189 protein-coding genes, 1 tRNA gene, 4 pseudogenes and 1 riboswitch (2 of these 195 running past the window's edge) are annotated in these 230,686 nt (G+C 67.1%); of the genes and pseudogenes, 93 read left to right on the top strand and 101 right to left on the bottom strand.

Annotation, left to right across the window (positions count from 1 at the left end; translation table 11 throughout):
• On the top strand, positions 1-267 hold the 3' portion of the coding sequence (gene tpx, locus ACT3SZ_RS11040; RefSeq protein WP_444618595.1) for a thiol peroxidase. Its footprint begins 231 nt before the window's first position; the window shows 267 of its 498 coding nt (coding positions 232-498); the start codon falls outside the window, past its left edge; the stop codon is at positions 265-267.
• A gap of 34 nt (positions 268-301) precedes the next feature.
• On the opposite strand, the gene ACT3SZ_RS11035 is transcribed toward tpx, so the two are convergent.
• A complete protein-coding gene (locus ACT3SZ_RS11035; protein WP_444618594.1) occupies positions 302-1,615 on the bottom strand; it encodes an LCP family protein in 1,314 nt (437 codons plus the stop codon).
• Between the two features lie 55 nt (positions 1,616-1,670).
• Between ACT3SZ_RS11035 and ACT3SZ_RS11030 the strand changes: the two genes are divergently transcribed.
• Genes ACT3SZ_RS11030 through ACT3SZ_RS11020 form a run of 3 tightly spaced genes read left to right on the top strand, consistent with a single transcriptional unit; the run spans position 1,671 to position 3,530 of the window.
• Positions 1,671-2,075, top strand: a complete 405-nt coding sequence (locus ACT3SZ_RS11030; RefSeq protein ID WP_444618593.1) for an SdpI family protein — start codon at positions 1,671-1,673, stop codon at positions 2,073-2,075.
• A 52-nt stretch (positions 2,076-2,127) separates the two neighbouring features.
• Positions 2,128-3,207, top strand: coding sequence for an ABC transporter substrate-binding protein (locus ACT3SZ_RS11025; RefSeq protein WP_444618592.1), 1,080 nt, complete (start codon positions 2,128-2,130; stop codon positions 3,205-3,207).
• Positions 3,208-3,260: 53 nt separating this feature from the next.
• Positions 3,261-3,530: a ribbon-helix-helix protein, CopG family gene (locus ACT3SZ_RS11020; protein ID WP_444618591.1), complete on the top strand. Its 270-nt coding sequence runs from the start codon at positions 3,261-3,263 to the stop codon at positions 3,528-3,530.
• A 300-nt stretch (positions 3,531-3,830) separates the two neighbouring features.
• Here ACT3SZ_RS11020 and ACT3SZ_RS11015 read toward each other — a convergent pair whose 3' ends face one another.
• Positions 3,831-4,697, bottom strand: a complete 867-nt coding sequence (locus tag ACT3SZ_RS11015; protein ID WP_444618590.1) for a GDSL-type esterase/lipase family protein — start codon at positions 4,695-4,697, stop codon at positions 3,831-3,833.
• 417 nt (positions 4,698-5,114) lie between these two features.
• Between ACT3SZ_RS11015 and ACT3SZ_RS11010 the strand changes: the two genes are divergently transcribed.
• Positions 5,115-6,770 (top strand): AMP-binding protein, encoded by a 1,656-nt coding sequence (locus ACT3SZ_RS11010; protein WP_444618589.1) that lies wholly within the window; start codon positions 5,115-5,117, stop codon positions 6,768-6,770.
• 127 nt (positions 6,771-6,897) lie between these two features.
• Here the strand turns inward: ACT3SZ_RS11010 and ACT3SZ_RS11005 are convergent, their stop codons facing one another.
• Positions 6,898-7,665, bottom strand: a complete 768-nt coding sequence (locus ACT3SZ_RS11005; protein ID WP_444618603.1) for a CPBP family intramembrane glutamic endopeptidase — start codon at positions 7,663-7,665, stop codon at positions 6,898-6,900.
• Between the two features lie 5 nt (positions 7,666-7,670).
• Positions 7,671-9,068, bottom strand: coding sequence for an amidase family protein (locus ACT3SZ_RS11000; RefSeq protein WP_444618588.1), 1,398 nt, complete (start codon positions 9,066-9,068; stop codon positions 7,671-7,673).
• Positions 9,069-9,105: 37 nt separating this feature from the next.
• On the opposite strand from ACT3SZ_RS11000, the gene pheA reads away from it, so the two are divergent.
• Positions 9,106-10,110 (top strand): prephenate dehydratase, encoded by a 1,005-nt coding sequence (gene pheA, locus ACT3SZ_RS10995; RefSeq protein ID WP_444618587.1) that lies wholly within the window; start codon positions 9,106-9,108, stop codon positions 10,108-10,110.
• Positions 10,107-11,024 carry a histidine phosphatase family protein gene (locus ACT3SZ_RS10990; protein ID WP_444618586.1) on the top strand — a complete coding sequence of 306 codons (918 nt, stop codon included), beginning with the start codon at positions 10,107-10,109 and terminating at the stop codon, positions 11,022-11,024. The genes pheA and ACT3SZ_RS10990 overlap by 4 nt, the downstream gene beginning before the upstream one ends.
• 28 nt (positions 11,025-11,052) lie before the next feature.
• Here the strand turns inward: ACT3SZ_RS10990 and ACT3SZ_RS10985 are convergent, their stop codons facing one another.
• Together ACT3SZ_RS10985 and ACT3SZ_RS10980 are read right to left on the bottom strand one after the other, a co-directional pair.
• Positions 11,053-11,400, bottom strand: coding sequence for a metallopeptidase family protein (locus ACT3SZ_RS10985; RefSeq protein ID WP_444618585.1), 348 nt, complete (start codon positions 11,398-11,400; stop codon positions 11,053-11,055).
• The gene (locus ACT3SZ_RS10980; RefSeq protein WP_444618584.1) at positions 11,397-12,440 is read right to left on the bottom strand and encodes a septum formation family protein; all 1,044 of its coding nucleotides are present in this window, start codon (positions 12,438-12,440) and stop codon (positions 11,397-11,399) included. The genes ACT3SZ_RS10985 and ACT3SZ_RS10980 overlap by 4 nt, the downstream gene beginning before the upstream one ends.
• Before the next feature lie 70 nt (positions 12,441-12,510).
• Here ACT3SZ_RS10980 and serS point away from each other — a divergent pair, with 70 nt between their 5' ends.
• From serS to ACT3SZ_RS10965, 3 genes are read left to right on the top strand one after another with little or no spacing between them, the layout of a single operon-like run.
• Positions 12,511-13,785: a serine--tRNA ligase gene (serS, locus tag ACT3SZ_RS10975; RefSeq protein ID WP_444618583.1), complete on the top strand. Its 1,275-nt coding sequence runs from the start codon at positions 12,511-12,513 to the stop codon at positions 13,783-13,785.
• Between the two features lie 34 nt (positions 13,786-13,819).
• Positions 13,820-14,743 (top strand): lysophospholipid acyltransferase family protein, encoded by a 924-nt coding sequence (locus ACT3SZ_RS10970; RefSeq protein ID WP_444618582.1) that lies wholly within the window; start codon positions 13,820-13,822, stop codon positions 14,741-14,743.
• Positions 14,744-15,598 carry an HAD family hydrolase gene (locus ACT3SZ_RS10965; protein ID WP_444618581.1) on the top strand — a complete coding sequence of 285 codons (855 nt, stop codon included), beginning with the start codon at positions 14,744-14,746 and terminating at the stop codon, positions 15,596-15,598.
• A 415-nt stretch (positions 15,599-16,013) separates the two neighbouring features.
• Here ACT3SZ_RS10965 and ACT3SZ_RS10960 read toward each other — a convergent pair whose 3' ends face one another.
• Positions 16,014-17,021, bottom strand: a complete 1,008-nt coding sequence (locus ACT3SZ_RS10960; RefSeq protein ID WP_444618580.1) for a serine hydrolase domain-containing protein — start codon at positions 17,019-17,021, stop codon at positions 16,014-16,016.
• Positions 17,018-17,488 (bottom strand): hypothetical protein, encoded by a 471-nt coding sequence (locus tag ACT3SZ_RS10955; protein ID WP_444618579.1) that lies wholly within the window; start codon positions 17,486-17,488, stop codon positions 17,018-17,020. The genes ACT3SZ_RS10960 and ACT3SZ_RS10955 overlap by 4 nt, the downstream gene beginning before the upstream one ends.
• A gap of 177 nt (positions 17,489-17,665) precedes the next feature.
• Here ACT3SZ_RS10955 and ACT3SZ_RS10950 point away from each other — a divergent pair, with 177 nt between their 5' ends.
• Complete coding sequence (locus ACT3SZ_RS10950; protein ID WP_444618578.1) at positions 17,666-18,172, top strand: YbjN domain-containing protein; 507 nt, start codon at positions 17,666-17,668, stop codon at positions 18,170-18,172.
• 24 nt (positions 18,173-18,196) lie between these two features.
• Here the strand turns inward: ACT3SZ_RS10950 and ACT3SZ_RS10945 are convergent, their stop codons facing one another.
• Positions 18,197-19,234: a zinc-binding alcohol dehydrogenase family protein gene (locus ACT3SZ_RS10945; RefSeq protein WP_444618577.1), complete on the bottom strand. Its 1,038-nt coding sequence runs from the start codon at positions 19,232-19,234 to the stop codon at positions 18,197-18,199.
• Positions 19,235-19,304: 70 nt separating this feature from the next.
• Between ACT3SZ_RS10945 and glf the strand changes: the two genes are divergently transcribed.
• Positions 19,305-20,480, top strand: coding sequence for a UDP-galactopyranose mutase (gene glf / locus ACT3SZ_RS10940; protein WP_444618576.1), 1,176 nt, complete (start codon positions 19,305-19,307; stop codon positions 20,478-20,480).
• 145 nt (positions 20,481-20,625) lie between these two features.
• Here glf and ACT3SZ_RS10935 read toward each other — a convergent pair whose 3' ends face one another.
• Positions 20,626-21,078 carry a VOC family protein gene (locus ACT3SZ_RS10935; RefSeq protein WP_444618575.1) on the bottom strand — a complete coding sequence of 151 codons (453 nt, stop codon included), beginning with the start codon at positions 21,076-21,078 and terminating at the stop codon, positions 20,626-20,628.
• Positions 21,079-21,154: 76 nt separating this feature from the next.
• Here ACT3SZ_RS10935 and ACT3SZ_RS10930 point away from each other — a divergent pair, with 76 nt between their 5' ends.
• Positions 21,155-22,855, top strand: a complete 1,701-nt coding sequence (locus ACT3SZ_RS10930; protein ID WP_444618574.1) for a long-chain-fatty-acid--CoA ligase — start codon at positions 21,155-21,157, stop codon at positions 22,853-22,855.
• Between the two features lie 149 nt (positions 22,856-23,004).
• Here the strand turns inward: ACT3SZ_RS10930 and ACT3SZ_RS10925 are convergent, their stop codons facing one another.
• Both ACT3SZ_RS10925 and ACT3SZ_RS10920 read right to left on the bottom strand, forming a co-directional pair.
• A complete protein-coding gene (locus ACT3SZ_RS10925; RefSeq protein ID WP_444618573.1) occupies positions 23,005-23,154 on the bottom strand; it encodes a hypothetical protein in 150 nt (49 codons plus the stop codon).
• A gap of 691 nt (positions 23,155-23,845) precedes the next feature.
• Positions 23,846-24,163, bottom strand: coding sequence for an ArsR/SmtB family transcription factor (locus ACT3SZ_RS10920; protein WP_444618572.1), 318 nt, complete (start codon positions 24,161-24,163; stop codon positions 23,846-23,848).
• A gap of 125 nt (positions 24,164-24,288) precedes the next feature.
• Here ACT3SZ_RS10920 and ACT3SZ_RS10915 point away from each other — a divergent pair, with 125 nt between their 5' ends.
• A complete protein-coding gene (locus tag ACT3SZ_RS10915) occupies positions 24,289-25,584 on the top strand; it encodes an MFS transporter (protein WP_444618571.1) in 1,296 nt (431 codons plus the stop codon).
• On the opposite strand, the gene ACT3SZ_RS10910 is transcribed toward ACT3SZ_RS10915, so the two are convergent.
• Entirely contained in the window at positions 25,545-27,302 is a 1,758-nt protein-coding gene (locus ACT3SZ_RS10910; RefSeq protein WP_444618570.1) for an ABC transporter ATP-binding protein, read from the bottom strand. The two genes, ACT3SZ_RS10915 and ACT3SZ_RS10910, sit on opposite strands and share 40 nt — an antisense overlap.
• Positions 27,299-28,909 carry an ABC transporter transmembrane domain-containing protein gene (locus tag ACT3SZ_RS10905; RefSeq protein ID WP_444618569.1) on the bottom strand — a complete coding sequence of 537 codons (1,611 nt, stop codon included), beginning with the start codon at positions 28,907-28,909 and terminating at the stop codon, positions 27,299-27,301. The genes ACT3SZ_RS10910 and ACT3SZ_RS10905 overlap by 4 nt, the downstream gene beginning before the upstream one ends.
• A gap of 190 nt (positions 28,910-29,099) precedes the next feature.
• Here ACT3SZ_RS10905 and ACT3SZ_RS10900 point away from each other — a divergent pair, with 190 nt between their 5' ends.
• A complete protein-coding gene (locus ACT3SZ_RS10900; protein WP_444618568.1) occupies positions 29,100-30,110 on the top strand; it encodes an ABC transporter substrate-binding protein in 1,011 nt (336 codons plus the stop codon).
• A 46-nt stretch (positions 30,111-30,156) separates the two neighbouring features.
• Positions 30,157-31,242 (top strand): ABC transporter substrate-binding protein, encoded by a 1,086-nt coding sequence (locus ACT3SZ_RS10895; RefSeq protein WP_444618567.1) that lies wholly within the window; start codon positions 30,157-30,159, stop codon positions 31,240-31,242.
• Positions 31,243-31,247: 5 nt separating this feature from the next.
• Here the strand turns inward: ACT3SZ_RS10895 and ACT3SZ_RS10890 are convergent, their stop codons facing one another.
• The 3 genes from ACT3SZ_RS10890 to ACT3SZ_RS10880 all read right to left on the bottom strand — a co-directional run bounded on the left by ACT3SZ_RS10890 (position 31,248) and on the right by ACT3SZ_RS10880 (position 34,004).
• Positions 31,248-31,805, bottom strand: a complete 558-nt coding sequence (locus ACT3SZ_RS10890) for a hypothetical protein (protein WP_444618566.1) — start codon at positions 31,803-31,805, stop codon at positions 31,248-31,250.
• Positions 31,802-32,947: a helix-turn-helix domain-containing protein gene (locus ACT3SZ_RS10885; RefSeq protein ID WP_444618565.1), complete on the bottom strand. Its 1,146-nt coding sequence runs from the start codon at positions 32,945-32,947 to the stop codon at positions 31,802-31,804. Before ACT3SZ_RS10885 ends, ACT3SZ_RS10890 begins: the two co-directional genes overlap by 4 nt.
• Before the next feature lie 67 nt (positions 32,948-33,014).
• Positions 33,015-34,004 (bottom strand): ABC transporter substrate-binding protein, encoded by a 990-nt coding sequence (locus ACT3SZ_RS10880; RefSeq protein WP_444618564.1) that lies wholly within the window; start codon positions 34,002-34,004, stop codon positions 33,015-33,017.
• Positions 34,005-34,212: 208 nt separating this feature from the next.
• Here ACT3SZ_RS10880 and ACT3SZ_RS10875 point away from each other — a divergent pair, with 208 nt between their 5' ends.
• Genes ACT3SZ_RS10875 through ACT3SZ_RS10865 form a run of 3 tightly spaced genes read left to right on the top strand, consistent with a single transcriptional unit; the run spans position 34,213 to position 37,072 of the window.
• Positions 34,213-35,106 carry a siderophore-interacting protein gene (locus tag ACT3SZ_RS10875; protein WP_444618563.1) on the top strand — a complete coding sequence of 298 codons (894 nt, stop codon included), beginning with the start codon at positions 34,213-34,215 and terminating at the stop codon, positions 35,104-35,106.
• Entirely contained in the window at positions 35,103-35,930 is an 828-nt protein-coding gene (locus tag ACT3SZ_RS10870) for a helix-turn-helix domain-containing protein (RefSeq protein ID WP_444618562.1), read from the top strand. Before ACT3SZ_RS10875 ends, ACT3SZ_RS10870 begins: the two co-directional genes overlap by 4 nt.
• A 50-nt stretch (positions 35,931-35,980) precedes the next feature.
• Positions 35,981-37,072, top strand: coding sequence for an ABC transporter substrate-binding protein (locus tag ACT3SZ_RS10865; protein ID WP_444618561.1), 1,092 nt, complete (start codon positions 35,981-35,983; stop codon positions 37,070-37,072).
• A 21-nt stretch (positions 37,073-37,093) separates the two neighbouring features.
• On the opposite strand, the gene ACT3SZ_RS10860 is transcribed toward ACT3SZ_RS10865, so the two are convergent.
• From ACT3SZ_RS10860 to ACT3SZ_RS10850, 3 genes are all read right to left on the bottom strand, one after another.
• Positions 37,094-38,887 (bottom strand): acyl-CoA dehydrogenase, encoded by a 1,794-nt coding sequence (locus tag ACT3SZ_RS10860; RefSeq protein WP_444618560.1) that lies wholly within the window; start codon positions 38,885-38,887, stop codon positions 37,094-37,096.
• Positions 38,888-39,002: 115 nt separating this feature from the next.
• Positions 39,003-40,250, bottom strand: coding sequence for an MFS transporter (locus tag ACT3SZ_RS10855; RefSeq protein ID WP_444618559.1), 1,248 nt, complete (start codon positions 40,248-40,250; stop codon positions 39,003-39,005).
• A 248-nt stretch (positions 40,251-40,498) separates the two neighbouring features.
• Entirely contained in the window at positions 40,499-41,494 is a 996-nt protein-coding gene (locus ACT3SZ_RS10850) for a quinone oxidoreductase family protein (RefSeq protein WP_444618558.1), read from the bottom strand.
• Positions 41,495-41,927: 433 nt separating this feature from the next.
• Between ACT3SZ_RS10850 and ACT3SZ_RS10845 the strand changes: the two genes are divergently transcribed.
• A complete protein-coding gene (locus tag ACT3SZ_RS10845; RefSeq protein ID WP_444618557.1) occupies positions 41,928-42,824 on the top strand; it encodes a helix-turn-helix transcriptional regulator in 897 nt (298 codons plus the stop codon).
• A gap of 23 nt (positions 42,825-42,847) precedes the next feature.
• Here the strand turns inward: ACT3SZ_RS10845 and ACT3SZ_RS10840 are convergent, their stop codons facing one another.
• Positions 42,848-43,693, bottom strand: coding sequence for an SDR family NAD(P)-dependent oxidoreductase (locus ACT3SZ_RS10840; protein WP_444618556.1), 846 nt, complete (start codon positions 43,691-43,693; stop codon positions 42,848-42,850).
• A 188-nt stretch (positions 43,694-43,881) separates the two neighbouring features.
• Here ACT3SZ_RS10840 and ACT3SZ_RS10835 point away from each other — a divergent pair, with 188 nt between their 5' ends.
• The 12 genes from ACT3SZ_RS10835 to ACT3SZ_RS10780 all read left to right on the top strand — a co-directional run bounded on the left by ACT3SZ_RS10835 (position 43,882) and on the right by ACT3SZ_RS10780 (position 65,004).
• Positions 43,882-45,939, top strand: coding sequence for a glycosyltransferase (locus tag ACT3SZ_RS10835; protein ID WP_444618602.1), 2,058 nt, complete (start codon positions 43,882-43,884; stop codon positions 45,937-45,939).
• Positions 45,936-46,496 carry a phosphatase PAP2 family protein gene (locus tag ACT3SZ_RS10830; protein WP_444618555.1) on the top strand — a complete coding sequence of 187 codons (561 nt, stop codon included), beginning with the start codon at positions 45,936-45,938 and terminating at the stop codon, positions 46,494-46,496. Before ACT3SZ_RS10835 ends, ACT3SZ_RS10830 begins: the two co-directional genes overlap by 4 nt.
• Positions 46,493-47,593 (top strand): decaprenyl-phosphate phosphoribosyltransferase, encoded by a 1,101-nt coding sequence (locus ACT3SZ_RS10825; protein ID WP_444618554.1) that lies wholly within the window; start codon positions 46,493-46,495, stop codon positions 47,591-47,593. The genes ACT3SZ_RS10830 and ACT3SZ_RS10825 overlap by 4 nt, the downstream gene beginning before the upstream one ends.
• 172 nt (positions 47,594-47,765) lie before the next feature.
• Complete coding sequence (locus ACT3SZ_RS10820) at positions 47,766-48,815, top strand: alpha/beta hydrolase (protein ID WP_444618553.1); 1,050 nt, start codon at positions 47,766-47,768, stop codon at positions 48,813-48,815.
• A gap of 87 nt (positions 48,816-48,902) precedes the next feature.
• Positions 48,903-49,607 (top strand): PAQR family membrane homeostasis protein TrhA, encoded by a 705-nt coding sequence (trhA, locus tag ACT3SZ_RS10815; RefSeq protein WP_444618552.1) that lies wholly within the window; start codon positions 48,903-48,905, stop codon positions 49,605-49,607.
• A 299-nt stretch (positions 49,608-49,906) separates the two neighbouring features.
• Entirely contained in the window at positions 49,907-51,889 is a 1,983-nt protein-coding gene (locus ACT3SZ_RS10810; protein WP_444618551.1) for an alpha/beta hydrolase-fold protein, read from the top strand.
• The gene (locus ACT3SZ_RS10805; RefSeq protein ID WP_444618550.1) at positions 51,886-52,410 is read left to right on the top strand and encodes a DUF732 domain-containing protein; all 525 of its coding nucleotides are present in this window, start codon (positions 51,886-51,888) and stop codon (positions 52,408-52,410) included. Before ACT3SZ_RS10810 ends, ACT3SZ_RS10805 begins: the two co-directional genes overlap by 4 nt.
• A gap of 291 nt (positions 52,411-52,701) precedes the next feature.
• Positions 52,702-55,161 (top strand): alpha/beta hydrolase-fold protein, encoded by a 2,460-nt coding sequence (locus ACT3SZ_RS10800; protein ID WP_444618549.1) that lies wholly within the window; start codon positions 52,702-52,704, stop codon positions 55,159-55,161.
• A 69-nt stretch (positions 55,162-55,230) separates the two neighbouring features.
• On the top strand, positions 55,231-56,175 hold the full coding sequence (locus ACT3SZ_RS10795; protein ID WP_444618548.1) for a cutinase family protein: 945 nt from the start codon (positions 55,231-55,233) through the stop codon (positions 56,173-56,175).
• A gap of 87 nt (positions 56,176-56,262) precedes the next feature.
• Entirely contained in the window at positions 56,263-58,137 is a 1,875-nt protein-coding gene (locus ACT3SZ_RS10790) for a FadD32-like long-chain-fatty-acid--AMP ligase (RefSeq protein WP_444618547.1), read from the top strand.
• A gap of 167 nt (positions 58,138-58,304) precedes the next feature.
• Positions 58,305-63,377: a polyketide synthase Pks13 gene (pks13, locus tag ACT3SZ_RS10785; protein ID WP_444618546.1), complete on the top strand. Its 5,073-nt coding sequence runs from the start codon at positions 58,305-58,307 to the stop codon at positions 63,375-63,377.
• A gap of 10 nt (positions 63,378-63,387) precedes the next feature.
• Complete coding sequence (locus tag ACT3SZ_RS10780; protein ID WP_444618545.1) at positions 63,388-65,004, top strand: acyl-CoA carboxylase subunit beta; 1,617 nt, start codon at positions 63,388-63,390, stop codon at positions 65,002-65,004.
• A gap of 116 nt (positions 65,005-65,120) precedes the next feature.
• On the opposite strand, the gene ACT3SZ_RS10775 is transcribed toward ACT3SZ_RS10780, so the two are convergent.
• From ACT3SZ_RS10775 to ACT3SZ_RS10765, 3 genes are all read right to left on the bottom strand, one after another.
• On the bottom strand, positions 65,121-66,626 hold the full coding sequence (locus ACT3SZ_RS10775) for a DUF6114 domain-containing protein (protein ID WP_444618544.1): 1,506 nt from the start codon (positions 66,624-66,626) through the stop codon (positions 65,121-65,123).
• Entirely contained in the window at positions 66,626-67,195 is a 570-nt protein-coding gene (locus ACT3SZ_RS10770) for a DUF6230 family protein (protein ID WP_444618543.1), read from the bottom strand. The genes ACT3SZ_RS10775 and ACT3SZ_RS10770 overlap by 1 nt, the downstream gene beginning before the upstream one ends.
• Positions 67,196-67,324: 129 nt before the next feature.
• Entirely contained in the window at positions 67,325-68,536 is a 1,212-nt protein-coding gene (locus ACT3SZ_RS10765; protein WP_444618542.1) for an MFS transporter, read from the bottom strand.
• Between the two features lie 100 nt (positions 68,537-68,636).
• On the opposite strand from ACT3SZ_RS10765, the gene ACT3SZ_RS10760 reads away from it, so the two are divergent.
• On the top strand, positions 68,637-69,536 hold the full coding sequence (locus tag ACT3SZ_RS10760) for a LysR substrate-binding domain-containing protein (RefSeq protein WP_444618541.1): 900 nt from the start codon (positions 68,637-68,639) through the stop codon (positions 69,534-69,536).
• Here ACT3SZ_RS10760 and ACT3SZ_RS10755 read toward each other — a convergent pair.
• The 5 genes from ACT3SZ_RS10755 to trmB are packed head-to-tail and all read right to left on the bottom strand — an operon-like array spanning position 69,511 to position 75,192.
• Positions 69,511-69,930, bottom strand: a complete 420-nt coding sequence (locus ACT3SZ_RS10755) for a DUF3054 domain-containing protein (RefSeq protein WP_444618540.1) — start codon at positions 69,928-69,930, stop codon at positions 69,511-69,513. The two genes, ACT3SZ_RS10760 and ACT3SZ_RS10755, sit on opposite strands and share 26 nt — an antisense overlap.
• A gap of 37 nt (positions 69,931-69,967) precedes the next feature.
• Positions 69,968-71,263: a lysylphosphatidylglycerol synthase transmembrane domain-containing protein gene (locus tag ACT3SZ_RS10750; RefSeq protein ID WP_444618539.1), complete on the bottom strand. Its 1,296-nt coding sequence runs from the start codon at positions 71,261-71,263 to the stop codon at positions 69,968-69,970.
• Between the two features lie 6 nt (positions 71,264-71,269).
• Complete coding sequence (locus tag ACT3SZ_RS10745; protein ID WP_444618538.1) at positions 71,270-73,750, bottom strand: MMPL family transporter; 2,481 nt, start codon at positions 73,748-73,750, stop codon at positions 71,270-71,272.
• A 15-nt stretch (positions 73,751-73,765) separates the two neighbouring features.
• Positions 73,766-74,410, bottom strand: coding sequence for an NYN domain-containing protein (locus ACT3SZ_RS10740; RefSeq protein ID WP_444618537.1), 645 nt, complete (start codon positions 74,408-74,410; stop codon positions 73,766-73,768).
• Positions 74,407-75,192, bottom strand: coding sequence for a tRNA (guanosine(46)-N7)-methyltransferase TrmB (gene trmB, locus ACT3SZ_RS10735; RefSeq protein WP_444618536.1), 786 nt, complete (start codon positions 75,190-75,192; stop codon positions 74,407-74,409). The genes ACT3SZ_RS10740 and trmB overlap by 4 nt, the downstream gene beginning before the upstream one ends.
• 48 nt (positions 75,193-75,240) lie before the next feature.
• Here trmB and ACT3SZ_RS10730 point away from each other — a divergent pair, with 48 nt between their 5' ends.
• The 4 genes from ACT3SZ_RS10730 to ACT3SZ_RS10715 all read left to right on the top strand — a co-directional run bounded on the left by ACT3SZ_RS10730 (position 75,241) and on the right by ACT3SZ_RS10715 (position 79,917).
• Positions 75,241-76,203, top strand: coding sequence for a hypothetical protein (locus ACT3SZ_RS10730; RefSeq protein ID WP_444618535.1), 963 nt, complete (start codon positions 75,241-75,243; stop codon positions 76,201-76,203).
• Positions 76,200-76,754, top strand: coding sequence for a DUF6802 family protein (locus tag ACT3SZ_RS10725; protein WP_444618534.1), 555 nt, complete (start codon positions 76,200-76,202; stop codon positions 76,752-76,754). The genes ACT3SZ_RS10730 and ACT3SZ_RS10725 overlap by 4 nt, the downstream gene beginning before the upstream one ends.
• A gap of 73 nt (positions 76,755-76,827) precedes the next feature.
• Positions 76,828-78,657 (top strand): phosphoenolpyruvate carboxykinase (GTP), encoded by a 1,830-nt coding sequence (locus tag ACT3SZ_RS10720; RefSeq protein ID WP_444618533.1) that lies wholly within the window; start codon positions 76,828-76,830, stop codon positions 78,655-78,657.
• A 30-nt stretch (positions 78,658-78,687) separates the two neighbouring features.
• Complete coding sequence (locus ACT3SZ_RS10715) at positions 78,688-79,917, top strand: glycerate kinase (protein WP_444618532.1); 1,230 nt, start codon at positions 78,688-78,690, stop codon at positions 79,915-79,917.
• Here ACT3SZ_RS10715 and ACT3SZ_RS10710 read toward each other — a convergent pair.
• A complete protein-coding gene (locus tag ACT3SZ_RS10710) occupies positions 79,872-80,810 on the bottom strand; it encodes a helix-turn-helix transcriptional regulator (RefSeq protein WP_444618531.1) in 939 nt (312 codons plus the stop codon). The two genes, ACT3SZ_RS10715 and ACT3SZ_RS10710, sit on opposite strands and share 46 nt — an antisense overlap.
• A 446-nt stretch (positions 80,811-81,256) precedes the next feature.
• On the opposite strand from ACT3SZ_RS10710, the gene ACT3SZ_RS10705 reads away from it, so the two are divergent.
• Complete coding sequence (locus ACT3SZ_RS10705) at positions 81,257-82,705, top strand: gamma-glutamyltransferase (RefSeq protein WP_444618530.1); 1,449 nt, start codon at positions 81,257-81,259, stop codon at positions 82,703-82,705.
• Here the strand turns inward: ACT3SZ_RS10705 and ACT3SZ_RS10700 are convergent.
• Positions 82,683-83,852, bottom strand: coding sequence for a heparan-alpha-glucosaminide N-acetyltransferase domain-containing protein (locus ACT3SZ_RS10700; protein ID WP_444618529.1), 1,170 nt, complete (start codon positions 83,850-83,852; stop codon positions 82,683-82,685). The two genes, ACT3SZ_RS10705 and ACT3SZ_RS10700, sit on opposite strands and share 23 nt — an antisense overlap.
• A gap of 196 nt (positions 83,853-84,048) precedes the next feature.
• Here ACT3SZ_RS10700 and ACT3SZ_RS10695 point away from each other — a divergent pair, with 196 nt between their 5' ends.
• The 6 genes from ACT3SZ_RS10695 (at position 84,049) to ACT3SZ_RS10670 (ending at position 89,713) form a co-directional block, all read left to right on the top strand.
• Positions 84,049-85,044, top strand: coding sequence for an aldo/keto reductase (locus tag ACT3SZ_RS10695; protein ID WP_444618528.1), 996 nt, complete (start codon positions 84,049-84,051; stop codon positions 85,042-85,044).
• 60 nt (positions 85,045-85,104) lie between these two features.
• Entirely contained in the window at positions 85,105-85,665 is a 561-nt protein-coding gene (locus ACT3SZ_RS10690; RefSeq protein WP_444618527.1) for a cupin domain-containing protein, read from the top strand.
• Between the two features lie 111 nt (positions 85,666-85,776).
• A complete protein-coding gene (locus ACT3SZ_RS10685) occupies positions 85,777-86,682 on the top strand; it encodes a helix-turn-helix transcriptional regulator (RefSeq protein WP_444618526.1) in 906 nt (301 codons plus the stop codon).
• 113 nt (positions 86,683-86,795) lie between these two features.
• Positions 86,796-87,782, top strand: coding sequence for an aldo/keto reductase (locus ACT3SZ_RS10680; RefSeq protein ID WP_444618525.1), 987 nt, complete (start codon positions 86,796-86,798; stop codon positions 87,780-87,782).
• A gap of 101 nt (positions 87,783-87,883) precedes the next feature.
• Positions 87,884-88,885, top strand: coding sequence for an aldo/keto reductase (locus ACT3SZ_RS10675; protein WP_444618524.1), 1,002 nt, complete (start codon positions 87,884-87,886; stop codon positions 88,883-88,885).
• A gap of 30 nt (positions 88,886-88,915) precedes the next feature.
• A complete protein-coding gene (locus ACT3SZ_RS10670) occupies positions 88,916-89,713 on the top strand; it encodes a shikimate dehydrogenase family protein (RefSeq protein ID WP_444618523.1) in 798 nt (265 codons plus the stop codon).
• 157 nt (positions 89,714-89,870) lie between these two features.
• Here ACT3SZ_RS10670 and ACT3SZ_RS10665 read toward each other — a convergent pair whose 3' ends face one another.
• Together ACT3SZ_RS10665 and ACT3SZ_RS10660 are read right to left on the bottom strand one after the other, a co-directional pair.
• On the bottom strand, positions 89,871-90,410 hold the full coding sequence (locus ACT3SZ_RS10665; protein ID WP_444618522.1) for a cyclophilin-like fold protein: 540 nt from the start codon (positions 90,408-90,410) through the stop codon (positions 89,871-89,873).
• A 28-nt stretch (positions 90,411-90,438) separates the two neighbouring features.
• Positions 90,439-90,795: a carboxymuconolactone decarboxylase family protein gene (locus ACT3SZ_RS10660; RefSeq protein ID WP_444618521.1), complete on the bottom strand. Its 357-nt coding sequence runs from the start codon at positions 90,793-90,795 to the stop codon at positions 90,439-90,441.
• 1,030 nt (positions 90,796-91,825) lie between these two features.
• Between ACT3SZ_RS10660 and ACT3SZ_RS10655 the strand changes: the two genes are divergently transcribed.
• Positions 91,826-93,160, top strand: a complete 1,335-nt coding sequence (locus tag ACT3SZ_RS10655; RefSeq protein WP_444618520.1) for an MFS transporter — start codon at positions 91,826-91,828, stop codon at positions 93,158-93,160.
• Between the two features lie 350 nt (positions 93,161-93,510).
• On the opposite strand, the gene ACT3SZ_RS10650 is transcribed toward ACT3SZ_RS10655, so the two are convergent.
• The 4 genes from ACT3SZ_RS10650 to ACT3SZ_RS10635 form a co-directional block, all read right to left on the bottom strand.
• Complete coding sequence (locus tag ACT3SZ_RS10650; protein WP_444618519.1) at positions 93,511-94,437, bottom strand: 5'/3'-nucleotidase SurE; 927 nt, start codon at positions 94,435-94,437, stop codon at positions 93,511-93,513.
• Between the two features lie 346 nt (positions 94,438-94,783).
• Positions 94,784-95,644: a PRD domain-containing protein gene (locus ACT3SZ_RS10645; RefSeq protein ID WP_444618518.1), complete on the bottom strand. Its 861-nt coding sequence runs from the start codon at positions 95,642-95,644 to the stop codon at positions 94,784-94,786.
• 25 nt (positions 95,645-95,669) lie between these two features.
• Entirely contained in the window at positions 95,670-97,085 is a 1,416-nt protein-coding gene (locus tag ACT3SZ_RS10640; RefSeq protein ID WP_444618517.1) for a glycoside hydrolase family 1 protein, read from the bottom strand.
• A gap of 45 nt (positions 97,086-97,130) precedes the next feature.
• Positions 97,131-99,083, bottom strand: a complete 1,953-nt coding sequence (locus ACT3SZ_RS10635) for a beta-glucoside-specific PTS transporter subunit IIABC (protein ID WP_444618516.1) — start codon at positions 99,081-99,083, stop codon at positions 97,131-97,133.
• 334 nt (positions 99,084-99,417) lie between these two features.
• Between ACT3SZ_RS10635 and budA the strand changes: the two genes are divergently transcribed.
• Together budA and ACT3SZ_RS10625 are read left to right on the top strand one after the other, a co-directional pair.
• Entirely contained in the window at positions 99,418-100,149 is a 732-nt protein-coding gene (gene budA, locus ACT3SZ_RS10630; protein WP_444618515.1) for an acetolactate decarboxylase, read from the top strand.
• A gap of 80 nt (positions 100,150-100,229) precedes the next feature.
• Positions 100,230-100,469: a FitA-like ribbon-helix-helix domain-containing protein gene (locus ACT3SZ_RS10625; protein ID WP_444618514.1), complete on the top strand. Its 240-nt coding sequence runs from the start codon at positions 100,230-100,232 to the stop codon at positions 100,467-100,469.
• Positions 100,470-100,607: 138 nt separating this feature from the next.
• On the opposite strand, the gene ACT3SZ_RS10620 is transcribed toward ACT3SZ_RS10625, so the two are convergent.
• Positions 100,608-101,582: a DUF1648 domain-containing protein gene (locus ACT3SZ_RS10620; protein ID WP_444618513.1), complete on the bottom strand. Its 975-nt coding sequence runs from the start codon at positions 101,580-101,582 to the stop codon at positions 100,608-100,610.
• On the bottom strand, positions 101,579-101,932 hold the full coding sequence (locus ACT3SZ_RS10615) for a GntR family transcriptional regulator (RefSeq protein WP_444618512.1): 354 nt from the start codon (positions 101,930-101,932) through the stop codon (positions 101,579-101,581). The genes ACT3SZ_RS10620 and ACT3SZ_RS10615 overlap by 4 nt, the downstream gene beginning before the upstream one ends.
• Positions 101,933-102,121: 189 nt before the next feature.
• Here ACT3SZ_RS10615 and ACT3SZ_RS10610 point away from each other — a divergent pair, with 189 nt between their 5' ends.
• From ACT3SZ_RS10610 to ACT3SZ_RS10585, 6 genes are all read left to right on the top strand, one after another.
• Complete coding sequence (locus ACT3SZ_RS10610; RefSeq protein WP_444618511.1) at positions 102,122-102,748, top strand: ABC transporter ATP-binding protein; 627 nt, start codon at positions 102,122-102,124, stop codon at positions 102,746-102,748.
• 2 nt (positions 102,749-102,750) lie between these two features.
• Entirely contained in the window at positions 102,751-103,647 is an 897-nt protein-coding gene (locus ACT3SZ_RS10605; RefSeq protein ID WP_444618510.1) for a hypothetical protein, read from the top strand.
• 132 nt (positions 103,648-103,779) lie between these two features.
• A complete protein-coding gene (locus tag ACT3SZ_RS10600; protein ID WP_444618509.1) occupies positions 103,780-105,231 on the top strand; it encodes a YeeE/YedE thiosulfate transporter family protein in 1,452 nt (483 codons plus the stop codon).
• Positions 105,232-105,285: 54 nt separating this feature from the next.
• Positions 105,286-106,401 carry a YihY/virulence factor BrkB family protein gene (locus ACT3SZ_RS10595; protein WP_444618508.1) on the top strand — a complete coding sequence of 372 codons (1,116 nt, stop codon included), beginning with the start codon at positions 105,286-105,288 and terminating at the stop codon, positions 106,399-106,401.
• Between the two features lie 134 nt (positions 106,402-106,535).
• A complete protein-coding gene (locus ACT3SZ_RS10590) occupies positions 106,536-107,801 on the top strand; it encodes an oxygenase MpaB family protein (protein WP_444618507.1) in 1,266 nt (421 codons plus the stop codon).
• 29 nt (positions 107,802-107,830) lie between these two features.
• Entirely contained in the window at positions 107,831-109,012 is a 1,182-nt protein-coding gene (locus ACT3SZ_RS10585) for an oxygenase MpaB family protein (protein ID WP_444618506.1), read from the top strand.
• Between the two features lie 104 nt (positions 109,013-109,116).
• On the opposite strand, the gene ACT3SZ_RS10580 is transcribed toward ACT3SZ_RS10585, so the two are convergent.
• The 4 genes from ACT3SZ_RS10580 to ACT3SZ_RS10565 form a co-directional block, all read right to left on the bottom strand.
• Complete coding sequence (locus ACT3SZ_RS10580) at positions 109,117-109,755, bottom strand: DedA family protein (RefSeq protein ID WP_444618505.1); 639 nt, start codon at positions 109,753-109,755, stop codon at positions 109,117-109,119.
• Positions 109,756-109,945: 190 nt separating this feature from the next.
• Positions 109,946-112,240 (bottom strand): 3-hydroxyacyl-CoA dehydrogenase NAD-binding domain-containing protein, encoded by a 2,295-nt coding sequence (locus ACT3SZ_RS10575; RefSeq protein WP_444618504.1) that lies wholly within the window; start codon positions 112,238-112,240, stop codon positions 109,946-109,948.
• 54 nt (positions 112,241-112,294) lie between these two features.
• Positions 112,295-113,521, bottom strand: coding sequence for an acetyl-CoA C-acetyltransferase (locus tag ACT3SZ_RS10570; protein ID WP_444618503.1), 1,227 nt, complete (start codon positions 113,519-113,521; stop codon positions 112,295-112,297).
• A 186-nt stretch (positions 113,522-113,707) separates the two neighbouring features.
• The gene (locus tag ACT3SZ_RS10565; protein WP_444618502.1) at positions 113,708-114,490 is read right to left on the bottom strand and encodes a class I SAM-dependent methyltransferase; all 783 of its coding nucleotides are present in this window, start codon (positions 114,488-114,490) and stop codon (positions 113,708-113,710) included.
• A gap of 96 nt (positions 114,491-114,586) precedes the next feature.
• Between ACT3SZ_RS10565 and ACT3SZ_RS10560 the strand changes: the two genes are divergently transcribed.
• Positions 114,587-115,948 carry an AAA family ATPase gene (locus ACT3SZ_RS10560; RefSeq protein ID WP_444618501.1) on the top strand — a complete coding sequence of 454 codons (1,362 nt, stop codon included), beginning with the start codon at positions 114,587-114,589 and terminating at the stop codon, positions 115,946-115,948.
• 170 nt (positions 115,949-116,118) lie between these two features.
• Entirely contained in the window at positions 116,119-117,288 is a 1,170-nt protein-coding gene (locus ACT3SZ_RS10555) for a glycosyltransferase family 4 protein (protein WP_444618500.1), read from the top strand.
• An 80-nt stretch (positions 117,289-117,368) separates the two neighbouring features.
• On the opposite strand, the gene ACT3SZ_RS10550 is transcribed toward ACT3SZ_RS10555, so the two are convergent.
• Positions 117,369-117,974, bottom strand: a complete 606-nt coding sequence (locus ACT3SZ_RS10550) for a manganese efflux pump MntP (RefSeq protein WP_444618499.1) — start codon at positions 117,972-117,974, stop codon at positions 117,369-117,371.
• A gap of 400 nt (positions 117,975-118,374) precedes the next feature.
• Between ACT3SZ_RS10550 and ACT3SZ_RS10545 the strand changes: the two genes are divergently transcribed.
• Genes ACT3SZ_RS10545 through ACT3SZ_RS10535 form a run of 3 tightly spaced genes read left to right on the top strand, consistent with a single transcriptional unit; the run spans position 118,375 to position 120,322 of the window.
• The gene (locus ACT3SZ_RS10545; protein WP_444618498.1) at positions 118,375-118,740 is read left to right on the top strand and encodes a GntR family transcriptional regulator; all 366 of its coding nucleotides are present in this window, start codon (positions 118,375-118,377) and stop codon (positions 118,738-118,740) included.
• A 2-nt stretch (positions 118,741-118,742) separates the two neighbouring features.
• Positions 118,743-119,465, top strand: coding sequence for an ABC transporter ATP-binding protein (locus ACT3SZ_RS10540; protein WP_444618497.1), 723 nt, complete (start codon positions 118,743-118,745; stop codon positions 119,463-119,465).
• Positions 119,462-120,322, top strand: a complete 861-nt coding sequence (locus ACT3SZ_RS10535) for a hypothetical protein (protein ID WP_444618496.1) — start codon at positions 119,462-119,464, stop codon at positions 120,320-120,322. Before ACT3SZ_RS10540 ends, ACT3SZ_RS10535 begins: the two co-directional genes overlap by 4 nt.
• 19 nt (positions 120,323-120,341) lie before the next feature.
• On the opposite strand, the gene ACT3SZ_RS10530 is transcribed toward ACT3SZ_RS10535, so the two are convergent.
• The gene (locus tag ACT3SZ_RS10530; RefSeq protein ID WP_444618495.1) at positions 120,342-121,955 is read right to left on the bottom strand and encodes a hypothetical protein; all 1,614 of its coding nucleotides are present in this window, start codon (positions 121,953-121,955) and stop codon (positions 120,342-120,344) included.
• An 83-nt stretch (positions 121,956-122,038) separates the two neighbouring features.
• Positions 122,039-123,292, bottom strand: a complete 1,254-nt coding sequence (locus ACT3SZ_RS10525; protein WP_444618494.1) for a DUF3068 domain-containing protein — start codon at positions 123,290-123,292, stop codon at positions 122,039-122,041.
• A gap of 172 nt (positions 123,293-123,464) precedes the next feature.
• Between ACT3SZ_RS10525 and ACT3SZ_RS10520 the strand changes: the two genes are divergently transcribed.
• Positions 123,465-124,586, top strand: a complete 1,122-nt coding sequence (locus ACT3SZ_RS10520) for an acyltransferase family protein (protein ID WP_444618493.1) — start codon at positions 123,465-123,467, stop codon at positions 124,584-124,586.
• A 34-nt stretch (positions 124,587-124,620) separates the two neighbouring features.
• Here the strand turns inward: ACT3SZ_RS10520 and ACT3SZ_RS10515 are convergent.
• Positions 124,621-125,933 (bottom strand): annotated as a pseudogene (locus ACT3SZ_RS10515) (ISL3 family transposase).
• A gap of 288 nt (positions 125,934-126,221) precedes the next feature.
• Here ACT3SZ_RS10515 and ACT3SZ_RS10510 point away from each other — a divergent pair.
• Both ACT3SZ_RS10510 and ACT3SZ_RS10505 read left to right on the top strand, forming a co-directional pair.
• Positions 126,222-126,722, top strand: a complete 501-nt coding sequence (locus ACT3SZ_RS10510; RefSeq protein WP_444618492.1) for a hypothetical protein — start codon at positions 126,222-126,224, stop codon at positions 126,720-126,722.
• A gap of 541 nt (positions 126,723-127,263) precedes the next feature.
• A complete protein-coding gene (locus ACT3SZ_RS10505) occupies positions 127,264-127,491 on the top strand; it encodes a transposase (protein WP_444618491.1) in 228 nt (75 codons plus the stop codon).
• 75 nt (positions 127,492-127,566) lie between these two features.
• Here ACT3SZ_RS10505 and ACT3SZ_RS10500 read toward each other — a convergent pair whose 3' ends face one another.
• Positions 127,567-128,748, bottom strand: a complete 1,182-nt coding sequence (locus tag ACT3SZ_RS10500; protein WP_444618490.1) for an IS30 family transposase — start codon at positions 128,746-128,748, stop codon at positions 127,567-127,569.
• A 53-nt stretch (positions 128,749-128,801) separates the two neighbouring features.
• Here ACT3SZ_RS10500 and ACT3SZ_RS10495 point away from each other — a divergent pair.
• A pseudogene (locus ACT3SZ_RS10495) lies at positions 128,802-129,735 on the top strand (IS3 family transposase); the annotation flags it as partial.
• 127 nt (positions 129,736-129,862) lie between these two features.
• Here ACT3SZ_RS10495 and ACT3SZ_RS10490 read toward each other — a convergent pair.
• A pseudogene (locus ACT3SZ_RS10490) lies at positions 129,863-130,396 on the bottom strand (IS1634 family transposase); the annotation flags it as partial.
• A 116-nt stretch (positions 130,397-130,512) separates the two neighbouring features.
• Here ACT3SZ_RS10490 and ACT3SZ_RS10485 point away from each other — a divergent pair.
• Positions 130,513-131,830: pseudogene (locus ACT3SZ_RS10485) on the top strand (ISL3 family transposase).
• A 750-nt stretch (positions 131,831-132,580) separates the two neighbouring features.
• Here ACT3SZ_RS10485 and ACT3SZ_RS10480 read toward each other — a convergent pair.
• The 5 genes from ACT3SZ_RS10480 to ACT3SZ_RS10460 form a co-directional block, all read right to left on the bottom strand.
• Positions 132,581-133,252, bottom strand: coding sequence for a hypothetical protein (locus ACT3SZ_RS10480; protein WP_444618489.1), 672 nt, complete (start codon positions 133,250-133,252; stop codon positions 132,581-132,583).
• 137 nt (positions 133,253-133,389) lie between these two features.
• Positions 133,390-134,823: an ATP-binding protein gene (locus ACT3SZ_RS10475; RefSeq protein WP_444618488.1), complete on the bottom strand. Its 1,434-nt coding sequence runs from the start codon at positions 134,821-134,823 to the stop codon at positions 133,390-133,392.
• Between the two features lie 124 nt (positions 134,824-134,947).
• Positions 134,948-138,604, bottom strand: coding sequence for an alpha-(1->3)-arabinofuranosyltransferase domain-containing protein (locus tag ACT3SZ_RS10470; protein ID WP_444618487.1), 3,657 nt, complete (start codon positions 138,602-138,604; stop codon positions 134,948-134,950).
• A 46-nt stretch (positions 138,605-138,650) separates the two neighbouring features.
• Complete coding sequence (locus tag ACT3SZ_RS10465; protein WP_301442583.1) at positions 138,651-138,845, bottom strand: DUF2613 domain-containing protein; 195 nt, start codon at positions 138,843-138,845, stop codon at positions 138,651-138,653.
• Positions 138,846-138,907: 62 nt separating this feature from the next.
• Entirely contained in the window at positions 138,908-139,516 is a 609-nt protein-coding gene (locus ACT3SZ_RS10460) for a universal stress protein (RefSeq protein WP_444618486.1), read from the bottom strand.
• Positions 139,517-139,640: 124 nt separating this feature from the next.
• On the opposite strand from ACT3SZ_RS10460, the gene ACT3SZ_RS10455 reads away from it, so the two are divergent.
• Positions 139,641-140,861, top strand: a complete 1,221-nt coding sequence (locus tag ACT3SZ_RS10455; protein WP_444618485.1) for a glycoside hydrolase family 3 N-terminal domain-containing protein — start codon at positions 139,641-139,643, stop codon at positions 140,859-140,861.
• A 79-nt stretch (positions 140,862-140,940) separates the two neighbouring features.
• Positions 140,941-142,662, top strand: coding sequence for a VanW family protein (locus ACT3SZ_RS10450; RefSeq protein WP_444618484.1), 1,722 nt, complete (start codon positions 140,941-140,943; stop codon positions 142,660-142,662).
• An 847-nt stretch (positions 142,663-143,509) separates the two neighbouring features.
• Here ACT3SZ_RS10450 and ACT3SZ_RS10445 read toward each other — a convergent pair.
• Genes ACT3SZ_RS10445 through ACT3SZ_RS10425 form a run of 5 tightly spaced genes read right to left on the bottom strand, consistent with a single transcriptional unit; the run spans position 143,510 to position 147,984 of the window.
• A complete protein-coding gene (locus ACT3SZ_RS10445) occupies positions 143,510-144,631 on the bottom strand; it encodes an acyltransferase family protein (protein ID WP_444618483.1) in 1,122 nt (373 codons plus the stop codon).
• Between the two features lie 39 nt (positions 144,632-144,670).
• Entirely contained in the window at positions 144,671-145,246 is a 576-nt protein-coding gene (locus ACT3SZ_RS10440) for a hypothetical protein (protein ID WP_444618482.1), read from the bottom strand.
• Positions 145,247-146,362: an acyltransferase family protein gene (locus ACT3SZ_RS10435; RefSeq protein WP_444618481.1), complete on the bottom strand. Its 1,116-nt coding sequence runs from the start codon at positions 146,360-146,362 to the stop codon at positions 145,247-145,249.
• Between the two features lie 21 nt (positions 146,363-146,383).
• Positions 146,384-146,911 carry an arsenate reductase/protein-tyrosine-phosphatase family protein gene (locus ACT3SZ_RS10430; protein ID WP_444618480.1) on the bottom strand — a complete coding sequence of 176 codons (528 nt, stop codon included), beginning with the start codon at positions 146,909-146,911 and terminating at the stop codon, positions 146,384-146,386.
• Positions 146,908-147,984, bottom strand: a complete 1,077-nt coding sequence (locus tag ACT3SZ_RS10425) for an acyltransferase family protein (protein ID WP_444618479.1) — start codon at positions 147,982-147,984, stop codon at positions 146,908-146,910. The genes ACT3SZ_RS10430 and ACT3SZ_RS10425 overlap by 4 nt, the downstream gene beginning before the upstream one ends.
• 210 nt (positions 147,985-148,194) lie before the next feature.
• Between ACT3SZ_RS10425 and ACT3SZ_RS10420 the strand changes: the two genes are divergently transcribed.
• From ACT3SZ_RS10420 to ACT3SZ_RS10410, 3 genes are read left to right on the top strand one after another with little or no spacing between them, the layout of a single operon-like run.
• Complete coding sequence (locus tag ACT3SZ_RS10420; protein ID WP_444618478.1) at positions 148,195-149,445, top strand: glycosyltransferase family 4 protein; 1,251 nt, start codon at positions 148,195-148,197, stop codon at positions 149,443-149,445.
• On the top strand, positions 149,442-150,812 hold the full coding sequence (locus tag ACT3SZ_RS10415; RefSeq protein WP_444618477.1) for a polysaccharide pyruvyl transferase family protein: 1,371 nt from the start codon (positions 149,442-149,444) through the stop codon (positions 150,810-150,812). The genes ACT3SZ_RS10420 and ACT3SZ_RS10415 overlap by 4 nt, the downstream gene beginning before the upstream one ends.
• A 42-nt stretch (positions 150,813-150,854) precedes the next feature.
• Positions 150,855-151,787: a nitroreductase family protein gene (locus ACT3SZ_RS10410; protein ID WP_444618476.1), complete on the top strand. Its 933-nt coding sequence runs from the start codon at positions 150,855-150,857 to the stop codon at positions 151,785-151,787.
• A 103-nt stretch (positions 151,788-151,890) separates the two neighbouring features.
• Here ACT3SZ_RS10410 and ACT3SZ_RS10405 read toward each other — a convergent pair whose 3' ends face one another.
• From ACT3SZ_RS10405 to ACT3SZ_RS10390, 4 genes are read right to left on the bottom strand one after another with little or no spacing between them, the layout of a single operon-like run.
• The gene (locus ACT3SZ_RS10405; RefSeq protein WP_444618475.1) at positions 151,891-153,063 is read right to left on the bottom strand and encodes a hypothetical protein; all 1,173 of its coding nucleotides are present in this window, start codon (positions 153,061-153,063) and stop codon (positions 151,891-151,893) included.
• A 59-nt stretch (positions 153,064-153,122) separates the two neighbouring features.
• The gene (locus ACT3SZ_RS10400; RefSeq protein WP_444618474.1) at positions 153,123-155,921 is read right to left on the bottom strand and encodes a polysaccharide biosynthesis tyrosine autokinase; all 2,799 of its coding nucleotides are present in this window, start codon (positions 155,919-155,921) and stop codon (positions 153,123-153,125) included.
• Positions 155,893-157,008 (bottom strand): glycosyltransferase family 4 protein, encoded by a 1,116-nt coding sequence (locus ACT3SZ_RS10395; protein ID WP_444618473.1) that lies wholly within the window; start codon positions 157,006-157,008, stop codon positions 155,893-155,895. Before ACT3SZ_RS10395 ends, ACT3SZ_RS10400 begins: the two co-directional genes overlap by 29 nt.
• Positions 157,009-158,532 (bottom strand): sugar transferase, encoded by a 1,524-nt coding sequence (locus ACT3SZ_RS10390; RefSeq protein WP_444618472.1) that lies wholly within the window; start codon positions 158,530-158,532, stop codon positions 157,009-157,011.
• A gap of 289 nt (positions 158,533-158,821) precedes the next feature.
• Between ACT3SZ_RS10390 and ACT3SZ_RS10385 the strand changes: the two genes are divergently transcribed.
• Positions 158,822-160,489: an MFS transporter gene (locus ACT3SZ_RS10385; RefSeq protein WP_444618471.1), complete on the top strand. Its 1,668-nt coding sequence runs from the start codon at positions 158,822-158,824 to the stop codon at positions 160,487-160,489.
• Between the two features lie 95 nt (positions 160,490-160,584).
• On the opposite strand, the gene ACT3SZ_RS10380 is transcribed toward ACT3SZ_RS10385, so the two are convergent.
• On the bottom strand, positions 160,585-161,301 hold the full coding sequence (locus ACT3SZ_RS10380; RefSeq protein WP_444618470.1) for a DsbA family oxidoreductase: 717 nt from the start codon (positions 161,299-161,301) through the stop codon (positions 160,585-160,587).
• Between the two features lie 59 nt (positions 161,302-161,360).
• Complete coding sequence (locus ACT3SZ_RS10375) at positions 161,361-164,981, bottom strand: bifunctional proline dehydrogenase/L-glutamate gamma-semialdehyde dehydrogenase (protein ID WP_444618469.1); 3,621 nt, start codon at positions 164,979-164,981, stop codon at positions 161,361-161,363.
• A 246-nt stretch (positions 164,982-165,227) separates the two neighbouring features.
• Here ACT3SZ_RS10375 and ACT3SZ_RS10370 point away from each other — a divergent pair, with 246 nt between their 5' ends.
• Positions 165,228-166,634, top strand: coding sequence for a GntR family transcriptional regulator (locus tag ACT3SZ_RS10370; protein ID WP_444618468.1), 1,407 nt, complete (start codon positions 165,228-165,230; stop codon positions 166,632-166,634).
• A gap of 94 nt (positions 166,635-166,728) precedes the next feature.
• Here the strand turns inward: ACT3SZ_RS10370 and ACT3SZ_RS10365 are convergent, their stop codons facing one another.
• The gene (locus ACT3SZ_RS10365; RefSeq protein WP_444618467.1) at positions 166,729-168,168 is read right to left on the bottom strand and encodes an APC family permease; all 1,440 of its coding nucleotides are present in this window, start codon (positions 168,166-168,168) and stop codon (positions 166,729-166,731) included.
• A 289-nt stretch (positions 168,169-168,457) separates the two neighbouring features.
• A tRNA-Gly gene (locus ACT3SZ_RS10360) sits at positions 168,458-168,531 on the bottom strand.
• Positions 168,532-168,644: 113 nt separating this feature from the next.
• Between ACT3SZ_RS10360 and dcd the strand changes: the two genes are divergently transcribed.
• Positions 168,645-169,256 carry a dCTP deaminase gene (gene dcd / locus ACT3SZ_RS10355; RefSeq protein ID WP_444618466.1) on the top strand — a complete coding sequence of 204 codons (612 nt, stop codon included), beginning with the start codon at positions 168,645-168,647 and terminating at the stop codon, positions 169,254-169,256.
• 265 nt (positions 169,257-169,521) lie between these two features.
• Here dcd and ACT3SZ_RS10350 read toward each other — a convergent pair whose 3' ends face one another.
• From ACT3SZ_RS10350 to ACT3SZ_RS10325, 6 genes are all read right to left on the bottom strand, one after another.
• Entirely contained in the window at positions 169,522-170,274 is a 753-nt protein-coding gene (locus ACT3SZ_RS10350; RefSeq protein ID WP_444618465.1) for a response regulator transcription factor, read from the bottom strand.
• Between the two features lie 26 nt (positions 170,275-170,300).
• Positions 170,301-170,537 carry a hypothetical protein gene (locus ACT3SZ_RS10345; protein WP_444618464.1) on the bottom strand — a complete coding sequence of 79 codons (237 nt, stop codon included), beginning with the start codon at positions 170,535-170,537 and terminating at the stop codon, positions 170,301-170,303.
• Between the two features lie 33 nt (positions 170,538-170,570).
• Positions 170,571-171,857, bottom strand: coding sequence for a sensor histidine kinase (locus ACT3SZ_RS10340; protein WP_444618463.1), 1,287 nt, complete (start codon positions 171,855-171,857; stop codon positions 170,571-170,573).
• 12 nt (positions 171,858-171,869) lie between these two features.
• Positions 171,870-173,135: a pyridoxal phosphate-dependent aminotransferase gene (locus tag ACT3SZ_RS10335; RefSeq protein ID WP_444618462.1), complete on the bottom strand. Its 1,266-nt coding sequence runs from the start codon at positions 173,133-173,135 to the stop codon at positions 171,870-171,872.
• Positions 173,136-173,242: 107 nt separating this feature from the next.
• The gene (locus ACT3SZ_RS10330; RefSeq protein WP_444618461.1) at positions 173,243-174,475 is read right to left on the bottom strand and encodes a hypothetical protein; all 1,233 of its coding nucleotides are present in this window, start codon (positions 174,473-174,475) and stop codon (positions 173,243-173,245) included.
• A 134-nt stretch (positions 174,476-174,609) separates the two neighbouring features.
• Positions 174,610-175,536: an alpha/beta hydrolase fold domain-containing protein gene (locus tag ACT3SZ_RS10325; RefSeq protein WP_444618460.1), complete on the bottom strand. Its 927-nt coding sequence runs from the start codon at positions 175,534-175,536 to the stop codon at positions 174,610-174,612.
• Between the two features lie 213 nt (positions 175,537-175,749).
• Here ACT3SZ_RS10325 and dnaK point away from each other — a divergent pair, with 213 nt between their 5' ends.
• Both dnaK and grpE read left to right on the top strand, forming a co-directional pair.
• Complete coding sequence (dnaK, locus tag ACT3SZ_RS10320; protein WP_444618459.1) at positions 175,750-177,612, top strand: molecular chaperone DnaK; 1,863 nt, start codon at positions 175,750-175,752, stop codon at positions 177,610-177,612.
• Positions 177,613-177,614: 2 nt separating this feature from the next.
• Positions 177,615-178,277 carry a nucleotide exchange factor GrpE gene (grpE, locus tag ACT3SZ_RS10315; RefSeq protein WP_444618458.1) on the top strand — a complete coding sequence of 221 codons (663 nt, stop codon included), beginning with the start codon at positions 177,615-177,617 and terminating at the stop codon, positions 178,275-178,277.
• A 140-nt stretch (positions 178,278-178,417) separates the two neighbouring features.
• Here the strand turns inward: grpE and ACT3SZ_RS10310 are convergent, their stop codons facing one another.
• On the bottom strand, positions 178,418-178,636 hold the full coding sequence (locus tag ACT3SZ_RS10310) for a hypothetical protein (protein WP_444618457.1): 219 nt from the start codon (positions 178,634-178,636) through the stop codon (positions 178,418-178,420).
• Between the two features lie 376 nt (positions 178,637-179,012).
• On the opposite strand from ACT3SZ_RS10310, the gene ACT3SZ_RS10305 reads away from it, so the two are divergent.
• A complete protein-coding gene (locus tag ACT3SZ_RS10305; protein ID WP_444618456.1) occupies positions 179,013-179,234 on the top strand; it encodes a hypothetical protein in 222 nt (73 codons plus the stop codon).
• Between the two features lie 34 nt (positions 179,235-179,268).
• Here ACT3SZ_RS10305 and ACT3SZ_RS10300 read toward each other — a convergent pair whose 3' ends face one another.
• From ACT3SZ_RS10300 to ACT3SZ_RS10290, 3 genes are read right to left on the bottom strand one after another with little or no spacing between them, the layout of a single operon-like run.
• On the bottom strand, positions 179,269-180,366 hold the full coding sequence (locus ACT3SZ_RS10300; RefSeq protein ID WP_444618455.1) for a hypothetical protein: 1,098 nt from the start codon (positions 180,364-180,366) through the stop codon (positions 179,269-179,271).
• Positions 180,367-180,390: 24 nt separating this feature from the next.
• Entirely contained in the window at positions 180,391-183,201 is a 2,811-nt protein-coding gene (locus ACT3SZ_RS10295; protein ID WP_444618454.1) for a hypothetical protein, read from the bottom strand.
• Positions 183,201-184,286: a hypothetical protein gene (locus ACT3SZ_RS10290; protein WP_444618453.1), complete on the bottom strand. Its 1,086-nt coding sequence runs from the start codon at positions 184,284-184,286 to the stop codon at positions 183,201-183,203. Before ACT3SZ_RS10290 ends, ACT3SZ_RS10295 begins: the two co-directional genes overlap by 1 nt.
• A 185-nt stretch (positions 184,287-184,471) precedes the next feature.
• On the opposite strand from ACT3SZ_RS10290, the gene dnaJ reads away from it, so the two are divergent.
• Together dnaJ and ACT3SZ_RS10280 are read left to right on the top strand one after the other, a co-directional pair.
• Positions 184,472-185,707, top strand: a complete 1,236-nt coding sequence (gene dnaJ / locus ACT3SZ_RS10285) for a molecular chaperone DnaJ (RefSeq protein WP_444618452.1) — start codon at positions 184,472-184,474, stop codon at positions 185,705-185,707.
• A 20-nt stretch (positions 185,708-185,727) separates the two neighbouring features.
• Positions 185,728-186,210: a heat shock protein transcriptional repressor HspR gene (locus tag ACT3SZ_RS10280; RefSeq protein ID WP_444618451.1), complete on the top strand. Its 483-nt coding sequence runs from the start codon at positions 185,728-185,730 to the stop codon at positions 186,208-186,210.
• A gap of 35 nt (positions 186,211-186,245) precedes the next feature.
• Here ACT3SZ_RS10280 and ACT3SZ_RS10275 read toward each other — a convergent pair whose 3' ends face one another.
• Positions 186,246-186,905, bottom strand: a complete 660-nt coding sequence (locus ACT3SZ_RS10275) for a VOC family protein (protein ID WP_444618450.1) — start codon at positions 186,903-186,905, stop codon at positions 186,246-186,248.
• A 112-nt stretch (positions 186,906-187,017) separates the two neighbouring features.
• Between ACT3SZ_RS10275 and ACT3SZ_RS10270 the strand changes: the two genes are divergently transcribed.
• A complete protein-coding gene (locus ACT3SZ_RS10270) occupies positions 187,018-188,190 on the top strand; it encodes an MFS transporter (RefSeq protein WP_444618449.1) in 1,173 nt (390 codons plus the stop codon).
• A gap of 12 nt (positions 188,191-188,202) precedes the next feature.
• Here ACT3SZ_RS10270 and ACT3SZ_RS10265 read toward each other — a convergent pair whose 3' ends face one another.
• Positions 188,203-189,156, bottom strand: coding sequence for a LysR family transcriptional regulator (locus ACT3SZ_RS10265; protein WP_444618448.1), 954 nt, complete (start codon positions 189,154-189,156; stop codon positions 188,203-188,205).
• 142 nt (positions 189,157-189,298) lie between these two features.
• On the opposite strand from ACT3SZ_RS10265, the gene ACT3SZ_RS10260 reads away from it, so the two are divergent.
• The 3 genes from ACT3SZ_RS10260 to ACT3SZ_RS10250 are packed head-to-tail and all read left to right on the top strand — an operon-like array spanning position 189,299 to position 191,640.
• Positions 189,299-189,991, top strand: coding sequence for a type 1 glutamine amidotransferase domain-containing protein (locus ACT3SZ_RS10260; protein ID WP_444618447.1), 693 nt, complete (start codon positions 189,299-189,301; stop codon positions 189,989-189,991).
• On the top strand, positions 189,988-191,082 hold the full coding sequence (locus tag ACT3SZ_RS10255; protein ID WP_444618446.1) for an NADH:flavin oxidoreductase/NADH oxidase: 1,095 nt from the start codon (positions 189,988-189,990) through the stop codon (positions 191,080-191,082). The genes ACT3SZ_RS10260 and ACT3SZ_RS10255 overlap by 4 nt, the downstream gene beginning before the upstream one ends.
• A gap of 48 nt (positions 191,083-191,130) precedes the next feature.
• Positions 191,131-191,640 carry an SRPBCC family protein gene (locus ACT3SZ_RS10250; RefSeq protein ID WP_444618445.1) on the top strand — a complete coding sequence of 170 codons (510 nt, stop codon included), beginning with the start codon at positions 191,131-191,133 and terminating at the stop codon, positions 191,638-191,640.
• Positions 191,641-191,682: 42 nt separating this feature from the next.
• Here the strand turns inward: ACT3SZ_RS10250 and ACT3SZ_RS10245 are convergent, their stop codons facing one another.
• The 6 genes from ACT3SZ_RS10245 to ACT3SZ_RS10220 all read right to left on the bottom strand — a co-directional run bounded on the left by ACT3SZ_RS10245 (position 191,683) and on the right by ACT3SZ_RS10220 (position 197,621).
• The gene (locus ACT3SZ_RS10245) at positions 191,683-192,582 is read right to left on the bottom strand and encodes a PhzF family phenazine biosynthesis protein (protein WP_444618444.1); all 900 of its coding nucleotides are present in this window, start codon (positions 192,580-192,582) and stop codon (positions 191,683-191,685) included.
• A gap of 23 nt (positions 192,583-192,605) precedes the next feature.
• Positions 192,606-194,150: an amino acid permease gene (locus ACT3SZ_RS10240; RefSeq protein ID WP_444618443.1), complete on the bottom strand. Its 1,545-nt coding sequence runs from the start codon at positions 194,148-194,150 to the stop codon at positions 192,606-192,608.
• 71 nt (positions 194,151-194,221) lie between these two features.
• Positions 194,222-194,374: a hypothetical protein gene (locus ACT3SZ_RS10235; protein ID WP_444618442.1), complete on the bottom strand. Its 153-nt coding sequence runs from the start codon at positions 194,372-194,374 to the stop codon at positions 194,222-194,224.
• Positions 194,375-194,387: 13 nt separating this feature from the next.
• Positions 194,388-195,737 (bottom strand): alpha/beta fold hydrolase, encoded by a 1,350-nt coding sequence (locus ACT3SZ_RS10230; protein ID WP_444618601.1) that lies wholly within the window; start codon positions 195,735-195,737, stop codon positions 194,388-194,390.
• A 367-nt stretch (positions 195,738-196,104) separates the two neighbouring features.
• On the bottom strand, positions 196,105-197,052 hold the full coding sequence (locus ACT3SZ_RS10225; RefSeq protein WP_444618600.1) for an exodeoxyribonuclease III: 948 nt from the start codon (positions 197,050-197,052) through the stop codon (positions 196,105-196,107).
• Between the two features lie 92 nt (positions 197,053-197,144).
• The gene (locus ACT3SZ_RS10220; RefSeq protein ID WP_444618441.1) at positions 197,145-197,621 is read right to left on the bottom strand and encodes a GNAT family N-acetyltransferase; all 477 of its coding nucleotides are present in this window, start codon (positions 197,619-197,621) and stop codon (positions 197,145-197,147) included.
• A 96-nt stretch (positions 197,622-197,717) separates the two neighbouring features.
• On the opposite strand from ACT3SZ_RS10220, the gene ACT3SZ_RS10215 reads away from it, so the two are divergent.
• On the top strand, positions 197,718-198,221 hold the full coding sequence (locus tag ACT3SZ_RS10215; protein WP_444618440.1) for a GNAT family N-acetyltransferase: 504 nt from the start codon (positions 197,718-197,720) through the stop codon (positions 198,219-198,221).
• Here ACT3SZ_RS10215 and ACT3SZ_RS10210 read toward each other — a convergent pair.
• From ACT3SZ_RS10210 to ACT3SZ_RS10190, 5 genes are all read right to left on the bottom strand, one after another.
• Positions 198,209-199,291 carry an LLM class flavin-dependent oxidoreductase gene (locus ACT3SZ_RS10210; protein WP_444618439.1) on the bottom strand — a complete coding sequence of 361 codons (1,083 nt, stop codon included), beginning with the start codon at positions 199,289-199,291 and terminating at the stop codon, positions 198,209-198,211. The two genes, ACT3SZ_RS10215 and ACT3SZ_RS10210, sit on opposite strands and share 13 nt — an antisense overlap.
• 76 nt (positions 199,292-199,367) lie before the next feature.
• Complete coding sequence (locus ACT3SZ_RS10205; protein ID WP_444618438.1) at positions 199,368-200,591, bottom strand: NAD(P)-binding domain-containing protein; 1,224 nt, start codon at positions 200,589-200,591, stop codon at positions 199,368-199,370.
• Positions 200,592-202,004 carry an alpha/beta hydrolase gene (locus tag ACT3SZ_RS10200; protein ID WP_444618437.1) on the bottom strand — a complete coding sequence of 471 codons (1,413 nt, stop codon included), beginning with the start codon at positions 202,002-202,004 and terminating at the stop codon, positions 200,592-200,594. It lies immediately after the preceding gene.
• On the bottom strand, positions 202,004-202,309 hold the full coding sequence (locus ACT3SZ_RS10195; protein ID WP_444618436.1) for a hypothetical protein: 306 nt from the start codon (positions 202,307-202,309) through the stop codon (positions 202,004-202,006). Before ACT3SZ_RS10195 ends, ACT3SZ_RS10200 begins: the two co-directional genes overlap by 1 nt.
• Before the next feature lie 185 nt (positions 202,310-202,494).
• On the bottom strand, positions 202,495-203,979 hold the full coding sequence (locus ACT3SZ_RS10190) for a SulP family inorganic anion transporter (protein WP_444618435.1): 1,485 nt from the start codon (positions 203,977-203,979) through the stop codon (positions 202,495-202,497).
• A gap of 36 nt (positions 203,980-204,015) precedes the next feature.
• On the opposite strand from ACT3SZ_RS10190, the gene ACT3SZ_RS10185 reads away from it, so the two are divergent.
• Positions 204,016-204,915 (top strand): carbon-nitrogen hydrolase family protein, encoded by a 900-nt coding sequence (locus ACT3SZ_RS10185; RefSeq protein ID WP_444618434.1) that lies wholly within the window; start codon positions 204,016-204,018, stop codon positions 204,913-204,915.
• Positions 204,916-204,945: 30 nt separating this feature from the next.
• On the opposite strand, the gene ACT3SZ_RS10180 is transcribed toward ACT3SZ_RS10185, so the two are convergent.
• From ACT3SZ_RS10180 to ACT3SZ_RS10160, 5 genes are all read right to left on the bottom strand, one after another.
• Positions 204,946-207,090 carry an iron ABC transporter permease gene (locus ACT3SZ_RS10180; protein ID WP_444618433.1) on the bottom strand — a complete coding sequence of 715 codons (2,145 nt, stop codon included), beginning with the start codon at positions 207,088-207,090 and terminating at the stop codon, positions 204,946-204,948.
• A complete protein-coding gene (locus ACT3SZ_RS10175) occupies positions 207,087-208,202 on the bottom strand; it encodes an ABC transporter substrate-binding protein (RefSeq protein ID WP_444618432.1) in 1,116 nt (371 codons plus the stop codon). Before ACT3SZ_RS10175 ends, ACT3SZ_RS10180 begins: the two co-directional genes overlap by 4 nt.
• 10 nt (positions 208,203-208,212) lie before the next feature.
• Positions 208,213-209,106, bottom strand: coding sequence for an ABC transporter ATP-binding protein (locus ACT3SZ_RS10170; protein WP_444618431.1), 894 nt, complete (start codon positions 209,104-209,106; stop codon positions 208,213-208,215).
• Positions 209,107-209,205: 99 nt separating this feature from the next.
• A complete protein-coding gene (locus ACT3SZ_RS10165; protein ID WP_444618430.1) occupies positions 209,206-209,982 on the bottom strand; it encodes an AraC family transcriptional regulator in 777 nt (258 codons plus the stop codon).
• 10 nt (positions 209,983-209,992) lie between these two features.
• Complete coding sequence (locus ACT3SZ_RS10160; RefSeq protein WP_444618429.1) at positions 209,993-211,204, bottom strand: hypothetical protein; 1,212 nt, start codon at positions 211,202-211,204, stop codon at positions 209,993-209,995.
• A 189-nt stretch (positions 211,205-211,393) separates the two neighbouring features.
• Between ACT3SZ_RS10160 and clpB the strand changes: the two genes are divergently transcribed.
• Complete coding sequence (gene clpB, locus ACT3SZ_RS10155; RefSeq protein ID WP_444618428.1) at positions 211,394-213,988, top strand: ATP-dependent chaperone ClpB; 2,595 nt, start codon at positions 211,394-211,396, stop codon at positions 213,986-213,988.
• A 114-nt stretch (positions 213,989-214,102) separates the two neighbouring features.
• Here the strand turns inward: clpB and ACT3SZ_RS10150 are convergent, their stop codons facing one another.
• Both ACT3SZ_RS10150 and ACT3SZ_RS10145 read right to left on the bottom strand, forming a co-directional pair.
• The gene (locus tag ACT3SZ_RS10150) at positions 214,103-214,699 is read right to left on the bottom strand and encodes an SWIM zinc finger family protein (protein ID WP_444618427.1); all 597 of its coding nucleotides are present in this window, start codon (positions 214,697-214,699) and stop codon (positions 214,103-214,105) included.
• Positions 214,699-216,573 (bottom strand): DEAD/DEAH box helicase, encoded by a 1,875-nt coding sequence (locus ACT3SZ_RS10145; protein ID WP_444618426.1) that lies wholly within the window; start codon positions 216,571-216,573, stop codon positions 214,699-214,701. Before ACT3SZ_RS10145 ends, ACT3SZ_RS10150 begins: the two co-directional genes overlap by 1 nt.
• A gap of 173 nt (positions 216,574-216,746) precedes the next feature.
• On the opposite strand from ACT3SZ_RS10145, the gene ACT3SZ_RS10140 reads away from it, so the two are divergent.
• The gene (locus ACT3SZ_RS10140) at positions 216,747-216,971 is read left to right on the top strand and encodes a hypothetical protein (RefSeq protein WP_444618425.1); all 225 of its coding nucleotides are present in this window, start codon (positions 216,747-216,749) and stop codon (positions 216,969-216,971) included.
• A gap of 110 nt (positions 216,972-217,081) precedes the next feature.
• On the opposite strand, the gene ACT3SZ_RS10135 is transcribed toward ACT3SZ_RS10140, so the two are convergent.
• Both ACT3SZ_RS10135 and ACT3SZ_RS10130 read right to left on the bottom strand, forming a co-directional pair.
• Positions 217,082-217,900, bottom strand: a complete 819-nt coding sequence (locus tag ACT3SZ_RS10135; protein ID WP_444618424.1) for an erythromycin esterase family protein — start codon at positions 217,898-217,900, stop codon at positions 217,082-217,084.
• A gap of 20 nt (positions 217,901-217,920) precedes the next feature.
• A complete protein-coding gene (locus ACT3SZ_RS10130) occupies positions 217,921-218,982 on the bottom strand; it encodes an iron-siderophore ABC transporter substrate-binding protein (RefSeq protein WP_444618423.1) in 1,062 nt (353 codons plus the stop codon).
• A 156-nt stretch (positions 218,983-219,138) separates the two neighbouring features.
• Between ACT3SZ_RS10130 and ACT3SZ_RS10125 the strand changes: the two genes are divergently transcribed.
• The 7 genes from ACT3SZ_RS10125 to ACT3SZ_RS10095 all read left to right on the top strand — a co-directional run bounded on the left by ACT3SZ_RS10125 (position 219,139) and on the right by ACT3SZ_RS10095 (position 224,881).
• Positions 219,139-220,107, top strand: coding sequence for an ABC transporter ATP-binding protein (locus ACT3SZ_RS10125; protein WP_444618422.1), 969 nt, complete (start codon positions 219,139-219,141; stop codon positions 220,105-220,107).
• Between the two features lie 11 nt (positions 220,108-220,118).
• The gene (locus tag ACT3SZ_RS10120; RefSeq protein ID WP_444618421.1) at positions 220,119-220,988 is read left to right on the top strand and encodes an ABC transporter permease; all 870 of its coding nucleotides are present in this window, start codon (positions 220,119-220,121) and stop codon (positions 220,986-220,988) included.
• A 29-nt stretch (positions 220,989-221,017) separates the two neighbouring features.
• Positions 221,018-222,205 carry a sensor histidine kinase gene (locus tag ACT3SZ_RS10115; RefSeq protein WP_444618420.1) on the top strand — a complete coding sequence of 396 codons (1,188 nt, stop codon included), beginning with the start codon at positions 221,018-221,020 and terminating at the stop codon, positions 222,203-222,205.
• A 16-nt stretch (positions 222,206-222,221) separates the two neighbouring features.
• Positions 222,222-222,833, top strand: coding sequence for a response regulator transcription factor (locus tag ACT3SZ_RS10110; protein ID WP_444618419.1), 612 nt, complete (start codon positions 222,222-222,224; stop codon positions 222,831-222,833).
• Positions 222,834-222,910: 77 nt separating this feature from the next.
• Complete coding sequence (locus ACT3SZ_RS10105) at positions 222,911-223,819, top strand: sulfurtransferase (RefSeq protein WP_444618418.1); 909 nt, start codon at positions 222,911-222,913, stop codon at positions 223,817-223,819.
• Positions 223,820-223,936: 117 nt separating this feature from the next.
• On the top strand, positions 223,937-224,464 hold the full coding sequence (locus ACT3SZ_RS10100) for a PTS sugar transporter subunit IIA (protein ID WP_444618417.1): 528 nt from the start codon (positions 223,937-223,939) through the stop codon (positions 224,462-224,464).
• Between the two features lie 24 nt (positions 224,465-224,488).
• Positions 224,489-224,881, top strand: coding sequence for a hypothetical protein (locus ACT3SZ_RS10095; protein WP_444618416.1), 393 nt, complete (start codon positions 224,489-224,491; stop codon positions 224,879-224,881).
• Between the two features lie 7 nt (positions 224,882-224,888).
• On the opposite strand, the gene ACT3SZ_RS10090 is transcribed toward ACT3SZ_RS10095, so the two are convergent.
• Positions 224,889-225,770 carry an SDR family oxidoreductase gene (locus ACT3SZ_RS10090; protein ID WP_444618415.1) on the bottom strand — a complete coding sequence of 294 codons (882 nt, stop codon included), beginning with the start codon at positions 225,768-225,770 and terminating at the stop codon, positions 224,889-224,891.
• 33 nt (positions 225,771-225,803) lie between these two features.
• On the bottom strand, positions 225,804-226,301 hold the full coding sequence (locus ACT3SZ_RS10085) for a hypothetical protein (protein WP_444618414.1): 498 nt from the start codon (positions 226,299-226,301) through the stop codon (positions 225,804-225,806).
• A 702-nt stretch (positions 226,302-227,003) separates the two neighbouring features.
• Positions 227,004-227,096, top strand: a riboswitch (glycine riboswitch).
• Positions 227,097-227,148: 52 nt separating this feature from the next.
• Between ACT3SZ_RS10085 and gcvP the strand changes: the two genes are divergently transcribed.
• Both gcvP and gcvT read left to right on the top strand, forming a co-directional pair.
• Positions 227,149-230,073, top strand: a complete 2,925-nt coding sequence (gene gcvP / locus ACT3SZ_RS10080) for an aminomethyl-transferring glycine dehydrogenase (RefSeq protein ID WP_444618413.1) — start codon at positions 227,149-227,151, stop codon at positions 230,071-230,073.
• A protein-coding gene (gcvT, locus tag ACT3SZ_RS10075) for a glycine cleavage system aminomethyltransferase GcvT (protein WP_444618412.1) crosses the window boundary here: on the top strand, positions 230,073-230,686 show its 5' portion. The gene runs 574 nt beyond the window's last position; 614 of the gene's 1,188 nt are visible here — the first part of the coding sequence; its start codon is at positions 230,073-230,075; its stop codon lies off the right edge, out of view. The genes gcvP and gcvT overlap by 1 nt, the downstream gene beginning before the upstream one ends.

The raw sequence follows: 230,686 nt of genomic DNA, 5'->3' as shown, positions 1-230,686 counted from the left end.
GCCGTGGTGTCCGTCTCCAAGGACCTCCCCTTCGCCCTGGGCCGCTTCTGCGCCGCGGAGGGCATCGAGAACGTCGAGGCGACCTCGGCGTTCCGTTCCTCCTTCGGCGAGGACTTCGGCGTGACCCTCACCGACTCCCCGCTGGCCGGCCTGCTGGGTCGTGCCGTGCTGGTGCTGGACGCCGAGGGCACCGTGCTGCACTCCCAGCTCGTCCCGGAGATCACCACCGAGCCGGACTACGACGCCGCGCTCGCCGTCCTGAACTGAGCAGGCTTGAGCTGACCTGCGCTGACCTGAACGGTCAGCGCATGTCGCTGAACAGCTCCTCGGCGGCCTCGTCGTCCCACAGAACCACGCTGCCGGCGTCGGTATCGGCGAAGCCGCCGACGGGCACGGTCTGTTGGTCCGCACCGCGGATCATGCCGAACGCCAGGCGTGCCAGGTGCCACACGTGGTCGCCCTCGTCCACGGTCAGTGCCTCGGAGAAGGCGTTGATCAGGGGCAACGCCCGGAACGGATTGGCCAGTGTGCCGAAGGACCCGACCTTGGAGACCACGGCGCTGAGGAACTCGCGCTGACGCTCCACCCGGTCGAGGTCCCCGTTCGCCGAGGTATAGCGGGTGCGCACATACCCCAGGGCCGTGGGCCCGTCCATCTCCTGGCAGCCGGCCTCCACGTTGAGGCCGGCCATCGGGTCGTCGATGGCCTCGGCGGGGCACAATTCCACACCGCCGACGGCGTCGACGATCTTGCCGAAGCCGCCGAAACCGATCTCCATGTAGTGGTCCATGCGCATGCCCGTGGCCTGCTCCACGGTCTGCTGCAGTAGTTGGGGGCCGCCGTAGGAGAAGGCGGAGTTGATCTTGTCCTGGCCGTAGCCGGGGACGTCCACGTAGGAGTCGCGGGGGATCGACACCATGGTGGGCTTGCCGCCGAAGGTGGGGACGTGCACCACGATGATCGTGTCGGTGCGCGCACCCTCGTCCGAGAGGTCGCCGGCGGCGTAGCGTTCGCCGTCCTCCTCGCTCATGCCCACGCGGGAGTCCGAGCCGACGAGCAGCCAGTTCGTCCCGGAGGTATTGCCGATGCGTCCCTCGTAGTCGGTGAGGGCTTCGATGCGGTTGATGTGCGAGTCAACCCACCAGGCGGTGCCGGCGACGACGAGCACGATGACCAGCAACAACGCACCGATGATGCGCAGCGGGCGGATGCGCCGCTTCTTGCGGGGACGGCGCGGCTGCGCAGGACGCTCCGCTGGCTCGGCAGGACGCTGCGGCGGCTGCTGCTGGTACGGCTGCTGGTACTGGTTCTGGTTCTGGTACTGCTGCGGCGGCTGGTAGGGAGCCGCCTGCGGCGGCTGCTCCGGCTGCCGGCGGTACTGCGGCGGTTGCGCCGCCGGTTCCTGTCGTGCCCGCGGCGCCTCGTGGCGTCCTGCGTTCCCGGCGCTCCCAGCGCCGTCCCCGTAGGTGCGGGTGGCGTCCTGCGGTGGCGGGACCGGTGCCGACGACCGGCGGGGGACAGGACGACCGTACCGGTCGAGGATCGGGCGGCCGTTCCTGTCGCGGGCGACGGAGTCCCGGGAACTGCCGTCGTTGTCGGGAGAGGTTGGTGACATGGGGACATACTACGGGCTGGAGGGGCCGAAAACGGAGTCCAGTAGGATGCTGAGCATGAGTGATTCTTTGATGGCCGTGGCATTTCCCGCGGTCATGGCGGTGGTGCTGGCCATGGTCGTCTCGCAGGTGACGAAGGCCGCTGCCAGGGGAGACCTGCCGCGTTCCGGCGCGGTGGGGATCAGGACATCCGCCACGAAGTCCAGCGACGACGCCTGGGAAGCGGGGCACATTGCGGCCGAGCCGGTCACGCGGAGGGTGACGCTGGGGGTATCGCTGCTGGCGTTCATCGTCATCGTCCTATCCCTCTTTTTCGACGGCGCATGGGTCACCGCGCTGGGTGTGGTTCCGTTCGTGGTGGTTGTGGTCAGCCTGGTGCCGGTGACGGTGACGGCCAACCGCGCGGCTAAGGAGGCTGTGGCCCAAGCGAAGGCGAAGCCGAAGAAGGGGAAGAAGCGGTAATCTCGCAGTCGCGCGGTCGCCCGGCCGACGCCTGACCGAGAAGGATGCGCCAGTGCTTTCATCATCACGCCCCGTCCACCGTTCCCGCCGTGTGCTGGGGAGCCTCACGGCCCTCGCCGCGGCCACCGCGCTCACGCTGACGGCGTGCAGCTCGCAGGACGAGCAGGACGACCAGGCCGGCGGGGAGACTGCCGCCACGGACTTCACCCCGGTCACGTTCACCACGCCCTGGGGTGAGAGCACCCTCGAAGCACCGCCGGAGCGCATCGCCGCGGTCGGCTACAAGGACCCCGACATCATCGCCTCGATGGGGCAGAGTCCGGTGATCTGGCCGGAAAACACCCCGAAGCAGGAGGTGTGGACCGTCGACGCCCTGGAGGACACCGACGGTGGCGTCCCCGACACGACCTTCGCCTACAACGGGGACGGGATGCCGCCGTTGGAGGAGATCGCCGCCGCCGAGCCCGACCTTATCGTCGCCAGCCAGCTCGACCTTGAGGACGTGTACACGCAGCTCTCGGGCATCGCCCCGGTCATCGCCGCAGAAGACATGGAGGACGTGGCGGGCAACTGGCAGCAGACCCTGACCAATCTTGGGGAGGCCCTTGGTGAGGAGGAGCGCGCCGACCAGGTCATCGAGCAGACCGAGGACGCCGCCGTGGCGATCCGCGATGAGCACCCGGAGTTCGCCGGGAAGACGGTCTCGCTGATCCAGTACTTCGGGATGGACGAGATGCGGATGCTCAATCCGTCTGGCACGGATGCCGCGACGCTGTTCGGCGACATCGGTTTCGAGGACGACCCGGACACCGCCGAGCTCAAGGGCGTGCAGCTCAGCGCCGAGCGGGTGGACGACTTGGCCGCCGACGTGATCGTGGTCCTGGACAACTCGGACGGCGAGGCCGGGGACCTGGAGGATAGTGCGGTGTTCCGCAGCATCCCCGCGGTGCAGGACGGCCAGGTGCTGATGATCACGAACAACGCCTTCAAGGAGGGCAACGAGGCATCCTTCGAGGCGAACGGGGAGCACTACGAGGGCAACCTGGCGTGGGCTGTGGCCTACCCCGGTCCGCTGTCGTCGCGCTGGGCGCTGGACACGCTCGCCCCGCTTCTCGCCGATACTGTGGCTTAGGCCCTGGGCTGATGCCCCGATCTGCCGCGATGGTTTTCGTATACGATAACCACATGAGTGAGCACCTGCTGCACGGAGAACCTGTGACTGACGAGCAGGTTCAGCAGTGGGCTGACGAAGCCGAGGCTGGCTACGACTTGTCGAAACTGCCGGCACCGCGGCGGGGTCGGCCCACTGTCGGCGATGGTCCCGGCACGGTGGTCCCGGTTCGCCTCGATGAAGCGACGATCGCCGCCCTGACCGAGCGTGCGAAGGCCGAAGGGATCACTTCACGCTCGGAGGCGATCCGGGCAGCAGTGCGCCAGTGGACAGGCCTCGCTTGAACTTCACCAGTCCGCCCGAAAGCATTACCGCCGCGACCGGTTGACTGACGGTGACTTGTGAGCGCTCGGGCGATTCATGTCGCACGGGAGAATCGGTCACGCTGGGCCATGGCTGACTGATGCCTCGCACTGACTGCAGTCATCGCACCCCATAAGTTCCTGATCGGCATAAAACCCCAGGTCACATTTACTTCGGCGTCTTATGAGGTGCGAAGGGTGGGGAGGGGACACGCAATGACGCGGGGCCCGCCGGTCAGATGACCGGCGGGCCCCGCGTCGGGAGGGGCTGTTCGCCCGATATTAGGCGGCGGCTGCGGCGCGGCCCATGGCGCGCAGTCCGACGTCCGTCATGTGCAGCGGCAGGTTGCGGCGCTGCGAGGTGGTGTCGATCAGGCCGACGACCCACCGGTCGTTGGAGCACATCTCGTGCCCGTTGCTCGGACCCTTGAGGTCGACGAACTGGCCGCCGGCGTCGTTGGCACCGGCGCGCAGGGCACGCTCCAGGGCCCACTCAATGTCGGAGACCTGGAACAGTGCGCTGGGAACCTGCACGTTGGGGATGATGTTGATCGGGCAGACCTGGCCGGCACCGTTGGTGATGTGCGGGAAGCCGAGAACCTTCACGTTCGCATTCGGCGCGGCAGCCTTGACCTGGGCGACGGTGCGGTTGACCGAGGCGCGCAGCTGGGACTCGATCTGGGAGACCGGCATCTGATCGCCGAGGACGTAGGGGTAGGTGTCGTTGGCACCGGCCCAGATGACGACCTCGCTGGTGCCGGCGTTCAGGGCGCCGCCAGCCTGGGCGCGCCGGGCCTGCTCGCTGACCTGCATGCCGCCGGTGCGGTAGGAGCCGCCGGCGCAGGAGTAGTTGTCGACGCTCTTGCCGGACGCCTGCGCGTAGGAGTTGGTGAACCGGTTGTCCGTGCCGCAGCCCGACCCACTGAGGATCGGGTCAGGCAAGGGCAGCCCCTTGCCGGCCAGGAAGTTGTAGAGGTCCGGGTTGGCGACGACGGAGTCGCCGAGGACCACGGTGTTGCCGGGTGCGGCCTGGCTTTCCGGTGCCGAGAGCAACGTCCCGGACAGGGCCGCGACGGTGGCTACGGCGGCGGCTGCCAGCCCGGCGATGCGGCGTCCTGCCCGCGACGCGGTGCGGTGTCGTGCGCTCATTGCTGAGGTTCCTCTCGTGAAACGTGTCATGTGGTGTCCCGACGTGTCCCCGACAGGTCGTGGACGGATCCGGTCTCCTTAACCGTTCCCTGGGGCAACGACGTTACATTAGCGTGACTTTAACCGCTAATCTTCGGAAATGTAACCCCTGGGGTTAAAGTTACTGATGGTGCAGAAGTGAATCAGGGGTGTCGAGCCCCCCGACGGCGGACGGGTAACATTATCCCTCCATATGTCGGTATGGTGGGCGAAAGTAATTGCACACACCGGACCCTCTCGCCGTCGGCGGCTGCCGCGCCCCGACTTTCGCCACACCCTGTCCCGGCGTACCTTGCACGGGACACCACGCCCCTGTAACGAACTTCGGCAACGAACTTCAGTAACCACACGTGTAAACAACATAGTAAAGGAGAGACAGTGTTCGATCAGCTGTCCTATGACCTCAAAGGCGCTGTCAAAGGAGCCAAGGCCTTCGTAGATACCGGATTCCTCAAGGGGTCCACTCCGGCCGGAGGCCTCGGCGTTGCCAAGGCCCTGGGACGCTACGGCACCAGCCTCGCCGGCCTCCTCGAGGGGTCGACCGCGCGGTTCCCCTCCCGTCTGGCGCTGGTCGACGACCAGGGTGAACTGACCTACCAGGAGCTCACCAATTACTCCCGGCTCACCGCGCACACCCTGGCCAGCCACGGCATCACCTCGAAGAGCCGCGTGGGCATCATGGCCCGCAACGGCCGCGGCTTCCTCATGCCGCTGGCCGCCAAGGGCTACCTCGGCTACACGGTGTTCCTGCTGAACGTCGGTGCCAGCAAGCACCAGATCGCCGAGCTTGTGCGCGAGCACGAGCTCGACGTGATCTTCTACGACTCCGAGTTCGACGACCGTTTCCCTGAGGATCCGGCCGAACTCGCCGACTTCGGTGTCACCCTCGTCCACGCAGACGCTGCCGAGGGGCACCGCACCGACATCGACTACCCCACGATCGAGGACTTCTGGGCCAACCCCGGCCCCGCCGACGATCGCTTCCCGACCCGCCCGGCCCAGGGCGGCGTCGTCCTGATGTCCTCGGGTACCAGCGGCACGCCGAAGGCCGTCGCGCACAGCGAGCCGAGCTTCCCGGTCGGCGTCCTCGGCCCCGTCCTCAACGGGCTGGACGTGAAGGCCGGCGACCGCCTGCAGCTCACCGCCAGTCTCTTCCACGTGCTGGGCTGGGGCGCGGCCGTGCTCGCCGTCACCGCAGGCTGCACCCTGGTTACCCAGCGCGTGTTCACCCCTAAGGTGGTGCTGCAGCAGGTCCAGGACTACAAGTGCACCGGCATGCTGAGCTCCGCGGTCTTCCTCAAGGATGTGCTTGCCGAGGACGACGGCTCCTACGACCTGTCCACGATGACCTGGATCCTCAACGCCGGCAACGCCATGAGCGAGGACCTCGTCCGCGGCCTGCAGGAGCGCTACGGCAACATCCTGTCCAGTGGCTACGGTTCCACCGAGGGCCTGCTCGTCGCCTACGCCACCCCCGAGGACCTGGCTGAGGATCCCACCACCGCCGGCCACCGCGTGTGGAACGGCCGCCTGGAGCTGCTCGACCCGGAGACCGGCCGCGAGGTCGCCCCCGGTGAGGTCGGCATCATCCACGCGCACAACGCCATGTCGATGAAGGGCTACCTGGGCGACCGGGACAAGCCCGAGTACCGCGACGGCATGCTGGACCTCGGCGACAAGGGCATCGTTGACCCGGTCAGCGGGCGGCTGCGCGTGCTGGGCCGTAATAACGACATGATCATCGTCGGTGGCGAGAACATCTGGCCCACGTCGGTGGCGGACATCATCGACCGCGTCGACGGGGTCTCGGAGTCCTACTGCGTGGGCGTGGAGGACGACGAGAAGTTCCAGCGGGTCAAGGCCTACGTCGTCATCGACGGCACCGTGGGTGTCACCGAAGACGACATCCGCGACCACGTGCGGGACAACTTCATGGCCCCCGCCGTCCCGCGCGACGTGGTCCTGCTGGACCAGCCGTTGCCGCGCAACCCGATCGGTAAGGTCGTCAAGCGCGAGCTCACCGTCTTCGGCTGAGCGAGTCCGGCCGGGACCTCACCGGTCCTGTCATTTGAGTCGTCCCCCAGGTCAGAAAACAGCGGTTTTTGTGACCTGGGGGACGACTCAGATGACATCAGGCCCACAGCACCCCGGGGTGTGCCCGTCACAATCCTGGCGTGGACCCCAGCACCTGGTAGCCGACGAAGGCCACGGTGTCGATCAACCCGTGGGCGATGATCAGCGGCCACACCCGGCCCGTGCGGTAGAAGAACCACACGAACACCAGACCCATCACCATGTTCCCCAGGCCCGCGGAGTACCCCTGGTAGAGGTGGTAACTTCCACGCAGCACGGCGGAGGCGAGGAACACCCACACCCACGGCACACGCAGTTGGCGCAGCCGACAGCACAGCCACGCCACCACCAGGATCTCCTCGGCGAAGCCATTGGCCCAGGAGTTCATCACCAGCAGGACCAGGTCCTGCACGCTGCGGTCCAGCCCGGTGGGCACGACCTCCTTCGACAGCCCCAGCTGCACCGCGCCCACGTAGAACGCCAGTCCGGGCACCCCGATCAGCGCGGCAAGTCCCGCGCCGGGCAGGGCGTCGCGCCACCGGGGACGCAGGGACAGCGCCGGCGGGACGTGGCGGAGCAGCAGGAACAGGGCGAGCCCGCCCCAGGCGACCAGCACTCCGGTGGAGATCAGCTGGAAGGCCGGATCCAGCCACGCCAGCGTGGACTGGCGGGCATTCAAGGTGGTGGTCTGTTCGTTGAGGTTCTCCGGGCGGGTCGCGGCCTCCAGCAGCCGCAGCGCCGAACGCACGCCGGACGCACCGAAGGTCACCGCCAGGACGATGAGCAGTTCCCACCGGATCGCCCGGCGGTCGGCGGGACCGGCAGGCTCGGCCGCCGTGAACGTCGCGCCAGTCACCCCAGTCACGGTGCGTCCTGGAGCAGGCGGGTGACGTCGCCGGGCCCGTCGAGGGTCAGCGCCTGCAGGACGCCAGAATCGGCAGGGTCGGCGTCCATCATGCGCCGGACGGCGTCCTGCAGGTGGGACGCCAGGCCGAGCAGGTCGGCGGCCGACGCGCGGTCGGCGACGGCGCCGAGGTGGACGGACACCGGCCAGCGTCCGGCGGCACTCTCCGGGGTGACCAGCGGGACGGACAACCCGGCCCAACCGGTGAGGTTCCACAGGGTCGCCCACGGCGTCCACGCGGTCTGCGCGAGGAAGTCGGTGGCGGGGTCACCGGCGGCGGAGTACCGGGAGAAGGCACCGACCGGCGGCGGGGCGCAGGCGAGCATCGGGGTCACCACGACGTCCACCGGCGCGTCCGCGCCCCTCGCGCCCCAGGCGTCCAGCACCTGTGCGGGCAGGTCAGCGATGGCGGCCGCGGCATCCGCAATCTGCTCGGGGCTCAGCGCCCGGCCCTGCTGCCGGAGCCAGCCGGGCATCACCGTCGACGGGTCCGGCAGGCTCCGGCACCGCGCGGCCATGATGCGCGAGTACACCTCGAAGTGCTCCACCGGGTACGGGGCGGGCACCGGACGCACCCCGGCGACGGCATCGCTGGTGACCAGCAGGGACGCCGCGGCCGCCGTCGCATTCGCCACGGCGGGGTCCACGGCAGTGTCCGTGTGGAAGGGCCGGTTGGTGTGCCCCAGGTGCAGCCGACGGCTCGGCGCGGAAGCACCGGTGCCAGCACTGCCAGCACCACCAGCACCGCCGTGCGTGATGCCCAGCGCGCGCCCGGTGAGCTCCAGGTCGCGGGCGATCACTCCCTGTGCTGCAGGGTTGGGGAGCATGCCGCCGCCGACCGTGTGCGCGGGTTTCAGCCCGGGCAGGCCCACCGCGGCGGCGGGTACGCGGATCGACCCGCCGCCGTCGTTGGCGTGGGCGACGTCCACGATGCCGCGCGCCACCGCCACGGCCGCCCCAGAGGACGAGCCGCCGGTGGTCATCCGCCGGTCGATCGGGTTCACCGGGCCGGGCCCGTGCGCCGGCTCGGTGTACACGGTGGCGCCGAACTCGGCGGTCACGCTCGCGCCGACGAGGCTGGCACCGTCCTGCAGTAGGCGGGCCACGGCGGTGTCGTGGGAGGCGGCGACGACGTCATTGCCGCACGATCCGAAGGAGGTGACCTCCCCGGCGACCAGGTTGAGGTCCTTGACCAGCACATCCACCCCTCGCAGGGGGCCGAACTCGGTGTCGTCGCTGTGGGGTCGATCGTAGATCCTGGCTACCCCGAGTTCCGCGGGGGACAGTCCGGTGCGAGCGCAGGCGCGGTCGAGTCGGGCCGTCACCGCCTCGGTGGTGCGCGGAGAGGGATTCATGTCGGACACACTACCGCCGTCCCGGTAGGTTGGTGGCATGAAGCAGACCGCCCCACCGGCCAGCACAGCGTCCTCCGCAACTTCCGCACCTTCCGCATCCTCCGCCACCACCCAGGTGGCCTACCTCGGGCCCCGCGGCACGTTCACCGAGCAGGCGGTCCTGAACCTCACGGATGCCGGGCACCTGCCGTCCGACGTCGTCCACCGCACGGTGAGTTCCCCGGCGGCGGCGCTGGACCTCGTGCGTTCCGGCGAGGTCGACCGCGCCGTGGTCGCCCTGGAGAGCAGCGTGGATGGCCCGGTGACCCAGACGTTCGACTCCCTGGCCTCGGGCGTGCCGGTGCAGATCCTGCGCGAGCACGATGTCCCGGTGGTCTTCTCGATCCTGGTGCGCCCCGGCACGCGCCTTCAGGACGTGCGCACGTTCACCACGCATCCCGTCGCCGAGGCGCAGGTGCGCCGCTGGCTCGGCGAGAACCTGCCGGACGCCTCCTTCGTCCCGGCGAGTTCCAATGGTGCGGCTGCCGCGGCGGTCGCCGCCGGGGAGGCGGACGCTGCGGCGGCACCGGCCCGGGCGGGCGAGATCCACGGCCTGGAGTCGCTGGCCGAGGGGGTGGCGGACGTCGCCGGGGCGCATACGCGTTTCGTGCTCGTCGGATTGCCGCAGCCGCCCACGCCCCGCACGGGGCACGACCGGACCGCCATCGTGCTGCAGGTGCCGAACGTCCCGGCGTCGTTGGTGATGGCGTTGATGGAGTTGGCGACGCGCCGGGTGGACATGTCGCGCATCGAGTCGCGGCCCACCCGGGAGAAGGCGGGCACGTACCACTTCCACGTGGAGATCGTGGGGCACCTGGAGGACGCCGCGGTGTCGGAGGCCCTGGCCGGCCTGCACCGCTTCTGCGAACGCATCCGGTTCCTGGGGTCCTGGCCGCAGGAGGGCTGGGTCGGTGGTGCCAACGGGCCGGACGGTTCGGTACCGCCGGACTACGCGGCATCGTGGGACTGGGTGCGGCAGCTGGCCGAGGGAGGTCCGGCATGAGCAGGCTCCTACTGATCCGGCACGGGCAGACGACCTCGAACATCAGCCACGCCTTGGACACCCGCTTGCCGGGTGCCGCGCTCACCGACTTGGGTTGGTCGCAGGCGCGCGCCGCCGGCGAGCGGCTCGGCGGCGAACAAAACACGCAGGACGCGCCGCTGGCGCTGGTGTCGTCGCAGGCGCTGCGTGCCCGGCAGACGGCGGCGGGGATCGTCGTGGGCGGTAGCGGTCTCGGTCTCCACTTGCAGTCGACGGCTCCGGGCAGTGACTTCTCCGATGCCCTGGCGGACCTCGCCGAACTCGAGGTGACCGACGGGGTCGACCAGGGTGAGGTGAAGGTCGGGGAGTTGGGCCCGGAAGAGTCTGCCACGGCCGGTGCGCCGGTCGCCTTGGGCGGGGGAGTGGCGGAGGCCGGTGCCGCGGAGCGGGAGGCGTCCGTGGCAGCGGGTGCAACAGGCGCAACGGACGCGCTACCTCTGGTGATGCCGGGAGCAGTGCCGGGTATCTCCGAGATCCCCGCCGGACGCTACGAGATGCGTGAGGACGCCGAGGCTCACTACGGCTACCACCGCACCTTCGCCGACTGGTTGGGCGGGGCGATGGACCTGTCGGTGCCGGGAGCCTCCACCGGGCGGGAAGTGGTGGGAAACTACCTCCGCACCTTGCTGCCGGTGCTGGCGACCACGCAGCGGGTTGGGGCGGACCTGGCGGTGGTGAGCCACGGGGCGGTGATCCGGTTGATCGCCGCCTACCTCGGGCGGGTCGACCCGGAGTTCGCGGTGCGCACCCTGCTGCCGAATACGATGCGGGTGGAACTGGAGGTCCCAGAGCTCGACGGACACGTCGACGCCGTCGAGGAGGGCTGGAAGGTCACCGACTGGGCCGGACACGGAGAACCACCGCGGGTGGGGTAGGGGACTCGGCCCTGCCTAGCGCGCCGCGTTACCCCCAGCCGAGTTCGTGCAGCCGGGCATCGTCGATGCCGAAATGGTGGCCGATCTCGTGGACCACGGTGACCGCCACCTCCTCCACCAGCTGCTCGTGGGTGGAGCAGAAGCTGCACAAGGCGTCCTTGTAGATGCTGATCTTGTCCGGCAGGAAGGTCGGCCATTCCACGGAGCGCTCCGTCAACGCCACCCCGTGGTAGAGCCCCAGGATCGACGGGTCTTCCTCATTGCGGTCCTCCACCACGATGGCCACATTGTCCAGTGAGTCCAGCAGCTGGCGCGGGATCATCCGCAAGCCACGGTCCACGAGGTCCTCGAACTCCTCGTCGGAGACGTCGATCACCGGTCGTCCCGCCGCGGGTTGCGCTCCGGCTGATCTGCCGGCGGATTGCCGTCGATGGTGAAGTCGCCGCGCACGTCGCCCTGCAGGTCGGCGAAGCCGCCGTCCTCACGCGCCTTCGTCAATGCACAGTTCACGGTGCGCGATCCGGCGCTCCACGACTCCTGCGGCAGCGTTGTCCAGAAGGGTGTCAGCGTGGACTGGTACAGGTTCTCGTCGTCCCCGCCGCCGAGGAACTCGATGGCCGCAGCGGTGCACACCGCGTCCAGGTGATCGTTCTGCTCCTCGATGGTCGGCCACGTGCCGTCGAAGGTCTCTCCGAGGTTCTCCACGGAGGTGACCTGCCACGAGTACGGCTCCTCGCACTCGGTCACGTTCACGGTGTCGCCCTGGGCGCGCATGCACGTCTCGGCCGGCTCGGCAGGCGACTGGTCGGTCTCCGCGGCGCGTCCTGTCGCTTCGGCGTACACGCCGTCCGATTGCGGCACGGCGACGCCGCACAGCATCGTGCGGTCGCCACCGTCCCACGCCGCCTCCGGCGGGAGGATCGGGACGATGGAATAGCGGCCCTGCGGGTCCAGACGCCCGTCCAGGTAGGAACGCGTGGGCCCCTCGCACAGCTCCGAGGTGAGCTGGCCCTGGCGCTCCAAATCGGGCTGCGGGGCGTCCGGCCCGAACTCGCTCGTCGGGTACGTCGAGAGATCCTCCCTGGTCGACACCTCGAAGCGGTGCGGGGAGGCGCAGTCGACGACGGCGAAGTCGGTGGCGATGTCGCCGTCCTGCGTCCAATTCACGCAGTCATTGGTGTTCGCGTCGGTGAACGTGACGAGCTCGGGGGCCTCTTCGGTCCGGTCCGCTCCGCGCTGCGCGACCACGGTCGCCCCCTCGGGGGCGAAGAACTCGTACGCGCCCGCCCCGACGCCACCGGCGAGGGCCGCCGTGAGCAGCACGGTCAGCGTCCTACGACGCGCGCGGTGCGGCGCGGATTCGGCACCTGCGTCGGTAGGACGATCGGGGCTGGCGGACGGATTGCTGGGCGGCATGACACGCATTCTCTCATGAGTACCGGACTTCACAGACACTGCTGAATCCACTGTAGCTAAACTACTGGGCATGATTGATCTCAAGTTCCTGCGGGAGAACCCCGACGTCGTCCGTGAATCCCAGCGCACCCGTGGCGAGGACCCGGCGCTCGTCGACCGGCTCCTCGAGGCCGATCAGCGCCGCCGCGAAGCAATCTCCGCCGCTGACCAGGCGCGCGCCGAGCAGAAGGCCTTCTCCAAGACCATGGGCAAGGCCATGAAAGACGCCTCCGACGAGGAGCGCGACGCCCTGCGCGCCGAGGGCAAGATCCGCTCCGCAGCGGTGAAGGAGCTCGAGGACGCCCAGTCGGCCGCCGAGGCAGACGTCCAGGATCTGCAGATGAAACTGTCCAACGTCGTCACCGGTGCCCCCGCAGGAGGGGAGGACGACTTCGTGGTGCTCGAGCACGTGGGCCAGCCCCGCGAGTTCGACTTCGAGCCGAAGGACCACCTGGAACTCGGCGAGTCGCTGGGCCTGATCGACATGGAGCGCGGCGCGAAGGTCTCCGGCGCGCGCTTCTACTTCCTCACCGGCGACGGCGCACTGCTGCAGCTCGGCATGCTCAGCCTCGCCGCACAGAAGGCCCGCGACCACGGCTTCCAGCTGATGATCCCGCCGGTGCTGGTGCGCCCGGAGATCATGGCCGGCACCGGTTTCCTCGGCGCCCACGCCGACGAGATCTACCGCCTGGAAGCCGATGACATGTTCCTCGTCGGCACCTCCGAGGTGGCCCTGGCCGGCTACCACAAGGACGAGATCATCGACCTGTCGGACGGTCCGGCGCGCTACGCCGGCTGGTCGTCCTGCTTCCGCCGCGAGGCCGGCTCCTACGGCAAGGACACCCGCGGCATCCTGCGCGTGCACCAGTTCGACAAGGTCGAGATGTTCGTCTACTGCCGTCCGGAGGACGCCGAGGCGCAGCACCAGGAGCTCCTGGCGATGGAGAAGGACATGCTCGCCGCGGTGCAGGTGCCCTACCGGGTGATCGACGTCGCCGGCGGCGACCTCGGCTCCTCGGCCTCGCGCAAGTTCGACACGGAGGCGTGGGTCCCCACCCAGGAGACCTACCGCGAGCTCACGTCCACCTCCAACTGCACCACTTTCCAGGCGCGGCGGCTCAAGACCCGCTACCGTGATGAGGACGGTAAGGCGCAGATCGCCGCCACGCTCAACGGCACCCTGGCCACCACCCGGTGGCTCGTCGCCATCCTGGAGAACAACCAGCAGGCCGACGGTTCCGTGGTGGTCCCCGAGGCACTGCGCCCGTTCGTGGGCAAGGACGTCCTGACCCCGAAAAACGCCTGACGCGACCAACGCTTATAAGGAGCAGTAACACGGCATGTGGATTCCCAGAGGCTTCGAGATCCCGACTGGTGTGCCGGACGCACCCGCCCATCCGGAGTCGAAGGAGCTGTTCTACGGACGGATCATCATCCCCTTCGCGAAGTTCTGGATGCGTCATGTCCAGAACCTGAAGGTGGAGATCTACCACCCGGAGCGCATCCCCACCGACGGTGGCGCGATCCTCGCGGTGAACCACACCGGGTACTGGGACTTCGTGTTCGGCGGCATCCCGTCCGCCGTCAACGGTGGGCGTCTGGTGCGCTTCATGGCGAAGAAGGAGATCTGGGACAACGCCGTCGCCGGGCCGGCGATGTCCGGCTGCCACCACATTCCGGTCGACCGGGAGGACGGTGGGGCGTCGGTGCGTGAGGCCACGCGCCGCGCCGCCGACGGCGAGCTCATCGGCATCTTCCCGGAGGCCACGATCTCGCGCTCCTTCGAGATCAAGGAGTTCAAGGACGGTGCCGCGCGTATCGCGCAGGACGCCGGGGTGCCGCTGATCCCGGTGGTGCTGTGGGGTTCCCAGCGCATCTGGACGAAGGGCCGCAAGCCGATCTGGCGTCCGAAGGACGCTTCCCTGATCATCTCCGTCGGCGAGCCGATCGACCTCGACGGGACGTCGCGCGAGGCCACCGACCGGCTGCACGACTCGATGGTGTCGATCCTCGACACCTCCCGCGCCCGCTACGCCGAGGCCTTCGGCCCCTTCCCCGAGGGGGAGGACTGGATGCCCGCCTCGCTCGGCGGCTCCGCCCCCTCCCTGGAGGAGGCGACCACCAAGGACAGGGAGGACGCGGCGAAGCGCCGCCAGGAGCGGATCCAGCGGGACGCGGAGAAGGCCGCCGGCATCACGCCGGAGGGTGCGTCCGGCGGGAAGAAGTCCCTGCTCTCGCGGCTGCGCGCCAAGCTGGGACGCTAGGTGGCTCCCACCCCGACGCTGGTCGTCAGCGACCTGGACGGCACGCTCGTCACCTCTGCCGAGCGTGTCTCGCCGCGCGCCTGCGCGGTCATCAACCGTCTCGTCGCCGCCGGGGTGACGTTCATCCCCGCCTCGGGGCGTCCGGCGCGGTGGATGCTGCCGGTCATCGAGCAGCTGGGGCTGCGCCCGATGTGCGTCTGCGCCAACGGGGCGGTGGTGTGGGACTCCGCCGCCGACCGCATCGTCTACGCCGCGGAACTGCCGCCGGACGTCCTGGGGCAGGTGACCACCGAGATCATGGCGGCCACCGGCCCGGCGCTCGCCGAACGCGGCATGGAACCGGTGACCTTCGCCGTGGAACGTGCCGGACGCAGCGCTTTCGACCGTGCCTCGGAACTCTTCGCGGTGCAGCCGGAGTACCCGCACGCCTGGGAGACCGAGGAGCACGCGGTGGAGCCGTTGGCGTCGCTGTGCGCCAAGCCGGCGGTGAAGCTGCTGGTCCGGCACGAGGGGATGGACAGTGCGGATCTCTTCGACCTGGTCAACCCGGTCGTGGACCCGCAGGTGGCGCACGTGACCTGGTCCTTCAGCGGCGGGCTGCTGGAGATCAACGTGCCTGGGGTCTCGAAACTCTCCGGTGTGGCACATGCGCTCGGTGGTGGGGACGTCCCGGCTCTGGACCCGGCCGAGGTCGTCGCCTTCGGAGACATGCCGAACGACGTGGCGATGCTGCGCTGGGCCGGTGTGGGCGTCGCCATGGGCAACGCGGTCGACGAGGTGGCCGCGATCGCCGACGTTCGTACGTCCTCCAACGATGACGACGGGGTCGCCGAAGTTCTGGAGCAGTGGTTCTGAGGAGCTGATCAGGCTCGGCGATACCCGGTGGAGTGGTGTCCTTGGCCTCCGACCATCGTCGCGACCTTGGCCTCCATGAGGCGGGAGAGGGCGGGCACGCCTCGCGTTGCTTCCTTCACTTTTACAAGTGTGAAGTTGTCTCCGAATCGTCGATTCTGTCATCGGTCCAGGTCATGCGCTGAGTGTGGACGGATTGCAAGTTAAAAGTCTAACTTTCACAAGTCTTCCCCACACTTGTAGTTACTGTCGCAGTCGCATATGTCCGGTGAGGGGAGGCCAACGCCGCGGGCAAGCCGCACACCTGCCCGGTGCTGTCGCCACCTGCCAACGACGGTTTCCGTCTGATATTGCGGGCGAAGTAGCGACTTCGACCCGGACGGTGGACAGAAACCGTCGTTGTGCGTCCGGGCCGCTCTCACTCTCGCAGTAGGGCCAGGGCGACCGGAACCGGGTCGGCCTGCATGGTGCCGTCGATGACGGACACCGCGGCCCCTCGGCCCGATCCCCGATCAAGGACGACGACGGAGGCGAATCCTCCGGCAGCACCGTTGTGCCAGACCAGGGTGGGAGTGTCTCCCACCGGATCCTGGATAAACCACCCGGCACCGATGCTGTTGCCCGGCCCGATGAAGCTTCCGGGATCCACCCGCCGCAGCGGTCGGAATGCCTCCTCCCACCCAGCCTGCGGGTGGTTGAGAAGTGCGTCGAGCACCACCACCATGTCCTCGGCAGAGGCACGGATGCCGCCGGCGGGCGCATATCCGGTCCCCGTCCACGGCTGCTGACGCCGGTTGAAGACGTTCAGCCCCACCGCATCCGACGGACCGTTGCCGTGCCCCGCCGCCGGAACATGCAGAGTGCGGGTGCCCAGAGGGGCGGCGAGGCGTTGCTGCACCAGCTTCGGATAGGGCATGCCGGCGGCCGCAGCGAGAGCGTGACCCAACGCCGACCCGCCGAGGTTTGAGTACTGGAACTGGCCTGGCGTCGTCCGACACCGCCGAAGCTGCGCGATCAGGTGGTCGGTTCCCTCCGGTTGCGGATCACGGCCCGCGATCAGCCGCCCCTGCATCCGCAGAATGCTGCGCCATCCGCCGCCGGTCGCAGGCAAGCCAGAGGTGTGGGTGAGTAACGACTCCAAGGTCACCTCGCCTGCCGCCGATCCCTGCAGGGGCAGGAACCTCCCGAGCGCATCTCCGGGGTGTACCAGCCCTTCAGCCACCATGCCGGAGTAGATCAGGCCGTTGAGCGCCTTGCCGACCGAGCCGAGGAGGAAGGTGTGGTCGGTGGGGACTCCGATGCCGCAGACAGCCGTTCCCCCGGGATGACCGGGTCCCACCACGGCGACCGAGGCACCGTGGATCTCGGGATCGTGGGGGAGGTGGTGCAGGAAACTCGTCGCGAGATCATGATCGCCGTAGATCATCGGCGGGCCCCGACGATGCAGGCGAGAAGCGGGACAACGCGCGCCGTCGGCACCTCATAGGAGCCCCGGCCCGCTTGCCTCGCCCAGCCGGTCGCGAGGAGCTGGCGCAGGTGGTGGTGAAGTTGTCCGGACGTCCCGAGGTGCTCCATCCCGGCGAGCTCGGCGGTACGGTGCGTCCCAGCGAGGATGTTGCGGAGGAGTTCAAGCCGGACGGGGTGGCTCAGGGCGGCGAGCGATGCGGCATGCTCCGACCAGTCGCTATCCAGCAAGGTCGCGGCGTCCTGGTGCTCCTCCCAGTGCACCGGCCCGTCGGCGAGGGTGAGCGCGCCGGTGATGCTGACCGTTTCGTCTCCTGGCGTCACGGGGGCGGAGGTCTCGTCTTTCCGGTCTTCCAGGGCTTCCAGGGCTGCAACCCGGGCGGCGAGGCGTTCGACCGCGTCCGTGAGTGCCGTCAGGTTCATTTCCATAACGACGATACTACGTACCATCGTTATTTCATTCTAGGACGACGGTTTCTGTCTGGATTCGCGGGCGAAGTCGCCACTTCGCCCCGGGCGCCGGACAGAAACCGTTGTTGTGTGGCTTTCGAACACCGCTTTCGAACACGGGGATCCGGTGTCCGGGGCCCGTGTTAGAACTACGGCATGAGCCACGTCAACGACACCACCGACTCCGCTGACATCACCGCCCGGTCCCGTACGAACTTCCCGGACGTCGTCCTGCGGCAGATCTCACGCCACCGCGTCATGGACGCCCTCGAACGACTCGAGTTCGGCTACTCGGTGGACAACTCCGCGGAGATCAGCAGCAAGTGGGACCACGGCCGCTTCTACTTCAATCTCGCCGGTAGTGCGGACGACATCCTCTCGGTCAGCGGGTACTGGAGCGACTACCTTCCCCCGGAATATCGCGCTGACCTGCTGGAGTTCTGCAATGACTGGAATTCCGGGCACTACATGCCGAGCGCCGCGGTGACCGAGGACGAGGACGGGGACATCTACGTGGCCGTCGAGCATGCGGTGCACTACCGCTTCGGGGCCGCCGACGACCAGATCAGCCAGCACATCCTGTCGGCGATCTCCGGCGGGTGCATCCTGTTCGCGTCCCTGGCCGAGCGGTTCGGGGACGGTGTGGAGGACATCGACTACTAGGGGACGGCCCGGGTGACGGCCAGCCTAGATCCGCACCACGATCTTGCCGGTGACGTGACCGCGCTCGATCTCGCTGTGTGCCTCGGCCAGCGTCGCGGCGTTCATGCCGATCATCGTCTCGCCGACGGTGGGGATCAGCTTGCCGTCGTCGACCATGCCGGAGATACGGTCCAGGATCACACCCTGCTCATCGACGTCCTCGGTGTCGAAGACGGAGCGGGTGAACATCGACTCCCAGTGGATGGAGATCGACTTCTTCTTGAACGGCGCGATCTGGAAGTCCTCCGGATCGTCGATCAGGCACAGCCGCGCCTGCGGCGTCATGATCTCGGCCAGCTCCTCGGCATGGCCAGAGGAGTTCGAGGTGAAGACCAGGTCGATGCCATCCGGCTCCAGGTCCAGTACCTGGGAGGCAAGGTTGCGACGGTGGTCGACGACCTCGTGCGCCCCCATCTCCACGACCCAGTCACGCGACTCCTCGCGCGAGGCGGTGGCGATCACGGTCAACCCGGTCAGTGCCCGGGCCAGCTGGATCATCACGCTGGGTACTCCGCCGGCACCGCCGAGTACCAGCAGCGAACCGTTGGAGTCGATGGACGCGCCGAGCCGCTCGAACAGTGCCTCCCACGCGGTCAACGCGGTCAACGGCAGCGACGCCGCCTCCGTCGCCGAACACGTGGTGGGACGGTGGCCCACGATGCGCTCGTCCACGGCGTGGATGCGGGCATTCGTGCCCGCCCGCAGCTGGCTGCCGGCGTAAAACACCCGGTCACCCACCTCGAAGCGGGAGACCTCGGCGCCGACCTCGCGCACGACGCCCGCAGCGTCGTACCCAAGTACCGGCTGTTCGCCGCGCGCCAGCGCGTCCCCCGCCCGACGTCGCATCTTCGTATCGATCGGATTCACCGACACGGCCTGGACCTCGACGAGGAGGTCGCGCGGGCCGACCTCGGGCAGCGGGACGGTGACGTCGGTGAGGCAGCGGGGGTCGTCCACAGGAAACTCACCGGTGACCGCGACGGCCGACATGGTGGTGGGCAGCTCGATTGCACGGGAACTCATGGGGCCCCATAGTAGGGCCACCGGCATGGCACCGCACCCGGGCAGGCCAGGGGCTGTAACGTTACCGTCCATGAGTGACAACAGTGACCAGAGCGCCTACGACCTGATCGTCGTCGGCAGCGGATTTTTCGGACTCACCGTCGCCGAGCGCGCCGCCAGCCAGCTGGGCAAGAAAGTGCTCGTGCTCGAGCGTCGCAGCCACATCGGCGGCAACGCCTACTCCGAGGCTGAGCCGGACACCGGCATCGAGATCCACAAGTACGGTGCCCACCTGTTCCACACCTCGAACAAGAAGGTCTGGGACTACGTCAACGAATTCACCGAATTCACCGACTACCAGCACCGCGTGTTCGCCATGCACGACGGCACCGCCTACCAATTCCCCATGGGCCTCGGCCTGATCAACCAGTTCTTCGGCAAGTACTACAGCCCCGACGAAGCCCGCGACCTCATCAAGGACCAGACCGACGGGCTCAACCCGGAGGACGCCGCCAACCTCGAGGAGAAGGGCATCTCCCTGATCGGGCGCCCCCTCTACGAGGCCTTCGTCCGCGACTACACCGCCAAGCAGTGGCAGACCGACCCCAAGGACCTGCCCGCCGCGAACATCTCCCGCCTGCCGGTGCGCTACACCTTCAACAACCGGTACTTCAACGACACCTACGAGGGCCTGCCGGTCGAGGGCTACACCGCCTGGCTGGAAAACATGGCGAAGAACGCCAACATTGAGGTGCGCCTCGACACCGACTGGTTCGACGTCCGCGACGAGCTGCGCGCCGCCAACCCGGACGCACCGGTGGTCTACACCGGCCCGCTGGACCTCTACTTCAACTACTCCGAGGGCCACCTCGGCTGGCGCACTCTCGACTTCGAGACCGAGGTGCTCGACACCGGCGACTTCCAGGGCACCCCGGTGATGAACTACAACGATGCGGACGTGCCCTTCACCCGCATCCACGAGTTCCGTCACTTCCACCCGGAGCGCAAGAACTACCCGGCCGACAAGACCGTGATCATGAAGGAGTTCAGCCGTTTCGCCGAGGGCGACGATGAGCCGTACTACCCGATCAACACGCCTGAGGACCGCGAGAAGCTGCTGCGCTACCGGGAGCTCGCCGACACTGAGACCTCCGACAACAACGTCTTCTTCGGCGGGCGCCTGGGCACCTACCAGTACCTGGACATGCACATGGCGATCGGCGCGGCGCTGAGCATGTTCGACAACAAGGTCTCCCCGCTGCTGTAGGGGGTTGGGGCTGGCTCGCTGGCGCGGCCGCCTCACCTGCGACTTTGCGCGCCAACATCAAAATAGTCGCCCTCCCAGGTAGCCATTCGGGCCGAATTGCTACCTGGGAGGGTGATTGCTCTGTTGCTCAGTGCCGCGGGACGGCTCAGCTGGGCGCGTCCCCGGCGGCACCTTCTGCACCGTTCGAGGCGATATTCACCATCCAGGACACGCCGAACTTGTCGCGGACCTGGCCGAACCAGTCGCCCCACATCTGCTTCTCCAACGGCAGGAACACCGAGCCGCCCTCGGACAGGGCAGCGAACCAGCCGGCGACCTTGTCGTACTCGTCGGCGTCGCTGCCCACGCACAGGTCGATCGGGGGCGCTTCGAAGTCGCGGGGGTCGGCGTCGGCGGTGTCGCAGGCCATGAAGGTCCAGCCGTCGGAGGTCTCCAGGTGACCGTGCATGACCAGGTTCTCGCGCTCGGGGGTGTCGGCGGCACCGGCCTGCCCGAAGGTCAGGACGTCCGCCTTCCCGCCGAAGACCTCGGCGTAGAAGGCGAGTGCGTCCGCGGCGGTGTCGCGGAATTTTAGGTAGGGGTTGAGCCAGGTGGACATGGTGGCCTCTCAGTGGTGTGATCCACGCCGTGAGCATGGAGGAGTGACCTATATTACAGGCGTAACCTTGTTCACCATGACCGACAAAACCTGGCAGCAGTACTACCCGGAGTGGACCAGCCCCGAGCTGGACTACGATGCCCCCGGCGAGGACACCCTCGCCGCCGTCTTCGACCGCGCGGTGAGGACGTGGCCGGAGCGTCCTGCCATGACGTTCTTCGGCAACTCGCTCACCTACGCCGAGTACGGACGCGAGGTCCGCAAGGCCGCGGCGATGCTGCACAACCGCGGCGTGCGCAAGGGCGACCGGGTGGCGATCGCCCTGCCGAACTGCCCGCAGGCGCTGATCAGCTTCTACGCGGTGCTCTCCCTGGGCGCCACGGCCACGCTGCACAATCCGCTGTACACCGCCCGCGAACTCACCGTCGCCTTCAAGGACCACGGTGCGAAGGTCGGCATCTTCTGGGACAAGGCCGTGGACGTCGCCCGCGAACTGCGCACCGTCGCCCCGCTCGAGCAGATCATCCCGGTCACCATCACCCGGGCGATGCCGGTCTACCTGCGTGCTGCGTTGAAGCTGCCCGTCGGACCGGTCAAGGCGATGCGCGAGAAGCTGCAGGGCAGCACCGACGGGCTCACCGAGTGGACGGACCTCGTGGCGGACGCCTCGGAGTCCGAGGGCCGCGCGCTGATCGAGACGGCGGAGGTCGCAGCGTCCGACCCCGCGATCGTGCTGTATACGTCCGGCACCACCGGCAAGCCGAAGGGTGCGGAGCTCACCCACGCCAACCTGTGCGCGAACATCATCCAGGGCGTGGCCTGGGTGCCGGGGCTGGGCAAGGGGGAGGAGCCCGAGCGCATGCTCGGTGCGCTGCCGTTCTTCCACGCCTACGGGCTGACGATGAACATCACTCTCGGGCCGCTGATCGGCGGCACGGTGCTGCTGCTGCCCGCGCCGGAGAAGCCGCTGCTGGCGTCGGCGATGAAGAAGCAGAAGCCCACCTGGATCCCCGGTGTGCCGACGCTCTACCAGACGATCATGAACATCGCCGAGCAGCAGAAGATCGACATCTCCGGGGTGAAGGCCAGCTTCTCCGGGGCGTCCGGCCTGCCTGTTGAACTGGTGAAGCGCTGGGAGAACATGACCGGCGGACTGCTGGTCGAGGGCTACGGCCTCACCGAGACCTCGCCCATCGTGATCGGCAACCCGATGAGCACCGACCGTCGCCCCGGCTACGTCGGCATCCCCTTCCCGGACACCGACGTGCGTGTCGTGGATCAGGACGACCCCACCCGCGAGCTGCCCGACGGCGAGGCCGGCGAGCTCGTGGTGAAGGGGCCGCAGGTTTTCGGCGGCTACCTCAACCGCGAGGACGCCAACGAGAAGGCCTTCGTCGACGGCTGGTTCCGGACCGGTGACATGGCGGTCAAGGAGACCGACGGCTTCGTGAAGATCGTCTCGCGCATCAAGGAGATGATCGTCACCGGCGGGTTCAACGTATACCCGGCGGAGGTGGAGGAGGTGCTCGCCGAGCACCCGTCCATCGCGCAGGCCAGCGTGGTCGGCCTCCCGCGTGAGGACGGCTCGGAGACCGTCGCCGCCGGCGTGGTCCTCGCCGACGGCGCCCGGCTCGATGAGGAGGTCCTCAAGGATCACTGCCGTGAGGGGCTGGCACGCTACAAGGTGCCGCGCGTGTTCCAGGTGTTCAAGGAGTTGCCGGCCGACCAGCTCGGCAAGGTGCGCCGCGTGGAGGTCCGCGAGCAGATGACGGACTAGGCGGTGTTATTTCCGTCGGTCCGTTGTAGGCTGGTGTCTATCAGGGTGATCCCACGTCGCGCGCGGGAGCTGCTCTGATCATAAAAACAGCCCCCGGAGGTCCTATGCTCCGGAGGCTGCCGAGCACCAACGTGCTCTGGTGTGCCCGGCTAGTTGAACCAGCCGAGTACATCGGTCACGATCTCAGCGAGGTCGCGGACCACCGGAGTCCCCAGCACGAGGACGGTGGCCGCGACTTTTGCTATGCCGTGACCGGGCTTTTCGCCGTGGTCGTCGTCGCTGTCGCGAGCGTGCACCATTGCAATCACCTCCCCTCTACTACTCGGGTCGGTCCACACGTGTGAGAGCGCTCGGACGACCAGCTCTGCAAGGCGCGCCGTGTGGAGGTCCGGGGAGGAGATGATGGACTAGGCGGTGTTTTTTCCGTCGGTCCGTTGTAGGCTGGTGTCTATCAGGGTGATCCCACGTCGCGCGCGGGAGCTGCTCTGATCATAAAAAACAGCCCCCGGAGGTCCTATGCTCCGGAGGCTGCCGAGCACCAACGTGCTCTGGTGTGTTCAGCTAGGTAAACCAGCTGAGCACTTCGGAGACAATCTGGGCCAAGCCGTACGCCACACTGATCCATGCTGAGATCGTGGCTACGGCTTTTCCTGTGCCGCCTCCGGGCTTTTCGCCGTGGTCGTCGTCGCTGTCGCGAGCGTGCACCATTGCAATCACCTCCCCTCTACTACTCGGGTCGGTCCACACGTGTGCGTGGACCTCGCGCGCGAGCACCAGGGCCACGCAGCAGTGAGGAGGGCGGTCAAAGGACCGCGCCATTGATCAGTGTAGAGGGGCCCACGGACGTACCGGAGGGGGATGTTCTATCACCCCGCGTCGTTGTTGGTCTGGCTCCAGGGAACCAACAACAGCGCGGGGTACTGGGTAATGGGCACCGGGTGCCAGGCCAGCCGGACCAGCCGGCCCAGCAGGATCAACGGGGGAGGCGGCTCACTCCAAGGGCTCCTTAGCGACCATGTCGAGGAGGCCGGGGAAGCAGCGGTCGAGGTCGCTGCGGCGCAGGGTGACCCCGCTCCGGTTGCCGTGGTCGACCTGGTGGACGAGGCCTGCCTGGCGCAGGACCTTGAAATGGTGGCTGCGGGTCGACTTCGACAGGTCGAGGCCGAAGCTGGTGCATGATCGTTCGCTGCCGTCGGCGTCGTGCACGAGGTCGCGGATGACACGCCGACGGTGGGGGTCGGCGAGTGCGGAGAGCACGGGGCCGAGTTCGATCTCCGCCGGCTCGAGCGGTTCTGCGGGGGACGCCATGCTGTGTGGTCCTTTCCGTTGCGGATTCACGGTGGAGGTTCGAGTTGCATCGTACCTCATCGTCGTGCTGCACTAGGTTCGATCTATTGCGAACCTCCTACTATCGTCGAATATGAGGAATGTGTATGTCCCGTCCACGAGTCCTGCTCGCCCTGATCCTGCTGGCCCAGTTCGTCATCCCCCTCTCCATCTCCGGCACCGCCGTCGCCCTACCGAGCATCGCGGCTGACCTGGGCTCATCGCCCGGACTGCTGCAGTGGGTCGTCAATGGTTTCAACGTCTCCTTCGCCATCTGCACGGTCATCTGGGGTGCCTGCTCCGACCGCATCGGCCATTCCCGTTCCTTCCGGATCGGTATCCTGCTGGCCGTGGTGGGTAGCGCCCTGAGCGCTTTTGCGCCGTCCCTGGAACTTCTCGACGCAGGACGGATCGTCGCCGGCGTCGGCGCGGCGGCCGTCCTCACCGGTGCCGCGCCGCTGCTGACCCAGCTCTTCGAGGGGCAGGCACGCGCGCGTGCCTTCGCGCTGTTCGGGACGGTCAACGGGCTCGGTCTCGCGGCCGGACCGGCACTGTCCGGGATGGTGCTCGCCGCCGGTGGCTGGCGGGGGATCTTCGCCGTCCATGCTCTCGTCCTGGTTATCGCGCTCGTCGGATTCGCCGGACTCACCGGCTCATCGCGACTCCCCGCGTCTACTCCGGGGCAGATGAGTCTCAAGGGCCTGCTGGACTTCTCCGCGCTCACAACCCCGGGCTTCGCCGCGATGACCCTGGTCCCCGTCGCCGGGGCGGCAGGGTTCGTCACCTTCCTGACCTACCTCCCCGGTGCGCTGGGCGCAGTCCACGGCGCACATCCCGGTACCGCGGGTGCCCTGATGCTGGTGATGACGGTGCCGGTGCTGCTCGCCCCGATGCTGGTGCACCGGATCCTGAGGTCCGCTCGGATCACCCCGGTCCATGTGGTCGTCGGCTCCTTCGCCTGCCTGGTACTTGGCGGTGTCGGGGTGTCCGTCCTCCTGCGGCCCGATCTGCCGGTTCTGCTCGGCGTGGCACCCATGGTGCTGCTCGGCCTCGGGTTCGGTCTTCCGCTCGGATTCGTGGACGCTGAAGCCCTCGCCGCGGTTCCGCCCGAGCGTGTCGGGGCGGCGTCCGGCGTGCTCAACCTGTTCCGAATCGGGTCCGAGGCGGTCTTCGTGGCCGCCTTCGCCGCGATTCTCGCCGCCGTGGTCACCTCCTCGCTTCCCGGGGCGGCAGGTGAACTCACCGCCTCCGGGGCTCCCGGACACCCGTGGATCTACCACGATGGTCTGGTTGCCGCCGCCCTGGTGATGGTCGGTCTGGTCCTGGTACTGGGCCTGGCCTTTATCCTCCTCATTCGCGCGGCTCACTCCGTGGGCAACCACGCCTCCCAGAGTCGGGAGTAGCGCCCGCCGCGCCCCACGAGATCGGTGTGCGCCCCCGACTCGACGACCCGGCCGTCCTCCAGGACGACCACGAGGTCGGCCGTCTGCGCCTGGGAGAGGTGGTGGGCGACGATGATCGCCGTTCTACCAGCGGCGACGGTGTCCACTGCGGCGTCGAGGCATCCGGCACCCTCGCCGGTGCCCGCATGGGCGGTGGCCTCGTCGAGGACCACGACCGGGGGATCGGCGAGCAGGACGCGCGCCAACGCCAGCTGCTGGACGGTCGCCTCGTCGAGGGTGTCGGTGGAGGTGAGGGGGACATCGGCGTCCACCCCGACGGCGGTCAGGGCCTCGGTCAGTTCGGCGTCGGTGGCGGTGGGGGACGCCAGCCGCAGGTTGTCCGCCACGGTGCCGGTGAATTGGTGGACCTCCTGGGTGACCAGCACCGCCGCCGGCCTTCCGGACGCCGTCCGGGCATGCCGTGCGTCCGCCCCTCCAACGCTCACCTGGCCGCGGTCGGGGCGCAGCTCCCCGGAGATGAGGCGGGCGAGCGTGGATTTTCCCGATCCGGACGCACCGACCAGCACCACCCGCGCCCCGTTGGGGACGCTGAGGGTGATGCCGTCGAGCCCGGTCCCGCTGCGCTGGTCACCGCCGTCACCGCCGTCACCGCCGTAGCGGAAGTGGACGTCCGCGATCTGCACCGCGCCGTCCGCACCGTCCGTAGCATCCGCAGCGCCAGTACCATCCCCACTCACCCCGAGCACGCCGACGAGCCGGGCCAGGCCCACCTCCGCGCGCTGGAGGTCGTCGATGCTGGCCAGCAGCACGCTCACCGGGGCGAAGATGCGCTGGAAGAACAGCGCGCCGGCGGTGGCCGCGCCCACGCTCAGCATCCCGGCGTCGACCCGCCAGAAACCCACGCACAGCACCGCGGCCAGCCCGAGGAACTCGGCGACGTTCAACCCGCCGTTGAAGACGTTGCGCACCTTCGTCGCCGCCCGCCCGATCTCCACCGACGCGAGACTGCGCTCGGCCACCAGGCGTAACCGGTTCGCCCCCTGCCCGTGGGCGCGCACGGTGGACGCACCGTTCACCGTCTCGATGAGCGCCTGCCCGCGCTCGGCGTCCATCCGCTGCTGACGGATGTACAGCGGACGTGATCTGCGCAGGAACACCGCGCCGGAGAGCACCTGCACCGGCAGGGCGACGAGAGCGGCCAGGGCCAGCCACGGGTCCAGCACGGCGAAGCCCAGCGCCGTGATCACCAGGGTGAACAGGGCCTGGGTCGTGCGCGGCAGGACTTCGGTCACCGCGGTGGTGACGGACTCCACGTCCCCGGTCACGCGGGAGACCACGTCGGAGCTGCCGGCGCTCTCCACGGCCCCGGGGTCGAGGTGGACTGCGGCGTCCAGCACGTCCTCCCGCAGGGTGGCGAGCACATCCTGCAGCGTCCTGACCAGCAGGCGACCGCCCCACAGGATGAGCAGTGCGGCGACCACGCCGGACGCGACGATGCCGCCGACGGTGAGTGCGAGACGGTCCAGGCCGCGTCCGGCGATCACGTCGTCGACGAGGCGCCCCTGCAGGGCGGGCACGGCCAGCGCCGCGGCCGATCCGAGGGTGAGGCAGGCGACCACCAGCGCCAACGCACCCAGGCGGGGTCGCAGCAGGCCCGCCACGACCCGGCCAGTCTGCCGGACGCTGGCCTCGGGCAGCCGGTTCGCGGTGGCGTTCACAGCTCCACCACCTCGTCGCAGGCGTCCAGCATGAGGTGGTCGGACGTGATGACCAGCACCGCCAGCCCGGGCCTGTCGTGCACGAGCGCGGCGAGTCCGGCGGCGACGTCGCGGGCGGTCACCGGGTCCAGGGACATCGTCGGCTCGTCGAGGACGAGCACGTGCCCAGCAGCGTGTAAGGCGCGGGCCAGTATGGCGCGGCGCCGCTGGCCTCCGGAAAGCCGGTGGCCGCCCTCACCGATGGGAGCCTCGACGGAACCGAGGTGTGTGACGACGTCGTCCAGCGCGGTGGCGGCGGCGACCCCGGCGTCCACCGGCGCGTCGGAGAAGGTCACGTTCTCCCGCAGGGAGCCGGTGAACAGCGTCGAGTCGCGTGGTGGCACGGTGACCGCCCTGTGCCAGGCGTCCGGCCCGAGGTCCAGTGCGTCGACCCCGTCGAGGGTGAGTTCGCCGCGCGCCGGGACGGTGCGGAAGCCGAGCCGGTCGGCGATGCGTCCGGCGTCGGACGTCGCGGCGTGCACGCCGACGAGCCGTCCTGCGCGTGCCGTCACCGTCGGTGCTGCAGCCGCCTCCCAGGTCAGGACGCCAGCTTCGCCGCTGTGGCGCGGCGCTGGCTGCGCCCCGCCGGGTAGCTGGTAGTCCTCGGCGACGAAGGCGCGCAGCCGCGCCGCGGAGGCGCGCTTGTATGCCCAGTTCGCGCCGAAGGTGCCGATGTGTGACAGGGAGCCCTTGAGGTACTGGGCCAACCCGATCACGGTGACGAGTTCGCCCGGGGTGATCGTCCCGTCGAGCGCGAGCCAACCGGCGGCGAAAGTGAGCACCGCGAGGTAGACCAGCGAAACCACGTCGCTGACCGCCTCGTAGCCGCGCAGCGACAACGCCGAGGCCACCGCGGTATCGCGCGAATGTGCGCTGGCCACGCGGTACCGGCGGGCGACCTCGTCCTCGGCCCCAAGTCCGTGGATCGTGCGCAGCCCCGCCATCGCGTCCGCGGCGACGTCGCTGGCGGCGGCGACGGCCCGCTGCTCGGTGCGTCCGCGGGCGAACATCGGTCGCGAGAGTCGCTGCATCAGCACCAGCACGGCCACCGCCCCGGCCAGGACGCTGATGCCCAAGGGAGCGGAGACGGCCAGCAATGCCCCGGCCGCGGCGATGAGTCCGGCGACGGTGGCGAGCTGCTGCACGATGCTCCAGGAGACCCCGGCGACCTGGAAAGTGTCGTTCGTGGTGATCGACAGGACCTCGCCGGTGGGGCGTCGGGCGTGCCCACGCGGGTGCACGACGCGGCCGAGTGCGAGCTGGCGAAGGTCGTGCTCGCCGTGGCCGTAGACCCGCACCATGCCCAGCATCGCGCGCTGGTAGCTCAGCGACGTGAGCAGGAAAACCCCGGCCAGCGCCCCCAGCCACACGGCCAGCGCGCCGGGATCACCGGGCATGACCGCGCGGTCGATGATGATGCCGATGAGCACGGGCACCGCCGCGTCGCCGAGGTTGTGCACCACCAGCCCGAGGGTGCACGCCGCCAGGCGCCGCGCCCGGCCGTCGCCGGTCAGGGCGATGCGCAGGATGTGGCCGGTGGTGACGGTAGAGGGATCGGAGGTCCGCATGACAGTTCACGCTAGGGCCGTGACGCGCGGCAGGGCGGACGGGAGTCGTCGTGCAGCGGACAGGGGTGGTGCCTGTGTCCGTTGCGCTGCAGGAACTGTCCGCTGTGGCGACCGCGCACCCGCTAGCGTCTGGATGAATGTCCATGGATTTTTCTGGACGCCACGAGGAGAACCAGATGAGGAGCATCAGATGAGGACGACAACCGGGGCCACTCACGGGGCCACGAAACTGGGCCGGCGAGTGGGCCGGACCGTCGCAGCGGTGGCGGTGGCCACCGGGCTGGTGGCGGCGACCGCCGCCTGCGGCAGCGACGACGACGGGCAGGACGCTGACAGCGTCCGCACCGTGGACAGCGCCTACGGCGAGGTGGAGGTCCCGGAGACCCCGGAGCGCGTTGTCGCCGTCTCCTACGACACCCCGTGGCAGCTGAAGTCCCTCGGCGTCACGCCCGTCGGCACCCAGGACTACAGCGACTACACGCAGGGCTTCACCGAGGAGCAGCTGGACTTCGTGGAGGAGGCCGAACCGGTCGGCAAGTTCTTCGATCTGGACATCGAAGCGGTCGCCGCGGCGGAGCCGGACCTGATCGTCGGCGACGTCCTCGAGATCGACGATGACGTCTACGAGAAGCTCGCGGAGATCGCCCCGACGGTCATCGTGGAGGGTGAGGACCGAGGTGACTGGAAGGCCATCGTCGCCTCCATCGCCGAGGCCGTGGGCACCGAGGACGAGCTTGAGGAGACGAAGGCGGCCTATGAGGACCGCCTGGCGGAACTGCAGGACGACTACGCCGACGTGCTCGACGAGTACACCTTCGCCTCGATCGGCCCGATGGACGACCCGACGAACTTCTACATCAACTACCCCTCCGGCATCCTCGGCGCGATCTTCGCCGAGGTGGGTATGACCACGGCGTCGTCGGTGCCCACCGGCGAGTTCCCCAAGGGGTGGGAGGAGTACTCCACGGAGAACATCGGCTCCCTCCTCGGTGAGGCCGACGTGGTCATGGTGCCCCTCAGCTCCGACGGGACAGTGGACGAGGGCATGCAGGCTGTCATGGACAACCCGCTGTTCCAGCAGCTCAAGGCCGCGCAGGACGACCACGTTGTGCCCGTCGACGGGTCGGTCACCGACTACGCCTCCGCGGTCGACTTCCTCGACATCATCGAGGAGAAGGTCCTCGCCCCGCTGCAGGACTGACCTGTCGCTGTCCCCGCTTCGCCCCTATTCCGATGACTGGAGTCACATGAGCACCACAACTTTGCGTCCGGCGCGGTCTGCGCGCCGCCGTGCGGCCGTCGCCGTCCTGGCGCTCGTCGCCGTCCCCGCCCTGCTCGCCGGATGTTCCTCGGCGCAGGACGAAACGTCCGGCGCGTCCGGCTCAGGCGACGGCGAGGAACGCGTCTTCGCCGAGCCCGACGATGGCGCATTCCCCGTCACCCTCGAGCACGCGTACGGGGAGACGACTGTGGAGGAGCAGGCGCAGCGTGTCGTGGTGGTCGGCTGGGGCGGCGCGGATCTCGCGGTGGAGCTCGGCACCATCCCGGTTGCCCAGGGCATCGCCGGTGGCGAGGGCGACAGCGCCGAGTACCACCCGTGGTTCCGCGAGGCTGTCGAGGAGCTCGGTGGGCCGTTGCCAACGACCAATGCGTCGTTGGAGCGCGGCGAGGTCGACACGGAGTTCGTGGCGACCCAGGAACCCGATCTGATTCTCGCGGTGAACTCCGGCATCAGCGCTGAGGAGTATGACCGGCTCACCGACATCGCTCCCACGGTCGCTTTCCCGGACGAGGCCTGGGCCACGTCCGCGCAGGACCACCTGACGATGGTCGGCGAGGCGCTGGGCCGCTCCGAACGTGCCGAAGAGATCACCAGTGAGCTGGACGAGAAGATCGGCGAGGTCGCGGATTCCCATCCGGAGCTGTCCGGGGTGTCCTTCCTCTACGGCTTCCTGCCGGCGGATGGTCAGGTCGTGATCTTCTCCGAGGCGGACCCGCGGGTCGGGACGTTGGAGAAGCTCGGCCTCACCCCGTCACCGGACCTGGCCGCCCTGGCGGAGCAGGCGGACGGAGAGTCGAGCTTCAACGTTGCCGTCGAACGCCTGATCAGTACCGACGCTGATACCTACGTGAGCACCGTCAGCCGCGAGGAATGGGACGCTGCGGTGGATGCCGACCGGACGTTCGCCGCCTGGGGGCCGGTCGCAGACGGCGATGCCTCGGTGATCGAGGACCCGGACGTGGGCCTGGCGCTGGCGACCTCGACACCGCTGAGCCTCTCGTGGGCGGTCGAGGACATCGCCGACGTCCTGTCCGCTGCGGTGGGGGACTGAGCGGGTCACCGTTGGTGAAACAACAGCCCGTTATCTTCGGCCCAGCGTTGGAAGCCACCTTGGGCGAAAGGTAGTCGGTACTCCGTTTCGAGAAGATGGTCCGCGAGATCGCTTACCAGGGGGACTGTCAGCAGTCCCTCACGAATTGCCTGGCAGAGCAGGGCGAGTGTCGGCTGCACCGTGACTCCTGCATCACGACCGGCTTTCCTCCCCGCCCCGTCGTCGATGACCGCAACTGCACCGTGCACGTGTGCATACGCCAGGACGGCAGCTTCGCCGACATTCCGGGAACCGACGACCAGGCGTTCAGCGAAACGGCCGTAGGCCTTGAGCTCCTCCGGAGAAGTCATCGGGAGCACGACGATCCATCCCGCGTCTATGACGTGGCGAAGATGCGGGTTGGCATGGAGACCATTTCGGATCTCCGACGCCACCGCTTCGGGTATGACGATTCTGCGCCGTCCAGCGACTGATCGCAGAATGCTGAGCCACTGGGCCTCCGCCAGGTGGCTCAGCGGTCCTGTGTCCAGGACGAGTTCCCCCTCTAACCCCAGGGCGTTCATGAGACGAATTGCCAGATCTCTGACTCATTGCGTGGAAGGCGAGGTGGAAGATCGCCAGCATCCCATGTGTCGAAGAGGAGATCCAGAGCCCGGGCCTGCGTCAGCGTCTCCGACGAGTACAGGCGGAGCACTGCGGCTTCGTAGGGGCGCGGTAGTTCCTCCGGTGCGAGTTCGTCGGCAACGACCAGGTTGTGCTCGACGATGTCCGCGCGCCGAGTGTTCACGGACCGAATGAAGTCCGCAGACTTCTGGTCCACGAGGGAGAGGTCAAGCAGTCTGCGCGCCAGCGTGGACATGTCGACTCGGTAGATGCTCGCGGTGCGAACTGCTGCAGTCCTGATCACCTCTGCCGAACTGGCGCCCCATTGATCGCGCAGTGCTCGGAGGGGGGCGGCAGGAAGGAGCAGGGCACGGGCGAACCGGTCGACCGTACGTTCCCTGCTGGCGGAGGAACCGTCCACTCTCCAGTCGACCGAGTAGTCGTCGGCGACGAGGACGTGTCCCAGCTCGTGGGCCAGAGCCAGCCGTCGACGCCCGGTGCGGAGGGCTCCATTGACGAGAGCGACGGCACCTGAGGTCAGCAGGACGCTTCCCGCGTCGGCAGAGTCTTCGCCGAGGTCTATAGAGAAGCTCAGGACCCCGATCTCTGCGAGTCGGGAACTCAACTCAAGCACCGGTTCATCGCCTGTGACTCCGAGGGCATGTCGTGCCTGCGTAGCAAGGGCTTCGGCGTCGTCATGGGTGTCCGGGAACCGGTGTACTGGGAGGCCAGTCAAGCGGTCCTTCAGATCGGAGTCAGGGGCACAGCGGACAACGAACTCGACGGCGTGCACGATTCGCTCGATGGCCCTGTCAATGGCGGGGCTCGGCTCCCCGGGGTCGGCGTTGTTGCGGTGCGCGACAATCGTGGGGATCGGCTCGGTCAGGAGATTCTCTGCGCGTTCGCCGAGGGATTCAGAGATGCGTGCCAGCTCGAGGACGGAAGTCTGCTTCTGGCCCGTCTCGATATCTGCGATGGCCGTGGGCGTCAGGTCTGTCGACCGAGCCAGGTCCGTCCGGTCCAGACCTGAGCGCTGTCTCGCCAGCATGATGCGCCCGCCGAGGGTGGCAGGATCTATGGTTCCGGCATCATCAATGGTCACGGGGCTGATTATAAGGCAACCTGCATGGTGAGGGGAAGAGGATGCTCTGGGCAACCAGCGTCAGCTGTCAGTCGGTGAGCTGGGCCACGACGTAGTCGGCGAAGTCCGCCCCGACCTTCGAGTACCCCGCGCGGTGGTTGTAGAGAAGCTGCGGGGTCTTGCCATCGACCACGGCGGGCAGGTTCTTCCAGATCGTGTCATTGGCGACGGCGGAGTCGGGGTTCTGCACCAGGATCACGTCCGCCTCGGTGAGGATGTTCAGGTTCTCCTTGCTGTACATCCGCAATGTGCCGTCGGCTTCGCGTGATCCGCTGTCGGTCAGCACGGTGAAGCCAAGGTCGGTGAGCACCTCGGGGGCGAGGTTCTCGTCCTCGAGCACGAACTGGTCGTCCTGCAGAGCGACGATGGCTACGGTCTGTCCGGCGTATTCGCTGAGCTCCTCGGCACCGGCCTCGACCACGCTGTGGTAGTCCGCGATGCTCTGTTCGGCCTCCTCCCTCTTGCCGATCTGCTCGGCCTGGTCGAGCAGTGGTTCGAGCCAGGCGTCGTCATCGCCGAGGGAGGACGCGTCGGAGTCCCGGGCGAGGTCGCCGTCGAGTCCGATCACGGGGGCGATCTCTTCGAGGCGTTGCTGCTGCTCACTGTCGTAGGTGTCGAACCAGGCGGCCGTGGTGATGATCAGGTCGGGGTCCATGTCCGCCACGGCCTCGGCGTCCGGGTCGGTGGTGTTGAAGTCGTACCTGGTCACCGTGTCCGGCAGGTCGTCGTTGACCACGTTGTTCTGTGCGGACTCCGCGGTGATCTCGGGGGTCGCCACGAGGTTGAGCCCGGTGATCTCGACGAACTCGGGGCAGAGTCGGGTCTCGATGCAGACCACTCGCTGCGGGTCTGCTGGGATCTCCACCTGCTGGTCGGCGTAGTCGAAGGTGATGGTGTCGGCGCCGGAGTCGCCGCCCGTCGCGGAGTCCTCGTCCGATGAGCAGGCGGCGAGCGCGGTCAGGGATACGGCGCACAGGCCGGCGAGCAGCGGTGCGGTGAAACGTCCTCGTGATGTCATGGAGTCGACGCTATTCGTCGGTATCTGCGGGTATCGGACAGATTGTGTCTGCTTCACGACAGCCTTGCGCTAGAGGCTCCACCCGATCCCTGACTCCTGTGCGAGACGACCTGTCCGTTGCGCGAAGACAAGTACATGTAGGGTTGCCTTAGCGAAAATAAGTGCAGCGGTGCCCGCTTGGGTGGCGCGCGGACGGTAGGAGAAGTACGTGGATGCAGGTCAGGGAGGTCCCGAACCTCGGATTCACCGGGCCCAGGTGACGGCAGTGACGAGGGTTGGCAAGGCGATGGTGCGGGTCAGTCTTGGCGGACCGGACATGGCCGACTATCCGACCACGGACGTGGGCGACGAGTGGGTGCGGGTCTTTTTCCCGGACGCTCCGGCCGAGCCCGTCCGCCTGCCGCGTGTGGAGGGCACCGGCTGGGTCTACGCCGACGGGGTCGAGGCCTCGGAGATGCGCACCTACACCATCCGCGACTGGCGTCCCGGTGAGGTCGACGTCGACTTCGTCGTCCACGGCACCGGAGTAGCGACGACGTGGGCGACCACCGTCGAGGTCGGCGGCGAAGTCGGCCTGACTGAGCCCGTCGCCGTGTACCGGCGAGCGCAGGACGCCACCCATCAGGTCCTTCTCTGCGATGAGCCGGGCCTGCCGGCGGCACTACGGATCTGCGAGGACGCACCGGCGGGCATGACGTCCACCCTCGTCTGCGAGGTCCGGGACGCCGGGTACGAGGTCGCGCCGCGTCGCGGCGAGGTCGAATGCGTCTGGCTGCCCGGCGGCGGCAACGGGGTGGGCCCCTCGCTGCTGCCGGAGGCGCTGTCGGACCTGGACCTCCCGCAGGACGCCGCGGTGTGGGTGGGCACGGAGACCCGCGTTTCGCGGACGCTGCGTCGGCAGCTGCGCGAGGAGAAGGGCCTGGCCCGGACGGCGGCGACAACGATGGGCTACTGGGTCCACGACAAGGAGCAGTGGATCGCTGCCTACGATGCGCTGGGCGAGGAGTTCGCCGACAAGGTCCGAGACCTCTACGACAGCGACCGCGATCCGGACGAGGTCACCGACCTCGTCGACAGCCTCTACGAGACGAACGGGCTGTGACCGTGCTGCAGGGCGCGGTACTCGACGCGCCGGTATCCGTCCCACCAATGTCCGCCCAGCAGGACGAACTCATCCCCGGCGACTACCTGCTCACGATGCGGGAACTGCGCTACCCCAGCCCGCTCGAACCCGAGGTCTGCACGGACACCGTGCACCACCACCCCGACCACCACGTGGTCTTCTGGCCGATGCGCGGCAGTGCGTACGTGGACGTGGACGGGCACCGTCACCACATACCGCTCGGGCACGGGGTCTTCGTGCCCGCCGGCGTCGGGCACGCCGCCGACACCGGTGCGTCCAGCACGTTGACCGCGGTCTACGTGCGACCGGACGCGTGGGAGGGGCCGGCGGACCGCGTGCACGACGTCGCGGTGAACGCCGCGACGCGGGAGATGCTGGTGATGATGGCCTATAACGCGATGGGTCGCGACCGGCGGTTCCGGGCGCAGCGGCTGTGCCTGGACTTCATGTCCGAGCCGAGTCTGCCGGGCCTCGAACTGCCGCTGCCGGACAGTCGGCTGATCCAGCCGATCATGCGTCACGTCATGGAACGGCCGGACGACGACCGCTCCCTGGACGACTGGGCGTGGATCCTCAACACCAGCGGACGCACCATCGCCCGGGCCTTCCGTGCCGACACCGGCATGACCTTCAGCGAGTGGCGCACTGCCGCCCGCATGTCAGAGGCCGTGCGGCTGCTGTCGGACGGTGCGCCGGTCGGCGCGGTGTCCCGGAAGGTGGGCTACACCTCCGCCAGCGCCTTCAGCACGGCGATGAAACGCGTCACCGGACGCGGCCCGCAGTACTTCCGTGCCGTGCGGTGAGTACCTCTTCGAGACGACAACATGACAACAGAAAAATCAGGAGTGGGACTATGACAAAAACAGGTTCAGTGAAGGGCATGCGAGCGACGTGGCTGGGGATGCTGAGCGCGGTGGTGCTGGCGTCGGCGGCGGTACTGACCGCATGCGGGTCCGACGATGGGGACAGCTCGGGCGGAAGTGGCGGTGACAGCGGATCCGGCACCTTCCCGGTCACCATGGAACACGTCTACGGCGAGACCGAGATCCCGGAGAAGCCGGAGCGGATCGTCACCATCGGGTGGATCACCCACGACATCGTCGCCGCCCTGGGCACCGCCCCGGTGGGGGTCGACGAGACCTGGGGAGGCGACGACGAGGGGTTCAGCCCGTGGTTCCGCGACCAGGTCGAGAACGTCCTGGACGCCGACATGCCCGAACTCACCGACTCTGAGGACGGGAGCATCAACGTGGAGAAGATCGCGACCACCGAACCCGACCTCATCCTCGCGCCGCACTCCGGGATCACTGATGTCGACTACGGCCGCCTCACCGAAATCGCCCCGACCGTGGCCTACACCGAGAGCCCCTGGCAGTCCGGCAGCTGGCAGGAGCTGACCGAGACCGTGGCGACCGCGATGGGCGAGCAGGAGCGTGGTGCCGAACTCATTGAGGAGACCGAGACCGCGATGGCGGACGAGGCCGCGGAGTACCCGAACCTGCAGGACTCGTCCTTCGTCTACGGGTTGACCTTCGACGGTGGGTCCCAGGAGCTGGGCCTCTACGTGTCGGGTGACCCGCGGGTCGCCTTCCTGCGCGAATTCGGCCTGGTGGACAGTACGAACCTCGCCGATACGATGGACCTGGAGGACGAAGACTCCTTCTTCGGCACCGTGAGTCTGGAGAACGTCGGACGGGTCGACACCGACCTCTTCGTCGGCTGGTCGAGCAGTGCGCAGCAGACCAAGGACACGCTGGAGACCCCGGCGATCTCGCGGTGGCAACCGATCGAGGACGGTAACTACTACATCCTCGAGGACGAGACGCTGGCCTCGGCAACGAATGGTCCCAGCCCGCTGAGCATCCGCTGGGCGCTGGACGAAGGGTTCCTCGAGGACCTGTCCGAGGCGCTGGACGGCGGTGCCGTGGTGCGCCCGGCACGCTGAGACGGTCGGGTACTCACGGCGTCACAGATCAGCGCAGTCCAGGTCGGTGAGCAGGGAGTCCGGGCGCGCGAGCCGGTCGAGTACGGGGTCGACGAGGGGGAGCTCACGGGTGAAGAAGTACTCGGCCGCGGCCCTCTTGCCGGCCGCCAGCGGGGAGCCGGCCTCCTTCGCGGCGTGGGCCATGTCCAGCCAGATCCAGGCGACCACGATGTGCCCGGTGACCTCGAGATAGTCGGTCGCGTGGGCGAGTGCTGCTGAGGCATCCCCGTCCTCCCACAACGTCGCAGTGACCTCCACGAGGCGCGCGAGGCGGGCGGCGAGGGCGTCCGAAAACGCAGGGAAGGACGCCGCGGCGGCGTCCACCGTCGCGGTGATCGTCCCGGCGAGCAGGCGCAGGCCCGCGCCGTCCTGCATCACGACCTTGCGTCCGAGCAGGTCCTGGCCCTGAATGCCGTGCGTGCCCTCGTGGATGGGGTTGAGCCGGTTGTCGCGGTAGAACTGCTCCACGTTGTGGTCGCGGGTGTAGCCGGCACCGCCAAGGACCTGGATCGCCAGGTCGTTGGCGGCGGGCCCGTACTGGGAGGGGAAACTCTTCACCACCGGGGTGAGCACGTCGAGTAGCAGGTCGAGGCGTTGGCGTTGGTCGCCACTGGCGACGGTGGCGCGGTCCACCAGGTTCGCGGCGTAGAGGCACAGGGCCATGGACCCCTCTGCGTAGGCCTTCTGGGCCAGGAGCATGCGCCGGACGTCGGCGTGCTCGATGATCGGCACCTGCGGCCGGGCGGGATCCTTCGCACCGACGGGCCGGCCCTGCGGGCGGTTGCGCGCATAGTCCAGCGACTCCAGGTACCCGGTCATCGCCAGGGCGGCAGCACCAGTGCCCACACCGATCCGGGCCTCGTTCATCATGTGGAACATGTACTGCAGCCCGCGGTTCTCCTCGCCGACGAGGTAGCCGACCGCGCCGGCCGCCCCGCCCGGGGTGTGCGTGCCGTCGCCGAAGTTGAGCAGGGTGTTGGTGGTGCCGCGGTAGCCCATCTTGTGGTTGAGGCCGGCGAGGGTCACATCGTTGCGCGAGCCGTCCTTCAGGACCTTCGGCACGATGAACAGACTCAGCCCCTTCACTCCGGCTGCGCCGGTGCGGGCGAGGACGAGGTGGATGATGTTGTCGGTCATCGCATGGTCGCCGCCGGAGATCCACATCTTCGTGCCGGTGAGCCGCCATGTACCGCTGTTCTCGTCGGTGTTGTCGTCGCGCCGGGCGCGGGTCTTGACGTCGGCCAGTGAGGATCCGGCATGGGGCTCGGACAGGCACATGGTCCCGCTGAAGACTCCGGCGAGCTGGGGGTCGGCGTAGTCAGTGACCTGCTGTGGGGAGCCGTGGGCGATGATCAGGGCGGCATTGGCCATGGTGAGCATGGGGTAGGCGGCGGTCGCGATGTTGGCGGCCTGGACCCAGGCGAAGCAGGCGCGGGACACGGTGAGCGGCAGGTCGACCCCGCCGTGCTCCTCACCGAAGGACGCGGCGGCGAGGCCCGAGTCGGCGAAGGCCCGCAAGGCGGGCGCGATGGCCTCGTGGATGTGGACGCTGCCGCCGCTGCCGTCGCTGCTGGTGAACGACGGTTCGTCGAGGTCGGACGCCCGCATGTGCGGACGGAAGGACGTCACTGCCAGCTCGCGGGACGCGTCCAGCATGGCGTCGAAGGTGTCCCTGGAGTGCTCGGTGAAGGGCGCGTGGTCGGTGAGTTCCTCGACACGCAGCCAGTCGTGGAGCAGGAAAGACAGGTCGTCGCGGGACAGGATCTCGGCGGTCATGTTTCCACCCTAAAGTACCGGCGGGTATGTCGGTGCTGGTTCGGTGCATGATACGCGCGGCAGGACCGGGTGCGGGGTGTGGAACTCGGGACTATCGAGCGGCGAGCCCGTTTCTTTAGTGTGCCGGAAGTGGTTCCGTGGTCTGGCGGCGCCGGGAGACGAGTGCGAGGGTGATCGTCGGAATCAGAGCAAGGGCGATGATGATGGTGCCAACGAGTGCGGGGCCGGTCAGGCCCAGGGAGGTGCCGAGCGTCGTCCCGGCGATGGCGGTACCGATCGCCGTGCCCGTGTTGAACGAGGCGACTGCAAGGGCGGAGCCTAGAGTCCCGGCACGTCCTGCATAACTGACGGCGAGGTGGATGAGCACTCCGTTGGCGCTGAGCCCGAACATGCCGAGCAGTACCACGAGCACGATGGTGACGGGGGCGGAGCCGGTCAGTACCGTCATGGCGAGTAGTACCAGAGTCGTCGCAGCCGGAATGGCGATGGTGACGGTGTGCGGACGCTTGTCGCCGAGGCGACCACAGACCAGAGTCCCGATGAAGGAGCCGAGGCCGAAGCCGGTGAGCACCAGCGGGACCAGAGAAGACGACAGCCCCGCCTGGTCGGTGAGGATCGGAGCAACGAAAGAATAGGTGGCAAGCACGCCGCCGCATGTCGCTACGCAGGTGGCGAGCACCAGCCACAGTCGACCCGAGCGAAGATCCGAAAGCTCGGACAGGACCGAGGTCTTACCGCCCTGGGGTGAAGTTGGCGTGTCGCGGGGAACGAGTTGAGCGATGAACGCGACGGCGATTACTGCGGCAGCGCCCAGCGCCCAGAACGTGCCACGCCAGCCGATGTGCTGGGCGAGGAAGGCTCCCAGCGGCACGCCGAGAACCGTGGCCAACGAGCCGCCGGCTGCGACGACACCCACCGCGCGGGAGCCAAGCGACGGGCCTGCTTCACGTGAGGCGACGACGGCGGATACCGCCCAGAAGGCACCGGTAGCCAGGGCGGTGATGAAACGGGCAGTCATCAGCAATGTGAAGTTCGAGCCCAGGGCGACGACGACGTGACCGACGACGAAAACGCCCAGGGCGAGCAGCAGTGTCAGCTTCTTAGACATGCGCATCGTCAACAGGGTCATTACCGGCGCCCCGACGACCATGCCGACGGCGAAAATGGTGATCAGTGAGCCTGCTTGGCCGAGAGAGATGTCGAGGTCAGCTGCGATCTCGGGAAGAATGCCCGACACCACGAACTCGGTGGTCAGCATGAGGAATGTGCCCAGCGCCAGGACGTAAACGACCAGCGGAAGGCGGGTGGAGGGCGCAGCGCTGTCGGGCGATGCCCCGGAAGCCGAGGGGGCTTCATCGTGCATGGGAGAACCTCGTTACGAAATAGATCTGGTCCAAAGTATCGGTGACCAGTTCACCGGGACTTCCGGAAGTTAGGAAGGTCGGGTTTATCGGGGTGGAGATTCCACCCCCTCTGTTGCTGCCGCGGGGAGGTCTCGCGCCCACGTCCGCGATCCCAGCGTCCTGCGGCCTGCGATGGGCCAGTAATCGGATAACTTCTCGTGGTACAGGTGAATATCTTCGGTGCTGCAAAAGTATCCACAAAGAAAATCTAGTGGTGCGGCGAAAGAAGAATCTTCCCGATGGCGCGGCGGCTCTCGAGAATGCGATGTGCCTCAGGTGCTTCGGATAATGCGAGGGTCGTGTAGATTCGCGAATTCAGCCATCCCTGTTCAATGCCATCCATGACATCTTGAGCGCGAGAGAGTAACTCCTCGTGTGTCCCAATACCGTCGGCGACATCGCCCCCCGAGATCGAGCGGGAACCGCCGATCAGTGCACCCGGCTCTACCGGATCAGGCGGGCCACTGGCAGCTCCGAAAACGATGATATGCCCTTGTTTGGCCAGCGCCTGCAAATCCCCATTGAATGTAGCTTTGCCAACGCCGTCGAAGATAATGTCAGCGCCGTGCCCATCGGTCCGTTTCAGCACCTCGTCGGAGAAGTCCTGCTCGGAATAATTGATCGTCACGTCAGCTCCAACCTCGCGTGCCGCGTCGGCCTTCGCCTGCGACGAGACCGTCGCAATGACACGAGCTCCATAGTGCTTGGCAAACTGCACGAGCATCAATCCCACGCCCCCCGCTGCAGCATGGACAACAACGACATCGCCCTGGGCGGGCTTTCTGAACTCGTGAATCAGGTAGTGTGCCGTGATTCCCTGCATAGGAAACGCTGCAGCCTGTTCGAACGAGACATCATCGGGGAGCGGGATGAGGCTCGTCACGGGTACTACTGCAGCCTCCGCATATGAACCCCTCCAACGAGCGTAAGCGACTCGGTCGCCCGGCTTCACGAAAGTAACGTCAGGGCCGACGGCGTCCACAACTCCCGATGCTTCCATGCCCGGGGCGAAAGGTGTTTTTACAGGGTCGAAGCCGCGGCGTTGGTAAATGTCGGTGAAATTGACCCCGATCATTTCGTGTCGCACTAGCACCTCGCCCGAGTTGAGGGTAGGTAAGGGGAGGTCTCGGTTCTCTAGTACTTCAGGGTCGCCCGTGCGACCCACGACAATTCCACGTGCCATCCGGTTGTCGTTGTCTGGCATTGTTTTTACTCCCTAGATATTCTATGACAACTGTTAAGTATGTCCTGGGTTGTGTGGAGGGCGGATGCTTAGATTTGTACACCGGCTGGCCGACCCTGGGGAGGTCGAGTTTAGAGGGGGGTACATTCAACCCCCTTAACACCTCGAAATCTGGCGAGCATCGAGCTCGCGATTCACCTGTGCCAACGACTCCTACGTCGGGAAGTTTGTCTCGGCACCGCGGTCGATCGCATGAGTGTGTCGGCGAGCGCGAAACGCACTGGGGTTGGCCGCGGTCAACCGCGGGAGCGGATCAACGCACTGTGAATCGCGAAGAGCTAGCTAACCAGGGCTGGCTGTAGGTTCGTGCGTGCTCGTTCAGAACGAAGCGTCGGCGGTACGGGGTAGAAGCTCAACCCCCTTTTTGTGCAGTAGGCGGTAGTACCGTAGAAGCATGGACAATCGCGCCGACATTAGAGACTTCCTGGCTACCCGTCGCGCCAGGTTAACGCCGGACATGGTGGGTCTGCCTACCAGCGCACGCCGGCGGGTGCCTGGTCTGCGCAGGGAGGAGGTGGCCGTCCTCGCCGGCGTCAGCACCGAGTGGTACACGAGGTTGGAGAAAGGACACATCGCGGAAGTTTCCGATGACGTTCTCCATGCAGTTGCGGATGCTCTGCGCCTCGATGATGACGAGCGGGCCTATTTGCTCGACCTTGCTCGCTCGGCGAAGCCCTCCAGGCGAAAGACGACCCGCCGCCGTGACGTTCCCCTGGCACCGCGGGTGCAGTGGATGCTCGACTCAGTCACTTTGTCTGCGGCATATGTCCGCAATGGTCGGCTTGATGTGATCGGTGCCAATGCACTTGGCCGCGCCGTCCACGCCCCGTTGTTCGATAGTCATACAGCGAAGAACGGGGTTCCCAACTTTGGTCGTTATTTCTTCCTTGATGAATCGTCGCACGATTTCTTCGTGGATTGGGAAGCCGGGGCTGCAGCGACTGTCGCTCTGCTGCGAGCTGAAGCTGGGCGTGAGCCTTATGACAAGAATCTACGTTCGCTCATCGGTGAGTTATCGACCCTCAGCGAGCAGTTTCGCGAGTTCTGGGCAGCGCACGATATTCGTACTGTTCATGATGGAACGAAGCGACTGCAGCATCCGGAGGTGGGCGAATTGGAATTGGCGTATCAGTCTGTTGATCTTCCGATTGGTCGCCGCGCCTGGCACGATCTTTCGTTCTATACGGCGGAGCCTGGAAGTCGGAGCGAAGATCTGCTGAGGCTCTTGGCCAGCTGGAATGCGACGGAAAATAAAGTGGAACATCGAATCGATCCGCACTTCAAAAATTAGCGCGTCCGGCCGGGATGCAGAACCTACGAGCGTCCCACCCCAGTCAGCTCCGCACTGCGCTCCCACAGCCCTTTCGCCAGTGCCGCGTCGTGGATCTGCGGATTCACCTTCGTGGCCAGTTTGCCGCGCTCATGGTAGCCGCCGGGCGTGAAGTCGGTGCCTGGCTCGCCCAGGGCCAGGTCAACGAGGAGGCGTGCACTGTCCTCGGGGCTGGTCATCAGCAGTTTCGAGACTACCGGGAGGTGGTAGACGATCTTCATGAGGCTGGAGGTGTCCGAGGCGAAACTGGTGCTGACCACGCCGGGGTGGAAGGCCACGGCGTCGATCTCGTCGCCGAACCGGCGGCCTAGTTCGCTGGTGAACAGGATGTTCTCCAGCTTGGCGTCGCCGTAGGCCTTGTTCGCGTTCCACTTCCCTGAATTGTTCAGGCCCTCGAGATCCTGGAGGTCAAGATCCCCGAAGAGGCGGGCAGCAATGCTGGCTGTCTGGATCACCGTGGCGTGCGACTCGCGCAGCCGCTCGAGCAGTAGATTCGTCAGCAGGAACGGGGCCAGGTGGTTGACCTGGAACGTCTTGTCGTACCCGTCCTGCGTGGTCTCCTGCGAGAAGATGCCGCCGGCGTTGTTCGCCAACACGTCGATACGCGGGTAGGCGTCCAGCAGGTCGGACGCCAGGTCGCGCACCTGGTCGAGGTGCTGGAAGTCCGCCAAGTGGTAGGGGGCGTCCAGCTCGTCGGCGAGGGCGCGCGTCTTCTCCGGCGACCTGCCGACCAGGACGACCCGGTGGCCGGACGCCGCCAGGTGGCGCGCCGCCGCGGCGCCGATGCCGTCGCTGGCACCGGTGATCACGATCGTTTTGCTCTCGCTCATGCCCGCCCAGGCTACGCACGTGCGCTCGCACCTCGCCCAGCACCCGTGTCCCTACCCGAACCCACAGAGGACTCACAGGCGTATGCAGCGTGCCCGACTACGCCCCTGCGGTGCTGATGGGGAATAATCGGCGGCGTACAACTGTCTAACGGAGGCCGGCGTAGAACTTCATGAGCGCAACCACTGAGATGAGCGACCAGTCCGGCGACCGGGCTGCCGTCGGGAGCGAGGATCGTTACGACCCGCGGCGTCTTGCCCGGATCATTCTGCCGAAGCGGGGTGAGCCGCGGGACGTCCGTTCCCTCTACATCGTAGAGAACGAGCAGACCCCGGGGCGTGTCACCGCGCTGTCGCGCACGTCCGCCCGCATCCCCGCGGGCGAGGAGATCAGCTTCGAGAGTTACTTCAACGGATTCCCCGCGTCCTACTGGCGCCGGTGGAGCCAGCTCGACGAGGTGCAGCTGCGCGTCGACCTCACCGGCGACGCCCGCATCGACATCTACCGCTCCAAGATCGACGGCTCGCGTATCGCCGTGACCGGCGGCATCGTGGAGGTCGACGAGGACGGCCGCGGTGTCGCGGAGTTCACCATGTCGCTCGACCCGTTTGAGGACGGCGGCTGGATCTGGTTCGACATCACCTGTGAGTCCGAGACCGTCATCCACAGCGCCGGCTGGTTCGCCACGAAGGACGCCGGGGAGCAGCGCGTGGTCTCCGACACCGTGGTGACCGACCCCGCCACCGGTGAGAAGAAGACGCTCAAGGTGGGCGACGTCCTGCCCGCCCCGGAGCCGCGCGTGACGATCGGCATCCCCACGTTCAACCGTCCGGCGGACGCCGTTGCCGCGCTGGAGGCCCTGTCGTCCGACCCGGTCGTCGACTCGGTCGTGGACACGCTGATCATGCCCGACCAGGGCACGAAGCACCCGAAGGACGAGCCGGGCTTCCCGGCGGTCGAAGAGCACTACGGCGACCGGCTGCGCATGCCGGTGCAGGGCAACCTCGGCGGTTCCGGCGGCTACTCGCGCATCATGTACGAGGCGCGTCACCCGGAGCGCGGCACCGACAGCCCGTTCATCCTCTACATGGACGACGACATCGCCATCGAGCCGGACAGCGTGCTGCGCTCCCTGGCGGCGTCGCGCTACGCCACCTCGCCGATGCTGGTCGGCGGTCAGATGCTGAACCTGCAGGAGCGCAGCCACCTGCACACCATGGGCGAGATCATCGACCGTGGCAGCTTCATGTGGACCGCCGCCCCGCACACGCACTACGACCACGATTTCTACCGCCACCCGCTGCGTGATCGCGGCGAGTACGGGGAGAACGCCTCCGGTGAGGCGGTCGACTCCAAGGACCTGCACCGCCGCATCGACGCCGACTACAACGGCTGGTGGATGTGCATGATCCCGCGCGTCGTCGCCGACACCATCGGCCAGCCCCTGCCGCTGTTCATCAAGTGGGACGACGGCGAGTTCGGCCTGCGCGCCCGCGACCACGGCTTCCCCACGGCGTCCTGGCCCGGCATCGCGATCTGGCACATGGCCTGGTCCGACAAGGACGACGCCATCGACTGGCAGGCCTACTTCCACCTGCGCAACCGGCTCATCGTCGCCGCCCTGCAGCACGAGGGCAGCCCGACGGGCATCATCACCTCGATGACGAAGGCCACCGCCAAGCACCTCATGTGCCTGGAGTACTCCACCGTGGCGATCCAGAACGAGGCGATGAAGGACTTCCTCGCCGGCCCGGACCAGCTCTTCGACATCCTCGACACCGCGCTGCCGCGCATCAACGCGCTGCGCAAGCAGTACCCGGACGCCGTCGTCGTGCCGTCCGCCGCGCAGCTGCCCGCCCCGGTGGGTGGACCGGCGAAGCTGACGGATATCCCGCTGTCGCCGTTCGCCAAGGTCTCGCGCCTGGCGAAGGTCGTGGCCAATAACCTGCGCCCGGCCGACCCGCACCACCACGAGGTGCCGCAGGTCAACCTGCCCCCGATCGAGGCCCGCTGGTTCTCCCTCGGCCGTCTCGACGGGGTCACCGTGACCACCGCCGACGGTCGTGGCGTGGTCTACCGCAAGCGCGACCGCGACAAGGCCCGCGACCTGGCCCGCGAGTCCGCGCGCCTGCAGAAGGAGGTGGCGACCCGCTTCGACGAGATGCGGCAGCGCTACCGCGTGGCACACCCCGAGCTGACCAGCGTGGACGCCTGGGCGAAGATCTTCGAGCCGGGGGAGACGTCATGACCTCCCCGGTCCGCTCCGAGGCGGACGTCCTCGTCGCCGTGCAGGACGCTGCGCTGAAGGCTCCGGCCGACCGTGCCGTCCTCGCCACTGCCCGTGGGCTGAGCCACTTCGGTGAGCACGCGCTCGGCTGGTTCGCCCTCGCCGGCGCTGGCGCGGCGGTCGCCGCCGTGCGCGGACGCAAGGACGCGTCCGGCGCTGCGTCCGGCGTGGCACCCTGGGTGGAGGTGGGCGTCTCGGCGTTCACCGCCCACGCGGCGTCCGTCGTCCTCAAGCGGGTCGTACGACGCCGCCGGCCCTCGGACCGGCGCATCCGCGTCGGGGTGGGGACGCCGTCACGGCTGAGCTTCCCCTCGTCGCACGCCACGTCCACCGCCGCGGCACTGACGTCGCTGACCCGGGTCACCGGGTCTCGGCTGCCGCTCGCTGGCGTGCCGGTGATGATGGCGTCCCGCCTGGTCCTCGGGGTGCACTACCCCACGGACGTCCTCGCGGGCGTCGCCCTCGGGGTGGCGACCGAGAAGGCCGTCCACCGAACTGCGAAGGAGATCAACCGATGACCCGACCCGGGACGGACCCAGAATTCGACCCCACCGAGTCCTACGACACCAATGAGCGTCCGGGGGAGCGTCAGGTGTTCATCGGGTCCGAACCGCACACCTCAGGGCTCGAGGAGCCGGCGGAGTGGGAGGACCAGACCTACGCCAAGGAGACGACGCAGGACACCGGTGCCGGTACCGGCCACCGTGCCCCGCGCAACCTGCCCGAGGCGATGATCAAGGCGCTGCGTCCCAAGCAGTGGGTGAAGAACGTCCTCGTCGTCGCCGCGCCTGCGGCCGCCGGTGGTGACCTGCTCTTCCAGGGCCGGGTGATCACCGACATCATCATCGCCTTCGTCGTGTTCTGCCTCGGTGCTTCGTCGATCTACCTGGTCAACGACGCCAAGGATGTGGAGTCCGACCGGCAGCACCCCACGAAGCGCTTCCGGCCGATCGCCGCCGGCGTGCTTCCGGTGGGCCTGGCCTATGCCATGGCGATGGTGCTCATTGTCGCCGCCATTGGGCTGAGCTTCCTGGCGTCCAACGGCGTCTCGCTGGCGATCGTCATCGCCATCTACATCGGGCTGCAGCTGGGCTACTGCTTCGGCTGGAAGCACCAGCCGGTGATCGATATCGCGCTGGTGTCCTCCGGGTTCATGTTGCGGGCCATGGCCGGTGGTGTGGCTGCGAGCATCGACCTGTCCCAGTGGTTCCTGCTGGTCGCCGCCTTCGGTTCGCTGTTCATGGCCGCCGGCAAGCGGTACGCGGAGCTGAAGCTGTCGCTGCGCTCGGGCGCGAAGATCCGTAAGTCGTTGGAGAGCTACACCCCGACCTACCTGCGGTTCGTGTGGACGCTGTCCGCCACGGCCGTGGTGCTGGCCTACGCCCTGTGGGGCTTCGACATGAGCCAGCAGCACCCGGGTCACGCCTCGGTCTGGTACCAGGTCTCCATGGTGCCGTTCACCGTGGCGATCTTGCGCTACGCCGCGGACGTCGACCGGGGCGAGGGCGGTGCACCGGACGAGATCGCGCTGAGCGACCGGACGCTGCAGGCCCTTGCGCTGCTGTGGGTCGCCACGATCGCGGTGGCCGTGTACGTGATCCCGGCCGTCACCTAGGGGCTCCTTGAACCTGGCATCCCGCTGGCCCGTCCCTGGCGTAACGCTTGGGGCGGGCTTGACGATATTCTTGGCGGAAAAGATCACTGTTTGGTAACGTCCGGTTCGTTGACTAGAGACGACCCGCACGACCCTGACGACGCTGACTGAACAACCGCAAGTAAAGGAAAACATGACGACTGCCACCGGAAAGCACCGGTCCGCGACCGGCTCGCTGGGCCGCAAGATCATGGCCCTGATCGTCGCGATCGGCACCGCCTTCGGCTTGGCCGCCGTCGTGGCCCCGACTGCCTCGGCAGACGAGCGGGCGACGCTGGGACCGCGCTGTACCTGGGCGAACTACAACTACTTCGTCCAGAACTGCTGGTTCTGGTCGGCGTCGATGAACCAGGACATCCAGGTCCAGATCAAGCGCTCGAACAGCCAGGCCGCGGTGTACCTGCTCGACGGGCTGCGCGCCCGCGACGACTGGAACGCCTGGACCTACCAGGGCCACGCCCCGGAGATGTTCGTCAATGACGACGTCAACGTGGTCATGCCCGTCGGCGGCGCCTCCCAGTTCTACTCGGACTGGATCGGCCCGTTCAACGGTTCGACCACCCCGAAGAATCCTCGCTGGGAGACCTTCCTCACCAATGAGCTGCCCGGGCAGCTGGCGCAGAACTTCAACATCAGCCGCACGAACAACGCGCTGGTGGGCCTGTCGATGGGCGGTACCGCGGCGATCAACCTCGCCTCGCGTCACCGTAACCAGTTCAAGCAGGTCACCTCGCTGTCCGGCTACCTGAACACCACCGCCCCGGGTATGTACATGGCCCTGCAGTTCGCCATGAACGAGGGCTCGCGCGGTGCGAACATCTGGGACATGTGGGGCCACCCGCTGCACCCGACGCGTTTCGCCAACGATCCGCTGCTCAATGCGCCGAAGCTGTCCGGCATGCCGGTGTACATCTCCGCGGCGGCCGGCATCCCCGGCCCGCGCGACGACTTCATGGCCAACCCGGTCGGCGGCATCGCCGGCATCGGCCTGGAGTGGGGCTCCCGCGGATCCACCGCTACCTTCGAGCTAGCCGCCCGCGCCTCCGGCGCGAACGTGACGGCCAGCTACCCCACGGTCGGCGTCCACAACTGGACGCTGTGGACCCCGGAGCTGCAGAAGGCCCGCACGTCGATCCTCGACGCGCTGAACGTTTGCTACCGCGCCGGCCAGGTCGTCTGCTGACCTGACTGAGAGCTCGACTGAAGCAGTGCCCCCACGGCCCGGGAGATGATCACCATCTCCCGGGTCGTAGGCATACACTCGACGGGTATGGAAACAGAAGAGAACCAGCCGGGGAGCAGCCGCCGGCTCGCGGCGGTGGACCGCGGTGCTCGGCCCTTCATGCGGGGACGGCTCCACGAGAACGCCGCCTGGTACTTCGGGGGAACCGGGACGGCCCTGACCGCCGCCGCATTCATGCTGCACGGCAACGCCGCACTGTCCTGGATCACCGCGCTGTACTCGCTGTGCCTGATCGCACTCTTCGCGGTCTCCGCGCTCTACCACCGCGCCCCGTGGCGCAGTGAGGCCACCGTGCAGGCGTGGCGTCGGGCGGATCACTCGATGATCGCCATCTTCATCGCCGGTACCTACGGCCCCATCGCCGTGTACGCCTTCGACTCCTGGTCGGACGGCTTGTGGATCCTTCCGGTCTGCTGGGTGCTGGCGATCGGCGCGGTGGCGATGAACATCTTCTGGATCGGTCACCCGCGCTGGCTGGACGTGGTTGTCTACCTCGCCTTGGGGTGGTTGGCCGTACTCAAAATCGGCGGCTTCGTGGGGGCGATTCCGGTGGTGCCGGGGATCCTCATCGTGGTCGGCGGGCTCGTCTACTCCGCGGGCGCGGTGGTGTACGGCCGGCAGCGTCCGAACCCCTCGGTGCGCTGGTTCGGCTTCCACGAGGTCTTCCACGCCGCGACGATCGTGGCCGGGGGATTGCACCACATCGCTATCTGGATCCTGGTGCTGTCTTAAAGGGTGTGCGGGGGTGGGATGGGGTGTTAGACTCCGTGGTGAAGCTAAGTCTCAAGTAAAACTTCAAGGTTCTGGCGTGTTGTCCGGGGCATTCCACGTCCCGGTTGTCATAATTGCCGGTGTTGCCGTCACCCTCCGCCCAACCCCCTCACGCCGGGGGCCGGGCCGCGGTGACGGGCACCGGCTTTCGACCGGACGTCGGCAGTGGGCGGGGAACCCATTGCCGGCGGACCGGGACCGCCACAGCTGATGCCGCCGTGACCGTTGAGACGTACCTACGAAGGAAGAACGCCACCACCATGAGTAACGCTGCGAACACCCGCACCGGGAAGTCCCCCGCCCGCCGTCCCTCGTCCCGTGGGGCTTCATGGCGCGTCGGTGCCGCCATCCTGGCGGTGCCGCTCTCGGTGGCCCTGGCGCTGCCCCTCGCCGCGCCCGCCGCGGCGCAGGGCGGCAGCCTCGGCGGCCTCGGCAACTACCTCGACCCGGACGACGTGCCGGAGCGTCCTACGCAGGAGACCACCGACCAGGACCTGCCGGACCTGCCCGACGGCGTGGACGTCGACCGCGTCGAGTGGCTGTCCGACCGGTGGGCGAACGTCTACATCAACACCCCGTCGATGCCCGGCGAGCCGGTGCTGGTGCAGATCCTGCTGGCCCGCGACTGGTACAGCCAGCCCGACCGCGACTTCCCGTCCGTGTGGGCGCTGGACGGCCTGCGCGCCCGCGACGACGAGTCCGGCTGGACCCTGTCGACCAATATCCAGCAGTTCTACGCCGACAAGAACGTCAACGTGATCATGCCCGTCGGCGGCGCATCGTCCTTCTACACCGACTGGGAGGAGGACCCCGAGGAGGGCACCACCTACAACTGGGAGACCTTCCTGACCCAGGAGCTGCCCGCGGTGCTGCGGCAAGGCTGGCGCACCACCGAGCAGCGCGCCATCACCGGCATCTCCATGGGCGGTACCGCCGCGGTGAACCTCGCGCAGCGCCACCCGGAGCTCTTCCAGTTCGTCGGTTCCTTCTCCGGCTACCTGGACACCACCTCGCCCGGCGTGCCGCAGGCCATCAACTTCGCCACCAACGAGGGCGACGGCTACGACGCGCAGCGCATGTGGGGCTCCTACGGCTCCGAGCGCTGGGACGAGAACGACCCCAAGCAGCACGTTGACCAGCTCAAGGACATGACGGTCTACGTCTCCGCCGGCAACGGCAACGCCGGCCCCTACGACGAGCAGGGCGCGATCCCCGGCTACCCGGCCAACCCCGCGGCTTTCGGCCTGGAGGCGATGTCGCGGATGACCACGCAGACCTTCGCCAACGCCGCCAACCGCGCCGACGTGGACGTGGTCACCAAGTACCGCAGCTCCGGCACCCACGACTGGCCCTACTGGCAGTACGAGATGACCCAGGCCTGGCCGTACATCGCCCAGACCTTCGGGCTGTCCGACGAGGACCGTGGCGCCAACTGCGCCGCCGTGGGACGCATCGCCGAGGCCGAGAAGCGCCAGCGCAGCCAGAACCTGGGGACCTGCACCACCAACGAGTACGACGCCGCGAACGGCGGCAAGGTGCAGGACTTCCGCAACGGCCGCATCTACTGGAAGAAGGACGCCGAGAAGGCCTGGGCCAGCTGGGGCCGCATCGGCGCCCGCTACTCCGAGATGGGCGGTGCCGGCAGCTGGTTGGGTTACCCCACCGGCGAGGAGCAGACCGGCCTGAAGGACGGCGGCATCCTGCAGCGCTTCGAGAACGGCATCATCTACTGGACGCCGCAGACCGGTGCAGTCGCGGTGAAGAACGACATCGTCGACGCCTGGGGCGCCACCAAGTGGGAGAGCGGTGCCTTCGGTTACCCGGTCTCCGCCGTGGAAACCGTCAAGGACGGTGCCATCCAGCAATTCCAGAATGGTGTCGCCGTGCGTGACAAGGACGGCGATGTCCGCATGATCGAGGGACAGATCGGCTCGAAGTACGTTGAGGCCGGCGGCCCCGACGACTCCGGACTCGGCTTCCCGACCTCCGAGGAGATCAAGATCAAGGGTGGCGCGTTCACCCAGTTCGAGCACGGCAACATCTACTGGTCCGCCTCCACCGGCGCGCACATCATCCGCTACGGCTCGATCTTCGACGCCTGGGGCGAGGAGAAGTGGGAGCAGGGACGCTACGGCTTCCCGGTCGAGGACCAGCAGTCCATCGATGCCGGCGGCGAGGTCGTGAAGTTCCAGAACGGTGAGATCCGTGAGGTCAACGGCAACATCGAGAAGGATCCGCGATGAGCATCCCGATGAAGCGGTTCGGCGCGGCGGCGTCCGCACTGCTGCTCGCCGGCACCCTGGCCGCCTGTGGCGGCGACTCCACGGTCGACAGTGACGAGACGCAGACCGACGTCCCCAGCGTGAGTTCGTCCGCTTCGTCATCGGCGTCTCCGTCCTCGTCGGACGCACCGACGTCCGCCGCACCGGATGCCGATGCCGGCTCCGGCTCCGGCGACTCCCCGCGTGACGGGGAGGTCAACGAGGTCGAGGAGCCCGGTGGAGAGGTCGCACCCCGGACCGACGAGGACGACGCCTTCCTCTCCCAGCTCAAGGACAATGGCATCGACGTGGAGGATTCGGCGATCCAGGACCAAGTCATCGCCGCCGCCCGCGAGCAGTGCCTGGCGAACGAGGAGGGGCGCGACGGATTCGCTGTGCCGATGATCGCCGGCCAGCTCGAGGTGCAGGAGCTCACCGACGTATCGGCCGAGGATGCCCAGCGCATCATCACCGAGGCCGCGGAGAGCCACTACTGCGGCTGATCCGCGCAGCGGAAGCGGCAGCGGCCCGGTGAATTTTGGGCACGGTGAAGGGGCCCGGAGAAGTGTTACCACTTCTCCGGGCCCCTTCTCGGCATAACCCCAGGTCGCCGAAAATCCGACCCGGAAAAACTGGTAACACTTTTCGACCTGCGCACATCGCGCCGGTAGGGGGTAGCCGCACGGTGGCCTGCGTCACTTTTTAAGTGATATTTATATCATCGTGTATTAGTTTCTTGAGACCCGGCGATATGGCAGGGGTTGTACCGACGTTTCCATTCAAGGAGAACCCCAGTGTCCCATCGCCCATCGCGGCGTGCCCGGGTAACCGGCACGTTGCTGGCTTGTGCCCTCATCTTCACGCCGCTGGCACCGGCATCCGCCGAAGAGACCGGCCAAGCGGCCGGCCAAGCGGCCGGCCAAGATACGGCCCAAGAAGCCACCCAGGACGGCACCCAGGACGACTCGGCAGTCTCCCCGGAGGCCGCCGCGGCCGCCGACGCTCCCACGGACACCGCCCCGGAGAACTCGCCGCTGGCGTTCATGGATCCTGGCGCCGCCCCCGAGCGCGAGCCGCTGTCCGTCACCGAGCAGGACCTGCCGGGACTGCCGGACGGTGTCTCGGTGGAGAAGGTCGAGTGGATCACTGACCGGTGGGTGAAGCTCTACATCAACTCCGCCGCCATGCCGGGGGAGACGGTGAAGGTGCAGGTCCACCTGGCCCGCGACTGGTACAGCTCCCCGGACAAGACCTTCCCCTCGGTCTGGCAGCTCGGCCCGCTCTACAGCAGCGAGGACGAGAGTGCCTGGTCCTACGCCACCGACGCCGTCCGGTTCTACGCGGACAAGAACGTGAACCTGGTGCTGCCGATCGGCGGCGGCGGGTCGTTCTTCACCGACTGGCAGTCGGCGGACGGAGGCAAGAGCTTCAAGTGGGAGACCTTCCTCACCAAGGAGCTGCCGCCGATCCTGGAGCAGGGGTGGCGCACCAATGACCGCCGCGCGGTCAGCGGCCTGTCGATGGGCGCGACCGGTGCGATGGTGCTCGCCGGACGCAACGCGGAGATGTTCGACTTCGCGGCGTCCTTCTCCGGCTACCTGGACACCTCGTCGCCGTTGATGCCGCGCGCATTCGGCATGATCACCGAGCAGGCCGGTTTCGACGCCCGCAAGATGTGGGGCAACTACTACTCGCCGGAGTGGTTCACCCACGACCCGAAGCTGTTGGTCGGCAACTTCCGTCGCGCGGGAACCACGGTCTACGTGGCCGCCGGCAACGGGTTGGCCGGCGCGTGGGACGCCGAGGGCGACTTCCCGGGCAGTGCGGCGGACATCAACTCCGGTGCGATGGAGGCGGCGTCGCGGGTGACCAGCCAGACGTTCGTGAACTTCGCGAACCTCGCCGGGGTGAAGACCGTGACGAAGTTCCGTCCGAATGGCACGCACACCTGGCCGTACTGGGAGTACGAGATGAAGCAGGCGTGGCCGTATATGGCGGACGCCCTGGGGCTCGACGAGTCCGACACCTCCGTGCAGTGCGAGGCCGAGGGCGCTTTCGCCGAGGCGGTGGAGCGCTACCGGACGAACAAGAACAACTACAACCTCGGCGACTGCATCAGCGAGGTCTACGAGATCAAGGACGAGGACGGAAAGGTCACCGGTACCGCCCAGGACTTCCGCGGCGGTGTGGTCTACCTGAAGGACGGCGCGGACGAGGAGACCGGTGCCGTGGCCACCTGGGGTCGTACCGGCGCGAAGTACCGCGAACTCGGCGGCCCGAACTCCTGGCTCGGCTACCCGGTGGAGCCGGATTCCTGGGCCCGCGACGGCGGCGCATGGGCGCAGTTCGACCACGGTTTCATCTACTGGTCGCAGGTGCAGGACGGCAATGGCCCGGTGACCGTGGCCCAGGACGTGATCGACAAGTGGAGCGCCACGAACTGGGAGTACGGCGCGTGGGGTTACCCGGTGGCTCCGGAAGAGGACATCACCGTCGCCGGACGCACCGGCCAGGTGCAGCGCTTCGAGAACGGCGCGGCGTTGCGCACCCCGGACGGGGACGTGCACCTGCTGCACGGCGCGATCTCCGCACGCTACCTCGGTACGGACGCCACGAGCGTCGCCCAGCGCGAGGAGCTTGGCTTCCCGACCGGCGACCACAGCGCCACGCACCTGCCCGGCTACTTCACCGACTTCGACAACGGGGTCATCTACTGGTCCCAGGAGTACGGCACGGCGCTGATCCGTCATGGCGCACTCTTCGACGCCTACCGCGCGGAGGACTACGAGCGGGGACGCTACGGCTTCCTGACCGGCGACGAGACCATCGCGTCGGACGGCTCGCGTCGCGCCGATTTCACCGGCGGCACGCTGTTCACCGTCGGTGGCGGGAACACCGTCTACACCCTGCCGAACCGTGCGATCGCCGATCGCTACGACGAGCTGGACGGCCCGGACGGGATCCTCGGTCTCCCCGATATGAACCGGACGCCGGGCGACACCGCGGCGTCCCCGGAGGGCACCCGTGGACAGTTCCGCGACTTCGAGCACGGGGTGCTCTACACCTCGGACAAGGGCACCTTCGTGATCCGCCACGGCGCACTCTTCGACGCCTACCGTGCTCAGGGCTACGAGGGCGGCGAACTCGGCTTCGTCATCGGCGACTACACCGAACACGCCGACGGTTCGGCCTCGGTGGAGTTCGAGGGCGGCACGCTGGTGCAGGACACCGACGGCACCGTGCACGCAAGCTGACGGGAGCTGACGCGAGCTGCTCACCGCCTGGCAGAGTGCTGACAGGAAAACGGGGTACTCTGACTGGCCATGAGAAAGTTCCTCACCATCGCGGCGGTCGTCGTCCTCGCCGTTTTCCTTGTCGTCAGCATCGGTTCGTGGCTCTCCCGGGAATCCGGCGGCCCGGGCTCCGACAACACCGCCGAGCCGGATGCCACCCGCACCACCGACCCCGAGCAGCCGGCGTCCTGCCCGGACTACCAGCTGTTCGCCGCGCCGGGCACCTGGGAGTCCTCCGCGGACGACGACCCGATCCACCCGTCGTCGCACCCCAACTCGCTGCTGCTCAACGTCACCCAGCCGTTGCAGGAGGAATTCGGTGATGGTGTCGAGGGAGGTCAGCTCAAGAGCTGGACGCTGCCCTACGCCGCCCAGTTCCGCAACATCCAGTCCCTGCGCGAGATGTCCTACGACGACTCCCGCAACCAGGGGTACGCCGCGCTCGAGGCGGAGATGACCGCCGTCAACGAGCAGTGCCCGGCCACCCGCATGATCATGGTCGGTTTCAGCCAGGGCGCGGTGCTCACCGGTGACCTGGCCACCGCCATCGGCAACGGCCAGTCCAGCGTGCCGGCGGACGCCGTCGCCGGCGTCGCGCTGATCGCCGACGGTCGTCGGGAGGACGGCAAGGGGGTGCTCGTCGGCAGCCCGGATGCCACCGGCATCGGCGCGGAGATCGCGCTCAGCCCGGTCGGCGCGCTGGTCAGCCCGATCGTCCCCGGAGCGTCCATGCGTGGGGAGCGTCCGCAGGACTTCGGTGCGCTGCAGGACAGCACGCTGCAGTTCTGCGCCCCGGCCGACCTGGTGTGCAGTGCCCCCAGGGATATCGGCAATGCGGTGCAGCGCGCCAATGACCTCATCGACGCCAACAAGGTGCACGCGGAGTACTCCAGCAACGGCACCGTCGTCGACGGCGGCACTGTCCCGCAGTGGATCAACAACTGGGTCGGCGACATCATCGCCGAAGGACGGTAATTGTCACGGGAGAGGTCCCGGGGACGATAGGATTCATTGCGGAAAGCAATTCGACAGACAGTGACAGACAGTAACGAGGGAGACCTGATGGACATCAGCGACGCGATGGCGCAGTTCTACGACGACAAGGGCGAGATCGCCATCCCGGACCAGCTCTCGCTCTCCGCCATGTGCGAGATGCTGTTCACCATGGCCCAGATGGAGGGGGCGGTCGACACCCCGCTGATTACCTTCCACGACTTCGCCTCCGGTGCCGAGGGGGAGACCGTTACCTGGACCCGCGCGGAGGTCAATACCCGCGTCAAGGCGGTCTGTGTGCGCCTGCAGCAGGTCACCGAGCGTGGCGACCGGGTGGCGATCCTGGCCAATAACAGCCCGGAGTATCTCTTCGGTTTCATGGGCGCGCTCTACGCCGGCACGGTCCCGGTGCCGCTCTACGACCCCACCGAGCCCGGTCACGCCGACCACCTGGCCGCGGTGCTGGACTCGTCCACGCCCACGGTGGTGCTCACGAACAAGACCTCCGCCGGCCACGTGCGCAGCCACTTTGCTAGCCTGCCGTCGTCCGAGCGTCCCCGCGTGCTCACCATCGACGCCCTGCCTGACTCGCTCGCCGAGGAGTGGCAGAACCCGATGATGGCGCTGATGGAGCACCCGGAGCTGGCACCGAACGCCGGCGACGCGGCGTTCCTCCAGTACACCTCCGGTTCCACCCGCACCCCGGCCGGCGTGGTGCTCACCCACCGCAGCATCGTGACGAATGTGCTGCAGGTCTTCCAGGCCGCGCAGCTCAAGACGCCGCTGCGTCTGGTCAACTGGCTGCCCTTCCACCACGACATGGGCATCATCCTGTCGTCCTTCGTGCTGATCCTGGGCATCCCGCAGGACATCATGGCCCCGCGCGACTTCATCCAGGATCCGGGCCGCTGGATCGGCCAGCTCGCCGACCGCGGCGACGGGGTCAACGTGTACACCGGTGTCCCGAACTTCGCCCTGGAGCTCGCCTCGCGTTACGCCGACCCGGCCAAGCGCGCGGACCTGGCGGATATCGACCTCAGCCACGTCGAGGGCATCATCAACGGTGCCGAGGCCGTGAGCCTGCAGTCCGTGGACCGCTTCTGCGACGTCTTCGAGCCGGCCGGGTTCCGCCGCTCCACGATGCGCCCGTCCTACGGACTGGCCGAGGCCACCGTCTTCGTGACCACTCCGCAGACCGAGGACCGTCCGAAGCTGCGCGTCTTCGACCGCGAGAAGCTCGCCGAGGGGCAGGCCGTGGACGTCGCCGACGACGCCGCCAACGCCGTGCCGATCATGAGTGTCGGCGAGCCCGGCCCGTCCCTGTTCATGGCCATCGTCGACCCCGCCTCCGGTGAGGAGCTCGCCGAGGGCACCGTGGGCGAGGTGTGGCTCAACGGCGGCAATATCGCCGCCGGCTACCTCGAGCGCGAGGACGACACCACCGAGACCTTCCGCAACTCCCTGCCGGCGGCCAACCGCCTCTCCGACGGCTCGGCCGTCCAGGACGCTCCGCAGGACGACTGGCTGCGCACCGGTGACCTGGCGGTCGTCGTGGACGGCCAGCTCTACATCACCGGCCGCATCAAGGATCTCGTCGTCGTCGCCGGACGCAACCACTACCCGCAGGACATCGAGGCCACCGCGGCGGACGCCACGCAGGGCCACGTCCTGCCCGGCGTGCTCGCCGCCTTCGCGGTGAGCGGTGCCGGCAGCGACTCGGGTTCCGAGGAGCTCGTCCTCGTCGCCGAGCGTGACCCGGAGGCCCCCGCTTCCGGTGACGCCGAGGCCGTGGCGTCCATCCGCCAGGCCGTCACCGCCACCCACGGTGTGACGCCCGCGGACATCCGCATCGTGGACCAGGGGACGATCCCCCGGTCCTCGGCGAACAAGATCGCCCGCCGCGTGTGTGCCAACGCCTACCTGGACGGCCGCTTCAGCCAGTAGCGGCCAGTAGTGACCGGTCCCCGCCGTCACCGTCGACTAGAGTGGTTGACGTCCTTTTTGTAGCGTGGCGACGGCCACCGTCGATTGCATATTGACGGTGGCCGTCGTGCCCGTTCAGGCCACCCCTCCCAACCGTCCACCATGAAACAAGGATGATCGTCCCCGATATGACTGACACGTCTGATCTCTCCGGTCCCTCCGGTTCCGAGAACTCTCCCGCTGCACCGGCCGCACCGAGCACTCCGGCAGGGATGCGCGCCTGGCTGCGCGACTGGGTGCAGGCCACCACCGGCCTGGATGCCGCGGAGATCACCGACGACCGGCAGATGGAGGAGTTCGGGCTGTCCAGCCGCGACGTGGTGGTGCTGTCCGGCGAGCTCGAGCGCCTCACCGGCGTCTCCTTGGACGCCACGGTGGCCTATGAGTACAACACCATCGCCGCACTGGCCGGGTTCGTCCTCGCCGGTGGCACGCGTACCGGACGCGGCGTCGCGGGAGGACGCGCCGCGCACGGCGGCGGGGCCGGTAGCGCCGGTGGCGCTGGTCTGGAGCCGGAGGACCGGCAGATCGCCGTGGTCGGCATGGCCGGGCGTTACCCGGGTGCGGACGGCGTCGACGGCATGTGGCGCATGTTCGAGCAGGGTCGCAGCGGCGTCGGCGAGCTCCCGGAGGGGCGCTGGAGTGAGTACGACGACGACCCGGAGATGTCCCGGCGCATGGCCGAGGCCGTGCTCACCGGCGGTTACATCGACGATATCGCCTCCTTCGACGCGGAGTTCTTCGGGCTCTCCCCGGTCGAGGCGGCGAATATGGACCCGCAGCAGCGCATCCTGCTGTCGCTGACGTTGGAGGCGCTGGAGGATGCCGGCATCCCGGCCAATACCCTGCGCGGCACGGACGTGGGCGTGTTCATGGGCACCACGAACAACGATTACGGCATGCTGATCAGCGCCGATCCGTCCGAGGCGCACCCTTATGCGCTGACCGGCAACTCCAGCGCGATCATCGCCAACCGCATCTCCTACGCCTTCGACTTCCGCGGCCCCTCGGTCGCGATGGACACGGCCTGTTCGGCGTCGCTCGTGGCGATCCACCAGGCGGTGCGTGCCCTGCGCGACGGGGACGCCTCCGTGGCCGTCACCGGCGGAGTGAACCTGCTGGCCAGCCCCTTTGCCACCATCGCCTTCTCCGAGCTCGGCGTGCTGAGCCCGACGGGCGGCATCCGCGCCTTCTCCGAGGACGCCGACGGCATCGTGCGCTCCGACGGTGCCGGTGTCGTGGTGCTCAAACGTCTGTCGGACGCCCGCCGCGACGGCGACGACGTGCTCGCCGTGATCGCCGGTTCCGCGGTGAACCAGGACGGCCGGTCCAATGGGCTGACCGCCCCGAACCCGGAGGCGCAGGCCGCGGTGCTCGCCGCCGCCTATGCCGACGCCGGCATCGACCCGTCCCAGGTGGACTACGTGGAGGCCCACGGCACCGGCACGATCCTCGGCGACCCGATCGAGGCAGGCGCTCTCGGCCAGGTCCTCGGCGCCGGTCGCGACGTGGCCTCGCCGCTGCTGCTCGGTTCGGCGAAGACGAACTTCGGCCACACAGAGGCGGCCGCAGGTGTCGCCGGGGTGATCAAGGTGGTCTCCGGCATGCGGCGCGGCGTGCTGCCGCCGACGGTGAACTTCACGGGCCCCAACCCCTACATCGACTTCGACCGTGAGCACCTGGAGGTCGTGGAGGACCCGCGCGAGTGGCCGGAGTACTCCGGCGCAGCGGTCGCCGGTGTCTCCGGGTTCGGTTTCGGCGGCACCAACGCCCACGTCGTGCTCGTCGCGCCGGAGGGCGCGGCACCGGCGGGGCCGTCGGCGCAGGACGTCCCCGAGCGTCCCGACGTGATCGACTGGGCCGGCGTCCAGGAGTACGGCGGCGAGGAGTCGGACGGCGACTCGGCAGGACGCGCGCTGCCGCGTCTGCTCCCGGTCTCCGGGCTGCTGCCCTCGCGGCGTCGGACCGCCGCGGCGGACATTGCGTCCTGGCTGGGGGAGACCGGCAAGGCAGGCAACGCCGTGTTCGCCGGTACCGCCGGCGTGCTCGGCGAGCGTAACCACGGCCGCTCGCGCGGTGTGGTCCTCGCCCACGACACCGACGAGGCCATCGCCGGGCTGACCCGCCTGGCAGAAGGCCGCAAGGGCGCGGGAATCTCCGTCGCCGACAGCCCCGAGCGCGAGGGCGCGGTGTGGGTGTTCTCCGGTTTCGGCTCCCAGCACCGCAAGATGGGCAAGGAACTGCTCACCCTGTCGCCGCTGTTCGCCCAGCGACTCGACGATGTCGACGAGGTCGTGCAGCAGGAGTGCGGCTACTCCGTGGTCGAGATGATCCGCGATGACGCGCAGAACTTCACCACCGAGACCGCCCAGGTCGGCATCACCGCCATCCAGATCGCCCTGACCGACCTGATGACCGCCCTGGGGCTGCGTCCCGCGGCGATCGTGGGCCAGTCGATGGGCGAGATCGCCGGGGCCTACGCCGCCGGCGGGCTGTCCATGGAGGACGCCGTGACCATCGCCTGCCACCGTGCGCGGCTGATGGGTGAGGGCGAGAAACTGCTGCCCGAGGACAAGCAGGGCGCGATGGCCGTGATCGAACTCGGCGTCGAGGACCTGGTGGAGTTCCAGAAGGAGCACCCGCAGTTCGCCGCGGTGGAGCCCGCGGTGTACGCCGCCCCCGGCATGACCACGGTCGGCGGGCCCGCCCAGCCGGTCGCCGACCTGGTGGCCCACCTGGAGGGCGAGGGCAAGTTCGCCCGCATGCTCAAGGTCAAGGGTGCCGGGCACACCAGCATGCTCGACCCGATCCTCGGCGAGCTCCACGCGGAGATCGCCGGGATCACCCCGCTCCCGATCCACACTCCGGTGTACAGCAGCGTGGACCGTGGCGTGGTCTACCAGCCGGGCGACACCGTGCACGACGCGGACTACTTCCTGCGCTGCACTCGCTACTCGGTGTGGCTGTCGGACGCCACCGGACGGCTCTTCGACGAGGGTTTCCGTACCTTCGTGGAGTTCTCCCCGAACCCGGTCGCGTTGATGCCGATGATGAACACCGCCTTCGCCCACGACGCCGGCGAGTCCAGCCTGATGTACCTGCTCAAGCGCAAGGAGCCCAGCGTGGACACGCTGCTGGCCACCGTCGCCGAGCTCTACGTGCGTGGCGGCGAGGTCGACTTCCGTCGTCTGAACTCCGCCGATGGACGTCCGCTGCGCCGTGGGCGCGCGGTGTCCGGCATTCCGGGGGTGCACTGGAACCTGCAGCGCTACTGGACGGCCGCACGTCCCGGCGGCGGATCGGTGCGCGGGGTGCCGGGACGTCGGGTGGCGCTGCCGGACGGACGGACTGCGTTCGCCGTCGCCGCCGCGGAGGTTCCCAGCGTGGACGCCGTCGCCGAGGCCGCCGCGCGTGCGGTCGTGCCGGACGCCGAGCTCGCCGCGGTGCAGACTTATGGCACCCTGCCGACCGAGGGTGAGGTGACCACCCTGGTGGCACGTACTCTCGGCGGGCTGAGCGTGCAGGTTTACGCCATGGACAGCGCAGGTGGCGCAGGTGGCGCAGATGAGTCGCGCCTGGCTGGTGAGGCTTTCGCCGCGTCACCGGCGGGCGGTCTGGCGGCTGGCGTCGCCGGGGCCGCTGGCGCCGCCGCGGCGTCCTCCCCGTCGCCGCAGGTGGAGCCTGCCGCCGGGCAGGCGTCCGGCTCCCGCAACGCCCTGCCGTCGGTGGACACCGATTCCGAGCGGTGGACCCCGGACTCCGGGCAGAGCGTGGCCGACCGGCTGCGCAGCATCGTGTCGGAGTCGATGGGCTATGACGTCGACGATCTGCCCGGTGAGCTGCCGCTGATCGACCTGGGCCTGGACTCGCTGATGGGCATGCGGATCAAGAACCGGGTGGAGTACGACTTCGACCTGCCCTCGCTGAACGTGCAGGCCCTGCGCGATGGCTCGGTGGACGAAGTCATTTCCCTGGTCGAGCAGATGGTGCAGGAGAAGCTGGACGGCGTGACGCATGCGCCGGCCGCTGAGGCTGCCGCCGCCGAGAGCTCCGAGGCTGCCGACGCCACCGAGAACGCAGACGCTGCAGACGCAGATTCCCAGGGCGTCGGCGTCGCCCCGCGTGATGCGTCCGAACGCATGGTCTTCGGCACGTGGGCCTCGCTCACCGGTGCCGCCCCGGCCGGCGTCACCAGCGCACTGCCGCAGGTCGACGCCGACACTGCCGCGGCGATCGCCGCCCGGCTGAGCGAACGCTCCGGCGCGGAGATCAGCGCCACCCAGGTCGCCGAGGCCGGCACCCTGGAACCGCTGGCGAACCTGGTGCGCGACGTCTTCGAGACCGCGGTGGACGGCAATATCCGCGTGCTGCGTGCCCGCGCTGAGGGGTCGGAGAGCCCGGCAGTCTTCGTCTTCCACCCCGCCGGCGGATCCAGCGTGGTGTACGAGCCGCTGACCAGGCGTCTTCCCGCCGACGTGCCGGTCTACGGTGTGGAGCGTCTGGAGGGCACGCTCGATGAGCGGGCCGACGCCTACGTCGCCGATATCACCGAGCTGGCGGACGGACGTCCGGTCGTCCTCGGTGGATGGAGCTTCGGCGGTGCGCTGGCCTTCGAGGTCGCCCACCGCCTGGAGAAGGCCGGCGAGGTCACCGTGGGCCACCTGGAGTTGCTCGACCTGGTGCGTCCGGCGAACCCGGCACCGGATACCACCGAAGAGATGCACGCGCGCTGGGACCGCTACGCCGCTTTCGCCGCGAAGACCTACGGCATCGAGCTGCCCGTCCCGCACGACCTGCTCGAGGCCCAGGGTGAGGAGGCACTCATCGGCATGATGAGCATGTTCCTGCAGAACACCGACGCCTCCTCGCACGGTCTGGCCGCCGGCGTGCTGGAGCACCAGCGCGCCAGCTTCATCGACACCCGCATCCTCAACACCCTCGACTTCGAACGCTGGGCCGAGGTGAGCGCCCCGGTCACGCTGTACAAGTCCGAGGGCATGCACGAGGGCGCGATCGAACTCGAACCGTCCTTCGCCGACATCCCCGCCGACGGTGGTTGGGATGGCGTGGTCGACGACCTGGAACTCATCCAGCTCGCCGGCGACCACCTGGCGGTGCCGGACGAGCCGTCCATCGGCATCGTCGGTGCACGGATCACCGAGCACCTGCGCGACATCTCGCAGCGGAACCAGGTGCGCTAGCGTGGGATCCATGACAGGAACACCCGAAGACCCCCGGTTCGGCGACGCGGACCTCGCCGCGCACCGCACCGCACCGGGAACCGGCAGGTCCACCGCAGAAAAGCTCGACGACCTGCACACCCGCCTCGAGGAGGCGCAGGACCCGGGCAGCGAACGCGCACGCCAGAAACGCGACGAGGAAGGACGCACCACCCCGCGCCAGCGCATCGACGCGCTGCTCGACGAGGGGTCGTTCACCGAGATCGGTGCCCTGGGGCGCACCCCGGGCGTGCCGGACGCCCCCTACGGTGACGGCGTGGTCACCGGCTACGGCCGGGTCGACGGACGCCCCGTCGCCGTCTACGCCCACGACAAGACCGTCTACGGCGGTTCGGTGGGCGAGACCTTCGGCAAGAAGGTCTGCGAGGTCATGGACATGGCCACCCGTATCGGCTGTCCGGTCATCGGTATCAACGACTCCGGTGGCGCACGCATCCAGGACGCGGTGATGTCCTTGGCGATGTACTCCGAGCTTTCCCGGCGTCAGCTGCCGCTGTCCGGCCAGTCGCCGCAGATCTCGATCCTGCTGGGCAACTGCGCCGGTGGTGCGGTGTACGCCCCGGCGACCACCGACTTCCTGGTGGCTGTGGAGGACCAGACGACGATGTTCGTCACCGGCCCGCAGATCATCGAGTCGGTCACCGGCGAGAAGATCAGCATGCAGGACCTCGGCGGTGCCCGCGTGCAGGCCGCCAACGGCAACATCAGCTACGTCGGCAGCGACGAGGACGACGCCTTCGGCTACGTCCGCGAACTGCTCGCCCACCTGCCCAGCAGCGCCTTCGAGGCGACGCCGCAGGTGCCCGCTCCGTCCGACGCTCCCAGTGAGCGCGATGCCGAGCTCGTCGACCTCATCCCGGACGACCCGAACTCCGGCTACGACATGATGGAGGTGCTGAGCCGCATCTTCGACGACGAGGACGTGCTGGAGGTCCAGCCGGACTACGGGCAGAACGTGATCACCGCCTACGCCCGCATCGACGGCCGTCCGGTCGGCGTGGTCGCCAATCAGCCGATGTCATTGGCCGGCTGCCTCGACGCCGAGGCGGCGGACAAGGCGGCACGGTTCATCCGCATCTGCGATGCCTACAACATCCCCCTGGTTTTCGTGGTCGATACTCCGGGCTACCTGCCGGGTGCCGAGCAGGAGAAGCTGGGCCTGATCCACCGTGGTGCCCGGTTGGGCTTCGCGATGGTGGAGGCCACCGTCCCGAAGGTGACCGTGGTGGTGCGCAAGGCGTTCGGCGGCGGGTACGCGGTGATGGGGTCGAAGAACCTCGGTGCCGACGTGAACCTGGCGTGGCCGACCGCACAGATCGCCGTGATGGGTGCCGAGGGTGCCGCGGTGATGATCCAGGGCCGTCAGCTCGCCGCCATGCCGGAGGAGCAGCGTCCGATGGCGAAGAAGATGTTCATGGACTTCTACAACGCCAATATGACCAGCCCGTACGTGGCGGCGGAGCGTGGCTACGTCGATGAGATCATCGACCCCTCGCAGACCCGGCTGCGGTTGCGCCAGTCGCTGCGGCTGCTGCGCGACAAGCAGGTGCTCGAGCCGGAGAAGAAGCACACGATCATGCCGATGTGATCTGGGCTTGCCCGGAGTCGCGTCCCCGGTGTTGTCGCCGGGTACCAAGTTGGACCTGGGAGCGTTGAGTTAGCCAACTCAACGCTCCCAGGTCCAACTTGGTACCCCTGTGGGGATCAGTTCTCGTGCCAGGGCCCGATGTCGGTGATGGGGAAGTCCATCTTGTCGGCCATGACCTGGTAGGTCTCCAGCCGGACGTCGAGCACGCGGGTCTGTTCAGACAGCAGGTCCGGCAGGCCCAGGCCGATCTTGGACAGTTCCGCGGCGATATCGTCGGGAGCCCAGTCGGCGTTGATGGTGATCGGGATCATGGTGTCCACCCCGAGCAGTTCCAGGGTCATCGTCAGTTCCTGCACGAAGATGTGGAAGTTGCCGGTCAGGGTACTGGTGGCACCCTTGGTGTCGTCCAGCAGGTCATTGCCCAGCGCGTTGGGGAACTGGACGCGCAGGTTCTCCATGATCGCCTGGTCGGCATCGATGCGCAGCGCCTTCTTCGGCCCCTGCATCGTGTCGATGGTGACGTAGGACAGTTTCATGCCCGGTGTCATCGTCGCATTATCGGTCTTGATGGTGAAGGTGTCGCCGTAGGGTGCCTGCATGCCAGCGACTGGCTCCGGGGGAGCCACGTTCAGGCCGGGGACCTCGACTCCGAGTGACTCCAGGGAGCCGTCGATGCCGTCCTGCAGGTCATTGCCGTCGGGCAAGGTGAGCTGCGGGAGGTTGAGGTCCGGGAGCTCGGGCAGGTTGGGGAGGTTCGGCAGGACGGGGGAGTCGTTGGTCTGCCCGTCCGTGTCGCCATCAGCATCGCCGTCCGTATCGCCATTGTCGGTCTGGCCGGGGATCTGCAGGTTCGGCAGCTGGATGTCCGGCAGGCCGGGGATCTGGGCACGGGCATCGGGAGTCTGGATGCCGACACCGACGGCGAGCGCGGCGAGTACCGCGATCACCGACTTGGCGTTGCCGGCTCCTTTCCCTGCTTTCTCGGACTTCGCCGCTTTGCGGGCCTGCTTGTCCTCTTTCTTCTGGCGCTTCTCGTCCTTGGCGTCCTCGCGGGACTGCGGGTCCCAGGCCAGTGCCAGGGCACCACCGATGAGGCCGAGGATGAGGCCGATGATGAGCCCGCCGAAGTTGGTCTGCCACAAGGAGATGACCGACAGGATCATCGCGGCGACGCCGGCGATCACCCGCCCTTCGCCACGGAACCAGCACATCAGTCCGCAGGTGATCAGCAAGATACCGATGACCAGGGTGGAGACCCCGCCCATGGTGGAGATCTGGATCTGGATGTTCGAGATCTCCAGAGACAGGTACGCCGGTGCCATGATCGCGATGCCGGCCAGCATCATCAGCAGACCGGCACCGAACGGGCGCTGCTTGCGCCAGCGCGTGAAGCGGCGGTTCTGCTTCTCGAGCTTCTCCGAGCGGGACTCGTCGTCGGACGCACCGGCGTCGGCGCTATCAGCGCCGTCGGCACCGTCAGTGCTTCCGGCGCTATCAGCACCGTCAGCGCTACCGGCGCTGTCGTCGACGGCGTCCATGAGCTCGGTGGTGTCGTCGTCGGTGGGCTTGCCCGGGGTGGAACCCGGCGAGGATCCCGGCGACGAGGTGGAGTCGTCAGGCATCAGCACTCAGCCTCGTCAACGCTCACGACACCCACCTTGGCACCTGCGGCGGTGAGCTTGTCCGCGCTGATCGAGGTGGCCTTGATGACCTGGTCCCAACCGGTCAGACTGTCGGCGGCGAGGCCCCAGGAGCCGGCCGGTGCCTCGTCGTCGAGCTGGCTGGCGTCCACACCGATCTGCGCGTTGTTCAGCGTCAGGCCACCGACCAGGCCGGGGGCACCGAGCACCAGGTGCTCGGCGGTGGTGTTCTCACCGGGCACGAGCATCTGGAAACGCTTCTCGCCCAGGCCGGGCAGGTTCAGCGGTGCGGTCATGCACATGTCGGTGATGGTCGCGTCGTCGAAGACCAGGCGGGCCACACCGGTGTCCCCGTCGTGCTGACTGTCGGTGCCGCCGAAGATGGCGACGCCGCTGGCGTCGAGGTTGCTGACCTCCTGGTTGAAGATCGTGTTCGAGAGCGCCAGGTTGGCGGAGATCCCGCCCTGGGCCATTGCCACGCCCACCCCGGCGGTGGCCAGGAGGCCGACCGCCATGACGCCGGCGAACCGCTTTCCCTTGATGTGTCCCATGTTCGTTCCTCCGTTGATGAGGTAGCGCTCTCCACGCCCCTCGGTTAGTAAATATGAAGCCGACTGCGCAACATCGTATCGCTGTCGTACTTGTTTCTGTGAAGAATCCGCAAATTGTAGTGGGGCGTGTCACGATCGGCGAGTGGCCGACGTGCTGACCAGGCATAACACTAGCGCACTGATTTGTAGTGCGACAAGGGCCACCACCAGTGCGATCCACCCGATCTGGAAGAAGTAGCCCGAAATCCACCCGATCACCGAGGAACCCAGGTAGTAGCTCATCACGTAGATCGAGGACGCTTCCGCCCGGTCGCGGTCGGCGATCTGACCGACCAGGGTAGAGGCCGTGGAGTGCACGGCGAAGAAGGCGGCGGTGAACAGCAGCACGCCCACCACGGTGACCACCAGGTTCGGCACCAATGCCAGGCACAGGCCCACGGTGGTCAGGGCGACACCGCCGACCAGCACCCGTGCGGCCCCATACTTTGCGACCATCGCTCCGGCCCGTGCGGAGGACCACGTCCCGGAGAGGTAGAGCAGGAACACCGCCCCGGCGAGAGCCTCGGTGAGGCCGAACTCGCCGGTCAGGCGGAAGCCGAGGTAGTTGTACAGGGAGACGAAGGCGCCCATCATCAGGAACGGCAGGATGAACAGGGCCACGAGGCGGCGGTCGTGCCAGTGGCGGCGGAAGGCGGCGACCTCGTGGCGCAGGGTGATCTTCTTCGGCGTGAAGTGGCGTTGCGGCGGCAGCGCCCAGACGCACACCAGTCCGAGGGCGAAGGCGACGAGCCCGCCGGCGAGCACCGCGCCGCGCCATCCGGTGAATTCCAGCACGCCGGACGGCACGAGGCGTCCGAGCAGTCCGCCGAGGGTCGTGCCGGCGATGTAGAGGCCCATCACCCGGCCCAGGTGGTCCTGGCGGATCTCCTCGGACAGGAAGGTCATCATCACCGCCGGGACGCCGGCGACCGCCAGGCCCTGCAGGGCGCGCAGCCCGATGAGGGTGCCGATGCCGGGGGCGATCGCCAGCAGCAGGCTCAGCGCGGTGGCGGCCAGGACAGAGACCTGCAGGACGCGGCGCCGGCCGACGCGTTCGGACAGGATGCTCACCGGGATCACGGCGACGGCGAGCATGCCCGTGGTCGCCGACACCGTCAGCGCGGCGGTGGTGGGGGTGACTCCCAGGCCGTCGTGGATGGCCGGCAGGACGGCCTGGGTGAGGTACATGGCGTTGAAGCTGGCCAGTCCGGCGGTGGCGGCGGCGATCATCACCCGCCGGTAGCCGGGGTCGCCGGGGGAGAGTCGCGTATCTGTGCCACCTGTCTCGTTCATGTCGCCCATCGTGGTCACCATACGCTGACAATCAAAATGCATTACAGTGACGGTTCTGTCCCGAAAAATGCATCAACGTATCGCGAAATAGCACAGGGAGGCGCCGTCCGTGAGCGACCCGGTGGACCTCGACTGGTTCCTCGACCTCGTCGAGACCGGCAACATGGTCGACACCGCCCTGGCGACCGGTATCAGTCAGTCGGCGTTGTCTCGCCGCCTGGGCAAGCTCGAGGCCTCGGTCGGGGTGGAACTGTTCGACCGACGGGGGCGCAACCTCGTGCTCAACCACCGCGGCACCGTGCTGGCCGAGGCCGCCGCCCGCACTCGCGACACCTGGCGCACCGGTGTCGACGAGGTCCGCCGGCTCGTGGACCCGGAACTGGGAACGGTGCGCCTGGGGTTCATGCATTCCCTGGGGACCTGGATGGTGCCCGACCTGCTGAGAGAGTTCCGCACCGCCCATCCCGGCATCGACTTCGAACTGGTGCAGGGCGCGGCACTGGGGCTGGTCGACCAGGTGTTGGACGGGCGCTTGGACCTGGCGATCGTCGGGCCCCGCCCCGTCGAGCACGTGGCCTCCGGGGCGGTGGGGTGGACGGAACTGGCAGAGCAACGCCTCGGCCTGGCGGTGTCCTCGGACCACCGGTGGGCCGGGCGGGCGTCCATCGTCCTGGCAGAGGCCGCGGAGGAACCCTTCGTGGCAATGCTGGAGGGCTACGGCACCCGCCTGCTGCTCGACGGCCTCGCCGCCGACAACGGCTTCCGCCCCCGGCTGGTCTTCGAATCCATGGAGCTAACCACCGTCGCCGGGCTGGTCACCGCGGGCCTGGGTGTGGCGCTGCTTCCGCTGGGTGACCCGAACCTGCAGATGGAGGGGATGTCCGTGATCCCCCTGGACACGGACAAGGTGCGCGAGCTCGGCGTGGTGTGGGACGCCGCGGGCACCAACCTCACGCTGCCGGTGGCCCGCTTCCTGGAACTGGTCAGGCGGCGGGCTGTCGACGGGTGACGAAGGAGGCGACGGCCCGCCAGCCGATCATCAGGATGCCCAGGAAGATCAACGAGGTCAGCAGGAACATCCACACCAGCGACAGGTTCACGATGCTGCGCACCACGATGCCGATGAACCACGTGACGATGAGGATGCCGAGCCCGGTGCCGGGCGCGGGGCGCAGCGTGCCGGTGAGCAGCAGCGCCCAGGCCACCGCCAGGCCCAGCAGGAACGGCCAGGACGTCCCCAGCCAGCCGGTGATGGAGAACCCCGACTCGTGGGAAAGTCTGCCCAGCAGGGTGAAGAGGAGGACGGCGACGACGTCGATGACCAGCGCCATCGTGGTCGAAGTACCGGCGGTGGCGGAGAACGGACCGGCGGGGCCGGACGACACATCGGGGGATTTCGTCATACCGACCATTCTAGGGGGTGACCACCGCCCGTGGGGGTCACTCCTCCGGACGCTCCGGATGACGGGGGAGCCGGTCGATAGTGCCCCCGTCGTCCGTACCGTCCCCCGTACCGTCTTCTTCCTCGTGCGCGCGCCGCGCCGCCGATCCGCCGGTAATCTGCCGGAACGTCAGGCCCCGCCCGCTACGACGTCGGACGCCGGACGCGCCGGACGTACCGCCCACCGTCCCCGCCGTGCCGGAGGCGCCGGTGGTGCCCGTGTCGGACGCCGCAGACGCCGCAGCGTCCTGCTCCTCTTCCGGGCGGACGAACGTCCACAGGAACACCAGCCAACCGACCAGGGTGAGCAGCGCGAAACTGATCATCCGGAACACGATGACCGCGGCCACCGCCTGCCCGGACCCCAGACCTGCGGTGCTGACCAGCATCGTGGTCAGCGTGATGTCCACCGGGCCCAGTCCGCCCGGGGTGATCGGGGCCTGGCCGATGAGTTTGGCGGCGATGAACGCCAGCACCGCGCCGGCGACGCTGGGCTCGGCACCGATGGCCAGGATGCACAGGAACAGGCACACGATCTCCAGCACCCAGTTCAGCAGGGAGACGGACACCGCGTAGCCCAGCCACTTCGGTGAGAGGTCTACTGCCCGCAGCTGGTCGGCGAAGCTGCGGATCTGCGAGTGGAACCGGTCTGCCGGTTTGCGGCGTTTCTCGTTGAACCACGTCATCGCCGACAGCAGGGCCGACTGCACCTTCTCCGGATTGCGTGCCACCCAGTTCGCCGCGAGCGTGAGCGCGATCAGCGCGACCAGGGAGAAGGACAGCGAGAACACGTGCACATTCGCCTGCAGGAAGAACACCGCACCGAAACCCAGGAGGGCCATCGCCGCACCGGACAACACCCCGGAGATCACCAGGTACCAGCTGGCGATGACCGGGGTAGCGCCCCATTTCATCTGCTCGCGGAAGATCATCGCCGCCGAAATCGCCGGCCCGCCGGGGAACGACGACGACCACGCATTCGCCGACAACCCCAGCGCATTGGCGCTGGTGCGCTTCACCGGCACACCCGCCGGACGCAGCAGCGCGACCATCACCTCGGCCTGCGCGATCATCGACAGCCCCATCGCTGCCACGGCGGCGAGGATGTACCAGTTGTTGGCCTGCAGCATCGCCGCCCACCCCTCTTCGAGGAAGTGGTAGTGGTCGCGGGCGAGGAAGATGATCGCCCCCAGCAGCATGAGGGTGAGCAACGCCCGGACGCGCGGATCCTTCAACCATTGAAGGATCATGTGCCACCGGTCGCGGAAACGGCTGGGCTGGGGGTCGGAGGTCATCGGCGGTCAGTTCTCCCGGCTGTCGGGACGTTCCTGCTGTAGCCGGCGCATCAGCTCACTGAAGGGCACCGCCTCGTCCGACGTCGCGTGCGCACCGTAGGACGCTGCGTCGTCGTGCTCCTCAGCGTTCTCGTCGGACGCTTCGGCGTCCGCAGCGTCCTGCGTTTCGTCCTGTGTCTCGTCCTCTGCGGGCCGCGCCGCGGGCAGCGGCGCGCGGGAGGTGACGACACCCGGTGCGTCCTGCGTGTTTTCTGGCGTCTCTTCGGGAACCTCGTGCGGGGCGCCGACGGTGACCAGTTCACGGGCCGGCTCAGAGGTCTGCTCAGGGACATGCTCTGGGCTGTAGCCCTCGAGTTGCTCATTGTGGCCGATCTTGCGCGACAGGGTCGTGACCCAGCGCGGTGCCCACCAACAATCCTCGCGCAGCAGGAACATCACCGCGGGCACCAGCAGCATGCGGATGACCGTGGCGTCGATGATGAGCGCGGCGATCATGCCGAAGGCGATGTACTTCATCATCACGATGTCGGAGAACGCGAACGCCCCGGCCACCACGATCATGATCAACGCCGCGGCCGTGATGATGCCGCCGGTCGTGGCCGTACCGAATCTGATCGCCTGTGGTGTCGAGGCCCCGTGCGCCCGGGCCTCGACCATCCTGGATACGAGGAATACCTCGTAGTCCGTGGACAGTCCGTAGATGATCGCCACGATCAGCACCAGCACCGGGCTCATCAGCGGGCCCGGCGAGAAGTTGAACAGGTCCGCGCCCACACCGTCGACGAATAGGGCGGTCAGGATGCCCAGCGTCGCACCGGTGCCGAGGATGTTCATGATCACCGCCTTCGCCGGCAGGATCACCGACCCGAACACCAACGACAGCAGGATGAACGTGGCGGCGATGATGTACACCAGCATCCACGGCAGCTTGTCGAACAGTGCCTCAATCGACTCGACCTCCATCGCCGGGGTGCCGGCGACGAGCACCGACCCGTCGGCGTTGAGGCCGTGGGCGATGTCGCGCAGCTCATTGACGATGCGGTCATTGTCATCGCGGTCGGCGATACCGGCCGACAGCACCGTCACCCCGTCCTGCGTGGGCTGGGACACCTGGAAGGTGCCGGTCAGGCCCTCGATGGCATTGGCCTTCTGGAAGACCTCGCCGACGGCGGCATTGTCGCCCTCGACGACGAGCTTCACCGGGTCGGTACGGAACTCCGGGAAGTTGTCGTCGAAGTGGGACTGGGCGATGCGGGTGTCGTTGTCCGGCGGGAGGTAGGTCTCGTTGATGCCGCCGAACTTCACCCCGCTCAACGGGATGGTCAGCAGGATCAGCAGGGCCACGATGCCCAGCGTCATCAGCTTCGCGTGCTTCATCGCGAATGCCGGGACCTTGCCCCACCACGACGCCACCGTGGCCTCGCGGGTACGCCCGCGGCGGATGATCGTCCACTTGTCGATGCGGTGGCCGAGCATCGCGAACAGGCTGGGCAGCACCGCCACGCTGATCAGCGCGGCCAGTCCGACTGCGGAGATCGCACCGTAGGCCACCGATTTGAGGAAGGCCTGCGGGAACATCAACAGGCTCGACAACGCCACCGCCACCATCAGCGCGGAGAAGACCACCGTCTTGCCCGCTGAGGCGGTGGTATTGCGCACCGCGGTGCGCGTGTCATTGCCTTCGGCGAGTTCCTCACGGAAACGAGAGACCATGAACAGCCCGTAGTCGATCGCCAATCCCAGGCCCAGCAGGGTGACCACGGACTGGGAGAACGTATTGACCTGGGTGATGCCGGCGAGCACCGAGAGGATGCCCATCGACCCGAGGATCGACAGGATGCCCACGACCAGCGGCATGCAGGCGGCGACCACGCTGCCGAAGATCACCAGTAGCAGCAGAGCGACGACCGGCAGGCCGATCAGCTCGGCGCGCTGGATGTCATCGCCCATGCCGGAGTCCAGGGCACCGGCGACGGCCGTGGCCCCGCCGATCTCCACGGTGGCACCGTCCACGGTGATCTGGTGCAGCTCGTCCTCGATGACCCGGAAGTTGTCGAGTACCTCGTCCTCTGTGCCGTTCAGGCTGATCGCGGCGAAGGCGGAGGTGCCGTCGTCGGAGAGCATCTGCTCGTGACCGGTGTCGAAGTAGCTGGTCATCCCGGCCACCGCGTCCTGATTGCCGACGGCGATGGCATTGAGCTGGCTGGTGACGTTCTCCATCAGCCCCGGGTCGGTCAGGTCGGCACCGTCGGCGCTATCGCTGGTGACGAGCACGATCACGTCGCCGGAGGCGTCGCGTCCGAAGGTCTCCTGCTCGATCTGCGCGGCGCGGGTGGAGTCGCTCGTCGGGTCGTCCCACCCCTCCTGGCTCATCCGGTCGTCCAGCTGGGTGCCGATGCCCAGGTAGAGCACGCCGATCAGCACGATGATGACGGCGGGGATGATGCGTCGGAAACGGAAGGCGAAGTCGCCCCATCTCGTGAACACTTAGGAAGGCTCCTTTCAGCGAACCAACGCGGAGAGTGGGCGGTACGGCTGGAGCCAGGCACCGTCGTCCGGCAGGGAGTCGAGGTTGACGCGCGGCAACGGCGCGCGGAAGACCCCGGGGATGTCCTCGAGGTCGAGGAAGTCGATGGTCTCGTTCTCCACGGCCCAGTGGGCGTGCTCGTGGAAGCCGAGCACGGTCACCGGGATCTCCTCGGCGAGCTCTTCGAGCAGCTCGCGGAAGTTCTGCCCGTCGGCGCTGGCCACGACCAGGCCGTCGAGCACGCCCTCGTCACGACGACGCCGGATGTGCTCGAGCATGTCCGGGTCGACGTCGGAGTCCTCGGTGAGCTTGGGCTTGGCGAAGACGGCGAAACCGACGTTGCGCAGGGCGTCCACCCAGCCGCGGATCTGCTCGGCGGAGCCGGGCGCGACATTGGTGAACACCGTCGCCTCCGGCGTCAGCGTGGCAGCCTCGTCGATGAGCCAGCGGCCCACCGCGTCGAAGCGCGGGCGGTGCACGGCGTCGGGGCGTCCCCCCAGCAGGGAGCCCAGACCCATGTCGATATTCGGCGCGTCCCAGACCAGCAGGTACACCGGCGTCTGCTCCGCCTGCCCGCTGTAGGACAGGGCCTCGGCGTTGCCGGAGCGCCCGCCGCTCATCGCCGCGTCCAGAGGTATTCGCGGATGGTGTGCTCCTTGTCCAGGCCCTTGCCCTCGAACTTGGTGATGATCTGGCGATCGGTGAGCACCGGCGCCACCTCGGCGCGGGCCGTCTCGTCCTGCGGCCAGCCCAGGTACTCCAGGTCCGGTTCCACGTCGACGAGTTCGTCGATCCAGTCGGCGTAGTCGGCGTGGTCGGTGGCGACGTGCAGGATGCCGCCGGGGCGCAGACGCGAGGCGATCAGGTGCAGCGTGCCGGTCTGGATGATGCGGCGCTTGTGGTGCCGCGCCTTCGGCCACGGGTCCGGGAAGAAGATGCGCACCCCGGCGAGGCTGCCTGGGGCGAAGAGACGCTGCAGCACCTCGACCCCGTCGCCCTTGACCATACGGACATTCCCGATGTCGCCGCGCACGACCGAGCCCAGCAGCTTCGCCAGACCCGGCCGGTAGATCTCCACGGCGACAACATTGGTGTCCTCCTCCAGCGGGGCCATGGCCGCGGTGGACGTGCCCGTGCCGGAGCCGACCTCGACGATGGTGTCGTGGCCGGCGCGTCCGAACCATCCGTCGAGGTCAACCGGGTCGGTGAGGTCATCGGTGAGCTCGATGCCCAACGACGGCCAGTTCTCCTCCCAGAGGTTCTCCTGGTTGTCGGTGAGCGTGCCGCGCCGGAAACTGAAGCTACCCAGTCGCGGATAGTCGCGTCCGTCGTTAAACTCTGTCTGCAGGGGGCGGCCGCGGCCACCCGAACGCGGTGCTGGGGGGTTATCGGTATTAGACATCCCTCACATTGTGGCAGAACACAGCGGTACAGGGAACTAGGGGGAAGTGTGACGGTCATTTCTGTGATCGGCCCGGATGCGCGGGTCGTCGAGCAGGTTACGGCAGGTGTCAGGGCATTGGACGCCCGTACCGGGGGGAGTACCCGGCGCAGGTACGTCGCCGGGGCGGGCCCGGGGGAGGCCGACGGAGTCGTGGCGGTGGTGTCGCCGGACGGTTCGGGCGGTGCCGGTGGTGCTGGCGGTGCCGATCTTGAGGTGTTGCGTGCGGTGCGCGATGCGATGGGCGTGGTCGTGCTCTACGCCCCGGCGTCGGCCCACGCGCTCACCGACGAGGCCGGTGTGGTGCACTGCACGTGGGAGGGCGATTCCGCCGCCGCGCCGGGGCAGCTCGCCGGGTTGAGCTCGGTGCTCGACACGATGTGGGTGGACAGCGCCCGCTGGGAGTCGGACGCCCGACGCGCCGACGCCGAACGTCTCGACCGGGTGCGCATCGCCGTGCGCCTGGCCGCCGACCGCGCCGCCACCGCGCTACTCGACGGGCAGGACGGATCGGCCGCCGGTTTTACCGCCGGCGAGTTGGACGCGCGCTTTCGTGCCCGGCTCAGCGTCGCGGTGCTCGAACAGGGCGTGGATATGCCGCACCTGGCACCGGCAGAAACACCGCAGGACGCCGGGGCGTCCGGCGCGGCTGGCGCGTCCGGTACTTCCGGCATGTCAGGTATGTCGGGACGCCTGGTAACCGCGGCCGCGGCGCTCGGCGCGGGCCTCGCCGCGGCTGCGGGCGTCCTGCGTCTGACGGATTCTTTGCTCGCCGCCCTGGCGGCGGGAGTTGTGGTGGCGGGCGCGACCGCCGGGGCGCGCTGGTGGGCGGGGCGTGCCGCGCGCCGGGAGCGTGAGGCGGCGCGCCTGGCGGCGGCGTTGCGACGTCACTGGGCGGCGACGGTGACCGATGTGGTCGCCCGGCTCGTCGTCCCGCCGGTTGCGGGCACGGTTAAGGGGGCTGCGTCATGAGCGGCTGGGAGTTCGGGACGGACGGTTTCCCGCTGTTCCCCGGGGCGTCCGGCCTGGATCCGGTCGACCCTGCGCAGGTGGGCAGTGTCGGTGATGGCCTGCTGCTGGACCTGGGCGATGAGACCTTCGGCCTGCCGGCCTCGCACGTGCTCGACGAGCTGGAGGAGAGCGTGGTCGTCGAGGAGTCGGTCACGCTGAGTGATGACACGGGGATGACGATCTGCTCTGACACCGATGGTGACGGGCGGGTGGACGCCGTCTCGGTCGTCACCTTCGACGGCGGATGGTCGTCGTGGCGTCGGCAGGACTGTATGGCCGGGGTGAGGGGTGTGACGGAGATATCCGCAGATGTGTCTTCTGTCACAACTAACGGCGCGGATACCGGGGAGCGTATGCTCGGCGAAGAACACGCGGAACAGGGTGAATACGGCGCGGAGCAGGGCGGACAGGGCGATGGGTGGTACGACATCCCCCCGTCCACCCCCGGAAACGGACGTGGTTCGTGGGACCCGCGCGGGTGGGAATGTGTGGACAGGGGGAACTGGGGTTAGTCTGGGGAGACGCAGAATTAACCAGACACACCAGAACGCACCGTTCTCAGAACACATCTCGTCAGGAGTTTTCATGACCATCCCCGGGCTCGCCGGCCAGCCACCCACCCAGCACGAGGACCTCCTCGCCTGGATCTCCGAGGCTGTCGAACTCTTCCAGCCGGAGAGCGTGGTCTTCGTCGACGGCTCCCGCGAGGAGTGGGACCGTCTGACCGGTGAGCTCGTCGACGCCGGCACGCTGACCAAGCTCAACGAGGAGAAGCGTCCCAATAGCTTCCTCGCCCGCTCGAACCCGGCGGACGTCGCCCGCGTGGAGTCGCGCACCTTCATCTGCTCCGAGAAGCAGGAGGGTGCGGGCCCGACCAACAACTGGGCGCCGCCGGCAGCGATGAAGCAGGAGATGTCCGAGCACTTCGCCGGCTCCATGCGCGGTCGCACCATGTACGTGGTGCCCTTCTGCATGGGCCCGATCAGCGACCCCGAGCCCAAGCTCGGCGTGCAGCTCACCGACTCCGCTTACGTGGTGCTGTCCATGGGTGTGATGACCCGCATGGGCCAGGAGGCCCTGGACAAGCTCGGTACCGACGGTGCCTTCGTGCGCTGCCTGCACTCCGTGGGCGCCCCGCTGGAGCCCGGCGAGCAGGACGTGCCGTGGCCGTGCAATGACACCAAGTACATCACCCAGTTCCCCGACACCAAGGAGATCTGGTCCTTCGGCTCGGGCTACGGCGGAAACGCCATCCTGGCCAAGAAGTGCTACGCCCTGCGCATCGCCTCGGTCATGGCCAAGGAAGAGGGCTGGCTCGCCGAGCACATGCTCATCCTGAAGCTGACCAGCCCGGAGGGCAAGGACTACCACATCCTCGGCGCCTTCCCGTCCGCCTGCGGCAAGACCAACCTGGCGATGATCACCCCGACCGTGCCGGGCTGGAAGGCCCAGGTCGTCGGCGATGACATCGCCTGGCTGAAGTTCGGTGAGGACGGCCACCTCTACGCCGTGAACCCGGAGAACGGCTTCTTCGGCGTGGCCCCGGGCACGAGCTACGGCTCCAACCCGATCGCCATGGAGACCATGGAGGCCGGCAACACCCTGTTCACCAACGTCGCGCTCACCGACGACGGTGACGTGTGGTGGGAGGGCATCGGCGGGGAGACCCCCGAGCACCTCATCGACTGGAAGGGCAACGACTGGACGCCCGAGTCCGATGAGAAGGCCGCGCACCCGAACTCCCGTTACTGCGTGCCGCTGGCCCAGTGCCCGGTCGCCGCACCGGAGTACGACGACTGGCAGGGCGTGAAGGTCGACGCCATCCTCTTCGGTGGTCGCCGTGCCGACACCGTGCCGCTGGTCTCCCAGACCTACGACTGGGAGCACGCGACCATGGTCGGCGCGCTGATGGCTTCCGGCCAGACCGCCGCCCAGGAAGGTGCCGTGGGCACCCTGCGCCACGACCCGATGGCCATGCTGCCCTTCATCGGCTACAACGCCGGCGAGTACCTGCAGCACTGGATCGACATGGGCAAGCGCGGCGGCGACAAGATGCCGGACGTCTTCCTGGTCAACTGGTTCCGCCGTGGCGACGACGGCCGCTTCCTGTGGCCCGGCTTCGGCGAGAACAGCCGCGTGCTCAAGTGGATCGTGGAGCGCATCGAAGGCCAGGTCGGCGCCGACGAGACCGTGGTCGGCCACACCGCCCGCTACGAGGACCTGGACCTCGACGGTGTCACCGAGCCCGAGGAGGACATCCGCACCTCCCTGACCGCACCGCCGGAGCAGTGGGCCAGCGACATCGAGGACAACGACGAGTACCTCACCTTCCTGGGCCCGAAGGTCCCCGAGGAGGTCTGGGAGCAGTTCAACGCCCTGAAGCAGCGCGTGCAGGACGCCAAGGCTAAGAGCTAGGCAGTCCCTGCGGGTTCTCCTGGATAACCGATGACGCCGACCGTCTTGATCTGTTGCGACAAGTTCAAGGGGTCGGCGTCGTCGCGCGCGGTGGCCTCCGCGCTGGGCCGCGGACTGGAGTCCACCGGCTGCCGCGTGCTGATCAGGCCCCTGGCCGACGGCGGTGACGGCACACTCGAGGTCTTCGACGACCTCGGATTCTGCCGCCGCACCGCCCGCGTACGCGACTCCGGTGGGCGGCTGGTGGACGCCGAGTACTCGCTGGGTACGGACACGAGCGTGTCTTCAGCGCCAGCCGTGCCGACCGCCGTGATCGAGGTCGCCCGCGCCTGCGGGCTAGACATGGTCTCGCCCGGCGGCGCGACCCCTTCGGCGCAGGACGCCCGGGCCGCCGGCTCCTGGGGCGTCGGCGAGCTGGTGCGCGCCGCCCTCGACGACGGTGCCCGGCGCATCATCCTCGGTCTCGGGGGCAGCGCCACCACCGACGCCGGCTTCGGCATGGCACGCGGCCTTGGCGTGGAGTTCTCGGGTGCGGACTCCTTCAACGTGAACTCCGTCGCCGACCTCGGTGACGTCCAGGCCGTGGACCTCACCCACCTTGATCCGCGCCTGGCGCAGGTCGAGGTCGTGATCGCCTCGGACGTGCGCAACCCGCTGTGCGGGCCGGACGGTGCTGCCGCGGTCTATGGCCCGCAGAAAGGCATCGCCGCAGGCGATGTCGCCGACGTCGACGCGGCGTTGGCGCACTTCGCCACCGTCGTCGAGGACGCGCTCGGGACGTCCTACGTGGCAGGACGCCCCGGCGCCGGCGCCGCCGGCGGGCTCGGATTCATGGCCATGGCGCTGGCCGGCGCGCAGATGCGCTCAGGGGTCGAACTGATCCTCGAGGAGACCGGATTCACCGATGCCCTGCAGGTTGCGGACCTGGTCATCACCGGGGAAGGGCGCATCGACTCGCAAACGCTCAGCGGAAAGGCGCCGGCGGGTGTCGCCGAACGCGCCTGTGACCATGGTGGCCGCGGCGCTTACGGGGAGCACGGCGTCCCTGTCATTGCGGTGTGCGGGGAGAACCAGCTCGCAGCGTCCGGCGACGGTGGTCTCTTCGCCGCCATCCACGCACTCACCGACTACGAACCGGACGTGGCGGAGTGCATGCGCAATCCGCTGCCGATTCTGGAACGCATCGGGGCAGAGATCGGTGGTTCACTCCAGAGTCAGTCGAGTTCTGAAGGCGCCTCACCAGGGATAGAGAACCGGTGACGTTCGCTGTGGGGAAGGGCATCCGATCCCTTGCCCCGTCGTTCCTGAACCCAGGTGGACAAAAGCACAAGGCCGTCCGCTGTGGCGGAACCAGGATCAGCGGTGTACGTCGTGATGGACGTCTCGGGGTCACCCGGGAGGGCGAAATCGCTGTAGCTGAGGTCCAACTTTCCGGCGACAGGGTGATTGATGGACTTTCTGCCGTACGAGTGAATATGGACATCGTGGCGGGCCCACCGGGTCGCGAAGTCTGAGCTGCACGCCGAGAGTTCCCCGATCAACGACGTCAATTCCCTATCAAGGGGATCCCGGCCCGCGCTGGCACGGAGAGTCCCGACGATGAGACTGCGGCTCTGCTCCTGATCTAAGTAGAAACTCTCGGCACGGGGGTCGAGGAAAGCGAATCGGGCGAAGTTTGGCACCTGGTCACCAGAGAAGTCCAGGGTGTAGTACAACCCCTTGCCGAGGTCATTGGCTGCGAGCAGATCGAGCCGACGGTTCTGCACGATCGCGGGAACGGTCATGGACTCCAACACCTGGCGGACCGAGTCATCGAGAGGATTGGTGTTCCTCTTCCCAGTTGAGGAGCGGCGTGTGGTTCGGGACGGGGTGGAGGCATGCTGAGCCAGGTGGTAGAGGTGCGAACGCTCGGCCTCGGAAAGTTTGAGGACCTTGGCGACAGCGTCCAGGACACTCTCGGAGGCGCCTCCGATCCGACCCCGTTCCATACGTGTGTAGTACTCCACACTGACACCTGCCAGCATCGCCACCTCCTCCCGGCGAAGCCCAGGAACTCGCCGCTTCCCCGACACATAGGGAAGTCCTACTTGGTCAGGGGTGATCCGCGCACGGCGGCTCATGAAAAAGTCCCTGATTTCACGGTCGATTTCCATACCTGCCATCGTACGGCCGGGTCAGGCGGTTGAGGGAGGTACTGTGTGTGCCTGCCTAGTCCCACAAACACAGGAGAGGCAGGCTTGCCGGGTACTGACAGGGCCTCCCACGCCAGTTCAACTTGTAGTTTGCTGATACGACCAGAGACGGCCCCGGTTCTGCACCAGGGCGGAGTCGAGGTCGGTACGCCAGTCGTCCTGGGGAGTGGAGGAAGACCGTGTCCATGAGTGCGCCCAGCCGCAGGAACGACATGAGGTACGTTCCTGCCGGAGCAACGCTCGTTGCAGCGCTTCTGCTGTCGTCATGCGCCGGAGACGACCAGCAAGGTGCGGATACTCGGACGTCCGTGAATCCAGGTTCGGCCGAACCGACGTCCGAGAGTGACAGTTCGCTGCTGTCACAGCAGGGGGTCAACGCCGGGCACCCCTTGGCTGCCGATGCCGGCATGCAGATGCTGGAGCAAGGAGGCAATGCGGTGGATGCTGCCGTTGCAGCGGCATTCGCGGTGTCGGTCGTCGAGCCCTACGCCTCGGGTATGGGCGGGGGAGGGTCAGCCCTGATCGCAGATTCCGATGGTGAAACCTCAGCGATGGATTACCGGGAGGTCGTCGCGCAGGACGGCGTGATTCCAGCATCGAATACCGGTATACCTGGCTTCGTTGAGGGGATGTCGCAGCTCCATGAGGAGCGGGGCAGCCTGGACTGGAGTGAACTGCTCCGCCCCGCAGTGGCGATGGCACAGGGCGGAGTTCCGGTAACCGAGACCCTGGTTCAGCGAATTGCCGCAGGTGGGGGTGCTGCGACCGCGAATCTGGAACAGTTCTGGCCCGGTGGGACCACTCTTGGGGTCGGTGACCGACTCGTACAGACCGACCTGGCTGACACTCTGCGGACTTTACAGAACGAGGGGGCGGAGGCGTTCTACAGCGGCAACCTGGCGGATTCCCTCTCACAGGTAGACGGCATCGACCACGATTCGCTCCGGGAGTACTCGGTCCAGCGGAGCGTGCCACCACAGGGGGAGGTGGGGGACTTCCAGGTTGTGTCCTCGTCACCGGCTCTGCCAGGTTTGGCCCTGATCAGGATGATGCAACGGCTGGAGGACAACGATATCGCGCAGGTCGATCCAGAGTCGGCGGAGTATATTCGACGCGTTTCTGAGGCGTGGGTCGACGCTGAACAGATCGTGCAGACCCAACTCGGAGACTCGGACTTCGTGGATGTGGACGCTGAGTCGATACTGCTGCATTCGGCATCCTCCGACGAAACCCCGCTGGCGTCGGGAAACTCCCCGGTGGCCGACAGTAAGAACATGCTGTCCCCGGGGAACACCACCCACCTGACCGTCGTCGACCGGGACGGGACGGTGGTGTCCATGACCAATACGCTCACGGAATTCTGGGGATCCGGAACCGAGGTGGGGGGATTCTTCCTCAACGACCAGCTCAGTAGGTTCTCGACGGTTAACTCACCGATGAATCAACCCGAACCAGGCAGACGGTCGGTGACCTGGTCTAACCCTGCGCTAGTCCTGGACGGACAGAACCGTCCTGTGCTGGGACTCGGCACGCCGGGTGGGGCGAATATCCTGAACATCCTCGCAAACACCTTGAGCAGGTGGGCATTGCAGGGGCAGACCTTGGAACAGGCGGTGGCGGCACCGAGGTTCCGACTCGATCCCGCGTCGGGCACACTACTGGTCGAACCGGAGATGATGGATGCCCCGGTAGCTTCGGAGCTGGCCCAGTTGCCCTGGCCGACGCAAACCTCCGCGCCGGGCCTGTTCGGCTCAGTCCAGGCACTCGACATCAACTACGACGACGGAAGTGTGTCAGGTCCGACCGACACGCGTCTGGAGGCCGGAACACTGGTCAATGATGTTGAAGGGGAGTGACGGTGCCGGTGTCCGTCTCCGTGTTGGTTGCTGCGGAACGAGTCGAGAGCATCGCCGATGCGCGTCCAACAAGAATCTCCATCGGGCCCTTTCCGACTGTGAGGGCCCACGCACAGCACGCGACGACAATCCCGATGGTCATCAGCCAGAAGGGTTCGGCGTCACGGAATCCTTGCAGTATCTGGGAGCGATCGCTTCCAGGGTGCAGGTTCTGGGTGAAAGCCCACGCAATCCATACAACGAGGTGAGCGGTGTAGGCAGTCAACGGCATCGAGCCGAGGACCCGGACCGGCCAGAAGATACGACTGAGCGGCGTCAGACACAGCAGCACGCACGCCCCTGTCACGGCCAGCGCGAATCCACCCGACCCGACAACTTCGCCGATGCCAGAAGAGTGCGGTTCATCCCGGAGCGCGGACAAGAGTGCCGGACCTCCAGATTCTTCGGCGCGGTCGGCCACGCGACTGATGACACCGTGTCCCGCCACAGTCGACACTCCGCCTACGAGGGTCAACGTGAGTCCGGACCGAAGTAGGTTCCTACTGGTTCGCAGGGTGCGTCCCACGACAAGACCAATGACCAGGAAGGTAAGCCAGACCGGGAATGGATAGAACCAGCCGATGACGGTGGACACCAGTGTCTGCTGGACCAGGGTCTCTCCGCCCAACGCGATGTTGATCGAGGTGACCAGCACAGGCATCGTGACAGCCAAGACTCCGGCGAGAATAACCAGCGTCCGGGTTCGTAGGTTGATTAATCCCGCCGCGAGAAGGAAGAGGATGCCGTACGCGGGCAAGATCACGTTCACTGGAACTCCGGTGCCGACCAGTGCGATGCCTATGATCCAGATGACGGCGGCCCGCGAAGCGAGGTTCCTCCGTACGCCTCGGAGCACGGCGTCGGACTTAAGGTCCGACGGATTGGGGAGGGCTATCGAAAGGGCCAGCGAGACTCCAGCCAGGGTGGCGAACAAGATTGCGGAATGCCCATTGACCAGGGCGCTCCAAGTTGTGGGATCGCGGTACTCGAAGCTTGGTGTGACCGTGAGGTGGGCGGCGAACATTCCGACGATGGCTAAACCGCGAGCGAGATCGATTCCTTGTATCCGACCAGGTGCGGACAACAGCGAATGACGGCCACATCGCATGCGTTGGCTTCCTCCTGGGGACGGGGGTACGGGCGTACGGGCAGTAAAAGGCATTTAGCCGGTGAGTGTAGGGAAAAACCTGGTTCCGATGGAGTCCCTGTCAGTGCCTCCCTCGAGTGGGGCGACGGGAGACGATGACGAGGGGTGTACCAGGAGGACCTCCCGGCAGCGCCAAGTTGCTCGTAGCCTCGGAACCATGAGTGACACACAGATGCAGTACGCACACCTCGGTCGGTCCGGACTTCTTGTGAGCAAAATCGGACTGGGAACGATGAACTTTGGCGACGCCACCAGCCAGGACGATGCCTTCGGCATCATGGATCGTGCCGTGGAACATGGAGTAAACTTCTTCGACTCCGCCGACGTCTACGGTGGACCGCAGTCGCCGGACATGGCGCAGGGCTACGGGACCTCCGAAGAGATTGTCGGCAACTGGTTGGCCAAGTCCGGCAAGCGCGACGACATCGTGCTGGCCACCAAGGCCTACCAGCCGATGGGGCTGGGGCCCAACGACCGTCGCCTGTCGGCCTACCACCTCAAACGCGCCTGCGAGGCGAGCCTGCGTCGGCTGAAGACCGACCATATCGACGTCTACCAGATGCACCACGTTGACCGGGCGACCCCGTTCGAGGAGATCTGGCAGGCCATGGAACAGCTCGTGGCAGAAGGCAAGATCACCTACGTCGGCTCCAGCAACTACGCAGGCTGGGACGTTGCCACCGCCCAGATGACCGCTCGTCAGCGCAATTTCTTGGGCCTCGTCTCCGAGCAGAGCGTGTACAACCTGGCGAACCGGGCAGTCGAGCAGGAGCTCATCCCGGCATTGCAGCACTTTGGAGTCGGCCTGATCCCGTGGAGTCCGCTGGATGCGGGCCTGCTGGCCGGTCGGCCTAAGGACGGCGAGCACACCGAACGCCGCGGTGCCCTCGGGGAGCAGTACGGCGCACTCGCCGGGCAGCTCGAGGACTACGAGGCATTGTGCGCACGGCTTGGCCGCACCCCGGCCGAGGTCGCGCAGGCTTGGTTGCTGCACCAGCCTGCGGTGTCCACCCTGATCGCCGGGTCACGCACGGTCGCTCACCTCGACGCCGCGGTTGATGCACTGGACGTAACCCTGGACCAGGCCACGTTGGACGAGCTGGACCGCATCTGGCCTGGGCCGGGGGAAGCACCGATGTCCTACGCCTGGTGACATCAGCAGATCTCAGGTCGGAGTTGATCCGGCATTCGGACGCCTACGGAAGGAAGCGCAATGTCGTTGAACGAACACTTGTCGCAAGATGAAGCCAGACGGGTAGTCGCAGGTCAAGGGAGCGACGGCCTGTCGAAGATCGTGGAGGATGGTCCGACTAGGCCATGGACACGCCGGCCGAATGGCACGGTGGTTCGCGACCTCTGGCGCGTCGAGAACCTCCCCGCGTCGCCGACTGAGGGGTCCGCCGCCGACGACGAGGTCGTTCTTGCCCCTCCGAAGGCCGGAGTGGTGATCCGGACGACGGTGTTCCCTCCGGAGAATGCGATCTCAGAGGCAGATCGGGCGGCCTACGAGGAAGCGCTTAGTGACATCTATGGAGAACAACAATCGGGTTCAGACGCGCCTTCCGTGCCCGGTATGCACGCCACTGACACCATCGACGTGATGACCGTGGTGGACGGGGAGATCTGGGCGGTCATGGAAGACGGCGAGACATGTCTGAGGCAAGGCGACACGATAGTTCAGAGGGGTACGCGTCACGCCTGGCAGAACCGAAGTGACCATCCGGTCACGGTGGTGACGACGATGTTGCCGGCGGCCGGTGATGGTGGAGAATAGCCCCGAACAAGTCACGGTAGCGACGCGCAGTGATGACGGACGTAGACCATTGACGAGGGGTGTACTCGCAGGGAGCTCCTGACGGAAGACGAACACCGTAGCCTTGACGACATGGACAATAGGGCGCAGGTACGCGAGTTCCTCATGTCCCGGCGTGCAAAGATCACGCCGGACCAGGTCGACATCCCCACATCGGCGAACCGCCGTGTCGAAGGATTGCGGCGCAGCGAAGTAGCCGCATTGGCCGATGTCAGCATCGAGTACTACTCAAAGATTGAACGTGGGAACCTCTCCGGCGTCTCAGATAGTGTGCTCGACGCTATCGCCAGAGCTCTGCAGCTCGATGACGCAGAGCGCGAGCACTTGTTTGACCTCGCTCGTACAGCCCATGGCAGCGCCGAACCTGTTCGACGGCGCAAGCCCAAGAAGTGGGTTCCCCGGCAGAGCCTGATCCGCGCATTGGAAGCAATTACCGTCGGGCCTGCGTTCGTTCGTAATGGTCGAATGGATATCCTCGCCACCAATATGCTCGGCGCTGCATTCTACGACCACGTCATTGATGGCCCCGGAAACGGAAACCTGGCTCGGTTCTGCTTTCTCGATGAACGGGCCAAGGACTTCTATCCGGAGTGGGAAGCAGCCGCTGACGTGACCGTGGCTATTTTACGCACGGAAGCTGGGCGGGATCCCAAGGACAAGCAGCTACATGACCTCATCGGTGAACTCTCCACCTGTAGCGACGAATTCCGAACGCGGTGGGGTGCACATAACGTTCGTCGACATGGTTCGGGCACGAAGAGTTTTCACCATCATGACGCCGGCGATCTCGTCCTGACCTATGAAGGCATGGAGCTGACCGCGGAGCCAGGATTGTCGTTCCTCATCTACACCGCCGAAGCAGGTTCCGAGAGCCAGAAACGACTCGACCTATTGGCTAGTTGGGCCGTGACCAAGCGATTGAACGCAGGCGCGCCCGACGGTTCGACTGCGTCGACAGATAAGGAGACTCATACATGAGGCGCATCGTGAGGCGTGCGGTGGGAAAGTGCCGACGGGAACAGTTCACCAGTAGAGCGTGGGGCGAGTACGTCCCTGACGAAAGCCACCCGAACAGCCAGGAGGAGTAGATCATGCACACCAGAACACTCGGGCAAGGGCTCGACGTCTCGGCGGTCGGGCTCGGCTGCATGGGTATGTCCCAGAGCTACGGCCCCAACCCAGGTAGCCGTGAGGACATGGTCGCTGTGTTGCGCTCCGCCGTCGAGGAGGGGGTGACCTTTTTCGACACCGCTGAGGTTTACGGCCCTTATGTCAATGAGGAGCTCGTCGGCGAAGCCTTGCAGCCCGTGCGTGAACAGGTCGTTGTCGCCACGAAGTTCGGATGGGACATCCAGGACGGTAAGAGCGTCGGTCTGAATAGTCGACCCGAGCAGATCAGGCGAGTCGCCGAAGAATCCCTTACAAGATTGCAAACTGACTCGATCGACTTGTTCTACCAGCACCGAGTCGATCCAGACGTCCCGATTGAGGACGTCGCCGGCACCGTTGGCGAACTGATCACCGAGGGCAAGGTCCGTCACTTCGGCCTCTCTGAAGCCTCGGCAGCAACGATCCGTGCCGCACATTCAGTCCAACCGGTCACTGCGGTGCAGAGCGAATACTCACTGTGGACGCGCGACCCTGAAGCTGAGGTCTTGCCGACACTGGCGGAACTTGGCATAGGCTTCGTGCCGTTCAGCCCACTTGGTAAGGGGTATCTGACCGGCACCGTAGACAATCGGACTCGTTTCAGCGACGGCGACGTACGAACCACCATCCCTCGTTTCAGCGAGAAGAATCGCGCCGCGAATAGGAAGCTCGTCGATCACATCGTCAGGCTCGCCGACACCAAGGGCACGAGTGCCGGTCAAATTGCACTGGCCTGGCTGTTGGCGCAGCAGCCGTGGATCGTTCCGATCCCTGGCACACGCAGTACCGCACGTATCCATGAGAATGCGAAAGCCACGGCGGTGCTCCTGTCCGCTGATGAGAAAGCAGACCTCGACGCCCTTACTCGTCGAGTCGAGGTACAGGGTGATCGTTACAACGACTTCCACCTCGGGCTGGTTGGCCGGTGATGTGACAAGCGCCGCCGTGCTTACGGAGATTGAGAGCCCGCAGGACGTCCCCGTCAATCTTTCGCGTCGGAGTGCCTGCAACCAAGGAGAGGAAAGAACCCATGGAATATGGTCGACTCGGAACGAGTGGATTGAAGGTCAGCAAGATCGTGCTGGGTTGCATGAGCTACGGCGATCCGAACGCTCCCAATGGATTCCCCTGGACACTCGGCGACGAAGCTGCCGAACCGTTGCTGAAACAGGCGCTGGATCTCGGGATTACTTTCTGGGACTCTGCGAACGTGTACGGCGGCGGGACCTCGGAGGAGATCATCGGACGCGCCATGCGCAAATTATCCTCCAGGGAAGAGATCGTGCTCACCTCGAAGCTCTTCTTCCCCATGCATGATGGGCCTGGCGGGCGCGGCCTCTCCCGCAAGGCGGTCATGGAGCAGATCGACGCGACCCTCACTCGGCTTGGCACCGACTATGTCGACCTCTATCAGATCCACCGCTTCGACCCGGAAACACCGGTGGAGGAGACGATGGAGGCGCTGCACGACGTGGTGAAAGCGGGAAAGGCTCGGTATTTGGGCGCGTCGTCAATGTCGGCGTGGCAGTTCTCCAAGATGCAGCACACGGCCCGCATGCACGGCTGGACCCAGTTCGTGTCCATGCAGAATCAGTACAGCCTCCTACAGCGTGAAGAGGAACGGGAGATGTTCCCGCTCCTGGCGGATCAGGGCGTGGCGTCGATTCCATGGAGTCCGCTGGCCAAAGGTCGGTTGACCCGCCCGTTCGGGCAAGCCGGTACGACGAGGTCAGCCAAAGACCCTTCGGCCGAGCGCTTTTTCGACGGGCATGGTGACCGAGACAAGCCGATCATCGACGCCGTCGAGCAGATCTCGTCAGACCGTGGCGTGTCCATGGCCCAAGTTTCCTTGGCGTGGGTGATGCGCAACCCCGGCGTGACCGCCCCGATCGTCGGTGCCACGAAACCGCATCACCTCTCGGACGCTGCGGCGGCCCTTGACCTGCGACTCACCGACGAGGAGGTTGAGCTGCTTGAGAGTAGCTACACCCCGAGGAAACCCACCGGCTACGGCACGCCCTCCGGCGGCTGACACCACGTACCGAAGGAGGTACTTTTTACTATGACTGTGCAGATCAGCGGTGCTACCCGCCTGTTTCCCATCATCGGGGATCCCGTGCGGTATGTGGAATCTCCGAAATGGCTCACACAGACATTCGCCGCTCGCGGGCATGAGGGGATCTGCGTTCCTCTGGAGGTGCCAGACGGCACGCTCGATGTCGTGATGGCGGGGCTCACTGCTTCGCCGAATGTTGACGGGATCCTTGTTACGATGCCGCACAAGCACGCCGCATTCGGTTACTGCTCGACCAGCTCCGAGCGGGCACGCCGGCCAGGCGTGGTCAGTGTCATGCGCAGGAACGCCGATGGCAGTTGGCACGGGGACATGCTCGACGGGCTTGCTTTCGTAAAGGCGCAGGAAGATCGTGGAGCGACAATCGGAGACTCGCGCGTGCTGTTGGTCGGTGCGGGTAGCGCCGGTAGCGCAATCGCGATCGCCTTGCTTGCTGCCGGAGTGCGAGAACTCGTCGTTCATGACACGGATCCCGGACGCATTAGTGCCCTTCGCGACATTGTCGGTAGCGAAGATCGGGACCGGTTCAACGCAGGTGACAATGATCCAACCGGATTCGACCTCGTTTTCAACGCGACGCCGCTTGGCATGAACGACGGGGATCCGTTGCCCGTGAACCCGGAACTCTTGACCTCAGAGATGTTCGTCGGAGATGTGATCGCCGGTCATGGAGTAACCGGACTGATCGCAAGCGCACGAGATGCGGGTTGCAAAACAGCGACCGGGGGCCAGATGGTTGAGGCTGTACAGGATCTCATGGTGGATTTTATGCTCAGCGGACGGTGAACAGGGCGCATAGCGGCCGTCCGACTGCAGGAGTCCGTGGCGAGGGTGTACGGGGAGCAACGGGGGTCAGCAGTCAGGCGCGAACGCTCCCTGTGTACCGGGAAGCACGCCACCGGAACGCGAATACCGGTGACGTGAAGCAGTCGTGAGGGCGCCGCTACTGTTCGACGTCGACGGTGACGTCGCCGCTTTCCAGCTGTTCGAGCTCTTCCAGGGTCGCTTCGTATGTGCCAAGCACGAGAGAGACGTCGGGGCTGTTGCTCTGGTCCTCGGTGTACCAGAAACCGACGTTTCCCCAGGGAATGAAGTAGAGGAAGTCGCCTTGGTTCAGGATCTGCGTCTCTGTGCCCTCGTAGTCGAGTTCGCGCGGAAGGTAACTGATCTTCTCGTTGCCGGCGTACTCTTCGAAATCCAGCGTCAGCGGCAGCATGGAGAGAAAGTCCCTCGCAGCCGGGGTGTCCTCAGTGATGGTCACCTCGACCTCGGTGTCTCCAGCCCGTAGGGAGACGACGGTTCCTGTCACGTCGTCGCTGTCGCCGGCCGTTGAGCCGCTGTCGTTGAGCCCGGGAGTGGGTTCGCTAGACGAGGACTGGGAAGGCGTGGCCGACCCCTCCTCATCAGAGGGGCCCGAGCAGCTGACGAGCAGTGCCGGGATGACGAGGGCAGGCAGGAGTTGGGGCAATCGTGTGCGGGACATACAGGGGTCCTTCCCTCGAGAGGAGGCGTCAGTTGTCCCCTTCGATGATGTTCTTCAGCACGCCCGTCGCGCCCATGCCATTGGGCCAGCCCGCGTAGAACGCCAGCTGCAGCAGAGCCTCCTTGAGCTCCTCGTCGGTGACGCCGTTCTGCCGGGCGAAGTCCAGGTGGAACTGCAGCTGGTCCATCTTGCCCAGCGCGGTCAGCGCGGAGATGGTCACCAGGCTGCGATCGCGCTTGGACAGGCCCTCGCGCTCCCAGACCTCGTCGAACAGGACCTTGTCGGTGTAGTGCACCATGCCGGGCGCGAAGTCGCCGAAGGCATTCTGCCCGCCGGTCCAGCCGGTGTTTTCTGAGTCTTCGGTGTTTTCGGTGTTGTCGGTCATGTCAGCTCCTGTGGTATCGGGAAGAATTGGACGATAGCTCCAGCGAACCATTGCATAACACGACGAGGGAGAGCCTCCCGAGGGGCGTACTGGTGGGGTACCCCAGGTAATCGTTGAGTCCCGTAACGTGGACCGGATGGACACGAGGATCCAGGTAGGCGAAGTCCAAATGTCGCGTCAATCGCCGGTTTTGCTACGAGTAGCCGGAATTCCGGAGACAGGGATGACAGCGGAGGAGAATTCTTCCGCGGTCTCGCAGGGCATACTGAACACCGTTGTTGTTCCGGTAAATAGTGATGAAGTCGGACACGAGCATCGGTACGACCTGACGGGCCCGACCTAGAGATCTTCAGTGCGCGAAGCGATTGTCGAAGGTGTTGTATTTGTCTGCAGCCAGTGGACAGAGTTCTTGTCAACCAAAAGCCACGTTGAGGAAGACAATGAGAATGGGTTCGACGGTCCTGCCTTGGCAGTATTAGACATACCGTGATTCCTCGATGGTATGTCTTTTGTTAGAAAGGGAATATCGGGGCGTATGTGAGCGTCTCCATCGTTAGAGGGTACGCAGAATGTAGCCTTGTTGAGACGGGTACAGCGTGATGGAACTTGCAGGCTCTCGACATGGAGCGCCGAACTCCTTAAGGATTGGGTAGGGTGCGACACGTGGCCCAGGGGTCGATATGAGCAGGGTCCGGCACCTGATTGCCAATACGACCCCTGCCTACGGAGAATTGAGCATTACCGTTCAGGAAGGTCAGATCTGTACTGTTCTACTGAGGGATTGAAAAACGAGACAGAAGCCATATTTCTCAGTTTGTGAAATAAAATAGCGTGTAATAATGTTCACAGTTACGGTAAGTGCGGGCCGCTAACCGTCGGAAGTGCCCCGAGGCCGGGAAACGCCCGTCGAATGATCGCGAAGAAGACGTAGGACTATCAGAGTGTGGAGAGACTAGTGGAAGATGTAGGTGTGGCTGCAGGCAGTGCTACGGCGAATGCTAGCGCCTCAATTTTTTCGAGACGTAGTTCGGTGACTGCTCTCGTCCTGGCATCATTGGGGTTCTTCCTTATTACCCTTGACGTCAGCATCGTGAATCTCGCCCTGCCAAGTATCCGGGAAGATCTCGGAGGCGATATAAGCATGCAGCAGTGGGTACTCGACGGTTATACCCTCTTCTTCGCTGCGCTGTTACTCTGCTTTGGGAACCTCTCGGATCGGATTGGGGCGAAGAGGGCCTTTACGATAGGCATAGCAGCCTTTGGCTTATCTTCGCTATTGTGTGCCGTCGCCCCATCGACGTACCTGCTTATCGGCGCACGCTGTTTGCAGGGGGTTACGGCCGCTCTAATGCTGCCCGCCTCGATGACCTTGATCAGTGAAGGGTACCCAGACTCCCGCCTGCGGTCCAAGGCACTCGGGTTCTGGGCTGCAGGCGGCGCAGTAGCTTCGGCGGCAGGGCCGATGCTCGGCGGCTGGTTGTCCACCTGGGATTGGCGTTTGATCTTTGCGGTCAATATCCCATTCTGCTTAGTGATGATTATCGCCGCCAAGGGATTAGAAAAGTCACCGCGAACACAGTCTCACTTTGATTGGGTAGGCCAATTCCTCGCACTGGTCGGCTTAGTAGCCGTGATCTTCGCCCTGATCGAAGGGGCAATACTGGGGTACGGCGACTTGCGTATCATCACGCTAGCGATCATTGGTATCGCATCACTCGGACTATTCGTTTATGTCCAGTCACGAGTAAAGAGCCCCATGATGCCACTGTCACTATTTGAGGCGGCTCCGATGCGCATTGCGTTGTTTGGGGGTTTCACCTTCATATTTTCTTGGTTTGGGAGCGTGTTCCTTGCGAGTCTCTACCTTCAGCAGAGTATAGGATTGAGTGCGGCAACGGCTGGCCTTATATTCGTCCCCAGTGCAATACTGTCGTTCTTCGGTAATATCGTCAGCGGGCCACTGTCCAATCGCTTCGGCCCACGTTTTCCGGTAATGCTCGGTATGGCGTCGCTAGTCGTTGGTCTGAGCATCTTTGCACTATCCGCGAATCTGGAATCCGCATTGTTCGTGTGTATTTCACTTATCCTGATCGGGGCTGGTGGATCGGTTGCAATGCCGCCCGTCGCAAATGTGGTTCTTGGTAACGCTCCCGCGGGACAATCTGGTGTCGCAAGTGCGGTGTCAAATACGTTTAGGCAGTTGGGTGGAGCACTCGCCATTGCATTGTTCGGTGTTCTCCTATCTCGCAACGGTGACTTCACCATGGGTATGCAACTGAGCCTAGGGATCGCGGGATGTCTCGCCCTTGCCTGCTTGTGTCTTAGCTACCGACTGCCCGGTCGTAGTGGGAGGCTCGTCGATTAGTGTGATCTACCGGTAGAAGAAGGGTCTACGGGTTTCGGACATGGCCATCCCCGGGGCACCGTCGGCCAAGCGGGTTAGGTATTCGATTGGCCGGTCCCCTTGCAGGACGGTCCGCAATCTCGCCGGCGCGGACTGGCTACACACCACACTGGCAGGTCAGCTCCAGTGCGGTGTGGCTTCGGTCGTGAGGTACTTCTCGAATCTTTGTGACTGGTCTAGGAGCAGTGTCGTCTCTCGTCCGAGCATCATCCGCCGGATGGTGTGAAATGCGTGCCACTCCGGGAAACTCCGCAACCAGATCAACGCACAGTGAATCGCGAATAGCCGTTAAAGCGTGGTGGGACTGGAGATCAAATAACCGGAGCGGGAGCGCTCTCAGATACCATTTCCTTCAGGCGGTCGAGTTCAACAGAAGTTGGTTCCTGAGGTGAATATGTCCGGTCTGACGTGATAGCGCCGACTCCAATAGCGCCGTCATTGTAGACAGCTTCCCAATCGGCGTCCTCCTTCTCCTCAACACAGAGTGGCTTATCGTCGCAGACTTCGTGATCGATTGAGTAGGTTCGATCGCCGGACTTAGTGTAGTAGTGATACGCGAAGGCTGCTGACCCTACTTCCACAAACCTCGCTTCGCCGACCTGTCCTTCCGAAGAATCTGGGTAGTTTACGCTCGTGACGAAATCGTGGTGCGAAGTAAGTCCCTGAGATCCGAGCTCCTCGAGAAATTCAACGGCCCAACTTGCCGTCGCGGAGTAGTTCTCCCTTGGGTAGGCTCCGTCTGCGCCGGATCCGGTACTGAACGCGAAGGATGGAACATGATTCTCGATGCCGGCGATTGCAGCACCCAGTGTGCCTGAATCCGTCACGGACGAAGCCAGGTTCAGGCCTGCATTCGGGCCGGCGACGACCATATCAGGACCGTCGGCCCAGTCGACGAGATCGGCAAGTCCGCTGCGGAGTGCGAATTTCACCGTATCGGTAGGCGTTGCGCTCTCCGAGGCTTCGCTACATGTTGAATCGTCCAAGCAGAGGCCGAAGACTGCACCGCCTGCGCCAGCCGTAGAGCAGTCGTCGATGTACTCATTTGGGATGCTGGCATCCTGTGCGGTGAACGAGCCTGAATTGGTGACTGATGTACCGCGGCCGCTCTGTACTGCCCATGGTGCTACGACAACGACATCCGCGCCGGCCTCACATAGATGCTTCCGCATCTCGTAGAGCCCGAGTCCATCAGAATTACGCGAGTTCGAAGCCTGCATAGAATCATCGTTAGTCAAGAGAATCCGGGATCCCTCGAGCGTGTCGTCTGAAGCAGAACTACTTTGGCCTGCCGCTGACGTGACGGCTACTTGAGCCTCGTTGTTCTGTTCTGAACAAGCTGAAGTGAAGAGGAGCGTTGCGGTGCATGCCGCGGCGATCGATCGTGTTGCGCGTCTAACGGTCATCTGAATGTCTCCGTACTGCTCATTTTCGGTTGAGGTTACCTCGTGTCGGCGATTGCCCGTTTCGGACGCGCCTGTGAGGGGAGGGAAGATGAACTTTCGCCCGAGGAGTTATTACTTTCCCGGTAACGCGTTCTCGATCTGTGAATACTACTAAGAAGTGTTCGTCGAGTTGATGCGGCTACTGCGCTCCGTCAACGATCAGCCGTGCGATATGGAGTCCGAGGTAGGCCGTTTCATCGGCAGTCAAGGCGGTGTCGAAGGCCATCTCGATGAAGTAACGTACCTTTACCGCGCACGCCATACACTCCGGGTGGGCGTTCGATATTGCGTCGAACAAGACCGGCTGAGGATCCGTGATCTGTCGATTCGCAGAGACCCGAGCGAATACATACCTGAGGTGGGTGACGAATCTCGCGGCGTTCATGGAACTGCGGTCTACCGTGATGCCGAATGACTTCTCGATAACGTCGAAGATTTTGGCAATGGTCTCTGTCATCTGCATTGCTGTGCCGACGCCGGGGGTGGAGAACTGTGCATTGACGAGATGCATTGCCAATGCGACGGACTCGTTCGGGTCTAAGTCGACTCCCATGATCTGGCTCGCGAGCTCGACTCCGCCTTTCCCGATATTGTATTCGTCGGGATATAGTTGGCGAACTTCCCAGTGGAGTGGAAACTCCGTGGTTTCGCCTTGCTGTGCTCGGAGCATTGCGAAATGCAGATGGTCCGCTAATGGGAGGATAATGGCTTGACTTACTCGTAGGCCCAGTGCATCTTTTGCGCGCTCGGCGATGCGAGCCGCTGCCCGGACGCAGACCAAAGGGGTGTCGGCAAGAACATCGAGTAGTCGTGAGCTCGCTGCATCCTCACTCGCGAGGAAGACCTGTTCGATCCTCGACGTGTCGAGGTAGGCACCTTGCTTGACCCCGAAACCTACTCCACGTCCGAGGGCGACGTACTCTCTATCCTCGTCGTCAAGTGCGAGGACTGCATTGTTTCCAATCACTCGTTTGACCGACATCTGTGGGTTCTGCGTCACGGCGCGTCTCAATCCTTCTGTCCGGTTACCGAAGCTCTCGCCCGGCACTAGCAATGACTTGCTGGTACCAGTAGAAGCTGTCCTTGGGGATTCGCGCGAGGTCCTTCAGGTCGTCTTCATCCCGGTTGACATAGATGAAACCGTAGCGTTTCCCGATCCCCTGATGCGTTGAGACCAGGTCGATAGCGGTCCAGGGGCAATACCCGAAGACGTCGACTCCGTCACTGATTGCCAGCTGGATCTGCTCGAGGTGCTGGCGTAGGTAGTCGATTCGGTAATCATCGTGTATTTGGCCGTCGACGAGTTCGTCGAAAGCCCCGAGGCCATTTTCGGTGATGATCAGAGGGAGCCGGTAGCGGTCCCACAGCCGGCGCATCGTGGTGCGGAATCCGACGGGGTCAATCTCCCATCCGAACGCATTCGTCGGAAGATGCTCGTTCCTGACAGCCCGGTACAGCCCGACTTCACCTCGGACGATTTGCTGGTCGCCGCCCCGCGTCTGAATGTCCGATGCGTCTCCGCGAGAGGCTCCTACTGTCTGCGTGGAGTAGTAGTTGAACGCGAGAAAGTCAGGTTTCGCAGCGGCCAAGACTTCGGCGTCGCCGTCCTCGGTGTCGGGTTGCCACCCTCGCTCAGCGAGGTAGGCCCAGGCCAGCGGGTGGTAGACGCCGCGTATGGCGACGTCCAGATACAGAAGGTTCCGGATCGCATCCCAGTCGTCGGCGGCGATCACGTCCTCCGGTGCGCATGTTGCTGGGTAGACAGAGACGATGTTGGGCGCAGGCCCGATTTTTGCTGCGGGTAGGAGTTCGTGGCAGAGCGACATTGCCCGAGCCTGGGCCAGAAACATGTGGTGATTCTGCTGGTAGATCGTCTTCTCGTCTGCGACACCGCTGCGTCCGGTGGTTCCAATGGCCTTTCCGTGGAGCACCATCATATTTTGTTCGTTGATGGTCAACCAATGGTTGACCTTTTCCCCGAACTCTTCGAACACAATCCGGGCATATCGTTCGAAGGCATCGATGGTGGAGCGGTTGGACCAGCCACCTTCTTCGTCTAGTTTTGCGGGGAGGTCGAAGTGGTACAGGGTGGCGACGGGTTCGATGCCCTTCTCGAGCAACTTGTCGATGACGTGGTGATAGTGGTCGATGCCCGCTTGATTGATCTCTCCGTCCCCATCTGGAATTATCCGTGTCCAGGCGATCGAGAAGCGATATGCCCGGAGCCCCAACTCGGCGAACAGATCGATATCCTCTGCATACCGGTGGTAGTGGTCGCTGGCGACGGTGAAGTCCGCCACGTCCTCAGGCCGGTTTTCGAGTATGTCGATTACCGAAGGGCCCTTCCCTTCGGAATCAGAGGCTCCTTCCACCTGGTAGGCGGATGTGGATGCTCCCCAGAGGAAGTTTTCTGGGAATGGCTGTAGGTTCTGGTACTGCACGGCGTTAGTCTCCTTGTCGTGGTGGCTATGTCGAGTTGACTTGGACTATCGAGTGACTTTCAAGATAGGCTCCCCGGCGATTACTTCGTCGGCTAGGCCGGGGGTGACCGTAGCAGATTCCGCGTCTGTCGCATTCGTGACAACTACGATGACCGTCGAGGGGTGGCCTGCATCTGCGATTGCTTCGAGGTCAATATTTGCGAGGTCTTGTCCTGCCTTTACGGAGTCTCCCTTACTGACGGCTGAGGTGAATCCGGCACCCTTCATCTGCACAGTGTCGATGCCTATGTGGACAAGCACCTCGACACCTTCGTCTGTCCGGATCCCGTAGGCGTGACCGGACTTCATGGCGGCGATGACTTTTCCGCTGACTGGTGAGACCACCTGCCCGTTGGCCGGGTCGATGCCGATGCCTGGCCCCATGGCTCCGGACGAGAAGGCCGCGTCTGGTAGTTCTTCCAGGGGAACAACGCGCCCCTGTACCGGTGAGGTGACCTCGGTCAGCCTCGTGAGTGTCGCCGTACCGCCGCGACTATCTTCGGCCTTGGGGGTATGGCTTTCCCCCTCGGGCTCTAGCGTAAGCCCGTCTGCGATTTCTGCGTCCTGCTCGGCATCCGCTTTCTCGAATCTAAACGACAACATGAGCGTTGCACCGGCACTGACGACGGCGCTGATGGCCAGCGCAATCAGAATGTTGAAGAAGAACTGTAGGGTATCGCCTCCGATGTAGAGGAAGACAGCAGGAAGGCCAGAGGTGCCGACGGCGAATCGGTGCGTCGCAGTCAAGCCAACGTACAGCCCGCCCGCGCCGCCGCCGATCATCGCGCCGATCAGCGGATACTTCTTCGGCAGGGCAACTCCGTACAGCGAGGGCTCGGTGATGCCCATCAGGCCGGTGATGCCGCCAGCGGTCGCAATCTGACGCAGCTTCTTCTCCTTGGTGCGTACCGCGACGACGAGGCTTGCCACACCCATCGCGATGTTGGAGACGATCGCCCCTGGTCCGAAGATGCTGTCATGTCCCATTTGCGCCAGCTGCGCGAACCCGAGGGGTGCAATCGCGTTGTGGATGCCGAACATCACCATGATGGGGAGTAGGGAGCCGATGATCACGGGCGGTATCCACGGCGCGTTATCGGTCAGGAAGGTAAAGAAGTTCGCCAACCAGCCGCCCATAACGGTGCCGATCGGCCCCAAGACGACAAGCGCGAGTGTGCCCATGACGAGGAAGACAACCATCGGGACGACGACAAGTTTGATCGCATTGGGAATGACGCGGTCGAGCCACCGCTCGAAGTAGGACTGTACGAAGATGATCAACAAGATCGGAATGACTGTTGATCCGTACGAGGCGAGGGTCACGGGGATGACCTCGAACAGGCGTACCGGCTCTCCTCCGTCGACCAGGCCGGTCCAGGTGGGGTGCAGCATCATTGCCGCCACCACGCCTGCGAGGTAGCGGTTCGTCTTCAGCTTGTCTGCCGCCGACACGGCCACGAAGATCGGGAGGAAGTAGAAGACCGCGTTCGACATGAACGACAGCACGACGTAGGTCTGTGACTCTGTCGTGATCGCGTTGGTGACCACCAGGATTGCGAGCAGTGCCATGATCATGCCGGCACCGGAGAGGGCGGGCACGATCGGCTGGAATGTCCCGGCAATGAAGTCGATGATCGATCCGAGAATGCTTCTCTTCTTCTTCGAATCATCGGCGTCGTCGTCGGTGCTCTCCGTGGAGACTCCCGAACCCGCCAGCTCGCGGTCTATCTCCTCGAACACGCTCTTGACGTGTGTTCCGATCACGACCTGGAACGTGCCGCCGGCGCTCCGCGTGGTGGCTACTCCGTCGGTGGAGTTGAGCTCGTCGACCGCTACTTTTGCTTCGTCGCGTAGCTCGAAGCGCAACCTAGTCTGGCAGTGGTATGCCGAGCTGATATTGCTCGGCCCTCCCACCAGCTCGATGATGCGCTCAGCCAGAGGCGCATATTTCGTACTCATTCTCGTCTGACCATCCTCTACTGTGAAAACATAGAAAAGGACCCGAGCATCGATACCCGGATCCCGGGGGTATCAGAGCTCAGGTCCTGCTTCGCGTCAGACGAATAACATCCTGGGTCTCAAGCAAATGATTGCTTCTTCGAAACCGTACATTGTGAGTCGAGTCACGTCAATAGCATGGTTGGGTCAGGCTTACTTGAAGGGTTCGGCGTTCGGCACTGGCGCGACCACCTGTCCGTCAGGGCGCGCGCCGACATGTTTTTCGGCGCAACCTCGTGGTTCCGAGCTGATCGGTGCCGACATGGCACCCGGATGGACGGTTATCCTGGACGGCATGACTGACCGCCCCGTCACCCGGCACACCATCTTCCAGAACTCCCTGATGACCGCCCTGCTCGACGGCATCTACGACGGTGAGATGACCGTCGGCGAGCTGCTCGGCAAGGGCAACTTCGGCCTGGGCACGTTCGACGCCCTGGACGGGGAGATGGTCATCATCGACGGCACCTGCTACCAGCTGCGTCACGACGGCAGCGCCACCCGCGCCGACCTGGAGGCACGTAGCCCCTATGCGGTGGCGACGAACTTTGTGCCGCGGATCCGGCGTCGGGCACCGGAGAACATCCGGCGCTCCGAGCTCTCCGACTTCATCGATGACATGACACCTTCGGCGAACTACATGTACGCCGTGCGCATTACCGGACGCTTCAGCGACGTCACGACCCGCACCGTGGTGCGTCAGTCGAAGCCGTACCCGCCGATGACGCAGGCCGTCGGTGACGACGCCGAACAGCACTTCACCGACGTCTCCGGGGTCATCGCCGGTTTCCGTACGCCGGTGTTCGAGAAGGGCATCTCGGTGCCGGGCTGCCACGTGCACTTCATCGACGACGGCCGCACCGTCGGCGGGCACGTCCTGGACTTCACCCTCGCGGAAGGCAAGATCGAACTGTGCCCGGGCACGGACCTGGACCTGCGCCTTCCGCTGAACTCGACGTTCTCCGAGGCGAACCTCGACCCCGAGGACCTCGACGAGCAGCTGCACGCCACCGAGGTCAAGGACTGAGCGGGCAGCCCACTGGCGCGGCAGAGCGGGAGATGGGATGGTTCTTGTGCAGGTGATGGTGAGGAAACTATCGTCAGTACATGTCCATGATTCAGGTGCGAAACGTTCCCGAGGATCTGCATCGACGCCTGAAGGCTCGGGCCGCGAGTGAGGGGATTACGCTCTCCGACTTGGTGCTCCGTGAACTTGCTCGCACTGCGGAGGTTCCCACCGCGCACGAGCTCAGTGAGTACTTCGCACAGAGGAACCCTGTCTCGGGCGGTGGGGAATCGGCGACCGATGCGATTCGGGCAATGCGGGGCGCCGGTCAGTCGCAGTAAGTGTCCCGGATTGGGAACGGTTGGTAGTGGTTGTCCACAAAGGCGGGGCTGAACTGGACGGAAAAGAGGCAGTGGGGGTCCGCAGCTACAACATCTGATCGGCCCCGGCTCTGCGGCGCTCCTCTGAATTACTGGAAGTCAGCCAACGGGTACGCCGTGATGCTCGAGAGTAGCCACGGCATTGGTCGCGTCATTACAGGTAACTTCGATCACTTTGCGGTTCGTCCTGGTGATCCGGAATCCCGTGCCGCTGCCGGTGATGAGGCCGGTACCACTGCCGTTGATCCGCCATCCCCAGCCGCCCCAGTTGCCAGGCTGAATGTGGACGATCTGGACATGGGAGATCTCGGACAAGGGAACACTCTTTCTCGGAATTCCGAGGGGGGAACTGTAGCTGAAACCGTCGGCGTCGATGCGCAGACGCCAGCTGCTGCTCGAGGCAATGGCGACTCCGAGGCAGATGATGAGAAGGAGAAGGCTCCACAGCGGGACGCCGGACCCGAGGCACAACAGGATTGAGCCCGCGATCACGATGTACATGACGACCTGCACCCAGGCGTTCATCGTCTCCGTCCGGAACCAGGCGACGGTTCCTCGCGTGGGAACGTCCAGGCTTGTCGGCGAAGGCAGCTTCTCGCCAGTGGCCGCCGGGGTTGGACGTCCGAGGAGGGCAGTTCCCACGGCGACGACCAGCGGTAAGGCGACTATCCAGACGACCGTCGCAGTACTGAGTCGGGCTTGCGACGCATCACTGAGGCCCTGCTGGTCGATGAATAGTCTGACCTGGAGCACCGCCATCAGGGCCACCGAAAATCCGACGACTCCGGCGTTGAGGCGTGCAGCTCGTCCGGAGGACATGCCGCCACGGCTCATGACGGCAAAGATGACCAGTGTGGCCGCAGCAATACCACTCAGCGATGCAACGATCGCGGCGGGCGAACCGAAGCCGTCAGCTGTCCCGTCGCCGCTGAAATGCTGCGCCATGGGGTCGGGGACACTGTCCGCAATCAGTGCGGCCCACAAGACGGAACCGATGAGGAGCACTACGAGGGGGATGGTGGTTGCCGCAATGTAGCGGCGGATCGGTGATGCGGCGGAATCGTCGCCCGTCATGAGAGGCCACTTTCTTTGAGAAGTCTGGTGAGGTGGGAGAGGGATATGCCGCGACGAGAAGCCAGCGAGGCGAGGTCGTCGACTGCTGAGGTCAGCGGGTCGTTGTCGGCAGACTGGTCGAGGACGATTGCGCCCCGGCCTCTACGGAGTTCGATGAATCCCGCGTCACGCAGTCCTCGGTACGCCTGGAGAACGGTGTTTCGGTTGATGCTCAGCGACTCGGAGAGCTGGCCGGCTGTCGGCAGCTTCTCTCCAGGCGGCACCGCCCCATCCTTGATCTGCTCTGAGATCTGCCCCATGATCTGCAGGTACATCGACTCGGGGTTGGCGTGGTCGATCGCGATGATCATAAACAGAGACTATATCAACTAGTACAACTGGCACAAGGTCGGCCCGAGCTGCCGGTGTGGGAGGCTCGGGCCTTGCACAATCGAAGCCACCGCCGGATGTTAGCCCGCGCCCCGTGCCCGATTCCGTCTTTTGGTGGCGACGGATCACCGGATCCGGTACGGAAAGCGGTATTGATATCGTCAAGGACAATGTCTCCCCAGCCTCCCCACCACCAGCCCCTCCTCAGCATCAACTGCACCTTCGGGCACCACGAGGCGGTGGGGTCGATCGACACGGTGTTTCGTCCCGGGGAGATCGTCGCGGTCACCGGCTCCAACGGTGCCGGCAAGTCCACCCTGGTCGACACTGTCGCCGGAGAGCTGGAACCGCTCGATGGCACGGTCCTGCTCACCACCGCTTCCGGTGCGGTCGACCCCGCGTCGCCGGAGGCGGCCGGGACGCTCCTGCACCTCGCCGACCCGTCCTTCTTCCCGGACCTGACGATCGGTGAGCACGTGTCGCTCATGGCGCACATCGCCGGCTGTCCGGATGCTGACCTCCTTGAGGAGGTGGATGCCTGGGCGGTCACACCGCTTCTCGGCAGTCTTCCCAGCAGGCTGTCCAGCGGGCAGCGGCAGCGCGCCTACCTGGGATTGCAGCTGACCCAGCAGGCTCCCGTGCTCACCCTGGACGAGCCTGAACGGCACCTCGACGCCGCGTGGACCGGGTACCTCTGCGACCGGCTCCGGGACTACTGTGACGACGGCGCGTGCGTCCTGGTCGCCACGCACTCCCCACTGATCTCCGGTGCCGCTGACCGGGTCGTCGACCTGTGATCGTGGTCAGGGGCGTCTGCGCCGTCCTCGCCGTGGTCGTGCTCATCACCGTCGCCGAACGCCTCATCCCGCTGCGCGCCGTGGAACGCGACAGATGGGAGTGGCACTACCGGCCCAGGGGGCAGTTCCCGGGCGTCGACTCTTTCAGCCGAGTTCAGGTCGCACTCTTCGGCGGCGTCGGTCTACTGCTCGGGTACGCGGTCGCGGACATCCCCGGTGCGCTGGTTGCCGGCGTGGTCGTCGCTGCGGCGCGCTGGATCGTCGGCACCACCGGCCCCCGGCGCCTCCCACGCACCCTGGACAACGGCACGACCCGGGCGATGCTCGCGGCATCCTCGGGACTCTTCGACTCGGAGTCGGCGGCGAACATCTACGCCGCAGGCTGGTTACGTAACGCGCGGGTGCGTGGACGCGGCGTCGGTGCCCCGCGGCTGCTGAACCTCATGCTGTTGCGGGTGGGGCGTCGCACCTACATCCCGCTCCTCTTCCTCGTGACCGCCCTGCTCGGCGTGGCGACGGTGCCGGTGTTCGGCTCCTACGCCGCTTTCGCCGTCCTGGTGGGGTGGACGGTGCTGGCCTCGGCGGTGTGGCGCGCCACCCGCCTCGAGGTCGCGGGGGAGTGGCCGTGGCGCTGGCTGATCCTCGGCGTGGTGGTCGGCATCGGCGTCGGCGTGCAGTGGCTGCAGGGGGCGCCGGACGCGCCGCTGGCGTCGTCCCTTCTGGCGGCGGTGGCGATCGCCGTCGGCGCGGTGCTGCGGGGGCGCCCACGGGTGAACGACGACTTCACGGTCGTCGAGAGCAGCGTCTACGGCGGGGTCCCCGCCGGGATGATCGGGTACTGGTTCTCCGGCTGGATCGCTCTGGTCCCCGCGGCGCTGGCCGTCGGCCTCGTGCCCTGAGGCCTGCCCCGACCCCGCCCCGACCCTGCCCAGACCCTTGTCGGATCGCGGCACGGCAGTGTAGGCTCCACAGTCGCTCATAGACAGATCTGTTCATTCCAGACCGCTCGTGGATCCTTCGGGAGGACCCCCATGCTCATCACCGGACTCGCCGTCGGCGCCGTCCTCGGCTTCGTCATGCAACGCGGCCGGTTCTGCGTCACCGGCTTCCTGCGCGACCTGTTCACCCAACGCACCTGGCGCGGGGTCACCGCGCTGCTCGTCGTCATTGCCGTGCACGCGGTCGGCCTGACCGCGCTGTCGAGCATCGGCGTTATCGACCCGGTGATCAGCGACTTCGCCCCGTTCGCTGTGATCGTCGGTGGTCTCGTCTTCGGCCTGGGTATCGTGCTGGCCGGCGGGTGTGCCTCGGGTACCTGGTACCGCTCGGGCGAGGGGCTCGTGGGGTCCTGGATCGCCCTGGCGATGTACGCCCTGTCGTCGGCGGCGATGAATTACGGCCCGCTCAGTGGCATGAACGACTTCCTCAGCGACGTCACCGTCAGCGCCACCACGATCCCGGAGTCCGTGGGCCTGTCCCCGTGGGTCTTCGTGCTGGTCATCGTGGTGATCACCGCCCTGATGGTGCGCCGGTACGTGGCGCGTGACCGCGCGTTGCCGACCGTGGCGACGCTGCCGCCGAAGAAGACGGGTCTGGCCCACCTGCTCACGGAGAAGCCGTGGCACTTCTACGTCACCGCCGCGGTCATCGGCGTGATCGGCGTCGTCGCCTGGCCGCTCTCCGCCGCCACGGGCCGGAACTCCGGCCTGGGCATCACCACGCCCTCGGGCGACCTGGCGTCCTGGATCACCACGGCGAACCCGGACAACTGGAACTGGGGTGTGCTGCTGGTCCTGGGCATCCTGGTGGGGTCGTTCATCGCGGCGAAGGCGTCGGGCGAGTTCCGCGTGCGCGTTCCGGACGGTCGCCAGGCGGTGCGCTCGGTCGCCGGCGGCACGATGATGGGCGTCGGCGCGGTCTGGGCCGGCGGCTGCACGGTGGGCAACGGCATGGTGCAGACCTCGCTGTTCAGTTACCAGGGCTGGGTCGGCATCGTCGCGATCGCGCTCGGCGTGGGGCTGGCGGCGAAGATCTGGCTGAAGCCGGACCAGCCCTACAACCCGCAGGACGCGCAGGACGCGCAGGACGCACCGACGGCGCAGGACGTCTCGGCGGCGGTGCCGCCGGCACCGGCAGCACCGTCCGTCGCGTCGGGCATCTCTGCGTCCGGCGTCCTTACCGCGCCGGCGCTGGACGCCTCGGCGCTCGGCGTCGTCGCGGCGTCCGACGCCGGTGGGCTCACCGATCTCGGCGACGGGCGGTGGAAGATGGACACGCTCGGCGCGGTGTGCCCGTTCCCGCTGATCGAGGCGAAGGACGCGATCAAGCGGATCGGGGTGGGCGAGGAGCTCGTCATCGAGTTCGACTGCACCCAGGCGACCGACGCATTGCCGCGGTGGGCGGCGACGGACGGCCACGAGGTCACGCAGTTCGAGACCGCGGGGGACGCCGGCTGGGTGATCGCGGTGAAGAAGGGGGAGTAGCCGCGCGCGGCGGACTGCCCTGGTTACCCGCTGTGAATGATATTTCGATAGCCTGTGGCCATTGACGTTTCAGCAAATTCCTCCCCACCGGCCTGGCGGTACATCCCCGGCCGGTCTTTCCGGCGCTTCATCGCCTGCGGCTGCATCGACCTCGCCGGCAGCCTGACCTTCCGCACGCTGCTCGCCCTGTTCCCTGCGCTGATCGCCCTGGTGTCGATCCTGGGCCTGTTCGGTCAGAGCGAGGAGACGGTGGTCTCCATGCTCGACGAGGCACAGACGATCGTTCCGGAGTCCACGTGGGGCGCGGTCGAGCCGGTGCTGCAGACGATCCTGACCACCCCGTCCGCCGGGTTGGGCCTGGTCATCGGTCTGCTGACCACGCTGTGGACGGCGTCCGGCTACGTCAAGACGTTCGGCCGGGCGATGAACAGTATCTACGAGGCGTCGGAGGGGCGCGGTCTGGTCAAGTACAACCTGCAGATGTACCTGCTCACCGCCTTCCTGCTGCTGCTCGTGGCGCTGGGAGTGGTGGCCTTCGGTCTGTCCGGGCCGCTCGCCGAACTACTCGGCTCGGCCGTGGGGCTGGAGGAGACCGCGCTGCGGATCTGGGGCGTGGCCCGCTGGTTCGTGATCGCCGCGGTCGTGATCATGCTGGTGGGATTGCTCTACCGCACCACGCCGAACATCCGCGTCCGCGGGATGCGGTGGATTAGCACCGGTGCAGTCCTGGCCATCGGCGGAGCGATCCTGGCGTCCCTGGCGTTCTTCTTCTACGTGGTGAACTTCAGCAACTACAACGCCACCTACGGCACGCTCGCCGGCGTGGTGATCCTGATGCTGTGGCTGTTCATCGTGAACATTGTGTTGCTGTTCGGCGCGGTCGTGGACAGTGAAGTCGAGCGGGTGCGCCAGCTCAAGGCGGGTCTGCCGGCGGAGGAGAACCTGCAGCTCGAGGCGCGTGACACCGTGGCCATCGAGAAGGCGGAAGACAAGTTCGCCCGCGACGTGGAGCGCGCCCGGACCGTGCGGGAGGCCGCCGAAGTGGCAGAGCACGTCGACCAGGAGGTTGCCGAGCGGGACGGTGACGGGGACGGTGACGGGGACGGCGCCGGTGACGGGGAGGACGGCCGGACCAGCGGCGTTGCGGGGAGTCACGCGCTCGACCGGTAGCGGGGGTCAGGGAGGGGGCTCTCTGAGTGATGTCCGACACAATTCATTGCCGAATTCGCTTCCATAATGATTTTCGTTCGGCTATGATTCTGTGACGATCACTACAGATACACGACTACATGACGGAGGACACCATGTCTTGCCCCTACACTGGCGACGACACTGACCTGCTGGGGACCGCGACTGACGACGCGGCACCGACCGACGATTCTGCTACTACCTCTTCCTCGACCTCTTCCGCGTCCTCGGCCAGCGAGGCCCCGAAGGAGGGGGCGGCCAAGAAGTCCTCCGGACGCAGCGTGCGCGGTGGGAAGAACGACAAGCTCACCCGCGCCGACGAGGGCTTCTTCGGCCCCGGCTCGGTCGCGTGGAAGGTCTGGGGTTTCCCGGGCTCGGCCCTGCATGGTTTCGCGCGCGCGGTCACCATTGAGCACCTGGACCCCGACCTCGTCGCTGCAGTCGACGAGTCCGGCCAGGTCATCAAGCGCACGCCGACCCGTTATGACCGCACCATGGAGTACTTCGCGGCCATCCTCGCCGCCGATGCGCAGACCGTGACCCGGATGTCCGACATCCTCATGAAGGTCCACGACCGCTCCTACGGGGTTAACCCGGTGACCGGGAACAACTTCGAGGCGAACCGTCCGTCCTCCCAGCTGTGGATCCACGTCACCGCCTGGCACTCCATCCTCTACGTCTACGAGAAGTTCGGACCCGGCAAGCTCTCCCGTGACGAGGAGAACGAGTACTGGGCCCAGATGGCGATCTCGGCGAAGTTCCAGCCGATCAACCAGGAGGACCTGCCCCGGACCCGCGGTGAGGTGCAGGCCTACCTCGACGGCTGGCGCGAGAAGCTCTCTGCCTCCGAGGCCGCCGTGTTCAACATCAGCCACATCCTCGACGGGTTCGAGACCATCCACCCGGACGTGCCGAAGTGGCTGCAGAAGGTCGGCCGGCCGGTCCTGCGCCGCAGTGTGATCGCCACCTACCCGCGCTGGATGCGCAAGATGATGGGCCTCCACCAGACCTCCCGGATCATGGACGAACTGTCCATCGCCGTCTGGAAGCCGATTTACAAGGCGATGCAGGTCGAGCCGCGGTTGATGATGTGGCTGGTCAAGCGGACCTGCCCGCGGGCGGCCCGGTTCTACGAGCCGATCCTGTTCGGATACCCCGCGGAGTCGCCCAAGGTCTACACCCCCGAGGTCGCCCGCCGGATGTTCGGCAACCCGCTGTCCCCGCTGGAGCAGCGCGAAGAACTGCTGCGCAAGCGCGCGGAGGGCAAGGGTCAGAAGGCCTACGACCACAACCACGAGGACACCATCCTCGAGTTCAAGAACGCCGAGTCGGTCGAGACCGCCGAGGAAACCCTCAACGCAGACGGCTACAAGGTCGGCTGACAGCCACCGCAACCACGAAGGAGGACATCATGTCTTGCCCCTACACCGGTGATGCCACCGACACGACGGACGCCAGCACAGAGACTACCAACGGAACCCTCGGCAGGATCTTCCGCCGAGGTGGCAAGGGTGACGTCCTCACTCGCGCCGACGAGGGCTTTTTCGGCCCCGGGTCGGTGACCTGGAAGGTCTGGACCTTCCCGACCTCTGCACTGCACGGCTTCTTCCGTGCGGTGACCATCGAGCACCTCGACCCGGACCTCGTCGCCGCCGTTGACGCCTCCGGCCAGGTCATCAAGCGCATGCCCGTGCGCTACGACCGCACCATGGAGTACTTCGCGGCGGTGACCTTCGCCGACGCACAGACCGTGACCCGGATGTCCGACATCCTCATGAAGGTCCACGACCGCTCCTACGGGATCAACCCGGTGACCGGCAACGACTACGAGGCGAACAAGCCGTCCTCGCAGCTCTGGATCCTGGTGACCGCGTGGCACTCCATCCTCTACACCTACGAGAAGATGGGCCCCGGCAAGCTCTCCCGCGACGAGGAGAACGAGTACTGGGCGCAGATGGGTATCGCCGCACAGTTCCAGCCCATCAACATGGACGAGGTGCCGCGCACCCGTGGTGAGGTGCAGGCCTACCTCGACAGCTGGCGCGAGAAGCTCTCGGCCTCCGAGGCGGCGGTGCACAACATCAGCGAGATCCTCGACGCCTTCGAGAACGCCTTCGTGGACCTGCCCAAGCCGCTGCGCGCCATCGGCCGTCCCTTCTTCCGCCGCAGCGTGATCGCCACCTACCCGCACTGGATGCGCGGCATGGCGGGCCTGAAGCAGTCCAAGGCGATGGATGCGGCGATGTTCGCCCTGTGGAAGCCGATCCTCGCGGTGGCGAACACGTTCCCCCGCCTGGTCATGGCCATCGTGAAGCGGATCTGCCCGCGCGCCGAGCGCTACATCGCTCCGGCGATCCTGGGCATCCCCGCCGAGACACCGAGGGTCTACACCCCGGAGGTCGCCCGGCGCATGTTCGGTAACCCGAAGACCCCGCTGGAGCAGCGCGAGGAGCTGCTCAAGCGCCGCGCCGAGGGCAAGGGCCAGAAGGCGTACAGCCACAACCACGAGGACACCATCCTCGAGTTCAAGAACGCCGAGAAGGAAGAGACCGCCGCGAAGGCGATCAACTCCGAGGAGTTCAAGGTCGGTTAAAAGCCCGCCCCTCCAGGGCCGGTGCCCACCATGTTTTAACGTCCGTCCCCGTCAGCGTCCCTGCTGACGGGGACGTCGGCGGTTCTGTCGCAGGTCGGTCGCGGTCATGAACCGTTGTTCACGGCCCGCGCTTTACGCCGACGGTCGCGCACCACCAAGGCTGCCAGCACCCCCACCACGAAGAGGCCGACGGCGACATATACCCATACGTCGTATTTGTTGATGGTGGCCGATACCGCCGTCCAGTTGTCCCCCAGGGCCACGCCTAACCAGATCAGCACCCCGTTCCACACACTGGAGCCCAGCAGGGTCAACACCGAGAATTTCACCAGGGGAGTGCGGTGCACGCCTGCCGGGATCGACACCAGGCTGCGCACTCCTGGCACGATACGTCCGAACAGGATCGTCGCCTCGCCGAATCGGTCGAACCAGTGCAGCGCCTTGTCCACGTCCTCGCCCTCGGTGAGCCACATTTTTTCGGCGATGGCGCGCAGCCGCTCCGCACCGACCACCATGCCCAGCCAGTACAGCAGCCACGCGCCGATCATGGACCCGACCGTGGCGGCGAGGAACACCGCCCACACGTTCAGTTGGCCGATGGTGGAGGTGAACCCGGCCATCGGCAGGACGAACTCGCTGGGCACCGGCGGGAATACGGTCTCCAGGAGGATCGCCAACCCCACGCCGACGGCGCCGAGCGTGTCCATCAGGGACACCGCCCAGTCGACGACAGAATCAAACACGCAGAGGCCTTCCGGACGGGTGGGGGTGAAACCGGTTGCCCGTCAATATAGCCGCTTTCCCGGGGTCCGTGGTGCCAGAATGCAGAACGACGGTTTCTGTCTGAAATTCACTGCGAAGTCTTCACTTCGACCGGAATGACAGACAGAAACCGTCGTTGCTGCTGTTGCAGTTCGTGCGGGGCGTGCGAAACTAGCCCTTCAGCGACGCCACCGGAGCGAAGCGCTCACCGTAGGCGGCGGCGAGCTCCTCGGCGCGGGCGACGAAGCCGGCCACACCGCTGGTGGGGTAGTCCTCGCCGGCGTCGGACGGCAGTGCGGCGGCCGCCGGGCGGGCGTAGTTGGTGATGAACTGGCGGGAGCCGCCGGTCCAGGCCGGGTAGCCGATGCCCAGGATGGAGCCGATGTTGGCGTCCGCGTCCGAGGTCAGCACGTTCTCGTCCACACAGCGCTGAGTCTCCAGGGCCTCGATGAACAGCATGCGCTCGATGAGGTCGTTGAGCGTCGGGACGCCGGACGCGCCGGACGCTGCGGTGGAGTCCAGGTCGGCACCGGCGGTGGCCGCCTCGCCGTCCGGAACGTCCACCGGCGTCACACCGAGCTTCTCGCGGAGCTCGCCGCGCAGTCCGGTCCACAGGCCGGCGCGGCGGCCGTTCTCGTCGTACTCGTAGAAGCCCTTGCCCTCGAGCTTGCCGGGGCGCTCGAACTCGTCGAGCATGGCGTCCACCAGTGCGTTCACGCCGCCATCGTCGACGGTGACGCCGGCGGCCTCGGCGGCGGCTGTGGTCTCCGCACCGATCTTGCGGGCCAGCTTCAGGTTCAGCTCGTCCTGCAGCTGCAGCTGCGGGGCGGGGTAGCCGGCCTGGCGTCCGGCGGCCTCGATGACGGCCGGGTCCACGCCCTCGACGAGCATGCGCATCGCCTCGTTGAGCACGGTGCCGATCACGCGGGAGGTGAAGAAGCCGCGCGAGTCGTTGACCACGATCGGGGTCTTGCGGATCTGGCGGGAGAAGTCCAGGGCCTTGGCCAGGATGGCCGGGTCGGTCTTCTCGCCGGAGATGATCTCGATGAGCGGCATCTTGTCCACGGGGGAGAAGAAGTGCAGGCCGATGAAGTCGTTCGGGCGGTCCACGCCCTCGGCCAGGCCGGTGATCGGCAGGGTCGAGGTGTTGGAGCCCAGCACGGCGGTGGACGGCACGGCGGCCTCGATCTCGGCGAAGACCTTGTGCTTGAGCTCGGTGTTCTCGAAGACGGCCTCGATGACCAGGTCCACGTCCGACAGGTCGGCGTAGTCGGCGGTGGGGGTGATGCGGCCGAGCAGGGCGGCGGACTTCTCCTCGGTGGTCTTGCCACGCTTGAGGGCCTTGGCCTCCAGGCCCTCGGAGTAGGCCTTGCCCTTCTGCGCGTTCTCCTCGGAGATGTCCTTGAGGACGACCTCGATGCCGGCCTTCGCCGCCACGTAGGCGATGCCGGCACCCATCATGCCGGCACCGATGACGCCGACCTTGCGGAACTCGGTCTTCGGGTACGGGGTGCCGTCGGCCTGCAGGGGACGCGAGCCGCCGCCGTTGCAGTGGTTCAGGTCGAAGAAGAAGGCCTGCATCATGTTCTTCGAGGTGGGGCCGGTGACTAGGGAGACGAACCAGCGGGTCTCCACGGCCGTGGCGTCCTCAAAGCGCTTGAGCTGGGCGCCCTCGACGGCGGCGGAGAGGATCGCCTGCGGGGCGGGCATCGGGGCGCCCTTGATCTGCTTGGTGACGTTGGCGGGGAAGCTGGGCAGCATCGCGGCCAGCGCCGGGGTGGTCGGGGTGCCGCCGGGCATGCGGTAGCCCTTGCGGTCCCAGGGCTGGGACGGTTCGGGCTTGGAGGCGATCCACGCCTTCGCCGCGTCGATGAGCCCGTCGGCGGGGACGATCTCGTCGATGAGGCCGGCATCCTTGGCGGCGTCGGCGCTGAACTGGCGTCCGGTGGTCAGCACCTTCATCAGGGCGTCCTGAATGCCGAGCATGCGGGTCACGCGCGCCACGCCGCCGCCACCGGGCAGCAGGCCGAGGGTGACCTCGGGCAGGCCGAACTTGGCACCCTTGGTGTCCGCGGCGATGCGGTGGTGGGTGGCCAGGGCGATCTCCAGGCCGCCGCCGAGGGCGGTGCCGTTGAGCGCGGCGACGACCGGGACCCCGAGGGTCTCGATGCTGCGCATATCTGCCTTCATCTGGTTGATGGAGGTGGTGAGGGCCTCTGCGTCGGCCGGGGTGGCGGTGATCATGGTCTTGATGTCGCCGCCGGCGAAGAAGGTCTTCTTCGCACTGGTGACGACCACGCCGGTGACCTCGCCGGCCTCGACACCGGTGCGCAGCTTCTCCGCGATCTCCGCCAGGGAGGTCTCGAAGGCGGCGTTCATGGTGTTGACGGGGGAGTTGGGGTCGTCGATGGTGAGGGTGACCACGCCGTTGCCGTCGGTCTCCCAGGCGATGATGTTGTCGCTCATGAGTTGTTCTCCTACAGAAGTTCGGTGTTCGGCAGTTCGGTGTTCGGCGGTGGTCTAGACGCGTTCGATGATGGTGGCCACACCCATGCCCGCGGCGACGCAGAGGGTGATCAGGGCGTAGCGTCCGCCCGTGCGGTGCAGCTCGTCGACGGCGGTGCCGGTGATCATCGCACCGGTGGCACCCAGCGGGTGGCCCATGGCGATGGCGCCACCGTTGATGTTGAGCTTCTCGTCCGGGATGTTCAGGTCACGCTGCGCGCGCAGGACGACGGAGGAGAACGCCTCGTTGATCTCCCAGACGTCGATGTCGTCGGCGGTGAGGCCGGCCTGCTCCAGGGCGGCGCGGGCGGCCGGTGCCGGGGCGGTGAGCATGATCGTGGGCTCCACACCGGTGGTCACCGCGGCGACGACGCGGGCGCGCGGGGTCAGCCCGTTCTTCGCACCGGCGGCCTCGGAACCGATCATCAGCAGCGAGGCGCCGTCGACGATGCCCGAGGAGTTGCCGCCGTGGTGCACGTGGTTGATGGCCTCGACCTGCGGGTACTTGGTCAGCGCGACGGCGTCGAAGCCGCCCTGGTCGCCGATGCCGGCGAAGGCCGGACGCAGGCCGGCGAGCTTCTCCGGGGTGGTGCCGGGACGGATCGTCTCGTCGCGGTCCAGCAGCGTCACGCCGTTGCGGTCCTTGACCGGGACGACGGAGCCGTCGAAGCGTCCTTCCTGCCACGCCGTCGCGGCGCGCTCGTGGGAGCGTGAGGCGTAGGCGTCGAGCTGCTCGCGGTCGACGCCGTCGAGCGTGGCGATGAGGTCGGCGGAGATGCCCTGCGGGATGAAGTCGTTGGCGAAGGAGGTCTCCGGGTCCATGGCCAGCGCGCCGCCGTCGGAACCCATCGGCACGCGCGACATCGACTCCACGCCACCGGCGAGGACGAGGTCGTCCCAGCCGGAGCGGACCTTCATCGCACCCAGGTTCAGGGCGGTGAGGCCGGAGGCGCAGTAGCGGTTGACCTGCAGTCCCGTCGCCGAGTACGGCAGGCCGGCGTTGAGGGCCGCGGTGCGGGCGATGTCCATGCCCTGGTCACCGACCGGGGTGACGACGCCGGAGATGACGTCGCCCACCGCAGCCGGGTCCAGGCCCGGGTTGCGCTCGAGGATCTCGGTGATAAGGCCGCTGAGCAGGTCAACGGGTTTCACGGTGTGGAGGCTGCCACCGGGCTTGCCTTTACCACGCGGGGTTCGGACGGCTTCGTAGATGAAAGCCTCGGGGATGCTGGTGTTCGTCATGACGGTCCTCACTTGCCTCACTTGTTGGTGCGACGACATCGGTGTGCAACATGTGTCGCCGATCACTCTATCGTCATATCTGGTTGCGCGTGGCATTCCGGTGAGGTCGGGGGTGCCTTCTTCCTGCGCTTTTGTATCGTCAAGCTACAAGTGACGTGAGGGGACGTGAGGTGACAGGGCCCGGCATCACCGCCGTCGCATCACCAGCACCAGGTTCGACACCGCCACCTCGCGCAACCAGGGGACGCGCACCATCCACCACGCCCACCACGGGTGGTAGCGGGGGAACGCGGCGAGGAGGTCAGCGTCCTGCGCCTGCGCTGCGTAGCGCAGCCCGTCGGCGCACGATACGTCGAACAGGCTCTCACCCCAGCGGTTCTTCGGCGGGTGACCGTGGCGACGCTCGTAGCGTCCGGCGGCGAACTCCCCGCCCACGTAGTGCTCCCACAGACCCGTCTCGTGCCCGCCGAACGGACCCAACCAGCAGGTATAGGAGAAGATCATCAGCCCGCCGGGCCGGGTGACGCGCAGCATCTCGTCCGCCATGCGCCACGGCTCGGCCACGTGCTCGGCGACGTTGGAGGAGTAGGTGACGTCGAAGACGTCGTCGGCGAACGGCAGGTCCATGCCCGATCCTCGCACCGAGGACTGCAGCCGGATGCCCGCCGCCGCCATCTCTCCGACGTCCGGCTCGCAGGTCACGTAGTCGCCGGACGCTACGCCGGCCGCGGCGAAGGCGCGTCCGAAGTAGCCCGGGCCGCCGCCGACGTCGAGGATGCGGCACCCGGCGAGCGACTCCCCGGTCGCGCCGTCCTGCAGGTCATTGATCAGTCGGACGGTGTCCTCGGCGAGGTGCCCGTAGAAACGGTCCGGGTCGCTCTGCTCGAAGCGGAAGTCGCCGAGCAGGCCGAGGGACCGGCGCAGCGTGGCGTGGCGACGCAACGGGCGCAGTGCGGGAGGTACGGGCATGCCGTCATCATCTCACATGGTCCGTATTCGTGCGGAGAAAGGTGTTCTACGATTAAAAAAGTGCCATTATGACGCTATCTCTGTACTGTCAGGTGCATGTTACTGAGTCTGACGATAGAGAACTACCGTTCCTTCGCTGACCCTGCCGTCCTCGACCTGCAGAAGCGAGCCTTCACCACAAACCTGCCGAAAACCGGCGAGTGGCGTGACAACACCGAACGCATCGCGGGGCTCTACGGCCCCAACGCCTCCGGCAAAACAACGGTGCTCATGGCGTTGGAGGCGCTTCGGCGCGCGGTCGCCGAATCCGTGCAGTCCTCCCGCTCTGCGCAATTGCTCCGTACCCCGCATGCCCTGCGCAAGGAGCGGGCGACATTCTTCGAGGTGGAGTACGTCCGCGACGGCATCCGATTCCGCTGGTCTGTCACGCTCACCGGAGAGGGGATTGAGGACGAACACCTCGAGGCCGTGGGTGGTGAGGGTGGTAGTTCCCACTGGCGTCGTCTCTATACAAGGACCGGAGCGAGCATCGAGTTCGGACGCCACTCGGGGCTGTCCAAAGCTGCGCAGCAGAACATCGAGGCGTTCCTGCGACCGTGGACACTGGTTCTCTCCGCCTGGTCGCTGGTCCGCGACCCGGGCCCCTATTTCCCGGCTGTGACCTGGTGGACCGAATGCCTTGCCGTGGCACCTGCCCCAGGCTCGGGACCGGAGAGTACGGAGGCACACACGGAGTTGCTCAAACTCATGGTGGATCCCGGATGGCGGACAGCCGCCCACGCCGTGCTCCGGGCGGCGGATATCGGCGTGACCTCGGTGGATATTCGCAAGGACAAGATGCCACAGGAGCTTGTCGAGCTCCTCGAATCCGTGCAGGAAGTCCTCCACTCCAAGCGTGCGGGCACGTCGACGGATGCCGGCGTCATCGACCAGGACCCCCGCCTGGCGGAGAAGGTGAACGACGTCATCAGGCGCCTTGAATTCACCCACTCCGCCACGGCGGGCGACTTCCTCCTGAAGGAACAGGACGAATCCCGCGGTACCCGTTTCTGGCTGGACCTGGCGCTGACGGCAGTGAGGTCGTTGGTCACCGGTGAGGTTCTGGTGATCGACGAACTCGATGCGAGCATGCATCCGGCGCTGGTGCGGTACTTCATCGACCTCTTCCTCGATGAGACCACGAACCCCTCAGGTGCCCAGTTGGTCTACACGTCGCATGAGGTGACGCCACTGGGGAACACGCTGAGCGAACACCTGCCGCCGAGTGTCGTGTGGCTGGTCGAGAAGGTGGACGCGGAGTCCTCGCTCACCTGCCTGGACGAGTTCCGTATCGGGCAGCGGAGCAACCTGGAAAAGCAGTATCTTGGTGGGGCCTTTGGCGCGCTCCCCGTGATCGGCGACGAACTCTCGTCGACCATTGGTGAGCTGCGTCGGCAATGGGTTGCCGAGCAGCCTTAGCGCGGCCGGCACCTTGAGCCCTCAGGTCGCTGACGGGGCCTCGGAGCGACCTGAGGGCTCAAGGTGCGCGCCGAGGGCAATGCCGAGGGCAGCAGGCAGCCGGCGGTGCGCGCCGTGACCGACGTGTGCCACCGGTCTCATACCGCGCGGCCTGTATCGTGAGAACGGTCATGAAGGTTCTGTTGCTGTGTTGGCGCGACTCCCGCCACCCCGAGGGCGGTGGCAGCGAGGTCTACCTCGAGCACGTCGCCGAGTATCTCGTGGGCCGGGGGCATGAGGTCACGTTCCGCACGGCCCGCTACCCAGGTTCCGCCGCGCGTGAGCAGCGCAATGGGGTGACCTACCTGCGCGGCGGCGGGAGTTTCACCGTGTACCCGCGGGCTTGGTGGTACATGCTGCGCGCCCGGCTGCCGTGGGGTGTGGGGAAGAGTGCAGACCGCCCGGACATCGTCGTCGACACCCAGAATGGTGTGCCCTTCTTCGCCCGCGCCCTGGTCGGCAGAGACGTGCCCACGGTGCTGCTCACCCACCATTGCCATCGCGAGCAGTGGCCCGTCGCCGGCCCCGTACTTTCCCGGGTGGGCTGGTTCATCGAGTCGCGGCTCTCGCCCTGGCTGCACCGCAGGTCACCGTATGTGACGGTGTCGGAGCCGAGCGCGGAGGAGCTCGTGGAGCTGGGCGTGGACCGCGCGCGCATCCGGGTGATCCGCAACGGGGTGGACGTCCCGCCGGACCTAGGGGACCAGGACCTCGGGGACCTCGACGGGAGCAACCTCAGCCGCGCGCAGGACGAACCGACCCACCTGGTCACCCTGTCGCGGCTGGTGCCGCACAAGCAGCTCGAGCATGCGTTGGACGCCCTGGCCGCCGTCCTGCCCGCCCACCCGGACACCGTCCTGGATGTCATCGGTGACGGGTGGTGGTCGGAGAAGTTGCGGCGTCATGCCGACGACCTGGGGGTATCCGGGCACGTGGTGTTCCACGGGCACGTCTCCGAGGAGGTCAAGCACCGGATCCTGGCGCGGGCGGCGCTGCATATCCTGCCGAGTCGCAAGGAGGGCTGGGGGCTGGCGGTCATCGAGGCGGGCCTGCACGGCGTGCCCACGCTGGGGTACAGCACGTCTGCCGGGCTGCGCGACAGCGTGGTTGCGGACGGTCCGCGGGCGACGGGCGTGCTCGTGGACTCGGAGGGCGGGCTGATCAACACCCTTGGGCACCTGCTGGACGACCCGGCCCTGCTCTCCGAGCTGGGGGAGAATGCGCGGCTTCGCGCCGGGACGTTCTCCTGGGAGCGCACAGGTGCCCGCTGGGAGGAGTTGCTCGGGGAACTCGTCAGCTGAGTCATGCCCCAGGTCGGGAAATGGCCATTTTTCGACCTGGGGCATGACTCAGGTGACATGGGGTGAGGCAGGCGGGCTCGTCAGGCGGTGAGGTGCTCGACGAGGATCGACGCGCCGATCCCGATGAGCACGAGCCCGCCGATGAACGTCGCTGGACGCCCCAGCCGGCGTCCGCCGTGGTGGCCGAGCCAGCCGCCGGCGAGGGACGCCAGGAACGTCGTCGCCCCGATCAGGGCCACGGCGACCAGGATGTTGATCGGCACCAGCGCGAAGCCGATGCCCACGGCGAGGGCGTCGATGCTGGTCGCAATGCCGAGGGTGAGCACGGCGCGCACGGTGAAGGACGTCGCGGGCGCGGTGCCCCCGCCACCACCGTCCGCGCCGCCCGCGCCGTCCGCACCGTCCCCGCGTCCCTCGCGGACGGTGTCGACGATCATCTTCGTGCCGATGCCGGCGAGCATGGCGAAGGCGATCCAGTGGTCGATGCTCTCGACGAATCCGGCGACCGAGGACCCCACCGCCCAGCCGATCAGTGGCATGACCGCCTGGAACACGCCGAAGACCACGGAGAGCAGCAGGATGCGGCGCATCACGTGTTCGCGGATGGTGGTGCCCTGGACGACGGACACGGCGAAGGCGTCGGCGGAGACGCCCAGGGCGATGAGCAGGAGCTGGGTGGTTGTCATGGGGGAGGGACCTCTTCTTCGGCAGTTCCGGCAGTTCCGGTGGTTCGGGCACGGGGGCTGGGCCGAAGGTCTCGTTCGCCTGTCAACAGCTGCTGCGCAGATGAGGCACAGGTGATGCGCCGGGCCGTGCGGGACGGCCGGTGTGTCGACACACCTCCGGTCGCGGACGACCGGGAACTACTCCCCTTCACACAGGGTGACGCCGGCGGTGTGCCGCGGGCGTCGGGCAGTGACTTTAGCGGCTGGTCACAGAGTGCGAAAGCACGTTTTTCGGAGTTCGTGGCCCCAAACTCCGGCACGGGGGACCGTTGACAAAAACGCTTCACCGTGTCACTGTATTAGATACCTAATACAGGCGAACAAGAGAGCGTCGCCTGTGGGACACATAGAGGAGGTGGCCGTGGAGTTCGACAACTCGTCCCCGATCTGGAACCAGCTGCTCCAGGAGTTCTCGCGGCGCATCGTCACCGGCGCATGGACCCCGGGGGAACGTCTCCCCGGCGTCCGCGAGCTGGCGGCCGAACTCGGGGTCAACCCCAACACCGTCCAGCGCTCGCTGGCCGAACTCGAACGCACCGGGCTGTGCCGCACCGAGCGCACCGCAGGACGTTTCGTCACCGACGACGCAGGACGCATCGACGACGAGCGCCACGCGCTCGCCGACGGCGCCGTCGACGACTTCGTCCGACGCGTCCGCGGCCTCGGACTGGACCGGGACCAAGCGACACACCTCGTCACCACGAGGTGGACAGGACACGAGGAGTGACCGTGAACGACACCATCAACCAGCCAAACAACCAACCACTCGTCCGCACCCGCGGACTCGGCAAGACCTACGGCAAGCGGGTCGCGCTCACCGGCGTGGACCTGGAGCTGAACCCGGGGCAGATCGTGGGCCTGCTCGGCGAGAACGGCTGCGGCAAGACCACCCTGCTCAAGACCCTGGCCGGCGTGCTCGCCGGCTACGACGGGGACGTCACCGTGGCCGGCTACGCACCCGGACCGGAGTCGAAGGCCCTGGTCTCTTTCCTGCCAGACGCCGGCTTCCTCTCCCCGTCCCACAAAGTCGGCTTCTGCCTGCGGATGTGGTCGGACTACTTCGCCGACTTCGACGCCGACAAGGCCCGCGCGATGATCGCCGACTTCGGCATCGACGAGGAACTGCGCATCAAACAGCTCTCCAAGGGCATGCGGGAGAAGGTGCAGGTCGCGATCGCCATGTCGCGCCGGGTGCCGGTCTACCTGCTCGACGAACCGATCTCCGGGGTGGACCCCTCCGCCCGCGACTCGATCCTCAGGAGCATCATGGCGAACCTCTCGCCGGACTCGTTGCTGCTGATCTCCACACACCTCGTCCACGACCTCGAGCCGATGCTCGACGCGGTGGTGATGATGCGTTATGGACATGTGCTGCTCCAGGGCAGTGCCGATGACCTGCGCGCACACCATGGCACCAGCCTGGACGGCATCTTTCGGGAGGAGTACCGATGAGCACCGCAACAACCACAACCCCGACCTCGACCCTCTTCCGTTATGAGTGGCTGCGCACGCGCTCGCTGCTCGGCATCGCCAACGGCCTGGCCACCCTCGGCGTGCTGCTCTGCTCGGTGCTGACCTTCATGGACTGGACTCTCTTCAGCCCGCTGGCCGCGGCTTTCGGCATGATGCTGGTCATGGCTTTCACTCCGGTGGTGCAGATCCTGCTGGCCGTGGATTACTGGCGTTCCAGCTACGGCGCGACCGGTTACCTCACTCAGACCCTGCCGGTGAAGGGCAGCAGGATCCTCACGGTGAAGCTGCTGTGGGCGGCGCTGGTGAGCACCGTCAGCCTGGTGGTCACGGTACTGCTCGGCTGCGTGCTCTACACCGGGTTCTCGATCCGTGACCCGAAGATCGCCGGCCTCGGCGAGATGCTGGACGAGTTCTGGGCCGCCTTCGGCGACTCCGGCCTGCCGGCCTGGCTGATCATCGGGGTGATCGTGGCCGGTTACCTGGCCATGCTTTCTGCACCGGTGCAGTATTACTTCTCGATCTCGGTGGGCAAGGAGCGGTGGCTGCAGACCCTCGGCCCCGGCGGCCCGGTGCTGGTGTTCTTCCTGCTGGGCATGGTCGCCCAGGCCGTGGCGCTGATCGGCCTGTTCGTCATCCCCGTGGGCCTCAGCGAGAACGCGTCGGGCTGGACGCTGGGCAACTACAGCCTGCTCGACGAAATAAACACCTCCCCAGACGTCTATGACCCCTACGACTCTCCGATGCCGCTCGGCTTCGTCCCGTCGATGGCGATCCTCGTGCTGGTCTGCCTGTGGCGCACCTACTACTCCTGGAACCGCAAGATCGAACTGGAGTGACCCGCGCGCTGCCTCGCCGCTAGCCTGTCACTTCGTACAGCCGCCACCCGTCGGACGCCCAGATCTCGCGGTGCTGCTCCAGCACCGCGTCTGCCGCGTCCGCTGCGTCGGAATCCGCGCCATCCTGCACCAGCACCAGGTCCACGCCCCGTTCGGCGAGCCGGTCCTCACCGGACGCCACCTCGGTGAGCGTGGCCACGGTGTCCGGGTCCCCGTCGACGAGCTGGCCGTCCACGATCAGGTACCCGGGGTCGACAGGCGCGCCGGGCACCATCTTCAACGCCGGATCCAGCGCCGGACGCCCCGCGACCATGCGGTAGCTGCCCGGCGGCCACAGCAGCGTCCGCGCCGTCCCCCCGTTCTCTTCTTGCCAGCGCGCGACCTCGTCGGACGCCTCGGCGTAGGCGGCGTCCAACTGCACGGGGGCGACGTCGGCGACGTCGCGCGGCAGGGCGGGCACGCCCGCCCACACCAGCAGCAGGACGCCCAGACCCGCCCACGTGCCCCGACGCGTCGCGCGCAGCCCGCAGGCCAGCAGCACCACCGCCCCGGGCAGGGCAAGGACCACGAACTTCTGGGTGTCGCGCACCAGGCCCGCGCCGGGGAGGTTCTCGACGAACCAGCCGAGCACCGCCACGCCGGGGGGAGTGGCCGCCACCGCGGGCAGCAGCACGGCCAGGCCCGCCAGGCATACCAGCGGGACGCAGCGCAGCGTGCGGCGTCGCACCAGTACCCCGGCGACCACGCAGGCGGCGAGCGCCAGGACCACCCCGGCACCGGTGCTCAGCGGGGCGAGGGCCTCGCGGGAGGCAGGGACGGCCTCGGCGTTCCAGATGCCGCCGAGCCCCGCCAGCGCCCCGAGCGTCCCCACCCCGGGTTCGGCGCGCGCGGCGAATAGCGCCGCACCCGCGGCGTCCGACCGCGCTGCCGAGGCACCGGCGTTGAGTAGCGTGGGGACGACCCACGGCAGGGCGAGCACCACCGCAGTGCCGGCGACCAGCGCCTTGCGGCGCAGACTGCCGGACGCCACCAGCGCCGTCACCACCGCGAGCACCAGGCCCGTCGGGGTGAGCGCGCACACCGCCATGAGCAGCACGAGGGCGAGTAGCGAGCCACGCGTGCCACGCATCGCGGTGAGTGCGACGGTGGGCAGCAACATCCCGGCGGCCACCACCGACCAGTGGCCTTGTAGCAGCCGCTCGGCGACGAAGGGGCTCCACAGGGTCAACGCCGGGGCGATGGCCATGGCCACCCAGTTGCCCCCGACGTGCCGGGCGAGGGCGGCGGCACCCAGCGCACCGATCCAGCCGGCGGCGAGCATCAGCACGCTGACCGTCACCGGCGGGGGAATCAGCGGCGACAACCAGGCCAGGACGGTGTCCTGGGGGACGGCGCGCGGCAGGCCGTCGCGTCCGGTGGCGAGGTCGTTCAGCGCCATGGTGTGGGGCACGACCATGTCGCGGAGCACCAGCGACGGTGCGCCGCCTGCACCGAGCTGGTTGAGCTGGTTGAGCAGCGTCAGCACGAAGGGCCACAGGACCGCGCAGGTCAGCACCGCGCACCACAACGGCAGCAGCCACCGTGCGCGGCGGGATGCCGTACGCGGTGGCTGGGTGGGTGCCGGGGTGGTCATCGTCCTGATTCTAGGGGCCGGGCCCGGTGACCCCTATCGACCCCGGTCGCCCCGGTGGTGCCGGTGGTGCCGGGGCGGGAACGTCAGCCGCGGTGGCGGCCCGACGAGCGGGCGAGGATGATCCCGACGACGAGCAGGATCACACCGATGATGCCCGCGCCCCACGGGACGTAGGTGCCGATGATGTCCATCGAGCGCAGGCCGTCCTTCGCGCGGTTCATCTGGTTCTCGTGGGTCTCGTCGTTGAACTCGCCGGGGTAGTACATGGCGGTGCGGGTCGGGTTCGCCAGTTCACGCTCGCGGTTCTCCGGCTGGGCCATCTCCTCGGCCTCGGCGTCGTCGCGGGCGTAGTACATCCACACTTCCTCGGCGCCGTGCACGATCACGCCGGTGTCCGGCTGCACGCGCAGGGTGCGGTCCACGGTGTAGTAGCGGCTCATCTCGACCTCCGGGCCGAGGTCGGCGTCCTCATCATCGTTGGACGCGGCGTCCTCGTCGTCGGACGCCGCAGCGTCCTCGTCCTCGGGATCCCATCCCTCGACCTCGTCGGGGGTCAGGCCCCACTTTGCCGCGGGGAAGGACAGCTTCAGCGAGCCGAGGGACTGCTGGTCGGCGGCACTGAGCTCTCCGTCGCCCTTAAGCATGGCCTCCACGTTCGGGTACATCTCCGACGGGCCGATCTGCTGCTCGAAACGGTAGACCGTCTCGCCGTCCATCTTCTCCTGGTCGACGAAGTCGATGTCATTGGTCTCCATCAACCGGTGGTCGAAGTAGGGGTAGGCCTTCTTCTCGGTGTTGAAGGGGAACTGGAACTGCAGGCCGGTGCGGGTGAACTGGGGGACGTCCTCGTTGACGTTGCCGCCGTCCACCCCGGGGGCGGTGATGTTCAGCGAGGAGGTGGGCTCGTCGACCGGGTAGACGGTCTTGCGGTCAAGGGTCACGCGGTCGATCTCGGCGGACAGCAGGTTGTCCGGCTCGGGCAGATCTGCCTGGTACACGGTGCCGCCGGCTTCGAGGGTGACCTCGTCGTCGTCGGTGGGATCCTGGGCGCGCACGAAGCGCTGGGACTGGATATCGGTCTCCGGCCAGATGAAGCAGCTCACGACCTTGTTCTCACCCTGGCACTCCGGCAGGGATTCCTTGCCGGCCACCGGTTCGTCGGCGGCGAGCGCACCGGCGTCGGTCAGGATCCCCGGGGTGACCTTCGTGACCGTCGCCGATTCGATGTCCTTCGGGATGACCTTGCCCTTCGGTAGGACGTAGTTCGGCAGTGCCAGCGCGATGACCAGCAGAGCGGCGCCGAGGAGGATGGCGAGGTGGGAGAAGACCTTCTTCATGGGGGTCTGGTTCCTGTCCTGGTGTACGTCAACGAGCGGGGAATCCACGGCTACTTTACCTGCTGAAACTACGACGCCGTGGAGGAACGCGCCAGGAATCCGGCGCTGGTGACGGATGTTCACCGACGGCACGGGCGCGCGGGGCGTCCCGTCCACGGTAACCTGATCGGCGATGAGCCAGACGAGCCGGTCCCGGAAAACCTTCCTCCCCGCCCTGGAGGGGATGCGCGCGGTCGCCGCGTTGGGGATCATCGTCGCCCATGTGGCCTTCCAGACGGGCAATGACACCGGCGGGCTGGTCAACCGGATGATGGCGCGCCTGGACTTCTTCGTCCCGGTGTTCTTCGCCTTGTCGGGGTTCCTGTTGTGGCGTCGCCATGCCGCGGAGACCAGGTGGGGGGCGTACTACGTGAAACGTCTGGGGCGGATCCTGCCGGCGTATTGGGTCACGGTGGTCGTCGTCCTGCTGCTGTTCCCGGTTGCCTCGGAGGGCGGGGCGCCGGGCCCGGTGGCGACGGTGGCGAACCTTTTGTTGCTGCAGAATTACGTGCCGGACGGTCTGGTCGGCGGACTCACGCACCTGTGGTCGTTGTGCGTGGAAATGTTCTTCTACCTGCTGATGCCGCTGCTGGCGCTGGCGGTGGGACGCCGCCGCCGGCGGGTGCGGGTGGCGGCGATCGTGGCGGTGGGCTGCCTGAGTTATATCTGGCCGTTCGTCGCGTGGCACGGCGCACCGGTCAACGCGCACATCATGCCGTGGGCGTTCCTGTCCTGGTTCGGGGTGGGGTTGCTCGCCGCTGAATTGGAGGGCTGGCTGCAGGACGCTGCGGACGGACGCCACGTAAGGACGGTGGACGCCGTGCGCCGCTGGGCGCGGCGACGGTGGCTGTGGTTGCTGCTCGCGGTGCTCGCGGTGCTCGTCGCCGCGCTGGACGGCCCGGAGGGTCTGGTGACGGCGGGGGACGGGGAGTTCGCCCGCCGTAACTTCTACGGCCTGGTCTTCGCCGCGTGCCTGATCGTGCCGTGGGCGGTGGCACCTGCGTCGCGGGTGCTGGACTCGGCGGTGATGCAGGCCTTGGGCCGGTGGTCGTACTCGATCTTCCTGTGGCACATGGCAATGTTGTCGCTGGTGTTCCCGCTGCTGGGGATCGGACTGTTCCAGGGGGAGATGCTGCTGGTGCTCGTGGCGACGGTGGTGTTGACGATCCCCGTGGCGGCGTTGAGCTACGCCCTGCTCGAGGACCCCGCGCGCCGGGCGGTGAACCGGTGGTGGCAGGGACGGGTCACCAGGTGACCGGCCGGGTTGTATTTTACTGGCTCTTCCGGTTTTAGAGTGCGTTGATCGCTTCCCGGAGCCCGCCGGAATGGATCAACGATCGCAAGATGTAGTTCGCCTTGTTGCGGAAACCCAAGGCGATGCCGCGCAGGTGCTCCAGACGACCGTTGATGGCCTCGACCGGCCCGTTGGATGCGCCGGTGTCGAAGTACGCCAGGATGTCTTTACGCCGCTTCCACAGCGTGCGCCCTAGGGCAGCGTAGCTCCTTGAGCCCGTCAGGAATTCCCAGGTGCAACCGCTTGGCCAGCTTGAACAGTCGAAGCTTGCCCGCCCGACGATCAGGATCCTGATACGCAGCAATCAACTCCTGGTAACAGTCCCACGTCACCTGCACCGCAACGTGCTCATCGGCGGTCAGCACCTCGTCAAGACGATCGGCACGCTTCGGTGTCACCAACGAGCGGCGGATGCCGTAGAGCGGGTCACCTCGACGCCCGCGATGGCCCAACGTCTCACTCTGGACACGTCGCCGACACTCGTCGAGTTTGTCGGCGGCCAGGTGCACCACGTGGAAAGGGTCCATGACCGTGCGCGCGGTGTCCAAATGCTGTTCGGCGGCTTTGGCGTAGCCGGTGAATCCGTCCATCGTGGTGATCTTGACAGTGTCACGGAACCGCTGGTCACGGTCTTGCAGCCAGTTTCCGAACGCGTCGGCCGAGCGGCCAGCGACCATGTCCAACAACCGGGCGGGCCCTGTGCCATCGACCGCGGGGGTCAGATCCACGATCACGGTGACAAACGAGGCAGAGCCATCACCACGGACGTGCTTCCACTTGTGCTCATCGACACCTAAGACCCGCACGTGGTCCAGCCTGTGGACGTCGCCGTACGCCAGGTCACGGCAGGCCGACAAGGCCAGGTCGTTGGCCATGTCCCAACCTATGCCCAGCGCTGCTGCGCAGGCTTTTCACGCTCATGTTGTCGACGGCCATGCGTTGCAAGATCCAGCGGGATACCCGCCAGGTCACAGACTCTCGATCGTTGGCGGTGTGGGGCATCGACGCCCGGAAAATCGAGACGTCACAGTCATCGTTGCCGCAGACCATCCGGGGTTGCTTGACGTGCAGCAGTGTGGGGTGCCCGGCGATGGGAAGGTCAGTCAGCCGGCGGTCGACGTGGTCACGGAGCTGTCCGTGCTCATGGCAGCGAGGGCACGTGTCGTCGATGTGCCGCGGGTGGCAGAACAGATGGGTGATGTCCCCGCCGTCGGCGGCGTCGTCGATCGACAAGCCGAGTTCTACTGTGCGGCAGATGGTGTCGGCGACGATGTTGGCAGTGGCGGCGGAGTCGGTAGAGTGTGTCATGGATCCTGTGGTTGATGAGGCGTTGATTCGACACCTTCATCTTGTCACCACAGGGTCCTTCTATCGTTGAGGGGGCTTTGGCCACTACATGTTGTGGTCACAGGCTAGCGGGCTTCACACCTGCTACGCACTCTGGATCCGGAAGGGCCGGTTTAGCCCCATATGAACAGCGGAAATGGACTAATATATCTGAAAATATGATCAAGATTAGAGTGTGTCTTGTGCATCCTGCGATGATGTTTTACGCTTAAATAGCAAGTTCGTATCTGACATGAGGAAGGGACTCTCATGCTCTCTTTACACTCCCGATCTGTAGTCCGGCAACGAGCGCTTGCTCTGGTCACCGGTGTTGCGGTCGCCTCTGGTTTCGTATTGAATGCGCCGTCCGCATTGGCTGAACCTGCGAACTCTGCTTCTGTTGACCAGGTCCGCGAGGCACATGCGGATGACCAGGTTCGTGCAGAGCAGATCGATGACCACACTGCTGTAGTTGAGACCTCGCAGGGCAGTGTCACGGCTGTGGCCGATGTCGATAGTGACGAGGTTGTAGTCACCTCTGAGAATGGTCAAACGACCAGCTACCCTCTACCGAACGGTGAGGGTGAGGAAACCTATGCTGGCGTAAGCTGCTCGATGCTCATCTGGGTTGTTGACATTATTCGCGGAGCTGGATGGACTGCCGGAATTGCTGCCGTTGCTGCAACCGGTCCTGCTGGGGCTGTAGTCCTGGCCACCATGTACGCCATGGGTAGCAGCGCCTTTCTAGCGTGGGTTGGCACGAAGTGCTAGAGATGTTTCCGAAGACGGCGCTTGGTAGGGGCACTGTGCTCCTCGGAACTGTGGTCCTGTTCTTGGGCATCGCTGCGGCCGTCTTAGGGAACTTGCTGGTGTCAACCGGAATCTGGTTGATCTCAGCGCTGCCCCTTGCCTGGGGGGCAACTGTGGTTGAGCGCCGCGAGCGTCTGACCCTCGGGGAGGAGTCGAGAGCTGTTCTCCGGTCCCTGGGATATGCCTCGATTGCTGCCGGCGCATTGGGGATTGCTGCCTTTGTGCTGTTGGCTGCTGTGTCGAAGTTTTCGGCACACGGAGGACTTCCGATTGCATCTGTTTGCATTATGCTCATAGGTTGGGGGTTAATGAAGGGAAGCAAAGGGGCTTATTGACCCCAATGCATCAATTTACTATTAGTCGGAGTTACGCAATAGGTCACTCTTCACCCAACTCATGATCCACAGCAATATTGACCCCTGTACTAGCGGTTGTGGGCCTACCCTTGAGTAGTGGACACCCGAACTAGCGGGACTGCCGTCCCGCACGAGAGGATGTCACCATGACCGAGAAGAAGAACCCGGGCTCCCGATCCCGGAGAACCTTCAGCCCTGAATTCAAACAGGAGGTAGCTCGGCTCGTCATCGACACCGGCCGCACCGTCGCCGAAGTCTCCCGCGAACTCAACGTCGGAGCCCAGACGCTCGGAAAGTGGGTCGCCGCACAACGTGCCGAGGCCGCCGACGAACCCACCGGCGAACTGAACCTTGACGAGCGCGGGCGAACTTAAGCAACTGCGCCGTGAACTCGCCGACATGAAGAAGGACAACGAGTTCCTGGGAAAAGCAGCCTTGGATTCAAATCGTCAAGGCAACACTTGCTCTTTTCTGGTTGCGTGATCGTGTTGGGCCTCAAGTGGCGTTCGGAAGCCCAAGCACTTCCGTGGTCGAGTGTTGAGCTCGTAAGCGATCTTGTCGAGGTCTGACTGCTCGTAGGCCCCGAGGTCGGTCTTCTTCGGCAAATACTGTCGCGTCAATCCGTTGCTGTTCTCGTTCGTGCCCCGCTGCCAAGGACTACGCGGATCGGCGAAGAACACCTCGACTCCCGTGGACTGACTGATGGCTTCATGCTCGGCCAGCTCCATGCCCCGATCCCATGTCAGAGTGCTCAGCGGACCTCGGGTCTGGTCGTGGTCGTTGAAACGGTTGATCAGTTGGTCTTTGACACATGCGGCTCTTCGGCTGGGTGTGGCGACGAGATCGAGGACCCGGGTGACACGGTCGACGAGAGTCGCGACCTGAGTGGTGTTCGGCCCCAGGATGAGATCGCCCTCCCAATGGCCAGCTTCGGCACGCTCATTGGCCGCTTGTGGTCGGTCTGCGATGGGGCGAGCATTCTTGATCGTCGATCGCCACTGTCCACGAGTGGTGTAGTGCTTTCCATGCCGGATGGGCCGGTTCCGACGCAGATTATGGTGAATATTGTGGGGCAGGACCTTCCTACCCGAGTTGAGGTAAACGCTGCGATAGATCGCCTCTGGACTGATGTGCATGCGCCGATTGCCAGGGTAGTCGCGATGGAGACGTCCGCTGATCTGTTCTGGCGACCAGCAGTGGCCCAACCGCGCGGACACGTAGTTGCACAGAACAGGGTTCTTCTGCAGCTTCAATCGTTGAGGCCGGCGCCGTCGCCGCTGTGCACGATCGTTGGCATCAACGGCCCGATAGGCTTTCTGTCCCTTGTTGCGCCTGATTTCGCGGCTGATCGTCGATGGTGACCGGCCCAGGCTTTCCGCGATGTTGCGGATGGACCGGCCCGCAGCGATGCCGCGGGAGATTTCTTCGCGATCGATCAGCGTCAGTGATTCAGGTCGAGGGTGCGGGGTTGGGTAGTAGATGCCGCCGCGGGGTTTGAGGATGGAGAATACTGATCCCGGCGGTACTCCGACACTGCGTGAGATGTGGCTGAAGGAGTGGCCTGCCTTCCACAGTTCCCAGACTCTACGGCGTTCGTGTTCGGGTAGACCTGGTCGCCCGAGCTTCGCCATGTTTGCCTCCTGTCGATCAGGGTGTTGCACTCACGGTTTGAGTCTAACGCGGCCTTCTTCGCGGCCAAGCATCAACCGACGAACGGTATGAACTGATGGCTGCTGAGAAGGCGAACTTCGAGGTCAAGCGGATGGCACGACTGCTGGGCGTCTCCCGGTCCGGGTACTACGCCTGGGTCAAGCGACAGGCCGGCTCGCCGTCAGCACGACGAGCCGCCCGCGAGGTGCTCGACACCAAGGTACGAACGGTGTTCCAGGAGTCTGACGACGTGTACGGCGCGATCCGGGTGACCGCTCAGCTTGCCCGTGAAGGCACCACCGTGGACAAGAAGACCGTGGCGGCGTCCATGGCCCGTCAGAGCCTCGAGGGCATCAGTCCCAAACGGTTCACCCCGGTGACGACCATCAATGGACTGGACCCCTACAAGATCCCTGACCTGGTCACACGGCAGTGGGATACCGGGCGGCTCAATGCCGTCTGGATATCGGACATCACCTATCTTCGCACCGGTGAAGGATGGTTGTACCTCGCAGCGATCACCGATGCGCACTCGCGGCGGATCCTGGGCTGGGCGATGGACTCACGCATGGGGACGTTCCTGGTCGAGCGTGCTCTTCGCATGGCGCATACGCTGCGCGGGGAAGTGCCCGATGACCTGGTGTTCCATGCCGACCGAGGCAGTGAATTCACCAGCAATGCCATGTTCGCGGTGTGTCAGGATCTGAAGATGCGGCAATCGATGGGCCGTACAGGCGTGTGCTGGGACAACGCGATGGCAGAAAGCGTGTGGGCAACGCTGAAGACTTCAATTTTACGACCGACGCAAGTGGCCCACCCGGGCCGAAGCCACACAAGCGGTGGCGAACTGGATTGAGTCACGGTACAATCGGCGGCGTCTGCACTCCGCGCTTGGCTACGTCCCACCGGTCGAGTTCGAAATGAATCTTGTCGTTGAACCTGCTGTTGAGGAACTCAACGCCGCTTAATTACCTGTCCACGATTTGCGGGTCAGCCCAGTTGAACATCGCAAGGACAGGGGTCAATATTGGTATTGACGGGCTCGGGGTGTGTCTGCTCCTGGATGTTCTCTCGTTCTACCTGACTTGGCTCAATTTAGTGTACAGTCCCCGGCCCATGGCGCCTGATTTCGTTCATGAGTTCGGATAGTTCAGGCGGCAACGGCACCGCAGCAACCGCCTCGTGCCCGCCGACATTGATGTGCATCTCTCGGTAACCACGCAGTTGTTGCACTATTCTCTTCAGCGAACACCCCGTCACCGACTCCAACCATCGCCCTACCGCCATCGCGGACATGACCACTGTCAGGTGGGCATCAATCGAAGCTTTGAGCGTATGGAATACCGGGCGGGCTCGAAGATCCGACTTCGCCATCCGAAACGATCGCTCGATCTGAAACAGTCGTCGGTGAGTGGCCCCGATGATCTCCATCGGATCATCATTAACCCTGCTGGTCACATAGGCCTTTATCCCCGCGAGCTCCCGATGCTGACTGGCCAGCTCCAGGTTCACCTGCTTGGTCGTTTTCCCCATCTTCACGTACCGGTTGCGTTTGACCGCGGTCTTGCCTGACGCGATGTCCTTGGCTTTGCGCAGCGACTCGTCGATGCCTTTGACGGCTCTTCGCGATACGGAGTGCATAGCTGAGGGGTGGGGCCGATGCGGTGTGGCACAACATATAGAGGCCCTGGCCGGTACAAGATGAGAGTTACCACACCTTCATCTGACCGAACCAGGACCCTACAATGCACACTACTGGCAACCTCGTCGCCGACACTTTTCACGCCGCACCGGAAGAAATCGGATTGACCATCACTGACGCCGCGGACGCCGGCCCGTTCACCGTCATCGACGTCGCCCAGGTGGCCGTCGACGACCGGTGTCCTGGCTGCAAACATCCGGGTGTGTTGCGAGATCACGTCACTCGGCAGCTGGTGGACCTGCCGGTCGTCGGCTTCCCGACGCGACTCCACGTCCGTGTCCCGCGGTTCACCTGCGCCAACGATGCCTGCAGCCGCAAGATCTTCCTGGCTTCACTGGGTTGTGCTGACGATGGGTCGAAACTGACCCACCGGGTGAATCGCTGGATCCTGCAACGCCTGGCCATCGACCGCATGAGTGTCTCAGCCACTGCGAAAGCCTTGGGCGTCGGGTGGCAGTTGGTCAACAAGATCGCGGTGCAGGCGGTCCGCAACCTCGTCTACGACTCCGGCGATCACCTGGCTGACGTGCGGATACTCGGTGTCGATGAGCACGTGTGGAAACACACCCGCCGGCCGGGCGAGCCCTCCTCGATGGTCACGGTGCTGGTGGATCTGACCCCGCTGGTCGATGGGCGCGGGCCGGCGCGGTTGATCGATATGCGCCCCGGACGAAAGTGCCGAGGTTCTACGAACCTGGCTCAACGAGCGTGACCCTGGTTTCCGCGAGCGTGTGGAGGTCGTCACGATGGACGGCTTCGCCGGCTACGCCACCGCCGTGGACCACGCCTTACCAGCGGCGACGAAGGTGATGGACCCGTTCCATGTGGTGCACCTGGCAGCCGAGAAGCTCACCGGGTGTCGGCAGCGCCTGCAACGAGAGACGACGGGTCGGCGTGGACGCAAGGATGACCCGTTGTACAAGCACCGCCGGAGCTTGATGACCAGGACGAACTATCTGACCGAGCGGCAGAAACAGCGGCTGGATCTGCTGTGGGCCACCGACGATGACTACGTCGCTTTGCAGGTCACCTGGGGCTTCTACCAGGATCTCATTGCCGCGTACGGCCATCCGGACAAGTCACGGGGCAAGAAGTTGATGGCCGGGTTGATCGACACGCTGCGTAAGGGCTTGCCGAAGGGGTTGGAGGAGTTGGCGCAGTTCGGGCGTACGTTGTGGCGTCGTCGGGCCGATATCCTGGCGTATTTCGACGTCGGAGCGTCGAACGGGCCCGTCGAAGCCGTCAACGGGAGGCTGGAGCACCTGCGCGGCATTGCACTGGGGTTCCGAAATCTGGACCACTACATCTTGAGGTCGCTGATCCACTCCGGGCAACTCCGCGACCGGATCAACGCACTGTGAATCGCGAAGAGCCAGAAAACCCTTGTTGGTGACACTGATTCTTCGGGAGTTATCGAGACACTTTACTGGAAACGTATTTCCATAATACTTTCTCTGCGTTCCATAGATATTTTGGCGATGGTGGAATTACTGTCAGGCTTACGTAGTAGCGACATAGGCTGAATCCGAGAAACGTGCCCAGGCTGAGACCAAAATAGGCCAGAAGTGATGTTTCTGTAAATGCGCACAGAAAGATGGGGATGAAGAGGGAGATCGAAAAGTTGAAGAATGTAGCCTCGGCGATTTGTCGACCTATGGGGCAGTCTGAAGATTTCTCGACTATCAATAGTACGACTGATAGTCCAATTGCATACACTGCGACAGTGATTATCCCCCATATCTTCAGGTCCTCCATTGGAATTCCGCCTATCTTATCATTCGCGTTCTCGAGGATATTCGACTTTCTCCAGAAAAGGCTGGCCTACCTCGAAGTGCCTTGTCGGAGCAGGTCCACCAACCCAGTCGTCGAAGAAATTCATCTTCGGTACATCGCCTGGGTTATTACGTCGAGACCTCTTTTTCCTGGCCCAGATGATGAGCACAATCACTGGGGACAGTGTCATCAGCGTGCCCAACAGTGCTATTAGCAGTGAGTCCATTGTGGCCATTCTTTAGGGGATCGGTAATTCTGCGATCTGATTGCCGAGCGGAATATCCATCGGTCCACCGCTGACTCGCGTCGGGCGGTGAACCGGTGGTGGCAGGGGCGCGCTACTGAGGAGTCTCGACCACGGTGAAGCCGTCGAGGGTCTCCTCCTTGGTCTCTGCGTAGTGCTCGGCGTCTGGGTCGGACTGCTGCACGGTCAGCGCTGCGGTGGTGTAGCCATCATCGGAGGGGACGGAGATGGCGAGGAGCGTTGCGGGGACTTCACCCTGCGGGGAGCTGAAGATGTAGTCGACGCGCTGGCTGGTGAACCCACAGATGGTGGAGGGGGCTTCCTCCTGAATGGATCCGTCCTTGGCCACCTGGTCGAGCCCGAGGTCGATCTCACCGACAGGTGCCGGCGTCTGCTCCGCGGTGATGACGGCTGATGAGAAGCTCTCCTGGGATTCAGCGTGTGCGATTCCCAGGCGGACGATTTCGCTGTCCATGGCCGTGTTCCTCTCCCAACCATCGGGGAGGGGGATGGCGAAGGTCGGCTCGCCGGGGTTTTGATTGGCTTCGATCATCTCACCCTCGGAGGCGGGGCAGTCCTCGGGGTCACCTGCGGCGGACGGTGTCGCGGAGGTCGTGGTCTCGGTCGCCGTGTCGCCTGCTGGATCGGCCGCTACATCGGTCGCGACCGCGGTGTCGGAAGCTTCGGTGTCGGCGCCGCAGGCGGTGAGTGCGAAGGAGGCGATGCTGATGGAGCACAGCGCGCTGGCGAGGTTTTTCTTGTTCACTGTTGAGTCCTCGTTAAAGATTGTATTGTGTGGCATTCGAACTAATGAGGCTCTTGTGGCCGCATCACGGCGGGAACACTACCGCAATCTACTTAATAGATCTATCAAGTAGCGATAAAGGTAGCGGGGCGTAAGGCTCATGGTGTCTGGTGTCGTGGCGGCAGGGACATCTCGTGGAAAGACCAGACCGCTCGTGGATCTCGGGGAGACTGTCCGGACCAATCGATCAGGCCTTCCTCGCTGAGTGCCTTGAGTGCTCGTTGGATAGCGGGCCGGTTGATGGACAAGATCTCCACGATCTCGCCGGTCCCCATCGGGGAGCGGGACTCCCGGAGGGTGGCCAGGACCTCTTCCGCGTGGCGGGGCAGCCTTTCCATGGTCGTAGCGTCCACTGCCTGCTCTGCTCGCAGGATCAGCGTCACGGTGCCGTTCGTCTGCCGGTACTCGGGATCTGTGAATCCTCCGGCCCGCATTTCGTCGTAGATGCGCCTGATGCCTTCGCCCAGTTCCTGGCCGACACCGAGGTCGATGGCGACCCTGGCGATCAGTGGATTTCGGGCGAACCGGGCGATGGACAGCGGGGTCCTCGGGTCGGCGAGTCCTGGGAACCTGCCTGGGCTGGTGATTTCTATGCGGTCCGGGTACAACTCGACGCGGATATGATCCCCGGCCAGGCTGTAGGACCGGTGCAGTGTTGCATTGACTAGGCCCTCGAGCCAAGCGTCCTCTGGCAGGGTCGATTGCCACACGAAGGTGCCGGTGTCGTCGAGGCGTCGGCGACGGGGAAGGAGCCTGCGGATGGTGCTCGAAGCCTCCTTGATCATCGAGGGGATGGTGCCTTCGATGCGAATGTCCTCGATGATGTTCTGTCGACGGCCTGTCTCCCGCCGGGGGCTCTCGAACTGGAGAACCCTGATGAGGGCATTCGGGAAGAACTCCTGAGGGTCGGTACCGAAGAGGAGTTCCGCGGCTACTGTCACCTCGCCCTTCCTGGTCAGAAGGTGTCGACCCTTCAACGCGGACATGGCGTCACGTGCGCCGATTGTTTCGGCATAGGCCTCAGTGGCTCGGGTGTCGAGAACCTCCATACCGGTTCCATTGCTGCCGCCGTTGTCTCGGACCGGTTGCGAGTCGTATTGTCTCTCCCCCTTGCTGTAGCGAAGCTCAAGCTGGTCATCGAAGTTGAGCTTCATCGATTGGTCGCCGATTCGCAGGTAGCAGTTCCCGTCTTTCGCCTCGTGCACTCGTTCACTGGCGGGTACGTCAAGGAGGCAGACCTGCGCGGGCTCCCCCGACTCGGTGGTGCAATCCAGGAGGGAGACCTCGTAGCGGACGGTCGGACTGATCTGCTCAACCCCTACCTGGCGGAACTGGTTGAGCTGGTCGGCCGTCGGCTTCCCCTCGAGTTTTCCGTTGTGGATGCCGAGGGCCACCGTCCCGCCGTCGGAGTTGGCGAAGGCGATGATTGCTTTGGCGAGGTCCTTGGCCTGGGTCCGGAAGCTCTTGCGGTCGAACCACTGGTTCTCGGGTGAGTGGACGACTGAGCTGCAGTTCCAGGCGGGCGTGGTCATGCGGCTCATAGTACCTCGATCTACTTGATAGATCTATCAAGTAGCTATCAAGTAGAACTGTCGTCGCAGGTCACGGTGGGTGTCTACTTGTCATCCGACCTATCAAGTAGCTATCAAGTAGCCATCACGTAGGTGGCGTGCCCCGATGCTCAGGCTGCTTGACGGGGATCTGCCCGCAGGCGGTGGCGACGAGGCAGGCGAGGAATAGCAGCTGCACCGTCCAGGAGTATCCGGCGTAATCACCGCTGCCCCACGGGGAGCGGATCATCAGTGCCGTAGCGATCCCGCCCAGCACCATCGCCAGTACCGTCGGACGGCTCACCCACCGCACGGCCCGGCGCACAGTGGGCCACTTTCCGGACGCTGGCAGGCGGTTGACCAGGGCCGGGCCCGCCAGGCTGACGGCCATGGTCGCCGCGGCCACGCCCACTCCCGCCACGCCGCCGAGTACGGCCGAAAGCGCCAGCACACCGGTACCGACCAGAAGACCACGGGCCAGGGAGTGCGGGCCACCCGACAGGGTCTCGGTGGAGACCGAGACATCACCGGTGGTGCTCGCCGCAGGGCTGTCATTAACGCTGGTCCGGGAGCCGTGCCGCCGTGTCGTCCACAGCGCGGTCACCCACCCCAGCAGCAGCACCAAAGCCCCGAGCAGGCCGGCACCCAACCATCGCTGGTAGGTGTCGGTGGCGGTGAAGTGCACGTCGAGAGCGGCGGTGATCTCCTCATCGCTCATGTCGTCGGCCAGCCCGGCGGGGACCACCCAGCCCTGCTGCCAGCCATTCACCGTTACCGAATCCAGCGCAGTGCCGTCGAGCTCGGCGGCGCGGCCGTCGTTGACGGCGGTGGAGGTCACCACGACCCGGTCGCCGGGCGCGCCGGACGCTGCGCTGTCGCCGGACGCCGCAGCGTCCTGCGTCGTGGCCCCGTCCTGCGTATTCAGGGCGATCCATCGGTCCCGGCTGCGGATCTCGTGCTCGCCGGCGTCGAGTTCCACGGTGTCCCCGCAGGCCACCGTGACACCGTCGATGCTGCTCGCGGTGTCTTCCCCGGCAGCACAGCGGTCGGAGTCCACCTGCACGGTCACCGGTGCGTCGGCGTCCGGCACGGTGATGATGCGGCGCAGTTCGAACTCGTAAATCTCCTGGCCCAGCACCCACCGGTCGGGAACGCCAGCACCGGTATCGCCGGCAGGGACAACGACGTCGCGGCGCGGCGTCACGTCCTGCCCGCTGGCCATCTCGGTCAGGGCGATCTCCCCGAGCCCCGGATCGCCCCACGAGCCGACGATGCGCAGTTCCACCCGGTCGGCCTCCCCGCTGGGCAGCACCAGCGGACGGTCGGAGTCGCTGGCCTCGCGGTAGCCGGGAATGAGCATCGTCGTCGAAGCCACAGTGTCCCCGTCGAGGTACGTGGTGGCCTGCACCCGCACCGGGCTCCCGGCGGCGCGGGCCTCCAAGGACATCTGCGACACCGGGCGGGCCAGGTCGAGGGTCAGCGTCTGGTTGATCGGTGAGCCGGTGCCCGGACGCCACGCGGTCTCGGTGACCCCGTCGACCGCGGCGGACGGCCCGGAGTACGCCTGCGCCCCGCCGAGCGACGTCGGGTCGGACGCCGAGGAACTCGCCGTGATCCGCCCATTGCTCTCGCGGACCTGCGTGAGCTCGGAATCGTCGAGGCCGGTGGGGTAGTCGCGGGCGGGGTTGCGGGTGTCGCGCGCATCGTCGACGGAGCGGATATCGGACTCCGCGCCGACGACGTTGCCGTAGTTGTGCTCGCGCAGAGTCGGGGTGTCGGTCACCGTGTCCACGGACCGGTCGGCGTCCGCCGAATCGTCCGGCAGATCCTGGCGCAGGATCCGGTCGCGCGGGGAACGTCCGGCCGCGGCGTCGGCCGCCGCCAGGCGCGGCAGCACCTCCGGACCACCGGCGGTGACCTCCAGGTCCCCGGCGTCGACCACACGCGGGCCGGATGCAGCGGCGCCTGTGCCGCCTGTACCGTCCACCCGGAAGATTCTGATGTCGCCGTCGTCACCTCCGTCGCCGAAGTCGGCGACCTCGCTGAAACCGTCGGACGCTGCGGAGTCGGTGAGCGTGCGCAGGACGGCCCGGGCACCGGGAGTGTCCGCGGTACGCGCCAGGTCGGTGCGCACCAGCACGAAGCCCACACCCTGCTGCGCCATCGCGTCCGCCAGCGCCGGGTTCGCCCCGGACGCACCCTCGGCGACGACCTCGCGCTGCAGGCCGTCCAGCCCACGGATCGCCTCCGGCGGCACCAACGGCACCGCATCGCGCACTACCCAGGGCACGTCCAGCAGCGCCTGAGCAGGCTCGTCGCGGGTGTTTCCCCAGGTCTGACGGGCGGTGCGGGCCTCGGGGAGGATCATCGTGCGCGAGTCGGCCGCCCCGTTGGCCGGGTCGTTGAGCCAGTCCGCGGCCTGCTGCCAGTACCCCGGGACCTGCCGGAAACCGTCCTCCGGCACCAGGCGTCCGGTCCACGCCGGCGCGCACGCCACCGCCACCACCAGCGCCGTCGCCGTGCATGCCACCACCGGCCGGTTGTGCTCCGGACGCAGCCATGCCGCACGCTCGCGCGGGACGTTCAGCCCGCCGAGCAGGTGGGCGAACCCCGCGATCAACGGCAGGTGGACCAGGGCGTCGAACTTGTGCAGGTTGCGCAGCGGCGCACCCGCCCCGTCCAGGAACCCCTGGACATCCCCGGCGACCGGGGAGAAGGGGGAGGCCGCCATGCCGAACACCAGCACGCCGGCGCCGAGCATCAGCAGCCACGTGCCGGCGAAGGGCATCGGACGCGAAGGACGCGAACGGGTGGCGCCGCGTGCCAGACCCGCGAGCCCCAGCAGCGCCACGGCCAACGTCGCGGCAACGAAGATCGCCTCGGTGGCCAGCGCGAAACCCGCCTCACGCTCGGTCGACAGGAACGCCGTCCAACTGGTGGTGCCGCGCAGCACCTCGCCCAGGTTGAACCAGTGTGTGGTCAGGCCCGCGGCCTCGATGTAGTCGGTGAACGGCGGGGAGTAACGGCCCAGGATCAGCAGCGGGCCGACCCACCAGAAGCAGGCGAGGACACCAGCGGGAATCCACCAGACGGCGAAACGCCAGGCCGTCCGGCGGCGCACCGCGGCCCCCGCGCCGCCGGCGAACACCCCCTGCGCCAGCCACCACAGCACCGCCGGCACCACCGCGGCCAGCGTGGCTACCGCGTTGACCGCCCCCAGACACAGCACCGCCACACCCGAGCCGAGCGCTGCGGTGGCGACCCGCCGGGTCGTCGGACGGGGGCCCGCCGCCAGGATCCGCACCACCGGAAGCATGATCCACGGCACCAGCGCCACCGTCCACGCCTCCGAGGAGATCGCCCCCAGCGTGGTCAGGATGCGCGGGCTCAACGCGAAGAGTACGGCCGCCACCAGGCGCGATAGGCGCGATCCGGTGGCGGTGGCCTCCAGGAGTTTGAGTGCACCGGCGAAGGCGAGGAACAGCAGCAGCGCCCACCACAACCGCTGCGTCAGCCAGTCGGGCAGGGGATCCAGCAGGGCGAAGAACAGTCCCTGGGGGAAGAGGTAGCCGTAGGCCTGGTTCTGTAACTGGCCTAGTGGGAAGACGTCCGTCCACGGCGACAGCGCCTGCGAGAGAAAACCCCACGGGTCGGCCGTGAGGTCGTGTTTGGTGTCGGCGACGGTCAGCCCCGGTCCTTGGAGCAGGGCCACCACCAGCCAGAGGAGGCCGGCGAGACCCCAGCCGCGGCGGGAGAGCGTCACACCTGTCAGTTTCCCCGTCAGTATCGTCGTTATCGTCCGGCGACCGCTAGCGGCGCTCGCCGTACTGGATGGAACCCATCACCGCGTCGTCCACCGCGATCTGGTTCGACGGCAGGTCGGAGGAGTCCGCGATGCTGCCGGCGAACAGTGCCGCGGCACCACCGAGCACGACGCCGACGACGGCGGAGGCAACGGCGGGGCCGAGCGTGCGGCGGGGCTGGGAGTCAGTCTCGGTCGGCATGGGTTATCCCGTCAGTGGATCGGAGGCGTGTGTGGGGCGGCGGCGATATTCACCAGATGATACTACCTGGTCGTCGCGTCGCCCGAACCCGCGTCGGAGGCCGTGTCGGCGGAGTCTGCCGTGTCAGCGCCGGCACCGGCGCCGGCCTCGTCCTCGTCGTCGACCGGCGGCACGATGAGCACCGGGCGTCCGGCGTGCTTGACCAGGCTGTCGGACACGCTGGACTGCAGCAGCGAGCGCCACCCGCTCAGCGCGCGGGAACCGGCCACGATGATGCTCACGTCGAGCTCACGGGCGGCGTCCACGATCGCCGACCAAATCGCCGTCGCGGACTCCACCAGGAAGGGCTCGGTGGTGAAACCCTGCGCCTCGGCGAGGGAGACGCCCTCGCGGCAGATCGCCACCGCGTCGGAGTAGGCGGGGTCCTCGGTGTCATCGGTGACCGAGGACCAGTCGTGCTGCATCATGCCGCTCATCCCGGCGGTGCGCGCCGCCTGACGGTGGATCGGCTCCCAGACGGTAAGGATGTAGATGTTGCGGGTCGACAGGAAGCGCCCGGCGTACTCGATCGCCCCGCGGGCCTCGTCGGAGCCGTCGAAGGCGATAAGTACGGTGTCGCCCTCGAACGACCCGAGCGTGCCGACTGTCTCTGTGCTGGATTCGCTAGCCATGGCCCCGAGCGTAGTACGGTCGGGGTGCGATATGGCGGCACGGTGTAAAGAATCCGTAAATTCCCTGGCAAATGCTTCGCCGTGCCCCCGACCTGACGATCAAAGAGAGCCTGAGGCCCCACCCGTGAGCGCTGCCCGACGCATCCCCGTCACCGTCCTCGCCCTCGCCGCCACCGGCGCGCTCGCGCTCGGCACCGCGGCGTGCTCCTCGCAGGACGCCGACAGCGCTGCGACTACCGCGGCGTCGACCTCCGCCGCGGCGTCCAGCACGCAGGAGCAGGACGCGCAGGACGACTCGGACGCCGAGACGTCCTGCGTGGACGGCGACCAGGACGTGGCGACGCTGGCGGCGTCCACCCTGGCCGTCGGTGTCGTCGGCTTCGACGACGCCGCGGCGGCCGTCGATGCCGGGGTGCGCCACATCTTCATCGGCTCGTCCACCGACCTGACCATGCTCGACGGGCAGGGCGACCCGGAGCGCAGCGTCACCGCACTCAAGGAGCGTGCGGCGGCAGCCGGCGGGGAGTTGACCGTCTCCGTCGACGAGGAGGGCGGCCAGGTCCAACGCCTCGGCGGGATCATCGGCGAGCTGCCGTCCGCCCGTGAACTGGCGGACACCCTGAGCCCGGAGGAGGTCCGTGGGGTCTTCGCCGAACATGGGCGCAAGATGCACGACCTGGGCATCACCATGGACTTCGCCCCGGTGCTGGACCTCGCCGGCGGGGAGTCGATCAGCGACAACGCCATCGGTGACCGTGCGTTCTCCGACGATCCGCAGGTCGTCGCCGACTACGGGCGCGCCGCCATCGACGGGCTGCTCGATGCCGACATGACCCCGGTGATCAAGCACTTCCCCGGTCACGGGCACGCCACCGGCGACTCTCACGAGGGCACCGTCACCACCCCGCCCATCGAGGAAATGGGCGGCGACCTCCAGCCCTTTGCCGAACTGTGGCAGATCCCCGGTGTGGCCGTGATGGTCGGGCATATGCAGACCCCCGGGCTCGACTCCGGCGACGTCCTTGGCGCGGAGACACCGTCCTCGCTGAACCCGGAGGCGTACAGGCTGCTGCGCGATCCCTTCGAAGCTCCCGACCCCTGGGGCGGCCCCGGTTTCGACGGCGTCGTCTTCACCGACGATCTCACCGGCATGCAGGCCATCACCGACCTGCACTCCGGTCCGGACGCCGTGGTCGCGGCGCTGAATGCGGGGGCGGACGCACCGCTGACGTCCACCGCGGCGGACGTGCAGGCGACCGTCGACGGCCTCGTTGCCGCCGTGGAGTCCGGCGACCTCGACCGGGCGCGGCTGGAGGAGGCCGCCGAAAGGCTGTGCTCTGTATGAGGCCCGGGTCAGGTTCTGGGGTGAGGTTTTTGCCGCCTCAGGTTCCGCCCGGAGATAATCTCCGGTTATTGTGAAGGGCGTGAGCAGTAGCAACCCGAACGACAGCACCCCCGAGGCCACGACGCACCGGCGTAAGCGTCGGCTGTGGCCGGTGTGGACCGTCGCCGGCATCGTCGGCATCGGCGGGATCCTCTATGCCACCGACCTGATCATGACCGAGGGCAATGTGCCCCGCGGGGTGACCGTCGGCGGGGTCGACGTGGGGTCGATGTCCAAGGACCAGGCCGAGGCACGGCTGAAGAATCAGCTCGCCGAGGGGGTGCGCGCCCCGGTGGAGGTCACCGCCGGCGACATGTCCACCAGCCTTGATCCCGCCAGGTCCGGGCTGTCGGTGGACTGGGCGGCCACGATCGACCAGGCCGGCCAGCAGCCGATGAACCCGGTCACCCGGGTGATGAGTTTCTTCCAGCAGCGCGAGGTCGGCACCGTCAGCGCGTACAACGACGAACTGCTGGACAATACCCTCACGCGCGTGGAAGCGGACCTCACTCGCGACCCGGAGAACGCCGCCCTGGCCATCGATGACCGTGGCGCCGCCGATATCTCCGATGACGTGCCCGGCCAGGCTGTCGACGCCGGTGAACTGCGCGAACAGGTCCGCGACCACTGGCTCAACGACCAGCGGGAGGTCAGCGTCGACGCCGACGTCACCCAGGCCGACGTCCGGCGCGACGCCGCCGACGAGGCGGTGACCGAGGTCGTCGACAAGGTCACCAACGGTGACGTGGTCTTCGCCGGACGCGACGACACCGACGGCGTGCTGCGTCCTGCCGACATGGGACGCATCGTCACCTTCGTGCCCGAGGACGGCGACTTCCGCGTGGACTGGAACCGCGACGCCGCCGAGGAGATCCTCGACGAGCAGCTCGGCTCCACGGAAGTGGAGTACCGCGACGCCGGCTTCAACATCAACGGGCGCGATGTGCAGGTCACCCCCTCGCAGGACGGGGTGACCATCGACTGGGAGAAGACCCTCGATCCCATCGAGGACAAGCTGCTCGACACCGACGAGCGCCGCCACGAGGTCACCTACGAGGACGAGGAAGCCACCTACACCACCGAGATGGCCGAGCGCGCCAGCTTCGATGATGTGGTCGGCACCTTCACCTCCGGTGGCTTCGCCGATGACTCCGGGGTGAACATCCGCCGCGTCGCCGAGCAGGTCGACGGGGCCGTGGTGCTGCCCGGGGAGACCTTCAGCCTCAACGGCTACACCGGCCCGCGCGGCGAGGCCCAGGGCTACGTGGACGCCGGAATCATCCAGGACGGTCACGCCGACACCGCCGTCGGCGGCGGCATCAGCCAGTTCGCCACCACCTTGTACAACGCCTCCTACTTCGCCGGGATGGAGGACGTGGCGCACACGCCGCACTCCTACTACATCAGCCGTTACCCGGCCGGACGCGAGGCGACGGTCTTCGAGGGTGCGATCGACCTGCAGTTCAAGAACACCTTCGATACCCCGGTGCTCATCGAAGCGAGCGCGGACTCCAGTTCGCTGACCGTGGACATCCGCGGGGTGAAGGAGGTCGACGTCTCCTCGGACACCAGTGAGCGCTCGAACTTCACCGACCCGCAGCGCATCGAGCTCTCCGGGGACAACTGCTCGCCGTCCTCGGGCGCGCGCGGCTTCACCGTGAGCGATACTCGTACCGTGCGTGATCTGAATGGCGCGGTGGTCTCCCGCGACTCCACGACCACGGTCTACGACCCGGCACCGATCGTGACCTGCACGGACTGAGTTCTAACCGAACCGTAGCGCGCAGGAAACTGACCGGTTACATGGTAGTTCTAGATTTGTAGGCAGTCCTCGGGAATGCCGGGGCCACCCCTCATAAGGAGAATTATCATGGGTCTTGTTTCTGGTCTTGTTGGAATCGTCGGCGATCTTCTTCACCTGCTGCTCGGCGGTCTGTGACCCGATAGTCCGCTCCTCGGGGGCCTGCGCGTGGCATTCAGCCACACGCGGGCCCCTCTCTTCTGTCTGGGGGACGGGCTGGGCCCTTGTCTCCCACCCCTCGCACACGGTCGGGCCCGCCGCCGGAGGTTATCTCCGGGGGCGGGCCCGACCGTTCTCGTTCTCATGTGCCGTCGACGACCATTTATAGGAGAGGTCCCGGACTGTTTTCCACGCGCGGCACCTGGAGAGGAGAGAGCGGTGCGGCGTGGGCGTTGAGGGGTGTAGTGCCCGGGAAGGGGCGTGGACGACTATTGAGTTGAGGCGCCAGCGGCGGCGACCGGAGCGAGGCGGGGCGGGGACGTCCACGGCTAGAGACGCTGAGAGACACCGATGTCGGACATTCCCGTCCGCCTGCGTTCGAGGAGAGAACCGGGGGTCACCGGCCGCTCGTCGCTGGCATGCCAAGAAGATAGGCAGGCCAGCTGGTCATCTGCAACGGCGGGAAAAGTGCTCTGGGGGTGGCCACATGGCCACCGTCAACGATCCCCCCAAGGAAATTGACAGCATACTTCCAGTACAGACGTACTATCGGTTCTGCTGGGCATTTGTTACGCGCCGGGCGGAAAAGTTATTCCGGGGGTGGAACTTCTCCAAGTATATGCTTAGCTCATTTTCCTGACATGATCTGTCAAGTTCGGGGAAACGCGCCGGTAACCGACGCGTCGTCCGCCGGACGCTGGGATGTAGCCGTCTTCCCCGCCGCCTTCCCAACCTTCGCCGGGCGCGTATTCGCCCCCTCGCCGGGCCACGGGGCGATGAACAGTCCCGGCACCGGGCGCAGCACCCGCCAGACCAGCAGGGTGCCGGCCACGGTGAGCACGGTGAGCACCACGGTGCCGCCCGCGGCGGTCAGCGGGGTGGAGGTCAACTGCGGGTCGACGGTCAGCAGGACGCCGATGACGGGCAGGTGCAGCAGGTACACCGGCAGGGTGTTGCGTCCGAACCAGTCCAGGTGCAGCCACGGCAGGTACCGGGCGATGAGTGTGGCGGCGATGATGCCGGAAGCCATGCCCAGCATCGTCAGCGGCAGCCAGCACACCGACGTCAGGCCGATGCCGGTCACGGTGACCCCGGCGATGCCCGCGGCCCACACCCCGCCCACGGCGACGAGTAGGAGCACGCTGGCGCGTCCGGCGACCGCGGCGATCACCCGGTGGCCGTAGACGCCGAACTGGAAGATCAGGAAGTGGGTGAGCGTGCGCTCCCAGGCGAAGTTGTCGATGTCCAGCCACCCGAAGGCGACCGGCAGGGACACCACGGCACCGATCCCGAACTGCAGCCACAGCGGCAGCGGGCGCATCAGTTTCACGGCGGCGTAGTAGATGGCCAGGGCGTAGATGAACCACGGGCCGTACGTGGGGTCGATCGGTACCTCGAGGATGCGCAGGAGGGTGTCGTAGCTGTCATTCCAGGGGAAGACTTGGGCGCTCAGGGCCCACAGGGCGCTCCACAGCAGGAACAGCCACAGGAACGGCCCGAGTCGGTTCTGCGCCTGCCACGGCCAGGGCCGGTCGACGCGGCGGAGGAAGAAGTAGCCGGCCATGGCGAAGAACAGGGGCATGCGCACGGTGCGCAGCGGGGACATGGCGTCCAGCACGCGCGGGTCGTACCAGGACTGGTCGACGGCGGCGGTGGCGACGTGCATGAGCACGACGAGGAGGATCGCCGCGCCTTTGACGGTGTCGATCCAGGTGACGCGGGGCGGTGGTGAGGACGGGGAGGACGGTGAGGAGAGAGTGCGGGCTGACATATGGATCCTTGGGAGTTGTGAGGGGTGTGAGGGGTGCTTTCAGCAGTCGAGGGTCTTCATCGCGCGGCCCCAGCCGGCGGTCTGGTAGACGGCCTGTTTGAGATGGTTGACCGTGGAGCGCGGGCTCTCGGGACGGTTCACGGAGAGGTCCCCGTCCCAGCATCGTTCGAAGTACAGGCGGACGCGTTCGACGTGTTCGCGCCCGGTGGCCAGCACCATCGCGGATTCCCAGCCGTTGTCCTCGGCCAGGTCGGCGAATTCCTGGGCCTCCCCGCGGGTGGTGGAGGGCTCGGGGGCGAAGCAGTGCACGCGCACGCCGTCCAGCGGGGCGCACCAGGCGTCGTGGAAGCGTTGCACACCGGTGGGGTCGGAGATCACCAGGTCGGAAATGCCCTGTTCCTGGGCGAGTTGGCGGGCGGCCAGGGCGTCGGACGGTGCGGCGCCGCCGACCTGCATGAGCACGTCGACGTCCGCCGGCAGCGGGTCGAGACGCGGCAGGTAGACCTTCGTCAGGACGAAGAACCCCCACAGGCACAGCAGAAACGCCAGCAGTAGGACGCCCACCGCGCGCACATGGGCCCCCGTGGCGCGGGGGCGCAGGTGTGTGCGGGGCATCTAGGAGTTCCCCACCGGCAGCTGCCCGCTGCCCTCCCGGTCAGGACGCTGCGGCGTCGGTGCTGCGCCGGACGCCGGGGCGTCCTGCGTGAGTGGTGCGTCCTGCGCTTTACGCGCGGTGCGCGTATTCGCGCCCTCTCCGGTCCACGGGGCGATGAACACGCCGGGGATCGAGCGGATCACCCGCCAGATCAGCAGTGCGACCAGCACGGTCAGTGCGGTGCCGAGCAGCGGCACGCCCACGGACACCGGTGTGGTGGCGGGCAGGTCGAGGTCCACGCTGTAGAACACGCCCAGCAGAGGGATGTGCAGTAGGTAGATCGGCAGGGTGTTCTTGCCGACCCACGCTAGGCGCAGGCCCGAGGCGTGTCGGTCGATCAGCACGGCCGCGGTCACGCCCATCGCCATGCCCAGCAGGGTCACCGGGATGCGCGCCAGGTTGTCCAGTCCCAGGCCCACGAAGAACAGGGCCGCGGTGCCGGCGCCCCACGCCGCGCCGAGTCCCAGCAGCCACCACACGTTCGCCCGGCCGGCCATGGACGTCAGCGCGCGGTTGCCGAGCGCGCCGATCTGGAAGGTGATGAAGTGGGTGAGCAGCGAGGTCCACACCCACGAGTCGATCGTGAGGAAACCGCAGGCCACCGGCAGGGACACCGCCGCGCCGATTACGAACTGCAGCCACACCGGCAGCGGACGCATCAGCTTGACCACCACGAAGTAGATCGCCAGGGCGTAGATGTACCACGGGCCGATCGAGGGGTCCACGAACAGCAGGACGAACTGGCGGACGTCCGTGCCGCCGTTGCGTTCGACGGGCAGGAACTGGAAGACCAGCAGCCACACCGCCGTCCACACGACAAACAGCCACAGGAACGGGCCGATGCGGTTGCGCAGCTGCCAAGCCCACGGCCGGTCCACCCGGCGTAGGAAGAAGAACCCGGACATCGCGAAGAACAGGGGCATGCGCACGGTCAGCAGCGCGGAGGTGAACATGGAGAGCTCATCGCCGGACCAGGACTTCGGTTCGGCGAGGGCGACCGCATGATAGAGGACGACGAGGATCACGGCGATGCCCTTGACCGTGTCGATCCAGGTGAGCCGTGTGAGGGGCGGCATGGGGGCTCCTAGTGGGGTGTTCTAGTGGGAGAGGAGGTCGATGACGGCGCTGATATCGGCGGCGACGTCGTCGAGCAGGCGGTCGTAGTCCTCGGTGGAGGAGAAGCCCACCGGGTCGGTGTGGTCGTGGGTCACCCGCGGCATTCGGTTGCGCTGGTGGGGGAGCTGGGTCAGCGACGTCAGTTCGCCGCCGCGGTGCCACTCGGCAAGCTGGTGCAGCCGGAAGGTGCGCTTGAGCACCGCCGGCGCGAGGCGCAGGCAGTGGTCCACGTGGGACTTCTCCAGGCCGATGACCAGGTCGGCGTCCTTCAGGACGCGCCGCTCGACGCGCCGGGCGGTGAAGTCGGAACCGTCCACGCCGCGTCCGGCGAGGTACTCCAGGGAGCGCGGGTCCATCGGGTAGCCGGTCATGCCGGACGTCCCGGCGCTGGTCACGGTCACGCCGGTGGTGCCGGCATTCCCAGCGTCGTTGCTGAGGCCGTCGCGCAGCAGGTACTCGGCCACCGGGGAGCGGCAGATATTGCCGGTGCACACGAACAGCACGTTCATCGTTTCGTCCCTCCTGCCTTCTCACCGAGCACGACCCGGCCCACGCGGAATGTGCGCAGCACGATCACGCCCAGGATCGACAGGCCCACCCCGCCGATGGTCAGGGCCACGAACAGCACCGGGACCGAGGTCACGCCCGCCGCCGAGGCGACCGCGCGGCAGGCGCCGATGGCGAAGGAGTGCAGCAGGAAGATGCCCGAGGAGTAGCCGCCGATCCAGGCCAGGCGGCGGTCGGCGAGTTTCCAGCCGAGGAAGACCAGGGGGAACAGGATGCCCAGGGCAATGCCCACCAGGCTGTGGCGGGAGTCGAACGCGCCGTCGAGCCCGGGGAATGCTCCTGCCAGGGAGAACTGCACGGCCACGGCCACGGCCACCAACAACACGGTGCACCCGGCCAGGACGGCGCGGTTGGTGGGGATCAACGAGAAGCGGGTCAGCGCCACACCGGCGAGGAAGAACGGGGCGAGGGTGAGCATCTGGCCCAGTTGCAGGAAGCGGAAGTACTCGGTCTGGGTCAGCACCACCACGACCAGCGAGGCGGTGAACAGCAGCGCGAAGTTCAGGCGCGTGGACAGCAGCCGGCGAGAGTCCAGCAGCGCGACCACGGCGAAGAGCCAGAAGGTCGTGAGCAGGAACCAGTAGGGGCTCAGCGAGTACAGCAGCCAGTGCACCGGGTCGAGGTCCCGGGTGGAGTTCGTGCCGGTCAGGTACACCTGCGTCAGCCCGATGGCGGGCACGAAGATCACATAGGGCACCAGCAGCCGGCGGGCCTTCTTGCCCATGAAGGAGCCGTAGCCGGACGGGTCGGTCAGCGGACGCCAGGCGTACACCAGCCCGGCGAGCAGCGTGAACAGTGGCATGCGCAGGTAGTCGACGGAGTCGGTGTAGTAGCGCAGCGCGCTGTCGTCGCCGACCTGGATGCCGTCGGCGGCGTTGTAGCCGATGACGTGGAAGGTCACCAGGAACAGGCAGGCGACGCCGCGCAGCGTGTCGACCGGGAGGTTGCGGGACGCGGCACGGGCGCCGCGTGGGGACGCGACGGCAGCGTCCTGCCGGATCTTGTTGGAGGTCATCGAGGAAACGTCCTACGGGTGTGAGGGGTGTGACCGGGGCGCAGGGGGGAGAGGGAGAGCAGGAGAGAGCAGGAGAGGGAGAGTGCCCCGGTGAGTCACCCTCATCCTAGGCAGGGACCGGTGGCCGGGCAACGTGACGGGCAGGGTGACAGATAACGTGACAGGCAACGCGACGCGCACGCGGGCGGCGGCTGGCCTACAATGTGCCCCATGTCCAATGTCGACAGGTCCCTCACCCTGCCGTCGGAAGCCAGGACACTCTGGGTCCATTGGGGTCGCACAGGCGGCGGCCCCCGGTTCCTCGCCGATCTTGTTGACGGCGATACCTCCTCCACCAGGGCGTTCCAGGCTTCCGCTGAGCACGAGTCAGCGCCATCAGCGCAGACAGCACAGGCACCTTCCCCAGCGTCCTTCCTCTCCTACAACCCCGATGCGGAGATCGCCCCGCGGTTCGCCGCGCAGGCCCGCGGTGGTGTGCCGGCGTTCCCGGTGCCCACCTACAACTCCACCGCCGGGGTGGTCCTCGGACTTCCCCGGCTACTGTTCAACGCGGTGCGTCTGCGCCGGTGGATCCGCTCGCACCGGATCGAACGGGTGGTCTGCGTGATGGAGAGCGTCTACCAGTCGCTCGCCCTGCCGCTGCTCATCCCGCGCGACGTGGAGTACGTGGCCTGCATCCACGACGGCTCCGCCCACCCGGGCGAGGGCAACGTGGTCCAGGCGGTGGGCCGGCGCAATGAACTGCGCCGCGCCGACCGGATCGTCACCTTCTCCTCGGCGGTCACCGACGTACTCGCCGGGCAGGTGGACGTGCCGGTCTCGACCGGCAGCCACCCGCCGTTCGACCTGCAGGACGCCGCGACCACGCCGCGCGAACTGCCGCCGGCGGGCCTGCCCGGCGGGGTGCCGGTCATCGGCCTGTTCGGCCGGCTGCAGAAGTACAAGGGCATCGACGTCGCCCTCGAGGCGATGGAGATTCTGCGCAAGCGCGATGCACCGTCCTGCGAACTGCACATCATCGGCTCCGGCCCGGAGGAGCGCCTGCGCGAGACCCCGCTGGGTGAACAGGCCACCTGGGACAACCGGTGGATCCCGGAGGACGAGGTCACCGAGGTGGTGCGTGGTTTCGACATCATGCTGCTGCCCTACACCGAGGCGAGCCAGTCCGGCCCGGTGACCCTGGCCCTGGCCCACGCGGTGCCGTGCGTGGGAACCCCCGTCGGCGCGATCCCCGACCAGGTGGAGGGCTTCGGCGTGGTCGCCGAGTCCGCCTCCCCACAGGCCGTGGCCGACGCTGTGGAGTCGCTCTTGCGCGACCCGCAGCGTTACCAGGAGCTCTCCGCCGGGGCGATCCGTCGCGTCGCCGAGCAGCCCGACTGGACGGACCTGGCGGAACTAATCCGCACCGGGGACGCCGCCTACACCGAAAGCGCACAGGACAAGCAGGAGGTGCGCCCGTGACCTCTCTCATGGCTTCACCCGTGAACACCGTCCGTACCGTCCTGAGCGAGCACACCCCGGCCGAGATCGCCCGCGCCGTGGGGCACCGGGCGTCCTCCGTGGACCGGCTGATGGCGCTGGAACGTCGCGCGTCCCTGACGCTCGCCGGACGCGGCACTGCAGGACGCGGCACTGCCGGACGCCGCGCGGTGTCCGCCGCCCGCCCCGTCGACCTGCTGGTCACCACCGTCGGCAACGGCAATATCGGTGACCAGGCCATGTTCGAGGCAGCGCTAGGCAAGTTGGGCAAGCTCGACAAGCTCGGCACGACGCCGGGCGGCCGCATCATCGCCGTCGTCCCCTCTGCTGATGCTTTCACCGTCCCGCCCGCTTACGCCGACCAGGTGACCCTGGTGGAACTGCCCGCCCTGACCGACGGCAACCTGCTCACCGCCGGGCTCGCCCGGCGCCGGCTGACCAGTTACTTCCCCACGGCACGCAGCCTCACCGTCATCGGCGCCGACGTCATGGACGGCGGCTACCAGGGGCGCGAGGCCGCACTGCGCCTGCTCGCCCTCGAACTCGGCGCGCGCGCCGGGCTGGACTGCCGCGTGCTCGGCTTCAGCTGGTCGGCCCACCCCGACCCCTACGTCCTGCAGCGCTTCCGCGACCTCGACCAGGACGTCCAGCTCTTCGCCCGCGACGCGGTGTCGCGCGAACGCATGGGTGGTGCCGGCATCGGTGGTGTCGGCCTGGCCGCCGACATCGTGTTCACCCACCGCATCGACCCTGTGTCCACCCCCTTCGGCGACTGGGCACGGAGCCAGCAGGACGACGCCCGCCGCGTGGCTGTGGTCAACGTCTCCGGCCTCGTGCTCAAGCGACTGTCCAGGTCGGGCGGCGCGCTGACCTACCTCGACGAGATGGCGGAGACCGTGCGCCGCCTCATCGCCCGTGACTGGTCGGTGGTGCTGGTGCCGCACGTGGTGCGCGCCGGCGACGACGACCTCGACGCCTGCCGGCAGGTCCACGACCGCCTGCAGGACGCCGCCACCGCGCCGTTCGTGACACTCGCCGACCGACTGCTCAGCCCGGCGGAGGTACTCGGCATCGTCACCCACGCCGACGTGGTGGTCTCTGCGCGCATGCACCTGGGCATCCTGACGCTGTCCAGCGGCCGGCCCTGCGTGCTCTTCGACACCCAGGGCAAGGTCGAAGGTCTGATGCGCGAGTTCGGACTGTCCGACTGCGTGCTCGCCCCCGCCGAAACCACCGCCGACCGGCTGGTCGCCATGGTCGACACCGCCCGGGCCGTGGCCCGCGACACCGACGCCCTGCCCACCGGGCTGGCCACGATGACGGCGAAGGCCGAACTCAACTTCGCCTGACCCACCCCTCACATCCCCTTTTTCTCCGAAAGGTCTCCGGCCATGATCAACAAAGACTCTCTCCCACCCGCCGTGCGCAGCCGCCTCGTCTACGCCCGTGACCTGGCCAGGACGGTGGCCGACAGTGCGTCGGACACCGTGCGGTTCATCAGGTACGGCAAATGCTCCAATGGCGTGGCGCTGGACTCCGGCGACCCCGGCGTGATCGGCTACCAGGTGCTCAAGGACACCCACCGCGTGGAGAAGGCCCTGGCGCTACCCGCCCCCAAGCAGCCCTTCGGCAGCGACCTGGTGCCGCGCCTGGCCAAGGGCGTCGGACGCCTGTCGGACGCCCCGACGTGGGCGCGTCGCGACGCCGCCAGCGGGCAGGACGCCCTGACGAGCTGGAACGCCGGCGGCGCGCTCGCCGACGACGTCACCCACGTCCCCGAGACGTCCGGCGTTTCCGGTGACCTGCTGGAACTGCTGCGCAGCCGCTCAAGCGTGCGCAACTTCGATCCGCAGCGTCCGGTGGACGAGTCGATCGTGCACGAGGCAGTCGCCGCGGCCGGCGGGGCACCGTCGGTGTGCAACCGCCAGCCCTGGCGCGTGCAGTTCTTCTCCACCCGCGAGGACATTGACCGGGTGCTGCGCCACCAGAACGGCAACCGCGGGTTCGGGCACACCGTGCCGTTGCTCGCCGTCGTCGCCGTGGACCTGCGCGCCTTCGGCGGTGCCGGGGAACGCAACCAGGCGTGGGTGGATGGTGGCATCTTCCTCGACGAGTTGATGCTCGCCTTCCACTGCCTGGGGGTGTCGTCGTGCGCGCTGAACCTGTCGATCCGTTCCGGGGAGTCCCGTGCGCTGCGCGAGGAGATCGGCGCGGACGAGGGCCTGGAGTTCATCTCGATGGCCGCCTTCGGCTACCCGGCAGAGGGTGCCAGGCACACCCGGTCCACGAACCGTCCGGTCGAGGAGCTGCGCACGATCCGGTAACTCCCGCCGGCTCTGGCTGACGCAGCAACCCCACAGGATGGTCGCACCACCCTGTGGGGTTGCTTTCTGCCTGGGGAACGGGCCGGAGGGAGGGGAGAGCGGGCTACTCCGGCTGGGCCGGGCGCAGGCTGGTCCACATGAGGAAGACCGCGGTCGCCGACATCACCGACACCACGCCGACGAGCAGGGCGGTGTCGCGCAACAGCAGCAGGGGGAGCAGCAGCACCAGGCGTCCGAACGCCCAGGCCAGGTAGTACCGGTTCAACCGCTTCATCAGCGGGATCTTCGAGCACATCGCCGAGGGCATCCACGTCAGACAGAACACGCTGACCAGGGCCAGCGACAGCACCGTCACCGAGTCGTCCCCGTGCAGGGAGAACAGCACCGCGCCGGCCTGTACCGCCGCACTGGCCGCGCCGAGCACCAGGCCGATGAGTAGTGCCTTGCGGCACCAGGAGCGCTCGCCGGCCACGTCGCCGGCGCGCACGGCCGCGGCGATCTTCGCCTCGACCGGAGGGGCCACGACCTGCTGGGCCAGCGTGCCGAAGCCGCCGGTGAGGCGCACGACCACCGCCCACAGTTCCTGGTAGGGGCCCAGGAATGGGGTGATGAACCCTTGGAACTGGAAGCCGAACTCCGCCAGCAGCACCCCGCCGGTGGGGCGTGCGGAGTCGCGCAGCCAGCGCCGGTGCACCTCGTCGGTGAGGGAGCCGCGGTCACGCCAGAGGACGTTGAGCAGCTTGTTGCGGGTGCGCCACAGGATCAGCACGGCCGCGACGAGCGGGTTCAGTCCGGCGACCACGATCAGTCCGGCCTGGAAGGGTACGGCGAAGACGACCACGCAGGTGGCAGCCACATTCGTCACCCCGAAGACCAGCCGGGCGGTGGAGTAGACGTCCATGCGCTGTTCCTGGGTCGCCACGGCCACGGCCATCACGTACAACCCGTTGGTGAGCAGCAGCATGGTGGACCAGCCGGTGATCACGGCCACGGTGTGGGTCTCCGGGGTGAACACCAGATCGGCCACCACCCCGACGACCACGAGCACCACGGTGATGACGAGCATCGACAGCAGCGACAGCGACGTCGCAGCGTCCCGCGAGCCGGCGGAGACCGTGAGGTAGCGGCTGTGGAAACCCAGGATGGAGGTGCGCGACAGTACCGTGGCGAGCGCCAGCGGCAGCATGAGGTAGGCCAGCTGGCCGGTCTCCTGCCCGATGATGGGCAGCAGCATCGCCAGGAAGTTCAGGCCCTGGCCGAACAGGGCGGGGCCCATGCGTAATAACGACGAAAACCGGCCGTGAGAACGACCGGTTTCCTCGGGTGCGGGGGAGGTCAGCGGTCCGCTCCCACCGTTTCCCTGGCGGTGGCGTCACTCACGCTGCTCGGACCGGTGGAGCCGGTGGAGCCGGTCGAGTCGGTCGAGCCGGCGTTCGTGCTGCCCGCCTTCTTCGCCGAACGCACCGCGCGGGCGGTGTTGCCGTAGCCGTAACCGTAACCATTGCGGTAGTAACCCTTGCCCTCGGACTTCGGGGTCATGGTGAACACGGTGCCCAGGATGTGGGCGCTGACCTGGTTGAGGTTGGTGGTCGTGCGGGTGAGCTGGTCCACGGTGGTGTTGCCGTGGCGCACGGCCAGGATGATGCCATCGGCCGCGGAGGCGACCAGGGCGGCGTCGGTGACCGGGATGACCGGGGAGGCGTCCACCACGACGTAGTCGTAGCGGCCGTCGAGTTCGGCGAGCAGGTCGCGGAAGCGCTGGGAGCCGAGCAGCTCCGCCGGGTTCGGCGGCTGCGGGCCGGAGGTGATCACCGACAGGCCGTCGCGTCCGGAGTCCTGCACGATGTCGTCGACATCGGCCGCACCGGAGAGCACCGTGGACAGGCCGACCTCGGACTGCAGGTCACCGTCGAGGTAATCGGCGACGCGGGGACGACGAAGGTCGGCGTCCACGAGGCAGACACGCTCGCCGTCATCAGCCAGAGCCAGGGCCAGGTTGGTGGCCAGGGTGGACTTGCCCTCGCCGGGCATGCCGCTGGTCACGGCGATGACGGTCGGGGGGTTGTCCACGTCGAGGAAGCGCAGGTTGGTGCGCAGTTCGCGGAACTGCTCGGCGGCGACGACCGGGGCGGAGGAGAAGTCCAGGACGTGGGAGCCGGCGGTCTCGGCGCTGTTGTTCGTCCCGCCGCCGGAGAGGTTGTCGCTGGTGCTGATCGCGCCGACGGACGGTGCACCGACGATGTCGGTGATCGCCCGCTGGTCGCGGATGCGGCGGTCCGTCATGCCGCGCACGATGGCGGCGGCCAGGCCGATGACCAGGCCGATGAGGATGCCGATGCCGGCGTTCTGCAGCGTCTTGGGGGAGGACGGAGCGTCCGGGGTCAGCGCGTCGTTCAAGGGTGCCAGCTGCGGGGCACTGGACTCGCCGCCGGGGGAGGCGGTGGCGTTGAGTTCGGCGACCATGCTGGTCAGTTCTGCGGCGGCGGAGTTGGCGATATCCCGGGCGAGCTCGGCGTCGTCGGCGATGGCGTTGATGTTGAGGATCACCGTGTCGCGGTTGGCACCGGCGGTGAGCATCGAGGCCACCTCGGCGGGGGACTGGTCGAGGCCGAGGTCCTCGGCAACGCGCTCACCGAGGGCGCGGCTGGTGGCGATCTCGGCGTAGGTGCCGACCTGGCTCTGGCTCAGCAGGGTGCCGCGGTAGGCGTCGATGGAGTTGCCGGTGTTCGCGGCGCCGACATAAAGCTGGGAGGTGGCGGTGTAGTTCTTCGTCATCAGTGCCGAGGCACCCCAGCCGATGAGACCGCCGACGAGTGCGCCGACGAGGAGCATCCAGAAGGACTTGCGCAGGTAACCCAGGTAGGTGGCCAGGTAATTCTGCCCGGAGGTGCCGGACGTCTCCTGTGTGGTGGTGGAGGCTGTCATGGAGAGGGTCCTTTTCTTGTCTGTCGGTTCTGTCGGGTCTGTGTGTGCTGTTTTTTGTCGATAACGTTCGTTGAGGGCGACCGCGCCCACGATCAGGGGCACCATCGGGGTGGCGTGCCGCAGGGCCGAACCCCAGTCGGGTTCGAAGAGCCCCTGGACAACGAGGAAGGACAGCGGCACCGCGGCGAAGCGGGCCATCATCCGTCGGTGCCGGCGCGGGATCAGGTCCCGGTCGGCCGGGGTGGCTCCGGCGCGTGCGGCGGCGGATGCGGCGTACACCGCGCTGATCCAGATCAGGGCGAAGACGATGCCGATGACCAGGTAATAGGGGGAGAACTTCGCCGCCAGCGGCAGCGGCACGATGAAGAACAGGGTGGTCAGCACCACGTTGACCATGCCGCCGAGGGGTTCGGGCAGGTCGATGAACCGGGTGATGATCGACCCGGTCACCGCCTGGCGGGCCTCGCCCTCGTTCACGGCGGTGCGGAAGTAGTCGGCGGGCTCGCCGGTGCCGATCCACACGGCCAGTCCGGCAACCGCGCCGAGTAGCGCGAGGATGCGTACGACCCGCCACGGGGTGGTGGAGATCCGGCGTCCCTGCAGCGAGGTGCGGCGGGCGAGCAGCAGTCGCAGCACCACGTAGACGACCGCGACGATCGACCAGTAGGTGCGGTACTCGGTGCCGAGCAGCGCCAGTGCGGCGACGACCACGATCTCGCCGAGCAGGTTCATCGGCATCAGCACGATGACGATCATGCCCAGGGAGATCAGGATCTCCTTGGTGTAGGTCGCCTGGTACAGGCCGATGAGCACCGGGGTGGCCAGGGCCAGGACCAGGGAGATCCGGCCGGAGTGCACCCCGCCGACGCGCACCAGGACGATGCCCAGCGCGGTGGAGCCGATGATCGCGCCGAACACGGAGGCGGCGGTCGGGGCGTCCTCCATGCCGAGGGCACCGTAGAAGTGGGCGATCACCGAGTAGGAGCCGTATCCCAGGTCCATGGCGCTGAAGGGCGAGGTCATGATCTCGCGGATGGTGCCGGCGTCATTGCCGAAGCCGCCGAAGCGTCCGGTGATCGTGGCGCGGGCCACGAGACCGATGACCACCGCCACCGCCCCGAGCAGGACGGCGACGAGCAGGGGCGACTCCAGCGGTGACCGGCGGGCTGTGCCGGCTGGCTCAGGTGCTGATGTGTCGGGTTCTGCCACGTCTCCTCCTTCCGGTGAGTTCGAGTGCGAGTGAGTAGGCCTCGGTGAGGGCGGCATGCTGGCGTTCGGGGGTGTGGGATTCGTCCAGGCCGGCCCAGTGCGAGGGATCGGAGCGTTGCCGCAGGATCGTCACGGCCTTGGCCGCGGCATCGTCCGGCGAGTCGAACCGAGCGGTGGCGGGGCACTCCCGCAGCGCCGGGATGTCGCGGACCAGCAGCGGGACGCCGATGCGTCGGGCCTCGAGCACGGCCATCGGGAAGCCGTCCCACCGTGCGGTGTGCACGATCAGCGACAGCCCGGCGACCTGGCGGCGCAGTTCCTCGCCGGAGAGCCAGCCGGTGACCTCCACCCCGGCGTCGGTGAGCACGTCCACCAGGGAAGCGTCCTTGCCGTCGCCGTCGCCGATCCATACGAACCGGGCGTCCGGGATGCGCCGCCGGATGCGGCGGGCGGTCTCGGCGAAGAACGCCGGGTCGCGTTGCGGGGTGACCCGGGAGACCACGCCGACGACGGGGGCGGCACCGTCCTGCGGTGGCGACCAACTGCCCGGCACCGCCGGGTGGTCGTCCATCAGCGCATTCGGCACCACCACCACCGGGGTGCGTCCCAGGCCGACCATCAGCTCACCCTCCCACTGCGCGCAGGACGCACCGACGGTGGTCAGCGGGTGCAGGGAGCGTTCCATGGCGCGGAAGGCGCCGCGCTTCCAGGCGGGGATGTCCGCGCGCTCGAAGGCGAAACTGTGCGGGGTGTAGACCACCGGACGTGCCGGACGCCCCGGCGTGACCAGGTCGAAGGACCGCGCCACGCGGGTGTAGGCGCCGGCGAAGCTGGAGTGGGCGTGCACCACGTCCGCCCGGTGGGCGTCCGCGGCGCGGCGCACCGCGGTGACCGCGGCGGCGGGGGAGTTCGGTAGCGTCTCGTCGGCGCTGAACGCGCCAGGGGTGCGTCCTGCGGTGGGGGCGGTGCTGCGGGAGTTGTTGGCCAGCAGCACGTGGCGGTACTCCGGGGTCAGCCGTGCGTACTGGTTGACCGCGGTGGCCACCCCACCGTCGAAACAGTCGGTGACGTGCAGGATCGTGGTCATCTAGTACGCACCCCGCGACAGCAGGACGGCCTGCACGGTCTGCAGGATCGTGCGCACGTCCAGCGACAACGACCAGTTGTCCACGTAGTAGAGGTCCAGTTTCTCGGCCTGGGTGGGAGTCAGGTCGGAGCGTCCGGAGACCTGCCACAGGCCGGTGATGCCCGGGCGGACCTCCATGCGCATGCGCATATCGTCGCCGAAGGCGTCCACCTCGTGCTGCAGGTGCGGGCGCGGGCCGACCACGCTCATCGTGCCGAACAGGGAGTTGGCGAACTGGGGGAGTTCGTCGATGCTGGTCTTGCGGATGAACTTGCCGACCTTGGTGACGCGCGGGTCGTCCTTCATCTTGAACAGGCCGTCGGCACCGACGTCGTCGCGCAGCTTCTGCAGGCGCTCATCGGCGTCGGTGTGCATGCTGCGGAACTTGAAGATGCGGAAGGAGCGGCCGTGGTAGCCGATGCGGTCGCTGACGTAGAACACCGGGCCGCCGTCCTCCAACTTGATGGCCAGCGCCGTGATCGCCAGGATCGGTGAGACGGCAACCAGGGCGAACGCGGAGACGGCGACATCGAAGAAGCGCTTGGCAAGGCCATTGGCCGCGTTGAAGCGGGGACGGTCCACGTACAGGGTGTGGCTCGGGCCGAAGGGGACCACGTTCAGGCGGGTGCCGGCGATGCCCTCGATCATCGGGTCGAGGTACAGGCGCATGTTCAGCCGGTCCAGGTGCCAGGACAGGCGACGCAGGTTGCGGTGGCCGAACTCCGCCAGGGAAGCCACCCACACCGCATCGCAGTTGTAGCCGGCGGCGGTGGCCACGAAATCCTCGTTGGAGAAGGACTCATCAATACAGATCGAGCTGAGCGGAACGTCTCCGGTGTCCGCCAGCAGGTGCTGATTGTGCGGGTCGGTGACCAGGATCGCGTGGATCCAGCCCGGACGTCCGGCGGCGGTGTCCTCGGTGGTGTTGTTCTCGTGCCAGGAGGTGGTCAGCAGCTTGTTGATATCGGCGACGTTGCCGATCACCAGGAACTGACGCTGCAGGTCCGTGCGGAACCGCGCGGTATAGCGGCGTGACAACAGCCGGGTGACGAGCAACAACACCAGTCCCACGGGCAGGGCCATCAGCGCGAACTGGCGGAACAGGCCATAGGACGACAGTGCGTCCACGCAGGCCAGGGCCGCGAAATAGCACAGGGACCCCTTGATCACGAGTTCACGTCCGATGGAGGGGAACGCCCTCGCCTGGTGGCTGTAGCCCCGGCACACGGTGATCGCGGCGACCCAGCACATCGTCAGCAGGAAGGTCATGCCCAGGCTGCGCAGGGAGAAGACCTCCTCCACCAGCGCCCAGCCCAAGGGCTTCCACAGGTAGAGGCTCACCGCATTGGCGATGAAGGTGGCGCTGAACAGGGCCAGCGCGTCTGAAACGATGAAGAACCACTTGCGCTGCAGGTGGCGGTCCTGACGGCGCTCCCGGGCCTGGGAAATCCGCTGGACACTGGTGCCTGTTGGGCGCGTGGCCACGGAGCTCGTGGTGGGGGGTGAGGGGTCAGTTGATGCTTTTCCGAGGATCACGGTGAATCACCTTGTTCAGCCCGCATGGTGGTGACGGGCGCGTGGAGAGGGGAGGGGTGAGGGGTGTGTGGAGGTTAGAGGGGGAGAGAGGAGAGGGTTCGGAGAGGTCGGAGAGAGGTCGGAGAGTGGTGCGTGTCGCTTGTGGGTCATGCTAACCACTAATGCCGCGCCTGGCTACCGGAGTGGATTGGGGGCGGATGTGCAGGGGTGGCCATTTCACCTCCGATACAGTTGGAGCATGACTTCAAACTCGCCGGCTCCCACGCGGGCCAACCCCCGCCAGGCGGGCGCGGGTGGTCGGCACCGGTTGCCGTCGCCGCGCCCCGTGGGGTGGAGCCTGACCGTCGCTGCTCTGTCGACGGTGATGATGACCATCGACATCACGATCGTGCTCGTCGCGCTGCCCTCGATCAGCGCCGACCTGGGACTCTCGCTCTCCGGGGCGCAGTGGGTCATCAACGCCTACAGTCTCACCTTCGCCTCCCTGCTGCTGGCGGCGGCCAGCCTGTCGGACATCGTCGGACGCCGACGCATCTTCCTCATCGGCCACGTCCTGTTCCTCGCCGCCTCGATCGGCTGCGTGATGACGGGCTCGGAGGCCGGCATCATCGCCTTCCGCGCCCTGCAGGGTGCCGGCGGTGCCCTGGTGTTCGGCACCTGCACCCCGTTGCTGGCGGACGCCTTCGACTCGAAGGACCCGGACTCCTCGGCGAAGCGCACGCGCTCGGTGGCGGCGATGATGGGCATCGGCGGTGCGGCGAGCGCCTTCGGCCCGCTGGTCGGCGGTGCCCTGGTGGAGACCGGGACGTGGGAGTGGATCTTCGCGATCAACATCCCCATCGGCATCTTCGTGATGGTCGCGACCCTGCTGTTCATCCCCGACCTGCACCGCGAGGAGCGCGACGCACGACGCGCCGCCGGTGCGGCAGCCGCGTCCGGTGCGTCCGGCACGTCCGGAACGTCCGGCACCCCGCGGATTTCGGTGTGGGCGGTGATCCTGATCGTCGTGTCGCTGGTGCTGGTGAACTACGGCATCATCGACGGCCAGGAACAGGGCTGGACCAGCGAGATCATCATCGCCTCCCTGGCTGCCGGCGTGCTGCTGTTCGCCGCGCTGATCCTCTTCGAACTGGCCAAGCGCGACCGGGCGATGGTCGATTTCCGACTCTTCCGCATCCCCTCCTTCGCCACCGTCACCTTCAACGCCTTCGCCTCACGCATGTTCAGCTTCGGCATGATGCCCTTCATCATCCTGTGGCTCGCCGGGCAGCTTGAACTCTCCGCCCTGGAGATCGGCTACGTCTCCAGTGCGCTGGCCGTGCCGATGGTCGTGTTCTCCGCGGTGGGCATCGCCCTGGTGCGGTGGGTGCCCGTCGGCGTGGTCCAGGCGGCGGGCATGCTGATCGTCGCCGGCGGACTGATGCTGGGACTGGTGATGGACGTCGATTCCGGCTGGGCCGACCTGCTGCCGATGTACCTGGTGCTCGGCGCGGGCACCGGCCTGATGCTGCCGCATGTGATGTCCCTGGCGGTGGCGGTCGTACCGTCCGAACGCACGGGCATGGCCACCGGCCTGGCGAACACCGCCCTGCCACTGGGCACCGCCTTCGGTGTGGCGGTGTACGGGGCGTACCTGTCCAACAAGGTCAACAGCGGTATCGACGGCATGCAGTTCCCGCCCGGCATGCCCCCGGCCATGGAGGAGCAGCTGCGCGACGCCGCGGAGGGTGGCCTGTTCCAGGAGATCGCCCGGAAATCGCAGGCCTTCGCCAATGAGACCCTCGGTTTCTTCATCGACGGGCTGCACGGCATCTTCATCATCGCCGCGATCCTGGCGGTCGTCGGCGCCCTGGCCAGCCTGATCTTCATCCGCGGCAAGGACGGTACGGGGCGCGCCTCGAAGTGATTGTCACCTGAGTCATGCCCCAGGGCGGAAAATCGGCATTTTTCTACCTGGGGCATGACACAGATGACATCGCCCTCCCTGACCCCCTCTGGCTCCTAGAGCTGGCAGCCGTCCTGACCGCAGGACGCCTCGTTCTGCACCCCCGGGACGGTCGCGATCGTCGGGGTGGGGTGGGACGCCGCCCACTGCTGCTCGAGCGCCCGGGTGAAGACCTCCACCGGCTGTGCGCCGGGCACCGCCAGCTTCATGTCGAGCACGAACGTGGGTACCGAGTTCAGGCCGAGGGACGCCGCACGCTGGACGTCTTCCTGCACCGCGGGGATCCGCGTGCCAGCCTGCAGCTCGGCGGTGATCGCGTCGGCGTCGAGTCCTGCGGCGACTCCGATGCGCACCAGGACGTCCGACGCGCCGATGTCCTCGCCGTCGACGAAGTGGGCGCGGAGAAGTGCCTCCTCCACGGTGTCCGTGGTTTCCCCGCCGTGCTCCTTCGCCAGTTGGATCAGCTGGTGGGCGCGCAGGGAGTTGGCGACCACCAGCGAGTCGAAGTCGTAGTCCAGTCCCTCCGCGGCGGCCTGCTCGGCGACGTGGCCGAACATCTGGCGGACCTGCTCGATCGGCATCCCCTTGGACGCCGCGAGGTATTCAGCCTCTGAGCGGTCGTCGTGCTCCGGCAGCGTCGGGTCGAGCTGATAGGAGTGCCAGGTCACGGTGACCTCGTCGCGGTGGGGGAAGGCGGCGAGGGCCGTCTCGAAACGGCGCTTGCCGATGTAGCACCAGGGGCAGGCCACGTCGGACCAGATGTCGATATTCACATCCGGTGCAACGTGGGCCTGCCCCTGGCTATTCCGTGTATTACGGCGCTCCAGCGCTCCTACCCGCGGCGGACCTCGTCGGCCAGGGCGTGGAACTCGGTGCTCGGGTTACCGAAGCGGTGCAGCGTCATGGACACGGCCTGCTCCTTGAGCCACAGGCGCAGCTCGACGCGGCCCGAGGCGGTGACCTCGTCGTTGAGCAGGCACACCTCGGGACGATCAGCCAGCGTGGAGAGGGTCTCCGGGTTGCGGGTGCCGATGACACGCACGCGGGCACCGACACCGTCGTCCAGCGCACGCGATGACAGCTGCGCGGCGAAGTCGTCGTCGTCCGCGGTCGTCATGGCGAGATCGACGCCCAGACGGTTGGACGCGGCCAGGACGTCCTGCACCTTGCCGTCCACGGTCGGATCGACGACGACGCGCAGCGGCGAACCGGTGCGGTGCGCGGCGATGATGGCGCGGGCGACCTCGACGGGGCGGGCGTCCGCACTGATCCGCAGCACCACGTGCGCGGGACGGTAGCGGAAGATATTCGCCTCGGCGGTCAGGCCGGTGACATCGCGCGGGGTGCCGAACTCGGACTCCCAGGCATCGTTGTCGGAGCGTCCGGCGGCAGCGAGCCACGCGGCGTCGGCGACGGACAAGGTGCTCCGACGCTGCAACTCGGCGATGTAGCCGTCCACCGGGGCGGAGCCGGTGGGCGAGACGGAGGAACCGGCGGCGGTGTCGTCGGCCCAGCTGCCCATCAGCATCACGTAGTTCGGGCCACCGGCCTTGGAACCCAGGCCCACGGAGGACTGCTTCCAGCCGCCGAAGGACTGACGCTGCACGATCGCGCCGGTGATGCCACGGTTCACGTAGGCGTTGCCGACCTCGATGCGCTCCACCCAGGTGCGCACCTCGGACGGGTCGAGGCTCTGGATACCGCCGGTCAGGCCGAAGTCCGTGGCGTTCTGCAGGGTGATCGCCTCGTCCAGGTCCTTGGCCTTCATCAGGCCCAGGACCGGGCCGAAGACCTCGGTGAGGTGGAAGAAGGAGCCCGGCTTCACGCCGTCCTTGATGCCGGGGGACCACAGGCGGCCGGTGTCGTCGAGCTGGCGCGGCTTGAGCAGCCAGGACTCGCCGTCCTCCAGGGTGGTCATTGCGCGCTGCAGCTTGTCGCTGGGCAGCTCGGTGAGCGGGCCCATGTCGGCGCGCATATTGGTCGGCCAGTCGATGATCATCGAGGCGGCGGCGTCGATGAGCTGGCGGCGGAAACGCTCGGAGTCGTACACGCTGCCGACGAGGATGCCGAGGGAGGCCGCGGAGCACTTCTGGCCGGCGTGGCCGAAGGCGGAGTACACCATGTCGGCGACGGCCAGGTCGCGGTCGGCGGCGGGCGTGACGATCATGCCGTTCTTGCCGGACGTCTCGGCGTTGATCTTCAGCTCCGGGCGCCAGGACTCGAACATCGCGGCGGTCTCGGAGGCACCGGTGAGGATCACGCGGTCGACCGAGGGGTGGCTGACGAGGCTGCGTCCTGCGGTGCGGTCGGCGGGGTACACGCCGCGCAGGACCTCGCGCGGCACGCCGGCGTCCCACAGGGCGTCGAGGATGGCCATGGAGCAGTGCGGGGTCGGCTTCGACGGCTTGTGGATCACCGCGGCGCCGGCGGCCAGCGCGGCGAAGGTGGAGCCGGCGGGGATGGCCAGCGGGAAGTTCCACGGCGGGGTGACCAGCACGACCTTGTCGGGCGTGAAGGCGGCGTTGTCGACCTTCTCGAGCTCCAGGGCGTAGTGCGCGTAGTAGCGGGCGAAGTCGATGGCCTCGGAGATCTCGGTGTCGGCCTGGGAGACGGCCTTGCCGACCTCGGCGGCGGCGATGGAGACCAGGTGGCCGCGGCGGGCGGCGAGCAGGTCGGCGGTGCGGTACAGGATCGCGGCGCGCTCGGTGGCCGGGGTTGCGGCCCAGTCGGCGGCGGCGTCGCGGGTGGAGGTGACCAGGGAATCGACCTCACCGTCGGCGACGATGGTCGGCGCGGTCTGGGCGTCCAGCCAGCCGTCCTGCGCGGAGACCGCGATGGCCTCAGCGGCCCACGCCTGGTTGGCGGGCAGTGACGGGTCGGTGTCGGCCTCGTTGTCGAAGGCGGGCAGGACGCCGTCGGCGTAGGACGCGGCGAGCTCATCGGAGGACGGCTCGACCTCGGCGGAACGGTCCTGCTGGTGGTTCGGCAGCGGGGCGGTGTAGCCGTTGGTGGACAGCAGTGCGGCGAGGTCGCCGAGGGAGGCGCGGAAGCGGGCCTCCTCGCGGCGGAAGATCTCGTTGCCGGGCTCCAGGTCGAAGATGCCGGACATGAAGTTCGCGCTGGCGGCGTTCTCCTCCAGGCGACGCACCAGGTAGGAGATGGCGACGTCGAACTCCTGGGGGCGCACGGCGGGCACGTAGAGCAGCAGCTGGCCCACGTCCGAGCTCACGGCCTCGGCCTGCTCGGTGGCCATGCCCTGCAGCATCTCGAACTCGACGCGGTCGGTGACGCCGCGCTTGACGGACAGCATGTGGGCGAAGGCGATGTCGAAGAGGTTGTGGCCGGCCACGCCCAGGCGCAGTCCGCGCATGTTCTCCGGGTGCATCGTCCAGTCGAGGACGAGCTTGTAGTTGGCGTCCGTGTCCTGCTTGGAGGCGCAGGTGGTGACGGGCCAGTCCGCGACCTCGGCGTGCACGGTCTCCATGGCCAGGTTCGCACCCTTGACCAGGCGGACCTTGATGCCCGCACCACCGTCGGCGACGCGCTCGTCGGCGAAGGCGGAGAGCTCCTGGATCGCGCCGAGCGCGTCCGGCAGGTAGGCCTGCAGCACGATGCCGGCCTCCAGGTGCTTGGTCTCCGGCAGGCTGAGCAGGCGGCGGAAGACGGCGATGGTCAGGGTGAGGTCGCGGTACTCCTCCATGTCCAGGTTGATGAACTTGGAGCCCTTCGGCGCGCGGGCGGCCTCGACGTAGAGCGGGGTGAGGCGCTCGACGATGTAGTCGACGGTGCCCTCGAAACCCCAGAGGCTGATGCGCGAGGCGATGGAGGACGCCTTGATCGAGACGTAGTCCACGTCCGGGCGGGCCAGCAGGCGGCGGGTCTCCTCGAGGTGGTTGTCGGCCTCTGCCTCGCCGAGCACGGCCTCACCGAGAAGGTTGATGTTCAGGCGGTGGCCACCGGAGGTGAGCTCGGCGACGGCCTTGCCGAACTTCTTGTCCCGGGCGTCGACGATCATGTGGCCGACCATGGAACGGATGCGCTGACGTGCGGCGGGGACCACGACCTGCGGGATGACCGGGGCGAGCACGGAACCCATCTTGATCTGCGCCTTGTCGAGGGCGCTAAGGGTGTCCGGCATGATCGAGCCGAGCTCGGCGAGGGCGCGGCCGGCGGCGTGCTGGTCCTCGGTGCGCACGACCCGGTCGACGAAGCCGACGGTGAAGTCGAGGCCGTTGGGGTCGGAGAGGACGGCGGACAGTCGTTCGGCCGAGGGATTCGGCTTCACGTCGGACTTCCGGCTGGCGTTGAGCCAGGCGGTGACCTTGGCGACCGCGGCGTCGGCGAGGGGGGCGAGGTGCTCGGTGGAGACGGCGGAGGTGGTGCCGGTGTCCTGTGCCGGGGCCTTGGTATCGGTCTTCTTCTCCTTGCCGGACGCGGTGTTCGCGGTCGTCATGGGTTGTCCTCCTCGGAAGTGTTCTTGATCGATGCGGTTGCGGTTAGGGATGCCTGCCGCCAATGTCACTGATACTGGCCGAGTATCCGTGTATCGCCCGCATCACAGACAGGGGCAGTTCCGGACACGGGCACACTCTGAGTCAAAAATCGGTAAACGGGTACGAGAGTGTGGCACTCTGTGCTTATGGCCGTAGAAATTCCCCCCGAGGTGTACCCACCGTCCCCACCACGGGGGCGGCCGCGGGTGCAGGAGGTCGCCGACGAGATCGTCGCCGGAGTTCTGGCGACAGCCGGACCACGTGTGGGTGGGCGTGACTACTCCACGCGACGGATCGCGTTGATGACGGGTCTGAGTCAGCCGGTCGTGAGCCGGGCGATGCGCCGGATCCGGGCGGGGGCGGACGATCCGGATGCCGTCACGCTGCCCACCCAGGGGGAGTTGTGGATGACGGGTTTCCGCGTGGAGTACCCGCGGGTCGTCCTGCACTTCGAGGCGTACGACGGTGCCTCCGGCGATGAATTACCAGATGAGGCGACTGTTCGTAGCGGGGAGCGGCAGGCTGCCGACCGGCGGGCCACCGCGGTGATGGCGGCATTGCGGGTAGCCGGTGTGTCCGGCTGGCCGCAGAGCCAGGCGTCCTTCGACGGCGGTGACGACGGGCCGCCGCCGGGGGTCGTCCGGGTGATGTGGGAACCGGGCGGACAGAGCTGGGACGGCTTCCTGGGTCAGTTGTCGGCGGTGCTCGACGCCTGTGTGCCGACCGTCGACGCCGTCCCCGGAGATCTGCTGGCACAGGTGTCCGTTGCGGTGGGTCACGGGTTGCACGGGTTGCAGTGGGAACGCCCTGAGGTGGGTGGGGCGGAGAGCCGCAGAACGAGAAATGACGGGGTTTTTGACTCGGACCACCTATCCCTGGCGGAGTATCCACCCCCGTCCAACGCCCAGTCGGGGGCGACGCCGAGACGGCTGCAGAACGAGATCTCGGTGACCGAGCAGATCGCCATCGCGTTGCGCAAGGAGATCATGAACGCCGGCTTCCGTCCCGGCGACCGGGTGACCAGCACCAGGCTGGCGAATCACATGGAGATTCCGGTGTCGGCGGTGCGCTCGGCGATGCGCCGATTGGTCGATGACGGTCTACTCACGGCCACGGGCGGCACGTTCGCCCTGCCCTTGGTCACCGGCAGCGACATCATTGACCTGTATGCAGCGCGGCTGCAGGTGGGGGCGGTGATCCTGCGGGCGTGCTCGGGACGCTCGCGCAAGCAGATGCTGGCACCGCAGTTGGCGTTGCGGGCGGTGGAGGCGGCAGCCGAGCACGGGACGGCCGCCGACGTGGACCAGGCTGATCTGCACTTCCAGCAGACTTTGGCCGATGCCAGCGGGTTGCCGCAGTCGTCGCGAGTGTTCCATGCGTTGACGCTGCGGCTGCGCATGTTCATCTCCGTGCTGCAGTTGGACTACGCCCCGGCGGTGCAGCGCATTGTGGGCGACGACCGCTACATCCTCAACGCCCTGTTGGCAGGCAAGGCGGACGGCGCGGTGCGCGTGTGGCGGGCAAAGCTCGACAACGCGGTGCGCCACATGGTGCATGTCTCTCCGACGACGTTCGACCCAGACCTGTGGGAGCGGTTGGTCGGGGAGGCGTAGGTGTCATTTCCACGTCCTCCTCGGTAGCGCCGCTCGGCCCATGTCATCCCATGTCATCTGAGCTGATCCTCATGCAGGATGACGGGAGGTCCGGTCAGCTACTGCGCTTCGCAGCGAGAGCCTCGAGCAGCTTCTCTTCGGAGTCCTCGCCGCCGGCGATGCCCGAGGGCAGGCGCAGGGCGAAGAAGATGCCGAACACCCACCACAGCCCGAAGAGGATCCACGGGCCGAGGCTCAGGAACGCGGGGAGTCCGGGAAGGTAGAGGGCCAGCATCGCTGCGGTGGCGAGGACCGCGAGGACGCCGATGATCTTGCCGGTGACGGGACGTCGGCCGACCATGAAGGGGCGCTCCATCGAGGGCTCGCGCTTGCGCAGGATCAGGAAGACAACTGCGACCATCAGGTACGTGATCACGATGCTGGGGCCACCGGCGTCGACGGCCCAATCGAGCATCGCCAGGCCGAAGAAGGGTGCCAGTCCGGTGACGGTGCCCAAGAAGAGCAGGGCGTTGACCGGGGTGCCGGTGTTCTCGTTCATCCGGCCGAACCACGAGGGGATCATTCCTGACCTGGACATCGCCCAAAGCAGTCGGGATGCGCCCACCATGAAGGCGTTCCACGTGGTGATCACTCCAGCGAGTCCGCCGGCGATGACGAGCTTGCCCCACAGGTCATTGCCCAGCATGTAGGCCAGGGCGTCTCCCGTTGCTAGGTCGAAGGACTCGATGGCAGAGGTCGGGGCGGCGAGCGATGTGGTCGAGACGATGATGATGTAGAACAGGGTCGCCGCCACAACGGAAATGACGATCAGTTTTCCCAGCTGACGTGGCGGGACATTCGACTCCTCGGCCGACTGCGGGATGACGTCGAAACCGACGAAGAGGAACGGGACGACGACGAGCACCGCGACCATTCCTGACGTCCCGTTGTTGAAGAAGGGTTCAACGTTCTCGACCTTGCCGTTGAAAATCGAGGAGATCAGTAGGACCACGCCGACGACGACGAGGAAAAGGATGATGGATGTCTGGAAGAGGCTCGACCCCTTCATTCCGCGGATGTTCATCCAGGTGAGGATGACGGCGGTCGCGGTTCCGATCAGTGCCCAGGTGAGGTACACGGGTTCGCCGCCGATGGAGTACATCGGAATCTGGGCGAGGTCGGGGAAGAGATACGTCGCCGCACGGGGGACAGCCACGGACTGGAACATCGAGACGGTGACGTACCCGCCGATGATGCCCCACGAGCCCAGCAGTGCAAGCCTGGGGCCCATACCGCGCATCAGGTAGTTGTGCTCGCCGCCTGCGAAGGGCATGGCGGACGCGAGCTCTGCGTACACGAGTCCGACGAGGACCATGATCCCGCCGCCGATGAGGAAGGCGATGATGGCGCCGCCTGCGCCGGCGTCCTCGATCCACCCGCCGGTGAGCACGATCCAGCCGAACCCGATCATGGATCCGAAGCCGAGGCAGAAGATCCCCAGGGTGCCTAGCGACCTCTTGAAATGTCGGTCAGTGGAGGTCGTCGTCGCTTCCATGTGCACCCTTTTCTTGGTTGTGACAATTATTAATGGGGCGAACTGTAGTCGGGCCTAACCTTCGGTCGCGAATTTCGTGAGGGCGAGATTAGAATGTGAAATCGAGGAAGGCATTCATTGGCAGGTCAAGGCGGGTGACCGGCTCGAGTTACTCTCCGACAGCTAGTGGGTCGGGGGTGCTTGCCAACTGTGTGACCGGCTGTAGCAGCCAATGTTGCAGCGCATACGTCGTCCTTGCACCTTTGGACGACGAAACCCCTCCGGTGCTGCTCGGAGGGGTTTTATTCTGTGGAGCCGATGACGGGAATCGAACCCGCGTATTCAGCTTGGGAAGCTGATGTTCTACCATTGAACTACATCGGCGATCGCACCTGAGGTCAGCACGGTGGCTGTCTCATGCACTGCGGACGACTTTAACACAGCCCAGCGGCGGGGTGGCACAACGGGGTGCTTGCTGGTCGGCTAGGGTAAGTGACGTGCTTCTTTCCGACCGAGACATCCGCGCAGCCCTCGGTTCAGGTGACCTCGCCCTGGACCCGTTCGATCCGTCCCTGATCCAGCCGTCGAGCATCGACGTACGTCTCGACCGCTACTTCCGGGTGTTCAACAACTCCCGGTACACCCACATCGACCCGCGCCTCCCGCAGGAGGACCTCACCACCCTGGTCGAGGTCGGTGACGGCTCCGGGGAGGACGGCGTGCCCGTCAACGACGGTGGTGTGGAGTCTGAAGCCTTCATCCTGCACCCCGGCGAGTTCGTCCTCGGCTCCACGCTGGAGTTCGTCACCGTGCCGGACAACCTGGCTGCCCGCCTTGAGGGGAAGTCGTCCCTGGGGCGTTTGGGTCTGCTGACTCACTCGACCGCGGGCTTCGTTGACCCGGGCTTCAACGGCCACATCACACTGGAACTGTCGAACACGGCCAACTTGCCGATCGCCCTGTACCCCGGCATGAAGATTGGGCAGCTCGCACTGTTCAACCTCTCCAGCCCCGCGGAGTCCCCTTATGGTTCGGGGCCCCTGGGCTCGAAGTACCAGGGGCAGCGCGGCCCCACGCCGTCGAAGGCGTACCTGAACTTCCGGAAGTAGTCGCCGGCGTTCTCCGCACACACCTCGCCCCCGGAAGCATTGCTGCTGCCGGGGGCTAAGTGCTGACGTTTCAAGAGGAGAATGCTCAGCTGCCGTATACGGGTCCTTTCGCCGGGAGGCGTCGGTCAAGTGATGACGTTTCACTGCGTAGGCTCCGGTGACCACCGTGACTGTGGTGTCTCAGCGACCTCCGGAGGCGCTGATATTCAATTTACGAACTCAATATTAAAAGATCATGGCAACGCGGTGCGGTGTCGCTGGGGGGTCACTGCCGTGTGTGTAGGACGTCGTCCGGGCGGAACCCGGCCTCGGTCGCCAGTACGGCGAGCTGCACGCGGGAGGACGCGCCGAACCGGCCCAGTAGCTGCGAGACCTGCTTCTTCACCATGCTGGACGACCGGCCGGTTTTCCGGCTGATCTCCGCATTGGACATGCCGATGCACAGCAGGGCTAGCACGCGCTCCTCCGAGGCGGGCAGGTGCGGCAGTGTCGGGGCACCCGGGTACCGGGGCGGCTCGGCTGCAGGTGGCGCGTGGTTGGCGGCCTGGATCGCCGAGCTGTCCGGAGAATCCTGGGACAGGTGCCGGACCAGGTTCGACGCCGGCTGTGGACTGACCACAGTTCCGCCACCGACGGTGGCGAGCACCGTATCGATGATGAACTCGGGGCGCGAGCTCTTCAGGATGTACCCCCGTCCACCCTGGGCGAGGACGGAGAGCATCGTCTCCTCCTCGTCCAGTGCGGTCATCGCCACGAAGACCGGGGGGTCAGGCATTTCCTGGATACGTCCCAGGAGTTCCACGCCGTCCATGCCGGGCATGTGGATGTCGGCGAGGACGACGTCGACCGGGGTCTCCGGGGTGCAGGCGTCGAGGATCTCGAGCGCGCCTTGGCTTGTGGACGCCTCGCCGACGACCTCGATCTGCTCGCCGGCAGGCGAACCGAAGTAGAGGCGCAGCGACGAGAGCACGAGAGGATCGTCGTCCACGATCAGTAGGCGGACAGAGCTTGATTGCATGTCAGACAGATTGCTGGTGATATTTCTCAGCGTCCGCGGCACCACGGGTGGAACGGGTGGTACTTGCAGTTGAAGATGTCGGCGATGGCCCGCTTGGTGTCGACGGACGAGGAACCGGTCAGACTCGAGGCCACACCCGAGGTGGTCGAGGCTTCAGGTGTCGAGGCATCGGCTGAGGCCACGCCGGAAAGCAGTCCGGCTGAAATGACCACAGTCCCAGTGGCCAGTGCGAGTCGGCGGCCCAGTGGTGTCGAACGGGACATAGGTGCTCCTTGGATCGAGGTGAGGGGTGTTTATCAAGATTTGGTAACAACTATAGGCAGTCGGAGGGTCGTACGCCAGAAGTACGTTTTCCCTCCCCCCGCTCCGGGTAGCTCGGGGGCTTCAACAGTGCTATCACCGGTGCGCCCGCGGTGAAGCCGGGCGGTTAACGTACCCCCGGCCTTTGTCGCTCGGGCTCGCATGGACCCCAGCCCCATACCCCCGGACGTCAACTCATCCGGCGGGGTGGGGCGGGGCGTGGGGTTCGTCATGCTGATCTCCACCACGTCGTGATCCACCGTGCACTCCAGGTGGATCGTCGCGTGAGGTGAAGAATGCTTCGCCGCGTTGGACGTCATCTCCGTGAGGACCTTGATGACGGTGTCGCGGTCAGCCCACGCGGTGGCATTGGCCTTGGTTGAGTCCGCCGGTGCAGGGTCGTTCAGCACCGCGGCGATGCCTGGTGGCAGTTCAACCCTCGCGCGGAGCTGCAGTGAGTGAGCTTCAAGCTCCTGCTCCATTCGCGAAATAGCGACGTCCAGGGGTGGGCTCGCGGTGCGGGTGCGGAAGGACACGCGGTTCGGCTTCTCATTGAGCAACTGCAGCATCGTGCGGAGGTTGGCCAATGCTTCCCGTGAGGACTCGGAGATGTTCTCCAGGCTCTGCCGGTGGTTGTGCTCCTCACCGGGTGGCAACAGGGTGAGTGCCTGGGACTGCATCACCACACTGGTGAGGGATGTGGCCACGGAATCGTGCAGTTCACGGGCCAGTTCCAGGCGCTGTTCGCGCTCCTGTTCGGCGAGTGATACCCGCATGTCCTTCTGCTGGCGTTGGTGCCGGTCCCGTGTGTATCCGAGGAGGAGAGCGGCGGCGAGCATGATGCCAACCACGGTGAGCGACACGACGTCGGTCATGAGGGCACGGGCCACCGGGTCGACGGCTGCGAGGACCCAGTGGGCGAACGCCAGGGAACCTGCGAGCAGGATCTGGCCACTGGCGGCGAGGATCTCCACGATCAACATCGTGAAGAAGATCGAGTACATCGGGATGAGGTCGACGATCACGAAAGATGACAGGACCATCAGCAAGGACAGTATGGAGACTGCTGCCGGGAACTTCGCGGTGCCGGCGATGAGTGCCAATGTAATCGCCGCGTAGATGGCGGTGCCCATGGAAACCTGTTGAGAGGTTTCCATGAACTCGAACGCGGTCAATGCGACGGCGAGTACGGTCTCGGCCACGCCGAGCTGTGTGATCCGGCTGGCCCGCAGGATGCGGAGCAGCCGGTTGGGGCGGTGAGGCGCCCGGAAAGGAGAGTTCACGTCCGGTGCGTCCTACTGTCGGTAGGAGGCCAGGAAGTTGCCCAGTCGCTCGATCGCCTCGGCAAGATCCTGCTTCCACGGCAGGGTGACCACCCGGAAGTGGTCCGGGGAGGGCCAGTTCATGCCCGTGCCCTGCACCATCTGGATCTTCTCCGAGCGCAGTAGGTCGAACATGAACTGCTCGTCGTCGTGGATCTCGTGGACCTCGGGATCGATCTTCGGGAAGGCGTACAGCGCGCCCATCGGCTTGACCACGCTGATGCCGGGGATCTCGTTGAGCTTGGTGTAGGCGGTGTTGCGCTGCTCCAGCAGGCGGCCGCCGGGCAGTACCAGGTCGTCGATGGACTGGCGTCCGGACAGGGCGACCTGGATACCGTACTGAGCGGGCACGTTGGCGCACAGGCGGGTGGACGCCAGCAGCGTGAGCCCCTCGATGAAGCCCTTGGCGTGTTCCTTCGGTCCGGTGATCACCGCCCAACCGGCACGGTAACCGGCGACACGGTAGGCCTTCGACAGGCCGTTGAAGGTGATGCACAGCAGGTCGGGGGCCAGCGACGCGGTGTTCACGTGCACGGCGTCGTCGTAGAGAATCTTGTCGTAGATCTCGTCAGAGAGCAGCAGCAGAGAATGCTCGCGGGCGATGTTGACGATCTTCTGCACGACCTCACGGCTGTACACCGCGCCGGTGGGGTTGTTCGGGTTGATGATCACGATCGCCTTCGTGCGCTCGGTGATCTTCGACTCGATGTCCTCGATCGAGGGGGCCCAGTCATCCTCCTCGTCGCAGAGGTAGTGCACCGGCTTGCCGCCGGACAGGGTCGTCGCCGCAGTCCACAGGGGGTAGTCCGGTGCGGGGATGAGCACCTCGTCGCCGTCGTTGAGCAGCGCCTGGGTGGTCATCGTGATCAGCTCGGAGACACCGTTGCCGATGAAGACGTCGTCGATGTCGAAGCCGGGGAACCCCGGCACGACCTCGTAGCGTGAGACCACGGCGCGACGTGCCGAGGGGATGCCCTTGGACTGCGAGTAGCCCTGGGCGAACGGCAGGGCGGCGATCATGTCCTGGACGATGGTGTCCGGGGCGTCGAAGCCGAAGGCTGCCGGGTTACCGGTGTTGAGCTTGAGGATCCGGTGCCCGTCGGCCTCCATCCGCTCGGCCTCGGAGTTCACCGGGCCACGGATTTCGTACAGGACGTTCTGGAGCTTCGTCGACTGGTCGAGCGGACGGAGTTGACCGGATCCGCCGAGCCCCTGCGCGTTGTTCTCTTCAGTGCTCATTTCAGTAATTGTGCCAGTCCGGCTGTCGCCGTGACAGCCGACTACCGGAACTGGGGTGCGGATCCGGCCGAATCCGTCCGAAGAGCTCGGTGGGAACCGGTGTCGCACTACTGGGTGTCGTCGTCCCCGGTTTCGCCGCTATCGGTGCCGTTGTCGGTGCCATTGTCGGTACCGTCGCCGGTCCCGGTGCCGCCGCCGTTGTTATTGCCGTTGTTGTTGCCGCCGGTACCCGTTCCGTCCTCGGTCCCGGAGTTGTTTCCCGAGTTGTTCCCGTTGCCGTTCCCGTTGTTGCCGTTGTTTCCGCTATTGCCGTTGTTCCCGCTGCCGGAGTTATCCGATGGGGACGACGGTGCCTCGGAGGACGGCGACGCCGGCGAGGACTCCTCGGACTCCTCCGGGGAGGGCGCGTAGTACTCTTCGGGCTCCTCATACTCGGGTTCGTAGTAGGTCGAACCGGAGCTGTTATTCGGCTGCGCTGTGGGGATCGGGTTGCTGGAGTCCCAGGCTTCGCGGGTGGGGTAGTTCGGCTCCACGCTGCTGTAGGGGGACTGACGCTCCTGGTCGCTGCCGGAGTTCATCAGGGCCACGGCGGTCGCCGCACCGCAGACGGACAGAACTCCACCGATCACAAGAATCCAGCCCCAGGTGGGGAAGCGTCCGATCCAGGAGCGTGAGGACTTCTTGCCGGACGTGTCCCCGCCAGACGTGCCACTGCCGGACGCCGCGGCGCTGCTGCCGGAAGCGGCTGCTTCTCCGGTGCCCGTCGGTGCGTCCGACGCGGCCGGTGTCCCGGCCGACGCGCTGGCGGTCCCCGCGGTACCCGCAGCGCCTGCCGCCCCCGCAGCGCCGGCGACACCGGCGAGGGGGAGGGCGCTGGTAGCGGAGTCCGCGTCGGCGTCTCCAGGAGCGTCCCCGGAAGCGTCTCCAGCCGTGTTCCCTTCGGCGGAGCGCTTGAGTTCGTAGCCGGAGATCTTCTCGTCATCCACCACGGGGATGATGCCGGTGACCTCGGGATCATTGGTGGATCCCAGGGGAACCCCGGAAGCGCCAGCGTCCCCGGCGGATTCGCCAGACTCGGCATCCTCACCGTCGTCGGGCACCTCGGCGGACTCGGCGTCGATGACCTCGGTGTTCTCGTCGGAGTCGTCGCGAGCGCCGGAGTCATCGACCTCAGCGGCGAAACCATCGGAGCCGTCGGAACCGTCGGCGCCGGTGGAACTGTCGGAACCATTGGAACCGGCGGCATCGCCGCCCATGGTGAACTCGGTGTCCTCGAACGCGTCGGTGTCGCGCGGGAGGTCGTCACCATGGTGGCGGTGGGGGTCTGAGGGGTTGCTCATCTGGTCTCTTCGTCTCGTCACACGGTTCTGCGACGTGCCGAGTGGCACCGGCGCGGGGAACGGTCGCGTCCATTCTAGCCCCCGTTGACCGTCTCACTAACCCACGGCGGCGTCGGCCGTGTCGCCGGCACCGCTCAGGGGGCCAGCCAGGACAGGATCTCGGCGCGTGCGGTCCGCCCCTCCGGCACGGCCAGCAGCGGGTAGTTGTGCAGTGCACCGTCCACGACGGTGGCCTCGCAGCCGGTGCGCTGCACCAGCAGCGCCGCATCCGCGTGCAGGACGTCGCGGGTACCGCTCCACACACGCACCGGGGGTAGCGTCCCCAGGAGGGTGTCGGACGCCGCGAGCGGGCTGACCAGCGGCGCGTCCACGCCGGCGCGGCGTCCCCACGCCTCACCGGCGACGCGCAGCGCGTCCGGGTGCAGCAGGGGGTCGGCGTCGACGAGGTCGTCGGTGCCGGGGCTGTGGCAGGTGGCGTCCAGCCAGGGGCTGATCAGTGCGATCCGGTCGATCGCACTAGCCCTGTTTCCTCGGTCCAGCAGCCAGCCGAGTGCGAGCCCGGCGCCGGCGGAATCCGCAGCGATGGTGACGCGCAGGCCTGAGGTGTCGGCCTCGGCGATGGCACGGTCGACGACGAGGTCGAGCAGACGTGCGGCGGCGGTGGCGTCAAACTCCGGAGTGAGGCCGTAGTCCGGGACGACGACTTTCATCCCGGTGCCGGCGATCTCGCTGATCAGCGACCAGTGCCGTGTGCTCAGTCCGTTCACGTAGCCGCCGCCGTGCACGTAGATGCAGATGTCCAGCGGGGTGTCGCGCGGGGCATCGGTGGCGGGTACCAGGGAGTAGGTGTCGAAGTCCCCGTCATCGGTGGTCAGCGTGTCCAGGACGACATGGTTGACCTGGTAGAACTCGTGCGGTGGCGGGGTGGAGGACCGTGGTTGCGACATGAGTTCGCGGACCTTCGCCGGGGAGCGCCAGGACGTGCCCCCAGCCAGGCCGGAGAGACCGGAGAGTCCAGGGAGTCCGGGGGCGGCGGCGAGGAGGCGCATCTGCAGGCTCATGGAGGTCGATCCTAGGGCAGCGGGGGTGACCCCCAAAACAGGCCCGCGAAAAAAAGTTGAGTGGATCGGGAACAACTTTGTCCTGCGGTGAGTTGTACAGGATGTCAGACATTGAGTCGCAAGCACTCAACTCGGGTTGACACCTCGGAACGGCAGGTGCAGACTTGAGCGCGGCTCACTTAACAAGCTCAAGAACAGCAGGAGGAAGTCACCATGGGACGTGCAGTCGGAATCGACCTGGGAACCACGAACTCGGTCGTCAGTGTGCTCGAGGGTGGCGAGGCTACGGTCATCGCCAACTCCGAGGGCTCCCGGACCACCCCGTCCATCGTCGCCTTCGCCAAGAACGGCGAGGTGCTCGTTGGGCAGTCCGCGAAGAACCAGGCGGTCACCAACGTCGACCGCACCATCCGCTCCGTCAAGCGCCACATCGGCGATGACAGCTGGACCACCGAACAGATCGACGACAAGAAGTACACCGCACAGGAGATCTCCGCGCGTACGCTCCAGAAGCTCAAGAGGGACGCCGAGTCCTACTTGGGTGAGGACGTCACCGACGCCGTCATCACCGTGCCCGCTTACTTCAACGACGCACAGCGTCAGGCCACGAAGGACGCCGGCCAGATCGCCGGCATGAACGTCCTGCGTATCGTCAACGAGCCCACCGCGGCCGCACTGGCCTACGGCCTGGAGAAGGGCGACGCCGAGCAGACCATCCTGGTCTTCGACCTCGGTGGCGGTACCTTCGACGTCTCCCTGCTGGAGATCGGCGACGGTGTTGTCGAGGTGCGCGCCACCTCCGGCGACAACTCGCTCGGTGGCGACGACTGGGACCAGCGCGTTGTCGACTGGCTGGTCGAGAAGTTCAAGACCGCCAACGGCGTCGACCTGTCCAAGGACAAGATGGCCCTGCAGCGTCTGCGTGAGGCTGCCGAGAAGGCAAAGATCGAGCTGTCCAGCTCCCAGCAGGCCAGCATCAACCTGCCCTACATCACCGTCGACCAGGACAAGAACCCCCTGTTCCTCGATGAGACCCTGACCCGCACCGAGTTCCAGCGCATCACCCAGGACCTCCTGGACCGCACCAAGAAGCCCTTCGAGGCTGTGCTGCGTGACGCGGACTTCAAGCTCGCCGACATCGACCACGTCGTGCTCGTCGGTGGCTCCACCCGCATGCCCGCCGTCTCCGAGCTCGTCAAGGAGCTCACCGGCGGCAAGGAGCCCAACAAGGGCGTCAACCCGGACGAGGTCGTCGCCGTCGGCGCCGCCCTGCAGGCCGGCGTCCTGCGCGGTGAGGTGAAGGACGTGCTGCTGCTCGACGTCACCCCGCTGTCCCTCGGTATCGAGACCAAGGGTGGCGTGATGACCAAGCTCATCGAGCGCAACACCACCATCCCGACCAAGCGGTCGGAGACCTTCACCACCGCAGAGGACTCCCAGCCCTCCGTGCAGATCCAGGTCTTCCAGGGTGAGCGCGAGATGGCCCAGCAGAACAAGCTGCTCGGTTCCTTCGAGCTCGGCGGCATCGCACCCGCCCCGCGCGGCGTGCCGCAGATCGAGGTCACCTTCGACATCGACGCCAACGGCATCGTCCACGTGACCGCCAAGGACAAGGGCACCGGCAAGGAAACCTCCATCACCATCCAGGACGGCTCCGGCCTCAGCCAGGAGGAGATCGACCAGATGGTGAAGGACGCCGAGGCTCACGCCGACGAGGACAAGAAGCGTCGCGAGGAGCAGGAGGTCCGCAACTCCGCCGAGTCGATGGCCTACCAGACCCGCAAGTTCCTCTCCGACAGCGAGGACAAGGTCTCCGAGGAGACCAAGGCCAAGGTCGAGGAAGCCGCGACCGCCGTCGACGAGGCACTCAAGGGTGACGACATCGAGGCGATCAAGGACGCCGTCGAGAAGCTGTCCGCCGAGAGCCAGGAGATGGGCAAGGCCATCTACGAGGCCGAGGCCGCCAACGCCGAAGGTGCCGAGGGCGCCGAGGGTGCTCAGGCCGACGACGATGTCGTTGACGCCGAGGTCGTCGACGACGAGACCGACGGCAAGTCCGGAGATGATGCCAAGTGACCATGCCCGACAACCCCGGCGACCCCGCCGCGACCGACGAGGAATACACCGCGCCGGAAATGGCAGAGACGACCCCCGAGGAGGACGCCGTGATCGATGCTGAGTCCGTGGACGCCGACGGCGTGACCGTCGACGCCGAGACGGTGGACGCGGAGGAGGCCGCCGAAGAGGCGACCGAAGCTCTCGCCGGAGATGTCGAGGACGGAGTCGCCGACACCGCCGACGCCGACGTGGACGGCTCCGGGGAACTCTCCGATGCCGAGGCTCAGCTCGCCGAGCGCACCGCTGACCTGCAGCGCGTCAACGCAGAGTACGCGAATTACCGTCGCCGTACCGAGCGTGACCGCGTGGGCGTCGGCGAGGCCGCGAAGGCGGAGGTGGCGTCCTCGCTGCTCCCGATCCGGGATGACCTGGATCTCGCCGAGCAGCACGGTGACCTCACCGGCCCGCTGAAGGCCGTGGCTGACAAGCTCGACTCCGTGCTCGGTGGCCTGAAGGTTGAGACCTTCGGTGCCGAGGGCGATGAGTTCGACCCGTCGATGCACGAAGCCGTGCAGGACACCTCCAGCGGCGACGACACCGTGGTCGGTACCGTCCTGCGCAGGGGCTACCGCCTCGGCGACCGCGTTCTGCGCACCGCCATGGTGGTCATCGCCGACCGGTAGGGGTTTCGTAGGGGCCTTGCGCCCCACCCCTCCATCCCTTGTGGATACGATGCGCGGCCCCGCGGCACCTTCACCACATGAAGGTGTCGCGGGGCCGCGCGTTGTGCTGTGCCTGCGGGCGCTGCGGCGAGCTGCGAGGTTCAGCCAGCAACCGAGGAGCGCAGGAAGTATCGCGAGTGCGAACGCTCGAGAGCTTCCCGGCTTGCAGCGCCGATGGCTACATACTCCATGTCGGAGTCGGAGGCGGCGCGCTCCCGGTCGAGACGTAGGCGCTGGTCCGTCGCCTGCCTGAGCGTGGCGAACTCGGATACCCGCACGTCACCGCTTAGACGTTGGTACTCAATCAGAAAGCCAGGCATGCTCAATCCTCCTTCCAGACGATGATCTGGGATTGTGCTGCTTCCAGCGTAGTACGTAGGTCGAGTAAGTTTTCGACGTCCGATACCGGCCGATGTCACCTGAGTCATGCCCCAAGCTGATTTTCGGCCGTTTTTCTGCCTGGGGCATGAGTCAGATGACATGAGGGGCCGGGAACGTCGAGGCGCTCGGGCACGGCTACGTACCTGCAGGCGGTGACGGTGGTGAACGCGGAGGTGGCCCCATCGTGGCGCAGATGCAGCCGGGGGCTCAGCGGGCCCGGGTTCGACCCGTGATGCACCTCAGCTGTCGTCCCATTGGAGATGAGGAAAGCCACGTGTTTTACTGGCCCGAAAGCGGTAAACACCTGAGGTGAGCATGTTGAGTATCTGGACGCGGGTCCCGGAGTTCGTCGGCGCGGTCGGTTTCACCGCCGTTATTCTCGTCACCAGCGGTATTGCCGAAGAGGGAAGCGTCATGGAAGTGGCGGTCTGGGGTGTGGTGATTTGCCTCCTCGCCTACTTCTTCCTGTCGTTCATAAACTTGGCCGCCGAAAAACTCAGGGCAAGGATCGCGAAGCGCAAGGGGCCAGAGTCTTAGCAACGCCCCTCGGTCCACCGTTCCTGGGGAGCGGTCAGGACTCGATGCGTGACGCGAGATAAGCGTCCGGTTGGATGGTGACGACCTGCTGGCCCTCGGCATTGGTGGAGACCTCGGTGAAAGCGGTGGTCTCACCCTCGTGCCAGAGATGGAGTCGCGCGCTGAGCGGGCCCGGATTACTCCGGTGTTGGGTCAGCGCCTCCGTACTCATCACCTTGATACCGTCCAGCAGGTCCTGGCCGGTGCTGACTTCACGGACCAGCAGTAGGTGGCGGTGAGGGACGGCGACGAGGACACCGTGGGTCATGTCGAGGCCGGGAAGCCAGTGGGGGAGCAGTTCATCGAGGAACAGCGGGGCGCTGGCCAGGAAGAACGAGTCGGACTCCACCGACCAGAACCGTGCCGCGGTCTCGGCCTGGTGGATCGTCCCTTTAACGGCCCCCCGGACGAACTCCTGGATCGGCGTCGTACTGACGTGGCACTCGGTGAGGTCCTGCCAGGTATTGCGGTAGCCGACACGGTACAGGTCGCCGAGCTCCTCGGAGGTCTCCGAACCGTGGGCAGCCAGTGCGTCATCGTCGAGCACGGTCACGGCGTCGGGGCCGTCGAGGACGAGGGAGGTGCACAAATCTCCGGCGAAGTCGCGGGAGGCGTCGACGACGGGGCCGTCCAGTGCGTCGAGGATGTCGCGTGGGGCGAGCCGGACGCGCAGACGGCGCAGGAACTCGGCGTCCGTCAGTGTTGAGGCACTGGACGCGCCGGACGCACCGACCGTGCCGACCGCGCCGACCGCACCTTCCACGCCCGCGTCGTCCTGCTCGGTGACGTCGCGGACGTGCCGGCGGATGAGTTCGAGCAGTTCGGAGAGGTTGGCGTGGGCCCCGGCGTCGGCGAGCTGCAGGGAGAGAGTGTGCAGGTCGACGGTCAGTGTGGTGGTGCCGCGGGCGCGGATGCGTCCGTCGGGCAGCCAGGTGGTGGTGAAGCCTTCCTCGTGGAGCAGGCGGATCGTCTGGTCCCGGAGGAAGTCCGCGCGGTGCCGTGGCAGGTGCGGGAACATCCGGTCGGGCGCCGTGGGCGCGGTGTGCGCACCGGAGTTCCGCGGGGCGTGTCTCCTGTGGTCGCGGCGGAACATGTTCATCAACACTAACAGCGTCGATCACACGGTGCGGTAGTACTCCGCGCGGTAAGCCTGCGACTCGGCGGCGTTGGCGTGCACCTTTTCCCGACGCTGCGCGAGCACGCGCACCTGCGGGCGGGCTTCGCGCGCGCCGACGGTGGTGGCGGTCGGGTTCTCGGAGTCCTCGGGCATCGCCTCACCCATGTCCACGGTCTCGGAGAATTCACCGGTGGGTACGGTGACGGTCTTCTCGTCAAGGGCGCCGTCGACCTGGCGGCCGAGCACGCGCAGGACGAGCCGCCCGTCGGTGTCGTTGACGCCCTCGACGATCAGCGCGTCCTGCCCGTCTTGTCCGTTCTCGTCACCGCGGCGCACGGTGACCTCGCGCAGGGCGACGGACATGTCGCCGTTGACGTCCTCGGGGCCGGTGAGGTCGGCGTCGATGTCACCGGTGACGACCACGGGGGACGCGGTGACGGTGATGGTGGTGCCGTCGCGGGCGGCCTCGCGTCCCAGCACGTCGCGCACGGTTTTTAGCCCGGGGACGGTGACCTGCAGCGACGAGGCGTCCGGCGGGATCCACGCTTCGGGGTGGGGGAAGTAGCTGTCGGCGCCGTGGGCGGCGTTGTTGAGGTAGCCGTCCTGCCTGCTCCACAGGACCCAGAAGGTGGAGTCGTCACGCGAGAAGCGCAGTCCCCGCAGGTCGGGGTGGGGGGACTCGAGCCAGCCGAGGAAGGTCGCGCCGTCGAGCATCTCGGCGGCGAAGGCGAAGGCGGGGAGGGACGGTTTGGGCGAGCGGTCCACGTGCACGAGCCCGTAGTGGTACTCGGGTTCGGTGGGGTTCACGCCGTACTTGTCGTGCCAGAGGCCGTCGGTGAGCTGGAACCAGTGCACGCCGGTGACGCCCTCGGCCTTGGCGAGCATGAGCGTGAGCAGGACGGAGTCGGCGGCGGTGCGCTCGTCGTCGTACCACCAGGCGTTGGGCCGGGTGCAGGCGTAGGTCTCGGTGAGCCAGAGTTCGCTGGGTGCGTCCCCACCGTCGCCGGCACCGTGGCCGTCGAGGTAGGCGCGGGCGGTGCGCACCTGGCCGAGGAAGTTCCACTTGCCGCCGTCGTAGTCGACCACGTAGTTGCCGCGTCCGGCGTGTTCGGCGATGCCGTCGAGCAGGTCCCAGCCGTCGCGGTCGCGGATGGTGTCGAGGAACTCGGCGTCCCAACCGGCCAGGGGCATGGCCAGCAGTTTGGCGTCGGTGCCGCGGCGGTCCATCTCCGCGCGGAAGGGCTTGAGCCACTGGTCGGTGTATTCGGTGGCCAGTTCCACGGTGTCGGCGTTGGAGAGACTCCACTCGTTGAGCAGTTCGTAGTGCTCCGCCCCGGCGTCCTCCCCGCGGTCGAGGGCCTTGCCGGCCCACTCGGTGAAGGTTTCACCGCTGCTCTCATCGTCGCCGTCGCCGTCGAACTTTCCGGGGGCGCCGCCGGGCTGCGAGCCGGTGTTGATGCCGAGGTCCTCGGACTCCTCGGCGGTGAGCCAGGGGTTGCGCAGGTGGCGGATGCCCAGCCGGCGCCACATCGCCCGTTCGGCGCTGCGCGATTCCAACCCATCGGCCTGGGAACTGCCGGCGGAGGCGGTAGAGGCGAAACCGCCGAGCCCCACGATGGACTGGTCGGCGGGGCCGAAGTCGTGGCTGGGCCACACCGCGGCGGTGGTGCGGGCGAAGGAGTCGGCGCAGGTGACCTCCACCGAGCACCAGGAGCGCGGGCCGGGCAGGTCGATGTTGACCGCGGTGTCGGCGTAGGCGGCGTCCTGCGGGATGGCGACCTCGTGGCGGGAGCGGTGGATCTGTGTGCCGTCGAAGTCGTGGGCGGTGACCTCGAGCACGGTGGTGCTGCGGGCGGAGCGTCCGGCGAGACCGACGATGAACGTCCTGCGTCCGTCGTCGGTGAAGACGTTGTAGGTCGCGGAGGTGGTCACATCCACGGTGGGGTCGGGCAGGCCAGTGCCGCCGAGGACCGCGCCGGCGAGCAGGGTGCGTCCATTGTCGACGAGGCGGCGGGCGGTGCCGACGGTGGTGTCGGCGCGGAACTCGATGTGGGCGCGCCACACCCCGTCGTCGGAACCTGTATCGGCAGGTGAGGACGGTGCGGCGTGCAGCATCGAAGAGCTGCGCGACATGCTGTTGCGCGTGGTGATACACCCGTAGAGGCGTTTCGGGTCGTCGTCGCCTGTGGTGTCGGGCACGTCCCATTCCACGAAGTTGAGTTCAGTGACGCGCTCCTGGACGGGCACGCCGCCGCCGGTATCGCGGACCCATTTCGTGGCGGGGATGTGGAATTCGGAGTCCTCGCGGGCGTCGACCAGGGTGCGGTAGATCCGCCCGCCGCGCAGCAGGGCCCGCTCGGAGTCGTCGAAACCGTCACCGGGGACGGTGAACTCCCAGTCGGCGGTGACCCGCCCGCCGTCGGCGCGGTAGGTGACCGCGGCGGTGTAATCGGGGTCGGTGACCTCGAACTCCACGCGCACGGGCCCGGAGGACGGCGCCCCGTCGCCCGGGTCGTCGACGGTCGCGCCGCGGGTGCCGGTGGAGGACGACAACCGGTACCCGTCGAAGTGGACGAGCTGGCGTCCGGCGGTGGTCACCACCGTGACACGACCGGGGTGGTCGGCGTCGCCGACCTGCAGCTGCAACGGTCCGGGGTCGACGGCCGGGGGCGGGCCGGATGCCTCGTCGTCACGGTTGCGCAGCAGGGCGACGCCGCCGACGGTCGCCACCGCGCCGGCACCGAGCACGCCGCCACCGACGAGGAAGGAGCGGCGGCTGATGCCGTTCTTCTGTGTGCTCTCGGCGCTCACTATTCGGGGCCCTCGCTCTCGAGCCGGGACATCAGGTAGTCATTGGGTTCGACCTGCAGCACCTGCTCGCCGTCCTCGCTGGTGGTGACATTGGTGAAGACGCGGAACTCGCCGTCGTGCGCCAGGTGCAGGCGCGCGGTCAGCGGTCCCGGGTTCGCGGCCATCTGTCCCAGGGCGACCGAGGTCATGGTGTTGATGCCGTCGAGCAGGTCCTGGCCGGTGGTGACCTCCCGGACGAGCATGAGGTGACGGTGCGGCACGGTGACCATCACCCCGGCGGAGGCGTCCAACTCCGGCAGCCAGCGGGGTAGCAGTTCGTCGAGGAACAGTGGGGCGCTGGCCAGGAAGTAGGAGTCGGACTCCACCACGTGGAAGTGCGCGGCGGGGGACTCTTCGCGGTCCTCGGCGCGCACCTCGTTGACCTCGACGTCGGCGTCGAGCAATTCCTGCCAGGTATTGCGGTAGCCCACCTGGTAGAGGTCGGAGAGCTGTTCGCGGGTGGCGGTTCCGTGCGCGGCCAGCGAGTCGTCGTTGAGGGTCACGACCGCGTCCGGGGTGTCCAGGACCAGGGAGACCAGCAGGTCGCCGGAGAACTCGCGCGAGGAGTCGTCGACGCTGCCGGACGCGGCGTCCAGGGCGCTGCGGGATACCAACCGGACGCGGAGCTGGCGCAGGAACTCCGCCTCGCCCAGCCCGTCGACGTCGATGTCGGTGAGTACGGTGCCGAGGAAGTGGTGGATCATCTCCACGACCTGGGCAGGCGTGGCTTTCGGGGCGGCGGCTATCTGCAGGGAGAGGTTGTCGAGGCCGATGAGGCGGCGCGCCGGGGGTGTGTCCGGTTCCTTCTCTGGGTCCTTCTCTGGGCCCTTCTCCGGGTTGCTCCCCGGTTCCGTCGCGGGGGTGGCGGCGATGTAGCCGTCGGGACGCCAGGAGGTGTCGTAGCCTTCGGCGTGCAGACGGCGCATCGTCTCTTCGCGCAGCAGGTCGGCGCGGTGTCGCGGCAGGTGGGGGAACATCGCGTCCGGCGCCTCCGGGTCGACGACCCGCCGCGGAGTGGGGCGCTTCCGGCCGTCTCTGGAGAACATGAGAACTTACCCTAACAGCCGGGAATGTCTGCTGCGCGTCATGCGTTGCAGGAGATAGACCTTAGCGTGATAGGCTCAAGTTTCATGAGAGGGTTGCCGTGAGGTTCTGTGCAGCCCACGGTCCCAGTACGAGCCCACGTTAGACCCACGTTAGACCCATCAAGACCCAGGAAGAGAGGAACCAGGTGGCCCAGAAGGAGTGGATCGACAAGGACTACTACGCCGACCTCGGCGTGTCGTCCACCGCGGAGGCCGACGAGATCAAGAAGGCCTACCGCAAGCTCGCGCGCGAGAACCACCCTGATGCGCACCCAGGCGACACCGCGGCGGAGAACCGGTTCAAGACCGCCTCCGAGGCGTACTCCGTGCTCGGCGACAAGGATAAGCGCGCCGAGTACGACGAACTCAAGCAGATGGTCGCCTCCGGCGGCTACGGCGCGCCGGGCGGCGGGTACGGCACCCCGGGCGGGACGTCCGGCGGTTTCGGTGGGTTCGGCGGTAGCGCCGGCGGCACGGGCGGTTTCGACCTCGGCGACCTGTTCAACCGGGCCGGCGGGTCCGGTGGCGGTGCCGGTGGTTTCGGCGATGTCTTCGGTGACATGTTCGGAGGCGGCTCGCGCGGCGGTGCTGGCGGGGCCGGTGGCGCAGGCGGACGTACGCAGCGTCGTACCCGCGGCGCGGACGTGGAAACCGAGATCACCCTGGACTTCCGGGAGGCCACGAAGGGCGTCACCGTCCCGATCCGGCTGACCAGCCCCGCGGCGTGCACCACCTGCCACGGCTCCGGTGCCACGCCGGGGACGTCGAGCGCACGCTGCGGCACCTGCTCGGGTGCCGGAGTTGTCTCGGAGAACCGCGGCGCGTTCGGGTTCTCCCGCCCCTGCCCGGACTGCAACGGCACCGGTACTCGTATCGAGGACCCGTGTGCGGACTGCAGCGGGTCCGGCCGGGTGACCCGCACCCGCACGATCACGGTGCGCGTGCCGTCCGGTGTGGTGGATGGCCAGAAGGTCCGCCTCGCCGGGCAGGGTGAGGCCGGTGAGCGCGGGCGTCCGTCCGGTGACCTCTTCGTCACCGTGCACGTGCGCGCGGACAAACTGTTCACCCGCAACGGCGACGACCTGAAGATGACCGTGCCGGTCAGCTTCACCGAACTAGCCCTCGGCGGGGCGGTCACCGTCCCCACGCTGGACACCCGCGTGCGGGTAAAGATCCCAGCTGGGACGGCGGACGGCACCACGCTGCGCGTGCGCGGCCGCGGCGTGACCAAGCGCAATGGTGCGTCCGGCGACCTGCTGGTGACGGTGAAGGTCGCGGTGCCGAAAAATCTCGACGAGGGCGCGGCGAGTGCATTGCGTCACTACGCTGAGGAAGAGAAGCGGACCGGCTTCGACCCCCGTGCGGGCTGGTCCGGGAACTGACAGGCAGCTGGTGGTTGAAGATGAGTGACAGGAACGGAGACGTCCCGGGCGAGTCCAGGGAGGTGTTCGTGATCTCCGTCGCCGCGGAGATCACGGGCATGCACGCGCAGACGCTGCGCACCTACGACAGGCTGGGGCTGGTCTCCCCGGAGCGCACCAGTGGCGGGGGTCGGCGCTACTCGCGCGACGACATCGAACAGCTCCTGGAGATCCAGCGGCTCAGCCACGACGAGGGCGTGAATCTCGCCGGCATCAAGGCCATCATCGGCCTGCAGAACCAGGTCCGTGACCTGCGCGACGAGGTGGACGTGCTGCACGTGCGGCTCGCCGCCGCCGAGCACGACGCCGATGAGGCAGGACGCTCCGGCGGCGGGCGCCGCCGCGGCGAGATCGTCCACGTCCCGCGTTCCACCGCGGTGGTGCTGTGGGAGCAGCGCCGGCGCCGGGGTCGTGATAGTCGTGACGGACGTGACGGTCGCGGTGGTACTGGCGGCAACGGCTAACACTGAAGGCGGCGTCCTGTCAGTGGCTTGAGCTTTTAGTTCTCCGGAGAGTATTTCCGGCCTTCCATCGCTGCCCGGTCGATCTCCTCCTGGTCCTTCACGTACGGGGTTCCGTGGGTGTGGAAGGTTGGGACGGTCTTCATCCCCCAGGCCTGACCCTTGGCACGCTCGGCTTCGGACCATTCGACGATCGGCCAGTCCGGGTCGAGGATCAGGCGGGCACCGGCATTGGCGAACTCAATACGGTTCCCGCCCGGCTCCCACACGTACAGGAAGAACGTCTGGTTGATGGTGTGCTTGTACGGCCCGTACTCGATGAAGATACCGTTCTCCAGGAAGATGTCCGCAGCCTTGAGGATGTCCTCTCTTGTGTCCGGTGCGAAGGCAAGATGGTGGAAACGTCCCCGTTCACCGGTCCAGTCGTCCGAGTAGACCACGTCGTACGACTTCTGCTGGAAGCGGTACCACCACGCGCCATACCCGCCGTCGTCAAGCGCGACGCGTTCCGACTCCCGGGCCTTCATGACGTCCCGCCAGAACTCACCGGACGCGGTGACGTCCGAGGCGAGGTAGTTGATGTGGTCGAGGCGACGGGCATTGACACCGTGTCCGGGATACGCCGACGCCTGATTCTTCATCGCCGGTCGATCCTGCTCGTCCGGGGTGTAGTGCTCGGTGTCGTAGTACAAGGCCATGAGGTGACCGTCCGGATCCTCGAATTCATAGGACGGGCCGACTCCTACCTCCGGGTCCCTCCAACCGTGACCGAGACCGCTGGCCTCGATGGCCGATGACGCGGACCTAGGAATGAGCGCGCAGGTCGCCGGGAATATCGGTTCATACGCGACATTCGGCATGCTCATTGGCGCGTTGACGATCGGGATGCTGACCGACGTCATCGGACGTCGCTGGGGGATCGTCGGCTGTACCGTTCTGTTCTCCGTGTTCTCCGCGGTGTGTGCATTGGCTCCGAATGCCGTGGTGTTCGGTGTGGGGCGGACACTGGCGGGCATTGGGTTGGGCGGGCTCCTGCCGACGGCGATTTCCATGGTCTCCGAGTACTCACCAGGTGGTAGCAGAAACTTTTCGATCGGCTTGCTGATGTCGGCGCACCAGGTTGGAGGCATTCTCGCGGCGCTGCTCGGAATTTGCTTGCTGCCGGCGCTTGGCTGGAGGTCCATGTACTGGGTCGGAGTGGTCCCGCTCGTTCTCCTTGTTCCCTTGATCGTGAAGTATATGCCTGAATCTCTGGCATTCCTGCAGGCTAAGGGGCGTCACGAGGAAGCAGCACGAACGGCAGCACGACTACAGACCACGCTTCCTGAGTCGTCGGGGGGATCGGCTCCGACCTCGGAGTCCGTCGGGACGAGCCTCGCGAAGCTCTTCGCAGGCCGCAATTTCGCGACCACACTCTTCTTCTGGGGTGTCTCGTTCGGTGGTCTGCTGCTGGTCTACGGACTCAGTAACTGGCTACCCTCGCTGATGATGGCGGAGGGCTTTGCGTTGGGCTCATCCTTGTCCTTCCTCTTGGTGGTCAACCTGGGTGGTGTATTCGGAATGCTGACCGCGGGGCGGCTCTCCGACATCCTCGGGCCCGTCCGGGTGTCGATGATCTGGTTCTTCGTCACCGCGCTGATGCTCCTGCTTCTGAGCGTCCGGATGCCGGTCGTGGCAACGTACATGATCGTTTTCATCGCCGGCTTCTTCCTGTTTAGTGCGCAGACGATGGTCTATGCCGCGGTCGCCCACGTGTTCCCGACGACCATGAGAGCCACCGCGATCGGATGGACGACGGGAATCGGCAGGTTCGGGGCCGTTTTCGGCCCGTGGCTCGGTGGTCAGCTCTTCGCTGTCGGTCTGCAGAGTTGGGGGTTCAGCGTGTTCGCCGCGTTCGCGATCTCATCGATGATCTTCCTGGGGTGTGTGGCGCTGTCCACGAGAGCGAATGGAGGGAAGGCCGTGGACGTCGGTACCCGATGATTCGTCGTATTCTCACCATCCTCCTGCGGCCTGGATAAGCGCATCACGGACCCGTTCGACGTCTGGATTAGCTTCCGAGCCCGGACGTTGGACGAGGAAGAGCGTGTTGAGTGGCGGTTCCTCGGGATCGGCGAGCAGGATCAGTCGACCGTCGCGAAGGTGCTCCTCGCAGAGGGACTGCGGTAGAACGCTGTATCCGGCACCGGAGGCCACTGCAGAGACCACGGCGTGCAGATTCGGGACGGTAAGTGCGACGCTGGCGGGCGGTCGTTGTTTGCCGAATACGGTGCGCCAGTATCGGCGCACGATCGGCATGTCGTCGGCGTAGGTGACGAGGGGAACGCCATGAAGCGCCACGCACAACCCTGATTCGGTCGTGATGTCGCGGACGTGATCGGCCCATCGGGGTGAGGCGACGAGCACGTATTCCTCGTCAGTGAGGGGGTGGGACTCCAACGCTCGGCCGCGTGGTCTGCGAGTGCAGATGATGAGATCCTGTTGACCTGCGCGGAGGTCGTCCATGAGGGGATCGGTCAGGCCCTGTCTCACCCGCAGCTGGACACCGGATGCCACAAGCTCAGACAAGGCGGGCAGCACTCTGGTGCACAGGAGCTCCGAGGGGCCGGCCAGGTGCACGGGAGATGTGCGGCCACGCTGTGATCCGGTCCCGCCATCAAGGACGGATAAGGCGTCCAGCGGTACGGACACCCGTGCAGCGAGCTCGTCGGCGGCCGGCGTCGGCTCAACTCCGCGCGGCAGCCGGGTGAATAAGCGTTGTGTGGTCAGGTTCTCCAGGGAGCGGATCTGGGCGGTGACGGTCGGCTGTGAAAGCCCCACCTGTGCCGCAGCCGCGGTGAATGATCCTGCCCGGTAGACCGTGAGGAAGGTGCGCAGCAGGTTCAGGTCCACGTGCTCTCCGGCCCTGGCCTCCTCGCCTTGTGTCGTCGCCTGTGCTTTTTCCGTCATGTGTCGACCTTAGCTTGAGTAGCAATCATAATAATGATGGCAGGGATTGGTACTGCTATTGGTTTGCGCGGCTGACCTGGGACTAGGTTGAAGTTTCGAGAGGCGGGAAGACCGCCGATACCGATCTGAAGGGAGTGACGGAATGTCACGTGTACTGATGCCGCTGACCGCGGCTGCGTCGTTGACGCTGACGGATGGGGGCTCGCACCCCACAGGATTCTGGGCGGAGGAGTTTGTTGTGGCGCATCGAGGGCTGACGGCAGCCGGCCATGAGGTCTTGCTTGCCACGCCACACGGGAAGCCTGCGCCCGTGGACCCCGGGTCCGTGGACGCGGCCGCTGTCGGACCGCAGGCGGCGACGGAGTTCGCTGACTATCTGGCACAGGTCAAACAGCTCCTTGAGCACCCTGCGGTGCTTGAAGACCAGATGGCGTCGGACTTCGACGCGATCGTTCTTCCCGGCGGGCACGGCCCGATGGTCGACCTCGCCAGCGATGATGCACTCGGGTCAATCCTGGCGGAAGGCGACGCGTCCGGCACGATCATCGCCCCGTTCTGCCATGGCCCTGCTGCATTGCTGAGTGCGAACCGGCCGGATGGATCATTCGTCTTCGCGGGACGAAAGCTGACCGCGTTCACTGATGCCGAAGAACAGACAGGTGGGGTCGTCGGGGTCCCATGGTTATTGGAGAGCCGCCTGGTCGAGCGCGGTGCGCTCGTCGAAAGCGGTGAGCCCTGGGCGGATCACCTCGTCATCGACGGCAACTTGATCTCGGGCCAGAACCCTCAGTCCAGCTCATCGGTGACCAATGCGGTGCTCGAGGCCCTCGCATGAGCGCCGCGGTGTTCGAGCCCATCACCCTGCGTGGACTCACCGTCCGAAACCGGCTGTGGGTGCCGCCGATGTGCCAGTACATGGCAGAGGCCCAGGACGGTGTCGCGACCGACTGGCATACAGTGCACTACGGGTCGCTCGCCCGTGGTGGTGCAGGGGCGATCGTCGTGGAGGCCACCGGAGTGGTCCCGGAAGGACGCATCAGCCCAGAGGATCTCGGACTATGGAACGATGCACAGCGCGACGCTCTCTCCCAGGTCGCCACGTTTGTGCACGCCCAAGGTGCCGCACTGGGGATCCAGCTTGCTCATGCCGGACGTAAAGCCTCGGTCGAACGTGAGTGGGGCACGGCGAATCCCGGGCAGAGCCTGCCGGTGGACCAGGGTGGTTGGGAAACCGCCGGCCCCTCGGACGTTGCCTACCCCGGCCTCACAGCCCCGGTGGCAATGGACGAGAAGGGGATCGACGCGGTCGTCGAGGCGTTCGCAGAAGCGGGCCGGCGGGCAGTTGAGGCGGGTCTGGACTTCATTGAGCTGCATGCCGCACACGGTTACCTCATCCATGAATTTCTCTCCCCGCTGAGCAACCGACGACAGGATGCCTACGGCGGATCGTTGGAGAACCGGGCACGGTTCCTGTTGCGCGTCGTGGACGCGGTCCGCGCGGTGGTTCCCGAGACAATGCCGTTGGTGGCACGCCTGTCGGCTTCGGAGTGGACCGACGGCGGTTTCGACCTGGACGAGACCGCCCAGGTGGTGACGTGGCTCAAGGAGCGTGGAGTGGATCTCGCCAGCATTTCCACCAGCGGCAACGTGCCCGCGCGCATCCCGGTGGGACCGGGGTATCAGACACCGCACGCCACCGCGGTCAAGCAGGCTACCGGCATCCCGGTTGCGGCAGTCGGGATGTTGGACGAGCCCTGGCAGATAGAACAGGTCGTGGCGACCGGTTTGGCTGACATTGCCCTTGTGGGACGTGAGTTCCTGCGCGACCCGTCCTTCGCGATCCGTGCAGCCCGGGAGCTCGGAGCCGTCGCCCCGGTACCTGGGCCGTACGAGCGCGCATACCGGCAGACTCACGGCCGACGCTGACCAGCGCTGACCGACGCTGACCGGCCCCACCCTGTGAAAGGAAACCGCATGACCACCCAGAACGCCATTCACTGGCCCGAGCGCTACCTGCCTGGGACGACCGACAACTACGTCTCGAATGAGATGATCGTCGCAGGAATCTCGGCTACACAGATCTGGAGGTATCTGACCGACACATCCACGTGGGAGGCCTACTACCAGAACGTAGCCGACATCACTTTCCCGGATGGCCCCGTCCTCGGCGATGCCTCTGTATTCTCCTTCAGCACATTCGGCTTCCCTCCCCTGTCCGCACGGATCGTCGAGTACGAGGCCCCTGCTGAAGGTATCGCGGGTCGGCTGTCGTGGACGGCGACGCAGAATGGTGGCCCGGACGAGTTCCTCGACGTGCTGCACGCGTGGCTGGTGGAGGACCTACCCGGGGGCCGTGTGCGTGTCCTGACGCAGGAGTCGCAGATTGGTCGACCCGCCGCAGATCTCGCTGCGCAGCGCCCGAATCCGATGCTCAACGGTCACCAGGCTTGGCTCGACGGCCTTGTCGCTGCTGCAGGAAACTGACAGAGGACGGTCCACCCGTGTGGCCACGCGGGGGTCATTGCGTCACACGTGGGGGAGTTCCGCGTGACCGTGGAACAGGGTGGTCGTGGCACCACCGACCAGGACGTTGCGTCCTGAATCGACCGGGGTGACGCTGATGCGTCCCGTGCGGCCCAGGACGGTGCCCTGGGCGGCGGTGTAGGCTTCGGCGATCTTCCCGCTGCGCAGCAGCCACTGTCCGACGGAGGCGTTGAGCGACCCGGTGACCGGGTCCTCCGCACCGGCGGCACCGGGCACGAAAGCGCGGATCTCCAGGCGGCACGCCGCACCGTCCGGGTAGAGGCCGAAGACGCCGACCTTCAGGTCGGGGTGGGTGCCGAAGTCCGGACGCAGGTCCAGGACGTCCTGCGCGTGCGGCAGTTGCACCGCCGCCCACCCGGGGCCGTTGTCGGCCCACTGGTGGTCGATGATCAGCGAGCGGTCGATCCGCAGCGCCTCGCTGATCCGGGTGAGGTGCTCCTCGTCCAGCGGCCCGGTGCGGGTCGTCGGCGGGGCGGTGAAGGACAGCGCGCCGGTGCCGGGATCGCGGTGGACCTCCACCAGGCCGGCGGCGCACTCCTGGATGATCAGGTCGCCCTGATGCGGCGTACCGCCGACCTCGAGCCAGGCGTGCGCGGTGCCGAGGGTGGGGTGTCCGGCGAAGGGCAGCTCTCCTTCGGGCGTGAAGATACGCACGCGGTAGTCGGCCTGCGGGGCCGGTGCGTCCTGCGCGGGATCCGGGGTGGACGGGGAGAGGACGAAGGTGGTCTCGGAGAGGTTCGTCCAGCAGGCGATTCGCTGCATCTGCTCGTCGTCGAGGTCGTCGGCGTCGAGGATCACGGCGACCGGGTTGCCGCGGTAGGGCTCGGCGGAGAAGACGTCGACCTGGGCGAAACGGTGCTGGTGTGCGGGGTCGTGAGGCATGCACGCATCGTACAGCGGAGGAGTTACAGGCTCAGTGTCCCCTGCGCGATGAGCACGATCGCGACGATCGCTGCCGCCGAGACCCCGGTGGCGATGACCCACTCGAAGGCGTTGAACACCCGGCCGCCGGCGCGGCGACGGGTCACCACGTAGGCGATCATGCCCGGCACGATCAGCACCATGCCCATGAGCACGTACTTCACGTCCGCGGCGTAGAACAGCCACAGCGAATAGACCAGCGCCAGCACACCGGTGAGCAGGTGGACGCGGTTAGTGCGGCGGTCGACCTTGGGGCCGGAGAGGTCGAACTTCGTGCCGGCATCCGGGTGCGACAGTCCGGCACCGCGGGTGCACAGGAACACCAGGTACAGCGCGGAGAAGAGGTAGGGGATCAGGTACAACGATGTCGCGAGCTGAACCATCGTGGTGTACGCGGACTCGTTGAGGTAGAACACCACGATGAACAGCTGGATGACCACCGCGGAGAACAGCTGGGCGACCACCGGGGCACCGCGGTGGTTGATGTAGCCGAGTTTGCGGGGCAGCAGACCGTCCTGCGCCATCAGGGTGATCGGCTCGGCGCACAGCATCTGCCAGGAGACGTAGGCGCCCAGCACCGAGATGCACAGTCCGATCGACACCAGCCCGGCACCCCACGGGCCGACGACGAGTTCGAGCACTTCGGCCATCGAGTTGTCGCCCATCGCGGCGAGTTCCTCGCGCGGGGCGACACCGTAGGACAGGAAACTGACCATCACCAGCAGCAGGAAGACGGTGAGGAATCCGAGCAGGGTCGCCAGCGAGACGTCCTTGCGACGGCGTGCGCGCCGTGAGTACGTTGACGCACCCTCCACACCGATGAACGCCCACACGGTGAACAACATCATGCCCTTGACCTGGTCGGACAGGCTGGACGCCTGGTCGGCGTTGTCACCGAAGGTCTCGGCGGAGCCCCAGAAGTCGGCGGTGAAGACCTCGGTGTGGAACCCGGCGAAGGCGACGATGCCGAGGAAGGCGAGGATCGGCAGCAGCTTCGCCGCGGTGGTGACCACGTTGAGCACCGCGGCCTGGTGCACGCCGCGGGACAGCGCCAGGAAGATCACCCAGTTCAACCCGGAGACGAAGAACGCCTGGACGAGTGACTGCCCGTCGGAGAACAGGGGGAGGAAGTGGCCGAGTGAGCCGAAGAAGAGGGTGGCGTAGCCGACCTGGGCGATGATGCTGCCCAGCCAGTAGCCCCAGCCGGAGGCGAAGCCGACGAAGTCGCCGAGCCCGCCGCGGACGTAGCTGTACACCCCGGAGTCGAGGTTGGGTTTGCGGTGCGCCAGTGCCTGGAAGACGAAGGCGATGCACAGCATGCCGATGCCGGTGATGACCCATCCGATGACCGCGGCGCCGGGTGAGGCGACGGCGGAGATGTTCTGGGGCAGGGCGAAGATGCCGGCACCCACACACGAGCCGACGATGAGCGAGACCAGCGTCGGCAGGCGGACGGTGTCCTTGCGGGCTGTGGACCCCCGTGTGTCGGGGTCGGCGGAGAGGCCGGTGTCGGCGGAGGTGTCAGTCACGGGGAGTCAGAGTATCCCGAGTGCCGTGGTGCTCACGAATGCGGTGCGAGGACTCCGGTGGTCGACGATGATCATGTGGGTTTTCCGCGGTCAGCGTCGGCTCCGTGGTCGCGACCTTCGCGAACGATGTTCTCGACGGCGTCGGTGGGAATGTCCTTCCTCATGTGGGCGGTGCGCTCGAAGATCTCCGCATTCTTGCTGAAATCGCGGTGGGGAAGGGGCATCGTTGGCTCCTGGTTAGTGGTCGCTGGTCAGCGCACGCAGGTGGCGCAGGATGGCGGCACCGTCCTGGCTGATCCCGTTGTGCTCCCACCGGTTGGTCACGTGGGGACGCAGGCCACGGATCGTGGCGGCGGTCTCCATGGATAGTTCGAAGGGGACGAAGATGTCGTCGAGGTACACCGCGGCGGCGGTGGGGACCTCGGTGCGCCGCAGCTGCTCGGCGTCGTACAGGGGCGTCCAGTCGTCCTTCGCGGCGAGCAGGTCGGCGACGGCCTTCCACGGGCGCAGCGCGGGGTCCTCGTCGAACTGCCAGGGGAAGAAGTGCTCCGCGGTGAGGTAGAGCGGCGAGTCGGTGTCACCGTCGGTGCGTCCTGCGTTCTCGGCGAAGCCGGGGACCTCCTCGCGGATGCGGTCGGCGGCCCAGTTCGTCGCGGTGTCGATGCCGTAGATCGTCTCGTGGACCACCGCGTACAGCGGTGCGTCCGGCACGGAGAGGTGACCGGCGAGTTCGGTGAGGAAGGGGGTGCGCAGCCGGCGGCGTCCCGCGATGCCCGGGCCGCCGGGCACCGGGCGGAACGGGTCCTCCAGCAGGTAGGCGAGCATGTCGAAGCCACCGGTGCGGCCAAGGTTCATGCCCACGGTGCGGAAACGGCGGGACGTCAGACGCTCCCCGGTGGGCAGCGTCTCCTCCGTGTCGTCCAGGTGCCGGCAGATCTCGGCGACACGGTCGGCGGCCCAGGGGAAGCGCTCGTAGAAACGCTCGTTACGCACGGCGGTCTTGGCGAAGGTCGCCCGGTAGATGTCGTCGACGCTGGTGTGTGGGGCACCGACGTAGCCAGGCAGACCGCCGGTGAAGAACGCCTCGCGGACGCCCTCGGGGCGGAAGGAGAGGTAGGTGGTGATGCAGAAACCGCCGAAGGACTGCCCGAGCAGCGACCACGGCTGCTCGCCGAGGGCGTGGCGTAGCAGTTCGGCGTCCTCCACGATGCTGTCGGCGCGCAGGTGGGTGAGGTATTCGGCCTGGTCGTGGGGTGTGGGGCCGAGGGCTTCGGGTGCGGCGACATCGACCGGGGTGGAGCGGCCGGTGCCGCGCTGGTCGAACAGGATCACCCGGTAGTTCTTGAGTGCCTCGCCGAGCCATCCGGACAGCGCACCGCCATCCCCGTTCGCGACAGGACGCGGCGAGCCGTGGCCGGGGCCGCCCTGCAGGAACAGCAGGGCGGGGCGGTCCTCGCCGCCGTCCGGCACGTACTCGCGGGCGTAGATGTCGATGGTGCGGGGGTCGGTACCGCCGTGGACGAGCGGTGCGGTGAGCACGTGCTCGCGCACGGTGTGCCCGTGACGCCGGGTGGAGGTCGTGTGCAGGTCGGTGCCGGAGGAAGCGGGGGAGTTCATGCCCTCAAGTTCTACCCGAGAGCACGGACATGGACGGAGGTGGTCATAGTCGATGCTCTGGCGCTGGGGCCGAGGCCGGGGAATAATGGCTGACACAGACACCTCACAAGGGAGGATGCGGAAGATGGCTACTGGATGGGACGCTGACGTGTCGCCTCGGGTACGACGTGCCCGGGCTCGGGCGATCGTGTCGCACAGCCGGGGTACAAACAGGGTGCTTCCGCGGCGGATCTACGAGGACGCCGAGGTTGATGTTCCCCCAGAGGCGACGGACGAACTACAGATCGTCCCCCGGAAGCGCCGCTGGTGGCAGCGTTGGTCCGCGTGATTCGACCGGTCAACTAGCCGGGAGACAATCGAGACCATCCAGGTCGTAGTCCACGACTACCGGTGAGTGGTCAGAGAGTCGAACCCCGCGGAAATCTCGGTCGACCTGCGTGGTGACTGCGGCGCGGGCCAGGCGCGGCGTCGCCAGGTGGTAGTCGAGCCGCCATCCCGCATCCTTCGCGAAGGACTGGCCGGCCCATGACCACCACGAGTACGGGCCGTCCTCGTCCGGGTGCAACCGGCGGACGACGTCCACCAGTGTGCGGGTCGAGAGCTGCTGGCCGAACCATTCGCGTTCCTCCGGGAGGAACCCGTCGTTCTTCTGGTTCCGTCGCCACGCCGCGAGGTCCTGCTTGGTGTGCGCGATGTTGAGGTCACCCATCAGCAGGAACTCCCTGCCATCGGCCACCGCAGCGCGCCGGGTGAGTGTGAGGTAGCGGGCGAATCCCGCCAGGAACCCCATCTTCCGGTCGTAGCGGGCACCGCCGTCCGGTGCCTCACGCATTCGCCCGGGGCGTTGCAGCTCCGCCGGGAGTCCGCCTTTGGGCAGGTAGAGGCATGCGATGGTGACCGGGGCCTCGGCGAGATCGACCTCGATGTAGCGGCCCTGGGTGGTGAAGGGCCGCAGTTTCCTCGCCAGCGGAACCCGGTCGTCTGCGGGGACGTCCCGGAGGTCGGCGGCCGTGCAGTGTGGGGCGCCGAGCAGTGCCGAACCGCTCCATGTGCGCACCGCCACCGGCGGGCGGCGGGTGAGTACGGCGACGCCGTTGCGTCCTGCGATGGAGCCGGTCTCCAGGGCGACGTGGTAGTCGCCGAAGGCGGCGTCCGGCAGCTTGTCGGCCTGGGCGCGGACCTCTTGCAGGGCGACGACGTCGCAGTCGCGTCCGGCGAGCCAGTCGCCGAAACCACGGCGGTGGGTGGCGCGGATGCCGTTGACGTTGGCGGTCGCGATGCGCAGCATTCCCTGAGGTTACCTCCCGTGGGGCGGGAGTTCTCCAGAGGCTGGAAGGTACCGGAAAGCACCGGAAAGCACCGGAAAGCACCGGAAAGCTAGGAGAGCCTCTTGGAGAGGTGGATGAGTGAATAGTCCCCGACAGGCGTGCGAGCTGTCTCGACGTACCCGCTGCGCTCGTACAGGCGGATGTTTGCCGTCGAGTGTTCCCCGGTGAAGAGCCGCATCTCCAGGGGGTGGGGGAACGCCGTCTCTGCCTCACCGAGCAGGAAGCTTCCGATCCCCTTTCCCTGCATGTCAGGAACCACGGTCAGGCGTCCCAACTCAACGGTGGAACCTATCCGACGTAGTCGCACAGCTCCGATCAAGCGCCCGTTGTCCCGGACGCCGAGTGCAGCGACGTCCGGGGCGGCCAGTTCGGTGCGTAGCTCGTCGAGGCTCTGGGTCAGAGGTGGCAGGTCGAGATCCTGGTGTGCCCGAGCCTCTGTGACGTAGGCGGCGCGCTGGAGGGTCATGACTTCCCCGACATCGGCATCGCCCAGCGCGGTGATCGCGTACGTGGTTGTCTTCGGCATACCGTGACTCCGTCCTTGGGGTGATCGTGATCCTACGGGACCGGGAGATGCTGTGCTCGGTGTGGAGTACAGGGGTGTGGAGGTATCGTCGGCCCGGTGTACAGCATCTCCGCGGCGGACCTCGACGACCCACGTGTCGTGCAATTCATCGGTGAACACCTGCTCGACCTGGCTCCCACAGCTCCTGTCGAGAGTCAGCATGCGTTGGGTCTGGCTGAACTGAAAGATCCGGGAGTGAAGGTGTGGGTCGCCGTCAGCGATGACCGTGGTCATGATGTGGTCGGCTCGGTGGCGCTCGCACCGGTGGGCATGGGCCACGAGGAGCTCAAGAGCATGCGGACGGATCCCGCCCGGCGCGGCGAGGGGATCGCCGCAGCGCTGCTCGGACATGCGCTCGCTGATGCAGGGCGGAGAGGCGTGGGGCGGGTGTCGTTGGAGACGGGGAGCGGGGACTTCTTCGCACCAGCCCGAAGGCTCTACCGCAGGTCGGGGTTCCTGGAGTGCGCCCCGTTCGGTGACTACGGCGAGGACGCGAACAGTGTCTTCATGACGGTCGAGGTCACCGGGAGTCACCTACCGCGCTCGGCTCAGAGCGGGTAGCCGGTGACCGGGCCGGCGGTGTTGGGCTGCCAGCCGAGTTCCGGGGCGACGTGCTCGGCGAAGGCGGAGAGGATCCGCAGGTTGGCGTCCACGCCCAGCTGGCTGGGGATGGTGAGCATCAGGGTGTCGGCCTCCATTACCGCGGCGTCGTTCTTCAGCGCCTCGACTAGCTTGTCGGGTTCGTCGGCGTAGGTGCGTCCGAAGGTGGCGGTGCTGTCGTCGATGTACCCCACGCCGCCGGAGTCGCCGGAACCGAACATGCGCCGGTCGGTCTCCGAGAGGATCGGGAAGATCGAACGGGACACCGAGGTCCGCGGCGTCCAGGTGTGGCCGGCCTCCTTCCACGCGCTGCGGAACAGTCGCAGCTGGTCGGCCTGCAGGTCGGCGAACTCCTCGCCGTTTGCCTCGGTGAGCAGCGTGGAGCTCATCAGGTTCACGCCCTGCTGTGCGGCCCACACCGCGGTGTCGCGTGAGCCTGCACCCCACCAGACGTGCCGGCGCAGCGTCGGGGAGTTCGGCATCACCGGGACCTGCACATTCGGCTGGTACATGCGCGGGTACTGCTCGTCGAGGGGGAGTGAGGTGGCGATGCCCTCGCCGTCCACGGCGGACATGAAGCGGTCGAACTTCTGCCGTGCCATGGCCGCCCCCTTGAGGTCGTCCGGCTCGGGGACGTAGCCGAACTCTGCATAGCCACGGTCGACGGGTTCGGGTGATCCCCGGGAGACGCCGAGGGCGACCCTGCCGTCGGCGAGGAGGTCGAGCTGGGCGGCTTCCTCGGCCAGGTGAAGCGGGTTTTCATAGCGCAGGTCGATCACTCCGGTACCGACCTCGATGCGGCTGGTGCGGGCGGCCGCGGCGGAGAGGATCGGCATCGGGGCGGCGTGCTGCGGGGCGAAGTGGTGCACCCGCCAGTACGCGCCGTTGACGCCGATCTCGTCGGCGCCGACGGCGATGTCCACGGCGTTGCGGATGTTCTCCTTCGCGCCGGGCATGCCGCGGCCCGGGGTGGACGCTCCGGACGCGGCGAGGTCGTAGTGGCCGAAGCTGAGGAAGCCGAATGCCTTCATGATGTCTCCTTGAGTAAGGAAGTAGTTGATACGTCAACTATATGCCTGTGCGCGCGACTGGCGCAAGGGTCGGTGCTTACCCTGCCAGACGCCGCGCGGCGACCTGCCCGGCGAGACGTCCGGCACGGTTCGCGCCGACCGTCGAGGCCGTCGACCCGTAGCCGGCCAGCAGCACCCGGTCGTCGCGCACGACCTCCACCTCGTTGGTCACGGTGATCCCACCGCCGGGTTCGCGCAGGTGCAGCGGGGCGAGATGGGTCAACGCCGGGCGGAAACCGGTGTTCCAGAAGATTACGTCCACCGCCTCCTCATGCCCGTCGGGGAAAGGACGCCAACTGTCCGGCTGGACCAATGAGGTCGCGTCGGCACCGTCTGCCCCACCAAAGGTCACCGAGTACTCGTTGATGCCGGTGAACATGCCGCGGGAGACCAGCGTCCCGTCCGCCACGCCCGCTAAGTACTCGGGCAAGGCCGGGATGCCGGTGTTTGCCACCACCGAGGCCGGACGCCGCCCGCGCTCGGTGTCATCGCGTACACGCCGCTCCACGTCCCGGCCCCAGGAGGCCTTGGAATTGTCGAAGGTGTAGTCCACGAAATTCGGCGGACGGCGCGTGGCCCAGACCGTGGACCGTGCAACACCCGACCCCGGCGCGAGTTCCAGCAGGAACTGCACCGCACTGAGTCCACCGCCAACGACCAGCACCTTCTCGCCGGCGAAGTCCTCCCGGCGGTGGTAGTCCGCGGTGTGCAGCTGCCGTCCGGCGAAACGCTCGATGCCGGGCACGTAGGGGATGTAGGGGTGTGTCCACGTGCCGGTGGCGTTGATGAGCAGGCGGGTGGTGATGCGGGTGCACCGCTCGTCCAGTACCACGGTCAAGGTCAGCGGGCCGGTCCTGTCGCCCTCGTCGCTCACACCAGCCTCGCCACCTTCGCCACCTTCGACCCGGATGACCCGCGCCGGGCGCCGCACCTTCAGTCCGAAGGCCTCCTCGTAGTTGCCGTAATAGTCGGCGACCAGGGAGGACGCCGGTACATTCTCGTCCGGTCGCGGCATCGCCATGCCCGGCAGATCAGCAATGCCGTGGGCCCGGCCCAACGTCAGCGAGTCCCACCGGTGACGCCACGCACCGCCGGGCCCGTCATTGCCGTCGAGCACGAGCATATCCTCACCAGCGATATAGCCCTTGCGGACCAGGGCGTGTGCGGCTGCGAGCCCGGCCTGCCCGGCACCGAGGACGACCACCTCGTAGCTCTCGGAGCCTTCGTGGCTCTCTGCCGGAGATCCCGCGTCCGCGTCCATCTACCGGACCTGCTCCAGCACAAGGTCATCGGCGAGATAGCTGCTGTGCGAGTCCCACTCGCCCTGCGTCCACAGGTAGCCGTCGGTCATGCGGCCCAGGATACGTCCGGCCCAGCCGTCCTGCTGCCCCTCCGCGCCACCGTTGACGGTGTCCGCCCCGAACCCCGGGGACGTCGGGTCCCGGCCGTGCACCCCGCCGTTCGCACCCGTCGCCGCCCCGATCAGGTCGCCCGGCGCACGCCAAGCATGGATCTCGGCGTGCCCGTCCAGAGCATCAACATGCAGGTCCGCGGCTGTGCCGACCCCGATGCCGGGGCTGCCGAGGAGGTGGATGGTGTCGGCGTCCAGCGGGGTGGACGGGTCGCGTGCCGCTGCGCCGAGCAGGGTGGTGCCGTAGCTATGCGCCACGACCTGTAGTTCGGCACCGTCGGCGGCCTGCTCACGCAGTGCCGACTGCGCCCCGCGCAAGGCGGGTGCACCGGCCGCAGCGTAGGACGGGTTCAGTCCGCGACTCAGATCGGCCGGTGCCTGGTAACCGTGCCAGGCGATAACGGCGTGCCCGGTGCCGCCGATGCGTCCGGCGTTTCCGGCGGAGCCCAGCAGCGCGCCATCGCCGGACGATCCGACGCCGCTGACCAGCGTGGTCACCTTCTGCGCGGTGTGCAGGTCGCCGACGACGACCACCGCCTGGCCATCAAGCTCCTGCACCGTGACACCGACGGCGTCCGGATCCAGACCGCGCAGTGCCAACTCCCGGCGCGCGGCACCGACCGCCTGGCGCAGGGAGTCCTCGGTGGCGGCGTCCAGCGGGACGTCCAGGCCGGAGGGCATGGTCACCGCCGCGGCGGCAGCCCGCGCGGCAGCCGGATCGACGAGTTCGGCCACCGTCGCGGCATCCAACCTGTCTCGGTCTACCGCGGTGACGGTTGGAGCCTCGCCCACCACGCCCACCACGCTCACCGCCTCGACGACGGAGGCGGTCGCGGCATCCAGGGCGTCGGCGAGCATCCGGCAGGCGTGCAGGACCATCGACCACGCCGCGGCCAGAGTGAGTAGCGGAGGCAAGGGCGCCGGCGGGGTGACTGTGCCATCCGCGGAGACCCGCATCCGGAAGGTTTGCGCCATCCCCAGCACGGGCGCGGCCTGGTTGCGTGCTGCGGTGAGCAGCGTGGCGTGGTGCCCCAGTACGAACCCCACCCAGTGCGCGGCGACGGAGGAGGAGAGCACCCGGTTGGCGCAACTGTCGATTCGGTGGCCCATCGCCTCGGCGGCACCACCGGACCACCCCGGCAGGCGGCCATGGTCGCGCACCGCTCCGCCGGACTCGCGCATCTTCCCGGACGCCCCGTCCCAGTGCTTAGCGGTGGTGGCGGCCTGCTCCACCGGGGCTTCGGCCAGTTCCCGGATATCCATCAGCGCACTCCTGCCGTACCGGACAGGCACGTCGCGGCGTCCTGCTCGGCGGTGCCGACCACCTCAGCGAAGGTGATCAGGTCGGTGGCGATGACGTCGAGCACCACCGATTCCCCGGTGACGGCGTCGGCGACCCGGTCGGTGCCCGCCGCCAGGGCGGCGAACGTCCTCCCGCCGGGCAGGCAGGACGCCGCGGGCAGCGAGTTGGCGACGCCGCGCGCGGCGGCGGCCACCGCCGAGGCCTGGGCGTCCAACGCCTGTGAGGTGGTTCTGACCTGGGACAGGTCGATGCCGAACACGGTCATGGTGCCTCCTGGGCTGGTGCGCTGATGCGGTAGTGCCTGCGGTCCCAGGAGAGTACGACGCGGCGATAGTCGCGGGGAAGCATGCTCCCCAGGGGCGGGAAAGCTGTGGACAACTTTCGTCAGGTTTCACTTTCGGCCCCGCAGGGCTGTGGATAAACCCTCGGCGAGGGGCGCCGGGGACCCGCTCAGCCGAGACGGCCCTCCAGGCGTTCCATATAGGCGCGGCTCGTGGCGTCCAACCCGGTGAACGTCACCGACGTGCCGCGGCGTTCGTACTGCTCACGCACACCCTGCAGGGCGGCCACCGTGGAGGAGTCCCATACCGTGGCCTCGGTGAAGTCCACCGTGACCTCTGCCGGGTCGCCGGTGTAGTCGAACTGGTACACCAGGTCATTCGACGAAGCGAAGAACAACTGGCCGGTCACCCGGTAGCGGACGGCACCGGTATCCCCGCCGTCCCCAACCCGTTCGACGCGCGTCAGGTGCGCCACGCGCCGGGCGAAGGCCACCATCGCGGTGAGCACACCCAGGATGACCCCGACGGCCAGGTTGTCCGTCAGCACCGTGGACACCACCGTGACCAGCAGCACCACCGTCTCGGAGACCGGCATCACCCGCAAAGTGCGCACGCTGTTCCAGTCGAAGGTGGTGAACGCCACCACCAGCATCACCGCCACCAACGCCGCCATCGGGATGCGCCCCACCACGTCCGACAAGGACACCGACAACACGATCAAAAACGCGCCGGCCAGGAAGGAACTCACCCGGGTGCGCGCCCCGGCCTGTTTCACGTTGATCATCGTCTGGCCGATCATCGCGCAGCCGCCCATGCCGCCGAAGAAACCGGTGACCACGTTCGCCACACCCTGGCCCAGTGACTCGCGGGTCTTGTCGGAGTGGGTGTCTGTGAGGTCGTCGACCAGCTTCGCCGTCAACAACGATTCCAGCAGCCCCACCAGCGCCAAGGCCACCGCGTACGGGGCGATGATCCCCAGCGTCCCCATCGACAACGGCACGTCCGGCACCCCGAAGCAGGGGAACGACGACGGCAGTTCGCCCTGGTCTCCCACCGTGGGCACATCCCAGCTGAAGACCACCACTGCCAGCGTGATCAGCAGGATCGACGCCAAGGGTGCGGGGAACTTCGAGGTCAACCGGGGAAAACCGATGATCACCAGCAGGCCCACGGCCGTGAGCGGGTAGACCAGCCACGGTACGTCGACGAGGTGCTGCAACTGTGCGGAGAAGATCAGGATCGCCAGCGCGTCCACGAAACCCACCATCACCGACCGCGGGATGAACCGCATCAACTTCGCCACCCCGAGCGCACCCATGATCATCTGCAGCACACCGCCGAGGATCACCGTGGCCAGTAGGTACTCCACCCCGTGGTCGCGGGCGACGGGGAAGACGACCAGGGCGATCGAACCCGCCGCGCCGGACACCATGCCCGGGCGTCCGCCCAGCACCGCGGTCACGCAGGCCATGGTGAAGGCCGCGTAGAGGCCCATCATCGGGTCCAGACCAGCCACGATGGCGAAACTCAACGACTCCGGGATCAGGGCAAACGCGGTCACTAACCCGCCGAGAACCTCGACGGTGAGCAGTTTCGGGCTGCGCAGCGCGCCCAGGACGCTGGCCGGGGAACGATCGGCGGGAGAGGAGCTCACCCGACAATCTTAGGTCGGTGACGTACCCTTGGCAGCATGCGCATCGCCGTCATCCAGATGAACTCCGTGCCGGACGTCGACAAGAACCTCGAGAAAATCAGATCCTATATCGCCGGGTCCGCCGAGAATGGCGCTGACCTGGTGGTCTTCCCTGAGGCCGCGATGTTCCCCTTCGACGCGGGACGCCTCGACATCATCGCCCAACCGCTGGACGGCCCGTTCGCCCGCGCCGTGGAGAAGGCCGCGAAGGACGCCGGGACGACCGCCGTGGTCGGCATGTTCACCCCCGCCGACACCGTCTACCGCCTGCCGTCCGGTGAACTGCAGACCGATCCCGTGGAGGGTTCCGGTGAGGCGAATAAGTTCCGCCGCGTCCACAACACCCTGCTCATCACCGGTCCCGAGGGTACCGAGCACTACCACAAGATCCACACCTTCGACGCCTTCGGCTACCGGGAGTCCGACACCGTCAAGCCCGGCACCCGCCGGGTCACCTACGACGTCAACGGTGTGACCATTGGCCTGGCGACCTGCTACGACATCCGCTTCCCCGGACACTTCTACGCCCTGGCCGAAGCCGGTGCGTCGGTGATGGTCGTGCCCACGGCGTGGACGGACGGGCCGGGCAAGCTCGACCAGTGGCGCACGCTCACCGCCGCCCGCGCGTTGGACACCACCAGTTACGTGGTCGCGGCCGGTCAGGCGCGTCCCGGTTCTCCGGACCGTTACGGGCAGAACGACGGGCCGACGGGCATCGGCCACTCCGTGATCGTCAGCCCGGGTGGGGCGCGGCTGGCGGAGACCGGCTACGTCGCCCAGATCCTCATGGTCGACATCGATCCGAACCACGTGGAGAAGGTCCGCAAGGGCCTGCCCGTGCTCAAGGGGCACCGGCAGGACCGCGAGATCGAGAAGGCCGGCACCGCCGGGGAGTAGCGGCGAGTAGCGGGCCGCACCCACCCACCCTCACGTGCGGCGCAGCAGCCACACGAAGTACGGCGCGCCGACGAGGGCGATCATCAGCCCGGCGGGGATCTGCGACGGCGCGATCACGGAACGTCCCAACCCGTCGGCGAGGCAGACCATCGCCGCGCCGAGCACCATCGCCACCGGGAGGACGCGCCCGTGGCGTCCTCCCACCAGGGAGCGGGCCAGGTGCGGGGCGACCAGACCCACGAAGCCGACCACACCCACGGCCACCACGCTCACCGCGGCGAGCACGGCGGCCAGGGTCAGCAGGCCCAGGCGGGTGCGTTCCACGGGCACGCCGAGGATGCGCGGGGTGTCCTCGTCGACGGACATCAGGTCGATTTGCCGGCGCATGGCCAGCAGCACCGGCAGCGTGAGCAGCAGCACCACGGCGACGGGCACCACGTCGGGGAACGTCCTGCCGTAGGTGGTGCCGGACAGCCAGGTGAAGATGCGTGGGGTGTCGTAGGGGTTGGCGCGCAGCAGCAGGAAAGTGGTCACCGAGGAGATCCCGTAGCCGCAGCCGATACCGATGAGCACGAACCGGTCGGGCAGCAGGCCACCGCGCCAGGACAGGGCGGCGACCAGGGCGAACGTTGCCAGTCCTGTGATGACGGCGAGGGCCACCAGCATGGTGCGTCCGCCGCCGGGCAGCACGGTGGTGGCGATGACCGCACCCAGGCCCGCGCCGGCGGTGATGCCGAGCAGACCGGGTTCGGCCAGCGGGTTGCGCACCGTGCCCTGCACCACGGTGCCCGCCACGCCGAGGGCGGCACCGGCCAGCACGGCGGCGGTCACGCGCGGGGCGCGGGTGTCCAGGGCACCACCGACGAGTCCGGGTGCGGCGTCGCGCAGCCACAGGGCGATGTCGCCGAGGCGCAGCCACAGGCTGCCGGCGAGCAGTCCGTAGACCACCGCGGCGACGAGTAGGACCACAGCGGCGATCAGGACGATGAGGAAGCGTCGTCGTGCCTGGGCGGGGGTGGACGTCCCGCCGCGGGCACCGGCGTTGGCGCGCGCGGCGCGCACCACACCCTGGTCACGCATACGCATCGCCAGCACCACGATCACCACCGCGCCGAGCAGGGCGGTGGGGATGCCGGTGGGGATGGACGCGGCCTGTTCGGCGCCGAGCACGGCGCGCAGCAGTGCGTCGGCGAGCAGGACGATCAGGGCGCCGACCAGCCCGGTCACCGGGATGAGCACGGCGTGGCGGCGCAGCCCGGGCACCTTCGTCGACAGCAGGCGCGCGAGCACGGGTGCGCCGAGCCCGATGAAGCCGAGCGGCCCGGCGATGGTCACGGACAGGGCGGTGAGCAGGACGGCGAGGACCACGGCGATGGTGCGCGTGGCGCGCACCGGCACACCGAGGGTGGTGGCGGTGTCGTCGTCGCCGAGGGAGAGGACGTCCAGACGGCGCGACAGCAGCACGGCGGCGAGCAGCACCACCACGATGACCGGGAGGGCGCGGGCGGAAGCGTCCACGCTGAGCTGCGACAGGGAGCCGGAACCCCAGGCGAACAGGCCGGTGGTGTTCTGCTTGAACAGGATCAACAGCATGCCGGTGACGGCGTCGAGCGCCATGGCGATCGCCGAGCCGGCGAGGATGAGTTTCGTGGTGCCGGTGGCCCCGCCGCGTCCGGAGCCGGCGCCGGTGAGGCTGAGCACCAGGGCCGCACTGGCCAGGCCACCACAGAAGGCGACCAGGCCGGACGCCCAGAACGGCACGGTGAGGCCGAACGCCGCCACCGCCGTCAGCGCCACGTAGGAGCCGGCGGTGACCGCGAGGGTGTCAGGGGAGGCGAGCTGGTTACGGGTCACCGACTGCAGCAGGATGCCGGCAACACCCAGGGCGAAGCCCACGGTGATCCCGGCGAGTAGGCGCGGCACCCGCGAACCGGACAACACACTGCTCACCGGCACACCGTTGACGCTCTGCGGGGCGTCCGGGTGCCCGATGGCGTAGAGCACCAGCTCACGCATGCCCAGTCCGGAGGTGCCCTGGGTGAGGTGCCACAGTCCGACGACGGTGATCGCCACGACGAGCGCGACGATCAGCGCCAGCGGCGCGACGAGCGGTGCAGCGGACGTTGCAGCGGACGGCGCTGCGTGCGTCCTGCCGCGGGTCACCTGCGGTGTCACTCTGCGTCGGAGGCAGCCTCGACGGCCTTGACGGCCTCGACGAAGGCGTCGATCAGCTGGATGCAGGAGCGGGGTCCGCCAGCGGCCCACAGGTCATTGGGGAACTCGTAGGTGCGGTCCTCTTCCACGGCGGAGAGGTTGTTCCAGATCGGGTTGGATGTCATGGCGGCGACGTAGTCGTCCGCGCCGCCCTGGGAGCCGGTGTAGAACAGGTTGGCGTCGCCGACGGCGGTGAGGCCCTCGATGTCGGTCTGGGCCAGGCCGTACGCCGGGTCGACGCCGCCGTCACCGTAGGACTCGTTGACGTCGTCGGTCCAGGCCGAGGTCATGCCGAGTTCCTCGCCGAGCTGCGTCATCAGCGCGCCGCTGGTGTAGGGGCGGATGGTGAGGTTGCCGCTCTCGACCCAGCCGTCGAAGTAGAGGAAGTCGGTCTGGTCGCGGTCATCGAGGGTGGCCACGGTGTCGGCCAGCTCCTCGCGGGCGGCGGCGAGGTGGTCGTCGAACTCCTGGTTGACCTCCTCGGCCCGCGCGGAACGCCCGGTGGCCTCACCGATCATGGACAGGGTGTTCTTCACGGTGCCGATCTGGTCCTCGGCGTCCGCGCCGGTGACCGCCAGGACGGGCACGTCGCGGTCCTCGAGCTGGGTGAGCACGGCGTCGTCCTCGCTGTATGCCTCGACGATGATGAGGTCGGGGTCGGCGCCGTAGATGGCGTCGAGGTCGGGCTCGCCGCGCTCACCGGCGTTGACGACATCGTCCGGCAGGGCCTCGGCACTGACGTAGGTGCCGTAGTCGTCGGGGGACGCCACGGCGACGGGGTCGACGCAGAGGCTGATCGCGTCCTCGATCTCCTGCCACTCCAGCACGGCGACGCGGCTGGCGGGCTGGTCGAGTTCCACGGTGCGGCCCAGGCCGTCGGTCATCGACACCGGGTCGGTGCTGGTCTCGACGTCGGCGTCGCAGCCCTCGGCATTCGAGGTCGGCGCCTCGGAGTCACCGTCGGACGAGCCGGTGTCGGTGGTGCCGCAGGCGGCGAGGGTGAGCGTCGCGGTGGCGACGGCGGCGGTCAGCGCGGTGAGCGTGCTGCGGCGTCGGTTTCTCGGGAGGTGCATGGTGGTCCTTTCAGGGGGTGGTGCGGACGCGTCCGCGGTCGGCGTGTCGTCCGATGGGGTCGATGCGCAGGCGCCCGGTGCGGGGGTCCACACCGACGTCGACGGGGATGTCGTAGGCGGCGGCGATGTTGTCGGCGGTCAGGACGTCCTGCGGTGGCCCGGTGGCCAGCACGCGGCCGCCGGCGAGCAGGACGAGCCGGTCGGCGACGCGCAGGGCGTGGTCGAGGTCGTGCAGGACGACGCCGATGGTGACGGGTGGGGCCCCGTCGGTGCCGTCTGCGAGGTCGCGGACGAGATCGAGGATCTCGGTCTGGAAGCGCAGGTCGAGGTGGTTGGTGGGCTCGTCGAGCAGGATCACACCGGTGTCCTGGGCGAGGCAGGCGGCCAGCCAGGCGCGCTGGACCTCGCCGCCGGAGAGTTCGCCGGCGCTGCGGTCGGCCTTGTCGGCCATGCCCGTGACCTGCAGGGCATGGTCGACGGCGGCGATGTCCTCGGCGCCGAGCCCGGCGAAGCGACGCCGGTGCGGGTGGCGTCCGAAGCTGACGACCTCGCGCACGCTCAGCCCGTCCGGCGTGGGACGCGACTGGGAGAACAGAGTGACGCGGGTGGCGAACTCGCGGGGGCTGAGCAGGTGGACATCGCGGGCGGTCTCACCATCGCCGAGCCGGACGCTGCCCTGATCAACCGGGTGCAGGCGCGCCAGGGAGCGCAGCAGCGTGGACTTGCCGGAACCGTTCGGGCCGACGAGCGCGGTGACCGTGCCGGGCTCGAGGGTGACCGAAACCCCATGGACCACCGTGGAGCGGCCGTAGCCGAGGGTGAGGTCGTCGCCTGCCAGGGTCCGGGCGTCGTGAAGGCCGTCTTCAGGGCCTGTCTCGGGGCCTGTCTCAGGGGCGGGGGACATGGGTGTGCTGGGGTCCTTCGGGAGGTGGGGTGCCGGTGGCTTCTTTAGCCTAACCTCAAGAAGCGTAGGGCAACGTAACCCGTGTCCGCAATCTCGTTTTTAGGACATGAGATCCTGGTTTTCGGACACGCCAGACGCGCTCGCGGGGAGGTGCGTGCCGGGCGTGGTGCCCATCGTGCGCCGAAAGGTGTCGATGAAGGTGCTGGTCTGCGCGTAGCCGAGCTGTATCGCCACGTCCTGCACCGGCGTCCCTTCGCCGAGCAGGGTGAGCGCGCGCTGGATGCGCAGCGTCATCCGCCAGCGTCCGAACGGCAGTCCGGTGGACTCGCGGAAGGCCCGGGTCACGGTGCGCTCGCTGGTGCCCAGACGCCTGGCCCACACGTCCAGCCCGGCGTGGTCGCCGGGGTTCTCCAGCAGGGCGCGCACTACCGGAGCGATGCGCGGATCGTCGGGAATTGGCAGGTCCAACGGGGTATCGGTGGGCTGCAGGACGTCGAAGACGACGGCCTCGGCGCGGCCGCGTGCGGCGTCGCTCAGCGTGTCCTGGCCGAGGTACGTCAGCAGCGACTCCAGCACGGGGTTCATCACCACCACCGTGACCTGTGCAGGTGCGGTGAAGTCGCCGGGCGTGCGGTCGGGCGCGAACAGTGTGCCGTAGAGGGTGACACCCGAGGTGACCTCGCCGGAATGCTCGGTGCCGGCGGGCAGCCAGATGCCGCGGCCCTCGGGGACGGCGAAGATGCGGTCGTGTGCGCGGGTGATCATCGCCCCGCGGCGCACCCACACCAGCTCGTGGGACTCATGGCTGTGCGCCGGCCAGCTCGTCGGCGGGTTCGTCGCCCCGGCGGTGACGATGGAGGACGTACCGGCGCTCACAGTGTGGCGCTCACGATTCGGCGATGATCTGCTCGGCGTCCACGCCGGACCGCGTGAGGACGCCGACCGCGTCGCGGACGCCCGCGGCGTCCTCCCCGGAGACCAGCACCAAGGTGCCGGGACGGTGGGTGAGCGGGTCGTCGGCCGCTGCCGCGGCCGCGTTGGGGTCGCCCTCGTCGACGACCAGCGGGGTGAACGTCAACCACGGGAAGCCCTGCGCCAGGCCGCGCAGATCGGTGAGTCCGTGCAGGTCGCGGGAGTGTTCCACGGACCAGTACAGGTGCACCGGCGGTGAGTCGTCCATCGCCGAGACGTCCAGCACGAGGGCGCGCAGCGCGGCGAGGCCGGTGCCGAGGGCGATCATCGTCACGGCGTCCGGGGCGTCCTGCCCTGCGGGCACGCCCAATCCGCCGGCCGGGTTGGCGACGACCCAGGTCTCGCCGACGTGCGCGGTGAACCCGGTGCAGTGGAACTCCAGGTAGCCGGCGTCGTTCGGCGGCAGCGCGGAGGCGAGCTGGTGCCAGACGTCCGGGTCGCACGGGGTGCGGACCTCCAGGCTCTGCCCCGGCCAACCGGTCTGCGGCGAGGAGGCCTGCAGGCGCACCACCGTGACCTGCGGGGTACGCGGCACGACCTCCAGGACCTCGGCGGTGATGCTGGTGGGCACGCCGGCCTCGTCGTCCTCCACCGCCCCGAGCGCGACGATGCGCACCGCGTTGTCCACGGCCTGCAGGAGCTCGGTCAGTCCGTCGGGGATGCCCAGCTCTTCGGCGCGACGGTAGGTCAGGTCCGCGCCCGGGTAGGGCACGTCGAATGCTTCGCACACTGCCCGCCCGGCGGCCTCCGCAGCGGCCCCGTAGTGGGCGGTCGTGACCCCGTACTTGCGCAGGTCACGGCCGAGCGTGGCGAGGTGGAAGGTGCATTCTTCGGTGAACTCCGCCCGCTCGCCGACGAGCCCGTCGGCGGCGTAGAGGGCCGCGCGACGCAGTATCGCCGGGTCCACGGCCGGTGGTGGGACGGGCGCACCTTCTGTGCCGTCTGCTCCTGCCGGGTGGGACGGTACGGCGGTGGGAGAGAGGGGCTCGGCGAGGCGGACGAAGTGGGCGCGAGTGCGTGCGACGATGCCGTCGGTACCGTCGAGGCGTCCGCGGGCGATGGCGACCGCACTGCTGAGATCGGTGGGGCCGGTGGCGGCGGTGGTGCCGGGGCTCTCCTCTGTCATACGGACCATTGTGGCACGCGGAACAATGGTGTCTGAAGCGAAAGCGAAAAGTGATGAGCGTCACACAAAGTATTGCTGGTTGAGTGGAACAGACTCAAGTCTAGGCGCGTTGGAATGACCGTAAGCGAAAGTTGACACGAACGCGCTAAAGTAGACACCGGCACGCACACGCAGAGAAGGAGACTGACGATGAGCGGATTCACTCCCACCACCCGTACCCAGGAGGCCATGCAGGCTGCACTGCAGTCCGCCAGCGCCAACGGTAACCCGGACATCCGTCCGGCGCACCTCCTCGTGGCGATCCTCGACCAGGAGGACTCCATCGCCCGCCCCGTCCTGCAGGCCGCCGGCGTCGACGCTGACGACGTCCTGCGCGACGCCCGCGACCTCGTCGCCGGCTACCCGCAGGCGTCCGGCTCCGGGATGGCCAACCCCAACTTCAACCGGGACGCCCTCAACTCCCTGACCGCCGCGCAGGAACTCGCCGAGGAACTCGGCGACACCTACGTCTCCACCGAGGTGCTGCTCGCCGGCATCGCCAAGGGCGACTCCGAGGCGGCCAAGGCCCTGCACAACCGCGGCGGCACGTTCGAGGCCATCCGTGGGTCCTTCGAGTCCGTCCGCGGCAACCGCAAGGTCACCACCGAGGAGCCCGAAGGTCAGTTCCAGGCGTTGGAGAAGTACTCCACCGACCTGACCGCCCGCGCCCGCGAAGGCAAGATCGACCCGGTCATCGGACGTGACCAGGAGATCCGCCGCGTGGTCCAGGTGCTGTCGCGGCGCACGAAGAACAACCCCGTGCTCATCGGCGAACCCGGTGTGGGCAAGACCGCCATTGTCGAAGGCCTCGCCCGGCGCATCGTCGCCGGCGACGTGCCCGAGTCCCTGCGCGGAAAGAAGCTGATCAGCCTCGACCTGGGCTCCATGGTCGCCGGCGCGAAGTACCGCGGCGAGTTCGAGGAACGCCTCAAGGCCGTCCTCGACGAGATCAAGGAGGCCGACGGCGAGGTCGTCACCTTCATCGACGAGCTGCACACCATCGTCGGCGCCGGTGCCACCGGCGAATCTGCGATGGACGCCGGCAATATGATCAAGCCGCTGCTCGCCCGCGGTGAACTGCGCCTCGTCGGCGCCACCACCCTCGACGAGTACCGCAAGTACATCGAGAAGGACGCCGCCCTGGAGCGTCGTTTCCAGCAGGTCTACGTCGGTGAGCCGACCGTGGAGGACACCGTCGGCATCCTGCGTGGGCTCAAGGAGCGCTACGAGGTCCACCACGGCGTGCGGATCCAGGACTCCGCGCTGGTCAGTGCCGCGTCCCTGTCGGACCGCTACATCACCAGCCGGTTCCTGCCGGACAAGGCCATCGACCTGGTCGACGAGGCCGCGTCGCGTCTACGTATGGAGATCGACTCGCGCCCCGAGGAGATCGACGACGCCGAGCGCATCGTCCGACGCCTCGAGATCGAGGAGATGGCCCTGAGCCAGGAGACCGACGACGCCTCCAAGGACCGCCTGGTCAAGCTGCGTGCCGAACTCGAGGACGAGCGCGAGAAGCTCAACGGGCTCATGGCCCGCTGGGAGAACGAGCGTGGCTCCATCGACCGACTGCGCGAGCTGAAGGAGGAACTCGACGGGCTGCGCACCGAGTCCGAGATCGCCGAGCGCGACGGTGACTACGCCCGCGTCGCCGAGCTGCGCTACGGACGCATCCCGGAGCTCGAGAAGCAGGTCGGCGAGGCGGAGTATGAGGCCGCCCAGGCCGAGGAGCAGCGCATGCTCACCGAAGAGGTCACCCCGGACACCATCGCCGACGTCGTCTCCGCGTGGACCGGTGTGCCCGCCGGCAAGATGCTGGAGGGTGAGACCGAGAAGCTGCTGGCCATGGAGAAGGTCATCGGTGGACGCGTCGTCGGGCAGGACGAGGCGGTCACCGCCGTCTCCGACGCGGTGCGTCGCTCCCGCGCTGGCGTCGCCGATCCGGACCGTCCTACCGGCTCTTTCCTGTTCCTCGGCCCGACCGGTGTCGGCAAGACGGAGCTGGCGAAGTCGCTGGCGGAGTTCCTCTTCGACGACGAGCACGCCATGGTGCGCATCGACATGTCCGAGTACGGCGAGAAGCACTCCGTGGCCCGTCTCGTCGGTGCGCCTCCCGGATACGTCGGCTACGACGCCGGCGGCCAGCTGACCGAGGCCGTGCGGCGCCGCCCCTACACGGTGGTGCTGTTCGACGAGGTCGAGAAGGCACACCCGGACGTCTTCGACGTGCTGCTGCAGGTCCTGGATGAAGGACGCCTGACCGACGGGCAGGGCAGGACGGTGGACTTCCGCAACACCATCCTTCTGCTGACCTCCAACCTCGGCGCCGGTGGCAGTGACGAGCAGGTGATGAATGCGGTGAAGGCGGCGTTCAAGCCGGAGTTCATCAACCGGCTCGACGACGTGGTCATCTTCGATGCCCTGTCGCAGGAGCAGCTGACCTCCATCGTGGACATCCAGGTCGCCCAGCTCGCCGAGCGGCTCGCCGCCCGACGGCTCGACCTGCAGGTCACCGAGGACGCCAAGGCGTGGCTCGCCGAGCGCGGCTACGAACCGGCCTACGGTGCCCGGCCGCTGCGTCGCCTGATCCAGAAGGCGATTGGCGACGCGCTGGCGAAGAAGCTGCTCGCCGGTGAGGTCCGCGACGGTGACACCGTGAAGGTGGACCTGCCGCGCGACGCCTCTGAGGTCGCCGACCCGACCGCCGATGCGCTCACCATCGAGGCTGTGGCGCACGAGGCGTAGTCCGCCCCGGACGAACCGACGGTTTCTGTCTAATCTGACTGACGAAGTTTCCACTTCGCCGGTCATTCCGGACAGAAACCGTCGTTGGTGTTTTTGGTGTGCGCTGGGACAGGCTCAGCGCACCGGCGGATCGAAGAAGGTCGCCGGGTCGATGTCCTCCAGCGCGATCCAGTCGGCATCGGCATCGGCATCGGCACCGCCACCGTTGCCGCCACCACTGCCGATGCCATCGGGGCAGCGCAGTTCCAGTGCGGTGAGCGGGCGTTCGTCGATGGTCGACACCACGGTGTACAGCGTCGCTAGAATGTGCGCGCACGGCTTTGACCGGGCACGGCACGTGCAGGACGCCGTCTCGTCCGGTGTAGCAGGGACGACGGAGACGCCGGCGTCGCTGAAGCGGCCGATCAGGTCGTCCGGCAAATCGCCGCTGGCGTCCGGACGCAGAGCGGCCAGGACGCTCCCCGCGGCGTCCTGCTCGGCGGCGCTCCAGCCGCAGGGGGCGAGCGTCACGGTGTGGGTGGAGGATCCATCGGCCACCGTCGCAGTTACAGCAGCAACACCAGCCGCGCCCGGCAGGACCAACTCCACCTTATGGTTCCGGGCGAGGCTGCGGGCCTTGGGCAGTTGGGCGCGCGGTGTCCCGTCGGTGCGTTCCACGGTGCGTAGCCAGGCGCGTCCCCACAGCGTCGCCCCGAACTCGGCCTCGGCCATCAGTACTCCTCCTTCAGGTCGACCACGTCGCGTAGTTCCTCGTCGGACATGCTGGTCAGTTCAGCGCTGTCGTCGCCGGTCACGGCGTTGGCCAGGCTCTTTTTTGCCCGGTGCATCTTCTGGATGTGCTCCTCGAACGTCCCGCCGACGACCATGGTGTGCACGCTCAGCCGGTTCTTCTGGCCGATGCGGTGGGCCCGCGCGGTGGCCTGTTCCTCCACCGCCGGGTTCCACCACCGGTCGTAGTGGATGACGTGTGAGGCGCGGGTCAGGTTCAGGCCGAATCCGGCGGCGCGCAGGCTGAGGATGAGTATGGGCGGGGCGTCGTCGTCCTCCTGGAAGCGTCGGACCATTTCGTCGCGGTCGGCGGCGGACATCCCGCCGTGGAGGAAGGGCAGGGCAGCGCAGCCGAGATGGTCGGCGAGTCCGTCGGACAGCAGTTCGCCCATCGCCCGGTACTGGGTGAACACCAGGGCGCGCTCGCCACCGGCGGTGATCTCGGCGAGCATCTCGGCGACCCGGTCGAACTTGCCCGAGCGTCCCGGCGCAGGCGTGCCCTCGGCATGAAGGTACTGGTCAGGATGGTTGCAGATCTGCTTCAGGGAGGTCAGCAGCGCGAGGATCTGCCCGCTGCGTCCTGCGCCGTGGTGGAAGCCGGTGCTGAAGGCGGCGGTGACCGCGTCGCGGTAGAGGCCGCGTTGCGCGGCGGTGAGGCCGCAGTACACGGTGGTGTCGAGGCGCGGCGGGAGTTCGAGCGCCACGCCGTCCTTCGTCCGACGCAGCATGTGCGGCGCGATCGTCGTGGACAGCCGCGCCGCCGCCGTGCGCGACTGCCGCCGCCGGATCGGGGTGGCGAAGCGGGTGCGGAAGCGTGCGCGCGTGCCCAGGACCTGCGGGACCGCGACGGAGAACAGCGACCACAGTTCGTCGAGGTCGTTCTCCACCGGCGTGCCGGTCATCAGTACGCGCGCCTCGGCGTCCAACGCCACGGCGGCGCGTGTGACCTGCGAGGACGGGTTCTTGAGCTGCTGGGCCTCGTCGAAGACGGTGATGCCCCACGTCCGGTCGCGCAACGCGGCGTCGGAGCGCACCAGCGGGTAGCTGGTGAGCACCACGGTGCCGGCGGCGAGGTCCTCGGGCAACTCGCGGGTGCTGCCGTGGTAGCGCAGCACCGGCAGTTGCGGCGCGAAGCGCTGCAGTTCGCGCGCCCAGTTGCCCAGCAGCGAGGTCGGGCAGACGACCAGGTGGGCGCGCGTCGGGCAGGACGTCGCGAGCAGGGCGATGACCTGCAGCGTCTTGCCGAGCCCCATGTCGTCGGCGAGCAGCGCGCCGCCGTCGTCGCGCACGCGGGCGCGCAACCAGGCCACGCCCTGCGCCTGGTACGGACGCAGGTCGGCGAGGACCTGCCCGTCGAGGCGTCCTGCGGTGTCCAGATCGTCGCGGAAGCGGGCGAGATGGGCGGCGGCGGACGGGATCGCCGCGGCGTCCTCGTCCGGGACGGCGTGCCCGGCGGGCGGCAGGACGCCGGCGACCTCGGTGAGCGCGGCGTCCGTGTCGCGTCCTGCGCGAGGACGCAGGACGTTGCGGGACGCCGTGCGCCACGCCCGCGCCGAGGCGTCCAGATGGCGCACGCGCGTGAGCGTGGACAGGCACCGCGCGGTAGTGAGCAGATCGGTGACGCACACCTCCACGTCCTCCACCTGCAGACTCTCGCCGTCCGGCACCACCAGACGCGCGGTCGTCGCACGCCCGGCGGGAAGCCCTGCGGCGTCCATCGTGGCGGCGAGGTCGTCGACGCCCCACCAGGCGACGCCGTGCTCGGCGGGAAGGTACGTGGCCTGGAGGCGTGAGGCAGAACTTGGCAGGACGATCATCCTTCGTGCAGGCGGGGGCGGGTGCCGGGCAAGGCTACGGGACGCGCCGCACGCTCCGCATATGGCGACGCGGCTGGGTACAACACTTTCGGGGGTGCGGATGGAGCCTTCCCCCGGCGTCCGCGGGCTGATAACTTTGAGTGACACATCTACGCTGGCCGAAGGGGGCTGCGATGGCGATCACGCAGGCAGACAGGGACGCTGCCGAGGAACGTATCCGCGCGAAGATCAGCGCCGATGGGTGGCCGGAACCCCGGACGGACGAGGAATTCCGGTACGCGGTCCTCGCGAATCTCGCGGCTTCGCAGGGTGCCCCGGCGCCCGGGCTGACAGAAGAGGACGCCATGCGGATCGCTGTGGAGGAGACCAAGGCATCACACGCGGTTCACCTGGGCTGACGGGGAGGGAACGACGATTTCTGTCTGCCGTGGGTGGCGAAGTGGCTGCTTCGTTGGTGATCTTGGACAGAAACCGTTGTTGGGGCGGTGAAGCGTGCAGGGGAGGATGGTCAGGCGTGTGGGGCGTCGTGCAAACGGTCGGACATCAGCAGCAGGTCGAACGGGCCGGCCCAGGAGTGAGGGAATAGGGTGATGCCGTCGACGAGCGGTGTCGGCACGGCGCCGGCCGCTGTCGGGTCCGCCGTTGTAGCCGCCGCCGCAGCCTCCGCCAGCGGAGCGTAGGGGCCCAGCGGGTAGCGGGCGCGTGGGTCGCCCGGGGTCCACAGCGCACCGGCGACGCGGTAGACGCCGAGATCGCCGCCGGCCAGGTGGGAGCCGAGGGAGCCGGCGAGCGTGGGGTCGAGGTGCTCGGTCTGCTCGAACAGCAGAATGCGCTCGCCCGGGTGCTCGTCAGCGAGACGGCGCAGGTTGTCGTACTGCACGCGGTCACGCGCGTCGAGGTCACGGTGGTCCCCGTCGAAGGAGTCGAGCCCGGTGAAGACGACACGGCGTGAGGACGCGACGCTGGCATTGTAGGCGCGTAGCCACCGCAGTAGTGCGGCGTTGTGCGCCAGCGGCGTGCGGTACCAGGACCACATGGCGGTGACCAGCTCGTCCGGCGGCGCGTCCGGAGCGTCCGGAGCGTCCTGCCCGTCGCCGGCGAGGTAGCGGTCCACGTCGCGGGCCTGTTCGGCGTTGGTTTCCGCAGCGATGAGGCGGAACGCCCCGGAAGTCACGCCGTGCACGATCACCGCGTTGCGGGCAGCGAGGTACTCCGCGCAGTTGTGCAGGCCCTCGGCCCAGCCGATGACGCGGGCGTCGGCGATGAGTGCGTCGACGGCGGCCACGCCGGCCGGGTGCGGGACGGGCAGCAGATCAGCGTCCGTCACAGCATCCGTCGCAGCGTCCGTCACAGGGGGGAGTCGCCCTCTGCGGCGGACTGCAGCAGCGGCAGGTAGTTGTCCAGCATCCACGGCAGGCTCAGCACCGAGATCGCGCTGGTGGCGTACACCATCGGCGGGTCGACGAGGGGCACGTAGCCGCCGCGCTCGACGGCCGGAATGCGGGCGAAGCCGGCGTCGGACTCGAGCTCTTCCTGGATCTCCTCGCTGAGGTACCAGGAGACCAGGACATCGGAGTCGATGGAGGACCAGTTCTCCTTGCTCACCGACACGGAGAAGGACTCCCCGGACGTGGGCACGCTCGGGGCGATGCTGAAACCGAGCTGTTCGAGCAGCGTCACCCGGGAGTCGGTGGCGAGGTAGGTGTTCAGGCCGTCGGCGCTGGTCCCCGAGGCGAAGGCGATGGTCTTCCCGTCGAACTCGGGGTGCTCATCCTTGGCGTCGGCGATGAGCTGGTTGGTGTCCTCGACGAGCTGCTCGGCCTCGTCGCTGCGTCCCAGCGCCTTGCCCACGGTGGTGGTCTGATCCTCCCAACTGGTCTGCCAGGCCTCACCGGGGTAGGCCACGGTGGGGGCGATGTCGCTGAGGCGTGAGTACTGGTCGTCGGTGACGCCGGAGTTCACGGCGAGGATCACGTCCGGCTCGAGGTTGAGGATCTCCTCGAAGGGCAGCTCGTCGGACGACGCGTCGAGCAGTTCCGGCTCGGCGCTGTCTGCGCTATCGCTGCCGTCGAGCGCCTCCTGGTCCCAGGGCAGCACGCCGGTGTCGTCGCCGGTATCGCCGCTCATGTCCTGCATGCCGACGGGGGTCACGCCGAGGGCGAGGGCAACGTCCTGGCTGCCCCACCCGATGGTGACGACACGCTCGGGCTCCTCCTCGATGGTGGCGGCGCCGAGGGCGGAGTCGATGGTGACGGGGAAGGCGTCGGCGTTCGCGGAACTCGAGGATCCTCCAGAACCCGCAGAGCCTGAATCGTCTGAATCATCGGAGCAGGCGACGAGCGAGACGGCGACCGCCGTGGCGCAGAGGGCCGCGGAGACGCGGCGCAGGGGGATGTAGCTGACGGTCATGGTGATCCTCATTGTTCGGGACGGTGAATAGTCAAGAGGATAGCCTACACTCGGCCGCGAACATGACATCTGTCATACCGATCCCGTGACATCCGCGCGCCAGCTCATGACAAACCCCTCTACCTGCACCGACCGGGCCGCGGCAGGATCATAGGTATGAGTACAGCACCCGTCATCAGCGTCACCGACCTGACCCGCACCTACCAGGCGAAGAAGTCCAAGAACGCCTACACCGCCGTCAAGGGGATCTCCTTCGACGTACGCCAAGGCGAGGTCTACGGCCTGCTCGGCACCAATGGTGCGGGCAAGACCTCCACTCTCGAGATCGTCGAGGGCCTCGCCGCCCCGTCGCAGGGCACCGTGCGCGTCCTGGGCATGGACCCGATCGCCGACCGCGTGCAGATCCGTCCGGAACTCGGCATCATGCTGCAGTCCGGCGGGCTGCCCAAGGAGCTCACCGTCGCCGAGACGATGCGCATGTGGGCGGGCACGTGTTCCACCCCGTTGCCGGTCGACGACGTGCTCGGCGAGGTGGATTTGAACCACCGCACCGATGTGCGCGTCGGTTCGCTGTCCGGCGGCGAGCAGCGTCGCCTCGACCTCGCCTGCGCGCTGCTCAACGACCCGGGCATCGTGATCCTCGACGAGCCGACCACGGGCCTGGACCCGGAGTCGCGCGCCCGCACCTGGGAGTTGCTCGCGGCGTTGAAGGACCGCGGCGTGACGATGATCCTGACCACCCACTACCTGGAGGAGGCGGAGCGTCTGGCCGACCGGATCGCCATCATGGACGCCGGCGTGATCGCCGTCGAGGGCCGGCTGGACGACCTCGCCGCCACCGAGGGCGCCGAGATCAGCTTCACCCTGCCGGACGCTGCGGGCGCCGGCGCCGCCGGCGGGAACCTCGCAGGACGCCAGCAGGACGTCTTCCCGTCCTTCCCCGGCGCGCAGGTCACCCGTGACGGGGTGCGGCTGCGTATCGAGACCTCCCGGCTGCAGGAGGACACCCACCGGCTGCTCGACTGGGCCGCCGCCAACGACGTCACCCTCGGCCACTTCTCTGCCCGCCCCGCCAGCCTCGAGCGCGTCTTCGCCAAGATCGCCGGACGCGACAGCACCGTCTGAAAGGACCCGTCATGACTACCACCGCACGTGAAACCACCCGTACCTCCGAGAACTCCACCAGCTCCACCGGCACCACCGCCTCCAGCGGTACTTCCCTCCGGCGCTTCGTCGCCCTGGCCCGCGCGGAGACCCTCCAGTTCCGCCGCAACAAGACCCTGCTCGTCAACGCCACGCTCATCCCCATCGGCTTCGGCCTGGCGATGTTCTTCATCCTCTCCGGCGACGATGCACAGTCGAAGGTCGAGGCCGCGGCCACGGCGCTGGAGTATTTCCTGCTCTTCGCCCTGATGTTCGTGCAGTTCTACACCGTGCTGTCCATGGTGACCACGCGCCGGGACGAGGGCGTGCTCAAACGTCTGCGCACCGGCGAGGCGCGCGACGCCGAGATCCTCGGCGCGTCCTCCTTCCCTGGGGCGGTGCTGACCATCGTGTTCACGGTGCTGATGTCGGTGCTGCTCATGGTCTTCGGCGCGCCGGGGCCGGTGAATGTGCTGCCGCTCATCGTCGCTGTGCTGCTCGGCCTGGCGGTCACCAGTGGTCTGGCCCTGGTGACCAGCGGGTTCACGAAGAATCCGGAGGCCGCGCAGATCACCTCGATGCCGGTGATGCTGCTGATGTTCGCCACGATGGGCAACTTCCGTCAGCTCTACCCGGAGGGTGTGGACGAGGTCCTCGCCCGCACCCCGTTTGCCCTGATCTTCGACCTGGCCCAGTACGGCTGGGCGGGCAGCACCACGGTGGGCCGGATGGACGGCGTCGCCGCGTTGAGTTCCGGCGAGGTCCTCGCAGAGACGTGGCCGATGATGCTGATCCTGCTGGCGTGGGCGGCGGTGTGCGTGTGGGCCGGTGCTCGTTACATCCGCTGGGACGTCCGGCGCTGACGTCCGGCACCACTGCTTTAATGGAGCCCATGAACCCGACCGTGCTGGAGTCCGTTACCCGCCCACGCAGGACGTGGCGCGGGCTCGGTGCCGGCGCGAAGCTCGCGGTATATACGCGCCTGTCCATGCAGCTGATGGTCGCCGCCTTCGGCGCCTTCGCCGTCCTGTTCCCGCTGGCCGTCGCAGGTCAGGGGTCCGCGCTCAACCTGTGGCAGCAGGCCCTGGTCGCGGGGTCGGGGCTGGCGCTGACCGTCGTGGCCCTGGTGGTCGTGGAGCGGCGCCCGGAGTTCAACACCCGGCCGCGGCGTCCTACCGGACGGCTCGTGGCCGTGACGGGCGCGGCCACCGCGGTCGTCTGGACGCTGGGCGTCCTGCTGTATGTGGCGGGGTCGTCCGCGACGGCGGTGACGGGGCTGGGCCTGGTGGTCATCGCCATCCTCGTCGCTCCGACGGCGGTGCTGCCGTGGCTGCCGTGGCGCTGGACGCTCATCCTGGTGTTCTCGGCGGCGACGTCGGTGCTCATGTGGGATGAGCTGGAATGGGTGCCGTTGTTCTTCGGGACGTTCCTGATGACCACTGTGGTGGCCTCGGCGTGGACGGTCAACATCGCCAAGCAGCTCGACCGTGCTCGCCTCACGGACGCTGCCCTGCAGGTCAGCGAGGAACGTCTGCGGTTCTCCCAGGAGCTGCACGACACCCTCGGTCAGCGTCTGGCGGCGATGTCGTTGAAGGCGGAGTTGGCGCGTGCGCTGGTCGCGCGCGGCGACGAGCGCGCCGACAGTGAGCTCGGACAGCTCCAGGAACTGGCTCGGACCTCCGTCATCGAGATGCATGAGGTGGTGGACGGTTACCGGGCGGTCAACCTGTCGACGGAGGTCGACGGCGCGCGGCAACTGCTGCACAGCGCCGGCGTCCACCTGGACGTCGACGGCGACCCCACGGCCCTGTCGGAGCCGATGCGCGAGCTGGCGGCGTGGCTGGTGCGCGAGGGGACGACGAACGTGGTGCGTCATTCTGCCGCGACGCGCGTGCGGCTGGCGTTCACATCCGGCGCCGACGAAGCGGTGACAATGAGCAATGACGGCGTGACCCGCGGCATTGAACGGCTGTCGGGCCTGGCGGGGATCCGGCGTCGCGCCGAGCCGCTCGGCGCGGAACTCGTCGCCGAACGCGACGGTACCGTCTTCCGCGTGACCCTTCGCTTACCAGGGCAGTAGAGATAAAGGAGCAACCATGAGCACAGAACCCGTCCGGGTGGCCGTCGTCGACGACGAGTCCCTGGTGGCCAGCTCGCTGTCGACCCTGCTGTCGCTGGAGGACGACCTCGACGTCGTCGCCACCCTCGGCTCCGGTGAGGAACTGCTCGACTGGTGCCGGACGCACCGCGCGCCGGACGTCGTCGTCACCGATCTGCAGATGGGCGGTATCGACGGGGTGGAGACCGCCGCCGGCCTCCCGGAGGACGTCGCCGTGCTGATCGTGACCAGCCACGGGCGTCCCCGCCAGCTCAAGCGGGCGCTGGCCGCCGGCGTTGCCGGCTTCGTGCCCAAGACGTCCTCCGCGGTGGAGTTCGCCACTGCGGTGCGCACCGTGCACGCCGGACGCCGCTACCTCGACCCGGAGCTCGCCGCCCAGGCGATCGGCGCGGGCGAGTCGCCGCTGACCGAGCGCGAGACGGAATTGCTGGAGGTCGCCGGGCAGGGCGGCTCCGTCGAGCAGATCGCCGAGACCGTGCACCTGGCGGCGGGTACCACGCGCAACTACCTGTCTTCGGCGATGTCGAAGACGGGGGCGGCCACCCGTTTCGAGGCCTGGCGCATCGCCCGCGAGCGCGGCTGGCTGTAGCGGCTGGCTGTGAGCCTGGCTGTGAGCTTCGTTATGCGAGGCGGCGGCGGCACGCTTTCCCTCGTAAACTGGTCGGCATGACCCTGAGCCAGTCCGACACCTCCGCAACAACGTCCGCCGAACCCTTCATCTCCGCCACCGACCTCTTTGAGGGCAGCAGCCGTGGCGAGCGGATGATCGTCCTCGACTCCGACTGGGAGTGGGGTGAGCACGCTGCCTGGAATCTGTACGTGACCAGGCACATCCCCGGTTCCTTCTTCTGTAACCCCGACACCATGCTGTCCGGCTCGCCGTCGGCGACCGCCGGGCGCAACCCGCTGCCCAGCCGGGCCGTCCTGCAGCACTTCGTCGACGACTGGGGCATTCAGCCCGGCGTCCCGGTGCGCATCTACGACCGCGGCGGGCTGATCTACGCCGCCCGCGCGTGGTGGGTCCTGCGGTGGGCGGGCGTCACCGACGTGCGCATCCTCGACGGTGGGACGCCGGCCTGGCTGGCCGCCGGTGGCGATATTGCCGCCGGTATCGGCTGCCTGCGCGGACGCGGCACCTTCGAGGTCCTCGCCGGCGGCGCGCCGACGATGCCGACGGCGTCGCTGGACGAGGTGCGGGAGATCTCCGCCGCGGCGTCCACCGGGGCGGCGGCCCCGTTGCTCATCGACACCCGCCCGGCGGACCGCTTTGAAGGACGCCGCGAGCGCCTGGACCGCCGCGCCGGCCACATCCCCGGCGCGATCGGCGTGCCCGTCGCCGAGCTGCTCGACGAGGGGCGCGTCCCGTCCCCCGAGGTGGTGCGCGAGCGTCTCGCCGAGCACGGCATCACCGGCGACGACGTCGCTGCGGAGACCGTGGTCTACTCCGGGTCCGGGGTGAGCTCGGCACTGCTCATCGCGCTGATGGAGCACGCCGGGCTGCCGGCGGCGCGCCACTTCGTGGGTGGATGGTCGCAGTGGTCCTCCGACCGGTCGCGTCCGGTGGCGTTGGGGTAGTCTCAGAACCGGAAGAACTTTTCTCGACGAAATAATGCGGTTCTGCCCCGACGCGTGTGCCACTCGTTCTATCCTTTGGCCACCGACGCCCAACACCGCAATGGACCGGGAGGCCACATGGAGGACGCAGGCAAGGCAGTGACCGACACGACCGGCTCTGCTGCAGAAGCTGCCACAGAAGCTGTCTCCGGCACGCTCGACGTGGTGACCCCCATGCCCGGCACCGTCGCGCCGCTCTCCGCCGTACCGGACCCCCTGTTCGCCGCGGGCACGGTGGGGCCCGGCATGGCGGTGGTCCCGGACCCAGGGGTGGAGTACGTGACCGTGTGCTCGCCGGTGGCAGGTGTGCTCACCCGGCTGATGCCGCATCTCTTCCTCGTCACCACCGACGACGGGCTGCCGGTCCTCGTGCACATCGGCATCGACACCGCGCAGCTCGACGGGCAGGGCTACTCCAACCACGTCGAGCAGGGCGCACGGGTGCAGGTCGGCCAGCGGATCACCACCTACGCGCCATTGTCCATCGGCCGGCTCGGCTTCGACCCGATCGTGGCGGTGGTGATGATGCAGCAGGACAGCGGTGTCGAGGAGGGGCTCATGCCCGGCGAACCCTCCGAGCCGGGGGATGTGCTGTTCCGGTTCTGAGCGTCGGACCCTTATGCTGGTGGCATGCTCCGCCGATTCACCACCGTGACGTGCGTCCTCCTCATGCTCCTGGGGGTCACCCGACTCGGTGACCGGGTGGACGCGCGGTGGGGGGAACTGCTTTTCTACGGCTACTTCGGGGTGCTGATCCTGCTGATGCTCGGCGGCATCGTCTTCACCGAGCGCGGCTACTTCGGCCCGGCCCGTCACCCGGTCAACCGCGTTTTCGTGGGGCTGAGCTGGGCAGGGACGATTGGCGCACTGGTGCTGATGCTGGAACTGGTGCTGGGCAACGCCATGCTGTTGTGGGTCAACGTGATCGCCAGCGCGAGCATGTTCACCGGCATTGTCGGTGCCTCGGTGGTGGCACTGTCCGCCCGGCCGTGGCGCGACCTGTTCTATTCGCGCCGGCCGTGATGCTCGCTTACAACCCGTGCTTGGCGGCGATGATCCCGCCCATCGTGTCGCGCGGCAGCAGCCGGGCGGCGGGGAACGCGAACCGCGCACTTGACCCGGTCGCGTAGAGCGGGCGGGGCCGCGCGTCCGACACGGCTCTGAGGATCTCCGCGGCGACGGGTTCGGCGGTGATGCCGGTGGCCTCGTTGTTATTGAGGTGGGTCAGCATCGTGGCGAACTCCTCGGCGTAGGGGCCGTGGTCGTCGACGTAGATCGTGCGGCGCTCGGAGAGCCCGGTGTTGATCGCACCGGGTTCCATCACACTCACACCGATGCCGAAGCGGGCGACCTCGCGGCGCGCAGAGAAGGCGAAAGCCTTGATCGCGGCCTTCGAGGCGCCGTAGCTGCCGCGGTAGGCCAGCGGGAAACTGCCGAGCATGGAGCCGACGAACACGATGCGTCCTCGTCGGGCGGCGCGCATTTGCGGCAGCAGGGCCTGGGTGAGTTCGACGTGCCCGATCACGTTGACCTGGAAGAGTCTCTCCAGAGCGTCGCGGGGGAGTTCCTCCAGCGGCCCGTTCTGGCTCTCCCCGGCGTTGTTGATCAGCACGGTGATTGGCCCGGCACCGATATTCGCGAGCGCATCCGGCACCCCGGCGATGGACGCGGGGTCGCCGAGGTCCAGGGCGATGAGTTCCACCCCGTCCGGCGTATTCGCCTGCGCGGCCGCCGAGCCGGGGTCACGGGAGGTGCCGATGACCCGGAAACTGCGCCTGGCCAGTTCTTTTGCCGTGGCGGCACCGATGCCGGACGTAGCGCCGGTGACCAGAGCCGTGTCGCCCTGACGGGGGACGGGCAGTTTCGGGGCGCGGAAGCGGGCGAGGACACCATGCGCGGAGGTTTTCTTCATGCAACCAGTGATACCCGTTCCGCGCGGCGTCCGTCAGGATACGTCGATGACGCATTCCCCCGGCGTGCCCGTGGTGCCGGACGCAGCGACTTCAATGCGGTCCAGGTCGCCGTTGAAGATCGTGGCTCCCGTCGAGTGCATCGTCGCGTTGTCGTGGAGTTCGAAGGTCGAGTCTGTGGTGGTGCCGTCATTCTCGACGTAGGTGATGTCCACCGTGTCGCCGGGTTTGCCGTGGTAGGTGACGTGCGGCGTGTTCTTCTCGTGGTCGATGTCGATGACGCCCGGATCACAGGCACCACCAGCGTCGGACGCTCCGAGCACCGGCGCGTCGCCGCCGCGCGGCGCGACGTCCTCGTTCGTGCCGGACGCTGCGGGCGTGCCGGGCGTTGCGGTCGTGCCGTTCGTGCCGGACGCCGTGGCGTCCTGCGTCGTAGCGTCCTGCGCTTGTTCGGAGTCGCGGGCGGAAGGGGTGCAGGCGCAGAGCGCCGCTGCGGCGGCGAGTGAGAGGGCGGCGAGCGTGGTCTTGTTCATCGGGCCTCGGAGAGTGGAGAGAGCGGGGGGAGGGCGGCGAGCTATAGGAACCGTAGGTGGCGTCCGATCGTGCGTCAATCGCTGCGCGGCACCGACCCCGCACCACGTACAGGATCCGCCCTTTCCGCGGCACGCGCGGCCCGAATCCGGCACGCGACGCGGGGTCACGCCGCCTTCCTCAAGAGGAGGTGGGCTCGATGTGGTCGTCTTTCCGACGTCGACCGGGCTTACCGGTGGTGAGGAGTCCTCTCCACTGATCGGTCGAGTGTCCGGAAGGTGTCTTCCCATGCCTGCCGGACGGTCCTGGCCGGATCGTTGGCCGTCATCCGTGTCCGGGTGCGCAGGGGACGTCAGTCGCTGCGCGGCGCCGACCCCGCGCCGCGTACAGGATCCGCCCTCTTCGTGGCACGCGCGGCCCGAATCTGGCACGCGGCGCGGGGTTGCCTCGCTCGCCCCGCACCGCCCCGCGCCGCCACGCACCGCCCGCACACCAACCTCCGCCCACCCGCGCCACACCCACACCCACACCCGCGATCCAACCGTTTCTGGTGTGCCACGCCACATCCGCGGTTATACTGACCGCGAACTGTCCACAACTGAATCCGCCGTTCGCAGCCACTGTGGGAGAGGCCGGCACCAGCACCGGCCGCCGTAGGAGCAACACCTCCCCGTCGACACTCTCAGGCACCAGCACCATTGTGGCGAGGCAGCTCTGGAAAGAGCCGGTCACCGTCGTCCGTGACCCGGCCGCCGAAGGAGAAAAAGCTCTCAGGCACCATCGACAGAGTGGGGAGGGAGTACACCCGTGTCCGCACCACAGCACACACAGGAAGAGACCCCCTGACACATGGCTACGCCCCACGACGCATTCCCGAACCGTCATATCGGCCCTGACGCGGCCGCGACCGCGGAGATCCTCAGCACGCTCGGCTACGGCAGCACAAAAGAGCTCGCCGCCGCGGCCCTGCCCGCCAGCATCGCCCAGCAGGGCCCCATCGGCCTGGCCCCGGCGCTCGACGAGACCGAGGCCCTGGCCACGCTGCGTGGTTTCGCCGCGAAGAACACGGTGAAGAAGCAGCTCATCGGCGCCGGCTACCACGACACGGTCACCCCGGCGGTGATCCGTCGCAACGTGGTGGAGAACCCGGGCTGGTACACCGCCTACACGCCGTACCAGCCGGAGATCTCGCAGGGCCGCCTGGAGGCGTTGCTGAACTTCCAGACGATGGTCAGCGACCTCACGGGCCTGCCGGTCGCCGGTGCGTCCCTGCTGGACGAGGCGACCGCCGTCGCCGAGGCCGTGCAGATGATGGCGCGGGTGAACACGAAGGCGGCGAAGAAGGACGGTGTCGTCCTGCTGGACGCCGCCCTGCACCCGTCGAGCATCAACATCACGCGTGCGCGTGCCGCGGCGGTGGACATCGCGGTGGAGATCGTGGACGTCACCGCCGAGCAGATCGCCGCACGGCAGGACGCGCTGATCGGTGTGGTCGTGTCGAATCCGGGCACCACCGGCGGGTTGCGCGACGACCTCGCCGAGGTCGTCGATGCCGCGCACGCGCAGGACGCCCTGGTCACCGTGGCCTGCGACCTGCTGGCGCAGGTGCTGGTCACTTCGCCGGGCGAGTCGGGTGCGGACATCGCGGTGGGTTCGGCGCAGCGTTTCGGTGTGCCGTTGTTCTTCGGCGGCCCGCACGCGGCGTTCCTGGCCTGCCGGGAGTCCATGCAGCGCAAGCTGCCGGGCCGCATCGTGGGTGTGTCGGTGGACGCCGAGGGCACCCCGGCCTACCGCCTGTCGCTGCAGACCCGTGAGCAGCACATCCGCCGCGACAAGGCGACGTCCAACATCTGCACCGCCCAGGCGCTGCTGGCCGTGGTGGCCAGCTTCTACGCCGTCTGGCACGGCCCGCAGGGCCTGCGGGAGATCGCCACGGCGGTGCACGGCCGGGCGACCGCGCTGGCCGTGGGCCTGTCTGAGGCGGGCTTCACCCTCGCCCACGACCGTTTCTTCGACACGGTCACCGTGCAGGTGCCGGACGCTGCGGCGACCGTCGCCGCCGCCTGTGAGGCGGGCTTCAACCTGCGCCACGTCGACGAGAAGCACGTCGGCATCTCCGTCGGCGAGTCCACGACGGACGCCGACGCCGCCGAGCTGCTCGCCGTCGTCGCCGGCGCGCGTGGCTCGGTGGCCACGGCGTCCTTCACCGCGCAGGACGGCCCGCTGGCCGACCTGCTGCGCACCGACGACATCCTCACCCACCCGGTGTTCCACTCGGTGTCCTCGGAGACGCAGATGATGCGCTACATGCGTCGTCTGGCCGGACGCGACCTGGCGCTGGACCGCACGATGATCCCGCTGGGCTCGTGCACCATGAAGCTCAACGCCGCGGTGTCGATGGAGCCGATCACCTGGCCGGAGTTCGCCGGCATCCACCCGATGGTGCCGGAGGACCAGGCCACCGGCTGGCTGGAGCTCATCGACGACCTGGAGGACCGGCTGGCGAAGATCACCGGCTACGCCGCGGTGTCGGTGCAGCCCAACGCCGGCTCGCAGGGTGAGCTCGCCGGCCTGCTGGCGATCCGTCGTTTCCACGTCGCCAACGGCGACGACCAGCGCACGCTGGTGCTCATCCCGGCGTCCGCCCACGGCACGAACGCCGCGTCCGCCGCCCTGGCCGGACTGAAGGTCGTCGGTGTGAAGAACGCCGACGACGGCTCGATCGACCTCGACGACCTCGACGCGAAGATCGCCAAGTACGGCGAGCAGATCGCCGGCATCATGATCACCTACCCCTCCACCCACGGGGTGTTCGAGGAGCACGTGCGCGACGTGTGCGCGAAGGTGCACGACGCCGGCGGCCAGGTCTACATCGACGGGGCAAACCTCAACGCCCTGGTCGGGCTGGCACAGCCCGGTGAGTTCGGCGGCGACGTCAGCCACCTGAACCTGCACAAGACCTTCACCATCCCGCACGGCGGCGGCGGCCCGGGCGTGGGCCCGGTGTGCGTGGGCGAGCACCTCGTGCCGTTCCTGCCGTCCGACCCGTGGGCCGACGTGACCGTGGAGCCCGGCGTGCAGGAGGGACGCCCGGTCTCCCAGGCGAACCAGGGTTCCGCCGGCGTGCTGCCGATCTCGTGGACCTACATCGCCATGATGGGCGACGAGGGTCTCACCGAGGCCTCGCGCATGGCGCTGGTCAACGCCAACTACATCTCCCGCCAGCTCGCCGACAGCTTCCCCACACTCTACACCGGGGAGAACGGCCTGGTCGCCCACGAGTGCATCCTGGATCTGCGTGAGCTGACCAAGCAGTCCGGCGTGACCGCCGCGGACGTGACCAAGCGCCTGATGGACTTCGGCTTCCACGCCCCCACGCTGGCCTTCCCGGTGGCGGGCACGCTGATGGTGGAGCCCACCGAGTCCGAGGACAAGGACGAGCTGGACCGCTTCATCACCGCGCTGCGCACCATCCGCGCCGAGATCGACGAGGTCATCGCCGGGGACGTCGCGGTTGAGGACTCCGTCCTGCGCCACGCGCCGTTCACCGCCACCTCGGTGGTGCGCGACGACTTCGCCGACGCCGTCTCGCACGGCCACTTCTCCCGCGAGAAGGCCGCCTTCCCGGTGGCGTCGCTGCGTCGCGACAAGTACTTCCCGACCGTGCGCCGCATCGACGACGCCTACGGCGACCGCAACCTGATGTGCTCCTGCCCGCCGCTGGAGGACTTCGATATCGAAGCTGCAGAAGCAGCTACCGAGAGCGAGAACTGATGACCAAGCACACCGCACTGCACCCGGTCCACGAGAAGCTCGGCGCGAAGTTCACCGACTTCGGCGGCTGGGACATGCCCCTGAAGTACGACAAGGAGCTCGAGGAGCACCGCGCGGTCCGTGAGGCCGTGGGCGTCTTCGACCTCTCGCACATGGGCGAGGTCCGGGTCACCGGGCCGGACGCCGCGGCCTTCCTCGACCACGCGCTGGTCTCGCGCCTGTCGGCCGTGAAGGTCGGCAAGGCGAAGTACTCGATGATCTGCACCGCAGACGGCGGCATCATCGACGACCTGATCACCTACGTGCTCGCCGACGAGGAGTACCTGGTGATCCCCAACGCCGGCAACGCCCCCGCCGTCGCCGAGGCCTTGCGCGAGCGTGCGGACGGCTTCGACGTCACGCTCACCGACCAGACCGACGACATCTCCCTGATCGCCGTACAGGGCCCGCAGGCCGCCGCGGTGATGCTGGAGATCGTCGAGGCTGTCACCGACGCGCCTGAGGCGTCCGGCGCAGGACAAACCGTGCAGGACGCCGTGGGCGGGCTGGGCTACTACGCCGCCTTCCAGGGCACCGTCGCCGGCGTGCCGGCGATCATCGCCCGCACCGGCTA

The organism is Corynebacterium sp. AOP40-9SA-29 (assembly GCF_052377405.1).
Taxonomy (GTDB): Bacteria; Actinomycetota; Actinomycetes; order Mycobacteriales; family Mycobacteriaceae; genus Corynebacterium.
The sequence above is the reverse complement of the archived record's forward strand: the minus strand, read 5'-3'. Positions and strand labels throughout refer to the sequence as shown.

Excerpts from the sequence above, each read along its gene's own strand:
- ACT3SZ_RS11035 (WP_444618594.1), bottom strand. The coding sequence starts at position 1,615 with ATGTCACCAACCTCTCCCGACAACGACGGCAGTTCCCGGGACTCCGTC.
- ACT3SZ_RS11030 (WP_444618593.1), top strand. The coding sequence starts at position 1,671 with ATGAGTGATTCTTTGATGGCCGTGGCATTTCCCGCGGTCATGGCGGTG.
- ACT3SZ_RS11020 (WP_444618591.1), top strand. The coding sequence starts at position 3,261 with ATGAGTGAGCACCTGCTGCACGGAGAACCTGTGACTGACGAGCAGGTT.
- ACT3SZ_RS11015 (WP_444618590.1), bottom strand. The coding sequence starts at position 4,697 with ATGAGCGCACGACACCGCACCGCGTCGCGGGCAGGACGCCGCATCGCC.
- ACT3SZ_RS11000 (WP_444618588.1), bottom strand. The coding sequence starts at position 9,068 with ATGAATCCCTCTCCGCGCACCACCGAGGCGGTGACGGCCCGACTCGAC.
- pheA (WP_444618587.1), top strand. The coding sequence starts at position 9,106 with ATGAAGCAGACCGCCCCACCGGCCAGCACAGCGTCCTCCGCAACTTCC.
- ACT3SZ_RS10990 (WP_444618586.1), top strand. The coding sequence starts at position 10,107 with ATGAGCAGGCTCCTACTGATCCGGCACGGGCAGACGACCTCGAACATC.
- ACT3SZ_RS10980 (WP_444618584.1), bottom strand. The coding sequence starts at position 12,440 with ATGCCGCCCAGCAATCCGTCCGCCAGCCCCGATCGTCCTACCGACGCA.
- serS (WP_444618583.1), top strand. The coding sequence starts at position 12,511 with ATGATTGATCTCAAGTTCCTGCGGGAGAACCCCGACGTCGTCCGTGAA.
- ACT3SZ_RS10970 (WP_444618582.1), top strand. The coding sequence starts at position 13,820 with ATGTGGATTCCCAGAGGCTTCGAGATCCCGACTGGTGTGCCGGACGCA.
- ACT3SZ_RS10960 (WP_444618580.1), bottom strand. The coding sequence starts at position 17,021 with ATGATCTACGGCGATCATGATCTCGCGACGAGTTTCCTGCACCACCTC.
- ACT3SZ_RS10955 (WP_444618579.1), bottom strand. The coding sequence starts at position 17,488 with ATGGAAATGAACCTGACGGCACTCACGGACGCGGTCGAACGCCTCGCC.
- ACT3SZ_RS10950 (WP_444618578.1), top strand. The coding sequence starts at position 17,666 with ATGAGCCACGTCAACGACACCACCGACTCCGCTGACATCACCGCCCGG.
- ACT3SZ_RS10945 (WP_444618577.1), bottom strand. The coding sequence starts at position 19,234 with ATGAGTTCCCGTGCAATCGAGCTGCCCACCACCATGTCGGCCGTCGCG.
- glf (WP_444618576.1), top strand. The coding sequence starts at position 19,305 with ATGAGTGACAACAGTGACCAGAGCGCCTACGACCTGATCGTCGTCGGC.
- ACT3SZ_RS10935 (WP_444618575.1), bottom strand. The coding sequence starts at position 21,078 with ATGTCCACCTGGCTCAACCCCTACCTAAAATTCCGCGACACCGCCGCG.
- ACT3SZ_RS10930 (WP_444618574.1), top strand. The coding sequence starts at position 21,155 with ATGACCGACAAAACCTGGCAGCAGTACTACCCGGAGTGGACCAGCCCC.
- ACT3SZ_RS10925 (WP_444618573.1), bottom strand. The coding sequence starts at position 23,154 with ATGGTGCACGCTCGCGACAGCGACGACGACCACGGCGAAAAGCCCGGT.
- ACT3SZ_RS10920 (WP_444618572.1), bottom strand. The coding sequence starts at position 24,163 with ATGGCGTCCCCCGCAGAACCGCTCGAGCCGGCGGAGATCGAACTCGGC.
- ACT3SZ_RS10915 (WP_444618571.1), top strand. The coding sequence starts at position 24,289 with ATGTCCCGTCCACGAGTCCTGCTCGCCCTGATCCTGCTGGCCCAGTTC.
- ACT3SZ_RS10905 (WP_444618569.1), bottom strand. The coding sequence starts at position 28,909 with ATGCGGACCTCCGATCCCTCTACCGTCACCACCGGCCACATCCTGCGC.
- ACT3SZ_RS10900 (WP_444618568.1), top strand. The coding sequence starts at position 29,100 with ATGAGGACGACAACCGGGGCCACTCACGGGGCCACGAAACTGGGCCGG.
- ACT3SZ_RS10895 (WP_444618567.1), top strand. The coding sequence starts at position 30,157 with ATGAGCACCACAACTTTGCGTCCGGCGCGGTCTGCGCGCCGCCGTGCG.
- ACT3SZ_RS10890 (WP_444618566.1), bottom strand. The coding sequence starts at position 31,805 with ATGAACGCCCTGGGGTTAGAGGGGGAACTCGTCCTGGACACAGGACCG.
- ACT3SZ_RS10880 (WP_444618564.1), bottom strand. The coding sequence starts at position 34,004 with ATGACATCACGAGGACGTTTCACCGCACCGCTGCTCGCCGGCCTGTGC.
- ACT3SZ_RS10865 (WP_444618561.1), top strand. The coding sequence starts at position 35,981 with ATGACAAAAACAGGTTCAGTGAAGGGCATGCGAGCGACGTGGCTGGGG.
- ACT3SZ_RS10860 (WP_444618560.1), bottom strand. The coding sequence starts at position 38,887 with ATGACCGCCGAGATCCTGTCCCGCGACGACCTGTCTTTCCTGCTCCAC.
- ACT3SZ_RS10855 (WP_444618559.1), bottom strand. The coding sequence starts at position 40,250 with ATGCACGATGAAGCCCCCTCGGCTTCCGGGGCATCGCCCGACAGCGCT.
- ACT3SZ_RS10850 (WP_444618558.1), bottom strand. The coding sequence starts at position 41,494 with ATGCCAGACAACGACAACCGGATGGCACGTGGAATTGTCGTGGGTCGC.
- ACT3SZ_RS10845 (WP_444618557.1), top strand. The coding sequence starts at position 41,928 with ATGGACAATCGCGCCGACATTAGAGACTTCCTGGCTACCCGTCGCGCC.
- ACT3SZ_RS10840 (WP_444618556.1), bottom strand. The coding sequence starts at position 43,693 with ATGAGCGAGAGCAAAACGATCGTGATCACCGGTGCCAGCGACGGCATC.
- ACT3SZ_RS10835 (WP_444618602.1), top strand. The coding sequence starts at position 43,882 with ATGAGCGACCAGTCCGGCGACCGGGCTGCCGTCGGGAGCGAGGATCGT.
- ACT3SZ_RS10830 (WP_444618555.1), top strand. The coding sequence starts at position 45,936 with ATGACCTCCCCGGTCCGCTCCGAGGCGGACGTCCTCGTCGCCGTGCAG.
- ACT3SZ_RS10825 (WP_444618554.1), top strand. The coding sequence starts at position 46,493 with ATGACCCGACCCGGGACGGACCCAGAATTCGACCCCACCGAGTCCTAC.
- ACT3SZ_RS10820 (WP_444618553.1), top strand. The coding sequence starts at position 47,766 with ATGACGACTGCCACCGGAAAGCACCGGTCCGCGACCGGCTCGCTGGGC.
- trhA (WP_444618552.1), top strand. The coding sequence starts at position 48,903 with ATGGAAACAGAAGAGAACCAGCCGGGGAGCAGCCGCCGGCTCGCGGCG.
- ACT3SZ_RS10810 (WP_444618551.1), top strand. The coding sequence starts at position 49,907 with ATGAGTAACGCTGCGAACACCCGCACCGGGAAGTCCCCCGCCCGCCGT.
- ACT3SZ_RS10805 (WP_444618550.1), top strand. The coding sequence starts at position 51,886 with ATGAGCATCCCGATGAAGCGGTTCGGCGCGGCGGCGTCCGCACTGCTG.
- ACT3SZ_RS10795 (WP_444618548.1), top strand. The coding sequence starts at position 55,231 with ATGAGAAAGTTCCTCACCATCGCGGCGGTCGTCGTCCTCGCCGTTTTC.
- ACT3SZ_RS10790 (WP_444618547.1), top strand. The coding sequence starts at position 56,263 with ATGGACATCAGCGACGCGATGGCGCAGTTCTACGACGACAAGGGCGAG.
- pks13 (WP_444618546.1), top strand. The coding sequence starts at position 58,305 with ATGACTGACACGTCTGATCTCTCCGGTCCCTCCGGTTCCGAGAACTCT.
- ACT3SZ_RS10780 (WP_444618545.1), top strand. The coding sequence starts at position 63,388 with ATGACAGGAACACCCGAAGACCCCCGGTTCGGCGACGCGGACCTCGCC.
- ACT3SZ_RS10775 (WP_444618544.1), bottom strand. The coding sequence starts at position 66,626 with ATGCCTGACGACTCCACCTCGTCGCCGGGATCCTCGCCGGGTTCCACC.
- ACT3SZ_RS10770 (WP_444618543.1), bottom strand. The coding sequence starts at position 67,195 with ATGGGACACATCAAGGGAAAGCGGTTCGCCGGCGTCATGGCGGTCGGC.
- ACT3SZ_RS10765 (WP_444618542.1), bottom strand. The coding sequence starts at position 68,536 with ATGGGCGACATGAACGAGACAGGTGGCACAGATACGCGACTCTCCCCC.
- ACT3SZ_RS10755 (WP_444618540.1), bottom strand. The coding sequence starts at position 69,930 with ATGACGAAATCCCCCGATGTGTCGTCCGGCCCCGCCGGTCCGTTCTCC.
- ACT3SZ_RS10750 (WP_444618539.1), bottom strand. The coding sequence starts at position 71,263 with ATGACCTCCGACCCCCAGCCCAGCCGTTTCCGCGACCGGTGGCACATG.
- ACT3SZ_RS10740 (WP_444618537.1), bottom strand. The coding sequence starts at position 74,410 with ATGAGCGGCGGGCGCTCCGGCAACGCCGAGGCCCTGTCCTACAGCGGG.
- trmB (WP_444618536.1), bottom strand. The coding sequence starts at position 75,192 with ATGTCTAATACCGATAACCCCCCAGCACCGCGTTCGGGTGGCCGCGGC.
- ACT3SZ_RS10725 (WP_444618534.1), top strand. The coding sequence starts at position 76,200 with ATGAGCGGCTGGGAGTTCGGGACGGACGGTTTCCCGCTGTTCCCCGGG.
- ACT3SZ_RS10720 (WP_444618533.1), top strand. The coding sequence starts at position 76,828 with ATGACCATCCCCGGGCTCGCCGGCCAGCCACCCACCCAGCACGAGGAC.
- ACT3SZ_RS10715 (WP_444618532.1), top strand. The coding sequence starts at position 78,688 with ATGACGCCGACCGTCTTGATCTGTTGCGACAAGTTCAAGGGGTCGGCG.
- ACT3SZ_RS10710 (WP_444618531.1), bottom strand. The coding sequence starts at position 80,810 with ATGGAAATCGACCGTGAAATCAGGGACTTTTTCATGAGCCGCCGTGCG.
- ACT3SZ_RS10705 (WP_444618530.1), top strand. The coding sequence starts at position 81,257 with ATGCAGATGCTGGAGCAAGGAGGCAATGCGGTGGATGCTGCCGTTGCA.
- ACT3SZ_RS10700 (WP_444618529.1), bottom strand. The coding sequence starts at position 83,852 with ATGCGATGTGGCCGTCATTCGCTGTTGTCCGCACCTGGTCGGATACAA.
- ACT3SZ_RS10695 (WP_444618528.1), top strand. The coding sequence starts at position 84,049 with ATGAGTGACACACAGATGCAGTACGCACACCTCGGTCGGTCCGGACTT.
- ACT3SZ_RS10690 (WP_444618527.1), top strand. The coding sequence starts at position 85,105 with ATGTCGTTGAACGAACACTTGTCGCAAGATGAAGCCAGACGGGTAGTC.
- ACT3SZ_RS10685 (WP_444618526.1), top strand. The coding sequence starts at position 85,777 with ATGGACAATAGGGCGCAGGTACGCGAGTTCCTCATGTCCCGGCGTGCA.
- ACT3SZ_RS10680 (WP_444618525.1), top strand. The coding sequence starts at position 86,796 with ATGCACACCAGAACACTCGGGCAAGGGCTCGACGTCTCGGCGGTCGGG.
- ACT3SZ_RS10675 (WP_444618524.1), top strand. The coding sequence starts at position 87,884 with ATGGAATATGGTCGACTCGGAACGAGTGGATTGAAGGTCAGCAAGATC.
- ACT3SZ_RS10670 (WP_444618523.1), top strand. The coding sequence starts at position 88,916 with ATGACTGTGCAGATCAGCGGTGCTACCCGCCTGTTTCCCATCATCGGG.
- ACT3SZ_RS10665 (WP_444618522.1), bottom strand. The coding sequence starts at position 90,410 with ATGTCCCGCACACGATTGCCCCAACTCCTGCCTGCCCTCGTCATCCCG.
- ACT3SZ_RS10660 (WP_444618521.1), bottom strand. The coding sequence starts at position 90,795 with ATGACCGACAACACCGAAAACACCGAAGACTCAGAAAACACCGGCTGG.
- ACT3SZ_RS10635 (WP_444618516.1), bottom strand. The coding sequence starts at position 99,083 with ATGAGTACGAAATATGCGCCTCTGGCTGAGCGCATCATCGAGCTGGTG.
- budA (WP_444618515.1), top strand. The coding sequence starts at position 99,418 with ATGACTGACCGCCCCGTCACCCGGCACACCATCTTCCAGAACTCCCTG.
- ACT3SZ_RS10625 (WP_444618514.1), top strand. The coding sequence starts at position 100,230 with ATGTCCATGATTCAGGTGCGAAACGTTCCCGAGGATCTGCATCGACGC.
- ACT3SZ_RS10620 (WP_444618513.1), bottom strand. The coding sequence starts at position 101,582 with ATGACGGGCGACGATTCCGCCGCATCACCGATCCGCCGCTACATTGCG.
- ACT3SZ_RS10615 (WP_444618512.1), bottom strand. The coding sequence starts at position 101,932 with ATGATCATCGCGATCGACCACGCCAACCCCGAGTCGATGTACCTGCAG.
- ACT3SZ_RS10610 (WP_444618511.1), top strand. The coding sequence starts at position 102,122 with ATGTCTCCCCAGCCTCCCCACCACCAGCCCCTCCTCAGCATCAACTGC.
- ACT3SZ_RS10600 (WP_444618509.1), top strand. The coding sequence starts at position 103,780 with ATGCTCATCACCGGACTCGCCGTCGGCGCCGTCCTCGGCTTCGTCATG.
- ACT3SZ_RS10590 (WP_444618507.1), top strand. The coding sequence starts at position 106,536 with ATGTCTTGCCCCTACACTGGCGACGACACTGACCTGCTGGGGACCGCG.
- ACT3SZ_RS10585 (WP_444618506.1), top strand. The coding sequence starts at position 107,831 with ATGTCTTGCCCCTACACCGGTGATGCCACCGACACGACGGACGCCAGC.
- ACT3SZ_RS10575 (WP_444618504.1), bottom strand. The coding sequence starts at position 112,240 with ATGAGCGACAACATCATCGCCTGGGAGACCGACGGCAACGGCGTGGTC.
- ACT3SZ_RS10570 (WP_444618503.1), bottom strand. The coding sequence starts at position 113,521 with ATGACGAACACCAGCATCCCCGAGGCTTTCATCTACGAAGCCGTCCGA.
- ACT3SZ_RS10565 (WP_444618502.1), bottom strand. The coding sequence starts at position 114,490 with ATGCCCGTACCTCCCGCACTGCGCCCGTTGCGTCGCCACGCCACGCTG.
- ACT3SZ_RS10560 (WP_444618501.1), top strand. The coding sequence starts at position 114,587 with ATGTTACTGAGTCTGACGATAGAGAACTACCGTTCCTTCGCTGACCCT.
- ACT3SZ_RS10555 (WP_444618500.1), top strand. The coding sequence starts at position 116,119 with ATGAAGGTTCTGTTGCTGTGTTGGCGCGACTCCCGCCACCCCGAGGGC.
- ACT3SZ_RS10550 (WP_444618499.1), bottom strand. The coding sequence starts at position 117,974 with ATGACAACCACCCAGCTCCTGCTCATCGCCCTGGGCGTCTCCGCCGAC.
- ACT3SZ_RS10535 (WP_444618496.1), top strand. The coding sequence starts at position 119,462 with ATGAGCACCGCAACAACCACAACCCCGACCTCGACCCTCTTCCGTTAT.
- ACT3SZ_RS10530 (WP_444618495.1), bottom strand. The coding sequence starts at position 121,955 with ATGACCACCCCGGCACCCACCCAGCCACCGCGTACGGCATCCCGCCGC.
- ACT3SZ_RS10525 (WP_444618494.1), bottom strand. The coding sequence starts at position 123,292 with ATGAAGAAGGTCTTCTCCCACCTCGCCATCCTCCTCGGCGCCGCTCTG.
- ACT3SZ_RS10520 (WP_444618493.1), top strand. The coding sequence starts at position 123,465 with ATGAGCCAGACGAGCCGGTCCCGGAAAACCTTCCTCCCCGCCCTGGAG.
- ACT3SZ_RS10510 (WP_444618492.1), top strand. The coding sequence starts at position 126,222 with ATGCTCTCTTTACACTCCCGATCTGTAGTCCGGCAACGAGCGCTTGCT.
- ACT3SZ_RS10505 (WP_444618491.1), top strand. The coding sequence starts at position 127,264 with ATGACCGAGAAGAAGAACCCGGGCTCCCGATCCCGGAGAACCTTCAGC.
- ACT3SZ_RS10500 (WP_444618490.1), bottom strand. The coding sequence starts at position 128,748 with ATGGCGAAGCTCGGGCGACCAGGTCTACCCGAACACGAACGCCGTAGA.
- ACT3SZ_RS10475 (WP_444618488.1), bottom strand. The coding sequence starts at position 134,823 with ATGACCACGCCCGCCTGGAACTGCAGCTCAGTCGTCCACTCACCCGAG.
- ACT3SZ_RS10465 (WP_301442583.1), bottom strand. The coding sequence starts at position 138,845 with ATGCCGACCGAGACTGACTCCCAGCCCCGCCGCACGCTCGGCCCCGCC.
- ACT3SZ_RS10460 (WP_444618486.1), bottom strand. The coding sequence starts at position 139,516 with ATGGCTAGCGAATCCAGCACAGAGACAGTCGGCACGCTCGGGTCGTTC.
- ACT3SZ_RS10445 (WP_444618483.1), bottom strand. The coding sequence starts at position 144,631 with ATGTCAGCCCGCACTCTCTCCTCACCGTCCTCCCCGTCCTCACCACCG.
- ACT3SZ_RS10440 (WP_444618482.1), bottom strand. The coding sequence starts at position 145,246 with ATGCCCCGCACACACCTGCGCCCCCGCGCCACGGGGGCCCATGTGCGC.
- ACT3SZ_RS10435 (WP_444618481.1), bottom strand. The coding sequence starts at position 146,362 with ATGCCGCCCCTCACACGGCTCACCTGGATCGACACGGTCAAGGGCATC.
- ACT3SZ_RS10430 (WP_444618480.1), bottom strand. The coding sequence starts at position 146,911 with ATGAACGTGCTGTTCGTGTGCACCGGCAATATCTGCCGCTCCCCGGTG.
- ACT3SZ_RS10425 (WP_444618479.1), bottom strand. The coding sequence starts at position 147,984 with ATGACCTCCAACAAGATCCGGCAGGACGCTGCCGTCGCGTCCCCACGC.
- ACT3SZ_RS10420 (WP_444618478.1), top strand. The coding sequence starts at position 148,195 with ATGTCCAATGTCGACAGGTCCCTCACCCTGCCGTCGGAAGCCAGGACA.
- ACT3SZ_RS10410 (WP_444618476.1), top strand. The coding sequence starts at position 150,855 with ATGATCAACAAAGACTCTCTCCCACCCGCCGTGCGCAGCCGCCTCGTC.
- ACT3SZ_RS10405 (WP_444618475.1), bottom strand. The coding sequence starts at position 153,063 with ATGGGCCCCGCCCTGTTCGGCCAGGGCCTGAACTTCCTGGCGATGCTG.
- ACT3SZ_RS10395 (WP_444618473.1), bottom strand. The coding sequence starts at position 157,008 with ATGACCACGATCCTGCACGTCACCGACTGTTTCGACGGTGGGGTGGCC.
- ACT3SZ_RS10385 (WP_444618471.1), top strand. The coding sequence starts at position 158,822 with ATGACTTCAAACTCGCCGGCTCCCACGCGGGCCAACCCCCGCCAGGCG.
- ACT3SZ_RS10375 (WP_444618469.1), bottom strand. The coding sequence starts at position 164,981 with ATGACGACCGCGAACACCGCGTCCGGCAAGGAGAAGAAGACCGATACC.
- ACT3SZ_RS10365 (WP_444618467.1), bottom strand. The coding sequence starts at position 168,168 with ATGGAAGCGACGACGACCTCCACTGACCGACATTTCAAGAGGTCGCTA.
- ACT3SZ_RS10350 (WP_444618465.1), bottom strand. The coding sequence starts at position 170,274 with ATGCAATCAAGCTCTGTCCGCCTACTGATCGTGGACGACGATCCTCTC.
- ACT3SZ_RS10345 (WP_444618464.1), bottom strand. The coding sequence starts at position 170,537 with ATGTCCCGTTCGACACCACTGGGCCGCCGACTCGCACTGGCCACTGGG.
- ACT3SZ_RS10335 (WP_444618462.1), bottom strand. The coding sequence starts at position 173,135 with ATGAGCACTGAAGAGAACAACGCGCAGGGGCTCGGCGGATCCGGTCAA.
- ACT3SZ_RS10330 (WP_444618461.1), bottom strand. The coding sequence starts at position 174,475 with ATGAGCAACCCCTCAGACCCCCACCGCCACCATGGTGACGACCTCCCG.
- ACT3SZ_RS10325 (WP_444618460.1), bottom strand. The coding sequence starts at position 175,536 with ATGAGCCTGCAGATGCGCCTCCTCGCCGCCGCCCCCGGACTCCCTGGA.
- dnaK (WP_444618459.1), top strand. The coding sequence starts at position 175,750 with ATGGGACGTGCAGTCGGAATCGACCTGGGAACCACGAACTCGGTCGTC.
- grpE (WP_444618458.1), top strand. The coding sequence starts at position 177,615 with ATGCCCGACAACCCCGGCGACCCCGCCGCGACCGACGAGGAATACACC.
- ACT3SZ_RS10310 (WP_444618457.1), bottom strand. The coding sequence starts at position 178,636 with ATGCCTGGCTTTCTGATTGAGTACCAACGTCTAAGCGGTGACGTGCGG.
- ACT3SZ_RS10305 (WP_444618456.1), top strand. The coding sequence starts at position 179,013 with ATGTTGAGTATCTGGACGCGGGTCCCGGAGTTCGTCGGCGCGGTCGGT.
- ACT3SZ_RS10300 (WP_444618455.1), bottom strand. The coding sequence starts at position 180,366 with ATGTTCCGCCGCGACCACAGGAGACACGCCCCGCGGAACTCCGGTGCG.
- ACT3SZ_RS10290 (WP_444618453.1), bottom strand. The coding sequence starts at position 184,286 with ATGTTCTCCAGAGACGGCCGGAAGCGCCCCACTCCGCGGCGGGTCGTC.
- ACT3SZ_RS10280 (WP_444618451.1), top strand. The coding sequence starts at position 185,728 with ATGAGTGACAGGAACGGAGACGTCCCGGGCGAGTCCAGGGAGGTGTTC.
- ACT3SZ_RS10275 (WP_444618450.1), bottom strand. The coding sequence starts at position 186,905 with ATGGCCTTGTACTACGACACCGAGCACTACACCCCGGACGAGCAGGAT.
- ACT3SZ_RS10270 (WP_444618449.1), top strand. The coding sequence starts at position 187,018 with ATGAGCGCGCAGGTCGCCGGGAATATCGGTTCATACGCGACATTCGGC.
- ACT3SZ_RS10265 (WP_444618448.1), bottom strand. The coding sequence starts at position 189,156 with ATGACGGAAAAAGCACAGGCGACGACACAAGGCGAGGAGGCCAGGGCC.
- ACT3SZ_RS10260 (WP_444618447.1), top strand. The coding sequence starts at position 189,299 with ATGTCACGTGTACTGATGCCGCTGACCGCGGCTGCGTCGTTGACGCTG.
- ACT3SZ_RS10255 (WP_444618446.1), top strand. The coding sequence starts at position 189,988 with ATGAGCGCCGCGGTGTTCGAGCCCATCACCCTGCGTGGACTCACCGTC.
- ACT3SZ_RS10250 (WP_444618445.1), top strand. The coding sequence starts at position 191,131 with ATGACCACCCAGAACGCCATTCACTGGCCCGAGCGCTACCTGCCTGGG.
- ACT3SZ_RS10245 (WP_444618444.1), bottom strand. The coding sequence starts at position 192,582 with ATGCCTCACGACCCCGCACACCAGCACCGTTTCGCCCAGGTCGACGTC.
- ACT3SZ_RS10235 (WP_444618442.1), bottom strand. The coding sequence starts at position 194,374 with ATGCCCCTTCCCCACCGCGATTTCAGCAAGAATGCGGAGATCTTCGAG.
- ACT3SZ_RS10220 (WP_444618441.1), bottom strand. The coding sequence starts at position 197,621 with ATGCCGAAGACAACCACGTACGCGATCACCGCGCTGGGCGATGCCGAT.
- ACT3SZ_RS10210 (WP_444618439.1), bottom strand. The coding sequence starts at position 199,291 with ATGAAGGCATTCGGCTTCCTCAGCTTCGGCCACTACGACCTCGCCGCG.
- ACT3SZ_RS10205 (WP_444618438.1), bottom strand. The coding sequence starts at position 200,591 with ATGGACGCGGACGCGGGATCTCCGGCAGAGAGCCACGAAGGCTCCGAG.
- ACT3SZ_RS10200 (WP_444618437.1), bottom strand. The coding sequence starts at position 202,004 with ATGGATATCCGGGAACTGGCCGAAGCCCCGGTGGAGCAGGCCGCCACC.
- ACT3SZ_RS10195 (WP_444618436.1), bottom strand. The coding sequence starts at position 202,309 with ATGACCGTGTTCGGCATCGACCTGTCCCAGGTCAGAACCACCTCACAG.
- ACT3SZ_RS10185 (WP_444618434.1), top strand. The coding sequence starts at position 204,016 with ATGCGCATCGCCGTCATCCAGATGAACTCCGTGCCGGACGTCGACAAG.
- ACT3SZ_RS10175 (WP_444618432.1), bottom strand. The coding sequence starts at position 208,202 with ATGCACCTCCCGAGAAACCGACGCCGCAGCACGCTCACCGCGCTGACC.
- ACT3SZ_RS10170 (WP_444618431.1), bottom strand. The coding sequence starts at position 209,106 with ATGTCCCCCGCCCCTGAGACAGGCCCCGAGACAGGCCCTGAAGACGGC.
- ACT3SZ_RS10160 (WP_444618429.1), bottom strand. The coding sequence starts at position 211,204 with ATGACAGAGGAGAGCCCCGGCACCACCGCCGCCACCGGCCCCACCGAT.
- clpB (WP_444618428.1), top strand. The coding sequence starts at position 211,394 with ATGAGCGGATTCACTCCCACCACCCGTACCCAGGAGGCCATGCAGGCT.
- ACT3SZ_RS10150 (WP_444618427.1), bottom strand. The coding sequence starts at position 214,699 with ATGGCCGAGGCCGAGTTCGGGGCGACGCTGTGGGGACGCGCCTGGCTA.
- ACT3SZ_RS10145 (WP_444618426.1), bottom strand. The coding sequence starts at position 216,573 with ATGATCGTCCTGCCAAGTTCTGCCTCACGCCTCCAGGCCACGTACCTT.
- ACT3SZ_RS10140 (WP_444618425.1), top strand. The coding sequence starts at position 216,747 with ATGGCGATCACGCAGGCAGACAGGGACGCTGCCGAGGAACGTATCCGC.
- ACT3SZ_RS10130 (WP_444618423.1), bottom strand. The coding sequence starts at position 218,982 with ATGACCGTCAGCTACATCCCCCTGCGCCGCGTCTCCGCGGCCCTCTGC.
- ACT3SZ_RS10125 (WP_444618422.1), top strand. The coding sequence starts at position 219,139 with ATGAGTACAGCACCCGTCATCAGCGTCACCGACCTGACCCGCACCTAC.
- ACT3SZ_RS10120 (WP_444618421.1), top strand. The coding sequence starts at position 220,119 with ATGACTACCACCGCACGTGAAACCACCCGTACCTCCGAGAACTCCACC.
- ACT3SZ_RS10115 (WP_444618420.1), top strand. The coding sequence starts at position 221,018 with ATGAACCCGACCGTGCTGGAGTCCGTTACCCGCCCACGCAGGACGTGG.
- ACT3SZ_RS10110 (WP_444618419.1), top strand. The coding sequence starts at position 222,222 with ATGAGCACAGAACCCGTCCGGGTGGCCGTCGTCGACGACGAGTCCCTG.
- ACT3SZ_RS10105 (WP_444618418.1), top strand. The coding sequence starts at position 222,911 with ATGACCCTGAGCCAGTCCGACACCTCCGCAACAACGTCCGCCGAACCC.
- ACT3SZ_RS10100 (WP_444618417.1), top strand. The coding sequence starts at position 223,937 with ATGGAGGACGCAGGCAAGGCAGTGACCGACACGACCGGCTCTGCTGCA.
- ACT3SZ_RS10095 (WP_444618416.1), top strand. The coding sequence starts at position 224,489 with ATGCTCCGCCGATTCACCACCGTGACGTGCGTCCTCCTCATGCTCCTG.
- ACT3SZ_RS10090 (WP_444618415.1), bottom strand. The coding sequence starts at position 225,770 with ATGAAGAAAACCTCCGCGCATGGTGTCCTCGCCCGCTTCCGCGCCCCG.
- ACT3SZ_RS10085 (WP_444618414.1), bottom strand. The coding sequence starts at position 226,301 with ATGAACAAGACCACGCTCGCCGCCCTCTCACTCGCCGCCGCAGCGGCG.
- gcvP (WP_444618413.1), top strand. The coding sequence starts at position 227,149 with ATGGCTACGCCCCACGACGCATTCCCGAACCGTCATATCGGCCCTGAC.